At 55.0% G+C, this 230,686-nt stretch carries 194 protein-coding genes, 3 tRNA genes and 1 riboswitch (2 of these 198 running past the window's edge); of the genes, 141 read left to right on the forward strand and 56 right to left on the reverse strand.

What is annotated here, in order from left to right:
• The 6 genes from EBAPG3_RS02625 to EBAPG3_RS02650 all read left to right on the forward strand — a co-directional run.
• On the forward strand, window positions 1–479 hold the 3' end of the coding sequence (locus tag EBAPG3_RS02625) for a methane monooxygenase/ammonia monooxygenase subunit B (protein ID WP_004179619.1). The gene continues 769 nt to the left of window position 1, outside the view; 479 of the gene's 1,248 nt are visible here — the last part of the coding sequence; its start codon lies beyond the left edge, outside the window; it ends in the stop codon at window positions 477–479.
• A gap of 280 nt (window positions 480–759) precedes the next feature.
• Window positions 760–1,323 (forward strand): hypothetical protein, encoded by a 564-nt coding sequence (locus EBAPG3_RS02630; protein ID WP_227869235.1) that lies wholly within the window; start codon window positions 760–762, stop codon window positions 1,321–1,323.
• A 103-nt stretch (window positions 1,324–1,426) separates the two neighbouring features.
• Window positions 1,427–1,963: a hypothetical protein gene (locus EBAPG3_RS02635; protein ID WP_004179623.1), complete on the forward strand. Its 537-nt coding sequence runs from the start codon at window positions 1,427–1,429 to the stop codon at window positions 1,961–1,963.
• A 110-nt stretch (window positions 1,964–2,073) separates the two neighbouring features.
• Window positions 2,074–2,481, forward strand: coding sequence for a copper resistance CopC family protein (locus tag EBAPG3_RS02640; RefSeq protein ID WP_040852906.1), 408 nt, complete (start codon window positions 2,074–2,076; stop codon window positions 2,479–2,481).
• Window positions 2,478–4,568 carry a CopD family protein gene (locus EBAPG3_RS02645; RefSeq protein WP_004179626.1) on the forward strand — a complete coding sequence of 697 codons (2,091 nt, stop codon included), beginning with the start codon at window positions 2,478–2,480 and terminating at the stop codon, window positions 4,566–4,568. The genes EBAPG3_RS02640 and EBAPG3_RS02645 overlap by 4 nt, the downstream gene beginning before the upstream one ends.
• 97 nt (window positions 4,569–4,665) lie before the next feature.
• On the forward strand, window positions 4,666–5,166 hold the full coding sequence (locus tag EBAPG3_RS02650) for a hypothetical protein (protein ID WP_004175933.1): 501 nt from the start codon (window positions 4,666–4,668) through the stop codon (window positions 5,164–5,166).
• Between the two features lie 69 nt (window positions 5,167–5,235).
• Here EBAPG3_RS02650 and EBAPG3_RS02655 read toward each other — a convergent pair whose 3' ends face one another.
• Window positions 5,236–6,555, reverse strand: a complete 1,320-nt coding sequence (locus EBAPG3_RS02655) for an MFS transporter (protein ID WP_227869259.1) — start codon at window positions 6,553–6,555, stop codon at window positions 5,236–5,238.
• Window positions 6,556–6,770: 215 nt separating this feature from the next.
• Between EBAPG3_RS02655 and EBAPG3_RS15130 the strand changes: the two genes are divergently transcribed.
• Window positions 6,771–6,911, forward strand: a complete 141-nt coding sequence (locus tag EBAPG3_RS15130) for a hypothetical protein (protein WP_004175931.1) — start codon at window positions 6,771–6,773, stop codon at window positions 6,909–6,911.
• A 136-nt stretch (window positions 6,912–7,047) separates the two neighbouring features.
• Here the strand turns inward: EBAPG3_RS15130 and EBAPG3_RS02660 are convergent, their stop codons facing one another.
• Window positions 7,048–7,413, reverse strand: a complete 366-nt coding sequence (locus EBAPG3_RS02660; RefSeq protein WP_004175930.1) for a thiol-disulfide oxidoreductase DCC family protein — start codon at window positions 7,411–7,413, stop codon at window positions 7,048–7,050.
• Window positions 7,414–7,569: 156 nt separating this feature from the next.
• Here EBAPG3_RS02660 and EBAPG3_RS15350 point away from each other — a divergent pair, with 156 nt between their 5' ends.
• The 5 genes from EBAPG3_RS15350 to EBAPG3_RS02680 all read left to right on the forward strand — a co-directional run bounded on the left by EBAPG3_RS15350 (window position 7,570) and on the right by EBAPG3_RS02680 (window position 15,261).
• Complete coding sequence (locus EBAPG3_RS15350; RefSeq protein WP_227869260.1) at window positions 7,570–8,208, forward strand: Arm DNA-binding domain-containing protein; 639 nt, start codon at window positions 7,570–7,572, stop codon at window positions 8,206–8,208.
• On the forward strand, window positions 8,169–8,792 hold the full coding sequence (locus EBAPG3_RS15355; protein ID WP_227869261.1) for a tyrosine-type recombinase/integrase: 624 nt from the start codon (window positions 8,169–8,171) through the stop codon (window positions 8,790–8,792). The genes EBAPG3_RS15350 and EBAPG3_RS15355 overlap by 40 nt, the downstream gene beginning before the upstream one ends.
• A 305-nt stretch (window positions 8,793–9,097) precedes the next feature.
• Complete coding sequence (locus tag EBAPG3_RS02670) at window positions 9,098–11,227, forward strand: metallophosphoesterase family protein (RefSeq protein ID WP_040851617.1); 2,130 nt, start codon at window positions 9,098–9,100, stop codon at window positions 11,225–11,227.
• Window positions 11,228–12,809: 1,582 nt separating this feature from the next.
• Window positions 12,810–12,989, forward strand: coding sequence for a phage replication protein (locus EBAPG3_RS14885; RefSeq protein WP_004175922.1), 180 nt, complete (start codon window positions 12,810–12,812; stop codon window positions 12,987–12,989).
• 250 nt (window positions 12,990–13,239) lie between these two features.
• The gene (locus EBAPG3_RS02680) at window positions 13,240–15,261 is read left to right on the forward strand and encodes an AAA family ATPase (protein ID WP_004175920.1); all 2,022 of its coding nucleotides are present in this window, start codon (window positions 13,240–13,242) and stop codon (window positions 15,259–15,261) included.
• Between the two features lie 297 nt (window positions 15,262–15,558).
• Here the strand turns inward: EBAPG3_RS02680 and EBAPG3_RS02685 are convergent.
• A tRNA-Thr gene (locus EBAPG3_RS02685) sits at window positions 15,559–15,634 on the reverse strand.
• Window positions 15,635–16,017: 383 nt separating this feature from the next.
• Here EBAPG3_RS02685 and aroQ point away from each other — a divergent pair.
• From aroQ to EBAPG3_RS02750, 13 genes are all read left to right on the forward strand, one after another.
• Window positions 16,018–16,473, forward strand: a complete 456-nt coding sequence (gene aroQ / locus EBAPG3_RS02690; RefSeq protein WP_040851615.1) for a type II 3-dehydroquinate dehydratase — start codon at window positions 16,018–16,020, stop codon at window positions 16,471–16,473.
• Between the two features lie 195 nt (window positions 16,474–16,668).
• Window positions 16,669–17,118: an acetyl-CoA carboxylase biotin carboxyl carrier protein gene (gene accB / locus EBAPG3_RS02695; protein ID WP_004175918.1), complete on the forward strand. Its 450-nt coding sequence runs from the start codon at window positions 16,669–16,671 to the stop codon at window positions 17,116–17,118.
• A gap of 87 nt (window positions 17,119–17,205) precedes the next feature.
• Entirely contained in the window at window positions 17,206–18,561 is a 1,356-nt protein-coding gene (gene accC, locus EBAPG3_RS02700; RefSeq protein WP_004175917.1) for an acetyl-CoA carboxylase biotin carboxylase subunit, read from the forward strand.
• A 46-nt stretch (window positions 18,562–18,607) separates the two neighbouring features.
• On the forward strand, window positions 18,608–19,525 hold the full coding sequence (gene prmA / locus EBAPG3_RS02705) for a 50S ribosomal protein L11 methyltransferase (protein ID WP_004175916.1): 918 nt from the start codon (window positions 18,608–18,610) through the stop codon (window positions 19,523–19,525).
• 27 nt (window positions 19,526–19,552) lie between these two features.
• Window positions 19,553–20,296 (forward strand): DUF3426 domain-containing protein, encoded by a 744-nt coding sequence (locus EBAPG3_RS14895; RefSeq protein ID WP_004175915.1) that lies wholly within the window; start codon window positions 19,553–19,555, stop codon window positions 20,294–20,296.
• A 242-nt stretch (window positions 20,297–20,538) separates the two neighbouring features.
• Entirely contained in the window at window positions 20,539–21,351 is an 813-nt protein-coding gene (locus tag EBAPG3_RS02715; RefSeq protein WP_040851613.1) for an ABC transporter ATP-binding protein, read from the forward strand.
• A complete protein-coding gene (mlaE, locus tag EBAPG3_RS02720; RefSeq protein ID WP_004175911.1) occupies window positions 21,344–22,141 on the forward strand; it encodes a lipid asymmetry maintenance ABC transporter permease subunit MlaE in 798 nt (265 codons plus the stop codon). The genes EBAPG3_RS02715 and mlaE overlap by 8 nt, the downstream gene beginning before the upstream one ends.
• Window positions 22,141–22,641, forward strand: coding sequence for an outer membrane lipid asymmetry maintenance protein MlaD (gene mlaD, locus EBAPG3_RS02725; protein WP_004175910.1), 501 nt, complete (start codon window positions 22,141–22,143; stop codon window positions 22,639–22,641). The genes mlaE and mlaD overlap by 1 nt, the downstream gene beginning before the upstream one ends.
• Before the next feature lie 73 nt (window positions 22,642–22,714).
• Window positions 22,715–23,353: an MlaC/ttg2D family ABC transporter substrate-binding protein gene (locus EBAPG3_RS02730; RefSeq protein WP_040851611.1), complete on the forward strand. Its 639-nt coding sequence runs from the start codon at window positions 22,715–22,717 to the stop codon at window positions 23,351–23,353.
• A gap of 121 nt (window positions 23,354–23,474) precedes the next feature.
• Complete coding sequence (locus tag EBAPG3_RS02735; protein WP_004175908.1) at window positions 23,475–23,765, forward strand: STAS domain-containing protein; 291 nt, start codon at window positions 23,475–23,477, stop codon at window positions 23,763–23,765.
• 148 nt (window positions 23,766–23,913) lie between these two features.
• Window positions 23,914–24,834, forward strand: a complete 921-nt coding sequence (locus tag EBAPG3_RS02740; protein ID WP_040851656.1) for an ABC transporter ATP-binding protein — start codon at window positions 23,914–23,916, stop codon at window positions 24,832–24,834.
• Window positions 24,831–25,586: an ABC transporter permease gene (locus EBAPG3_RS02745; protein WP_004175906.1), complete on the forward strand. Its 756-nt coding sequence runs from the start codon at window positions 24,831–24,833 to the stop codon at window positions 25,584–25,586. The genes EBAPG3_RS02740 and EBAPG3_RS02745 overlap by 4 nt, the downstream gene beginning before the upstream one ends.
• 209 nt (window positions 25,587–25,795) lie before the next feature.
• Entirely contained in the window at window positions 25,796–26,038 is a 243-nt protein-coding gene (locus tag EBAPG3_RS02750) for a BolA family protein (RefSeq protein WP_004175904.1), read from the forward strand.
• 139 nt (window positions 26,039–26,177) lie between these two features.
• Here the strand turns inward: EBAPG3_RS02750 and EBAPG3_RS02755 are convergent, their stop codons facing one another.
• The 5 genes from EBAPG3_RS02755 to ftsY form a co-directional block, all read right to left on the reverse strand.
• Entirely contained in the window at window positions 26,178–26,618 is a 441-nt protein-coding gene (locus EBAPG3_RS02755) for a DUF4410 domain-containing protein (RefSeq protein WP_004175902.1), read from the reverse strand.
• Window positions 26,619–26,801: 183 nt separating this feature from the next.
• On the reverse strand, window positions 26,802–27,647 hold the full coding sequence (gene rpoH, locus EBAPG3_RS02760; RefSeq protein ID WP_004175901.1) for an RNA polymerase sigma factor RpoH: 846 nt from the start codon (window positions 27,645–27,647) through the stop codon (window positions 26,802–26,804).
• 93 nt (window positions 27,648–27,740) lie between these two features.
• Complete coding sequence (gene ftsX / locus EBAPG3_RS02765) at window positions 27,741–28,649, reverse strand: permease-like cell division protein FtsX (RefSeq protein ID WP_004175899.1); 909 nt, start codon at window positions 28,647–28,649, stop codon at window positions 27,741–27,743.
• Window positions 28,646–29,299, reverse strand: a complete 654-nt coding sequence (ftsE, locus tag EBAPG3_RS02770) for a cell division ATP-binding protein FtsE (protein ID WP_004175898.1) — start codon at window positions 29,297–29,299, stop codon at window positions 28,646–28,648. Before ftsE ends, ftsX begins: the two co-directional genes overlap by 4 nt.
• A gap of 94 nt (window positions 29,300–29,393) precedes the next feature.
• Window positions 29,394–30,380 carry a signal recognition particle-docking protein FtsY gene (gene ftsY, locus EBAPG3_RS02775; protein WP_004175897.1) on the reverse strand — a complete coding sequence of 329 codons (987 nt, stop codon included), beginning with the start codon at window positions 30,378–30,380 and terminating at the stop codon, window positions 29,394–29,396.
• Window positions 30,381–30,541: 161 nt separating this feature from the next.
• On the opposite strand from ftsY, the gene EBAPG3_RS02780 reads away from it, so the two are divergent.
• From EBAPG3_RS02780 to EBAPG3_RS02800, 5 genes are all read left to right on the forward strand, one after another.
• Window positions 30,542–31,897, forward strand: a complete 1,356-nt coding sequence (locus EBAPG3_RS02780; protein ID WP_004175896.1) for a M16 family metallopeptidase — start codon at window positions 30,542–30,544, stop codon at window positions 31,895–31,897.
• A 99-nt stretch (window positions 31,898–31,996) separates the two neighbouring features.
• The gene (locus tag EBAPG3_RS02785; protein WP_004175895.1) at window positions 31,997–33,307 is read left to right on the forward strand and encodes a M16 family metallopeptidase; all 1,311 of its coding nucleotides are present in this window, start codon (window positions 31,997–31,999) and stop codon (window positions 33,305–33,307) included.
• Window positions 33,308–33,350: 43 nt separating this feature from the next.
• A complete protein-coding gene (gene rsmD, locus EBAPG3_RS02790; protein WP_004175894.1) occupies window positions 33,351–33,896 on the forward strand; it encodes a 16S rRNA (guanine(966)-N(2))-methyltransferase RsmD in 546 nt (181 codons plus the stop codon).
• Window positions 33,889–34,368, forward strand: coding sequence for a pantetheine-phosphate adenylyltransferase (coaD, locus tag EBAPG3_RS02795; RefSeq protein ID WP_004175892.1), 480 nt, complete (start codon window positions 33,889–33,891; stop codon window positions 34,366–34,368). The genes rsmD and coaD overlap by 8 nt, the downstream gene beginning before the upstream one ends.
• 32 nt (window positions 34,369–34,400) lie before the next feature.
• A complete protein-coding gene (locus EBAPG3_RS02800) occupies window positions 34,401–34,649 on the forward strand; it encodes a YfhL family 4Fe-4S dicluster ferredoxin (RefSeq protein ID WP_040851605.1) in 249 nt (82 codons plus the stop codon).
• A 40-nt stretch (window positions 34,650–34,689) separates the two neighbouring features.
• Here EBAPG3_RS02800 and EBAPG3_RS02805 read toward each other — a convergent pair whose 3' ends face one another.
• The 5 genes from EBAPG3_RS02805 to EBAPG3_RS02825 form a co-directional block, all read right to left on the reverse strand.
• Window positions 34,690–35,430, reverse strand: a complete 741-nt coding sequence (locus EBAPG3_RS02805) for a YggS family pyridoxal phosphate-dependent enzyme (protein ID WP_004175886.1) — start codon at window positions 35,428–35,430, stop codon at window positions 34,690–34,692.
• A gap of 432 nt (window positions 35,431–35,862) precedes the next feature.
• Window positions 35,863–39,417: a DNA polymerase III subunit alpha gene (dnaE, locus tag EBAPG3_RS02810; RefSeq protein WP_004175884.1), complete on the reverse strand. Its 3,555-nt coding sequence runs from the start codon at window positions 39,415–39,417 to the stop codon at window positions 35,863–35,865.
• A 167-nt stretch (window positions 39,418–39,584) separates the two neighbouring features.
• Window positions 39,585–40,634, reverse strand: a complete 1,050-nt coding sequence (locus tag EBAPG3_RS02815; RefSeq protein WP_004175883.1) for a YheT family hydrolase — start codon at window positions 40,632–40,634, stop codon at window positions 39,585–39,587.
• Window positions 40,635–40,967: 333 nt separating this feature from the next.
• Entirely contained in the window at window positions 40,968–42,101 is a 1,134-nt protein-coding gene (locus tag EBAPG3_RS02820) for a PEP-CTERM sorting domain-containing protein (protein ID WP_051048948.1), read from the reverse strand.
• A gap of 351 nt (window positions 42,102–42,452) precedes the next feature.
• Window positions 42,453–42,528 (reverse strand) — tRNA-Lys (locus tag EBAPG3_RS02825).
• 142 nt (window positions 42,529–42,670) lie between these two features.
• Between EBAPG3_RS02825 and thiO the strand changes: the two genes are divergently transcribed.
• The 16 genes from thiO to EBAPG3_RS02905 all read left to right on the forward strand — a co-directional run bounded on the left by thiO (window position 42,671) and on the right by EBAPG3_RS02905 (window position 55,259).
• Window positions 42,671–43,783: a glycine oxidase ThiO gene (gene thiO / locus EBAPG3_RS02830; protein ID WP_004175877.1), complete on the forward strand. Its 1,113-nt coding sequence runs from the start codon at window positions 42,671–42,673 to the stop codon at window positions 43,781–43,783.
• A 138-nt stretch (window positions 43,784–43,921) separates the two neighbouring features.
• Window positions 43,922–44,647 (forward strand): YebC/PmpR family DNA-binding transcriptional regulator, encoded by a 726-nt coding sequence (locus tag EBAPG3_RS02835; protein WP_004175875.1) that lies wholly within the window; start codon window positions 43,922–43,924, stop codon window positions 44,645–44,647.
• Between the two features lie 34 nt (window positions 44,648–44,681).
• On the forward strand, window positions 44,682–45,200 hold the full coding sequence (gene ruvC / locus EBAPG3_RS02840; protein WP_040851603.1) for a crossover junction endodeoxyribonuclease RuvC: 519 nt from the start codon (window positions 44,682–44,684) through the stop codon (window positions 45,198–45,200).
• Window positions 45,197–45,784, forward strand: a complete 588-nt coding sequence (ruvA, locus tag EBAPG3_RS02845) for a Holliday junction branch migration protein RuvA (protein WP_004175871.1) — start codon at window positions 45,197–45,199, stop codon at window positions 45,782–45,784. Before ruvC ends, ruvA begins: the two co-directional genes overlap by 4 nt.
• Before the next feature lie 93 nt (window positions 45,785–45,877).
• Window positions 45,878–46,918 carry a Holliday junction branch migration DNA helicase RuvB gene (ruvB, locus tag EBAPG3_RS02850; RefSeq protein WP_004175869.1) on the forward strand — a complete coding sequence of 347 codons (1,041 nt, stop codon included), beginning with the start codon at window positions 45,878–45,880 and terminating at the stop codon, window positions 46,916–46,918.
• Between the two features lie 144 nt (window positions 46,919–47,062).
• Window positions 47,063–47,482, forward strand: coding sequence for a tol-pal system-associated acyl-CoA thioesterase (ybgC, locus tag EBAPG3_RS02855; RefSeq protein ID WP_004175866.1), 420 nt, complete (start codon window positions 47,063–47,065; stop codon window positions 47,480–47,482).
• Window positions 47,479–48,165, forward strand: coding sequence for a protein TolQ (gene tolQ / locus EBAPG3_RS02860; RefSeq protein ID WP_004175865.1), 687 nt, complete (start codon window positions 47,479–47,481; stop codon window positions 48,163–48,165). Before ybgC ends, tolQ begins: the two co-directional genes overlap by 4 nt.
• A 20-nt stretch (window positions 48,166–48,185) precedes the next feature.
• Entirely contained in the window at window positions 48,186–48,605 is a 420-nt protein-coding gene (tolR, locus tag EBAPG3_RS02865; protein ID WP_004175863.1) for a protein TolR, read from the forward strand.
• Between the two features lie 8 nt (window positions 48,606–48,613).
• Window positions 48,614–49,435 (forward strand): cell envelope integrity protein TolA, encoded by an 822-nt coding sequence (tolA, locus tag EBAPG3_RS02870; RefSeq protein ID WP_004175861.1) that lies wholly within the window; start codon window positions 48,614–48,616, stop codon window positions 49,433–49,435.
• Between the two features lie 49 nt (window positions 49,436–49,484).
• Window positions 49,485–50,783 (forward strand): Tol-Pal system beta propeller repeat protein TolB, encoded by a 1,299-nt coding sequence (gene tolB, locus EBAPG3_RS02875; RefSeq protein ID WP_004175860.1) that lies wholly within the window; start codon window positions 49,485–49,487, stop codon window positions 50,781–50,783.
• Between the two features lie 40 nt (window positions 50,784–50,823).
• Entirely contained in the window at window positions 50,824–51,342 is a 519-nt protein-coding gene (pal, locus tag EBAPG3_RS02880) for a peptidoglycan-associated lipoprotein Pal (protein WP_004175855.1), read from the forward strand.
• Window positions 51,343–51,344: 2 nt separating this feature from the next.
• Entirely contained in the window at window positions 51,345–52,214 is an 870-nt protein-coding gene (gene ybgF, locus EBAPG3_RS02885) for a tol-pal system protein YbgF (RefSeq protein WP_004175854.1), read from the forward strand.
• A gap of 41 nt (window positions 52,215–52,255) precedes the next feature.
• A complete protein-coding gene (queE, locus tag EBAPG3_RS02890; protein WP_004175853.1) occupies window positions 52,256–52,948 on the forward strand; it encodes a 7-carboxy-7-deazaguanine synthase QueE in 693 nt (230 codons plus the stop codon).
• A 54-nt stretch (window positions 52,949–53,002) separates the two neighbouring features.
• The gene (gene queC / locus EBAPG3_RS02895) at window positions 53,003–53,689 is read left to right on the forward strand and encodes a 7-cyano-7-deazaguanine synthase QueC (RefSeq protein WP_004175846.1); all 687 of its coding nucleotides are present in this window, start codon (window positions 53,003–53,005) and stop codon (window positions 53,687–53,689) included.
• A gap of 141 nt (window positions 53,690–53,830) precedes the next feature.
• A complete protein-coding gene (gene aat, locus EBAPG3_RS02900; RefSeq protein WP_004175843.1) occupies window positions 53,831–54,529 on the forward strand; it encodes a leucyl/phenylalanyl-tRNA--protein transferase in 699 nt (232 codons plus the stop codon).
• The gene (locus EBAPG3_RS02905) at window positions 54,513–55,259 is read left to right on the forward strand and encodes an arginyltransferase (protein WP_040851597.1); all 747 of its coding nucleotides are present in this window, start codon (window positions 54,513–54,515) and stop codon (window positions 55,257–55,259) included. The genes aat and EBAPG3_RS02905 overlap by 17 nt, the downstream gene beginning before the upstream one ends.
• 48 nt (window positions 55,260–55,307) lie before the next feature.
• On the opposite strand, the gene EBAPG3_RS02910 is transcribed toward EBAPG3_RS02905, so the two are convergent.
• Entirely contained in the window at window positions 55,308–56,243 is a 936-nt protein-coding gene (locus EBAPG3_RS02910) for a tetratricopeptide repeat protein (protein WP_004175840.1), read from the reverse strand.
• A 282-nt stretch (window positions 56,244–56,525) separates the two neighbouring features.
• On the opposite strand from EBAPG3_RS02910, the gene EBAPG3_RS02915 reads away from it, so the two are divergent.
• The 4 genes from EBAPG3_RS02915 to EBAPG3_RS02930 are packed head-to-tail and all read left to right on the forward strand — an operon-like array spanning window position 56,526 to window position 59,386.
• Window positions 56,526–57,572 carry a quinone-dependent dihydroorotate dehydrogenase gene (locus tag EBAPG3_RS02915; RefSeq protein ID WP_004175836.1) on the forward strand — a complete coding sequence of 349 codons (1,047 nt, stop codon included), beginning with the start codon at window positions 56,526–56,528 and terminating at the stop codon, window positions 57,570–57,572.
• Window positions 57,569–58,243, forward strand: coding sequence for an electron transport complex subunit RsxB (gene rsxB, locus EBAPG3_RS02920; protein WP_173844499.1), 675 nt, complete (start codon window positions 57,569–57,571; stop codon window positions 58,241–58,243). The genes EBAPG3_RS02915 and rsxB overlap by 4 nt, the downstream gene beginning before the upstream one ends.
• A gap of 49 nt (window positions 58,244–58,292) precedes the next feature.
• Window positions 58,293–58,925 (forward strand): endonuclease III, encoded by a 633-nt coding sequence (gene nth / locus EBAPG3_RS02925; RefSeq protein ID WP_004175833.1) that lies wholly within the window; start codon window positions 58,293–58,295, stop codon window positions 58,923–58,925.
• 32 nt (window positions 58,926–58,957) lie between these two features.
• Window positions 58,958–59,386, forward strand: a complete 429-nt coding sequence (locus tag EBAPG3_RS02930; protein ID WP_040851590.1) for a DUF1841 family protein — start codon at window positions 58,958–58,960, stop codon at window positions 59,384–59,386.
• A gap of 352 nt (window positions 59,387–59,738) precedes the next feature.
• Here the strand turns inward: EBAPG3_RS02930 and EBAPG3_RS02935 are convergent, their stop codons facing one another.
• From EBAPG3_RS02935 to EBAPG3_RS02965, 7 genes are all read right to left on the reverse strand, one after another.
• A complete protein-coding gene (locus EBAPG3_RS02935) occupies window positions 59,739–60,065 on the reverse strand; it encodes a c-type cytochrome (protein ID WP_004175831.1) in 327 nt (108 codons plus the stop codon).
• Between the two features lie 26 nt (window positions 60,066–60,091).
• Window positions 60,092–60,421, reverse strand: coding sequence for a c-type cytochrome (locus EBAPG3_RS02940; protein ID WP_040851588.1), 330 nt, complete (start codon window positions 60,419–60,421; stop codon window positions 60,092–60,094).
• Window positions 60,422–60,512: 91 nt separating this feature from the next.
• Window positions 60,513–62,438 (reverse strand): ATP-binding cassette domain-containing protein, encoded by a 1,926-nt coding sequence (locus EBAPG3_RS02945; RefSeq protein WP_004175828.1) that lies wholly within the window; start codon window positions 62,436–62,438, stop codon window positions 60,513–60,515.
• A gap of 123 nt (window positions 62,439–62,561) precedes the next feature.
• Complete coding sequence (locus EBAPG3_RS02950) at window positions 62,562–63,077, reverse strand: inorganic diphosphatase (RefSeq protein WP_040851644.1); 516 nt, start codon at window positions 63,075–63,077, stop codon at window positions 62,562–62,564.
• A 31-nt stretch (window positions 63,078–63,108) separates the two neighbouring features.
• Window positions 63,109–63,951: an HlyC/CorC family transporter gene (locus EBAPG3_RS02955; protein WP_004175826.1), complete on the reverse strand. Its 843-nt coding sequence runs from the start codon at window positions 63,949–63,951 to the stop codon at window positions 63,109–63,111.
• Window positions 63,952–64,026: 75 nt separating this feature from the next.
• Window positions 64,027–64,536, reverse strand: a complete 510-nt coding sequence (gene ybeY, locus EBAPG3_RS02960) for an rRNA maturation RNase YbeY (protein WP_004175824.1) — start codon at window positions 64,534–64,536, stop codon at window positions 64,027–64,029.
• Entirely contained in the window at window positions 64,520–65,497 is a 978-nt protein-coding gene (locus EBAPG3_RS02965) for a PhoH family protein (RefSeq protein ID WP_004175822.1), read from the reverse strand. The genes ybeY and EBAPG3_RS02965 overlap by 17 nt, the downstream gene beginning before the upstream one ends.
• A 61-nt stretch (window positions 65,498–65,558) precedes the next feature.
• Here EBAPG3_RS02965 and EBAPG3_RS14900 point away from each other — a divergent pair, with 61 nt between their 5' ends.
• Window positions 65,559–65,810, forward strand: a complete 252-nt coding sequence (locus EBAPG3_RS14900) for a hypothetical protein (protein ID WP_151898851.1) — start codon at window positions 65,559–65,561, stop codon at window positions 65,808–65,810.
• Here EBAPG3_RS14900 and miaB read toward each other — a convergent pair.
• Window positions 65,807–67,150, reverse strand: a complete 1,344-nt coding sequence (gene miaB, locus EBAPG3_RS02970; RefSeq protein ID WP_004175818.1) for a tRNA (N6-isopentenyl adenosine(37)-C2)-methylthiotransferase MiaB — start codon at window positions 67,148–67,150, stop codon at window positions 65,807–65,809. The two genes, EBAPG3_RS14900 and miaB, sit on opposite strands and share 4 nt — an antisense overlap.
• Window positions 67,151–67,230: 80 nt before the next feature.
• Complete coding sequence (gene ppc, locus EBAPG3_RS02975; RefSeq protein WP_004175816.1) at window positions 67,231–70,044, reverse strand: phosphoenolpyruvate carboxylase; 2,814 nt, start codon at window positions 70,042–70,044, stop codon at window positions 67,231–67,233.
• A 124-nt stretch (window positions 70,045–70,168) separates the two neighbouring features.
• Between ppc and hemC the strand changes: the two genes are divergently transcribed.
• The 4 genes from hemC (at window position 70,169) to EBAPG3_RS02995 (ending at window position 74,312) form a co-directional block, all read left to right on the forward strand.
• On the forward strand, window positions 70,169–71,134 hold the full coding sequence (hemC, locus tag EBAPG3_RS02980) for a hydroxymethylbilane synthase (protein WP_004175815.1): 966 nt from the start codon (window positions 70,169–70,171) through the stop codon (window positions 71,132–71,134).
• Window positions 71,131–71,934, forward strand: a complete 804-nt coding sequence (locus tag EBAPG3_RS02985) for a uroporphyrinogen-III synthase (RefSeq protein WP_004175813.1) — start codon at window positions 71,131–71,133, stop codon at window positions 71,932–71,934. Before hemC ends, EBAPG3_RS02985 begins: the two co-directional genes overlap by 4 nt.
• Complete coding sequence (locus EBAPG3_RS02990) at window positions 71,931–72,992, forward strand: uroporphyrinogen-III C-methyltransferase (RefSeq protein ID WP_040851585.1); 1,062 nt, start codon at window positions 71,931–71,933, stop codon at window positions 72,990–72,992. Before EBAPG3_RS02985 ends, EBAPG3_RS02990 begins: the two co-directional genes overlap by 4 nt.
• A 111-nt stretch (window positions 72,993–73,103) precedes the next feature.
• The gene (locus tag EBAPG3_RS02995) at window positions 73,104–74,312 is read left to right on the forward strand and encodes a heme biosynthesis HemY N-terminal domain-containing protein (protein WP_004175811.1); all 1,209 of its coding nucleotides are present in this window, start codon (window positions 73,104–73,106) and stop codon (window positions 74,310–74,312) included.
• A gap of 50 nt (window positions 74,313–74,362) precedes the next feature.
• Here EBAPG3_RS02995 and EBAPG3_RS03000 read toward each other — a convergent pair whose 3' ends face one another.
• On the reverse strand, window positions 74,363–75,412 hold the full coding sequence (locus tag EBAPG3_RS03000; protein WP_040851583.1) for a CDP-6-deoxy-delta-3,4-glucoseen reductase: 1,050 nt from the start codon (window positions 75,410–75,412) through the stop codon (window positions 74,363–74,365).
• 53 nt (window positions 75,413–75,465) lie between these two features.
• Between EBAPG3_RS03000 and EBAPG3_RS03005 the strand changes: the two genes are divergently transcribed.
• The 4 genes from EBAPG3_RS03005 to EBAPG3_RS03020 all read left to right on the forward strand — a co-directional run bounded on the left by EBAPG3_RS03005 (window position 75,466) and on the right by EBAPG3_RS03020 (window position 79,559).
• On the forward strand, window positions 75,466–76,371 hold the full coding sequence (locus tag EBAPG3_RS03005) for an SDR family oxidoreductase (RefSeq protein ID WP_004175807.1): 906 nt from the start codon (window positions 75,466–75,468) through the stop codon (window positions 76,369–76,371).
• 190 nt (window positions 76,372–76,561) lie between these two features.
• A complete protein-coding gene (gene cutA / locus EBAPG3_RS03010) occupies window positions 76,562–76,891 on the forward strand; it encodes a divalent-cation tolerance protein CutA (protein ID WP_081607247.1) in 330 nt (109 codons plus the stop codon).
• The gene (dsbD, locus tag EBAPG3_RS03015) at window positions 76,888–78,852 is read left to right on the forward strand and encodes a protein-disulfide reductase DsbD (protein WP_004175803.1); all 1,965 of its coding nucleotides are present in this window, start codon (window positions 76,888–76,890) and stop codon (window positions 78,850–78,852) included. The genes cutA and dsbD overlap by 4 nt, the downstream gene beginning before the upstream one ends.
• Window positions 78,853–79,007: 155 nt before the next feature.
• The gene (locus EBAPG3_RS03020; protein ID WP_004175801.1) at window positions 79,008–79,559 is read left to right on the forward strand and encodes a TlpA family protein disulfide reductase; all 552 of its coding nucleotides are present in this window, start codon (window positions 79,008–79,010) and stop codon (window positions 79,557–79,559) included.
• 35 nt (window positions 79,560–79,594) lie between these two features.
• Here the strand turns inward: EBAPG3_RS03020 and EBAPG3_RS03025 are convergent, their stop codons facing one another.
• The 3 genes from EBAPG3_RS03025 to EBAPG3_RS15295 form a co-directional block, all read right to left on the reverse strand.
• Window positions 79,595–79,978 carry a hypothetical protein gene (locus EBAPG3_RS03025; RefSeq protein WP_004175800.1) on the reverse strand — a complete coding sequence of 128 codons (384 nt, stop codon included), beginning with the start codon at window positions 79,976–79,978 and terminating at the stop codon, window positions 79,595–79,597.
• A 349-nt stretch (window positions 79,979–80,327) separates the two neighbouring features.
• Complete coding sequence (locus EBAPG3_RS03030) at window positions 80,328–81,056, reverse strand: DUF2490 domain-containing protein (RefSeq protein ID WP_004175799.1); 729 nt, start codon at window positions 81,054–81,056, stop codon at window positions 80,328–80,330.
• Between the two features lie 388 nt (window positions 81,057–81,444).
• A complete protein-coding gene (locus tag EBAPG3_RS15295) occupies window positions 81,445–81,654 on the reverse strand; it encodes a hypothetical protein (protein ID WP_193791345.1) in 210 nt (69 codons plus the stop codon).
• Between the two features lie 462 nt (window positions 81,655–82,116).
• On the opposite strand from EBAPG3_RS15295, the gene EBAPG3_RS03040 reads away from it, so the two are divergent.
• Window positions 82,117–82,500, forward strand: a complete 384-nt coding sequence (locus EBAPG3_RS03040; RefSeq protein ID WP_004175795.1) for a DUF2784 domain-containing protein — start codon at window positions 82,117–82,119, stop codon at window positions 82,498–82,500.
• Window positions 82,501–82,626: 126 nt separating this feature from the next.
• Window positions 82,627–85,716: a DUF748 domain-containing protein gene (locus tag EBAPG3_RS03045; RefSeq protein ID WP_004175793.1), complete on the forward strand. Its 3,090-nt coding sequence runs from the start codon at window positions 82,627–82,629 to the stop codon at window positions 85,714–85,716.
• A 95-nt stretch (window positions 85,717–85,811) separates the two neighbouring features.
• On the opposite strand, the gene EBAPG3_RS03050 is transcribed toward EBAPG3_RS03045, so the two are convergent.
• Complete coding sequence (locus EBAPG3_RS03050; protein ID WP_004175792.1) at window positions 85,812–87,494, reverse strand: OprO/OprP family phosphate-selective porin; 1,683 nt, start codon at window positions 87,492–87,494, stop codon at window positions 85,812–85,814.
• Window positions 87,495–87,798: 304 nt separating this feature from the next.
• On the opposite strand from EBAPG3_RS03050, the gene EBAPG3_RS03055 reads away from it, so the two are divergent.
• The 27 genes from EBAPG3_RS03055 (at window position 87,799) to EBAPG3_RS03185 (ending at window position 120,744) form a co-directional block, all read left to right on the forward strand.
• Window positions 87,799–88,056, forward strand: coding sequence for a DUF2024 family protein (locus tag EBAPG3_RS03055; RefSeq protein ID WP_004175790.1), 258 nt, complete (start codon window positions 87,799–87,801; stop codon window positions 88,054–88,056).
• 63 nt (window positions 88,057–88,119) lie between these two features.
• Window positions 88,120–88,911 carry a S1 family peptidase gene (locus EBAPG3_RS03060; protein WP_004175788.1) on the forward strand — a complete coding sequence of 264 codons (792 nt, stop codon included), beginning with the start codon at window positions 88,120–88,122 and terminating at the stop codon, window positions 88,909–88,911.
• 283 nt (window positions 88,912–89,194) lie between these two features.
• Window positions 89,195–89,680 (forward strand): response regulator, encoded by a 486-nt coding sequence (locus EBAPG3_RS03065; RefSeq protein ID WP_151898852.1) that lies wholly within the window; start codon window positions 89,195–89,197, stop codon window positions 89,678–89,680.
• A 25-nt stretch (window positions 89,681–89,705) separates the two neighbouring features.
• Window positions 89,706–90,371: a response regulator transcription factor gene (locus EBAPG3_RS03070; protein WP_004175786.1), complete on the forward strand. Its 666-nt coding sequence runs from the start codon at window positions 89,706–89,708 to the stop codon at window positions 90,369–90,371.
• A 651-nt stretch (window positions 90,372–91,022) separates the two neighbouring features.
• Window positions 91,023–92,420: a TIGR03013 family XrtA/PEP-CTERM system glycosyltransferase gene (locus EBAPG3_RS03075; RefSeq protein WP_040851633.1), complete on the forward strand. Its 1,398-nt coding sequence runs from the start codon at window positions 91,023–91,025 to the stop codon at window positions 92,418–92,420.
• 22 nt (window positions 92,421–92,442) lie between these two features.
• Entirely contained in the window at window positions 92,443–94,527 is a 2,085-nt protein-coding gene (prsK, locus tag EBAPG3_RS03080) for an XrtA/PEP-CTERM system histidine kinase PrsK (RefSeq protein WP_004175783.1), read from the forward strand.
• A gap of 211 nt (window positions 94,528–94,738) precedes the next feature.
• A complete protein-coding gene (gene prsR, locus EBAPG3_RS03085; protein ID WP_004175781.1) occupies window positions 94,739–96,091 on the forward strand; it encodes a PEP-CTERM-box response regulator transcription factor in 1,353 nt (450 codons plus the stop codon).
• Window positions 96,092–96,357: 266 nt separating this feature from the next.
• Window positions 96,358–97,941 (forward strand): acyl-CoA ligase (AMP-forming), exosortase A system-associated, encoded by a 1,584-nt coding sequence (locus tag EBAPG3_RS03090; RefSeq protein ID WP_004175780.1) that lies wholly within the window; start codon window positions 96,358–96,360, stop codon window positions 97,939–97,941.
• A complete protein-coding gene (locus EBAPG3_RS03095) occupies window positions 97,938–99,173 on the forward strand; it encodes a pyridoxal-dependent decarboxylase, exosortase A system-associated (RefSeq protein ID WP_004175775.1) in 1,236 nt (411 codons plus the stop codon). Before EBAPG3_RS03090 ends, EBAPG3_RS03095 begins: the two co-directional genes overlap by 4 nt.
• A gap of 140 nt (window positions 99,174–99,313) precedes the next feature.
• On the forward strand, window positions 99,314–101,167 hold the full coding sequence (locus EBAPG3_RS03100; RefSeq protein WP_004175773.1) for an asparagine synthetase B family protein: 1,854 nt from the start codon (window positions 99,314–99,316) through the stop codon (window positions 101,165–101,167).
• 862 nt (window positions 101,168–102,029) lie between these two features.
• On the forward strand, window positions 102,030–102,728 hold the full coding sequence (locus EBAPG3_RS03105; RefSeq protein ID WP_051048954.1) for a TIGR04282 family arsenosugar biosynthesis glycosyltransferase: 699 nt from the start codon (window positions 102,030–102,032) through the stop codon (window positions 102,726–102,728).
• Window positions 102,721–103,407, forward strand: coding sequence for a TIGR04283 family arsenosugar biosynthesis glycosyltransferase (locus EBAPG3_RS03110; RefSeq protein ID WP_004175765.1), 687 nt, complete (start codon window positions 102,721–102,723; stop codon window positions 103,405–103,407). Before EBAPG3_RS03105 ends, EBAPG3_RS03110 begins: the two co-directional genes overlap by 8 nt.
• Before the next feature lie 22 nt (window positions 103,408–103,429).
• The gene (locus EBAPG3_RS03115) at window positions 103,430–104,485 is read left to right on the forward strand and encodes a methyltransferase domain-containing protein (RefSeq protein WP_004175763.1); all 1,056 of its coding nucleotides are present in this window, start codon (window positions 103,430–103,432) and stop codon (window positions 104,483–104,485) included.
• The gene (locus EBAPG3_RS03120) at window positions 104,476–105,441 is read left to right on the forward strand and encodes a radical SAM protein (RefSeq protein WP_051048946.1); all 966 of its coding nucleotides are present in this window, start codon (window positions 104,476–104,478) and stop codon (window positions 105,439–105,441) included. Before EBAPG3_RS03115 ends, EBAPG3_RS03120 begins: the two co-directional genes overlap by 10 nt.
• A gap of 39 nt (window positions 105,442–105,480) precedes the next feature.
• Entirely contained in the window at window positions 105,481–107,619 is a 2,139-nt protein-coding gene (locus EBAPG3_RS03125; protein ID WP_004175760.1) for an FAD-dependent oxidoreductase, read from the forward strand.
• Window positions 107,620–107,628: 9 nt separating this feature from the next.
• A complete protein-coding gene (locus EBAPG3_RS03130; protein ID WP_004175758.1) occupies window positions 107,629–108,465 on the forward strand; it encodes a phosphate ABC transporter substrate-binding protein in 837 nt (278 codons plus the stop codon).
• Window positions 108,466–108,474: 9 nt separating this feature from the next.
• The gene (gene pstC, locus EBAPG3_RS03135) at window positions 108,475–109,311 is read left to right on the forward strand and encodes a phosphate ABC transporter permease subunit PstC (protein WP_004175756.1); all 837 of its coding nucleotides are present in this window, start codon (window positions 108,475–108,477) and stop codon (window positions 109,309–109,311) included.
• Window positions 109,304–110,173, forward strand: coding sequence for a phosphate ABC transporter permease PstA (gene pstA, locus EBAPG3_RS03140; RefSeq protein ID WP_004175754.1), 870 nt, complete (start codon window positions 109,304–109,306; stop codon window positions 110,171–110,173). The genes pstC and pstA overlap by 8 nt, the downstream gene beginning before the upstream one ends.
• 21 nt (window positions 110,174–110,194) lie before the next feature.
• Complete coding sequence (locus EBAPG3_RS03145; protein WP_081607245.1) at window positions 110,195–111,049, forward strand: phosphate ABC transporter ATP-binding protein; 855 nt, start codon at window positions 110,195–110,197, stop codon at window positions 111,047–111,049.
• A gap of 434 nt (window positions 111,050–111,483) precedes the next feature.
• Window positions 111,484–112,584: a copper-containing nitrite reductase gene (nirK, locus tag EBAPG3_RS03150; protein ID WP_040851618.1), complete on the forward strand. Its 1,101-nt coding sequence runs from the start codon at window positions 111,484–111,486 to the stop codon at window positions 112,582–112,584.
• A gap of 301 nt (window positions 112,585–112,885) precedes the next feature.
• On the forward strand, window positions 112,886–114,595 hold the full coding sequence (locus EBAPG3_RS03155; RefSeq protein WP_085921899.1) for a multiheme c-type cytochrome: 1,710 nt from the start codon (window positions 112,886–112,888) through the stop codon (window positions 114,593–114,595).
• Entirely contained in the window at window positions 114,592–115,758 is a 1,167-nt protein-coding gene (haoB, locus tag EBAPG3_RS03160; RefSeq protein ID WP_227869213.1) for a hydroxylamine oxidation protein HaoB, read from the forward strand. The genes EBAPG3_RS03155 and haoB overlap by 4 nt, the downstream gene beginning before the upstream one ends.
• Before the next feature lie 224 nt (window positions 115,759–115,982).
• Window positions 115,983–116,690, forward strand: a complete 708-nt coding sequence (gene cycA, locus EBAPG3_RS03165) for a cytochrome c-550 CycA (protein ID WP_085921901.1) — start codon at window positions 115,983–115,985, stop codon at window positions 116,688–116,690.
• Window positions 116,690–117,292 carry a NapC/NirT family cytochrome c gene (locus EBAPG3_RS03170; RefSeq protein WP_085921902.1) on the forward strand — a complete coding sequence of 201 codons (603 nt, stop codon included), beginning with the start codon at window positions 116,690–116,692 and terminating at the stop codon, window positions 117,290–117,292. Before cycA ends, EBAPG3_RS03170 begins: the two co-directional genes overlap by 1 nt.
• A gap of 231 nt (window positions 117,293–117,523) precedes the next feature.
• Window positions 117,524–118,309: a hypothetical protein gene (locus tag EBAPG3_RS03175; RefSeq protein ID WP_004180455.1), complete on the forward strand. Its 786-nt coding sequence runs from the start codon at window positions 117,524–117,526 to the stop codon at window positions 118,307–118,309.
• A gap of 284 nt (window positions 118,310–118,593) precedes the next feature.
• Complete coding sequence (locus EBAPG3_RS03180) at window positions 118,594–120,126, forward strand: DEAD/DEAH box helicase (protein ID WP_040853103.1); 1,533 nt, start codon at window positions 118,594–118,596, stop codon at window positions 120,124–120,126.
• 51 nt (window positions 120,127–120,177) lie between these two features.
• The gene (locus tag EBAPG3_RS03185; protein WP_004180460.1) at window positions 120,178–120,744 is read left to right on the forward strand and encodes a cob(I)yrinic acid a,c-diamide adenosyltransferase; all 567 of its coding nucleotides are present in this window, start codon (window positions 120,178–120,180) and stop codon (window positions 120,742–120,744) included.
• Window positions 120,745–120,817: 73 nt separating this feature from the next.
• Here EBAPG3_RS03185 and lspA read toward each other — a convergent pair whose 3' ends face one another.
• From lspA to EBAPG3_RS03200, 3 genes are read right to left on the reverse strand one after another with little or no spacing between them, the layout of a single operon-like run.
• The gene (gene lspA / locus EBAPG3_RS03190; RefSeq protein ID WP_004180461.1) at window positions 120,818–121,285 is read right to left on the reverse strand and encodes a signal peptidase II; all 468 of its coding nucleotides are present in this window, start codon (window positions 121,283–121,285) and stop codon (window positions 120,818–120,820) included.
• A gap of 33 nt (window positions 121,286–121,318) precedes the next feature.
• Entirely contained in the window at window positions 121,319–124,144 is a 2,826-nt protein-coding gene (gene ileS, locus EBAPG3_RS03195; RefSeq protein ID WP_004180462.1) for an isoleucine--tRNA ligase, read from the reverse strand.
• Window positions 124,145–124,159: 15 nt separating this feature from the next.
• Window positions 124,160–125,170: a bifunctional riboflavin kinase/FAD synthetase gene (locus EBAPG3_RS03200; RefSeq protein ID WP_004180465.1), complete on the reverse strand. Its 1,011-nt coding sequence runs from the start codon at window positions 125,168–125,170 to the stop codon at window positions 124,160–124,162.
• Window positions 125,171–125,664: 494 nt separating this feature from the next.
• Between EBAPG3_RS03200 and EBAPG3_RS03210 the strand changes: the two genes are divergently transcribed.
• Window positions 125,665–125,740 (forward strand) — tRNA-Phe (locus EBAPG3_RS03210).
• 585 nt (window positions 125,741–126,325) lie between these two features.
• Here EBAPG3_RS03210 and EBAPG3_RS03215 read toward each other — a convergent pair.
• On the reverse strand, window positions 126,326–127,384 hold the full coding sequence (locus tag EBAPG3_RS03215) for an acyltransferase family protein (protein WP_004180467.1): 1,059 nt from the start codon (window positions 127,382–127,384) through the stop codon (window positions 126,326–126,328).
• A 301-nt stretch (window positions 127,385–127,685) separates the two neighbouring features.
• Complete coding sequence (epsA, locus tag EBAPG3_RS03220) at window positions 127,686–128,489, reverse strand: XrtB/PEP-CTERM-associated transcriptional regulator EpsA (protein ID WP_004180468.1); 804 nt, start codon at window positions 128,487–128,489, stop codon at window positions 127,686–127,688.
• Window positions 128,490–128,913: 424 nt separating this feature from the next.
• Here epsA (EBAPG3_RS03220) and hemA point away from each other — a divergent pair, with 424 nt between their 5' ends.
• The 4 genes from hemA (at window position 128,914) to grxD (ending at window position 132,562) form a co-directional block, all read left to right on the forward strand.
• Window positions 128,914–130,167: a glutamyl-tRNA reductase gene (hemA, locus tag EBAPG3_RS03225; protein ID WP_004180481.1), complete on the forward strand. Its 1,254-nt coding sequence runs from the start codon at window positions 128,914–128,916 to the stop codon at window positions 130,165–130,167.
• Window positions 130,164–131,240 carry a peptide chain release factor 1 gene (prfA, locus tag EBAPG3_RS03230; protein ID WP_004180483.1) on the forward strand — a complete coding sequence of 359 codons (1,077 nt, stop codon included), beginning with the start codon at window positions 130,164–130,166 and terminating at the stop codon, window positions 131,238–131,240. Before hemA ends, prfA begins: the two co-directional genes overlap by 4 nt.
• 49 nt (window positions 131,241–131,289) lie before the next feature.
• Window positions 131,290–132,150: a peptide chain release factor N(5)-glutamine methyltransferase gene (gene prmC, locus EBAPG3_RS03235; RefSeq protein ID WP_004180484.1), complete on the forward strand. Its 861-nt coding sequence runs from the start codon at window positions 131,290–131,292 to the stop codon at window positions 132,148–132,150.
• A 103-nt stretch (window positions 132,151–132,253) separates the two neighbouring features.
• Window positions 132,254–132,562: a Grx4 family monothiol glutaredoxin gene (gene grxD / locus EBAPG3_RS03240; protein ID WP_004180485.1), complete on the forward strand. Its 309-nt coding sequence runs from the start codon at window positions 132,254–132,256 to the stop codon at window positions 132,560–132,562.
• Window positions 132,563–132,679: 117 nt separating this feature from the next.
• Here grxD and EBAPG3_RS03245 read toward each other — a convergent pair whose 3' ends face one another.
• Window positions 132,680–133,102 (reverse strand): YqaA family protein, encoded by a 423-nt coding sequence (locus tag EBAPG3_RS03245; RefSeq protein WP_004180489.1) that lies wholly within the window; start codon window positions 133,100–133,102, stop codon window positions 132,680–132,682.
• Window positions 133,103–133,313: 211 nt separating this feature from the next.
• Between EBAPG3_RS03245 and EBAPG3_RS03250 the strand changes: the two genes are divergently transcribed.
• Window positions 133,314–134,057, forward strand: a complete 744-nt coding sequence (locus EBAPG3_RS03250; RefSeq protein ID WP_085922077.1) for a 4-aminobenzoate synthase — start codon at window positions 133,314–133,316, stop codon at window positions 134,055–134,057.
• 126 nt (window positions 134,058–134,183) lie between these two features.
• Here the strand turns inward: EBAPG3_RS03250 and EBAPG3_RS03255 are convergent, their stop codons facing one another.
• Complete coding sequence (locus tag EBAPG3_RS03255) at window positions 134,184–135,098, reverse strand: LysR family transcriptional regulator (RefSeq protein ID WP_040852630.1); 915 nt, start codon at window positions 135,096–135,098, stop codon at window positions 134,184–134,186.
• 123 nt (window positions 135,099–135,221) lie between these two features.
• Between EBAPG3_RS03255 and metE the strand changes: the two genes are divergently transcribed.
• Both metE and EBAPG3_RS03265 read left to right on the forward strand, forming a co-directional pair.
• A complete protein-coding gene (gene metE, locus EBAPG3_RS03260; protein WP_004178730.1) occupies window positions 135,222–137,528 on the forward strand; it encodes a 5-methyltetrahydropteroyltriglutamate--homocysteine S-methyltransferase in 2,307 nt (768 codons plus the stop codon).
• Window positions 137,525–138,265 carry a 4-aminobenzoate synthase gene (locus tag EBAPG3_RS03265; protein WP_085921903.1) on the forward strand — a complete coding sequence of 247 codons (741 nt, stop codon included), beginning with the start codon at window positions 137,525–137,527 and terminating at the stop codon, window positions 138,263–138,265. The genes metE and EBAPG3_RS03265 overlap by 4 nt, the downstream gene beginning before the upstream one ends.
• Window positions 138,266–138,287: 22 nt before the next feature.
• Here EBAPG3_RS03265 and EBAPG3_RS03270 read toward each other — a convergent pair whose 3' ends face one another.
• The 3 genes from EBAPG3_RS03270 to EBAPG3_RS03280 all read right to left on the reverse strand — a co-directional run bounded on the left by EBAPG3_RS03270 (window position 138,288) and on the right by EBAPG3_RS03280 (window position 142,621).
• Entirely contained in the window at window positions 138,288–140,930 is a 2,643-nt protein-coding gene (locus tag EBAPG3_RS03270) for a [protein-PII] uridylyltransferase (RefSeq protein WP_004178830.1), read from the reverse strand.
• A gap of 5 nt (window positions 140,931–140,935) precedes the next feature.
• Window positions 140,936–141,736 (reverse strand): type I methionyl aminopeptidase, encoded by an 801-nt coding sequence (map, locus tag EBAPG3_RS03275; RefSeq protein WP_040852650.1) that lies wholly within the window; start codon window positions 141,734–141,736, stop codon window positions 140,936–140,938.
• A gap of 252 nt (window positions 141,737–141,988) precedes the next feature.
• On the reverse strand, window positions 141,989–142,621 hold the full coding sequence (locus EBAPG3_RS03280) for a hypothetical protein (RefSeq protein WP_004178818.1): 633 nt from the start codon (window positions 142,619–142,621) through the stop codon (window positions 141,989–141,991).
• 94 nt (window positions 142,622–142,715) lie between these two features.
• Between EBAPG3_RS03280 and EBAPG3_RS03285 the strand changes: the two genes are divergently transcribed.
• Window positions 142,716–143,378, forward strand: a complete 663-nt coding sequence (locus EBAPG3_RS03285) for a c-type cytochrome (RefSeq protein ID WP_004178816.1) — start codon at window positions 142,716–142,718, stop codon at window positions 143,376–143,378.
• A gap of 72 nt (window positions 143,379–143,450) precedes the next feature.
• Here the strand turns inward: EBAPG3_RS03285 and hemL are convergent, their stop codons facing one another.
• From hemL to thiD, 3 genes are all read right to left on the reverse strand, one after another.
• Window positions 143,451–144,734 carry a glutamate-1-semialdehyde 2,1-aminomutase gene (gene hemL, locus EBAPG3_RS03290; RefSeq protein ID WP_004178814.1) on the reverse strand — a complete coding sequence of 428 codons (1,284 nt, stop codon included), beginning with the start codon at window positions 144,732–144,734 and terminating at the stop codon, window positions 143,451–143,453.
• A gap of 153 nt (window positions 144,735–144,887) precedes the next feature.
• Window positions 144,888–145,526 (reverse strand): thiamine phosphate synthase, encoded by a 639-nt coding sequence (thiE, locus tag EBAPG3_RS03295; protein ID WP_040852648.1) that lies wholly within the window; start codon window positions 145,524–145,526, stop codon window positions 144,888–144,890.
• Window positions 145,523–146,362 (reverse strand): bifunctional hydroxymethylpyrimidine kinase/phosphomethylpyrimidine kinase, encoded by an 840-nt coding sequence (gene thiD / locus EBAPG3_RS03300; protein ID WP_004178810.1) that lies wholly within the window; start codon window positions 146,360–146,362, stop codon window positions 145,523–145,525. Before thiD ends, thiE begins: the two co-directional genes overlap by 4 nt.
• A 45-nt stretch (window positions 146,363–146,407) precedes the next feature.
• Between thiD and EBAPG3_RS03305 the strand changes: the two genes are divergently transcribed.
• On the forward strand, window positions 146,408–146,596 hold the full coding sequence (locus EBAPG3_RS03305; RefSeq protein WP_040852645.1) for a rubredoxin: 189 nt from the start codon (window positions 146,408–146,410) through the stop codon (window positions 146,594–146,596).
• Complete coding sequence (gene gloA / locus EBAPG3_RS03310; RefSeq protein WP_004178807.1) at window positions 146,597–146,986, forward strand: lactoylglutathione lyase; 390 nt, start codon at window positions 146,597–146,599, stop codon at window positions 146,984–146,986.
• A 77-nt stretch (window positions 146,987–147,063) separates the two neighbouring features.
• On the opposite strand, the gene EBAPG3_RS03315 is transcribed toward gloA, so the two are convergent.
• The 5 genes from EBAPG3_RS03315 to purM form a co-directional block, all read right to left on the reverse strand.
• On the reverse strand, window positions 147,064–148,359 hold the full coding sequence (locus EBAPG3_RS03315) for a mechanosensitive ion channel family protein (protein WP_004178806.1): 1,296 nt from the start codon (window positions 148,357–148,359) through the stop codon (window positions 147,064–147,066).
• A gap of 63 nt (window positions 148,360–148,422) precedes the next feature.
• Entirely contained in the window at window positions 148,423–149,679 is a 1,257-nt protein-coding gene (locus EBAPG3_RS03320; protein ID WP_004178805.1) for an RsmB/NOP family class I SAM-dependent RNA methyltransferase, read from the reverse strand.
• Window positions 149,680–149,881: 202 nt separating this feature from the next.
• Window positions 149,882–150,637, reverse strand: coding sequence for a DUF3108 domain-containing protein (locus tag EBAPG3_RS03325; protein WP_004178804.1), 756 nt, complete (start codon window positions 150,635–150,637; stop codon window positions 149,882–149,884).
• Window positions 150,638–150,764: 127 nt separating this feature from the next.
• Entirely contained in the window at window positions 150,765–151,400 is a 636-nt protein-coding gene (gene purN, locus EBAPG3_RS03330) for a phosphoribosylglycinamide formyltransferase (protein ID WP_004178803.1), read from the reverse strand.
• Window positions 151,401–151,435: 35 nt separating this feature from the next.
• Entirely contained in the window at window positions 151,436–152,494 is a 1,059-nt protein-coding gene (purM, locus tag EBAPG3_RS03335; RefSeq protein WP_004178802.1) for a phosphoribosylformylglycinamidine cyclo-ligase, read from the reverse strand.
• Window positions 152,495–152,608: 114 nt separating this feature from the next.
• Between purM and hda the strand changes: the two genes are divergently transcribed.
• From hda to EBAPG3_RS03355, 4 genes are all read left to right on the forward strand, one after another.
• On the forward strand, window positions 152,609–153,292 hold the full coding sequence (gene hda, locus EBAPG3_RS03340) for a DnaA regulatory inactivator Hda (protein ID WP_040852643.1): 684 nt from the start codon (window positions 152,609–152,611) through the stop codon (window positions 153,290–153,292).
• A complete protein-coding gene (locus tag EBAPG3_RS03345; RefSeq protein ID WP_004178799.1) occupies window positions 153,289–153,951 on the forward strand; it encodes a histidinol-phosphatase in 663 nt (220 codons plus the stop codon). Before hda ends, EBAPG3_RS03345 begins: the two co-directional genes overlap by 4 nt.
• Window positions 153,952–154,047: 96 nt before the next feature.
• On the forward strand, window positions 154,048–155,028 hold the full coding sequence (locus tag EBAPG3_RS03350; protein ID WP_040852641.1) for a FecCD family ABC transporter permease: 981 nt from the start codon (window positions 154,048–154,050) through the stop codon (window positions 155,026–155,028).
• A gap of 62 nt (window positions 155,029–155,090) precedes the next feature.
• Window positions 155,091–155,864 (forward strand): 4'-phosphopantetheinyl transferase family protein, encoded by a 774-nt coding sequence (locus tag EBAPG3_RS03355; RefSeq protein ID WP_161493770.1) that lies wholly within the window; start codon window positions 155,091–155,093, stop codon window positions 155,862–155,864.
• A 39-nt stretch (window positions 155,865–155,903) separates the two neighbouring features.
• On the opposite strand, the gene EBAPG3_RS03360 is transcribed toward EBAPG3_RS03355, so the two are convergent.
• Both EBAPG3_RS03360 and EBAPG3_RS03365 read right to left on the reverse strand, forming a co-directional pair.
• Entirely contained in the window at window positions 155,904–156,536 is a 633-nt protein-coding gene (locus EBAPG3_RS03360; protein WP_004178790.1) for a class I SAM-dependent methyltransferase, read from the reverse strand.
• A gap of 10 nt (window positions 156,537–156,546) precedes the next feature.
• Entirely contained in the window at window positions 156,547–167,721 is an 11,175-nt protein-coding gene (locus EBAPG3_RS03365) for a non-ribosomal peptide synthetase (RefSeq protein ID WP_085921904.1), read from the reverse strand.
• A gap of 218 nt (window positions 167,722–167,939) precedes the next feature.
• On the opposite strand from EBAPG3_RS03365, the gene EBAPG3_RS03370 reads away from it, so the two are divergent.
• From EBAPG3_RS03370 to EBAPG3_RS03385, 4 genes are all read left to right on the forward strand, one after another.
• Window positions 167,940–168,485, forward strand: coding sequence for a chorismate--pyruvate lyase family protein (locus tag EBAPG3_RS03370; RefSeq protein WP_004177089.1), 546 nt, complete (start codon window positions 167,940–167,942; stop codon window positions 168,483–168,485).
• Complete coding sequence (ubiA, locus tag EBAPG3_RS03375; RefSeq protein ID WP_040852016.1) at window positions 168,482–169,354, forward strand: 4-hydroxybenzoate octaprenyltransferase; 873 nt, start codon at window positions 168,482–168,484, stop codon at window positions 169,352–169,354. The genes EBAPG3_RS03370 and ubiA overlap by 4 nt, the downstream gene beginning before the upstream one ends.
• Entirely contained in the window at window positions 169,351–170,814 is a 1,464-nt protein-coding gene (ubiD, locus tag EBAPG3_RS03380) for a 4-hydroxy-3-polyprenylbenzoate decarboxylase (protein WP_004177078.1), read from the forward strand. Before ubiA ends, ubiD begins: the two co-directional genes overlap by 4 nt.
• Before the next feature lie 449 nt (window positions 170,815–171,263).
• Entirely contained in the window at window positions 171,264–171,554 is a 291-nt protein-coding gene (locus EBAPG3_RS03385; protein ID WP_227869288.1) for a winged helix-turn-helix domain-containing protein, read from the forward strand.
• Here EBAPG3_RS03385 and EBAPG3_RS03390 read toward each other — a convergent pair.
• A complete protein-coding gene (locus EBAPG3_RS03390) occupies window positions 171,546–172,694 on the reverse strand; it encodes an IS4 family transposase (protein WP_004177414.1) in 1,149 nt (382 codons plus the stop codon). The genes EBAPG3_RS03385 and EBAPG3_RS03390 overlap by 9 nt on opposite strands.
• On the opposite strand from EBAPG3_RS03390, the gene EBAPG3_RS03395 reads away from it, so the two are divergent.
• Entirely contained in the window at window positions 172,686–173,468 is a 783-nt protein-coding gene (locus EBAPG3_RS03395) for a restriction endonuclease (protein ID WP_227869262.1), read from the forward strand. The two genes, EBAPG3_RS03390 and EBAPG3_RS03395, sit on opposite strands and share 9 nt — an antisense overlap.
• Before the next feature lie 257 nt (window positions 173,469–173,725).
• Here the strand turns inward: EBAPG3_RS03395 and EBAPG3_RS03400 are convergent, their stop codons facing one another.
• Window positions 173,726–174,583, reverse strand: a complete 858-nt coding sequence (locus EBAPG3_RS03400) for a helix-hairpin-helix domain-containing protein (protein WP_085921905.1) — start codon at window positions 174,581–174,583, stop codon at window positions 173,726–173,728.
• A 408-nt stretch (window positions 174,584–174,991) separates the two neighbouring features.
• Here EBAPG3_RS03400 and EBAPG3_RS03405 point away from each other — a divergent pair, with 408 nt between their 5' ends.
• From EBAPG3_RS03405 to EBAPG3_RS03415, 3 genes are all read left to right on the forward strand, one after another.
• The gene (locus tag EBAPG3_RS03405) at window positions 174,992–175,972 is read left to right on the forward strand and encodes a sodium-dependent bicarbonate transport family permease (RefSeq protein WP_004178764.1); all 981 of its coding nucleotides are present in this window, start codon (window positions 174,992–174,994) and stop codon (window positions 175,970–175,972) included.
• Between the two features lie 110 nt (window positions 175,973–176,082).
• Window positions 176,083–176,412, forward strand: a complete 330-nt coding sequence (locus tag EBAPG3_RS03410) for a P-II family nitrogen regulator (RefSeq protein ID WP_040852633.1) — start codon at window positions 176,083–176,085, stop codon at window positions 176,410–176,412.
• 177 nt (window positions 176,413–176,589) lie between these two features.
• Window positions 176,590–176,976 (forward strand): COG3415 family protein, encoded by a 387-nt coding sequence (locus EBAPG3_RS03415; RefSeq protein WP_004178768.1) that lies wholly within the window; start codon window positions 176,590–176,592, stop codon window positions 176,974–176,976.
• 442 nt (window positions 176,977–177,418) lie between these two features.
• On the opposite strand, the gene EBAPG3_RS03420 is transcribed toward EBAPG3_RS03415, so the two are convergent.
• Genes EBAPG3_RS03420 through EBAPG3_RS03435 form a run of 4 tightly spaced genes read right to left on the reverse strand, consistent with a single transcriptional unit; the run spans window position 177,419 to window position 183,488 of the window.
• A complete protein-coding gene (locus EBAPG3_RS03420; RefSeq protein ID WP_269466953.1) occupies window positions 177,419–180,613 on the reverse strand; it encodes an error-prone DNA polymerase in 3,195 nt (1,064 codons plus the stop codon).
• 3 nt (window positions 180,614–180,616) lie between these two features.
• Window positions 180,617–182,128 carry a Y-family DNA polymerase gene (locus EBAPG3_RS03425; protein ID WP_004181038.1) on the reverse strand — a complete coding sequence of 504 codons (1,512 nt, stop codon included), beginning with the start codon at window positions 182,126–182,128 and terminating at the stop codon, window positions 180,617–180,619.
• 5 nt (window positions 182,129–182,133) lie between these two features.
• A complete protein-coding gene (gene imuA, locus EBAPG3_RS03430; RefSeq protein WP_004181041.1) occupies window positions 182,134–182,844 on the reverse strand; it encodes a translesion DNA synthesis-associated protein ImuA in 711 nt (236 codons plus the stop codon).
• 20 nt (window positions 182,845–182,864) lie between these two features.
• The gene (locus EBAPG3_RS03435) at window positions 182,865–183,488 is read right to left on the reverse strand and encodes a LexA family protein (protein ID WP_004181042.1); all 624 of its coding nucleotides are present in this window, start codon (window positions 183,486–183,488) and stop codon (window positions 182,865–182,867) included.
• A 311-nt stretch (window positions 183,489–183,799) separates the two neighbouring features.
• On the opposite strand from EBAPG3_RS03435, the gene gspG reads away from it, so the two are divergent.
• The 16 genes from gspG (at window position 183,800) to EBAPG3_RS03515 (ending at window position 209,782) form a co-directional block, all read left to right on the forward strand.
• On the forward strand, window positions 183,800–184,234 hold the full coding sequence (gene gspG, locus EBAPG3_RS03440; RefSeq protein ID WP_004181044.1) for a type II secretion system major pseudopilin GspG: 435 nt from the start codon (window positions 183,800–183,802) through the stop codon (window positions 184,232–184,234).
• Between the two features lie 6 nt (window positions 184,235–184,240).
• On the forward strand, window positions 184,241–185,425 hold the full coding sequence (locus EBAPG3_RS03445) for a type II secretion system F family protein (protein ID WP_004181045.1): 1,185 nt from the start codon (window positions 184,241–184,243) through the stop codon (window positions 185,423–185,425).
• 122 nt (window positions 185,426–185,547) lie between these two features.
• Window positions 185,548–187,200: a GspE/PulE family protein gene (locus EBAPG3_RS03450; RefSeq protein WP_051049122.1), complete on the forward strand. Its 1,653-nt coding sequence runs from the start codon at window positions 185,548–185,550 to the stop codon at window positions 187,198–187,200.
• Window positions 187,181–188,005, forward strand: a complete 825-nt coding sequence (locus EBAPG3_RS03455) for a hypothetical protein (RefSeq protein ID WP_040853258.1) — start codon at window positions 187,181–187,183, stop codon at window positions 188,003–188,005. Before EBAPG3_RS03450 ends, EBAPG3_RS03455 begins: the two co-directional genes overlap by 20 nt.
• A complete protein-coding gene (locus tag EBAPG3_RS03460; protein WP_004181053.1) occupies window positions 188,005–188,541 on the forward strand; it encodes a PilN domain-containing protein in 537 nt (178 codons plus the stop codon). The genes EBAPG3_RS03455 and EBAPG3_RS03460 overlap by 1 nt, the downstream gene beginning before the upstream one ends.
• Entirely contained in the window at window positions 188,523–189,092 is a 570-nt protein-coding gene (locus tag EBAPG3_RS03465; protein ID WP_004181054.1) for a hypothetical protein, read from the forward strand. The genes EBAPG3_RS03460 and EBAPG3_RS03465 overlap by 19 nt, the downstream gene beginning before the upstream one ends.
• Entirely contained in the window at window positions 189,089–189,595 is a 507-nt protein-coding gene (locus EBAPG3_RS03470; protein WP_004181056.1) for a hypothetical protein, read from the forward strand. The genes EBAPG3_RS03465 and EBAPG3_RS03470 overlap by 4 nt, the downstream gene beginning before the upstream one ends.
• 13 nt (window positions 189,596–189,608) lie before the next feature.
• Entirely contained in the window at window positions 189,609–191,867 is a 2,259-nt protein-coding gene (locus EBAPG3_RS03475; protein ID WP_004181060.1) for a secretin and TonB N-terminal domain-containing protein, read from the forward strand.
• Window positions 191,868–191,871: 4 nt separating this feature from the next.
• On the forward strand, window positions 191,872–192,372 hold the full coding sequence (locus EBAPG3_RS03480) for a type II secretion system protein (protein WP_004181062.1): 501 nt from the start codon (window positions 191,872–191,874) through the stop codon (window positions 192,370–192,372).
• A gap of 3 nt (window positions 192,373–192,375) precedes the next feature.
• Entirely contained in the window at window positions 192,376–192,822 is a 447-nt protein-coding gene (locus EBAPG3_RS03485) for a type II secretion system protein (RefSeq protein ID WP_081607306.1), read from the forward strand.
• Between the two features lie 16 nt (window positions 192,823–192,838).
• Window positions 192,839–193,477 (forward strand): type II secretion system protein, encoded by a 639-nt coding sequence (locus EBAPG3_RS03490; protein ID WP_004181066.1) that lies wholly within the window; start codon window positions 192,839–192,841, stop codon window positions 193,475–193,477.
• 424 nt (window positions 193,478–193,901) lie between these two features.
• Window positions 193,902–194,672 carry an XrtB/PEP-CTERM-associated transcriptional regulator EpsA gene (gene epsA, locus EBAPG3_RS03495; protein WP_040853260.1) on the forward strand — a complete coding sequence of 257 codons (771 nt, stop codon included), beginning with the start codon at window positions 193,902–193,904 and terminating at the stop codon, window positions 194,670–194,672.
• A gap of 268 nt (window positions 194,673–194,940) precedes the next feature.
• Window positions 194,941–195,022: riboswitch (cyclic di-GMP riboswitch) on the forward strand.
• A gap of 95 nt (window positions 195,023–195,117) precedes the next feature.
• Window positions 195,118–195,993 (forward strand): PEP-CTERM sorting domain-containing protein, encoded by an 876-nt coding sequence (locus tag EBAPG3_RS03500; protein WP_004181071.1) that lies wholly within the window; start codon window positions 195,118–195,120, stop codon window positions 195,991–195,993.
• 95 nt (window positions 195,994–196,088) lie between these two features.
• Window positions 196,089–197,585 (forward strand): hypothetical protein, encoded by a 1,497-nt coding sequence (locus EBAPG3_RS03505; protein ID WP_004181073.1) that lies wholly within the window; start codon window positions 196,089–196,091, stop codon window positions 197,583–197,585.
• A gap of 118 nt (window positions 197,586–197,703) precedes the next feature.
• Window positions 197,704–199,419, forward strand: a complete 1,716-nt coding sequence (locus tag EBAPG3_RS03510; RefSeq protein ID WP_004181074.1) for a ShlB/FhaC/HecB family hemolysin secretion/activation protein — start codon at window positions 197,704–197,706, stop codon at window positions 199,417–199,419.
• A 124-nt stretch (window positions 199,420–199,543) separates the two neighbouring features.
• Window positions 199,544–209,782 (forward strand): filamentous haemagglutinin family protein, encoded by a 10,239-nt coding sequence (locus EBAPG3_RS03515; RefSeq protein ID WP_004181078.1) that lies wholly within the window; start codon window positions 199,544–199,546, stop codon window positions 209,780–209,782.
• Window positions 209,783–209,792: 10 nt separating this feature from the next.
• Here EBAPG3_RS03515 and EBAPG3_RS03520 read toward each other — a convergent pair whose 3' ends face one another.
• Complete coding sequence (locus EBAPG3_RS03520; protein WP_004181080.1) at window positions 209,793–211,886, reverse strand: PhoX family protein; 2,094 nt, start codon at window positions 211,884–211,886, stop codon at window positions 209,793–209,795.
• A gap of 328 nt (window positions 211,887–212,214) precedes the next feature.
• On the reverse strand, window positions 212,215–213,522 hold the full coding sequence (locus EBAPG3_RS03525; RefSeq protein ID WP_004181085.1) for a glycerophosphodiester phosphodiesterase family protein: 1,308 nt from the start codon (window positions 213,520–213,522) through the stop codon (window positions 212,215–212,217).
• A 434-nt stretch (window positions 213,523–213,956) separates the two neighbouring features.
• On the opposite strand from EBAPG3_RS03525, the gene EBAPG3_RS03530 reads away from it, so the two are divergent.
• From EBAPG3_RS03530 to shc, 14 genes are all read left to right on the forward strand, one after another.
• Window positions 213,957–215,615: a DUF2341 domain-containing protein gene (locus tag EBAPG3_RS03530; RefSeq protein ID WP_004181087.1), complete on the forward strand. Its 1,659-nt coding sequence runs from the start codon at window positions 213,957–213,959 to the stop codon at window positions 215,613–215,615.
• 11 nt (window positions 215,616–215,626) lie between these two features.
• Window positions 215,627–216,031: an ExbD/TolR family protein gene (locus EBAPG3_RS03535; protein ID WP_004181090.1), complete on the forward strand. Its 405-nt coding sequence runs from the start codon at window positions 215,627–215,629 to the stop codon at window positions 216,029–216,031.
• Window positions 216,032–216,131: 100 nt separating this feature from the next.
• Window positions 216,132–216,707 (forward strand): TonB C-terminal domain-containing protein, encoded by a 576-nt coding sequence (locus EBAPG3_RS03540; protein ID WP_227869263.1) that lies wholly within the window; start codon window positions 216,132–216,134, stop codon window positions 216,705–216,707.
• Window positions 216,708–216,726: 19 nt separating this feature from the next.
• On the forward strand, window positions 216,727–218,433 hold the full coding sequence (locus EBAPG3_RS03545; RefSeq protein ID WP_004181095.1) for a putative porin: 1,707 nt from the start codon (window positions 216,727–216,729) through the stop codon (window positions 218,431–218,433).
• A gap of 205 nt (window positions 218,434–218,638) precedes the next feature.
• Window positions 218,639–219,292, forward strand: a complete 654-nt coding sequence (locus EBAPG3_RS03550; RefSeq protein WP_004181099.1) for a hypothetical protein — start codon at window positions 218,639–218,641, stop codon at window positions 219,290–219,292.
• 329 nt (window positions 219,293–219,621) lie between these two features.
• Window positions 219,622–220,185, forward strand: coding sequence for an anthranilate synthase component II (locus tag EBAPG3_RS03560; RefSeq protein ID WP_004181105.1), 564 nt, complete (start codon window positions 219,622–219,624; stop codon window positions 220,183–220,185).
• A gap of 76 nt (window positions 220,186–220,261) precedes the next feature.
• Window positions 220,262–221,305 (forward strand): anthranilate phosphoribosyltransferase, encoded by a 1,044-nt coding sequence (trpD, locus tag EBAPG3_RS03565; RefSeq protein WP_004181107.1) that lies wholly within the window; start codon window positions 220,262–220,264, stop codon window positions 221,303–221,305.
• 3 nt (window positions 221,306–221,308) lie between these two features.
• A complete protein-coding gene (gene trpC / locus EBAPG3_RS03570) occupies window positions 221,309–222,151 on the forward strand; it encodes an indole-3-glycerol phosphate synthase TrpC (protein WP_004181109.1) in 843 nt (280 codons plus the stop codon).
• A gap of 251 nt (window positions 222,152–222,402) precedes the next feature.
• Complete coding sequence (locus tag EBAPG3_RS03575; RefSeq protein ID WP_004181110.1) at window positions 222,403–223,656, forward strand: porin; 1,254 nt, start codon at window positions 222,403–222,405, stop codon at window positions 223,654–223,656.
• Window positions 223,657–223,973: 317 nt separating this feature from the next.
• Complete coding sequence (gene hpnH, locus EBAPG3_RS03580; protein ID WP_004181112.1) at window positions 223,974–225,083, forward strand: adenosyl-hopene transferase HpnH; 1,110 nt, start codon at window positions 223,974–223,976, stop codon at window positions 225,081–225,083.
• Window positions 225,084–225,371: 288 nt separating this feature from the next.
• Window positions 225,372–226,007 carry an HpnM family protein gene (locus tag EBAPG3_RS03585; RefSeq protein WP_004181115.1) on the forward strand — a complete coding sequence of 212 codons (636 nt, stop codon included), beginning with the start codon at window positions 225,372–225,374 and terminating at the stop codon, window positions 226,005–226,007.
• Window positions 226,008–226,057: 50 nt separating this feature from the next.
• Window positions 226,058–228,730: an MMPL family transporter gene (locus EBAPG3_RS03590; protein WP_004181117.1), complete on the forward strand. Its 2,673-nt coding sequence runs from the start codon at window positions 226,058–226,060 to the stop codon at window positions 228,728–228,730.
• A gap of 187 nt (window positions 228,731–228,917) precedes the next feature.
• The gene (locus EBAPG3_RS03595) at window positions 228,918–229,694 is read left to right on the forward strand and encodes an MlaA family lipoprotein (RefSeq protein ID WP_004181119.1); all 777 of its coding nucleotides are present in this window, start codon (window positions 228,918–228,920) and stop codon (window positions 229,692–229,694) included.
• Between the two features lie 232 nt (window positions 229,695–229,926).
• Window positions 229,927–230,686, forward strand: the beginning of a protein-coding gene (shc, locus tag EBAPG3_RS03600; protein ID WP_004181121.1) for a squalene--hopene cyclase. Its footprint extends 1,178 nt past the window's final position; 760 of the gene's 1,938 nt are visible here — the first part of the coding sequence; the start codon lies at window positions 229,927–229,929; the stop codon falls past the right edge of the window.

Here is a 230,686-nt window from a genome sequence, read left to right on the forward strand (position 1 = left end):
AGCACCCGTACACGGTGCCGATCCAGGCGGGCGAATCGAAGGTACAACCGATGCCGGTGAAACCCAACCCCATCGCCATCAAAGTGACGCACGCCAACTATGACGTACCGGGACGTGCCCTGCGCGTGACCATGAGCATCACCAACAGCGGCGACACCGCCTACCGCATAGGCGAATTCACCACTGCGGGCGTGCGCTTCATCAACAAAGTAGGCCTCAAGCACCTGGACCGCAACTATCCGAAGGAACTGGTGGCCACGGGTCTGTCGATGGACAACGACGCGCCGATCCAGCCTGGCGAGACGCGCGAAGTCAAGATGGAAGCCAAGGACGCACTGTGGGAAGTGCAGCGTCTGATGGCCTTGCTGGGCGATCCGGAAAGCCGTTTTGGCGGATTGCTGATGACATGGAGCGACTCAGGTGACCGCAACATCAACAGCATAGCCGGGGCAGTGATACCGGTCTTCACCAAGCTCTAAGCAACCCAGGCATGACACCGGTCCGCCCCCGTCGCCAGACGGAAAGGTGGATCGGTGTTTTTTAATGTGCCGCAACAACCCATCCCCTCGCATCGAAGGGACGCAGATGGACCTGAATTTGCTCGCTGACCGTTTGTTTTTTATATTAGCACCATGATTCGCAAAGACTTATTGCATCACTTGAGCTTCAGCTTGATAGTAAGTTCGCTCGCTACCGGATTAGGTTGAACAGTGAACCCTCGTAATATCCAGACGGGAGGACCCGTTCGTGGTTAGGCAAATGAGACAGGCGTGCGCCGCGGTTCTCATCCTGGCTGCGGCGCTTCACGCCGGCGCGGTGGCGGCGCATGGTAAAGTCTCGATGGAAGAAGACAGCTGCGTGCGCCGGATTGGTGACAGCATGGTGCATCTGAGCGCCTACCAGCCCCAATTTGAACCCAGCGCGCAATACTGCACAGAAATTCCCAAGGGCGGGGACACCTACCTGGTAGTGGACCTGGTGGACCTGGCGCTGCGCGACATGCCGATCGGCCTGCGGGTAATAAAAGGCACCAACGAAACCGAAGATGAAACCGTGACCTACCTGCGCCCGAGCTACCACCCGGATGGCGTGATCAAGGGCGAGGCCAGCCTGGATCAGGGGCTGTACACGGTCATCATTACCGCCGAAGGACAGCCTCCGCTGCGCTACCAGTATCCCCTGCGGGTGCAGATGATCAACTATGCACACATATTCCGCACCGCGGTGGGACCCCTGATAGCCCTGCTGGTACTGACCCTGTTTGGCTACAAGCTCATGAAATCCAAGCGCATGCAGCGCTGGCGAGCCTCCCGCCGCTCCTAGGCGCAAGGTGCGGACTCACGGCAAGAATGCACGATTCAACATTCCTTTATAGGTGATCTTGATAATGTCCTTACACACACTGAAACCTGCCTTGATAGGTTTAATGCTCACGATCGGCCTGCCCTTTTCCGCGCAGGTACAGGCGCACGGCGGCCTCTCCCTCGCGGACGACATCTGCAAACTCACGATCGGCCCGTACACCATGCACTTTACCGGCTACCAGCCGGAAGCCACGCAGGAGAAGGAATTCTGCGAAGACATTCCGGCCACGGGCCGCACCGTGGTCGCGCTCGATTACATCGAAGAAGCGCTGCGCCCCCTGCCCACGGAAGTGCGCATCATCCGCGACACCGGCGCGCAGGCGGGCGCCGAAGGCAACCTGGACGAAATCACCATCCTGCACATACCGGCCAAGGTTTACCCCAATGGCTCCATCAACTTTGAATACGACTTCATGCAGCCCGGCAAATTCGTCGGTCTCGTGACCGTGGGCGAAAAATCGGAATATGTCTCGCGCTTCCCCTTCTCGGTAGGCGAGCCCAAGGGCACCTCGCCCTACCTGATCGTCGCCATCGCGGCCATCATCGGCGCGGCGGCGGTCTTCCTCCTGCGCGGGCGGCGCAAATCCGCCCCCGCCTGAGCCCGCGGCCAGGCCGGAGGGCTGCCGGTCAAGCCGAACCATACGCAAGCAATACAGTCAAATAGACACCCCGCCCCGCTTTGGGGCGGCGGACTGAACGAGGAGTCAGAATGGAATCATGGATGGCCTCCGCCCTCAAGCGGATCATGGCGGGCAGCATGCTGATCATGGCGATGGCGAGCCTGCACAGCGCGCCCGCCCTGGCGCATGCGATGCTGGTCAAGGCGGAACCGCCGCGCCGCGCGGTGCTCACCGTCACACCGGGGCAGGTACGGCTCTGGTTCAATGAAGAAATCGAAAAGGATTACGCGGCGCTGACCGTACTCAACGCCGGCAAGACCCCTGTCACCGACGCCAAGCCCACGATTGCGCCTGACGACCCCAGAGCCATCGTTCTGCCCCTGCCGGAACTGGCCGCTGGCAAGTACACGGTAAAGTTCCGGGTATTATCGGTGGACGGCCACGTGGTTGACTCGTCCTATGACTTTACCGTAAAGAGCAAAGCGCAAGAGAAATGATCGAGGTCATCGCGACGCTCCTGCGCTGGTTACAGCTTGCGTCCAACATGATCCTGGTCGGCAGTTGCGTCTTTCTGGCCATTGCCGGATCGTTCCACTCCCCCTGGGTTACCCGACTGCAGCGCGCCCTGCCGTGGCTGGGCCTGCTGCTGCTGGTGGGCCTGCTGGGCATCCTCATCACCACCACGGCGCAGGCCACCGGCGTGGCCGAAAACGCCTGGCGGCCGCAGGCCTGGCTCGCCCTCATGCAAAATACCCGCATGGGACACATCTGGGCGGGGCGCGCGCTCCTGGCCCTCCTGGTCGCCGGCATCGCCCTCTACATCCGCTATGCCCCCGCGGCGCGCTGGCGCTACCTCCTGTGCGCGACGGTCGCCTCCCTCACACTGGTGGTGGGCTCGCTCGCGAGCCATTCCGCAGCCGAAGAACTCTCGGTGGCCTCGATCCTGCCCTACGCCCTGCACATCATCCTGGCCAGCGTCTGGTTCGGCGCACTGCCGGCTTTCCTCGTCGTCTGCTTCGCCTGCACCACTCCCGTGCATGCGGCCCCCCACCCCGGCATCCAGACCGGTGCCATCACCCGCATCCACGAACTGTTCCAGGCGCGCGAAGAAGCGGTGCAGGCCGGCGCCCAGGCGCTCAAGCGCTTCTCGGTCATGGCCCTGCCGGTCATGCTGGCCGTCATCGCCACCGGCATCATCATCACCGACCGCATGGTCGACACCACCTACGCCGCCATGGTATCCACCCAGTACGGCTGGCTGCTCAATGCCAAGATCGGCCTGCTGGCCGTAGTCCTGGTCATCGCCGCGCGTGCGCGCGCCACCTGGCTGCCGCTGCTCTCCCAGATCTCGCCGCAGAACGCGGACAAGGCCCTGGCGGCGGGACAGCGGCTGCGCAAGTGGGTCAGCGTCGAATTCATCCTCGGACTGGGGATCGTACTCCTGGCCACCATCGTGGCCAACACCGTCCCGGCCAAGCACGCCATCATCCAGACCTGGCCCTACTCATTCCGCTTCTCCCTGGCCGCCACCTGGGGAGAAGAGAGCGTCATGCTGCGCGCCTGGACAGGAATCGCCCTCTTGGTCCTGGCCGCCGGCGCGATCGCCTACGGGCGCGCCCGGCACTGGGACAGGAAGCGGCGCATCGGCATCCCGGCGCTGGTCGCGGTGCTTGCCTTGGCGGTGGGCCTGCCGCCGCTGGCCATCGATGCCTACCCGGAAACCTATCGCAAGACCCCGGTGCCGTTCGACACCATCTCCATTGCCAACGGCTCCACCCTGTTCGCCGAGAACTGCGTGGCCTGCCATGGCCTCCAGGGCAAGGGCAACGGCGTGCTGGCCAAGACCTTTGCCAAGCCCCCGGTGGACATGCTGACCGAACCGCACACCGCCAAGCATACCGCGGGCGACTTCTTCCACTGGCTGACCTTCGGCATTCCCGATACCGGCATGCCGGTATTTGCCGACAAACTCTCGGAAGAAGAGCGCTGGGACGTGGTCAACTTCCTGCACGCCATGTCGCGCGGCTACCAGGCACGCCTGATGAGCCCGCGCGTCGTGCCCGACCAGCCCCAGCCGTCCCTGGGCCCGCCCAACTTCTCCTATACCGCGCACGACGGCTCAAGCGGCACCCTCAAAGACTTCCGCAACCAGAAGAACGTGCTGCTGGTCCTGTTCTCCTGGCCGGCCTCGCGCGAGCGGCTGGAGCAGCTGAGCACGCTCCATGCCCAGCTTGGGGCTGCCAGCACGGTGCTGCTGGCGGTGCCGGAGGATGACCCGGATTCGCAGGAAATCGCGCAAATCATCGCCCAGGTTCCCTTCCCGGTGATCACCCAGGGGGCCCCCGAGATCGTGCGCAGCTACACCCTGTTCCGGCGCACGCTCAACAAGCCCGACCTGCTGGGCGAGGGCACCCTGCCCAGGCACATGGAATTCCTGGTCGACCGCTTCGGCTACCTGCGCGCGCGCTGGATCCCCGAAGCCGATGGCCCGGGATGGGACAATACCGGCATGCTCATGCAGCAGCTCGCCCAGCTCAACCGCGAAAAGGAAATCCTCCCTCCACCCGGCGATCATGTGCATTGAGGCTCACCAAAGAATATAAACGGCAATATTTTGCTTCCGTAAATCAAGTGTTCCTGTTTCACAAATTGGTCAACAGTCAGTCAAGGAGAGTTAAAAAATGAACAAATCGATGGCCGCCGTTTTCATTAGCGCTACGTTGGCCGTTTCATCACTTGCCGGAGCGCATACCGAAGCATATTTCGATTCCATCACTGCGCCGCATGGCGGCCAGATGCGCATGGCGGGACCCTATCACCTGGAGCTTGTCACCCAGCAAAACGAAATCATGCTCTATGTCACGGATCATGCCGATAGAAAGATCAGCACCAACGGCGGCGTAGGCAAGGCAGCTTTTCAAGTTGGAAAGGCGAAGCCTAAAATCTCGATCAAGCTGGAGCCAGGAGAGGACAATACACTCAAGGGCGCGGGAGACTTCTCCGTTACTCCGGAAACAGTAATCATCGTATTCATCAAGCTGCCGGACCAGGAGGCGCAGTCCGCCCGCTTTACGCCGCTCAAGCCAAAGCCGAAGGCGCAATCGAAGAAACCCGCGAAAAAAACCGAAACCGGCGGAGAATCAGCGGGTGAGCACGGTGGGCACCACCATCACGATCATTGAAAGGGACATCGTAGCCCGGAAGGGATAAAAGCCGGCAGGTACTAGGCATAACATCGAAACCGATATCCATTATCCTTCCGGAATTGCTTCGCCTTGCAGCGCGGCTCGACGTCCCCGCTGTACGTCTACACCCATGAGTATCATCAGCCCAATAACAAAATAGATGCCGGTGATCAGCATGGCAAGACGATGATCGCCTCGTGAAATCCAACTTACCAGACCGTATGTCACGGGGCCCAATATCGACGACAGCTTTACCGCGAGTCCCCATAACCCGAAAAATTCCGCGCGGCGTGGGCGAGGGCTGAAGTATCCCACCAGCGCCCTTCCCGCTGACTGAGAGGCGCCAAGGCATATGCCTGCGATGTTGGCAGCCAGCCAGAACATGGCGCTGCTATCCGCCATCCATGCTACCAGCACCATGATGATCCAGCCGACGAGAGTTAGTGCAATGGTGGGAATATGGCCCATCCGGTCCTGCAGGTTACCAAACGCAAATGCCCCTGCGGCGGCGGTGATATTGACAACCAGAACCAGAAGCATGGTGTCGCTCGTGCTAAAGCCCATTACCTGCTGAGCGTATATCGCCGCCAGCGTAATGACCGCCTGGATTCCTGCCTGGTAAAATACGAGGCAGGCGAGAAATCTTCCCAAGTCACGATAATCCTGCATATGGCTGAATGTTTCGCCCAGCCGGGAAAATGCTTCACGTACGACACTGCGACCGGCAAGATGTGCCTGAGGCAGCGCCCTCTCCTTCAGATAAAGAAAGGTGGGGACGCTGGAGACCACAAACAACCCAGCGGTGATCAGCATGGTTATCGGTACAAACTGTGCAGCTTGCATTCCCTCCCCCTGTGCCCAGGTCACATACGCAAGCGAACAACCCAAGCTTACCAGCCCACCGACATAGCCGAGACTCCATCCCCAGCCGGACACCTTCCCCAGCGCTTCGCCCTGCGCGAGCTCGGGCAGAAATGCGGCAATCAAATTCTCGCCGCAGCCGAAGAAAAAATTGGTAAGAATGATCAGCACCACCGCCAGCCATAAATCCCCCGGTCCGACCAGCGAAAGCATTGCGGTGAAGATGACACAGCCTATGGTCGTAAGAAGAAGCAGGCGTTTTTTTGCGGCATACGCGTCAGCATAGGCGCCCAACGCCGGCCCCGTTAGCATGATCAGCGCATACGAAACCGCCAGCGCCGCCGTCCAGGCAAATGTTCCCCATTCCTGGTTACCTGCTACGACCGCAACAAAATAAGCATTGAAAATCGCGGTGATGACCACCGTTGTATAGCCAGAGTTGGCAAAATCGAACATCGCCCACGACCAAACCTCACGTCGGCTGACGCCCGTCGTGAGGTGCGATGATGAATCACTTGGAGACATGATCCCCCTATCTCACCGGCACTATGACACAACAATACAATGAGAAAATTTCCTAGTACCTCAGTCCAATAGGCAAAGCCCACAAAATCCGTAAGATGAAACCATGGCGTAAACCTATCTCAGGCAAGAACGTTAGTATCGCAGGATAGCTTGATTCTTCCCTGGTTTTTTAACCGGTTGGCTGGTGCAGCAACCACTTAAAAGGAAGCCCCATCATGCATACAAATCTCGACCCGGTGGTTTCACATATACTCAGCTTTCTGACCCGTTGCATCGATATGATAGTGATGTGCTTCTGGCGGGAGCGGCGCCTGTCGGCGGCAGCAACGCAACGCAAGGAAAATCCCTTCGTGTAAGCTTTGCCGGATTATCGCTCGCCCACGCCGAAGTCAGAAGGCAACAATTCCACCCCGCATTCCTGTACCTGATTGAATAGGGTGAAGCCTCCATACCACAGCCATTAGCGCGGGCGGCCACAGGCATGTCGCGGCTTCATAGCCGTTTATCGCGGCGAAGCCTGCGATTGACCTGCCAATGGTAAAACCGGCTCAGCAAAGGCCGAACGAGAGGCAACCCGATAAGCCAGGCCAGCGGCTTCAATACCGACACCTTGCTCATGAGGATAATATAGGCATCCAGCTCTGAAAGAATTCCCCGGTGCTCATCTTTGACGTGCAGCTCGGTCAATGCCTTGCGAGGATCGATGCCGCATGCACGCAGCTCGTCGTCTCTGCCGGTAATGTCGACCCAGACCACATCATTATTCTTTCCGCCCGCGAGCCGCTCATAGTTGCGCCTGTCCTTGACACAACTCGGGCAGGCGCCATCGTAATAAACAGTAACCTTATTTCGCTCCATCCTTATACGGATAGCTTCTCAGATATATGGTGAACGCTTTAGAGATTTCGATCCTCAACTGCTTCAGCTAAGTGGAGGTTTCCGGTTCCTCGCCGCGATACATTTTCCCAGACCGGCTCCAACCATAAACGAAAAGAACTTATTGGTGCTGCTGTCATGTCTACACCAGTCTCAGCACTCCCCGTTAGGATAACAAAATCCGTTGTGGATAGGTTGCACGCTCCAGCAGCAGGGCAAGTTTTTACCCGCGACTCCGAACTAAAAGGTTTTGCGGTCCGCATTACTGCCTCTGGTGCCAAGTCGTTCATTTTGGAAAAACGTATCGACGGCAAAGTAAAGCGGCTTACTCTTGGTCGCTATCCTGAACTGACGGTCGAGCAAGCCCGAAAAGAAGCGCATAGGCTCTTGGGACATATCGCTACCGGGCGCAATCCTACTGCCGAGAAAAAGCAAAAAGCGCTGCAAGGCACAACCCTGCAACAAGCCTTCGATGATTTCTTGACCGCCAGAAAGACCCTTAAACCTCGCACGCTCTATGACTATAAGCGACTAATGAAAATCCCGTTTCCCGATTGGCAAAATAAAGCGCTGGTTGAAATCAACAAAGAAATGGTTGCCAAGCGTCACACCAAAGTGGGTACGGAACATGGCGAAGCTTACGCCAATCTATCCATGCGTTTTTGCGCGCATTATTCAATTTCTCTATTGCACAGTATGAAGACGGCAGCGGCGATGCCATTTTGCGGGAAAACCCAGTGGTGCGGCTTACGCAGACCCGCGCATGGTATCGGGTAGAACGCCGCCAGACCGTCATTAAGTCACACCAGGTCGCACCGTGGTATCAAGGGGTCATGCTGCTCAAGCATGACAAAACTTCTCAACAGTCGGGCTTGGTAGCCGATTATCTGCTCTTCCTGCTGTTTACCGGGCTACGCCGTCAAGAAGCTGCAACTCTAAAATGGTCCGATATCGATTTACACGGCCGGTCATTTACCGTCAGTGACACCAAGAATCGGGAACCGCTCACATTGCCGCTTACAGATTTTGTTTGCAGCTTATTGGAAAGCCGAAAAGCTGCCGCAGATTCTGAGTATGTTTTTGCCGGAAACGGAAAGGCCGGGTATTTGATCGAGCCTCGTCATCAGGTTCAGCAGGTGAGAGATGCGTCCGGCGTTTCCTTTACGCTGCATGATCTACGCCGTAGTTATATTACCACTGCCGAAAGTATCGACATCTCGGCTTATGCCTTGAAGCGTCTGGTGAATCATAAAATGAGCAATGACGTGACAGCGGGCTATATCGTTAATGATGTGGAACGGCTGCGAGAGCCGATGCAAAGAATAACCAATTATATACTTAGAATCATTAGTCCCGAATAGCTTTAACTAATCGTCGAGCGAATCCGGCAAACGATCGTAAGTTACTGCTTTCGACCCCGAACGGACGGCTGACCTTCTTCAGAACAGTCGATTAACATCCAGTCTCAGAGGCCGGAGCGTCGCTCCGTGTCCTAACGGCGATCATTGCCCCCACGGTTGCTATCGATAGCAAAAGAGTCATCGGTTGGGGAATCGGGTGACTTGCACGTATGCACGATTGGCGACCGGGAATAATATGTACTATATTGAATTTGCAACACTTAAAACCAAGCCAAGGTTCGTCAAACGATAAAAGGTTCGCCGCTATGAGCAAAGACAATAACGTAATCCGCATAGCACATATCAGCGACTTACATTTTGGTGCTACCAGTTCCGAGGAAGAAACAAGGATTTGGGATAGACTGGTAACTTACTTTACCGACAGTCTGCAGCCACATTTCGTTCTTGTAACTGGCGATATTGTAAATACCCCAAATAAAGATTTATACACCCGATCCAAGAGGCACTTGGACAGACTAGTTCTAGATGGAGGGTATCGCGTATGTCCAGGCAATCATGATCGCTTCACCTTAGGTAATAAACTTTTCGCCAGCACCGAGTATGTATTTAGCATAAAGGATGCGCCATTTTTTGACCAAACGTTTAGTGGCAAGGTATTAGTACCCCATTCTTCATATACCAAGACATTTAGGGAACCGGGCAACGAATGGCGCTGCAGGTTTCTCGGCTGCGATACCTCAGACAACGACAAAAAAAAATATTTTGCACAAGGAGCTGTAGATGGGGGAACCATCGATGCATTGCGCAAGAGTGCTCTCGATCAGGATGAAGAAGGAAAAAAGATCGACATCGTTTTTCTCTTACTTCATCACCATTTATTACCAATACCAGCTCTTGAGACAACAGTCACCAATCTGAGTTCGCTGGTGAATTTCACGGGTCTACTCAACTCCGGGAGATTACTAAACTCTTTGGCCGAATCTCACGTCAACATCGCATTGCACGGTCACGAACACCATAGCAGCGTGGCCCGTTTTGGAACCCTTAGCGGTTTACAAGGACAAGTAGTGGTCGTTGCCGCAGGTTCTGCGACAGGCACCGAAACAGGTATAGGATGGGACATCAAGAGAACTCGTTTCAACGTCATAGAATTACACCCGGACCGGACCGTAAAACTCAAGAAAATCACATACGACAGCACATCTGAGCGGCTCGTCGACCATGCCGAGGAGGTGCCGATTGCCTTGCTGAGCGCCGAAGATGTGCGGCGCGCGAGTTTTTTACGCCAATGTGCCAGAGAAAGGAGTACAAGCCTGGATACCCCGAGGAGCCGAATAAGCAAGTTTTTCGATTTTCGAGACAATCGCGATATCTTGATTACTGAGACTCGCACAGAATGTATCGTTGAAAACACGTATGTGACGCATACTTGCAATCGTTCCGGTTTCCTGACCGATGCGGCCATGGACATCGAATGGTACACGGGCGCCTCCACCGAACAGTCCAGCGAATTTAAACGGACTAACGACGGCAACAACAGTTACGAAGCCGTGTTCGCAAACCTCACTGGAGACGACCGTATTCATGGTGTTCGCCGTTTGAGTAAGCAATGGAAATGGAACTGCGGCGCGGTCTTTTCTGTTGAAGAGATTAAGTCAATCCCTGATTCAGGAGAGTTCAGGAAGGAAAATCGTGAATTTGTGGCCGCGTTTGTCGATATTGATTTGGAAGAACTCAACATTTTGGTGAAGCTTCCCGAACAATTCGCTCCTGATGTTGATGAAATTTGTGTTTTCACGCAACTAGATAACGATAAAGCACAGCCTCATGAATCACTAAGAAAGCATGTTAATAAATATGGAAACGGCATCTTTAATTTAAGAATACCGTACCCATACAAAAGATATAAATATATTTTATCATGGCCAGTTGTAACAAAATTACCCGTCGATAAAAGAGATTCTGCTATAGCAAAAAATATTCGCGATGCAAGCTCACAGATACTGACTGATATAATGCGAATATTGGGCGAATGGAAAATCCCAGAAACCAGTAATGTTGCGCTTTATTTGCCATTACAGAACAAAATAAAGATTAATGTACTAGAATGCGTGACGCCAAGAAACCTTTCACCGGAAACGCTTTCCCTCCAAGCCGTTGATTCTTTAGCCAGGGCAGCGTGGTGGGGAAGATTGCGTATTTGGGCGCCTGAAGACTCGGATTCCCAGATAACTTCTGTCCATGGCGAGACTCTAATCGCACTGGTTCCTATCGGATTTGGAAGAACCCTTGGCGGCTCCGCCGCTGCTTTGCTCAGAATTGGACTACAGACAGCAACTTCGGATATTGAGGAGCAGGCCCAGGCTTTGGAGTCTACCCTTGAACACGTGTCAGCACATGTATTAGAACGATGCTTCAACCGTAATAGAACGTAAAAGTGTTAGAATCTTTTTTCCACTTTTGGTGTCCAATTTAAATTAGATTATATTTTGTGAAGGTGCCATATGAAGATTTTTTACTCAAGAATGACCAAAGACGGCATAAGGATTGCTAATATTAGCACCGTTCCCGATAAGACTTCTGTATCAGAAGAGTTTTGCCGCGTGACTCCAGGGAGCGGAATCCCCTTGTCGACGCTTTCCCCTCGCCATCAGGTTAAACTGATGCGCGGCGAATCTATCGGTTCAGATCAATTGTGGGCTGACGTAGGTTTAAAAGCTTAAGATTTGTAGCGCGAATTAACGCATAGCTGGATGTCCCTTCGCGATTCGAACGGCCGTTTCCTTGTGAGTGGAATTTCGAGGTGGAGCAGTACGATTGCATGAAATGGATGGCCTCACGGTTCCCGAAGCGGCCATCGCTGCCGTAGGGAACGCTGAAGAGTTGGGTTTATGCCGCCCGCAAAGGTAACATGGGCGAAGTAGGTAAGGGGCAGAGGCCGTTGATCGAGTTGGAAATGGAACGGGCACGGGCTTGTCCCATTTGTGAACCCCATCAATAGGAAATTTTCTGCGGTGCAAGCTTGAAGTATAAACATCAATCCCATCTGTTGCACATTTCATACAGCTTTTTCTAAAAAATATTAATTTTTTTGCTCCGATGTGCCATAGCAATAACGTAAGGCACGAGTTTAATTATCAAATGCTGGCTCGGCACCTTAACTGCGTGACGCTAGCCCAAGCGCAGAATTGCAAACAACGCCAATTCAAACGCTTATCTGTTATCTTTCCACCGGCTCGTGGAAGTATTTAACGCCCCTCCAAGCTTTTAGGTTGTCAATCGTCTGCAATAGGACGTTCCATCTTATTTCCAATTCTTGCATTCTGCCTTCAACAATTAACAATCCATGGGGACAGAAACATGAAAGGAAATTTACTTACAACGAAAGAAGCTGCTCTATGCCTGGGCGCCGTCATCCTGATTGTTTAGCCATACCCATGCATGAAGAATATGTGCGCCTATATAACGCTCATGGGAAGAAAAAGCCGAAGCCTTTCTTCATGAGATTAGCAACCAGCTCACAAGTAAAACATTAAGTCTTGGTGCAACCGATGAGGAAATCAACGCCTTTGCCCGCAAGCTTGCAGATCAATTTTTTCGCCTGCAACGCTGGTTCGCGAATTCTGCCGTTGCAGGCCCGATTCTCTGCCATATCGCTTAGACGAAATATGACGTTACCCCACCAGGGATGAACAAAGCCAGCGGTAAGGTATCTCCATCTGTATGTAAGCGTGATGACATTACAGCCTTTCTCGGCGACAGTGCTTGTAGCAAGCCCCGGCTATTTCTATTTCCTGTAACCGTATCCGATACGGAAGAATCGGCATCTTTAGCGAGTTCATTGGAAGAGAAGCCTGTAACAGGTACAGGAAAAAGCGGTGGGCAAAGTTCCATAGCGGCATCCGTTACAGACAGACAGGCTCCTGTAACGGTAACAGGGAATCTAATCCTTCTTTTCCTGTAACCGTAATGGGAAAATCCGGTCCTGTAACTGATACTGGTGCAGGAGTTGCCGACATGGGAATTCTAACGCGTCTCGCGGATGAATACTGGTGGCGACAGGTATTGCGTACGGTTCATGTCCCGCACTTTGAACATAGCGCAATCCGCTTTGGATTGGTACATCGCCGCAAAGGCAAGTACGTCAGTGATGAGACTTTAAAGACGCCAGAAGCGAGACCAGTCAACGCGAGCTAGCGCTAAAATTCGGTCTAACTGAGCGGCAGATCCGCAACATCCTCGGAGCTAATGGAACGGACAAGATGCAAGCCGACTTGTTCTAGGATGGTGTAATTCTCTATTTTATTCAGCGCTGCTGCAATAGAGAAGTTATTATACCGACGCCAAAAATCAGAAAATTGTGCATAAATAAAATATGATGCCCATATAAAAATATCGGGATGGAGAAATTCCTCCATGTATTTATATCAACAACGGAGATATTTGAATGCGACTAACAAAGGCACGGATACAAAAATATCGCAGCATACGCGACACAGGATTCTTCGATGTTGAGTCCGATAAGACAATATTGGTGGGGCCAAACGAAGCTGGGAAGACTGCGGTGCTTCGGGCACTTCAGCAGTTGAATCCGCCCGATGACGTGCGAGCGTTCGACATCTTACGTGATTACCCGCGCTCCGAGTACAACGATATAACCCTGGGGAAAGTGGATCCGGCGAAAGTAACTATTGTGGAAGGACATTTTACTCTTGAGCCAGAAGATCAGGCCTTACTTGCAGATGATTTTAAGGGCTGTACTTATATTCGTGGAAGAACTCTTGATAACCGGCGATGGCACCGGCTCATCGGAGCGCCCGAAATTCATAAATATGGGGATATCGATAAAGATCTAGCACGACTTTGCGCCCACGTCGATTCTAGCGTGTCATCGGTAGAGGGCATCGATTTGCCGCAGACAAAGCCCAGTTCGACTCTAGAGGTGATAACGAATAATTGGACTAGCACGACACTGATTAGCGGTGAACTCGCAAAGAAACTGAAGCAATGGCTCTCAAGTATTTTTCAGTATATAGAGGAAGGCAACTCAAAAGAGGAGGCGCGTCATCAGCGACTTCTCGATGCATGTATCGTATCTGAAGCAAGACAGAATACTATTGCGATTCTAGACGATCGTGTGCCCGTCTTCGTTTTGTTCAGTAATTATTTCCGTGTGCGCCCTGTCATCCATTTGGAGCATCTCGCATCTCGTCTTGAAACGGGAGTTATGGATGACGAACAATACGACTATGGCAATCAGTGTTTGTTAAAGCTTTTAGGATTCACTGCTCGTGAATTGTCGAATCTTGGAAAGGCGCCCGAACCCCCCGCCCACGATCCGGCGGCTCTGCTAGCTTACCGAGATCAGCTTGATAAACGGTCATATCAGCTGAATGGGGCTGAAGTTCGCCTTACGAATGACATACGAGCTGTTTGGCTACCAGACACAAGTCGTGGGGAGGCAGACCGCCTACGTGTGGTTGCCGACGGTCAATATCTAAAAGTTGTCGTCGAAGACTCCTTGGGAGTAAATATCGAATTAGACCAGCGATCTGAGGGCTTCCAGTGGCTTGTCTCGTTCTTTGTAGTCTTTTTTGCGGAAGCCGTTGACAAACATGAGAATGCGGTCCTTCTACTCGACGAACCGGGATTGAGCCTGCACGGACTCAAGCAGCGAGATTTTAGAAAGACTCTTTCGCGATTAGCGGAGAAGAACCAAACCCTTTACAGTACTCACTCACCGTTTTTGGTGGGACCAGATGAACTGGATTTTGTGCGCGTGGTTGAGATGCCGGATCGAACAGCTGGAACAAAAATTCATTCGGAGGTAACTTCGGACGATCCTGCAGCACTTTTACCCCTTCAAGAATCGCTGGGGTACGACCTTGCTCAGAGTCTTTTCACCCAACAGCGCAATTTAATTTTAGAAGGGTTAACCGACTATTGGTATCTTGATGCAGTTTCTCAACTTCTTCGCGAAGCAAATGACGGAGGTCTAAACGATAAAATCGCGCTTGTACCTGCGCAAAGTGCGGGAAAAGTCGTCTACTTTGCGACGATTCTCCATGCTCATAAACTGAAAGTGGCTGCGCTTCTTGACTCAGACAGCGCGGGAGATCAAGCCGCACAGCAACAGATCTTAGTTCATCGACTCGGCAATAAAGCAATCCTTCGGACCAAAGATGTGTACGTCGGTAGCGTTGCTAAACCGGAGATTGAGGAATTACTTAGAGATACCTTAGTTATGGTGGCGAAGGAACTCGCATGGGATGTTTCGAGCGTTGCGGCACAGGACATCTCAAGATCAATTGTAGAAATATTCGCCCAGGAAATTGACAACTTCTCGAAATACAAACTCGCAAAGGCATTTGTTCGATGGAGCCGTGACCATACGGCAGCTGATTTGACTCCAACGGAGACAGTTCAGTGGCGAAATCTAATTAATACTGTAAACAAGGTCCTTAAATGAAACAGGTATCTGGAATTATTTTAGGACCGTCGTTGAGAACGACTCATGAGCGACAGCGTTGAAAATCTCGTAAAGCTATTCACTCCGGCTGGGCCGCCTTCTATCAATACACCGACTATACGGCGACCCTGTTTGGCAGGCTGGACCGTACCGTCTTCTGGAAACTCAAAGGGCGCGCGCGTTTACATCAGGCGAGAATAATGCCGTTAAACAGTCAATTAGTACGGCTATCGTCTACACCTCGTCTACATTCCTAGACTCTATCTCCTTGGAATGGTCGTAAGATGCTGATAAACATGGTGCTGTTGAGAGGAGTCGAACCTCCGACCTACTGATTACGAATCAGTTGCTCTACCAACTGAGCTACAACAGCTTCGAAGAAAAAATTGAATTACGATTATAGAGGTTTGGGAAACAGCGGGCAAATTGGTTGATGTCTGAAATCCAGCGCGTGAATGGAATGTGGACGTCACGAGATGTGGCAAGTTCGTGCCGTCAAGCGAGGGACACATCGCACCTGCGCTCCTTCGAAAGTAGTCTTCAGTCTCTCATGATTGACCGGATTTATCACCTCATTTTATCGAGAAGACGGGGAAGGAAGCGCCGGGCGGCGCGCAGCAAAGCCTTAATTCCATTGTGGTCGGTCATTTCACCATATCTCTCATCCGCATGCTCAAGTATGGATATTTTCCTCTATTTTCGCCGATTGTCACCTAACATCTGGACATTCTTGGCGGGTTGCGGCACACTTATCGGATGAAAACCAAAGCAAATGGGTCTAAAAGTATTTTAGTCCTTCATGGCCCTAACCTCAATCTTTTAGGCAGACGTGAGCCTGAAGTCTACGGATCCATGACGTTAGAAGAAATTAACGAGAATTTGCTGAATTTGGCAAAGAAGTCTGGCATAGAGTTAGTTGCTTTCCAAAGTAATATGGAGGGTGAATTAATTGATCGTATTCAGCAGGCCATGGATGACGATGTCGATTTTATTATTATTAACCCGGCGGCTTATACGCATACCAGTATTGCCTTGCGTGACGCACTTGCCGCCACAGGATTGCCATTCATCGAAGTTCATCTCTCGAATATTTTTTCCCGGGAGTCTTTTCGCAAGGAGTCGTATTTTTCCGATCTGGCGCTTGGCGTTATCAGCGGTTTGGGCGCCAAAGGTTATGAGCTGGCCTTGAAATATGCTCTGACAGCTCGTTAGCGCGCATTCCTCAAATCGGAAAATCCTCAATATTTTTGACGGTGCCTGTTCACTGAGTGGAATTGGCAGAAGATAGAAGCCATTTCCGCCGATTTACCGGCCGATGGAATGCTGCAAGCAGAAAATGCTACAGGGCTGATGGCAGGTTTGGATAATTAGAAATGCCCAAAATGGGCGTTGTTCCAGGAGGTCTTTATGGATCTACGAAAACTTAAAAAACTGATTGAGCTGGTGGAAGAATCGGGTATTGGCGAACTGGAAATTACAGAAGGTGAGGAAAAAGTTCGCATCAGCAAGTCCGTATCCTCCACGCAGGCTTATGTAACTGCGCCACCCGTCATGCAGGCAGTCACGCCCGCCGCCACCGAACCCGTGCCGGCCGCTGCGGCACCTGCCGAGTTATTGACGCAAGGCCACGTGGTGAAGTCACCCATGGTGGGAACATTTTATCGCACCTCTACCCCTGGTGCGAACCCATTCGTGGAGATAGGACAGGCAGTGAAGGCTGGCGATACCTTATGCATCATTGAAGCAATGAAGCTGCTCAACGAGATTGAATCGGACAAGGATGGAATTATCAAGGCGGTTCTCGTCGAAAACGGGCAGCCGGTCGAGTACGGCGAGCCGCTATTTGTGATCGAATGATTGTAAGCGCTATCTCCCATCTTTCTTTACAGGGGCCACAGAATAGAAAAGATGGCCAGAACCCTCGTAGTTCAATAGAGATATTCCATGTTTGAAAAAATTCTAATAGCCAATCGTGGTGAAATCGCCCTGCGGATCCAGCGGGCCTGCCGTGAGATGGGAATTAAAACGGTGGCGGTGCATTCCGAGGCGGATGCCAATGCAAAATATGTGAAGCTCGCCGATGAGTCCGTGTGCATCGGACCGGCGCCATCGGCTCAGAGCTACCTTAATATTCCCGCCATCATCAGTGCAGCCGAAGTGACCGATGCGGAAGCGATTCATCCCGGTTATGGTTTTCTCTCCGAAAACGCCGACTTCGCCGAGCGCGTGGAAAGCAGCGGTTTTGTCTTCATCGGGCCGCGTCCCGAAACGATCCGTATGATGGGCGACAAGGTCAGTGCCAAGAATGCAATGAAAAAAGCAGGAGTTCCCTGTGTTCCAGGGTCCAACGGTGCATTACCGGAATCCCTCGATGAGGTCCGGGGGGTTATCCGTGCTGTTGGCTATCCTGTCATTATCAAGGCATCAGCCGGTGGTGGCGGGCGCGGGATGCGCGTGGTTCACACCGAGGCCGCGTTGTCGAATGCGGTCATAATCACCCGCAACGAGGCACAGGCAGCATTCGGCAATCCGACGGTCTATGCCGAAAAATTTCTGGAAAATCCACGTCATATCGAATTCCAGGTACTGGTTGACGAACACCGCAATGCAATCCATTTGGGTGAACGTGAGTGTTCAATGCAGCGCCGCCATCAGAAAATTCTGGAGGAAGCACCTGCTCTGGGCATTTCCCCCCGGCTGCGCGACAGGATAGGGGGCCGCTGCGCCGATGCGTGCCGCCGTATCGGTTATCGTGGTGTGGGAACGTTCGAGTTCCTGTTTGAAAAAAACGAGTTTTATTTCATCGAAATGAACACCCGTTTACAAGTGGAACATCCCGTTACGGAGGCAATTACCGGGATAGATCTGGTAAAAGCACAAATTCGTGTTGCCGCGGGCGAGAAATTGAGCATTCGCCAACGAGACGTTTCATGGAAGGGTCATGCCATCGAATGCCGCATCAATGCCGAGGACCCTTACAAGCTCACGCCTTCCGCCGGCCGTATCACGCAGTATCATGCTCCCGGCGGCCCGGGCATTCGTGTCGACTCTCACATTTATCATAACTACATGGTGCCGCCCTATTATGATTCCATGATCGCCAAGGTTATTGCTTATGGGGATAACCGCGACCAGGCAATCGCCCGAATGCGCATTGCGCTGTCGGAAATGGTGGTGGAAGGCATCAGCACCAATATCCCGTTGCATCTCGATCTGTTGTCGGACGCCGCGTTTCTGACGGGTGGCACTAGCATCCACTATCTTGAGCAGAAGCTTGCCAACTACAATAAGCCGGGCTAAAAGCGGTGAGCCGCGTGGCGGCGAGTTTTTCTGAGTAGCGCGATATATGTCCTGGATTTCTCTCACCCTGGAAACCGATGATTTGCATGCCGAAATTCTGAGCGATGCAATGCTTGAACTCGGTGCGTTATCAACGGACATCCACGATGCGGCTGCAGGGACTGAACGAGAGCAGCCATTATTTGACGAGCCCGGTGAGTTAGCCGGGGAAATCTGGTCCATGTCAGAACTTACCGCCTTATTCGAAGCGGATGCCGATATAGCGTCCATTGTGCAGGCTGCGGCGCAAGCGGCTCAGCTTCCCACCCCGCCTGCCTACCACCTGGCGCTTGTGGAAGAGCAGGATTGGGTACGGATAACGCAATCGCAATTCGATCCGATACAGATATCGTCACGCTTGTGGATCGTCCCCACCTGGCATCGGGCGCCCGATCCCGCCGCCATCAACCTGGCACTCGATCCCGGATTGGCCTTCGGCACAGGCAGTCATCCTACCACCCAGCTTTGCCTTGCCTGGCTTGACGAAAATCTGCAAGGAGGCGAAGATCTTCTTGATTACGGTTGTGGTTCCGGCATACTTGCTATTGCCGCGTCGAAGCTCGGCGCCCGCTACGTGGTGGGCGTGGACATAGATGCGCAGGCGGTTGCAGCCAGTCGCGAAAATGCATTGCTTAATCAATGTGACGAAACAGCAATTGAGTTTCATGCGGCGCATTTGGCGACTTGGGAAGATTCCGCACGTGAAGCCTGGGCGGATGTGGTTCTCGCCAATATTCTTGCCAATCCTTTGATCATGCTGGCCCCGATACTGACGCGCGCTGTCCGGCCGGGAGGCCATATAGTCCTTTCAGGCATACTCGTGGAGCAGGCGGAGGAAGTAAGGCATGCCTATCGAGAATGGTGCAATATGCATGTCGCCGACGTGCGGGAGGGCTGGGTATTGCTGACAGGGATCAGAACGTGAATTTGAATTTCTTGTAAAATAAGGGCCATGGCGCTTATTACCCGCTGCCCTAACTGTGCCACGGCTTTCCGTGTAACGCCACTGCAGTTGCAGGCGCACGGCGGGGATGTGCGTTGCGGACGCTGCGCGCATATATTCCATGGGTTTGCCACGCTGGCCACCATGAAGGGGCCGGAATCCGTTGATTTATCCCGGAAGACGGTTTCGGACCAAGCGGGAAGCCCGGAGATTCCTTCCGTAAGCAATTCGCCCCGAACGGCTTTAACTGATCGACAAGTCTCCTCCCAGGCGCCCGGTAATGAAACAGCGCAGACCGGAACCGTACCGGAGCGCCCCGCTCGGGTGCCAGCGCCGGAAGCGCCGGGTATAAAAGAACCGGCCTTGCAAGAACCGTACCCCGCCAGCATGCCGGAGAGCGAATCAGCGGAAAATTACTCCCAGAACGATTACGCAGATGACCATGCCCCCGATGTGGCACCGTCGCACAAGACTTCTCCCGCATGGGGTATGGGAAGTCTGTTTTTGCTTGTCGTGCTGGTCGCGCAGGCCATTTATTTTTATCGTGCCGAGCTTTCTGTCATCGCGCCCGCTACCCGACCCTATCTGGAACAATACTGCGAATTATTGGGATGTACAGTTCCGCTGCCACAGAATGCAGTGCTGAACGGTTCATCCAAAATGCCGGCCGCGATACGACATTTCAATGTCATTACACTTGATGCCGCTGTACGTAACGGCGCTTTTTATCTCCCAGGCATCTCCGTCGTTTGAATTTACGATTGCCGACCATACCCCGGGAATCGCACGCTCCAACCTGCCCAGTTGCCGGATGTAAGTTGAATGCAGCCGGTACCCATCTCATTTTATCTGGCGCAGGCTCATACGACCGGAATCAAAATCAAACGGCTCACATCATAACGGGATTGCACCGCATCAAATTATGGGCTGTGTTCGCAGTCCATTTGAATTAAAATTGAAACCCTGTCAAATCCGGCAACTGCCTTCAAGCAAAAATGAGCTCCGAGACGTTGATTGAAATCAAAGGCTTGAACTTCTCCTATGGAGAACGTTCCATCCTGAAGGGGATCGACATGACCATGTTGCGTGGCAAAGTCATCGCCATCATGGGCGGCAGCGGGAGCGGCAAGACTACGCTGTTGCGTCTGATCGGTGGTGCAGTGCGTCCATCCTCGGGCTACGTCAAGGTTGCGGGCAAGGTGGTGCATGAGCTAAAAAGGGATGAACTTTTCCAGATGCGCCGGAAAATGAGCATGTTATTCCAATTCGGCGCGCTGTTTACCGATCTGTCGGTATTCGACAATGTGGCTTTCCAGATGCGTGAACATACCGATTTGTCCGAATCCATGATTCGTGATCTGGTGCTGATGAAACTACAGGCTGTCGGTTTGCGTGGCGCGCATGATTTGATGCCTGCGCAACTTTCGGGAGGAATGGCGCGGCGGGTGGCATTGGCTCGCTCGATTGCACTTGACCCATTGCTTATCATGTATGACGAACCGTTTACCGGGCTCGATCCAATTTCACTGACCGTAATCGGCAATTTGGTCCGTCGCCTGACCGACGCACTCGGCATGACCTCCATTGTAGTCACGCACGATGTACAGGAGTCGTTAAAAATCGTGGATTATGTCTATTTCATAGCAGGAGGAGTCATCGTAGCACACGGTACACCCGCCGAAGTGCGCGGATCGGTAATGCCCTTTGTCCACCAGTTCGTGCATGGCGAAGAAGATGGGCCCGTTTCATTCCACTACCCGGCAGAGACTTACGCAAGCGATCTGAAACTGGAGGGTGGGTTTGCCTAAGCGCATCGTCATCGGCATCAGGGGTGTCGGTCACCGCGTGATAGACAGTGTTTGGCGGCTGGGCTATGCCAGCCGCTTTTTCCTGTTGACGCTGCTGAAGTCGGGTATCAGCTTTCGACGCTTCGGCCTGATTATCCGTGAGCTATATTTTACGGGTGTACTGTCACTGATCATTATTATTGTGTCAGGCCTTTTTGTCGGCATGGTGCTGGGTTTGCAGGGCTATGAGACGTTGCAGAGATTCGGCGCCGAATCGGCTGTAGGTACGATGGTTGCACTGTCGCTCGTCCGGGAGCTGGGTCCCGTGGTGGCGGCGCTATTGTTTGCCAGCCGTGCCGGCTCCGCCATTACCGCCGAAATCGGCTTGATGAAGGCTACCGATCAATTGGCGGCAATGGAAATGATGGCAGTGGACCCCATTGCGCGGGTGGTTGCTCCCCGGTTCTGGGCGGGTGTGATATCCATGCCGTTTCTGGCGGCGATGTTTTCGGTGGTTGGCGTGTTTGGCGGTTATTTGGTGGCGGTGGTACTTATCGGTGTGGACGAGGGTTCATTCTGGTCTCAGATGCAAAACGCGGTGGATTTCCGGTACGACATCGTCAACGGCGTCATCAAGACTTGTGTATTTGGTGTGGCAGTAACAGCAATCGCAGTGTTCGAGGGGTATGATGCATCGCCCACGGCTGAAGGAGTGTCCGGCGCGACCACGCGCACCGTGGTGACCTCTTCGCTGGCGATTCTGGGACTGGATTTTGTTTTGACCTCGGTCATGTTCAGGGGAATGAGCTGATGCAGCGAACAACAATGGATTTGTGGGTCGGAGTATTTGTCATGGCTGGAATCGGCGCATTGCTGATACTGGCTCTGAAGGTGGGAAACCTGGGTACCTACAGTACGGCGGAGACCTACACACTTATTGGAAATTTCGAGAATATCGGCGGTTTGAAGGTGAGGGCGCCAGTCAAAAGCGCTGGCGTGGTCGTGGGACGTATAGCGGATATTCAGTTTAACACCCAGACATTCGATGCCGCGGTAACCATGAATATCGACCGCCGTTATCAATTTCCCAAGGATACGTTCGCCAGCATTCTCACATCGGGGCTTCTAGGCGAGCAATACATTGGTCTGGCAGCGGGTGGCGACGAGACAGTGCTGAAGAATGGCGATAAAATCATGAAAACCAACTCCGCAATGGTTCTGGAAGAAATGATCGGACGATTCCTATTTGATAAGGCATCGGAAAATAAGGCATCTGAGGCCGATGACAGCGAAAATGGCGGCAAGAAATAGTCATATATTCACGGTGCAGCGGCTTATGATGCGGTTAAAATGAGCGGTTCAACTAAATTCTAGTGAGGAAATCATGAAAAAATACCTTGGTATCTTTGTATTGCTGGCGGTGTGGCTGCCTGCGCTGCCCGCATGGTCAATGGAAGCCACCAGTCCCGATAAGCTGGTGGATAACACCGCTCAGGAGGTGCTTACAATTGTCAGGCAGGACAAGAGCTTGCAAAGCAGTCACGCCAAGATTCTTGACCTGGTGGAGGCCAAGATACTGCCGCATTTCAATTTCACCCGCATGACGCGCCTGGCGATGGGCAAGAACTGGTCCAAGGCGACGCCTGACCAACAGCAGCAATTGGTGAAGGAGTTCCGTACCCTTCTGGTGCGCACCTATTCCAACGCACTGACCGATTATCGCGACCATACCATCAAGGTCGAGCCGCTCAAAACTGCGGCGGATGAAACCGATACCACAGTCAAGACGAAGGTGATGCAAGATCACGGTCAGCAGCCGGTTCCCATCGACTACAGCATGGAAAGAACCGGTGAGGGCTGGAAAGTGTACGACGTCACGGTCGCGGGGGTAAGTCTGGTAACCAATTACCGCAGCACTTTCAATAACCAGGTTCGCGATGGCGGCGTCGATAAATTACTCAAAACACTGGTGGATAAAAATCGCTCGCTGATAGCCGCGGATAAAAAGGCTGATGCGCAGTAATCGATAATCCTGAATCAGTCCGCTGATCTGCCTGCTTTTCACTCATTTTTCAGCTTGGCGCTATGATCCATGGAGATGTTTTGCACGTCGACGTTTTCCGTCAACTATCGGATGCGGCAGAATGGCTGAAGTAGTTCTGTCCGGCGACGGCAAACTGAGCGTCGAGGGATCCATCAACTTCAATAATGTGGCTACGGTGGTCGAGCAGGGCATTGCATTGTTCAATCATGATAATCTGGTAATCGATCTGGCGCGAGTGACTGAAGTGGACTCTTCAGCCGTCAGCATGTTGCTGGAATGGCAGCGCGAGGCTGGTCGCCGTAATCACCGGATGGGTTTCGCCAACATGCCGCAAAACCTGCGAGGCCTGGCTCAACTGTATGGTGTTTCCGAATTGATACTTCAGGCGTAAATCAAAAATCGGCTATGCGTGGGATGAAGTGCCAAAAACTGGCACTTCCCGGCCAGCGGCGGGCGGCTCGCATGGGGAATACCCAAAATCGCTACCCATGCCCGTTACGCACGCCTCCTCCGATATTCCTTATCCTGATTACATCCCAATGACGCCGGCAATTGAAGTCAAGCAGATACATAAGCGCTTCGGTGCATTGCAGGCTTTGGGCGGTATCGATCTTGAAATCGATACCGGCGAGTTTTTTGCGCTGCTTGGTCCCAACGGTGCGGGCAAGACCACGCTCATCAACATTATTGCGGGTCTGACTCTTGCCAGCAGCGGCAGCGCCAGGGTAATGGGGTACGATGTCGTTGCCGATTACCGGGAAGCGCGGCGCATGTTGGGCGTGGTGCCGCAGGAACTCGTATTTGATCCGTTTTTTACCGTCAGGGAAACGCTCGTTATTCAATCAGGTTATTATGGCCTGAAGAATAACAACTCCTGGATAGAGGAGATAATCCACCATCTGGATCTTACCGACAAAGCCGATGCCAACATGCGTACGTTGTCCGGTGGCATGAAGCGACGCGTGCTTGTGGCCCAGGCGCTGGTGCACAAGCCCCCGGTGATCATTCTGGACGAACCCACCGCCGGGGTGGATGTGGAATTGCGCCAGGCGCTTTGGCGTTTCATCAAACGGTTGAACCACGACGGCCACACCATCGTGCTTACAACCCATTATCTCGAGGAAGCAGAAGCTTTATGCAGCCGCGTAGCGATGCTCAAACATGGTAATATCGTCGCGCTCGACAGCATCAGGAATCTTGTTAATAGCGTTTCCGGATTTTTGGTGCGATTGCGGTTATCGCCCGATATATTGCCTTTATCGCTACAATCGTTAATGAGCAGCCATGAGGACGAATGCTACATCCTGGCGATCAGAGAGTATTCCCAGCTGGAAAGTGTAATGGCGGCGTTGCGCATGGCAGGGGCGCAAGTCCTGGAAATGCAGGTGTTGCAGCCTGATCTGGAAGAAGTATTCGTGAAAGTCATGGGCCATACCGAAAATCCGCAGCCAGTACGATGACAGGGTTCCTTACCCTGCTCCACAAGGAGTTGCTGCGCTTCTGGAAAGTCGGGTTGCAGACCGTATTGGCGCCGATGCTTTCGACGTTGCTCTATCTGCTGATTTTTTCTCATGTGCTGGAAGAACACGTGCAGGCCTATCCCGGTGTGGCATACGTCGTCTTTCTGGTTCCGGGTTTGGTGATGATGGCCATGTTGCAGAACGCTTTTGCCAACTCGTCATCCAGCTTGATTCAATCGAAGATCTCCGGCAATCTCGTCTTTGTCCTGTTATCGCCGCTTTCCTACCAGGAAATATTTTTGGCCTATGTGCTGGCATCGGTGATGCGCGGCCTGGCGGTGGGACTGGGGGTCTACCTGGTGACACTCGGATTTTTCGAAATACCGGTAAGCTCATTTCTATGGGTATTCGTGTTTGCCCTGATGGGCAGCGCGTTACTGGGCGCGCTAGGCATTATTGCCGGTATCTGGGCAGAAAAATTTGATCAGTTGGCCGCATTTCAGAATTTTGTCATTCTGCCTCTGACGTTTTTATCCGGAGTGTTCTACACAATCCACTCGTTACCTCCCTTCTGGCAGGGGTTGTCACACTTGAATCCGTTTTTTTACATGATCGATGGCTTCCGCTACGGTTTTTTCAGTGTGTCGGATATTTCACCCTATGTCAGCCTCGGGATTGTGTTGGCGTGCTTTCTGGCGGTATCATGGCTGACATTGGGGATGCTTAAGGCGGGCTATAAGATCCGCCATTAAGGGCATCATAAAAATCCATATTTTGTGACGATCCGCTTCACAGGTTTGATAAATACGCTTGTTTAGATAGCGCACAGTCTACGGATCGAAGACGAATCGCCAGAGTAGCAATTATTCGAAATCGGAATAATTGCTTGGCATTAAACCTAAATCATCCCGTCCAACTACCAGATTTAGATTGAAGAATCATTAATATAAAGGAAGAAAAAATGGTCACACCAGAAAGCATAAAAAATCATATTGAAGCCTCAATGCCATGCGAGCTGGTGCGTGTCGAAGGCGATGACGGCCGTCATTTCAGCGCCATCATCGTCAGCGCTGAATTCCGGGAAAAGAATATGGTGCAGCAACACCAGCTGGTCTACCGCGCACTGGGTGACAGGATGAAGCAGGAGATTCATGCCCTGTCCATGAAAACCCTCACCCCGGAACAGTGGGCGGAAAGCAATTAGACAGTATCGGGATCGTCAGTTATGCTGAAAAGCTATACGGAAATAGTCAAATGGCGCCAATTTTCTGTCAGGACCGGACGATGAAGGTTGAGAAGGCTAGACATATGACCGCCTACCTTCATCGGCAGCGTGTTATTCCTCACTCCTGGCTCCCGTTCTTCTCGATAAACTCCCCAATCTGACTGACTGAATATGCGATCAATCCCATGCGCGTTGCCTCGTCGGACTTGAACGTGGGATTATCCACCAACTCCAGACCATGGTAGGCTTTGCCGCCCTCAAGTTCCGCCAACAGCTTACCCATGGGGGTCTTGAAACGGGCGGTGTACTTCAAGACCGCCCGCCCCGCCCCGAAACCAATCAGTGTACGCAGAGCCCGGTTTCCCGGATCAAATTCATGTACGTTCACCTCAAGAATCATTTGGGGGGCCGCGTCGACCAGCGCATACCCTATGGATTGCAGCCTGCCTCTGAGCCGGCCTGCAAACATGGGCAGGCCGTTTTTGGAATAGGCGGTGTTGACGGAATCGGTTACGATCAACTCTATTTTCTGGAATCCCTTCAAATTCACAGGATCCATGGAGGGTCGCGTGACTTGCGGTGTAACGCAGCCGGACAGCAATAACGCTACGCTAAAAATGAAGACTTCTTTTACGGTCACAAGGAAAAGGAAAAGGGTCGCGAGCTCGTTTCGCCGCTGTTAATTTTATGACATCAATAATCGGGCCCGATATGCGACTTCCCGTTCCCGATTACTTGACTATTATGCAACCGCTACCATCGCCCCCCGCATTTTCTCCATTGCCTTGGCTTCGATCTGGCGTATCCGCTCGGCAGATACGCCCAATTCACCGGCAAGATCATGCAGCGTTGCGCTATCGTTTTCACGCAGCCAGCGCGCCTCGATGATGTGCCGGCTACGTGCATCCAGGCTTGCCAGCGCCCGCTCCAGCCCTTCCCCACGCAAACGCCTGGTTTGTTCGGCCTCCAGCAATTGTGGCGGTTCCGAGCCATCGGTAAGATAAGCGACGGGACTGAATGTATCGTCATCGTCTTCAGATAGTGGTTCCAGCGAGATATCGCGCCCGTTGAAACGGGTTTCCATTTCTACCACTTCCTCGGCCTTGACGCCTAACTGTTTGGCCATGGTGTTAACTTCCGCAGGATTCATGGTATCCAGAACCGGCTTCATGCTGCGCAGGTTAAAGAACAATTTCCGCTGTGCCTTCGTTGTGGCGATTTTTACCAGTCGCCAGTTGCGCAGTATGAATTCGTGAATTTCCGCCTTGATCCAGTGCACCGCGAACGATACCAGCCGTACGCCACGCTCAGGGTCATAGCGTTTGACCGCTTTCATGAGACCGATGTTGCCCTCCTGGATCAGATCCGCCTGGGGCAGACCGTAGCCTTTGTAACCGCGAGCAATGGCAACCACCACGCGCAAGTGCGATAAAACCAATTGACGGGCCGCGTCTATATTGTCCTCATCTCTCAGGGATCGTGCCAGACGGATTTCTTCTTCCTGAGAAAGAATGCGAAAGCGATTAACAGATTGAATGTAACTTTCAATGCTGCCGCCAGCGGAAGGTATGGCTAAAGCGAAAGTCATATGTTCTCCTTGAATTCTGCAAAAAGTAACCTTTCCCAATCAGAAAGTCAACCGCGTGAAAAGTTCCCTGGGGGAAGCGGCTAACTTTATGAATTAACTTGGTTCTATCTGCCACAGATGGTTTGCCACCGACAGCCACGCCCCCGCCCAGCCCAGGCATGTCGAAAGTAGCAGCAGCGTCAGGCTGTCCTCCGGTGAAAGATGATAGAGAGGAAAATCCACCACATAGAGCTGCGTCAAATTCCTTAGCTCATCGTCTATCAGGTGGATTCCCAGAGAGATGATGAGCCACGCCGCCGCCCCCCCAGCCATTCCCTGGATAGCCCCGAAGTACAGAAAAGGACGGCGGATGAAACCGTTGGTAGCTCCGATCAATTTCGATACCTCTATTTCATCCCGCTTAGTGAGAATCTGTAGGCGTATGGTATTGAAAGTCACGGCCACCAAGGCGAAACTCAGCAAGGCAGCGAGCATCAGCACCGCCAGCCGGCCCAGATTGATCAGTGCGTCCAGCCGCTTTGCCCATGCCGAATCCAGTTGCACGTGTTCGATCCGGGGCCATTTCTGCAGCTCTGCACGAAGTTCTTCCAGCGCCGCGGGCGCGAGACTCCCGGCATTAATCACGAAAGCGTCGGGTAGGGGGTTTCGTTCAAGACCATCCACGAGATCCGCCAATCCATTATTTTGCTTGAGCTGCTCCAGAGCACTCTCTCTGGGAATAAACTCGAAGCTCGCCACCTGCGGATGCTCCTTAAGGCGGGCTTCAATCTGTGCCACCTCGTCGCCGTCCGTATTCAGCTCAAGAAACAGGCTCAGTTGCGGTGCACCTGAAACCTGCGTGGAGAACGCCTGAAGATTTCCCAGCAGCATGTAAATTCCTGCTGGCAGGCTGAAGGCAATCCCGATCACGATAATGCTGAGCAGGTTCCCGATGGGCGCGCCAATCAGCCGTTTAAGCGCCAGTACGAAAGCATACCAGTGATGAGCAAACCATACGCTCATACCGTCAATTCACCATGATTGAGCGTGAAAATACGCAGCGGCATGTCGCCCAGCAAATTCACATCGTGGGTGGCAATCAGGACAGTCACGCCCACTTGATGAAATGACTTAAACATCGCCATGATGTCTCTTGCATAATCAGCGTCAAGGTTGCTGGTCGGTTCATCGGCGATCAGTATGGAAGGCCGGTTTACGATTGCGCGAGCGATGCAAAGGCGTTGCTGCTCACCTCCGGAGAGCGTGATGGGCCGCGTTTTTTCCCTGTCCAGCAATCCTACCTTATCGAGCGCCGCGCGCACCCGCCCGGTTGCCGCCCTGGAATCAAAACCACTGATCTGCAGTGGCAGCAGCACATTATCGAATACGGTGCGGTCAAACAGGATTTTTTGATCCTGAAAAACCAGCCCGAGATTACGTCTCAAAAACGGGATCGCGCCGCTCTTGAGCGCGCTGATATTCTGGCCGTTGACAACAATACTGCCTGAAGTAGGGCGCTCGATGGCGGCAATGAGTCTCAGCAGCGTACTTTTGCCCGCACCCGAATGGCCGGTAATCAACGCCATCTCGCCTGCCTCGAGCGTAAACCCGATATTTCTGAGCGCATTGAAACCATTGGGATAGCGCTTACAGACCTGATTGAAGCTGATCATGGAAAGGTCTTCGCCGCAAAGGGTTTATTTTAACCCGTCAAGCGTGCCTGCGTCCCATGAGGATTGAAACCCGTGGTACCGGATTATTCTATCCTCAGTCAAACAGCGCCTCGACAAATTCACGCGCGTCGAACGGTCTCAAATCATCCATGCCTTCGCCTACGCCTATAAAGCGTATTGGCAGTGGCTGTTTTTGCCGGCGTTGTCTGGCGATGGCGGCAATCACCCCCCCCTTGGCGGTACCGTCAAGCTTGGTAATGATGAGGCCGGTAAGACCCAGCGCGTCATCGAAGGCTTGCACCTGGTTGACCGCGTTCTGCCCCGTATTGGCGTCGAGCACCAACAGTACCTCGTGAGGCGCATCCGGTTCGGCTTTGGCGATTACACGCTTCACCTTCTTGATTTCTTCCATCAGGTGCAGTTGGGTGGAGAGCCGTCCGGCAGTGTCCGCCAGTACAATGTCTATACCGCGTGCCTTGGCGGCGCTTACTGCATCGAATATCACTGCCGCGGGATCTCCTTTTTGTTGACCGCCGGTCTCCTGTGCGATCACGGCGACGTTGTTACGCTCACCCCAGGCCATGAGTTGTTCACGCGCGGCGGCGCGAAAGGTGTCGCCCGCAGCAAGCAGCACGGTTTTCCCTTGTGACTGAAAATGATGAGCGAGCTTGCCGATCGAGGTGGTTTTACCTGCCCCATTCACGCCTGTCAGCATAATGATAAAGGGTTTGTTTGTGTCCGTATCAAGCGGCTGCGCCAGTGGCGCGAGCAGGTTGATGAGTGCTTGCTGCAACGCACCCTTGAGTTGTGCCGCATCAGTCAGGCCATCGCGTTTGACCTGTCTCCGCAGTTCGTCAAGCAGCCAGGTGGTGGCGTTTACGCCGGTATCGGCTGTCAGCAATATGGTTTCCAGTTCTTCATAGAGGGCTTCATCGATTTTGCCCCCGCCTAATAACCCGGATAGCTGTTTGCCCAGATTATCCCGGGTGCGGGAAAGGCCCTGCCGAACCCTGGTCGCCCAGCTCGCGGGCTGCACGTCCGCGGGCACGGCGCTATTTTTGGATTTGAAGAAACTTGGCATTCTGTTAGGCTGTCTACATTTGTCGAAATACGTGGGCGAAAGCTTGCGAGCAGACTATCATCCCGGAATTTTATTCCGTTTACCCGGATTTAGGTTATTAAAAAATGAGAGTTTATTGTCGTGCCACCGTTCCTTCTTCTATTTCGCGGCCTGTCGCAAAAATGGTGGCGCTACTGGTGCTACTCCTGGTTTCTTCGGGAGCGTCCGCCACTACGCATGAGTTCACCCTCGCCAACGGGCTCAAGTTGATCGTCAAAGAAGACCATCGCTCTCCCGTGGTCATTTCACAGATCTGGTACAAGGCGGGCAGCATAGATGAGTTGAATGGAACTACAGGGGTGGCCCATGTATTGGAACATATGATGTTCAAGGGGACCCATAAAGTTCCCGGCGGTGAATTTTCCCGGCGTATCGCAGCGGCGGGCGGTCGCGAAAATGCATTCACCAGCCGCGACTACACTGCTTATTTCCAGCAATTGCAAAAATCCAGGCTACCGCTCGCCATGGAACTGGAGTCCGATCGGATGCGAAATCTGGTGCTGACCGAAGGCGAATTTACCAAAGAAATCAAGGTGGTGATGGAGGAGCGGCGCCTGCGTACCGATGACCAGCCGCGTGCGCTGGTGCACGAAAAAATGACTGCCATGTCTTTTCAGTCGCATCCAAATCGGCATCCCGTCATAGGCTGGATGAACGATCTGGAAAACATGAATGTCCAGGACGCCAAGGAATGGTATGACCGCTGGTACGCACCCAATAATGCCGTGCTGGTGGTGGTGGGTGACGTAAACCCCAAAGATGTGTTCGTTCTGGCGCAAAAATACTATGGTCCCATACAGTCCCGCCTGCTGTTGCCCTTGGACAAACGCAAGCCGCAGGTTGAACCGGCGCAGATCGGCATCAAGCGGCTTACGGTAAAAGCGCCGGCGCGGCTGCCCTATCTCGCGATGGGGTATCATGCGCCGGTAATTCGCAATCCCGGCACGGATTGGGAACCGTATGCGCTGGAAATGCTTGCCGGGGTGCTGGATGGCAACGAATCCGCGCGCCTCAATAAGGCGCTGGTGCGCGAGCAGCGCATCGCCAGCTCGGCAGGCGCAGGTTACGACTCCACCGCGCGCGGCCCGGGCATGTTTTATCTCGATGGCACGCCTAGCGAAGGAAGAACGGCGGCTGATCTGGAAGCTGCGCTACGTGCCGAAGTGGAAAAACTCGTGCGCGAGGGGGTAACCGAAGAAGAGCTTGCGCGAGTCAAGGCCCAAGTCGTGGCTGGTCATGTCTTTCAGCTTGACTCGATGTTTTATCAAGCGATGCAGATCGGCCAGCTGGAAAGTATCGGAATGTCCCACCGTGATGTGGATACGATGTTGAAGAAACTGCAAGCTGTTACCGCCGAACAGGTGCGCGAGGTGGCAAAAAAATATTTGAAGGATGACGGTCTGACAGTTGCCGTACTCGACCCTCAGCCACTGGAACAGAAGACCCCTTTTGCCGCGCCTGGCGGGTTGCGTCACTGAGCGGGATGACTGCGGTCCGTCACAAATTACTGCTGATCAGCAACGACGCTGATCAGTTATCGAGTTAGAAGTCATTCAGAATTATCCGGAGAGTTTTTGATGCAAGTAGCACGTTGCGTATTTATTCTGTTTTTGGGCGCCTGCTCCCAATGGGCATCGGCCACGCTACCGATTCAGCACTGGCGGGCAGTTTCCGGCGCACAGGTATATTTTGTGGAAAGCCGCGATTTGCCGATACTCGATGTCAGTGTGGATTTCAGCGCGGGTAGCAGCACCGACACGCCGGATAAATCCGGACGCGCCGGACTCGCACTGTATCTGCTGAGTCTTGGCGCGGGCGGGTTGTCCGAAGATCAGATTGCCAAAGCGATAGCGGACGTCGGCGCCCAGCTGGGCGCTCATTTCGATCAGGACCGCGCGGGCGTTACGCTGCGCACGTTGAGCAGCGCGCGGGAACGAAAGCAAGCGCTTGATATACTCGGCCGTGTCATACAACACCCCGAATTTGTTGTAACCGTACTGGAGCGAGAGCAGGCACGGATAATCGCCGGGCTGAAGGAAGCCGACACCAAGCCAGACATCATCGCTGACCGCGCGCTGATGAAGATGCTCTACGGCAATCATCCTTACGGATTGCGAGGCTCGGGCGAGATTGAGACAGTGGGCGCACTGCGACGCGCCGATCTGATGGATTTTTACCGGTCTCGTTATTCGGCGCCGGGTGCTGTCGTATCCATCATGGGTGACGTGAGCCGTGCGGAAGCGGCCGCTATCGCTGAATCGCTCACGAACGAACTGCCGCAAGGCAAGCCTGCGGATGGGGTGCCGATGGTGACAGATCCGGTTCCTGAGACCAAAAGAATTGCGCATCCTGCAACACAAAGTCATATTCTGCTTGCTTATCCGGGACTGCGCCGTGACGATCCTGATTATTTTCCGCTCCTCGTCGGCAATTATGTGCTGGGGGGGGGCGGATTTACTTCGCGTCTGATGGAAGAGATCCGGCAGAAGCGTGGACTGGCCTACAGCGTTCATAGCCATTTTTCACCACTCCGTGAGAACGGGCCCTTCGAAATCAGCTTACAAACCAGAAAGGAGCAGTCAGAAGAGGCATTGATACTGACGCGAAAAGTTCTGGCGGACTTTGTGTCGGGTGGTCCCACAGCAAAAGAGCTCGCAGAAGCCAAGCAGAATATTATCGGCAGTTTTCCATTGCGCCTAGACAGCAACAGGAAAATTCTCGGATATCTCGCCGTGATCGGTTTTTACAATCTGCCTCTTACCTATCTGGATGACTACCTGAAGGCGGTGGGGAATGTGACAGTCGCCCAGGTCAAGGAAGCATTTCAGCGCCGTATCAAACCCGAAGGGATGGTGAGCGTTGTGGTGGGGGCACTGGAAAAGAAATAGAAAAATTATTTTATTTTCACTTCCTTACCAAATGCCTGCCTGAATGAGAAACAAAGTCCGCATCATAGGCGGGGAATGGCGCAGCCGTATTATTACTTTTCCTGGTGGCGCGGATTTGCGCCCCACCCCCGATCGCATACGCGAGACGGTGTTCAACTGGCTGGGACAGGATCTGAGCGGCAAGGCCTGTCTTGACCTGTTTGCGGGCAGCGGAGCCATGGGCTTTGAAGCTGCATCCCGGGGAGCGGCGCAGGTACTCATGGTGGAACTCGACCCTGAAGTATTGAAGGTGCTGAAAGCCAACTCGCAAAAACTGGGAGCCATGCAAATCCAATTGATGTCAATGGATGCGTTAAAATTCATGGAATCCGATCGACGGCGGTTTGATGTGATTTTTCTTGATCCCCCTTATCGGCTGGGCCTGCTGCCCAAACTGCTGCCTCTGCTTCCCTCACACCTTACGGAAGATGGACTGGTTTATGTAGAAGACGATAAGTTTTTGGGGTCAGGGGTGGACTGGTTGGTTTGGCGCAAGGGACAAGCAGGTAAAGTATATTATCAACTATTGAAATCCGCAAAAAATGGATAAAGCGATATACCCTGGCACATTCGATCCTATCACGCGCGGGCACGAGGATTTGGTCCGGCGCGCATCGGGGTTATTCGACCGGGTGGTGGTTGCGGTGGCTACAAGCAGTGGCAAGAAGCCGTTTTTTACCCAGGATGAGCGAGTGCGGATGGGAAGTCAGGTGCTGGCCGATTGCCCCAATGTCGAGGTAATGGCTTTTTCCGGTCTTTTGATGGAATTTTCGCAACAACAGAACGCGAGGGTCATTTTGCGTGGTTTGCGCGCAGTATCCGATTTTGAATACGAATTTCAGATGGCCGGGATGAACCGTAGCATAAATCCCGGGATTGAAACCGTATTCATGACTCCATCGGAACAATACATGTTTATTTCCGCAACGATCGTGCGGGAAATTGCGCTACTGGGCGGGAACGTGGACAAATTTGTGCACCCGCTGGTCGCCGCGCAGCTACGGATGAAAATTGAACTGTAATATCTGTAATATCTGTAATATTTGAGGTTGATATGGCCTTAATGATCACTGATGAATGCATCAACTGCGATGTATGCGAACCGGAGTGTCCCAACGACGCCATTTCTCAGGGCGAGGAAATCTATGTAATAGCCGCCGACCTTTGCACCGAATGCATAGGGCATCATGAAGTTTCACAATGTGTGGAAGTATGTCCGGTGGACTGCATCATCCTTAATCCGGATATTGTTGAGACCGAAGCGCAACTACACGAAAAGTATCTTGCCTTGGGCAACGTCTGAGCAAGTATTCCGGGCAGCGCCCGGCCAACAAAATGGGAGGTCACTCCGGCTTCCCTTGCCGGATAGCAAGCTCCTCGGGGATAGCATAGCGTCGTGGTCCAAAGATTGCCGTACCGATGCGGACCATGGTTGCGCCTTCTTCGATGGCAATATCCAGGTCTTCCGACATACCCATCGAGATGGTGTCAAGATCATAGCCGGCCTGCTTAAGCCGATCATACGTTTCTTTCAGCATGCGGAACTGGCTGCGCTGCAGAGCGGTGGCTTGGGTAAGCTCGGGAATGGCCATGACTCCCCGTAGCTTCAGGCGGGGCAGCTCCACGATATACGCCGCCAGATCGGCGGCCTCATCGGGCGCCACACCGCTCTTGCTGTCCTCTCCGCTCACGTTTACCTGCACGCATACCTGAAGGGGAGGCAATGATTCGGGTCTATCCTTCGATAAACGGCCGGCAATTTTTTTCCGGTCTATGCTATGTACCCAGGCAAAATTTTCTGCGATGCGTTTTGTTTTATTGCTCTGTATGGGGCCGATAAAATGCCACTCGATGGGCAGATCTGCGAGCGCCGGAATCTTCCCCAGCGCCTCCTGAAGATAATTTTCTCCGAAAATCGTCTGTCCGGCGACAAAGGCTTCACGCAGGCACTCGACAGGATTGGTTTTGCTTGCAGCTAAAAGCGTAATGGCTTCGGGTTGCCGGCCCGCTTTGTCCGCGATCTCGCTTATGCGGGCTTTTACCTTCTGCAAGCCCGAGGCAATAGTTGTGGTATTGGGTTCCATTTTTTACCTTTTATGATGTTTCCATGTCATTTCAGTGGGATGAGGGAAGCAAAGCGCAGCCTGTCATTTGGCAAGTCTTGTTCCTTACAACCCGCCGTCGCTCTCAACTCAGTGCTTTTGGTCCAGTCCAGCATGAGGAATAGCCCCGGTCCGCGAGGAAATAGAGCCCGGTGCTTGTCGTGGGTCATGGTTGGATGTGTATCGTATTATGTATGTCCGGGTTTGATGGGTTATGTTACGTCTTATCCATTCTACATAAGCCCCAAACCGGGGCTCGTAGGCGGATCTTTAATTGGTCCGTAGCCCAGCAATGTTCTCTACGAGAATGCAAAAATATCGAGTGAGCGGAAGCATAGTAGAACTCCTGAACTATTCGGTCAAGAATAAGGCGCCCAAACAAGGATGCTCGGATAAAGGCACCGGTACCTTCCGTCAGTAAATCACCTTGACATTTTCCGCCTTGAAATGCGCTGACAAGGATTGCAGCAAATTGTCCTGCAGGCTTACGCGCCAGGCATCTCCCAGTTTCAGTTCGCAAACCGCATCCTTATTGCGATAAATCACCGATACCGGACAGTACCCATCGCCATGTTGACTATTGCCGGCGTTGACGGTATTAGCGTTGATACGATAGGGTGCAAGTAATTCCTTTAGCTTGGCCGCGTTCGACAGGCCATTGCAGTGGAGCTTCATGCATTTTGCGTAGCGCGAGCGGGCACTGTCCAGATTATAGAGCTGATCGGCGGAAATACGCAGTTCATCGCCATTCCCGTCGTCACCCCTTTTACTGTTCACCCTGGCTTCTACCAAAAGCAGTTGATCTTCTTTCAGCCAACTACGGGCAGACTCGAATAACTCGTTGTACACAACTATCTCCACCCGCGCACTGGCGTCATCCAATACGATCACCCCCATCTTGCCACGCCGGGTCATTTGAGTGCGTACGGCATAGACGATTCCTGCCAGAAGTTGCGGTTCTCGCTGGGGATTCAACCGATTCAGCCGCGTGCGTACAAAGTCTTTCAGTTCTTCCGCACAGGCATTGAATGGGTGGCCGCTCAAATAGAATCCCAGCGCCATTTTTTCATTCTTCAGCTTATCCTTCTCCACCCACTGCGGCACATTGATCAAACTCTGCTGTTCCATCGAATCGTCACCCTCACCAAATAAACTCACCTGGTTGACCGCACGGCCGGCCTGTTCGGCCGATTCGAGGGCAATGCCGACCGATGCCAGCAAGCCCGCCCGATGGCTATTGACAGAATCAAATGCGCCAGCGCGGATGAGTGATTCCACCACGCGGCGGTTGACAATGCGCTTGTCCACCCGCTGGCAAAAATCGAACAAATCAGTGTAGGTCCCACCCTGATCGCGCGCCTTGATAATTGCAGCGATTGCCGATTCGCCCGTCCCTTTTACCGCTCCCAGACCATATCGTATGGTTTTTTCCTCCACAGGAATGAAACGGTGACCGGAAAGATTGATGTCGGGGGGCAGGATGGTGAGCCCATTGGCAATGCCATCCTCAAAAAAAGCATGCACCTTGTCCGTATCGTCCATATCGGCGGACAGTGTGGCGGCCAGGAATTCAGCGGGATAATGTGCCTTGAGGTAGGCGGTCTGAAATGCAATCAAGGCATAAGCCGCCGCATGCGACTTGTTGAAACCATAGCCCGCAAATTTTTCCATCAGGCTGAACAGTTCGGTCGCATCGCGCTCTGTCAAACCATTCCTGGTGGCGCCGGCAACGAAAATATCGCGCTGCATGGCCATTTCTTCGACTTTTTTCTTACCCATTGCCCGCCGCAGCAGATCGGCACTCCCTAGACTGTAGCCGCCTATCACCTGCGCGATTTGCATGACCTGTTCCTGGTAAATCATCACGCCATATGTGGGCTCAAGTATGGGTTGCAAACGCGGATCGAGATACTCCACGCGCTTGCCATGCTTGCGCTCGGTAAATTCGGGAATCAGGGCCATCGGTCCCGGACGGTACAGCGCCACCAGCGCGATGATGTCCTCAAAACAGTCGGGCTTTGCTTTCTGCAACAGATCTTTCATGCCGCGCGATTCGAACTGGAATACCCCTACGGCGTTTCCCTGCCGCAACAGCGCGTAGGTGGCCGGATCATCCAGAGGGAGGTTCTCCAGGGAAAAGGATTGCATGCTTCCAATTCCGGTTTCAGCAATGTTCCCATCGGCACTCGGTACGGTGCGCCCGGACCCCTGTACGCCGGGGGGCGCATTTCCCTGCCTGATGTATCTGACGGTCCAGTCGAGGATAGTCAACGTCCGCAACCCGAGGAAGTCGAACTTCACCAGGCCGATTTTCTCAACATCATCTTTGTCCAGCTGGCTTATTACCGAATTACCCGAGTCTGTGCAGTAAACGGGGCAAAAATCAGTAATCTTTCCCGATGCGATCAGGACGCCCCCGGCATGCATGCCTACATTGCGTGTAAGCCCTTCGAGGCGTTCGGCCAGTTCCAGCAGATTACGCACCTCTTCTTCTGCCTGCGCGCGTTGGTTCAGTTGTGGCTCTTCCGCACGCGCCTTTTTCAACGTCATGCCAAGATCAAACGGTACCAGCTTCGCCAACTGATCGACGAAGTTATAAGGCAGATCCAGCACCCGCCCGACATCGCGCACTACCGCTTTTGCCGCCATGGTGCCAAATGTGGCAATCTGCGAAACACTCTCGGCGCCATACTTCTGTTTGACATAATCTATGACATGTTCGCGCCCATCCTGACAGAAATCGATGTCAAAATCAGGCATGGAAACACGTTCCGGATTAAGGAAGCGTTCAAACAGTAAATCGTAACGAAGCGGATCGAGGTCGGTAATGCCAAGGGAATAAGCGACCAGCGAACCCGCACCGGAGCCTCGGCCAGGGCCGACAGGCACACCATTGTGCTTGGCCCAGTTGATGAAATCGGCAACGATCAGGAAGTAGCCCGCGAACCCCATCTGCACGATGGTGGATGCCTCGAAATCCAGCCGCGCGCGATATTTGGGCATTTGCGCATTGCGCTCAGTTCTATCGGGATAAAGAGCTTGCATGCGCTCTTCGAGGCCGGTTTCCGCTTGGGCGCGCAAATACAGCTCCAGGCTCTGGTTGTTGGGCGTCGGAAATAATGGGAGGCGATTGACTCCCAACTCCAGGGCGAGATTACAGCGCTTGGCGAGTTCCACGGTGTTGGCGAGTGCCGCCGGTATGTCAGCGAACAATGCCGCCATTTCCGCCTGGGTCTTGAAATACTGCTCTTCAGTGCAATGCTTTGGGCGGCGGCGGTCACCCAGCACGTAACCTTCGGCGATGCACACCCTCGCTTCATGCGCCTTGTAATCGTCGGGATTTAGAAACTGTACCGATTGGGTTGCCACTACCGGCAGATGCAATGCGGATGCCAGCGCCAGTGAGTTCTGCACGAGCGTCTCGGTATTGGGGTGCCCTACCCGCTGTACCTCGATGTAAAAACGGTTTGGGAACAAATCCGCCCACCCTCGCGCGAGCATTTCCGCCTGAATCAAATTATTCTGCATCAACATCAGGCCAATATCGCCAAGGTCTGCCCCGGACAGGGCAATCAGTCCCGCCGTCCCCGTTTGGCTCTCGGCAAGCCAGGATTTTCTGATTTCTGCCCGTCCCTGGCGCTGGTTTTCGCGATAGGCGCGGGACAGCAGCTGGCACAATAAGAGATAGCCCGAGTTGGACTGGCACAACAATAAAATACGCGCGGGTTTGTTCCGGTCATCTTCGTTGCTTATCCAGACATCGCAGCCGATGATCGGTTTTATGCCTTTGGCTCGCGCCTCCTGATAAAACTTCACCATGCCGAACAAGTTGGAAAGATCCGTAAGCGACAATGCCGGCATACCGTCGGACGCCGCTTTTGCCACCGCGTCGTCGATACGCACAATGCCATCCACGATGGAATACTCGCTGTGCATGCGCAGGTGGACAAAGGTGGGGGATGTAGACATGTTGCCGTGATCCTGACTTGATGTTTGGCATGGGTGCTGGCCATGGTACCCACTCTCATGGGACTCGACTCCCGGCTGGACCCTCAGGCAATATTGAAAATCGGATTCGATTTTACACCAATTGCCCCATCCTCAAACCCGAGGGGATATCTAATCCGAATTTATAATCATCCGGGCGACGGGGCTCCCAGCTCAGTTAAATTCATCTGGGAATTGCGGTAAATCTCGGATTCTTGCTCCGCGAAGAAACTGATAATTCTCTCGGGGAGCCATGTCAATCTGCCCGGAAAAGGCGAATTCAGAAATCCGGCGTGCCCCCCCTCTTCGGGAAATTCCAGCGTGACCGCGGATGAGACCTCATTCGATTCAGGCAATGCGGAGGCCGGCATGAAAGGATCGTTAAAGGCATTGATGACAAGGGTGGGCACTTGGACATGCTTGAGCCACGGCTTGCTGCTGGATTGATGCCAGTAGTCTTCGGCATCTTGAAAGCCATGCAGCGGTGCGGTCACGAGATTATCGAATTGATGCAATGTAGTGCATGCGGCCACTGCGGCAGCGTCAAATAAATCAGGAAAGCGATCAAGCTTCTCCAGCGCCTTGCGTTTCAGCGTATCGAGAAAGTGGCGGGTATAGAGCAGGTTGAAACCTGATGCCAAAGCGCTGCCCGCGGCGGCCAGATCCAGCGGCACGGAAACCGCCGCGGCACCATCGATCAACTGACAGGCTTGCCGACCTTGCTCACCCAGCCATTTCAGAAAAGCGTTGCCACCCAGTGATACCCCCGCTACATAAAGCGGCGCGGAGCCCGACAGCTTGTTTTGTCCGCTTATCCTGCGTAGTATCCAATCGATTTCTGTGGAATCGCCGGCGTGATAAGCGCGCGGCAAGCGATTGGGGGATCCCGAACAGCCGCGAAAATGTACCACCCCGCCGCGCCATCCCAGATCCCGCAGCATGGCCATCATGCTCAGAACGTAATGACTGCATGAATCTCCTTCAAGCCCGTGAAACAGTATTACCAGCGGCGCATCGGCAGGATTATCCAGCCAATCGATATCGATGAAGTCGCCATCATCCAGTTCCCAGCGTTCACGCCGGTAAGCAATCAAGGGGCGTGCCAACAGGTAGGGATAAATGGTTTGCGCATGCCCCCCCCGCAGCCAGATAGGGGCCATGTAGGGTGTGGTGCGCAACGGAAGGGTGGAAATTTTCACGCGAGGTCTTTATCAGGCATTGTCACATTCCAACCGGTGGCCAATAAACTGAAGATCATGCCAATCAATAAGTTACAATACAACGAACTATCAGAACCGATCACACATAATAACACGCGGGGCTCATTGTCAGTTATGGCGAGTTGTTTTCGGCCCATGGCAAAGGCGGACGCGGCGATGCCAGTGCAGCACCGCACTGCTTCTCAATTGAGGATGAGCGTTATATTTTCCTTTTTAGCGGCAGAACCTTGAGTAAAAATATCATGCAATACTTCTCCCCCATGCAAACAAAAACCCGCCGAAGCGGGTCTGTTTTTGACTTGCGAATTGCTTTTACGATTTCCTGCGGCGGCTGAAACCCAGACCCGCCAAGCCGAGGCCAAGAAGAGCAAGAGTGCCAGGTTCGGGTACCTCACCGATCTGCGCTGCTGGAACCGGTATCTCGTTTACTGTGCCAGTCAGATTCAGGGTAAGGCTATAGGCAGCCCGGCTGGATGCGGCACCGACATCCGCGTCTGACAGGCCCAATATGTAGCTGGCACTGAAAATTCCGGCTGAGGAGGTATCCAGCATGGCCAGCCAGCTGTTGCTCGAACCTTGGCCCAACCCGCTGAAGCCACCCAGGTTGGTTAATAGCGTGCTGATGTTACCACTGCCGGAGATGTTGTCGAGATCCAGGCCGACGCGATTGGCATCTGCCAGATTGAAGAGGCTGAATCCGAGGGTGGCGGCATCACCCACGAAGAAAGTTCCGAAGTCCAGGTTCAGGGTCAGCATCGTTGACGAACCATCGAAGGACGGCGCGGCATGCAGCAGGTAGTCATAGGTCGCACCAACATTACCCGCCCAGGTGACCGCATACTGTGTTGTCTCCGCGCCGGTGAATTGGGCACTTGTCTGCGTTGCCGTCAGTGTCGGGGCGGTGCGTGCCAGTGTTACATCACCGTTGCCGACATAGCTGTCAAGGTTGGCGGATGGCACAACCTGATTCAGGCTGGTTGCGGTAGCGGAACTCGTGGTGGCGCTGCCGGTACAGGCACCCTGACGGTGATCCGCGCATGAATCGCTACCATTAATGGCCGGTAAGAAGCTGGCGTTTACGCCCGGGCCAGAGATACTGGCGGTGCTGCTGCCGGTACCATTCGAGGTGACGGTACCGTTACCGTTGGTATTGGCTCCATCAGTGGATCGAACCCAGGTGCTTTGTGTCCGCGTTGAGGTGAGATTCAGGGTGGTACCCATCAGCACACCCTGATTTGGATTAAACTGGCTAACGGCGCTGGTCCCGAGGCTGGCGCCATTATTATTGCTGGCACCTCCGCCCTCAGCGTCGGTAACGCTTGCGGAGTTGCTAAAACCCACCGGTGCGGTATTGATCAAAAGAGCGCTGGCTGGCAATGGAATCATTGCCAAGGCGCTCAATGCGAGGGCAATTTTTTGGTTCATTGTCTTCGGTACGAATCGCATTTTATTTCCTGTTGGAAAAGTAATAGTTTCTAGAGGAGCGCTATAAACTCGCTCTCATTCACAGTAGTGTATTAAGCATTTTCCATGCCAGGTATGAAATATCATTAATATTAAACGAGTTGCGCGTGTATCATTTTTTAACATATACCCGGGTGTAATATTCTTCGACAGCGGGATGGTCAGAGTCAAGCTTTGGCTTGTTCAAAGCCAGGACTCCAGGCTCGTTGAAGGTATTAATCGGTTCTTGGGGAATCAGCGGTAAGAAGGAGATCTACCCTGAGATATGGGGCTGAACCTAGCGCTTCGGCAACAAAAATCACTTAGTCAGTGAACTGAGCTAAGCAATTGATTTGGTAGGCCGTGCCAGATTCGAACTGGCGACCAACGGATTAAAAGTCCGCTGCTCTACCGGCTGAGCTAACGACCCAAAGATACGCAAGGGACGTGCATTATACCGACTCGCCCCTCCGATATAAAGTTTTTTGGATCAGGCCAGTCGGACGAGCACCTCCCTGTTCTGTTTCGCTGCAAAATTTGCTTTAAACTGCCCGTATGCGAGGAATCAATTTTTGAACGACGTTATCGTTATTGGCGGGGGGGTCGCCGGGCTGGCTACGGCACGCGAATTATTACAGCAGGGAGCGAGTGTAACCATACTGGAGCGCAATCGCTGCGGGGAAGAGTCGTCCTGGGCGGGCGCGGGCATACTTTCACCGCTATTGCCGTGGGATTACTCCGAGTCGGTAACGCAATTGACGCAATGGAGCAACAGCTTGTATCCTGGGTTTATCCAGGCGTTGTGTACGGAAACAGGCATCGACCCGGAATTTCATGTGAGTGGCATGCTGGTGCTGCCCGCCTTCTCCAGCGAACCGGGGGTGGGGCTACAGGAAGATCGCCTGCGTGCAGCGGAAGCCTGGTGTGTCCGGCATGACTTCCCCATAAGAAGCGTGCGCTCTCACGAAATCGTGCCAGTGCTTGCGCTCGACGAGCCGGCGCTTTGGCTGCCTGAAGTCTGCCAAGTGCGCAATCCCCGCTTGCTGCGGGCGCTGGTACAAGCTGTGGAGATGAAAGGAGGCACCATCATCGAACATGCCGAAATCACAAGCTGGAAGATGGCGCATGAGCAGATCCAGTCGATCGGTACCAGCCATGGCGAGGAATATACCGCAGCCAGTTACATCGTTACCGCCGGGGCATGGAGCCGCCAGCTCTTACGCGAATATGCGCTCAAGCTCGATATCTGGCCGGTGCGGGGACAGATCCTGCTGTTCAAGACACAGCCCGGTTTGCTCGCCACGATCGTATTGCAGGAACCCGATAATTTCTATCTGATACCACGCCGGGACGGATATATTCTAGCCGGCAGTACGGTGGAGGAAGCCGCTTTCGACAAACGTACAACCGCTCCTGTGCGGAAAGAACTGCTGGAAAAGGCGCATAGGCTGATGCCTGCATTGACCGAAGAAATTCTGACCGGTCACTGGGCGGGTCTGCGTCCAGGTTCGCCAGGGAATATACCGGTTATCGATCGCCATCCCGTCATTACAAACCTGTATCTGAACAGTGGTCATTACCGCTACGGCGTTACCATGGCACCAGGCGGCGCGCAGCTTATATCCAACATGATTCTGAACAAGCTCCAGTCGCTCGACGTTACACCCTATCGATGGCCGGCATGAACAACGGAGACAACCGAGAGTAATTTCCTTCGGGGCACACCATTGTTTCGAATAACGCTTTCCCCGCGCTTTATCCACGGCATGCGGGATGGTAACATTGCATCCACTTCAACAAAGAGACATAAGGGCATACGTATCATGGCCGGTCATAGCAAGTGGGCGAATATCAAGCACAAGAAAGCCGCGCAGGACGCCAAGCGCGGCAAAATTTTCACCCGGCTCATCAAGGAAATTACCGTCGCCGCGCGGCTCGGCGGGGGCGATCCCAACAGTAATCCGCGGTTGCGTCTGGCTGTCGACAAGGCTTACGAGCAGAATATGCCCAAGGACAACGTCGAGCGTGCAATCAAGCGCGGCAGCGGCGATCTGGAGGGCGTGAATTATGAAGAGATACGTTATGAAGGTTACGGTATCGCCGGTGCGGCCGTACTGGTCGATTGCATGACTGATAACCGCGTGCGCACGGTCGCGGATGTACGCCACGCCTTCACCAAGTACGGCGGCAACCTCGGCACCGACGGCTCGGTCGCGTTCATGTTCAAACACTGCGGGCAACTGCTTTTTGCGCCCGGTACCAGTGAGGACAAGCTAATGGAAGCAGCGCTGGAGGTGGGTGCGGAAGATGTCATCAGCAACAGCGATGGCAGTATCGAAGTCATTACGGCGCCATATGAATTTGTCGGCGTCAGGGCGGCGCTGGAGAAAGCCGGTTTCAAGGCGGAGCTCGCCGAAGTGACAATGAAACCGGCCAGTGAATCCACGCTGACAGGTGACGAGGCGGTGAAAATGCAAAAACTGCTGGATGCGCTGGAAAATATCGACGACGTGCAGGAAGTCTATACGACGGCGGTAATTGATGAATAGATTCTTATTCTGCGGGTGAAAAAGGAGTCCATAAATCCGTATTCTTGGCATAGACCCCGGCTTGCGCATTACAGGGTTCGGGGTCATCGATAAAACCGGCAGCAAGCTGACCTATGTCGGCAGCGGTTGTATCAAGACAGTGGACGGTGAGCTCCCGTCGCGTCTGAAGTCCATCATGGACCATCTAAATGAAGTCATCGTGCAGCACCGTCCCGATCAGGTCGCGGTGGAACAAGTATTTGTCAATGTCAATCCGAAATCCACGTTGATGCTGGGACAGGCGCGGGGGGCCGCGATCTGCACCGCAGTGCTGAATAATCTCGTTGTGGCCGAATACACCGCGCTGCAGATCAAGCAGGCGGTTGTCGGCAAAGGTCATGCGAAAAAAGAACAAGTGCAGGATATGGTGAAGCGGTTGCTGCAGCTCGCCGGCAGCCCCAGCCCCGATGCAGCGGATGCGCTTGCCTGCGCGATTTGCCATGCCCATGGCGGACTGGGGCTGGGGGGAATTTCGACAGCGGGCTACCGCATGAAACGAGGGCGGCTGGTATGATCGGCAGGATTAAAGGGCTGCTGGTGGAAAAGTTGCCGCCACTGGTGCTGGTTGACGTGCAGGGTGTGGGATATGAAATTGATGTACCGATGAGCACGTTCTATAACCTGCCCGCCATCGGCGCGCAAATCACGCTGCATACTCATCTCGTAGTGCGCGAAGACGTGCATTTGCTTTTTGGTTTCGCCACCGAAGCGGAGCGGCAAGCCTTTCGCCAGCTTGTAAAAATCTCCGGTGTCGGTGCGCGAACCGCGCTGGCTTTGCTGTCCGGCCTGAGCGTAGCCGACTTGCAGCAAGCGGTGGCTGCTCAGGATAGCGGACGGCTGATCAAGATCCCCGGTATCGGAAAAAAAACCGCCGAACGCTTATTGCTGGAGTTGCGCGATAAGCTCAATGCCGGCATGACGGGCCCCATTGGGGGAGGAATGCCAACGTCAATGGGTAGCAGCGACGTGCTCAATGCCTTGTTATCTCTGGGATATAATGACCGGGAAGCCAATTGGGCGACGCGGCAGTTACCCGCAGGCGTTGCCGTATCCGATGGCATACGCCAGGCATTGAAACTTCTATCGAAAGAAAAGTAATTTAACTGAGTTCCAAGGTTAAGCCTGCCCTCATGAATTTACCTGCCATATGCAATCAAGCCACATCGGGCGAATTGCAATTGCATAATTTGAATGATTGAAACCGATCGATTAATCGCCTCCGCATCCGTTTCTCTTCAGGAAGAAGAGCTGGAGCGAGCGCTGCGCCCCAAGCATCTGAGCGAATATGTCGGTCAGGAAAAAATTCGCGGGCAGTTGCAGATATTTATCGAAGCAGCAAGGCGGCGCCGGGAAGCGCTTGATCATGTGCTGTTGTTTGGTCCACCTGGCTTGGGCAAAACCACACTTGCCCACATTATTGCCAGAGAGATGGGCGTGAGCCTGCGTCAGACTTCCGGCCCGGTGCTGGAGCGCCCCGGCGATCTGGCGGCGCTGCTGACCAATCTTGAGCCCAACGACGTGCTCTTCATCGACGAAATCCACCGTCTCTCTCCGGTGGTGGAAGAAATTCTTTACCCCGCGCTGGAGGATTATCAGCTTGACATCATGATCGGCGAAGGCCCCGCGGCACGATCGGTCAAGCTCGATTTGCCGCCATTCACCCTGGTGGGCGCCACCACGCGCGCGGGCATGCTGACCAACCCATTGCGTGACCGCTTTGGCATTATTTCGCGGCTTGAGTTTTATACCGTGGAAGAGCTGACAAAAATCGTGACGCGCTCAGCGGGGTTGCTGAATGTGGAAATTTCGACGGATGGGGCGTTGGAAATCGCGCGCCGCTCGCGTGGCACGCCGCGCATTGTCAACCGCCTGCTGCGGCGGGTGCGCGATTTCGCTGAAGTCAAAGCCGACGGTTACATCACCCGGCCGGTGGCTGACGCGGCATTGATCATGCTGGATGTGGATCTCCTTGGCCTGGACGTGATGGACAGAAAGCTGCTGCTGGCCGTCATGGAAAAATTCGGTGGGGGACCGGTGGGCGTGGATAATCTCGCTGCCGCCATCAGTGAAGAGCGTGGCACCATTGAAGATGTGCTGGAACCGTACCTGATCCAGCAGGGCTACATGAAGCGCACGCCGCGCGGCCGCATGGCCACGGTCATCGCCTATCGGCATTTCGGCATGGCGCTGCCAAAGAATGGGTTGAGCGGAGAGCTGTGGGAAGATCAATAGCAATAGTGATCCTCGGTAGAACATTGGAATCGGTAGGAATAATCAGGGATTCATTCTATTTATTTCATTCCGGCACCTTTGTTTTCAAATTCAGATTCGCAATTTTTTGAAAGTATGAGAACAGCAGCGGAAAGCGGCTCATTCATGGTTAATTCGAGCAAGACTATTTTCACCCTGCCTGTCCGGGTCTATTATCAGGACACCGATGCGGGCGGAGTGGTTTATCATTCCACTTATCTTGATTTCATGGAGCGGGCCCGCTACGAATGGCTGCGGGAACTGGGATTTGATATTCATTCGCTGATTCAGGTTCACAAGGTTATTTTCATGATACGTTCGCTCAATATCGAATACTTCAAACCCGCTTTGCTGGACGATTCTTTACAGGTAGCCGTGCAGCCTACAGAGTTGGGCAGAAGCCGCATAACACTCTCCCAACATATACTGCGTGGTACTGTCACCTTGGCCGGTGCCACTGTCCATGCGGTATGCGTGGGTGCCGACAGTCTCAAGCCAGTGAGCGTGCCAGCGCCGCTGCGCCACAAACTTGGAAAATTCGCATGAGCGCATCGGTAACGCAGGATATGTCCCTTTTTCACCTCATCAGCAGCGCCAGCTTGCCGGTGCAGCTGGTGATGGCGCTGTTGCTGGTGACTTCATTTCTGTCTTGGTGGTTCATCTTTCGCAAGCTGTTTGTCATCCGTCAGGCAATGAAGCAGAGCGATGAATTCGAGAATGTTTTCTGGAAAGGTCCCGATCTCAATGCGCTCTTCCAAAGCGCCGCCAGTTCGCGCCATACGGCAGGGAGCATGGAACGGATTTTTGAGGCGGGGTTCCGCGAGTTCATCAAACACAAGCGCCAGCCGGGGATGGATATCAGCACGGTGATGGACGGCACCCGCAGGGCCATGCGGGCCACATACCAGCGGGAGATGGACAGTCTTGAATCGCACCTTTCCTTTCTGGCGACGGTAGGATCGGTAAGCCCTTACGTCGGCCTGTTCGGTACCGTCTGGGGAATCATGAATTCTTTCCGGGGTTTGTCCAACGTAACCCAGGCTACCATCGCTCATGTCGCACCGGGCATTGCGGAAGCATTGATAGCGACTGCGATGGGCTTGTTCGCGGCGATTCCCGCGGTCATCGCCTATAATCGTTATGCTAATAACATAGACCGGCTGGCGACCCGTTTCGAGAGCTTCATGGAAGAGTTATCCAATGTGTTACAGCGGCAGGCAACCGGATAGGATTTCAGAGGACGGATATTGTGACTGAGCGCCGCGCCAAACGCCGTCTGATGAACGAGATAAACGTCGTGCCATACATCGACGTAATGCTGGTATTGCTGGTGATATTCATGATTACGGCGCCGCTTATCAGCCCCGGTCAGATTGAATTGCCGCAAATTGGCAAATCCCTCACGCCCCCTGTTGCGCCACTGGAAGTGATCATAAAAGCCGACGGCAGCCTGAGATTGCACGACCGTGCCACGTCGGGCGGCGAACAAAAGGTCAGCCGGACGGAGCTGGTCGAGGCAATCAAACGGAAGCAGGCGCAAAACGCTGAGCAGGCAGTGGTGATTGCCGCCGACAAAAGTGTGCGTTACGAGGAAGTGACGAATGTGATGGACATTTTACAACAGCAGCAGGTAAAGAAGGTGGGGCTGCTGGCCAGGCCGAAATCTTGATGAGCGGGATGGCATTGCGAGGTTCCTCGCACATTGAGCCAGGGCGTGTACCGGCAGGCGTGCTGGCGGTATTGGTGCATATCATTTTTTTTGCGTTCATGATTTTTGGCCTCAACTGGAAAACCTATCCGCCGGAACCCATGATGGTGGATTTATGGAGTAATCTGCCTCAGCCGGAACAATCACCGGTGATCAAAGCAACGCCACCTCCGCCGGTGCCCAAGCCGGTCCAGCCGCCGCCCGACGCAAAGCCGTTGCCGCCGGAGCCAAAGATGCCGCCACCGCCCCCCAAGCCTGATATCGCCCTCAAGGAAAAGATTGAGCCCAAACCCATAGAAAAAAAGCAACCGGCACAAAAAGATCAAAAAGAGGCGAAAGAAAAAGAACTGAAAGCTCAAAAAGAGAAAGAGCAAGACCTGAAGGCCCAGAAAGAAAAGGAATTGAAGGACCAGCAGGCAAGGGTGGCCGCTGAAATAGAGCAGCTTCAGCGAGAGCAGGAAGCGCGAAACAAGCTTCAGGCGCAGGCGGCAGCGCAGTCCCGCCAAGGAAACGAGATAGCGGAATACAAGGCCAGAATACTGGCTAAAATCAAAAGCCATATTATCATGCCGCCCGATTTGCCAGGAAACCCGGTGGCGGAATTCGACGTTACCCTGCTGCCTGGGGGCGACATTCTCGATGTCAAATTGCGCAGAAGCAGCGGGTTTGCCGCCTTTGACAGTGCGGTGGAACGCGCCATCTTTCTGGCCAAGCCGCTCCCCTTGCCGCCCGACCCCGCAATGTTTCCAAAATTCCGTAATTTAAGCCTCAAGGTACATTATCGCGAATGACTGAGGTATACTCCACGGTACTATCGCGAACTCCTTGAGAGCTATTTCCATGCAGATTCGCTCGCCTGAATTTTCCCCGTATATCCTTGTCTTGTTCCTGTGGTTGATCGGTGCGCCTGCCCATGCCGCGCTCGACATCGAGATTTTTGGCGGGGGCGCGACACAGATTCCTGTGGCTATTGTTCCCTTCGCCGCGGAAGAAAGGCTCAATCAAGGCATTACACCGGTGGTGGCCGCAGATTTACAGCGCAGTGGCTTATTCAGAATGATTGATCCAGCGGGTCTTGCGCCACACGAACCGGTCGAGGTCGTTTATTCAGAATGGATCAATCGCGGTGCCAATGCACTGGTTATCGGCAGCACTACAGCCCTGCCCGGCGGACAGGTGGCCGTGCGCGTCCGTCTGCTGGACGTCGCAAAACAGGTGCAATTGGCCAGCTATACTGAAACCGTTCCTGCAGGACAGTTGCGTGCCGCCGCGCATCGGATAGCGGATCTGATTTATGAGAAACTGACCGGTGATGTGGGGGTATTCAGCACACGTATCGCCTATGTGGTGAAAGACGGTAAAAGATATTCTTTGCAGGTAGCGGACGCCGATGGGTTTAACGCCCAGCCGGTGATCGAATATACCGAGCCGATTATTTCGCCCGCGTGGTCACCGGACGGCAAGCAACTGGCCTACGTATCCTTCGAGAACAAGAAACCGGTGGTTTACATCCAGACCCTTGCCACGCGGACGCGCAAGGCAGTGGCGAATTTCAGGGGGAGCAACAGCGCACCGGCCTGGTCGCCGGACGGAAAGAGACTGGCAGTGGTGTTATCACTGGTAGGTGGTTCGCAGATTTTTTTGATTAACACCGATGGCAGCGGCTTGCAAAGATTCACCCAGAGTTCCGGAATCGATACCGAACCCAGTTTTTCGCCCGATGGCCAGTCGATCATTTTTACTTCCGATCGTGGCGGCAGTCCGCAAATCTATCGTATGCAAATAACGGGACGTCCATCCGGAATGGCGGAGCGCCTTACCTTCGAGGGTAGCTATAACGTCAGTCCCGAATACAGCCGCGATGGAAAAAGCTTTACTTTTATTCATCGCAATGGTGATAGATTCAATGTCGCGACACAGGATCTGGCAACCCGGCAGGTGCAACTGCTAACCGATTCGAAATTCGATGAGTCGCCCAGTTTCGCGCCCAATGGCAGAATCATTTTGTATGCAACCGAGGTAAAAGGCCGTGGTATATTATCTGCGGTATCAAGTGATGGCAAAACAAGACAGCAGCTTTCAACGCAAGCCGGTGATGTACGAGAACCGGCGTGGGGTCCTTTGCCAAGGCTGCAGTAGTTCCGAATCCGATATTTAGTTCAACTATAAAGGAATGCCCATGAAAAACATATTTGGCGTGTTATTGATCAGTTTGCTGGTGGCATGCTCCAGCCAGAGTACGAAGCCCTCCGCTGAAGTGGAGGACAAGTCCATCGGCACCCAGTCGGGGGCGGTGGAAAGCGGCGGTCCTACAACCGGGGCCGTACCCAACCTGAACCCGCTTACCGATCCAAACAATATCCTCTCCAAACGCAGCGTCTACTTTGACTTCGATAGCTATGTCGTGAAGGATGAATATCGATCTTTGGTACAGGCCCATGCCCAGTATCTGCGCGAGAACGGAAATGCCAGAGTGCTATTGCAGGGCAACGCCGACGAACGCGGCAGCCGGGAGTACAACCTCGCACTGGGTCAGCGCCGTGCCGACGCGGTAAGGAACGCCATGACGTTGTCAGGCGCCAAGGAATCCCAGATCGAATCTGTCAGCCTGGGCGAAGAGAAACCACGGGCAACAGGTCATGACGAATCCTCGTGGGCGGAGAACCGCCGCACTGATATCCGCTATCAGGGCGAGTAACGGTGCGGTTGCGCGCTTTCTGGTTATTGTTCCTGATCGGTTGTAATTCAAGTTACGCCGGGCTGTTCGACGACCAGGAAGCGCGCAAGCAGATTGCTACGCAGCAGACATTGATTGAAGATCTGCGCAATCAGGGGCGGACGCTGGAAACGCGCCTCGTCAAACTGGAGGCAGCCCTCAATGATCAACCGCTGCTGGAACTTCATAATCAGATCGAGACTCTCAGGCTCGACCTGAATAAACTGCAGGGGCAGATCGAAGTACTGGTCAACGAGAACGAGTTGGCAAAGAAGCGGCAAAAGGATTTTTACATTGATCTGGATAGCCGATTAAGGCGGATAGAACAGCCGGAAGAATCCGCCGCTTCGGAATCCCCACCTCCGGAATCTCCTGCGGCACCAGCTACCCGGTCTGAGGTCGCACCGGAACCAACCGTTGAGGCTCCGGCCAGGGTTGTTGCGGTGGTTCCACCTGCGGCAGGTGCTGCACCCACGGAAACCACGGAAAGCCGTGACTATGAGGCTGCCTACAGCCTGTTCAGGAATGCCAAGTATCAAGAGGCCATTTCAAAGTTCAAGCAATTTATCAAAAATTACCCCGGATCCAGTCTTGTACCGAGCGCTCATTACTGGACCGGTAATGCTTATTACGCGAAGCGTGACTTCAAGAACGCCATCGATACTCAGGAAAAACTGATCGCCGCTTTCCCCGCCAGCTCCAAGGCTCCTGATGCGATGCTCAATATTGCCAGTAGCCAGCAGGAAATGAATCAAAAAGCTGCTGCCAAGAAAACCCTGGAAAATCTTATTGCCAGATATCCAGGGAGCGACGCGGCACAAAAAGCCAAGCAGCGGCTGGCCACTAGAAAGTAGTGCACCAGGATCCTTTCGTGGTAATGGCGTACCGTTCTTAGATGGTTCATACCCCTTTTCCATTGCAGCACTCCATTACGCAACCTGCTGATGCGGTAAATTTACGCGTCAGCGAAATATTTTTTTCCCTGCAGGGAGAGACCAGCCGCGCCGGATTACCCACGGTATTTGTGCGTCTTACCGGATGTCCGCTCCGTTGCGGTTATTGCGACACCGGATATGCGTTCTACGGGGGTAAGAGCCTGTCAATTTCCACCATTCTGGCAGAGGTTGCCCGCTATGTGCCCCATTATGTTACGGTCACGGGTGGCGAGCCCCTGGCGCAGAAGGAATGCCTGGTATTGCTCAGGCTACTGTGCGATGCCGGTTACTCGGTTTCGCTTGAAACCAGTGGCGCCCTGGATATCTCCAGGGTGGATGCGCGTGTTTCCCGAATCCTGGACATCAAAACACCTGGCTCGGGCGAAGTGGAAAAAAACCAATGGTCCAATCTCGATCATCTTACCCGCCACGATGAAGTCAAGTTTGTATTATGCGATGAAGCGGATTATGAATGGGCGGTTGAAGCCATACGTGAGCGTAAGCTGGATCTCATTTGTCCCATCCTGTTCTCACCGGTTTATGACAAGCTTGATCCCGCAACGCTCGCGGAATGGGTGCTACGCGACCGTCTGCCGGTACGGGTCCAGATCCAGCTGCACAAGCTGTTGTGGGGTGAGGGGCCGGGGCGATGAGAAGCAGGCGGAAGCACTTCGCAAACCCGGATTCTTAGCGCCACCTGCCACCTTATGACAAAGGCTGTGGTGCTTTTATCCGGCGGACTGGATTCCGCCACTACGCTTGCCATCGCTCGCAGTCGCGGATATGAATGTTATGCTTTGAGCGTGGACTATGGACAGCGCCATGAATCGGAGTTGGCGGCAGCGGCGACAACGGCCCGGTTTCTCGGCACTCGTGAGCATAAAACCATGAAAGTCGATCTGGGCGAGATCGGCGGATCGGCGCTCACCGATGAATTCATTGCCGTGCCTACCGAAGGAACGAAAGCGGGAATCCCCGTCACCTACGTCCCCGCCCGGAATACCATCATGCTATCGCTTGCCCTGGCTTGGGCCGAGGTAATCAAAAGCCGCGATATTTTTATTGGCGTTAATGTGGTGGACTACTCGGGTTATCCGGATTGCCGGCCGGAATATATCGCGGCATTTGAAAAAATGGCGAATCTGGCCACTAAAGCTGCAATTGAGGGCGCCAGGCTGAGCATTCACGCACCACTTATCAATTTGTCGAAGGCGGAGATTATTCTGCTGGGAATTTCACTGGGCGTGGATTACAGCCTGACGGTATCCTGTTATCAGGCGGATGACACCGGATTGGCCTGCGGTGTATGCGATTCATGCCGATTACGCCAGGCGGGGTTTGAATCAGCGAATGTGCCGGATGTGACACGTTATCAATTCGGATCGGGCGGCTGAGGCCCTGTATTTAATTTTAATGATATGATTCACAAGACTTTTGTCCACCAGTCCGTTTTCGGTAAAAACCGCATTCAATTTGATTGATAGCTGCAAACCTGAGAATTGCGATGATAATTCGTACAGGTCATTCCATTCCGTATGATTCCCTGGCTTACTCCTGAATCTCGTTTTCCCCCGTTGAACTCCGCACTTCTCAAGCCCAATGGCTTGCTTGCCGCAGGTGGCGATCTCTCGCCACAGCGTCTGATCGAAGCTTACCGCTGTGGAATCTTTCCCTGGTTTAACGAGGGAGAGCCTATTCTATGGTGGAGCCCGGATCCGCGCATGGTGCTGTTTCCGGGCGAGCTTAAAATTTCTCGATCGCTAAGAAAAACGCTGAAGAAAAGCAACTATGAAATTCGTGTCGATAGCGCTTTTAGAGAGGTCATGCAGGCATGCGCCGCGCCACGCGGAGACCAGCCCGGGACGTGGATTCATGCGGGAATGATTTCAGCCTATGCTGCGTTGCATGAAATGGGAGTGGCGCATTCCGTCGAAGTGTGGATGCGTGGCGAATTAATGGGTGGGTTATATGGTGTTGCCCTGGGGAAAGTATTTTTTGGCGAATCGATGTTCTCCCGGATCTCGAACGCTTCCAAAATCGCATTCGTGCATCTGGTAAGACAACTGGAGCGCCGGGATTTCCACATGATTGACTGCCAAATGAAAACCGCACATCTCGCTTCTCTCGGCGGACGTGAAATTTCCCGGCACGAATTTGGTCAGAAATTAAAAGAATTGGTAAACTACACTGAGCAAGTTGAAAAATGGTGCTTTGATCATGAGCCAATTGAATGATCTGCCTTCATCGGTACTACAGTTTTACACTACCGCATCCTATCCGTGTAGCTATCTACCGGAGAAATTGGCGCGGTCCCAGGTGGCGACTCCCAGTCACCTGATCGATACAGGCGTCTATGGCAAATTGGTGAAGGCCGGCTTCCGCCGGAGTGGTGCCTTTACCTATCGTCCTTACTGCGATAATTGTCGCGCCTGCGTGCCCGTGCGGATCGTCGTTGACGAATTGATTCTCAGGCGTGCTCATCGCCGCTCCTGGAAACGGCACCAGCACCTGGTTGCAACGCAACACGATCTGTATTATCACGCCGACCACTACGCACTCTATCTGCGCTATCAGATGCGGCGCCACTACGGCGGGGGCATGGATCGCGACAGTCGCGAACAATACCGTCATTTTTTGTTGCCAAGCAATGTCAATTCCAGATTGGTCGAGTTTCACGAAAACGGACAGCTGCGCATGGTCAGCATCATCGACAAATTGCCGGATGGTATATCATCTGTCTATACCTTCTTCGATCCGGATGTGCCAGGGGCGAGCTTTGGTACCTACAATATCTTGTGGCAGGCGCAGCAGTGTCTCACACTACGGCTCCCCTATCTCTATCTCGGCTACTGGATCAAGGAAAGCCGGAAAATGGCCTACAAAGCCGGCTTTGGGCCGTTACAAGGCCTGACTGATGGACAATGGGGGCCGTTGAGCAATGTACAAGACAGAGGTCGCACATAGAAACTGTCGATGTTGGGCTCAACGATAAGCAGGCGTCTGATAGCAGTTCTATCGCTGCATTTTCCGTATGGCTGCCGCACGTTTTTCCAAAGGCGCTGCTTTGCTTGCGTAGCCAATATCACGATATAGCTGCGCCAAATTTTCAAGGCTCGTCGCAACATTTGGATGATCCGGGCCAAGCGTTTTTTCAGAAATAGCTAGTGCGCGCTTGAAAAGAGGCTCAGCATGCGGGAATTTCCCCTGGTCTCTATACAATCCTCCCAGGTTATTCAGACTGAGTGCCACGTTCGGATGATCCGGGCCAAGCGCTTTTTTTGAAATGATGAATGCACGTTTATAAAGCGGCTCGGCCTGCGCATACTGTTCCTGGGCCTGATATAGTTGACCCAGGTTGTTCAGGCTTATGGCGACATTGGGATGATCCGGGCCGAGAGCCTTTTCTAAAATTGCCAGCGCGCGTTTGAGAAGCGGCTCGGCCTGCGCATACTGTTCCTGGGCTTGATATAGCTGACCCAGGTTATTCAGGCTTATGGCGACATTGGGATGATCCGGGCCGAGGGTTTTTTCATCAATTGCCAATGCACGCTGATAGAGCGACTCGGCCTGCGTATATCGCTCCTGATTTCTGTACAGTGTTGCAAGATTATTCAGGCTTGCAGCGACTTCCGGGCTCTCCGGGCCAAAGGATTTCTCAAAAATAGCCAGTGCGCGTTTGAAAAGCGGCTCAGCCTGCGTATACTGACCTTGTGCATTATGCAACAAGGCAAGGCTATTCAAACTCGTGGCCACGTCAGGATGATCAGGGTTCCGGATTTGTTCGGCTGTTTGCAGCGCCTTCTTCGCGGTTGCAGTGGCACGGGCATAGTCCCCCTGCTGATAAAGTGATTCTACCTCCGAATTGAGCATCTCCCATTCCTCAGCGGCACGGGCGTACCCGCCAAGGGTCAGCAGAACGAGAACAAGAGAAAAAAAAACCTGCTTCATAAGTGCGTCCCCCTAAAAACCCCGCGGATGATAGTGAAGATAGTGAATAATCCGCGATGATATCCATAAACATGAGCAGAAATAGCCGGATCGGATGTAACCAAGGATACTCTGAATAGATCCCGTGGATTGCGGCAATATATCCCACGCAAGATCTCTTTACATATTACCCGAGGTGCAATGCCCCGACTCCTTTCGGTAGACACCGTTTTTCGATCGTTGTCACCCATCCCAGAATAATCGTTTAGCAGGCTCACTATAGTTCCGGGTTAAAATGGGACCATGCTCTATTCATTGATCCGTCCGTTGCTATTCAGTCTCGATCCCGAAACAGCGCATCGTGCTACGTTCAATGCGATTGAGAAAGTTCACCGGCTTGGACTGCTAACCGGTGGCCCGATACCTTGCCAGCCGCGCAACGTCATGGGTCTGGATTTTCCCAATCCCGTCGGAGTGGCCGCCGGAATGGACAAGAATGGTGAGCATCTTGAGGCGCTTGCGTCGCTCGGCTTCGGTTTTATTGAAATTGGCACCGTTACACCTCGCCCCCAGCCGGGAAATCCCCGGCCACGTTTGTTCCGCATCCCTGAGGCAAACGCCATTATCAATCGCATGGGCTTCAATAATCAGGGTGTGGACAATCTGGTGGCGAATGTCAGGCGGTCAAATTACTATGGCATACTCGGTATTAATATCGGCAAAAATTTCGATACGCCGGTGGAACGAGCCGCAGATGATTATCTGATTTGCTTGAGCAAGATCTATCGCCATGCAGGCTATGTTGTCGTCAACATTTCTTCCCCTAACACGCCCCATCTTCGTCAACTGCAAAATGCCGAGGAGCTGGATCATTTATTGGGACTGTTGAAATCGAAGCAAATGGAACTCGCCGACGAACACGCCAAATACACGCCCCTGGCGGTAAAGATTGCTCCCGATCTTGAGCCGCCGCAAATCGCGTCCATCGCGGCCTTGCTGATGAAACATCAGATTGACGGCATTATCGCCACGAACACCACGCTTTCCCGGACTGGTGTGGAAGCATTGCCTCACGCCAGCGAGAAGGGTGGGTTAAGCGGTGCTCCGCTTAGAGAACGTGCCACCGCGGTTGTTCGCCACCTGCATGGTGTACTGCAAGGGGCGATACCCATCATCTCCGTGGGCGGCATCATGTGCGCGGCGGATGCAAAGGAAAAAATCGACGCGGGCGCAAGCCTGGTGCAGATTTACAGCGGCCTGATTTATCGTGGCCCCCAGCTCGTGAGTGAAGTTGCTCGTGCGCTCTGCGCATCGTCCGTGCCAGATCTTTTATGCCCGGGTTCGGGATGAGCAGAGATTTGCTGATAGCGGATATCGATGCCATCCTGCCGCAAACACAGTGCCGTCAATGTGGCTTCTCTGGTTGTGAACCGTACGCGACAGCCATTGTGGAAGGCCGCGCCAATATTAACCAGTGCCCTCCCGGCGGGGAGCGAGGGATACACAAACTGGCGGAGCTGCTGGGAGTGAAACCACTCCCGCTAGATACCCGACATGGCGTGGCAAAGCCGAAGGCGGTAGCGGTTATCGACGAGCAAGTCTGTATTGGTTGTACACTTTGCGTCCTGGCCTGTCCGGTCGATGCCATCGTGGGCGCGGCCAAACAAATGCATACTGTGCTCGCCGCGGAATGTACCGGCTGTGAACTGTGCGTCGCGCCCTGCCCGGTGGATTGCATCAAGATGATTCCCCTTAAGCAGCCGGGCAGCAGCATCTGGGCTGACCCTTATGCCCTGCTCGATGATTCGCTGACGTACGAGGACCAGAAAAGAAAAGCCGCCGATCGCGCACGTGTGCGTTACCGGTTCAGATTAAAAAGGCTTGAGCGTGAAAAGCAGGAACAGGAAGAAAGGCTTGCACAAAAAAACGGAGTAGTGAAATCCGTAAATGGCTCCTCAAACGGTGATTTGAAGAAAGCTGCCATCCAGGCTGTATTGGAACGTGCCAAGGCTGACGGATAACTGAAGAGCCTAATAGTACTAATCGTAGTAGCTATTTCCCCAAAAATATATGAATTCAACCATTCGCCGCGAAATTTTTACCCGCTTCCAGGCGGTTAATCCTCATCCCACCACCGAGTTGGAATACGACTCCCCATTCGAGTTGCTGGTAGCGGTGGTGCTCTCCGCTCAAGCCACCGATAAGAGCGTGAATCTGGCAACCCGGAAATTGTTTCTCAAGGCCAATACACCGGAGAAAATTCTCGCCCTGGGTGAAGCAGGATTGCGGGATGCCATCAAGAGCATCGGCCTATATAAAACTAAAGCAAAGAACCTTCTGGCGACTTGCACTCTGCTCATTGAGGACCACGGTAGCAAAGTGCCCCAAACTCGAGAGCAACTGGAAAAATTGCCTGGCGTGGGACGTAAGACCGCCAATGTAATACTAAACACTGCATTTGGTGAACCCACTATCGCAGTGGATACCCATATTTTTCGTGTCGCCAACCGAACGGGAATCGCACCCGGCAAAACCGTACTCGAAGTGGAACTGAAACTCCTGAAGTGCATTCCAAGAGAATTCCGCCACGATGCCCACCACTGGCTCATTTTGCATGGACGCTATGTATGCGTAGCGAGGAAACCGAAATGTGCCATATGCATCATTAATGATTTGTGCGAGTACAAGGACAAAAATCTTTGATGAAAAACATCCCTGTTTTGGTTACGTCTTGAATGTTTAATCCCTCAAGAGAACAAGCGCGCCAATTTTTCTTCGATACCTGGCAAAAATACAGGGAGCGAGAGATGCTCTCCGCGATGGAAGGCATGGCGCTTGAGGTGATCTTGCAGCATCCGGAATACCATACCCTGCTTGACGACATAGAGCATTATCAAGACAAGGATTACTTGCCCGAAATGGGCGATACCAATCCTTTTCTGCATATGAGCATGCATATCGCCATCAGGGAACAACTTTCGATAGACCAGCCTGCGGGAATTCGCCAGCGATTTGAGCGATTGCTAACCAAGACCGGCGATGAACATGCCGTTATGCATCAAGTGATGGAGTGTCTGGCGGAAATGATCTGGCAAGCGCAACGCAGCCGATCAGCGCTGGATGCAACGGTTTACTTCGAATGCCTGGATCGGTGGGGTAATTGATCCGTACTTGATGAGTCGCGCGATCTTGTTTATCTGCACACTGGTGAGCGGACAGGAAAAAGTTCTTCCTGTTCGCTGGAGCTTCCGGACTTCCGTGGAGCGTATTGCGGCTAAACAAGAATACCCACAAGACATACGATGAAGACCATACTTAACTACGATCCCAAGAAGCGCAACACCATAAGCCTCAAATGAGCGTCAGATTTAGCCGCTCATTTGAGCCGCACAAAAGGGTGGTCGGCTTTGTCAGAAGGCTTGGCGCGGAAGGTCCGCCACTTTCGCCGTCACCGTTCGCGTGCCCTGTCTCGCAAAGGCGTCGCGCGGGCCGCCTGGTATCTATTCAGGCTCCCAATCAATATTTGGTTTTCAGACCAGATTGAGTAGCAAAATAGGCCGCCAGATTTTCAATGTCTTCTTTGCTTAACGCCGCAGCCATGCCTGCCATTATGGGATCTTTACGGGCACCTGATTTATATTCATTCAGGGATTTTTCAACATAGCTTGCATGCTGTCCGGCAATCTTCGGGAAAGCTGGGGCGGGACTGTTGCCATCAGGGCCGTGACACGCAGCGCAAACCTCAGCCGCCTTCTTCTTGCCAGCCTCGATATTGGCTGCTATCCCATGACCGGAAATCACAAGCAATGCACCGCTCACCGCGGCAATAACAAAATTTTTCATAAGGCCTTCCTTGCGTAATAAATAAATTATTTTCCGGAACCTGCATAATAAGCAGCCAAGTCTTCCATATCCTGGTCGGAGAGGGTGGCAGCGATGCCCTTCATGCTGGGATGATTGCGGGCATCCGTTTTATATGCCTGGAGCGCCTTGACCAGGTATTCCGCATGCTGGCCGCCGATTCGCGGGACGTTATATACCGTGGGATAGGATGTCCGGTATCCTTCTATGCCATGACAGCCGACGCACATGGCATTTTTCTGTTTTCCCGCTACCGGGTCACCGGCTGCATGAGCGGCGCCGGCAAATGCCAGAAGCAAACCCCATGCAAATATATTCACAATTGCTGGTCGTTTCATTATAAGTGCCCTCTTTTCAAAAAGAGCGACTCTAAACGATGTGTCATTCCTGGTCAACGAATAAAATAGCAGGATGTATGTGAACTTATTGTTACTTTTTTTGTCTTGGTGCTGATTGTTTCGCTTCCAGTTCTTCCCACCGGGTGAGATGTTTCATGAGTTCCGCCTCAATGACAGCAAGGCGCTCCTGCAGGGATTTGGCCTCCTCCGGGTAGTCACGGTAGATATCCGGGGAGCATAAGTGGCGGGTAATATCGGCTTGCTCGCGTTCCAGAGTCTCGATTTTTGCGGGTAACTCGTCAAGTTCGCGCGTTTCATTGTAACCCAATTTGACGCGGGTGACCGTTTCTTGCATTTTCTCGGTCGAGATAGGAGATCGTGGTTTGGTCGTTTGTGGCTTTATTGCTGTTTTCAAATGGCTTTTTGCCCGGACCCAATCTTCGTAGCCCCCCACGTACTCACGTAGTATGCCATTGCCTTCGAATGCGATTACCTGGGTTACCACATTATCAAGAAACTCCCGGTCATGGCTTACCAGGAACAGTGTGCCGGAATAGTTTTGCAGCAATACCTCAAGCAGCTCCAGTGTTTCGATATCCAGATCGTTCGTCGGCTCATCCAGGACCAGTATGTTAGCCGGGCGGGTGAACAACCTTGCCAGCAGCAGCCGGTTGCGTTCTCCGCCAGACAGCGATTTTACGGGCGAACGCGTCCGCGCGGGTGCAAACAAGAAGTCCTCCAGGTAACTGATAACATGCTTCTTTATCCCGCCGATGTCGATGAAATCGGAGCCTTGGCTAATCGTCTCGATCAGTGTCGCTTCCTCATCTAATTGTTCGCGCATCTGATCAAAATAGGCGACCGTGAGCTTGGTCCCTTGCCGTACGTTTCCCGCATCAGGCTGCAACTCACCCAGTATCAGCTTGAGTAAGGTAGATTTTCCCGCACCATTGGGCCCCAGCAACCCTACGCGGTCGCCACGCAGGATGCGGCAGGAAAAGTCTTCGATGATGATTTTATCGCCGTAGCTTTTGCTGACATGTTCCAGCTCGGCGACCATCCGGCCTGATCTCGCGCCTTCGTCGACGTTGAGACGAACGGTTCCCACCCGTTCGCGGCGAGCGGCACGTTCCAGCCGCAACGTTTCCAGCCGCCGCACCCTCCCCTCATTCCGGGTACGGCGCGCCTGGATCCCCTTGCGTATCCACACTTCTTCCTGCGCCAGCACTTTGTCGAATTTTTGATTATGAGTGGCTTCAACTTCCAGCAACTCCATTTTCTTCTGTTGATATTCAGCAAAATTACCGGGAAAAACCGTTAAATTTCCGCGATCGAGTTCGATAATTCGCGTTGCCACGTTATTAAGAAAGCGGCGATCATGGGTAACAAACAGTACGCTTCCGATAAAATCTCGAAGTAGTCCTTCCAGCCATTCGATAGAGAGAAAATCAAGATGGTTTGTCGGTTCATCCAGCAGCAGCACGTCGGGAGATATCACAAGCGCACGGGCCAGTGCAACCCGCTTTTTTAGCCCGCCGGAAAGCTGTCCGATCAACGCATCGGTGGGAAGGTTGAGTTTGTCAATGGCGGTTTCCACCCTTCCCTGAATACGCCATCCATCCTGGGTCTCCAGCTCGGTTTGCAAATCCTGTAGACGAGAAAGAAGTGCGCCGGTATCTCCCGTGCCGTCGCTCAAGGCATGAGAAACTGCATGGTAATCGAGTAATGTTTGACTGACCGCACCTAATCCCTTGGAGACTTCCTGAAATACGGTGAGAGCCGCATCCAGTTCCGGCTCCTGCGGCACGTAAGCCAGTCTCAAGGCGGGCGCACGCCAGATTTTGCCATCGTCCGCCTTGCTTTCTTCCGCCAGAATGCGCAGCAGGCTTGACTTGCCGCCGCCATTTCTGCCGATCAGGCCAATACGCTCGCCGGAATCCAGCTGCAAATCCACCTGATCAAGCAATGTATGATGTCCGAAAGCCAGACTGACTTTTTCGAGAGTGAGGAGAGGCATGATGGGGAAGCGCTATTTCAGCATAATTAACAGGGGGCGCAATTCTGCCATGCTTGACACGCCTTGGCAAAATCTATTCTTCGGTATCGGGGTATGCCTTGTTCGCTGACGGAGCGGGCTTCATCAAAAGTCAAGCGGTGGCCCCTGCCACATACCGTCTCGCGGCCGCGCGCGAGCGAGCGCCTGAATTGCGCCGCACCACCCCTCGCACGCGTTGCGTCCCGGCCGGCTGCGCCAGATATTCAACAACCCCTTGCACCTCGCATAGAAATGGAAAAATTGCATGACTCGCCGGCGTTGCAGGAGGTCTGGAGAATGATTACTGCAGATGAGCTTGTCGTCCGTCATGCCGCGGTCTGTCAAAATTACGGCTCCCCAGGCCTTGACTCGTATCCGTGTACCATACGGCAGGCGTGGACCCAGCACCACTGCATCGAGAAGGTCACCCTCGAGGCCCACGTAACTCGGTACAGAGCCGTAGTTGAAGGGACATGGCAAGGGTGAGATAAAATCAATGCTGCCCGTGGAGCCACGTTTAAGGAAGCTGCCTCGCGGAACCTCGATTACCACCTCCACTACCGGGGGTTCGGGCGGCGTCCCCTGGTCTGCGTGTGGGGGATAGCAATCCGTGGCACTCACGGTCTGAATCCCCTCAACGTTTGTCGTATTCTCAACCGGACTCCCGGACCTCACCCTCATTTTTCTCCACCAGCAGGGTATGCAATCTGCGGCTATCGGCGCGCAACACAATGAACTTGAGAGCGCCAACGGTAACCGATTCACCACGTTTGGGAAGCCTGCCGAATTTATTCAGTATCAGGCCACCGATAGTATCGTAGTCCACGTCACTCAACTCCGCTCCAAGCCTTTCATTAAAATCTGCGATTTCGGTCACGGCTTTCACCCGGTAACCGCCGCCGGGATCCGGTACGATGTTGTCTTCTACTTGGTCAAAATCGTGTTCGTCCTCAATATCGCCGACGATTTGTTCCAGTACGTCTTCGATGGTTATCAACCCCGCCACGCCCCCGTATTCATCCACAACGATGGCTACGTGATTGCGGCTGCTGCGAAAATCCTTGAGCAACACGTTGAGGCGCTTGGATTCCGGAATAAATACCACCGGTCGCAGCATCTCACGCACGTTGAACTCTTCCTGGCTGGCATAATAACGCAGCAGATCTTTTGCCAATAGGATGCCGATCACATTATTTTTATCATTTTCGATGACAGGAAAGCGCGAGTGAGCGGTTTCGATAATCAAGGGAATAAACTTGTCCGGAGGTTCGCTGATGTCGATGACATCCATTTGCGAACGCGGGATCATGATATCGCGTGCCCGCATTTCAGATACTTGTATTACCCCCTCGATCATGTTCAGCGCATCGGAATCAAACAGATTTCGCTCATAGGCGGAGTGCAGTAATGCCACCAGCTGCTCACGGTCTCCAGGTTCGCGCAGAACCAAAGCACTGACGCGCTCGAGCCAGCCAGGTTTGGGAGGATCATCCATATTAATGTGCCGGTTAATAGATAAGATGTAGGTTAATCGAGGGTGGCATGGATAAGGAAGCCATTCCGTTCAGAATCAGGGTTCTTCAGCGTTCCCTCCAGTATCTTTGTAAGGATCGTCATGTCCCAGCTTCATGACAATATCGGTCTCCAGCTTCTCCATTATCATTGCGCCGGCATCACTGTCATGGTCATAGCCCTGCAGATGCAAAACGCCATGCACGGTAAGGTGGGCATAATGTGCTGCCAGAGTTTTATCCTGCTGCGCCGCTTCCTTTTCCATGATGGGGGCACACAGCACGACATCGCCGGACAGAGGTGGAACATCGCTATATACGAAAGTCAGCACGTTGGTAGCGCAATCTCTACCGCGGAAATCCCGGTTGAGATTGTGACCCTCTGCTTCATCCACAATGCGCAGCACAATCTCGGCATCTTGCATCAGCGCAGCTTTGACCCACCTGCGGAATTGCGACCGGGCCGGAACATTCTTGTCGCGAGTTGCGTATTGGGTTGTCAATTTCAGCTTGGCTTCCTTGTGAGTAACCCCTTCGGAAAGCTTGGAAACGCTACTCCTGTTTTTCATATTTCTCGTAGGCGTTTACAATTCTTTGTACGAGCGGATGTCGCACCACATCCTCAGCACCAAAATAGGTAAAGGAGATACCGCGCACCTTTCCAAGAACCTGCTTGGCCTCTACCAGGCCGCTTTTCTGATGCTTGGCCAGATCAATCTGCGTGACATCGCCGGTCACCACTGCCTTGGAGCCGAAGCCGATACGGGTCAGGAACATTTTCATCTGTTCCGGAGTCGTATTTTGCGCTTCATCAAGAATGATGAACGACTGATTCAAGGTGCGTCCGCGCATGAAAGCCAGCGGTGCAATTTCAATTGCGTTGCGCTCGAACTGTTTGCCGGTTTTATCAAATCCCATCAGATCGTAAAGTGCATCGTAGAGTGGGCGCAAATAGGGATCCACTTTCTGCACCAGATCACCCGGCAGGAAACCCAAACGTTCGCCCGCCTCCACCGCCGGGCGCACCAGAACAATGCGCGCCACCATGTCGCGTTCAAGCGCGTCGACCGCGCTTGCCACAGCAAGATACGTTTTGCCGGTGCCGGCCGGACCAATGGCAAATGTAATGTCATGCTTCTGGATTTGTTGCAGATATTGAATCTGACGCGGCGTCCGGCCGCGCAAATCGCTGCGCCGGGTAATCAGCACCGGCACGGCCGGTTCTTTTGACCTGGTGTCGACGGTGGCCTTTACCGAAGGATGAGGATTCATCACCTCGATCAAGCCCAATTGAATTTGCTCGATACCCAGATGATGTTGCGCCTGACTATAAAAATTTCGCAGCGCTTCTGCGGCAAGCGCGGTTTGGGCCGATTTGCCATGCAAACTGAAATGCTCTCCCCGGCGTGCAATAATGACATCAAGCACGGTTTCGATCTGCTTGAGATTCTCATCAAGCGCCCCGCACAGGTTGGCAAGGCGCTGATTATCGATCGGTGAAAATGAGATTTCGACAGGCTGGGGTTTCAAAGGCTCGGTGCAGCGATTGTAAGGGCTTAATTCTCGCAGTGACCAGCGCGCTTTGCAAGAAATGAAGATACAAACCGGATTTCAATACTATTCACCATATGCCATTGCCCATGCTGCTCGAGATAATTTTCGGGCCGGGCTGGCGAAATATCCAAGTCAGCAGTTTGCCCGATTTGAAGGAAAACTAGCTGCAAAAGCGTCTGATCAGCCGACATTTCACCACTTTTTGAGTGGCAGAAAAACTATGGGCCTTCAAAATCCGTTCTTACCCATTATTTTTTGCTTTAATTCATCAAGTCCGGCAGGCTGCTAGCACTCAGCATTTAAGATTTCACCCCGCAATGAATGGGATAGCGCGGCGGTAATTTGGATATTCATAAAATGACCGACTTTTACCGGATCTCCCGGGAAATTCACCATGCGATTGTTGTCGGTACGCCCGCAAAGCTCGTCGGCGTTCTTTTTGGATACACCTTCCACCAGAACGCGCTGTATTGAACCAATCATGCGTTGGCTGATGGCTTGCGCCTGCTGTTCGATCTTCCCCTGCAAGCGTTGCAGGCGCTCCAATTTGATTTCGTAGGGAGTATCGTCAAGCAGCCCCGCGGCGGGCGTGCCGGGGCGCGGACTATAAACGAAGCTGAAGGAATCATCGAAGTTTACGTTTTCAATCAGTTTCATGGTCGCTTCGAAATCGGCTTCGGTTTCACCGGGAAAGCCGATAATAAAATCGGATGTAAGGGAAATATCAGGGCGGGCGGCGCGGAGCCTGCGAATGATGGATTTATATTCCAGCGTGGTATAGCCACGTTTCATCGCCCCCAGTATCCGATCCGAGCCCGACTGAACCGGCAAATGCAAATGACTTACCAGCTTCGGCAATTTCATATAGGCATCAATCAGCCGCGAAGTGACTTCTCTGGGATGGGACGTTGTGTAACGAATGCGTTCGATACCGGGAATTTCACTGATGTATTCAAGCAACAGCGCCAAGTCCGCAATTTCACCTTCTTCCGCATGCTCCATCGCCCCTCGGTATGCGTTCACGTTCTGCCCCAGTAGCGTCACTTCCTTGATTCCCTGATTTGCCAGTCTCGCGATTTCCACCAGCACATCGTCCAGAGGGCGCGAGATTTCCTCACCCCGCGTGTAAGGCACCACGCAAAAGCTGCAATACTTGCTGCACCCCTCCATAATGGAAACGAAGGCAGTCACGCCTTCGGACCGTGCGGGGGGCAGATGATCGAATTTTTCGATTTCGGGAAAGGAGATATCCACCTGCGGACGACCGGTAGCATGACGTGCCGAAATCAATTGCGGCAACCGGTGCAGGGTTTGCGGACCAAATACCAGATCCACATATGGCGCGCGCTTCACGATTTCAGCCCCTTCCTGGCTGGCGACGCAACCCCCCACGCCGATGAGCAGATTGGGATTGGATTTTTTCAGATGCCTGACACGTCCGAGATCGTGAAATACTTTTTCCTGGGCTTTCTCTCGTACTGAGCAAGTGTTGAACAGAATTACGTCGGCATCGGCGGGATTGTCGGTTTTCTCCATGCCTTGCGCAGCATGCAGCACGTCCGCCATTTTATCCGAGTCGTACTCGTTCATCTGGCAACCAAAGGTTTTGATGTAAAGTTTTTTTACCATGAATGTACCGGGAGCCTTATTAATTTATCCTGAGGATGCCGCTGCCGATGCGTGCGACAGCATGGCTTTACGTGACTTGGTTATCCGCTGTTTCTCAACCCGGCAGCCACACCGTTAATGGTAAGCTGTATGGCGCGCTTTACGGTATCGGCGGCATCACCCGAGCGATAACGGCGTAACAGTTCTACCTGCAAATGATTGAGCGGATCAATATAGGGGGTGCGGTTACGAATGCTGCGAGCCAGCGTAGGATTGTCCTGCAGCAGCTCTGTGCGGCCCGTTACCGCGAATAACCATTTTACGCTGCGATCCCACTCCGCCTGGATGCGACCGAAAATTTCCTCACGTAGCCCGATATCGCTAACCAGTTCAGCGTAACGTGAGGCGATACCCATATCCGTTTTTGCCAGCACCATGTCCATGTTGGAAAGCAGTGTTTGCATGAAAGGCCAGGTGCGGTGCATTTCCTGTAGAAGTTCAAGTCCTTTTTCACCTTGGCCTTCGCGCCGGACAAATGCTTCCACGGCCGTACCAAAGCCGTACCAGCCGGGAATCATCGCACGATTGACACTCCAGCTGAAAACCCAGGGAATGGCGCGTAAATCTTCTATAAGATCGGATTGCTTGCGTGATGGCGGGCGGCTGCCGATATTGAGTCCAGCGATCTCCCTTATCGGCGTGGACTCTTGAAAGTAACGTTTAAAGCCCGGGGTCTCATAGACCAGATTGCGATAAGCCGCGAACGCATCGCGGGCCAGAACCTCCATGATCAGGTAATATTCGGCGGCGCGCTCACCAAGGGGGTCGTGGCTTAACAACGTGGCCTCGACCGTGGCGGCGACTAACGTTTCGAGATTGCGCCGCCCGATTTCCGGGTCGGCATATTTGCTGCCGATGACCTCACCCTGCTCGGTGATGCGTATCTGACCATTGACGCTACCCGGGGGCTGAGCCAGTATCGCCTGGTAGCTCGGACCCCCGCCACGTCCGACGGTGCCGCCGCGCCCATGAAAAAGGCGCAATTCAACCTTATGCTTGGCAAATACCTTGGTCAGCTCGGTTTCGGCTTTGTAGAGCTCCCAATTGGCAGTAAGAAAGCCACCATCCTTGTTGCTATCGGAATAACCCAGCATGACTTCCTGAACGTTGCCGCGTGAATCCAAGAGCTTGCGATAATAGGGCAGCGAGAACAAATCGTCCATGACACGGCTGCACTCGCGCAAGTCCGCGATGGTCTCGAACAAAGGAATGATATTGACATGAAGATGGGGGATTTCCCCGGCTTGCAACAGCCCCACCTCCTTCAACAGCAATGCAACCTCGAGTATGTCGGAAATGCCGTCAGTTTTGGAAATAATATAATTTGGCAGCGCGGCACGGCCGAAGCGCCGTTGAATTTCCGCTGCCGCTTGCAGTATGCATAGTTCGCTCTGGATGAGCTCGGAATAATCCAGATAAGGCGAACGCAGGGGGCGAGGACTGGTGATCTCGCTCAGCAGCCACCGTATGCGTTCCGCCTCTGTCAGCTCGGAATAGCCTCTTTGATGTGCCCCGTACTCGAACAATTCCGCCACTACCTGCTCATGCACATTGCTGTGCTGGCGCATGTCCAGCGGTGCGAGATGAAAGCCGAAGACCTCTGCAGCCCGTCGCAGATGACGTAAATCCCCGCGCGCCAGCAAGTCTGATTTGTGCTGCTTCAGGGAGTGAATGACAATCTCCAGATCATGAACAAAATCAGTGCCTTCCGCGTAAGGCGCGGCGGGGCCGACGGGCCGCCTTTGCCTAATGACGTGACCGAGTTCCTGACTGGTAGCGGCAAGACGCGCATAAATACCGATTAAGGCGCGCCGATAGGGCTCATCGATGCGGCTGGGAGCGCGGTCCGGAGATGTCTCGGATAATGCCGCAAGCTCGTCATCCACGCCTACCAGGCGCTCTGTGAGGCTCAGCCGGCGGCCGATCAGGTGCACTTCGCCCATGTAATAATCCAACGCCAGCGCCGATTGACGTTCAGCCGCGTGCAGCATTACCTCATGGGTAACGAAGGGATTGCCGTCGCGGTCGCTTCCTATCCAGCTGCCGATGCGTAAGAACGGTGGAATGTGTGGTGCATCCGCGCCCATTCGGCGTTCGAGCAAATCCTCAATTTCCGCGTAAAGACGCGGTACCTCGGTAAGAAAAGTATATCGGTAATAGGCCAGGCCATTCTTGATTTCGTCATACACTGAAAGACGTTCCGGACGCAGCATGCGAGTTTGCCATAATATCTGAATGGCGGAGCGCAACCCCTCTTCGTTGCTGCGTAATTCGTCGGGTGTTAGCTGAATGCGATCACGCTCATTCAACAGATGCGCAATGGTCAACTGACAATCAAGTATGCTTCTGCGCTGTACTTCTGTGGGATGGGCGGTCAAAACCGGTGAAACCAACGCTTTGGCGAAGAATCCGGTTAAGGCCGCACCATCGGTTCCACTGGAGAAGACTCGATCAAGCGCCAGCGCCACGCTACCCGCCTGGGGGGGCGACCCTGCTCGAAGATGAGTACGGCGTCGACGATTGTGATGCATGTCCTCGGCAATGTTTGAAAGCTGAGAGAAGTGGCTGAATGCGCGCACGACCGCCACAGTGGCCTTGTTACTCAACTGATTGAGTATCATATCCAGCTCCTGCCGCGCCTTGGGATCCTGTTCGCGGCGAAAGCGAATCGCGGTTTGGCGGATATTTTCGACCAGATCGAAAGTGGGCTCACCCTCCTGCTCGCGCAATGTGTCGCCCAGCATGCGTCCCAGCAGGCGGATGTCCTCACGCAAGGGATCATCCTTTACCGGCCTGTCTTTTTCATCGGTATGATTTGTATCGATACCTCCATTCTGCGTAGCAAATGAATTCATGACTCAGTTTTCCCTTGTGACGTACAGGCGAGCAGATGCCCTAAGCACTTCAATCCAGGCTGGCGGCCGGCGTGCTAAAATGAACACTGGAAAATGATCCCGTAATTTACTTACTGTAATAATAATGTCCAATTCGTCCATCCCCGCAAAAATCATTATCGCTACACGGGAAAGTGCTCTTGCCTTGTGGCAGGCAAATTTCATCCGGGAGCGACTGTCGAAATTATACCCACAAACCGAGTTCAACATATTCGGGATGACTACTCGCGGCGATCAGATACTTGATATGTCCCTCTCCAAGATCGGCGGTAAGGGATTGTTCATTAAGGAACTGGAGCAAGCGCTGGAGAATAACTGCGCTGATATTGCGGTACATTCGATGAAGGATGTACCGATGGATATGCCGGAAGGATTCGTGCTGGCCGCCATCGCTGAACGCGAAGATCCGCGCGATGCCTTTGTTTCCAATCAGTACGCCAGTCTTTCCGAGCTTCCTTCGGGCGGCGTAGTGGGGACTTCCAGTCTGCGACGCGAAAGCCAGTTGCGCGCGCGCTTTCCGCATTTGCAGGTGAAGCCTCTACGTGGCAACGTGCAGACCCGCTTGCGTAAGCTGGATGACGGACAGTTCGCGGCGATTATTCTGGCCGCGGCGGGTCTAAAACGACTGGGTCTGGCTGATCGTATTACCGCACTATTGAGTCCTGAATTGAGTTTACCGGCAGTGGGCCAGGGAGCGTTAGGAATTGAGTGCCGGGCCGATCGGGCGGACTTGATCAAGCTTATGCAGCCATTGCATCATCCTGAAACTGCTCAGTGCGTGGAGGCCGAACGCGCCATGAGCCGGGCGTTGGGTGGAAGTTGTCAGGTACCACTGGGTGGTTTTGCGGAAATTACCGCGGGAGTATTGCGGCTGCGAGGGTTTGTCGCGAGTCCTGACGGAACCCGCATGATAAGTAACGAATTAAGCGGTGAGCCTGAAGCGGGCACGGGTATGGGTGCGCAACTGGCGCGGAATCTGAAGGAGCAAGGAGCGGCGGAAATTCTGGCAGCGCTGGAATCGACCATGGTTGCACCCGTGAGCCATCCGTGAGCAAGCCGCTGACCGGGATCAGTGTCCTGGTCACGCGCCCGGCGCACCAGGCGGAGGGTCTTGCCGCCAGGATTCGTCTGGCGGGAGGTAACCCGGTCCTGTTTCCGGTGCTTGAGATCGTCGATATAGGGGACCAGCGTCCGTTACTGGATCTGGTTGCGCGCCTCGATGAATTCGATCTGGCGATTTTTATCAGCCCCAACGCGGTCAACAAGGCGATGAGCGTGATACAGGCAAAACGGTCCTTGCCGCCGACCTTGAAAGTGGCCGCCGTTGGCCAGGGAACCACCAAGGCGCTGGGAAATTTTGGCATCGATGAGGTAATCGTGCCGGCCTTACGTTTTGATAGCGAGGCGTTACTCGAAATGACCGAATTGCAATGGGTCCAAGGTAAACGCGTCGTCATCTTTCGTGGAGACAGCGGGCGCGAGTTGCTGGGGGATAGCCTGCTGAAACGGGGCGCCATGCTTGAGTATGCGGAATGTTACCGCCGCGTCCGGCCTGATACCGATATTGAGCCGCTACTGCGAGCAGGGGCAAGAGGCGAGATAAATGCGATTACCATAACAAGTAGTGAAGGGTTGCGCAATTTATTCGATATGGTTGGCGAGCCAGGTCAATTATGGTTCAAGAAAATACCATTGTTCGCATCCCATGAACGCATAGCACAAATCGCAGGAAAACTCGGATTTGATCAAGTCATTCTTACCGCTGCAGGAGATGAAGGTTTGCTGCAAGGCCTGTTAAATTATTTCCGGCTAGAAGGCAACGGCGGCGATTGTGTTTCCAGAAAATCATGAGTGCGGAAATTCAACAGACCGAAACCGATAAGCCGCGTGGATTACGCAAGGGAATACCCAGGATATTGCCCAAGCATATCAATCCGGTTTTGATTTTTGTCTTGATTTTTACCCTCATTGTAGCGTGGCAGTGGTACGACACCCGTGATCAGATTGCGGGCTTGCAGCTTGAGTTGGCAAAACGCCTGGCTGAGGCGAATACCTCGGGAAAAGAGTCGCGCAATCTTGCAACGGAAGCGACCGAGGCCGGGCGCCGTGCGGAAACAAAACTCAGCATGCTCGAGGCCAGGCTGGCCGAATCGCAGAGCCAGCAACTCGCCCTGGAGGCACTCTACCAGGAGCTTACACGTAATCGTGATGAAGTGACGCTGGAGGAGGTGGAGCAATTGCTGCTTATCGCCAGTCAACAACTGCAACTGGCAAGCAATGTCAAGGCTGCCCTGATCGCAATGCAAGAGGCCGATGCCCGCCTGCAACGTATCGATCGCCCGCAGCTATCTCCCTTGCGTAAAATCCTGGCAAAAGACATGGATCTCCTGAAAGCGGCGCCATATGTCGATACCGTGGGAATCAGCCTGCGTCTGGACAATCTCGCTGCTGCATCCGAAACATTGCCATTGGCGATGGAGCTTCGTCCGCCGGAACGCAGTTCTTTCCCGGCCCAGGCTCCAGCAGCGGAAAACGTGTGGCTCAAGTTTCTGCGTGAGGCATGGGAGGACGTGAAGCGGTTGGTGCGTATCCAGCGCATGGATAAGCCGGATGTCGCGCTGTTATCGCCCACCCAGGCCTATTTTTTGCGTGAGAATTTGAAATTGCGCTTATTGTCGGCCCGGCATGCGTTGCTTGCCCGCGATGGAGCCAGTTTCAAGGTTGATATCAACACTTCCCTGGACTGGATCAACCGGTATTACGACAACAAATCGGAAGCAGTCGTCAATATGCTGGAAGTACTGTATCAGTTGCAAGACAGTCAGATTGGCATCGAATTGCCCGGTATTTCCGCGAGCCTCGATGCGGTGCGCAATTACCGTCTTGCGCACGAACGGGCAAATAGATGATCCTGAATCTGGTGGTTGATCGCGTATTTATCAGGTTAGCATGATGATTCACAAAGGTTTTACGTATTACTCGACCGTCATCCATGTGGTCAGCCTGCCACCGGATCCAGCATGAAGTGGGTGCTCTGGCTATTGGCGTTGTTTGCCGCGGCGGTAGCAGTAACGCTTGCAACCCGATACAACAGCGGTTATGTGTTGGTGGTGGCCCAGCCTTATCGCATTGAATTATCACTCAATCTGCTCGTGGTATTGCTGGTGATACTGGTTTTTATTGCCTATTTCGTAGTGCGCCTGGCGATCATCGCCCTGCGACTGCCAGCAGAGGTAAGCGAGTTGCGCCTGCGCCGGCGTCGCGAAAACGCACAAAAGATGTTGCTGGATGGTCTCAAGGCCTTCTTTGAGGGCCGTTACGCCAAGGCGGAGAAAGCATCCGCTACGGCGCTGGAACTGCGAGAATCACCCATGGCTGGTGCGATCAACGCCATGGTTGCCGCGCGTTCCGCACATGAACTAAGAAAATATTCTCAGCGTGATGAGTTTATAGCCATTGCGGAAAATATTGCACCAGAAGAGGTTGTGCTGCGCCTTATGACGCAAGCCGAACTACTGCTGGATGAACGCCGCCCTGGAGAAGCCCTGAAAATACTGCAATCCTTGCGTGCAACGGGCGCGCGTCAGCACACTGCCGCACTGCGTCTGGAATTGAAGGCGCAACAGGGGTCCAAAAACTGGGATGCGGTATTGGATCTGCTGCGGCAACTGGAACAGCGTAATGCCTTCGATAAGACGCTGATACGGCAATTACGATGCAGCGCTCATGCGGAAAATCTCAAAAGCAGGATATTGAATCCGAATGCATTGAAGGAATACTGGCAAACAATATCCCCGGCGGATAAGAACGACAGCAAACTCGCCGCTACTGCGGCTCACGCGTGCACGGCGATAGGCGATTGCGCGACTGCTCATCAGATTATCGAGCAGAGTCTGGACAGACAGTGGGATTCCGAATTGGCCGGGCTCTATGCGGAATGTCTGGAAGCCGATGCAATCAGTCAGATTGAGCGCGCCGAAGGATGGCTTGAGGCTCATCCCAATGATGCGAGTCTGCTGCTTGTTCTCGGCAAACTTTGCGTTCATTGCGAACTGTGGGGTAAAGCCCAGAATTATCTGGAAGCGAGCTTGTCGGTGGAACCGAACTATCCAACCTATCTCATGTTGGCCCAATTAAATGAGAAAATTGGCAGACCCGAACTGGCAAAGGATCACTACAGTAAAGGACTGGAACTTGCGTTGAAGCGGCTGGAGCGTATGGGGGGATAAGACCAGCGGAATTATCCAGCCCGAACTGTTAATGCGGGCGAGCTAAGAACTTAGGATCCTGGGGCGCTGGTCGAAGCGGTGGATGCGATAAATGCATCGGAAAAGAATTCATCTTCTGGCAGGCCGCGCAGTCGGATGAAATCCGTATGGGCGGCCTCGACCATTGCCGGCGCGCCGCAGGCATATACCTGATATCCGGCGAGATCCTCGAAGTCCTGCAGCACGGCTTGATGCACCAGGCCGGTTCTTCCGTGCCAGTTATCCGTCGGAAGTGCTTCCGATAGAACCGGGATAAAAGTGAAATTGTCGTGTTCCTGCTGCCAGCTTCCCGCCAGATTCGCCATATACAGATCCGCTTTTGTGCGATTGCCCCAGTAAAGTACCATTTGCCGCTCGCTGCCACGCAGATTTCGCACGTAAAAGGCGTGTTCAAGTATGCTTTTAACCGGCGCAAAGCCGGTGCCGCTGGCCACGAATATAATCGGTTTGTCTGAATCTTCGCGCAGGAAGAACGTACCGAGCGGTCCCTCAAAACGCAGGATATCCCGTTCCTTCATGTGCGTGAACACATGTTCGGCGAATGTGCCGCCGGAGTAGTTGCGGACATGCAGCTGCAGCAGTTCATCGTCATGAGGTGCGTTAGCCAGCGAAAAACTCCGGCGTTTGCCATTTTTCATGAAAATATCGATATATTGCCCGGCAAGAAACTGCAATCGTTCATTGGTGGGAAGCTTGAGGGAAATAACCATTACGCTAGGCGCGACGCGTTCCAGCTTATGTACGCGGCACGGCAGGGTTTTGATCTTGATGTCCTTGATTGCGCCGATTTCGCGGCATTGGATTACCAGGTCCGATAACGGCACGGCGCGGCAAAATAATGCCATGCCCGCCCGCTTCTCAATTTCCGTCAGCGCATCTTCATTATGGCTGCCGAAATCGACCGTTCCCTGTATGATTTTGCCCTTGCAAGTGCCGCAGGCTCCATTGCGGCAACCGTAGGGGAGCGGGAAACCTTCGCGCAGCGCGGCTTCCAGCACTGTTTCGCCGGGCTGGGCGCGTAAGACGTGCCCGCTGGGCTGGATGGTTATTTGATGCGACATTCGGTTACGAGTGAGTCAACAAAGATAAGAATTACAGGCAGTAAATAAATGTTATGAAACGAACACTTTTAATTGTGGGTTGCGGCGATATTGCCTTGCGCGCGGCGCCTCTGCTGCTGCCTCACTACCGGCTGCTGGGCCTTTGCCGGAGACCGGAGCATCGTGCCGCGTTGCGTGTGCAAGGCATTACACCTGTGCTCGGAGATCTCGACAACCCCGGCAGTCTCGGAAAGCTTGCCGGGATGGCACATGCGGTCCTGCATCTGGCGCCCCCGCCCGATCATGGCGAACGAGATACCCGCACCGCGAATCTCCTGGCGGCATTGACAAAGCGGCCAAAGAGAAAGGGGGCAATGTTACCACAACGGCTTATTTACATCAGCACCAGCGGGGTGTACGGCGATTGCAATGGAGCCTGGGTGGATGAAACTCGCTTGATCAATCCCCAAACCGGTCGTGCATTGCGTCGCGTTGATGCGGAGAGGCAGGTGCGAAACTGGGGCCTGCGCAATCATGCGAGTGCCTCGATCCTACGAGTACCCGGCATTTATGCATTGAATCGTCTTCCGCTTGGCCGTCTGCGTGACGCTTGCCCGGCGCTATTGCCGGAAGAGGATAGCTATACCAACCACATCCATGCTGACGATCTTGCCCGTATTATTTTTGCCGCCTTGCGTCACGCGAGACCCGGCAGGATTTACCATGCCTGCGACGACTCCAACCTGAAAATGGGTGAGTATTTTGATTTGATAGCGGATCGATTTGATCTGCCAAGGCCGCCGCGCATTGCCCGTACCCAGGCCGAAGGCAGTATATCCCCCGGCATGTTATCGTTCATGCGGGAATCACGGCGGCTCGCGAATGCCCGTATAAAGCATGAGTTGCATGTAAACCTGCGCTATCCCACGGTGGCCGGGTGTATTGCGAGCGGGGGAGCAAGGGTTGGGGAAAGCAGGTAAAATTCCCCTTTGCCGATTGGTCCTGGCGGAATAATTTAACTTGATTCCTGCGGTCGACCGCGCTTTTTTCAGGTTATCGTTATGATTAATAGCAATATCTTTGTGCTATCTGATCCTCATCCTTTAGGCGAGTCGGTCCAACTGCCGGATGCAGGTTCAACAAATATTGCGCGTAAAATTTCTCACTGCCATGGAATCCATACTCATCGTTACTAATTTGCCCGATAGAGAAAGGGCCATGGCACTGGCTCACAGGCTGATCGAGGAGCGATTAGCTGCTTGCGTTAACGTGATGGCAGACTGTACTTCCGTATACCACTGGCAGGGAAAAAGCGAAACCGCCAGCGAGGTGCCGGTTCTTATTAAAACCCTGGCCCAGCATTATGTCCGGTTGGAGCAGTTGATACTGTCGATGCATCCTTACGAACTACCCGAAATCATTGCTGTCCCAGTAACGAATGGTCTACCCGCTTATTTGAGGTGGATTGCCGACGAAACGTTGGTTTCAGACAAAAAATGAACGCTGCCAGGTTACCCGTGCATCTGATCCGATACATTCTGGTATTAATCTATTTTTTCAGTATAAACGCCTTTGCTGAAGAGAAGACGTCATCCGGTTTCCTTTCGGGATTAAAGCAACTCGGCGCGGCCTTTGATCAGGACGAGCAGGAGTTATTACCACCGGATCAGGCTTTTAAGCTGACCGTCAGGGTGCGCGATGAGAATACGTTGGTGGCACAATTTGAGCCGGCAAAGAACTATTATCTTTATCGGGATAAGGTAGCGTTCAAGCCGCAAAATACCGAAACTTCAATCGAGAAAATCTCGCTGCCCCAGGGAGCGGTAAAAAGCGATTTGACTTTTGGCCAGGTGGAGGTTTTTCATAAGCCGTTCGAAGCGGTAATTTCGTTGAAGCGGGATGCATCTTCGCCTAACAAACTGACTCTCGTCGCCACCTACCAGGGCTGCAATGAACCGATAGGCGTCTGCTATGCACCTATCAATAAGGTAATCGAGCTGACGCTCCCGGTGGCAAAGGCGGCGGTAGGGGCCGTCGCCAACGCGGTAAGCAGTGACGCGGCGGCAGCAACACCTTTTTCAGCCGCAAAACCGGACGCTGCTGCGGAACTGTTTGCAACCGCCCCATCTCCTGCCGTGGAAACCGAATCTCTCAAAATAGAGCGTATGTTCGAGAGCGGCAACTTCTGGCTGATTCTGACCGGTTTCTTTGGCATCGGTCTGCTTCTGTCATTCACGCCTTGCGTCTTTCCGATGTTTCCCATTCTGTCGGGCATTATCGCCAAGCGGGGTGAGCATATTACCAAGACCCGCGGATTCATATTATCACTGGCCTATGTCATGGGAATGGCGATCACTTATGCTGTCGCCGGTGTCGCAGCCGGGCTTTCCGGTGCAATGCTGTCCGCGGCTTTGCAAAATGCCTGGGTACTGGGCACCTTTGCGGCAGTCTTTATAACACTGGCTTTTTCCATGTTTGGTTTCTATGAACTGCAATTACCCACCTTTCTGCAAAGCAAGCTCTCCGAGGAGGCCGGGCATTTAAAGGGGGGACAACTGACGGGCGTATTCGGGATGGGAGCATTGTCCGCATTAATTGTCGGGCCGTGTGTAGCCGCCCCGCTGGCTGGAGCATTGCTTTACATCAGCCAGACCCGGGACGTGGTACTGGGTGGTTCAGCATTGTTCGTCATGGCGTTGGGTATGGGGGTACCGCTGTTATTGCTGGGTGCATCCGCCGGAGTGCTTCTGCCCAAAGCCGGACCCTGGATGGAGTCAGTCAAACACTTTTTTGGCGTATTGCTACTTGGGGTAGCCATATGGCTGATATCGCCAGTTATCCCGGCGGTGGCACATATGTTGCTGTGGGCGACACTATTGATCGTCTCGGCCATTTATTTGCATGCCGTTGATCCGCTAAGACCCGATGCTTCGGGCTTTCGGAAATTCTTGAAAGGTTTGGGCATGATCGCGCTGCTGACCGGTGTTGCCTTGCTGATAGGCGTTTTATCCGGCAGCCGTGACATTCTGCAACCGCTCTCAAAACTGAACGTTGCAAATGCTGACGTGAGTGGAACGAAGAAGAGCACGGCCCAAACCGGGCATTTGCCATTTCAGCGTATAAAGTCGGTAGCGGAGCTTGAACAACATATCCTCCAGGCCCGGGACAAGTACGTGATGCTGGATTTTTACGCCGACTGGTGCATTTCATGCAAGGAAATGGAGCGCTTCACCTTTACCGATGAGAAAGTGCAATCCCGCCTAAAAGATGTGGTACTGCTGCAGGTTGATGTTACCGCCGGCACGCCCGACGATGCGGCGCTGCTTAAACGTTTCAAGTTATTTGGCCCTCCCGGTATCCTGTTTATCGATCGCCAGGGGCGTGAAATCCCGCGTATCAGACTTATTGGATATCAGGACACGGAACGTTTTCTCTCGATACTCAATGCAGTATTGATTTAGCGTCGATACTGCCCCTGTCAATTCATAAGGAGCATATTTGCGCGCTTTCCAGAATTGCGATCAAGGTTCCTGCGGTACATGGCCGTGTTGCACCACGCCTGCACTCCAAAAATAAGATAGCACGCTTCCCCCTCCAACCATGGGATTTAGGGTAAATGACGAAATCACAACAGATGCTGATGTATATGGGTGTCGCCATACTTGCGGTGGCTGCCGGTTTATTGTTGCGTGCGCAGCTGACAAGCGACAACCCTCAAGCTGAAATGAGAACGAGTGTCGCGAATAGCGGGGCCGAGACAATATTCGCGGCAAGCTTGCCCGACCTTCAGGGCAAGCATCAATCCATCTCACAGTGGCGTGGTAATGTCATGGTGGTCAATTTCTGGGCGACCTGGTGCGAACCGTGCCGCGATGAAATTCCTGAGTTCATTGAGCTCCAGGAAAAATTCAGTGATAAGGGGCTGGTGTTTATCGGCATTGCAGTGGATCAGCAAGAAAGAGCGGCAGCTTTCAGTAAGGAGATCGGCATCAATTACCCGGTGCTGGTGGGTGATTTAAAAGCCATGGAACTGGCTGGCGCAGCAGGAAACCGTCAAGGAGCGTTACCTTTTACTATCGTTATCGACCGCAGTGGAAATATCACTGGCACTAAATTGGGTCGCCTCAGTCAGAGCAAGCTTGAATCGATGATCAAACCGCTACTGTAGGGTAAAGATGATTTCCAATACCCAGGCATTGCAGGTTATCGGGTTTTATAGCCGCGCGCCCTCATTACCTTCCACGCGTATTCCAGCGTATTGTCCGATGGAATCAGCATTGAAAGCGCGCCTTTGCTGAGCGGTTGCACTGTTAATTCAATATCATATTCCCTGCCGTTTACAGATGCCTCAGCGGCTATCCTTGGTTCCATGGGTACGATAAGAACCGTAACCTGAGTCACCATATAATCGGAGTTGCCGTTGTAAATGCTGCCGTTGAAGGCACCGTAACCAAAGCCGGCATGAGTGACGAGCTTGTTGAAAGCATCGGCCGGCAGGTCGGTGTCGGTGGACTTACTCTGGGGCGATTTCTCGCGGCAAGCGCGCACGACGATGGCGGCTGCACGATCGCTGGTGATCCTCTTCATGGATTCTTGAACGCACTGATCGTAACCTCCTGGATCAGGTAAGCTCCCGGCAGATGAATTCAGCGATGCCAAAAGTATCCATGAGAAAATAATGAGAGACGTGAGCGTTGTTATATTTTTCATTCGTGTTTTCTACCCCGGAATAGAAAGCATCGATCCGACAGTGTCTACAGATCAGCTTCTTTATTCTCGGATGGTAAGGACCCCTGATTTGTTCGCCCCGGGAGGGACGAACAAATACCACCGTTGCCCGCGCCCCGTGAACGAATGGGGCGCGGGTTGGAAAGATTAACCGCCACGAAGATTGCGGAGGGCTTGGTCCCTGGTCCTTTCGGTACTCATGAAGAGTTTAAAAGTTGGCTAATATGTTAATCGATAAAATATGATCCATCAGATTGGCTCCTCGCCTGACAATATAATGATTCATATAACCAATTTCACCGGTAATCTCCTTGGTAATGGCATAGCCGATTCCCGTGAAAAACCGATTGTTATCAATGCCTCTTCGTGGTACCCAGTCGTTAGTGTTAAGCGCGACGAAAACCTCATCCTGGATGATGTAGCTAAAGCCCGGCGCAAATGACAGCGGCACCGCTAGTTTGACCAACTGCCGGTAACGCATGCCAACATCATTGCCCAGCTGAGGTATCATGCGTTCTTCCAGACGGCTGCGAGACTGGACCACCCCGAACGAGAACTTGTCTCTCCACAACACTTGCTGCCATACCCGCTGTTCGTCGACCGCAATTCTGGTAAAGGGACTCGTAGTGGGGGCCCAGGCGTAACCAGCCCAGATGCTGGTGGTATTGTTAATCTGATAGCCTAAACCTGGACGTATCAGCGATTGAGAGAAATGCGATGCGTTATCACCAAAACGTCCCTGACCCTCGGCCCACCATTTCAATTTCTTCAACATAGGATTGTCGGGATTGACAAACCCCCAATTTCCCGTGGCAGTGATATTGCCCCACACCTGGAAATCTGTCAGATCATCCGCAAACTGTTGAGCAGTAGTCGGACCCGATAGCATCAGGCCGGATAGCAATAATGCAGTAGAGATACGTATTTTATTCAGCACTTGATTCCCCTTTTATAACTTGATATCGAAAATTTTCATCAGGAGCAGGTGTTAGCCTGCGATTCATCCGGTTCAACATCTAATATTGCTGCTAACGCATATTTATATCAAAAAGAAGCCAAGAATAAATCCTGGCAAGAAAATTAGCATAACGCATGTGAAGAAACTATCGCAGCGATGTGGGAATTTTGTGAAGATAGTTTTAATTGCAGCACCAGCGCGTTTAAATAGACAAATAAAATAAAGTGCTTGCACGAATTGGCAAGAACTAAGTTCCGATTCTGTCGTAAAAAAAGTCTATCACTACAGTGAGCTGAAGAACGGCACTTATTTTACTGCGATGAATGGCATGCTGGGAAGCAAATGCATGCTTACATCGACCCTGCAATTACTCTTTTAAGCCCTTTTCAGTCGAATTGCCCATTAAATGGCGATCACCTGGTAAAGATTGTAAAGACTTGGTAATGATGATTAACGTTCCCACCAGGACCAGTAACGTCCGTGCATGAAGTTTCTTGCGTAGCACCGCTGCCAATGGTGCGGCGAACAGTCCTCCAAACACCATACCTACGATGATGGGCCATGTGTCGGTTTCCATTTACAAAGTAAAGACTGGGGCACTTGTCAATGTCAGGAAAAACTCCGCAAAATTGACTGAACCCATGGTGGTGGGTGGATCGATACCTGAACTCATCAGGGTTGAGGTTGCTACTGGTCCCCAGCCTCCACCGCCAGTCGCGTCGACAAATCTGTCGAATAATGCGAGCTTTCCCACATATTTTGGCGCCTGCGTACGCAGGCGCGGCGGCCGAAATGCTTTGCTGAGAATATATATTCCCAGGAGTAATAGATAAGCAAAAATGTACGGCTTGCAAGAGGGCGATGAGGCATTCATCGGAAATGAACTCCCGGAGGCAATAACCTGAATTCGGCAACCGACCGCACTTTTTCAGTTTAGTGCTATGATCTGCAAAGACTTTTTTTGCTGTCTGATTTCCAACATGTGGGTGAGTTTGCTACCGCCGGATTTAGGCTCATCCGGCTAAATCAGGGGATAGCCATGGCGCTCGCTGACGCCATACTTATTATTCATTTTGTGTTTGTGCTGTTCGTGGTGGGCAGCCTCCCATTAATCTGGATCGGAGCTTGGATGGGGTGGGGCTTTGTGCGCAATCTCCGGTTTCGGCTCGCACATCTGGCCGCTATCCTGTTTGTCGTTGGCGAATCCCTCATCGGTATGGTGTGTCCGCTTACCTTATTGGAAGATTCGCTGCGCCGCGCGGAAAGCGATGGTGATTTTATCCAGCGATGGTTGCACCGTATCCTTTTCTATGATGTTCCGGAATGGGTGCTGACGACGGTCTACGTGCTGTTTGCGCTCTTGGTCGCGATCACTTTCAGGCTACTTCCACCGCGTCATCGCAAGCCCCGGCTCCCCCTTTGATCAAATTTCTTCCGCGATCATTGACCCATTCTTCCGCGGCGCGTAAAGTTGGAAGGCCAGAAAGGGTGAAGTTCCTATCCTTACACTCCATCCAGTCATTCATTCCAACAAGAAAACTGCACGACCATGACTTCATCTCTCCGTCGCTTTATTTCCGGCAAACGTTTGAGAACGGGTCTTGGGGTCCTGGCCGCAATCATTATTCTCTTCGGATTGCTTGGTTATTTGTGGTTGCCGGGTTACGCCAAGACCAAACTTGAAACGCTACTGTCAGAAGCCGTCCACCGGCCCGTGACGATACAGTCAATCGATATTCAGCCTTACACGCTGGAACTGACGGTACGTGGTTTCCGTGTGGGTGAAAAAGCGGCGAGCGCCGACGCCGATAACGCGTTGATGTCCATTGACGAACTGTATACCAATCTTAGCATTGCCTCCATCGCCCGGCGGGCGCCGGTAATCAGCTCCTTGTCGGTAAAGCGGCCCGCGGTGCGCATAGTCCGTGAAGGCGAGCAACGTTTCAATATCACGGACTTGATAGAGGATTTCATGAAACGTCCCGATGACGGCAGTAAGTCGATGTTTTCAGTAAGTAACATCACCATTGAAGGGGGTCGTTTCGAATTCATCGACCGGCTCAAGAACAGCCATCAGGAAATTTCTGAAATCCGTGTGGGGGTACCATTCGTCGCTAATTTCGAAAGCGATGAGAAAGCCTGGGTGGAGCCGCACTTCAGCGCCAAGGTAAATGGCGCACCGCTTGTTCTCGCCGGCAAGGTGCGTCCTTTCACCAAGAATCGCGAAGCAACACTGGAACTCAAGCTCAATGATATCGATCTGACCCGGATCGACGAATATTCGCCGATTCCGGTCGGCATCAGCCTGCTTTCGGGACGTTTTGACAGTGATCTACTGCTGACATTCTCTCAGATCGATGGGGAATCGCCGAGCATGGTCTTGACAGGCAGCGCAGCGCTGCGCAAGTTCGAGATTGAAAATCAGGCGATGGAAGTACCCTATGCCGCAAAATTCGATCGACTCGATATCAAATTGACCGAAATTAATTTGAATGGGAAGAAGCCTTCGCTTGCCGGCCTGGTCCTGGCGAATGCGGCAATGATCCGCAAGGGTGATTCAGAGCCGGCACTGAGCCTGCCGAAACTCAGCGTGGAAGATGCCGCAATCGACCCCGTGCAACAGAGTGCCGTGATCGGCACGGTAACGTTCGACGGCTTTAAAGCGTCAATGCGCCGCGAAGCCGATGGCCGTCTCGACCTGGTTAAATTTTTCGCGCTCCCTTCCGACAAGGCCGTGGTAGCGACACCCGTCGAGGCGGCGGCCGGCAGCAGGCCATGGACAGCCCGGCTGGGGACATTGAAGCTGGTGGCCGCGGCACTGCGTTTTGAAGACAGCACGCTCACAAAAGTTGCACCAATGATGGTCGATCCGCTGGATTTAAGCGTGGACGATATTGATCTCAGCGGCGCCAAGCCACTCAAGCTGGCGTTAAAAGCCTTGGTAAATCAGAAGGGCAGTCTTGAAACAAGCGGTTCTCTGGCTTGGGCACCGCTAGCGATGGATCTCGCTGTCGATGCCAAAGACATCGATCTTGTCTCTCTTCAAGGTTGGGCTGGCGACCGATTGAATGCCCTGCTTACGCGTGGCGCAGCATCCTTCCAGGGCAAGGTCAAGATGGATGGGTCGCCCTTGAAAGTGGCGTTGAACGGCGACACCCGATTGACCAACTTTAACGTTTTGGACAAAGTAACCGCGACGGATCTCATGCGCTGGCGCAGTCTTGACATTAACGGTATCGAGTTTGTCAACGAACCCGTGCGTGTCAATATCAATTCGGTCGCGATTGCCGACTTCTTTGGTTACGTCATACTTACCCCGGAAGGCAAGCTCAATCTCAAGGATATTGTCCGGCAGGATAATGAGGGGGCGCTATCCGCGAAAAGCGCATCAGCTTCACCCATCGCCGACCAGACAACCGCAGCCGCGCCGTTGCCGGCGCCCGCAGCCAAGCCCGTGCCTCTTCGTATTGGCCGCGTAGTAATGCAGGGCGGGAATATTATTTTCAACGATCAATTTATCAAGCCGAATTATCGAGCCAATTTAACGGGTCTCGCCGGGCGCGTAGGACCACTGGATCCGAAAAAGCCGGGAGAAATTGATATTCGCGGAGCGGTGGATAAAACCGCGCCGCTGAAAATTGTCGGCAAGATCGATACGTTAAGCAGCGATCTCTATCTCGACATCGCGGCGAGTGCAAAGGGCATCGATATGCCAACCTTCAGCCCTTATTCTGGCAAATATGTCGGCTACGCCATCGAGAAGGGCAAGCTATCGGTCGATATTCATTATCATGTCGAGAAAGGTGAGCTGAAAGCCGAAAACAATGTTTTTCTTGACCAGCTGACCCTGGGTGAAAAAGTTGAAAGTCCGGATGCATTGTCGATTCCGATAAACCTTGCTTTGGCGTTGCTAAAGAACAGGCATGGTGAAATCGATGTCCATCTGCCGATCAGCGGTTCCATCAACGACCCGCAATTCAGTATTGGCGGACTTATTGTAAAGGTCATCCTTAACCTGCTTACAAAGGCCGCCACCGCGCCTTTTGCGTTGCTCGGTTCACTTCTTGGCGATGGCGAAGAGCTGTCGACGATAGAGTATACATCCGGCCTGGCGCAGATTACACCCGAAGCCGAAAAACGCCTCCAGGTCTTATCCAAGGCGCTCATAGACCGGCCGGCGCTCAAGCTTGAGATTACGGGTACGGCTGACCCGGAACATGATCCTGAAGCGCTGAAGCGCGCGATACTCGCGCGCAAGGTCAAGGCCCAAAAATTATCGGAAAATGTTAAAAAAGGCGAGGCAGGTGGCTCGCTGGAGGATGTTGAGCTGAAGCCTGAGGAATATGCCAAATATCTGACACTGGCCTACAAGGAAGAAAAATTCCCTAAACCAAAAAATGTGGTGGGTTTGACGAAAAGCCTGCCGGTACCGGAAATGGAGCAATTGATGTTGGCCAACATCAATGCCGGCGACAGCGAAATGCGGGCACTTGCCGAACGTCGTGCCGTAGCCGCGCGGGACTGGCTGGTCGAGCAGGGCGGGGTGCCTGCTGACCGAGTGTTTGTACTAGAGACCAAGATCGAGGTTGAAGCCGGCGGCAAGAAATCCGGTAGCCGCGCAGAATTTTCGCTCAAATAAAGGCTACGTTGACCCTGGAAAATTTCCAGGCCCCATCATGTGAAAGCCTTCTCAGCGGGAGATACATGTCCTGTCCGTATTGGCCTCCCGCTTTACTAAAAATCAACCTGGACCTGGGTTAGGAAAGAGCTCAAGTCGGCGTTATTAAAGCCGGCGGTACGAGGGATGGGGGATCCGCTTGTATTAACGTTTAAAACGTGTGTAACATTATTCTGTATTTTTATATTCGGGTGGGGATACCAGTTTAAGCCAAACCTGAACATGTCCATCTGCCCTCCTCTAATTACCCCGCTGTTCAAGTTGAGATAATCATAACCAGCGGCGATTTCCCAAGCTCCCCAGCCCGAACCGTTCCATTGAAAATTCTGCTTGGGTTTTATTCGATTTGCCGCACCATTTCTAACATGGTAGGCCTTGGATTCTCCAGTCAGAAAATAGCTGACAAAACCATAGTAGCCTGTGAAATGTTCGCCGTCATAACCCTGCCCATTAATATTGGTCCGCAAATATTCCCCTTGGACCGAGAAAGGACCGTGCACCAGCCAGCCTTCCGCGCCGAACCGGTCGTAGCTGTCTATACGGCGCGAGCCCGGCGCCCCTTTGTTTCCCACGCTCAGGTTGCCGGTATTCAGCACGTTGGTACGATCCACGTTCGTTCCGGGAAAGGCAAAGAATGCCATCCCGCCGCCGCCTCCGGTCTGATTCGGCCCTACATTGATCGTGCCGTTAGCTTGGTATTGCGTATTGACAGCGGTGTGCCCGGCCGAGACCCCCACATGCAAAAATTTGGTTTCGTCTTCCATCCATGGCCGGCCTGATATCCGACCTATGCCTTCCCACCCCGTATCGCCTGAACCATTGTTGCGACTATTGTTGCCGGCGGCATTAACCGAGGTAGAGGCCGCCGACCAAGCGCCAACCGGCTCGGTCTGAAAAGCAACGCCAAATTGAAAACGTGGGACTGCATAGTTGGCGCCTATACCGGTTTTGTAGGTATTGGGATTGTCAACAAATGAATTGACAGACATGTGACGTTCAATGAACGTGAGATACCGGTTACTGGCGGCTTCCTCCAGACTGAAAGGTTCTTTAAATGAACCAATTTTAACCGAGAATGGCTTGGTGACATTCATGCGCACGAAAGCGTCGGTAACCCCAGACGCAAGTGAACCATTGCCTCGAGTGAAGTCGAACTCAAATTTGTAATCCCAGATCTTGTAAAAACTACCTTCAAAACCCAAACGAGCACGGCGAATAGTCATGCCACTATTTAATTCGTTGGGTAGATTGCTTCCGGTAGCAGGCAGGACATCATTGACAAAATTGTATTGGGAGCCAGCCTGGACACGCCCATTCATCGCAAACGTAAAATTGCCATCCTTGCTGGCAAAATGCGGGCCACCATCATGAAACTCAACGTGAACTTTCTCGTTTTCCTTGACTCGTTCTTCGAGCGACGCAAGATCACTGGTAAGCCGTGCCCCCATCATCTTGGCTTTCAATTCTATATCCCTGCGAACTGCAGTTAAACCCTCCGCATCGGCCTTGTCTGCAGCGATATCTGCTGTCTTATCCGTCGCACGGTCTGCCGTTTTGTCCAGTACCTTCGCGGGCGCATCCTGTCTCACAAAAGAACCCATATGGACGCGGCCAGGCCCGGGTTTTGCATAAATTTGCTCGGTTTTGGTATCGACATACAAGTCAATGGCACACGCCCCGGATGACATGCCCGCGCCTAAAATGGCAGCCATTGCTATAGCAAGCTTGGATAACTTCATTTGATTGCTCTCTTCTCAGTTGTTATGGAAACCACGGCTGAGAATAGTGCAAATAAATGTCGTTTTTATTGCTGTTTTATAACAGTTTTGTGACAAGAATGATGCATTGGGACTATCATATATTCATTGCTGAGATTCTATTCGCGCCATAAATGGAATGGATAGTACGCTCCGTTACCTTTCATCAGCAGCGACTGCATTCCACTTTTTCCGCCGCCATGATAGTCTATGTGCTGGTTTATTCGAATTATCGAGAAGCTCCCTTCAATTCCTTCCAAGACCCCTCTCTGTTAAAGGACTCGTTATGGAAATTCATGTATACGACACTTATGTCAAAGCAAAAGATGGTCACACGATGCATTTCGATGTATTTACAGCAGTAAAGGATGACAAAAAGGCAGTCGAGTATGCGAAGCAATGGCTGACTTCAATCGGTGAAGGCGATGCGACCGTGACCAGCAAAGAATGTAGTTTTTGCCACAGTCAGAGTGCGCCTAATAATGTTGCCGACGCAATCAACAAGGACGGTTATTTTATCTACAAGATGGAAGGCTGCAAGTAATCCTGATCTTGTGTCCAGGAAAAAAATCATGCCGCTGAAAGTGGGAATGGGCATTAAAAAACCATGAATGCCTGGCGTGCGTTCCTGCATTTTTTCCCCGGTTGCGTCAAAAGCTTTGCAATTTTCGGACTGGTTTCCGTTTCTCCACTTTGGGCCGGTGACCCTATCAAGACTATCGAATACACCAAGCCATCGATTGTCGGAGTGGGAACCGTTCAAAGGACACGTTCCCCACCGGTTAATATCCTGGGTACCGGTTTTGTGCTGGACGACGGTCTTCATGTCATCACCAGCGCTCATGTTGTCCCCGAGGTACTGGATGTTGCGAACAAGGAGTTGTACACGGTAATTACCGGCAAGGGAAAAGAACCGGAACTCAGGGACGCAACTGTTGTTGTCGTTGACAAAGAGCATGATCTGGCACTGCTGAAAATCAGCGGTGCGGCTTTACCTGCCATGAAAATTGGGGATGCCAGTACGGTTCGGGAGGGGCAAGACCTGATTTTCACGGGATTTCCAATTGGTATGATTCTGGGATTTTATCCCGTCACCCATCGCGCCATGGTTTCCTCGATTACACCGATTGTGTTGCCCGCGCAGAACTCAAGGCAGCTCAATGCAAAATTGATCGGACAGTTGCAGAAATCCGCTTACGCGGTGTTTCAGCTCGATGGCACCGCTTACCCGGGCAGCAGCGGGAGCCCGCTCTACGACCCCACAACCGGGCTTGTATATGGTGTGGTCAATATGGTGTTTATAAAAGGAAAGAAAGAAGCTGCGCTCAGTAATCCAAGTGGCATAACCTATGCTATTCCAGGAAACTACATTCTTGAATTGTTGCGGCGCAGACAGTAGTAAATGAAAAATCCGGGCTTAACCCGAGATTCTCGCTGGTAATCATTACGCGGTTTATGAAACACCCGGGTTAAATACGGAAGGAACGCTTTTTTATAAATTTGACCGGTGTAGCCTCGATTCGCTGGTTATCAGAATCTCAAGCATAATGTACGATATCATTCTCGAAAGCGTTAAAGGCGGTCTTTGATTTGCGACAAAAATTACTAAAGATTGACTACGTTAAAAAATGGGACCGGCTTAACTGCCTTTGATAACGATGAATGAGCGGGAGGGAGAAACCATGCAAACGGTTACTGTGGCAATTGCCGATACGAATCCGGGAAGACGCGCAAAGCTGGAACAATCCCTGCAAGGCGGGCAAGGCATCAAATTGCTAACAAATGTTATACCGGAAGGAAGCAACGCGTCCGTTGGCCACCAGCTTGAATCCCATGCAGACATGACATCGGTTGAAGAAGTGGTTGCAAGGATCCGCCAGCTCAACCCCCGTATTCTTTTTATCAATTTCGATCAGTCCACCGGAGGGGACTTCGCCCTGTTAGGGGCCTTGCAACGCGAATGTCCTGAGACGCTGGTAGTGCTATTAACCGATAAATCGGCCCAGGATGAGCAGATTCTACAGGCGCTGGCGAATGGTGCGCGCGGTTGTTTGAACCATGAAGCAGATCCGTTTTACTTCTTAAAGGCTGTGCGTGTAGTGGATCAAGGCGAGATCTGGGTGACACGCAAAATGCTTGGAAAAATCATGGACAAGGTGCTGCACTAACCATGAATATCGATGGGAGACATACTTGATCTTGCTAGCGAGTTCATCTCAGGATGACCTATTCCGCTGGGAGCAGGGCGTACGCAGTCTTGCTCCTGTTTTTTGCTCAACCAATCTGGATTCGGTCAGAAGCGAATTGGTACGAATAAAGCCGCAAGTTCTCCTGCTTGATCATGAGTTACCCAAGCTGGATGGGCCGATCGGGATTTCGGGCCTGATGAAATTGAATCCGGAAACCAAGGTGATTGTCATGAGCCATGCCATTTCTGATGAGATCGAATGGGGGTTATTCAGGACGGGTATAAGGGGTTGTTGCAGAGATGATATTGAGCCGGAGCAGCTCAAAAGCGTTGTTGAAGCTGTTCAGCAAGGTGAATTGTGGATTAGGCGAACACTCAGCTGGCATCTGCTGAACGAGCTGGTGATGATTACGCAGGAGAAGAATAAAATTAAGCAAGCCGTCAGTGATTTGCTTGCAAATCTTACGCGGCGTGAATATGAAATTGCCACGCTTGTCGGCGATGGCGAATCCAACAAACAAATTGCACGAAGGCTGGATATTACCGAACGGACAGTGAAGGCGCATTTGACCGAAGTTTTTCGTAAGCTGGACGTCGCTGATCGGCTCAAGCTGGCGTTAATAGTAAAGGGCTCCATGCCCCCACGGGATTCGTCAAGCATAGGACACTGATATGAGTTTTGCATTTTTGGCCATACTTAAATATCCGGTGATTCAAATACCTGAAACCTCTTCATTTTAAATTGCTTCTTTTTTCTCGCTGCCCGGCGAATCGTATTTTGGTCTCACCCCACCCTAGATCATTGCTGGGTTGATCCGGCTTGGAAAAAATTGAGGATTCCCGAAATTCTCGATTTATCCGCTCCTCGATTGGCGTACTAAAGTCCAATTGTTCTTGCGGGCGAAATTGATATGATGCGAATATAGTTTGACGCAAAGAAGACCGCTCCAAAGGGTCATTCAGTATGAGTATGTATATGGATGGCTTATCCCGGGATCAGGGGTTCTGCATATCGTAGTTGACGCAGTCTTGAAAATGCACAATTGGGGGCGCCAGATGATCATTGCGACAGCTTATCCACCTGGTTGCTTAAGCGATTATGGGTGACGCGTTAAACAATTTCTTCCGAGAAAAAATCTGCGTGGGTTATATAAGCAGAGCAGGCATTAATCACTCTTTTGCGTAATTCGCGGAACTGAATCTTACGCATGTGCCTGCCAGCGGGTCAAGCGCCGGGCGCGCTTCATATTGCGGCTGGGCAATAAGTACACGAGAATGTGGCAGCGTGCCTTATGGTCAACAAGGCACCAGGAGGGCCAAAATTGTTTCGTATTTATAATCATTACATTTCCAGAACCACAGTCTTGCTTATCAGCGCGGAGGTATTTGTGCTGATGGTGGCGTTTTACCTGGGTACTGGCCTTCGCTTCTTTGGCGAAATCGAATTGCTGCCTTTTTCGCTCTCCTCCTTGTTTCCAGTGGCCAGTACTTTCACTTCCGTCATGATCCTGAGCATGGCGGCAATGGGAATGTATCAACTGGATTTTCGGCCGGATATCAAGGACACCTTATTCCGTCTCATGCCATCGATGCTGCTGGGATTTGGAATCATGACCCTGGTTTTTTATCTGCTGCCCGATCTTTATTCCGGTCGGGGCGTACTTGGGCTGGTGATGGTACTTGCTTTGTCCGGGATTCTTCTGACACGAGCTGCTTTTCTTAAATGGTCCAGCCTGGGAATCCTGGAGTCGCGAGCCATCGTGCTGGGCATCGGCAACAAGGCAAAGGAGTTTATCGATCAGATCAAAAAAGATCCTCACCGCAGGGGATTCAAGATCATTGGTTTCATTCCGCTGCCGGATGAAGATCTTCGGGTGCCATCCTCCGCGGTCTTGCCGAAGGTTGAGTCTTTGATATCCCTGGTAAACCGATATGGCGCGAGGGAAATCATTATCGCGATTCAGGAACGGCGTGGCGGCTGCTTTCCTATACAGGATCTGCTGGAATGCAAGTTGAACGGGATTAAAGTGACAGATTCGGCTGCCTTTTTCGAGCGAGAACTCGGCCAGATTCGAGTAAATTCCCTTTATCCGAGCTGGCTGGTTTTTGGAGGAGGGTTCGATCAAAGCCTTTTGAGGTCGGGCATCAAGCGAGCTTTCGATCTGATCGCAAGCGGCATTCTTCTGGTTATCACATTCCCTGTAATGATTATTACTGCCCTCTGCATTCTTATTGAGGATGGCGCTCCTATTTTTTACCGGCAGGAGCGAGTCGGAAAAGGGGGAAGAACTTTCATGGTTCTGAAGTTTCGCAGTATGAGAGATGACGCGGAGAAGGGTGGAAAACCCCAATGGGCGGCTGCGGACGATCCTCGAACGACCCGGGTGGGCAGGATTATCCGCAAACTGAGAATTGATGAGCTTCCCCAGATATTCAATGTTTTGAATGGTGAAATGAGTTTTGTCGGCCCTCGTCCGGAAAGACCCTATTTTGTGAATCAGCTCTGCACGGAAGTTCCTTATTACAATGTAAGGCACAGCATAAAGCCAGGGATAACCGGATGGGCTCAAGTTCGCTATGGCTATGGCGCTTCGTTGGAAGATGCCATCGAGAAACTTCAGTATGATCTGTACTATGTGAAGAATCACAGTTTGTTCCTTGATGTCATCATCTTGATAGACACCATCGAAGTTGTTGTTCTCGGCAAAGGCGGGAGATGATTCCCGGAGACAGCATTACGCCATGCTGACCAGTATCGCGACAGCCAGTTACACAATGTCCGCCGCGGCGTATCTTTTTCTGGCCGTGCTTTTGCTAACCCGCTGGCGGGGCCGGTTACACAGCATCATATTGCCCGTCGCATGCCTGTTTTCCGCTCTTTGGGCGGCAACGCTTGCTTATCAGGCCAACCAGCTCCCTACTCTTTCACTCCTGACGGATGTCATGGAGATCCTCAGAAATGCGGGTTGGTCTGCTTTTCTAATAGTATTGCTGGTGGGACCCTACCGGCAGGTGGAACTCTCCTCAATCACAAGGATGAGACCCGCCGTAGCGATTATCGTTGTGCTTTACCTGGCGTGCCTTGCCGTGGCTCTCTACGCTCATGGAGGGTCCGACTTTTTGCAGCATCAAGCCTTTGATTTTAAAAGTAGCATTGTTGGAAGTGTAGCAATGGCAATCGTTGGCATGATCCTGGTGGAACAGCTTTATAGAAATACGCCGATAAAGCAGCGATGGGGAATAAAATTCGCCTGCCTCGGAATAGGTGGAATTTTTGCCTATGATTTTTATTTGTACAGCGATGCATTGCTGCTCAAACATGTGAACCCCGAGATCTGGACCGCGCGGGGCATCGTCAATGCATTGGTTGTTCCGCTTATCGCCGTGTCTGCAGCGCGAAATCCACAGTGGTCGTTGGGTATCACGGTATCGCGTCGTATCCTGTTCTATTCGGCGGCGCTGTTCGGCGCCGCCATGTACTTACTGGCGATGGCCGCAGCCGGTTATTACCTCCGTTTTTTTGGCGGAAGCTGGGGCACGGTCATGCAGGTCACTTTCTTGTTTGGTGCCGTGGTACTGCTATTGCTCGTGCTGTTCTCCGGTACCTTACGCTCCTGGCTGAGAGTCTCCATCAGCAAGCATTTTTTCAGCTATAACTACGACTATCGAGAGGAATGGCTACATTTCACGCGTACGCTTTCAATGGGCGAGCATGCGCTGGGTGAACGCGTAATCCAGGCCCTGGCCCAACTGGTGGAAAGTCCTGGTGGTGGTTTATGGATCAGCCGGGAATCCGGCAATTGTGAGCCTGCGGCTCATTGGAATATGCCCATGGCGAGCGGATTCGAGCCCATTGACAGTTCCTTCTGCAAGTTTCTGGAGTATAAAGAGTGGGTCATCGAGTTGCGGGAATATGCGACTAATCCGGAAAAGTATTCGGCAATCACTTTGCCTCAATGGTTACAGACAATTCCCAAAGCATGGCTGGTAGTGCCGCTGATTCAACAGCGAAAATTATTTGGCTTTATCGTGCTGGCGGAACCCAGAAGTAGCGTAAAGCTGAACTGGGAAGTGAGCGACCTGCTCAAGGTTGCCGGTAACCAGGCAGCAAGTTACCTTGCGCAAGATGAGGCGGCCAATGCGTTGCTGGTGGCGCGACAGTTTGAATCTTTTAATCGCATGTCAACTTTTGTAGTGCATGACCTGAAGAATCTGGTTTCCCAGTTATCGCTTTTGCTTTCCAATGCCGAGAAACATAAAAGGAATCCGGAATTTCAAAAGGACATGATCGAAACGGTATATTTATCTGTTCAGAAAATGAAGCGCCTTCTGGAGAAATTAAGCAGTGGCGATTCTTCGGAAAAAGCCGCTCCCCTATTCATTGCCGGGTTACTGCAAGAGGCGACAAAGAGTAAATCCATTGCCGAACCCAAGCCAATTCTCGAAATACTGGATTCCAGCCTCGCGGTGTATGCCAACTCGTCGCGTCTCGAGCGAGTCATAGGGCATCTCATACAGAACGCCATTGAGGCTACCCCGCGAGACGGCGAGGTCCGGGTTCAGCTAAGAGGAGAAAAAGGTTTGGCTATCGTTGAAATAAAAGACACAGGGCATGGCATGAGCGAAGACTTCATCCGTGAGAAGCTTTTCAAGCCTTTCGAAACGACCAAGTCAGCAGGCATGGGTATAGGGGTGTTTGAAAGTAAGGAATATGTATCTGAACTGGGAGGAGAACTTGAAGTTGTCAGCAGTGAATCGGGGGGCACCATTTTCCGTGTAATTCTGCCCCTTCATCAAAGCGGCAGTGCTGCTGAAGTCATTACGTAAAGTCAATTTTTATTCGATTTCCAGTTTTTAAGTTGAAGCTCGGTATTAAGACAGCTTCCGATGGCAACAAAAGGCGAGCTTTTCCGTGGCTGAGCCAATTTCCGAAAAGCGATGGTATTCCCCGGTTTCTCTGCGGATAGGCGCTCTGGAATTATGGCAAGATTGAGTTCAGGCATATAGAAGTCCCAAAATGAACGAATGAGAGGCGTAAGTGAATCAGGATAAAAAGAGTCTGCTGGTGATCGAGGACGATCCCGGTTTACAGAAACAACTCCGCTGGAGCTTTGATAACTATGAGGTATTGGTGGCGGGGGATCGCGAAAGTGCGCTCGCCCTGGTTCGACGGCATGAACCCGCGGTCGTCACCATGGATTTGGGACTTCCCCCGGACCCGGATGGAGCTTCCGAAGGGTTGGCCACGCTAAAACAGATACTTGAGCTCGCGCCGGATACCAAGTTGATTGTTCTTACGGGTAATCAGGATCATGGGAATGCTTTAAAAGCGATTGGCATGGGCGCTTACGATTTTCATCAAAAACCTTTCGATCCCGAGATGCTCGGCCTAGTAATCGAAAGAGCTTTCTATCTGTACGCGTTGCAGCAGGAGAATCGAAGATTATTGCAGACCCAGACAAATTTACCCATAACCGGCATTATCACCCGCGATCCGGGGATGATTAAAGTATGCCGCAGTGTGGAGAAGGTGGCTTCATCGGACGCCACGGCGATCCTGCTGGGTGAGAGTGGAACGGGAAAGGAAATTCTGGCAAGAGCTCTCCACCACTCGAGTGCCAGGCAGGGGAAACGCTTCATGGCAATTAATTGCGCGGCGATCCCCGAAACACTTTTAGAAAGCGAATTATTCGGCTATGAAAAAGGCGCTTATACGGGTGCAGCCAAGCAGACGCTGGGTAAGATCGAGCTCGCCAACGAGGGCACTTTCTTTCTTGATGAGGTAGGTGATTTGCCCATGCCGCTCCAGGCAAAACTTCTTCGTTTCTTGCAGGAGAGGGTGATCGAAAGGGTTGGCGGACGTAAAGAGATTCCGGTGGATGTGCGCATCGTATGTGCAACGCACCAGAATCTGAAGAAATTGATAGAGGAAGGACGTTTTCGCGAGGACCTTTACTATCGCCTGAGCGAAATCGTCATTACCATTCCTCCTCTGCGCGAGCGAGCGGGTGACGCCGCGCTGCTGGCGCATCACTTCAAGAATAAATTCTCTGTTCAGGAAAAACGCCCCTCATTGAATTTCAGCCAGGAGGCGCTTGCCGCGATTGAAGGCCATCCGTGGCCGGGTAATGTCCGGGAAATGGAGAACTGCATCAAGCGTGCCGTTATCATGGCCGATGGCCCCATGATCAGCGCGGAAGATCTCGGGTTGCAGGCTTCAATCGCTCCGGTGGAACCCATCAATCTTCGCCAGATCCGTGAAAAGGCGGAATGTGATGCCTTGATGAAAGCGCTGGCAAGAGTGGATGGCAATGTTGTCAAGGCAGCGGAACTATTGGGCGTCAGCCGTCCCACCATTTATGATCTAATGAACCGCTACGGGTTAAAGTAAGCAAATTCCCCTGATCAATGATCCTGAATCTGGCAATTGACTGTTCAATTTTCACTTATTTGTCAAGCTCAGCGCTATGATATACAGATTGCACCACTTGATCTTCACCCTTATGGTGAGTCGCTACAGGGCAGATTGCAAGATTTTTGCGGCACATGGCGAGTTTATTCGCAACGCCTTGTCCCACACCCGAAAATCGCACATCCACCCTACCGGATTTTAGGATAGTTTGTTCCTCATCACTATTTGATAGACGGGTTTTCTCAATGGCAGATCTTGTTCATAAGCTCATTTTCAAGTCCGCGGATCTTTTTCCTGACAGGGAGGCGCTGGTTTATCGAGATGAGCGGATAGGCTACGCGGTGCTGGCCAAGGCCATCGACTCGGCTGGGAAGGCGATGCTCGCTTTGGGACTTGATCGAGGGGAACGCGTCGCGGTTTATCTCGAGAAACGCCCGGAAACAGTTGCCGCACTGTTCGGCGCTACGGCCGCTGGAGGTGTTTTCGTACCTGTGAACCCTCTTCTCAAGCCGGAACAGGTGGCGTATATCCTGCGCGACTGCAATGTAAGAATCCTGATCACTTCAGCCGACCGGCTGAGACTGCTTGCTGCGGTTCTATCGCAGTGCCATGATCTGCATACCGTGATAGTGGTCAACCCGGGGGCGATTGCGCCGGTTATCGTCGGCTTGAATATCATATCCTGGGATGACGCCCTTGCCGCCGGGCATGGCAAGGCGCATCACGGTATCGATAGCGATATGGCAGCGATTCTTTATACTTCCGGCAGTACCGGCAAGCCAAAGGGTGTGGTCCTTTCCCACCGTAATCTGGTAGCCGGTGCTGCGAGTGTTGCCCAATACCTGAAAAATGATCCCGATGACCGGATTCTATCGGTACTGCCGCTGAGTTTTGACTATGGGCTGAGTCAGCTGACTACCGCTTTTCATGCGTGTGCGACGAGTGTTCTGATGAACTATCTGTTACCGCGAGATATCATCGAGATTGTCGAGAGGGAGCGCATCACGGGTCTGGCCGCAGTGCCCCCATTGTGGATTCAACTGGCCCAGTTGAATTGGCCATCGCACATTTTACTACGCTACATTACAAATTCAGGCGGAGCAATGCCGCGAGCAACTCTCGATTTACTGCGCAGCAAAGCTCCCAATACCCAGGTATTCCTGATGTATGGCCTCACCGAGGCGTTCCGTTCGACCTTTCTGTCTCCCGAGGAAGTGGATAGGCGTCCCGACTCCATCGGTAAGGCCATCCCCAATGCCGAAGTGCTGGTGCTACGCGAAGATGGGTCGCTGTGCGCTGCTGGTGAGCCGGGGGAGCTGGTGCATCGTGGAGCCCTGGTTTCCATGGGATACTGGAATGACCGGGAAAAGACCGCCGAGCGTTTTAAACCTGTCCCTTCCCGTCAGTCCGGGCTGACTATTCCGGAATTGGCGGTATGGTCGGGAGATACGGTGCGCATGGATGAAGAAGGCTTCCTTTATTTCATTGGTCGCCGTGATGAAATGATCAAGACATCGGGTTATCGTGTCAGCCCCACCGAAGTGGAAGAAGTGATCTACGCCACGGAACTCGTGGGAGAAGCTGCCGCCATTGGAATACCTCACCCGATACTGGGTCAGGCTATCGTTCTGGTCGTCACGTCGCGGAACGATGCGACGCTGGACCACGACGCATTGCTGGCTGCCTGCAAGCTTCATCTTCCGGCTTTCATGCTGCCCAGCCGGATCGAATCCAGGGAAGGTAATTTGCCGCGCAATCCCAACGGCAAGATAGACCGTAAACTGCTCGCCCAGACGCTGCAAAATGCTTTTATGGAACACGGCACATGAGTAGTCCCCGTCCCAAGCATGCTCCTGTGACGCAGTTTCCAATTCATGGCGACTGCCTCCAGATTGGTGGCATGTCCCTTACACGTCTGGCGCAACGCGTCGGCAGAACACCTTTCTATGCGTATGACCGGCAGCAGATCACCGAACGGGTTGCTTTCCTGCGCCAGCATCTGCCTGCCGAGATCCACCTCCACTATGCCATGAAGGCAAATCCCATGTCCGCAATCGTACAGCACATGGCCAGCCTGGTGGATGGAATTGACGTGGCATCGGCAGGCGAGATGAGGGTGGCGCTTGATACGCCCATGCCACCGCATCTGATCAGTTTTGCGGGACCGGGAAAGGGCGAAGACGAGCTCTCTTGCGCGATTGCCGCAGGCATCGTCCTGAATATGGAATCCGAGCAGGAAATGGAGCGTATCGCCAGCCTGGGTGCTCACCTTGGTATCCGTCCAAAAGTGGCGGTTCGCGTCAATCCTGATTTCGAGCTCAAGTCCTCCAGCATGAAAATGGGGGGTGGACCGAAGCAGTTTGGCGTGGATGCGGAGCGCGTCCCCGCCATGCTTGCCCGTATCGGTCAACTCGAACTTGATTTCGAAGGATTTCACATCTTCAGCGGTTCGCAAAATCTGAAGGCGGAGGCCCTCCAGGAGGCTCATGAAAAAACCTTTCAGCTCGGCATTTCTCTTGCTCAGCATGCGCCCGGGCCGGTTCGCATGCTGAACATCGGCGGCGGCTTTGGTATTCCTTATTTTCCGGGCGACGAGGCTTTGGATGTCGCAGCGGTGGGCAAGAACCTGCGGCGTCTGCTACCTGAAGTAAAACGGCAGCTTCCCGATGCATGCATGGTAATCGAATTGGGGCGATATCTGGTGGCGGAGGCCGGAATCTATGTGTGCCGCGTGCTGGAGCGGAAGGAGTCGAGAGGACAAGTATTCCTGGTAACAGATGGGGGTCTGCATCATCATCTTGCCGCCTCGGGAAATTTTGGCCAGGTCATCCGCAAAAATTACCCGGTCGTGGTCGGCAACAAGGTGCATGGTAATGACCGTGAAATTGTCTCGGTGGTGGGTCCTCTCTGCACCCCGCTGGATTTATTGGCGGACAGGATGGAAATGTCCAGAACCGAGATTGGAGACTTGGTGGTCGTCTTTCAATCAGGTGCCTACGGTCTGACCGCAAGCCCTACCGCATTTCTCAGCCATCCCGCACCCGTTGAAGTGTTGGTCTAGACTGCTAGACTGTCAGTAATAAAATGTTTACCTATCTGGAAGATAATGCATGTTGTATGCCGTGGCTGCAAGTGGGGCATCAAATAATCATTAACCAAAAATAATGGAACGGTAATGCTGAAGAAAATGAGGGGGCCATTTTGAGCGGGTTGTGTGGCTGGATAGGCTACGGCACCACAGTTAATGAGAACTTGCAGCTTGTTCAGCGAATGGCTGGACCGCTTACCCGCTTCGATGGCGGCGAGGCTCGAACACTGGCTGCGGTGAACAGCGGCTTGGCGGTTGCGGCAACCGGTGATGGTGCGCAGGTTTACCAGAAGGAAGGGCTGCTCGTGGCACTGTGGGGACGAGCCGGCCTTAGCGATCCTCGCCTGGCCCAGCTTGCGCGCACCGATGGCATGGCAAAAACCTTGGCTGACAGCTGGCTGGAAAGAGGAGAGAAAGTCTTAGAAAGTCTCACAGGGGCATTTTCCCTTTGTATCCTGCATGAAAGGGAAAATGTGGCCCTTTTAGCTATAGACCGTATGGGTATCCACCCGCTTTCCTTCCAGATTTCAGGCGGATGCCTGGTGTTTGGCTCATCGGCGGATGCCATCATTTTGCATCCGCAAGTGAAATCCGCGATTTCCCCGCAAGGCATCTATAATTATGTTTATTTTCACATGGTGCCCGCTCCCGGCACGATTTATCTGGAACAAAAGCGTCTTCTGCCCGGCGAATACCTGATCTACCGGAAGGGGAGCGTAGAGACTCATAAATACTGGGAAATGCGATTCCTTGAGGACGAGAAGCGACCCTTCAAGGAACTTAAGCAGGATTTTATGGATGTATTGCGCTCAAGTGTGCTTGAGGCGATTGGGAAAGAGGAAGTCGGGGCTTTTCTGAGCGGTGGAACCGACAGTTCGACAATCGCCGGTATATTGGGAGAGGTAAGTGGCCAGCCGGCCCGAACTTACTCCATTGGTTTCGATGCCTCAGGTTATGACGAAATGGAATATGCGCGTATTGCGGCCCGGCATTTTTCCACCCGGCATAAAGAGTACTACGTCACTCCCGATGATATTGTGACCGCTATTCCGCAGATCGCAGCGATTTTCGATCAACCCTTCGGTAACTCTTCCGCCATACCTGCCTTTTATTGCGCACGCATGGCTAAGGAAGATGGCCTGAGCCGGATGCTGGGTGGTGACGGTGGAGATGAGTTGTTCGGCGGCAACGTGCGTTACGCCAAACAACATCTTTTTTCCCTTTATGAGCAAGTGCCTTCAATGATGCGCAAGGGGCTGGTCGAGCCGCTGGTTTTTGGCATGCCCGGTGGAGCTGCCTTGCCTCTGGTGCGAAAGGCCCGCAGTTACATAGAGCAGGCATCAATTGCGATGCCGGCGCGTACGGAAACTTATAACCTGCTGGAGCGTTATGGCCATGGAGAAGTCTTTACCCCGGAATTCCTGGCTACTGTCAATGCGGGCTATCCCGCTAGCCTCTTGAATGAAATCTACCATCAGAACAATGCTGATAGCCTGATAAACCGCATGCTTGCTTTTGATCGCAAGTTCACGCTCGCCGACAATGATTTGCCTAAAGTGGCAAAAGCTTGCGAACTGGCGGGAATGGACGTGGCGTTCCCCCTTATCAGCGACCAGATCACTGCTTTTTCTTTGCGGCTTGAGCCTCAGCTTAAGCTTAAAGGCACGAAATTACGTTATTTCTTCAAAGAAGCGTTGCGAGGGTTTTTGCCGGAAGAGATTATCGCCAAGCAAAAACATGGCTTCGGCTTGCCTTTCGGTGTGTGGCTCCAACATCACAAGCCGTTGCAAGCCTTGGCTTCTGATAGCTTGACCGACCTCAAGTCACGGAACATCGTACGTGCCGATTTTATCGATACGCTGCTCGGGCAGCATCTGGATGAGCATGCAGGTTATCACGGTACCATGGTTTGGGTTTTGATGATGCTGGAGCAGTGGTACCGGCAGCACGGAATTCACGGACAGTAGCATTTTATTGCCCTCAACCCGGGATCCTATCCGCTTTTCTTTGTTGGGCCATGCGGCGTCCTGTCGCTGCATGTACGGTGGCCTGCTGTCATCCTGGGTGATGTGTGTGCAAGCGGGCGGCCGGAGTGATTCTATTGCTTCCGGCAGCAATTGCGCCGGATATTTTGCCGCCACTTCATCCGCCATATGGTTTCCCCGGCCGATGCCTGAAAAGTTTTCAGGCGCGGCTGAAGGGCAAGTGTGCCAGAACCCCCCTTCAGACTATATCCCAGGATTATGTGATCGAAGGCGCGTAATGCGCTACTCTACTCTGTGAAGCTAGCGGAAGTCATTCTGGCTTCCGCTCATTGTTTCTGGAGAGAAATCACATGACGTTGGAGACTGTTTTCTTGATATCTGCCGCCACTTGCGTAAACCGGCAAGGTCCCCCTGGCTTGGGGCGGACCTGTGCAACACATCGCTGACCAGCTCCGCCAGGCAGGTTGTGTCGCTGCGGCTGCAAGAACCGGTCCGGCATTTCACCGTATTCTCGCCCGCTTGGGCGCCGTCAATTCGGGAATTTATTCGGTGTGTTCCGGATGATCGTCAACGTCATCTCCAATTCATCCGCGTGAGGGGCGACCGCCGTTTTACGCTTATGCCGTTGCGAATATCGGCATAGGTCGAGGCGCAAGGAAAAAATTCCGTGCTTCAGGTAAGAATGCTGTCTATGATGTAAGAAAATCTCCAAATAGACGACTCACGGTAGGCATGCCATGATTCCGACCATGCACCATGCAATCGATAATGGAGGTTTCCTGAGAGATCCATGCAGTCGATCAATGGGGTTTTATCACGTCAATTTTATCCACAGGCAACCGCCATGACCGAGATTGCTCTGGTGCTCGTGTGCAAGCGGCCGTCATCGGGCCTCGCAAAACAGCGGCTGGCCGCAAGCCTGGGAAGGGAGGCGGCGGAGCGAATTGCCGAAGCGCTCCTCGCCTGTGCACTGGAGGACGCGGACGATTGGGACGGTCCGGTAGTCATCGCTCCAGCGCATCCCTCGGATCATGCCTGGGCCGATACGCTTTTACCGCGGTCGCGGCCGAAAGTGCGCATACAGCCACAAGCAGCGGGTAACCTGGGACAACGGTTGAACGGCCTGGATCGTGAACTGCGTAGAATGGGACTCGAACAGCTGGTTTACATCGGCAGTGATGCGCCCGCGCTTACGCCTGTCGATTACGCCGCGGTCAACAATGCCCTGTCTGCCCATGACAGCGTGCTGATGCCGGCGGAAGATGGCGGCGTGGTGCTGATGGCAAGCCGCCATGAGTGGCCGATGCTGGGCGGTTTGCCGTGGAGTACTGCTCGCCTGGGTACAGCGCTAGCGGATTGTTGCCGCGCGGGGGGGCAGTCCGTCGCTACTCTTAAGCATGGCTTCGATGTGGACGAACACGGTGATCTCGTTCGATTGGCGACGGCACTGAGAATGGATCAACGTCCGGCACGGCGTGTATTACACGCGTTGGCTTGTGATCTCGTTCAACAAGGCCAACCGAGGGAAGCAGGGCATGTTTAGCTTTAGTGCGATCATTCCCTGCTATCACGACGAGGCGAAGCTGGCCGATCTGCTCAACCAGTTGCAGAGCCTGCCGCATCGGCCGCTGGAAGCCGTGGTGGTGGATGGCGCTGACGACAAAGCGTGCCGCGAAGTGTGCGAGCAATACGGAGCACGCTGGCTGGCGGGGGAGCCTTGCCGCGGGCGCCAATTACTGGCGGGGGCGGCGCTGGCGCAGGGTGACGTACTATGGTTTTTGCATGCTGACAATCGCTTGCCTCCCGATCCGGTGACGGCAATGGATCTCGCCATCAAGCGTGGCGCGGTGGGGGGCTATTTCCGATTTCGGTTCGATACTCCTCGCGCCTGGCCAGCGTTGCTGCTGGAACCGGCCATCGCATTGCGTTGCCGGTTTGGCGTTCCCTACGGGGACCAGGGGCTGTTCATGACACGCCAGGCCTATGCTGGCGCTGGCGGCCATTCGCCCTGGCCCTTATTCGAAGAGGTCTCCCTGGTGCGCGGATTGCGGCGCCTGGGGCGCTTTCTGCCTTTGCGCGAACCGCTCTTTGTCGATCCACGCCGCTGGCATCGCGATGGCTGGTGGCGGCGTACCTGGGTAAATCGCAATCTGGCGCTGGCTTTTGCGCGCGGCGTCGCGCCTGACCAGCTTGCGGTTCGCTACCGTTCAACAACTACCTGATTTTCATAACGAGGCGATTACCATGCATGACATTGTCAAGCAATATTACGGCGAAACCCTGACCAATTCACGTGATCTCCAGACCAACGCCTGCAAGACCGACGCGGGCTTGCCCGACTATGTGAAGCCGATACTGGCGCAGGTGCACAATGAGGTGTTGACCCGCTACTACGGCTGTGGGCTGGTGCTCCCCGAGTTGCTGGAGGATCTGACCGTACTCGATCTGGGTTGCGGGGCGGGCCGTGATGTCTACGTAATATCCAAACTGGTGGGGGAGCATGGCAGGGTAATCGGGGTGGATATGACTGAAGAGCAACTGACAGTTGCGCGCCAGCATGAGGAGTATCATCGCAAGGCGTTTGGTCATGCCACCGGTAATGTTCTTTTTCTGCATGGCTATATCGAGCGCCTGTGCGAGCTCGAGCTGGCGGATAGCAGTGTGGACGTCATTGTGTCCAATTGCGTGATCAACCTTGCGCCCGACAAGGCGGCGGTGTTACGCGAAGCCTGGCGTGTTCTCAAGCCAGGCGGCGAGTTGTATTTTTCCGATATTTATACCGACCGTCGCGTACCCGGGGCGCTTGCCGGCGATCCGGTACTCTACGGCGAATGTCTGGGTGGAGCACTCTACTGGAATGATTTCAACCAGCTTGCGCGGGAGCATGGTTTTGCCGATCCGCGCCTGGTGGATGACCGTAAGATTGCCATTGGCAAAGCGGAACTGGCGGCGCGCGCCGGGAACATCCGCTTCTATTCCGCCACCTACCGGTTATTCAAGCTCGACAATCTTGAGTCGGCCTGCGAAGACTATGGCCAGTCAGTGGCTTACCGAGGGACGATACCGCATCACCCCCACTTGTTTGTACTGGATAAGCACCACCGTATGGAAACCGGAAAGCATTTCCCGGTCTGTGGCAACACATGGCGCATGCTGCACGATACTCGCTTCGCTGAACATTTCGAGTTCTACGGTAACTTCGAGCGGCACTATGGCATTTTTGCCGGCTGCGGTATGGGGCTACCTTATAATGACACCGCAAATGATTCCGAGAATAATCGTGCGGGCGGATGTTGTTAGTGCAAGCCGTGAAAGTCGCTCCCGCCAGCGCCGCACAGCCCGGCAGGTCCGAACACTGGCAACGTACTCCGGGTGATGAACGGCGTGGTTTTATCCAGCCGCATGCACTGGAGGAGTTGTGGTTTCACACGGGTACCGCCTGCAACCTCGCCTGCCCTTTCTGTCTTGAAGGCTCAAAACCGGGAGATGATCGCTTGCAAATGCTGCGGTTGGGCGATGCCATCCCATTTGTGGACGAGGCGCTCGACCTTGGCGTCAAGCAATTCTCCTTCACCGGGGGCGAACCTTTCATCAACAAGGATATAATAGCTATCCTCGATTACGCATTGATGCATCGGCCTTGCCTGGTGTTGACCAACGCAACCGAGCCGTTACTCAAGCGTCTGCAACAGTTGGAATCATTACGTAAGCGGCCGCACCCACTGAATTTCCGCGTTAGCCTGGATTATCCTGACGCCGTCCGGCATGACGCCGGGCGCGGCAGGGGCATGTTTGCACGCGCGCTGGAGGGCTTACGCAGACTTCATGACATGGGGTTCCGCGTATCGGTGGCGAACCAGCTCTTGCCGGACATCGCGCCGGATGCGGTCGCGGCGCATTTTGCCGACATTTTTCGTGCTGCCGGTTTACCCGGGGATTTGCCGCGTATCGAATTCCCCGAATTTCATCCCCCTGGCACGCGCGTAACGCTACCGCAAATTACCGAGCACTGCATGACGGCCTTCCAGACCGAGGAGACACGGCGCGCATTCATGTGCGCGTTCAGCAAGATGGTGGTGAAAAGCGGTGGCCGGATGCGTGTTTATGCCTGCACCCTGGTTGATGACGATCCGGATTACATCCTCGGTGAAACGCTGACGGAAGCCCTGCAAATACCCGTGAGCATGAAACACCATCGCTGCCATAGCTGTTTCAAATATGGCGCCACTTGTAGCGAAATGAAAACGGGAAAATAAATGGCTGCGCGCGAGTCTTGATTTTTAGAGGCACCCGGGATGAAACATTGGTGGTTGCTTATCATACTGGTGTTGTTGGCTGGATTGTTCTTCGCCTTTGATTTCCAGCGGTTCCTCAGTCTCGAAATGCTCAAGAACAGCCGGGATGAACTGCAACAAGCCTTTCAGGCGCAACCGCTGCAAGTCATTGGCCTCTATGCCGCGGCTTATATTGTCATAACCTCGCTTTCCCTGCCCGGCGCAACGTTGATGACGTTGGCCGGCGGTGCCGTCTTCGGGCTGTGGGTGGGAATTGCAGCGGCGCTCATCTCCGCCAGTATCGGCGCAACCGTGGCTTTCTGGACGGCACGCTACCTGTTTCGCGATGCCGTGCATCACCGCTTCGGCGGCCATATGACTGCAATCAATGCCGGCATTGAGCGTGACGGCGCATTTTATCTCTTCACTTTGCGCTTGGTGCCGGTATTTCCTTTTTTCGTGATCAATCTCCTGATGGGGCTTACCGCCATGCGAACCGCAACGTTCTTCTGGGTCAGCCTGCTAGGGATGCTCGCCGGCACTGCGGTTTATGTCAACGCAGGAACCCAGTTAGGCACACTGACCAGTTTGTCCGGCATTTTGTCGCCATCGCTGATCGGATCGTTTGTTCTGCTGGCCGCCTTTCCGTGGCTGGCACGGCTGGGGCTGGAGCGTGTCAGGGAGAGCAGGGTGCGCGGCCACTGGCCCAGGTCGTCCAGGCCACGCCGATTCGATCGCAATCTGGTGGTTATCGGGGCCGGTGCGGCGGGCCTCGTAACATCATACATAGCAGCCAGCACGCGCGCCAAGGTTACATTGATCGAAGGCTACAAGATGGGCGGTGACTGTCTCAATTTCGGGTGTGTGCCTTCCAAGTCGCTGATTCGTTCGGCCGGCTTTTTGCGACAGGCCCGGCACGCCAAAGACCTTGGCATTGCCAGCGCAACCGTCGACTACAACTTTGGTGACGTGATGGCGCGTGTGCATCGGATCATCCGTACGGTGGAACCGCATGATTCAGTGGAACGCTATACGGAACTGGGGGTGGAAGTCATTCATGGCAATGCGCGCATTACCTCCCCCTGGACCGTGGAGGTCAACGGGCGGACCATAACCACCTGCGCTATCGTCATCGCCACCGGCGCTGCCCCCGCCATCCCCCCGATTCCGGGATTGGAGCAGGTGTCGTACTATACGTCCGACACCATCTGGTCGCTTACCGAACGCCCGGAGCGGCTGGTCGTGCTAGGTGGAGGGCCGGTAGGCTGCGAGCTGGCGCAGGCATTTGCACGCCTGGACTGTCAGGTCACGCAAGTGGCGAAAACGTGTTTGATGGAACGTGAAGATGCGGATGCCGTTGCGCTGATTGAGGCGGCGTTGCGCGCCGATGGCGTGCGCGTATTGACTCAGACCGAGGCTATTCGCTGTGAGCGCGCATCCGGTCAGCAATGCTTGATGGTACGCTACCAGGATGGAACCGAGGAAGCACTTCCGTTTGATGCCATGCTGTGCGCAGTGGGAAGAACTGCCCGGACCAAGGGCTTCGGGCTGGAGGAATTGGGAATTCCCATTTCACCCAAGCGTACCATTGAAACGGACGCGTGGCTGCAGACACTTTATCCCAACATCTACGCTTGCGGCGACGTGGCGGGGCCATACCAGTTCACCCACGTTGCGGCGCATCAGGGCTGGTATGCAGCAGTCAATGCACTGTTTGGTGCCGTGAAACGCTTTAAAGTGGATTACTCAGTGATTCCCTGGACCACGTTTACCAGTCCTGAAGTCGCCAGGGTCGGGTTGTCGGAGGATGAAGCGAAGAAGCAGGGTATTTCCTATGAGGTGACACGCTACGGGCTGGAAGACCTCGACCGCGCTATTGCGGATGAAGCGGCACATGGCTTTGTCAAGGTGCTCAGCGTGCCGGGTAAGGATCGCATTTTAGGCGTGACCATTGTCGGCGATCACGCCAGTGACCTGCTGGCGGAATTCGTGCTAGCGATGAAACATGGTCTCGGTCTCAACAAAATACTCGGCACGATCCATACTTATCCGACTTGGTCGGAGGCCAACAAATACGCCGCAGGCGAATGGAGACGCGCACATGTGCCACATCGACTGCTTGATTGGGTGGAAAAATATCACGCCTGGCGGCGAGGCTAGCAGGTTGCCATGAGCATGAAAATATCGTCGACAACGCAGTATGTGATGTTAGCCGCGACATTATTGCTGGGATCTTGGAGCCTGTCCGGCAATGCCGCTTCACAAAAACTGGTTTTGACTGGCGCCAGCACGATCGCCCCGTTGGCGGGAGAGATCGCACGGCGCTTCGAGGCATTCCATGCCGGCACGCGCATAGATGTGCAGACCGGAGGCTCCGCGCGCGGCATTAATGATGCCCGCAAGGGAATTGCCGACATTGGCATGGTGTCCCGTGCCTTGAAACCCGAGGAGAAGGATCTGCGCGCGCATACTATTGCCCTGGATGGTGTGGGCATCATTCTCCATGCAAGTAATCCGGTCGCCGTGCTAAGCACGCAGCAGATTGCCGGGATTTATACTGGCAAAATCCTCAACTGGAAGATCGTGGGGGGGCGCGATGCACCCGTCACTGTGGTCAACAAGGCCGAAGGACGCTCAACACTTGAACTGTTTTTGAGCTATTTTAAATTGAAGAACAGCGATATCAAGCCGCAAGTGATCATTGGAGACAATGCGCAGGGGATAAAGACCGTAGCTGGCAACCCGAATGCCATCAGCTACGTTTCCATAGGTGCGGCCGAATATGAAATAACGCATGGCACGCCGATCAAGCTGCTGCCGCTCAACGGCGTCGCGGCATCGGTGATCAATATACGTAACGGCACTTTCCCGCTGTCGCGGCCGCTCAATCTGGTGACGCGGGAAGTGCCGCAAGGACTGGTACGGGATTTTATCGAATTTACCCGCTCGGAGCAGGTACATGATCTGGTCGAAGCACAATATTTCGTTCCCATCAGCGTCCGCTGACACCATGCCGTGGATAAGTTGATACTCAGGCTGCTGTGCGGTGGAGCAGGCATCGCCGCGACCCTGGTGCTGCTGATTCTCTTGTTCCTGGCGGTCGAGTCATGGCCTGCGCTACGGCATATACCGGCCGGGCGCTTTCTCACCGATCCGTCATGGAGCCCCGGAGAAAACATGTACAACCTGGCGCCGATGCTGTCGGGTACGCTCTACGCCGCAGGCGGGGCGCTGCTGGTGGCAGCGCCGTTAGGTATCGCTTCTGCACTGTTTGTTGCCTATTACGCCCCGCCTCGCGTTGCCGGCATATACCGGCGACTGATCGAGCTGTTGGCGGGCATTCCTTCCGTGGTCTATGGTTTTTGGGGTTTGACCACACTTGTGCCGCTGATTAACCAATTACATCCGCCGGGGGCCAGTCTGCTGGCCGGAATTCTGGTTCTGACACTGATGATCCTGCCTACCATCGCATTAACCGCGCATGCTGCGCTATTGGCCGTCCCCGCAGAATATCTGCGCGGTGCGGCGGCGCTGGGCATGTCACGCTGGGGCATGATTCGCGGGGTTGCCCTGCCGACGGCAAGACCCGGCATCGTGGCCGGCATAATGCTCGCCGCCGGCCGCGCCATCGGTGAAACCATGGCCGTGCTGATGGTTACGGGCAACGTGGTGCGGCATGCGGATAGCCTGTTTGATCCGGTGCGTACGCTTGCCGCTAATATTGCGCTGGAAATGGCCTACGCCATGAATGACCATCGCGCTGCCCTGTTTGTATCAGGCCTGACACTGATGCTGATGGTCATGGCGCTCTCGGGCGTAGCCGGCTGGCTGGCGAGAAATCGTCATGCCTGAAGCAGTTTCCATGAAGCTGGCGCATGTCCATCGGGATCGCCTCGCGCAACTGGCCGTTTGCCTTGCTGCGTTCGTGGTCTGCGCCGCGTTTGCGTGGATAGTCGGTGATCTAGTGCGCGGCGGCCTGGGGCATCTTTCCTGGGGTTTTCTTGTCGATTCGCCGCGGGATGCCGGCCGTGCCGGCGGCATCGGTCCGATTCTGGTTTCCACCCTTCTTATCTTGCTGGTCGCCCTGATGGCGGCGCTCCCACTGGGATGGGCGACAGCCGCGCTGCTTGCCGAATATGTGTCCGCCAACAGCGGTTTTGGCTACGCGGTGCGCTACAGCCTACAGGTGCTTGCCGGGGTGCCTTCCATTGTTTTTGGCCTGTTCGGCAATGCTTTTTTCAGTATTTATCTGGGTATGGGATTCTCCATTCTGTCTGGCGGCCTGACTCTGGCCTGCATGCTGCTGCCCATTCTCGTCAGTACCGCCGAGGCGGGTTTGCGCGCCGTTCCCGATTCGTATCGCCTGTCCGCCGCCGCATTGGGCATGTCGCGTGCAACAACGCTGTTCCGGTTGCTATTGCCGGCCGCCGCGCCGGCGCTGGCCGCGGGCCTCCTGTTAGGGATCGGACGCGCCATCGCCGAAACCGCGGCACTATTGTTCACCAGCGGCTATGTCGACCGCATGCCGGGTTCGCTGCTGGACTCCGGGCGCTCCCTGGCGATACATATCTTCGATTTATCCATGAACGTATCCGGTGGCGATACGCCGGCGCACGCGTCGGTATTGGTACTGATCGCCGTGCTGCTGTTCATCAATATGGTCGCCATGCGGCTCACCGCCCGTTGGCAGCACGGAAAAATGGTACCGGAATGAACTTAAAAGTGTTCCAATTCAATGCATTCCGAGCCTGAGCAACCCATAAGCCCGGCCAATAATGCCTACACGCTTGGCCCGATGCAAGCGGGCCCGGTGTGTTGCGATCCGCAGCCCTTGATCCAGGTCGACAATTTTTCCCTTCATTATGGTGTCAAGCCTGCGCTGGCCAACATTACACTGGATATCTACCGTGGCTGCATCACCGCCTTGATCGGTCCTTCCGGCTGCGGAAAAACCAGTTTCCTGTCATCGATCAACCGGCTTACGGATTTGATCCCAGGCTGCCGGATTACCGGTCGTATTCGCATAGAAGGTAATGACATTCATGATCCTTCCCTCAATGTGCAGGCGTTACGGCGGCAGATCGGCATGGTATTCCAGAAGCCAACCCCCTTTCCACTCTCAATCCATCGCAACATCGAACTGCCCCTGCACGAGCATGGTATTACGCGGCGTGCCCATACGGGGGCCATCATCCGACAGGTATTGCAGGATGTCGGGCTATGGGATGAAGTGCATGACCGGCTGGACGCCCCCGCGCTGAGCCTGTCCGGCGGCCAGCAGCAGCGTCTTTGCATTGCTCGCGCGCTGGCGTTGAATCCACAGATCCTGTTGATGGATGAACCATGCAGCGCACTCGATCCCATCGCTTCGGGAGTGGTCGAGGATCTGATCAGCCGGTTGCGCGGCCGCTATACTATCGTCATTGTCACCCATAATCTGGCGCAGGCGCGCCGCATTGCTAACTACGCGGCATTTTTTTGGGTCCGGGGCCATGTCGGGCGCCTGGTTGAATTTGGTCATTGCCGCCAGATTTTTGAATCGCCTGCCCATGAACTTACTGCTGCTTACGTAAATGGAGCGAGGGGATGATCGGGATGAAAAACCCTTTTATCGTCATGCCCATATGAAGGTAATTTAGCATGGACAGGTATATGTTAAAGCTGTATAGTTGCCGAGCCTTCGCTCTTTAGGGCATCTCTAAGAATTCGAATACAGCGGCAATGGGCTATTGCTCCTCGATCGCCAAATGAGACTATTTTCCTGCCTGCCGGATCTGCGCGGCGAGAGGTTGTTTGCGCCCCTCGCCCCTTATGGCTGTTGCGGGTCGCTGCGGGCAAGCGCGTTGCCGAGGTTGCTGACTGGGCACGGGGGATGAATCCAGGCGAGTGCGCGCAAGGATCTGGCCGGGAATCGAGTTTTTAGAGATGCTCTTCAGAAAAGGGTGAGATGTTAGCCATAGAATGCCGGGCGGAAAGAAATGGCGCATGGATATGCGCGGTAAATAAACATTTATGGAGGGAAACATGAACAAAGTTGTTCGAGGGGCAATCGGATTCGGATTGCTGTGTATGAGTGCCGGTGCGGCCATGGCGGCGACGGACATTTCCAAATTGCCGGTGGTCACCCAGAACCTGGTGGCCCCGCCTTTTGTGCCCCAGCATGACCAAGTGGCCAAAGGGGGTCCCAAAGTCGTCAAGGTACGCATGGAGACCATAGAAAAGCTGGTGCAGGTCGCACCGGATGGCACCAAGATGTGGGCACTGACTTTCAACGGCACGGTTCCCGGTCCGCTGATCGTCGTGCACCAGGATGACTATGTGGAACTGACACTGGCCAACCCGAAGACCAGCACCATGGCACACAACGTTGACTTCCATGCGGCCACTGGCGCGCTGGGCGGAGCCGGCCTGACGCTGGTGGCGCCGGGCGAAGATGTGGTATTGCGCTTCAAGGCGATCAAGGCCGGGGTATTTGTCTACCACTGCGCCCCGGGTGGCACCATGATTCCGTTCCACGTCATTTCGGGCATGAACGGCGCCATCATGGTATTGCCGCGCGATGGCCTGAAAGACAACAAAGGCAAATCGGTGCGCTATGACCGGGCCTACTACATAGGCGAGCAGGATCTCTATCTGCCCAAGGACAAGGACGGGAAATACAAAGTGTACTCCCAGCCTGCCGAAGGCATGGCTGAAATGCTCGACGTTGCCAAGGGACTCATCCCCACCCATGTCGTCTTCAATGGCGCGGTCGGTGCGTTGACGGGCGACAATGCGCTCAAGGCCAAGGTGGGCGAGAAAGTGTTGTTCATTCACTCCCAGGCCAATCGCGATACCCGGCCTCACCTGATTGGCGGCCATGGCGATCTGGTATGGCAAGGTGGCAAATTCAGCGACCCCCCCGTCACCAATCATGAAACCTGGTTCATTCCGGGGGGTGCCGCAGGTGCTGCGTTGTATGAATTCAGACAACCCGGGCTGTATGTGTACCTCAGCCACAACCTGATCGAGGCGGTGTTGCTGGGTGCTGCGGCGCACATGAATGTCGAGGGCACATGGAACGACGATCTCATGAAGCAGCTCAAGAAGCCGAATGAGAATTCAACCCCGGCGATGGATCACTAAAAAAGAATCCATTAGTATCCTGTCCGGCGCGGCTTCAACCTTACGTTGAAGCCGCGTTTTTTATGGAATGGATGCCCAGGCGGAATATGGTTTCTGAACGATTTCGTAAAAATGATGTCCAGGTGCGCAATTTTCTTGACACAGTGCTGTTGCCGGGTTAGGCTAGGCGGTGTTCGTCAAGGTAATTCTGTGCTACTTTCGGGTTTTTCAGAATTAAATTAGGGTGGGCTATTGGCGTAACGCGATAGTCCAGACGGATCAGGCATCAAAAAAACAATTAATACGGATAAGGAGAAGAGAGATGGTAGTGAAGCTTGGGCTGAGGCTCATCACGCTGACATGCGGGGCGCTGCTGGCGGCGTCGTCATGGGCGAACTATCCCAGCGTCCCGAAAGAGACGTACAAAGCGCTGAATCTGGAACAAACGGCCACGCCCAAGGAATTGCATGAAGCGGTGACCAAGCGCTACAAGGACCCGGCGCAAGGGGCTGGGCGGGGGACGCTGGCCAAGTACTGGGAGCCGGTGCCGTACAGCATGTACATGGACCCTGCCTCCTTCTACAAGCCGCCGACCTCGATGAAGGAAGTGGCGGAGCGTCAGGAATGCGTCAAGTGTCACACGGACGAATCGCCGGTATGGGTGAATGCGTGGAAGAAGAGCACGCATGCCAACCTGGACAAGATCCGCAACCTGAAGCCGGACAGCCCGATCTACTACAAGAAAGCCAAGCTGGAAGACGTGGAGAAGAACCTTCGCTCCATGAACCGGCTGGGCGCGAACGAAAAGCTGAAGGAAGTGGGGTGTATCGACTGTCACGTCGACATCAACACCAAGAAGAAGGCCGACCACATGACCGACCTTCGCATGCCCACGGCTGACGTATGCGGCACCTGCCACCTGCAGGAATTTGCCGAACGCGAATCCGAGCGCGACACCATGGTATGGCCGAACAAGCAATGGCCGCAGGGACGTCCCTCGCATGCGCTGGACTGGAAAGCCAACGTAGAAGTTGCGGTATTTGCCGCCATGCCGCAGCGCGAGATAGCCGAAGGCTGCAGCATGTGCCACACCAACCAGAACAAATGCGACTCCTGCCATACCCGGCACGAATTCTCCGCGGCCGAATCGCGCAAGCCCGAAGCGTGCGCCACCTGCCACAGCGGGGTGGACCACAACAACTGGGAAGCTTACTCCATGAGCAAGCACGGCAAGATCGTATCGATGATGGGCGACAAATGGAACTGGGAAGTCTCGCTCAAGGACGCCTACGCCAAGGGTGGCCAGACCGCCCCGACCTGCGCGGGGTGCCACTTCGAATATGAAGGCAAGTACAGCCACAACGTCACGCGCAAGATACGCTGGGCCAACTACCCGGCCGTGCCCGGCATAGCCGAGAACATCAACAGCGAATGGTCGGAAGCGCGGCTGGACTCCTGGGTCAAGACCTGCACCCAGTGTCACTCCGAGCGTTTTGCCCGCTCCTACCTGGAATTCATGGACAAAGGCACCCTGCACGGCCTGGCCAAATTCAAGGAAGCGCATGCAGTCGCCGAGAACCTCTACAAGGACGGCCTGCTCACCGGACAGAAGACCAACCGTCCGGCGCCGATGGCACCGGACAAGGAAATGTTCGCCGGCTTCACCCAGCTCTACTGGTCCAAGGACAACAACCCCGCGGCGATCGAACTCAAGGCGCTGGAAATGGGAGAAAACGACCTGCCCAAACTGCACGTAGGCCTGGCCCACGTCAACCCGGGCGGCTGGACCTACACCGAAGGGTGGGGCCCGATGAACCGCGCCTACGTCGAAATCATGGACGAAAACACCAAGATACGCGAAATGGCGGCGCTGCAGGCCCGGGTAGCCAAGATGGAATCACGCCGCACCAGCCTGCTGGACCTCGACAGCAAGGATGACAAGCTCTCGCTGGGCGGCCTGGGCGGCGGCATGCTGCTGGCTGGCACCCTCGCGCTGGCTGGCTGGCGCCGGCGCGAAAAAAGCGGGCATTGACCGCCTCATCCGCCTCGACTCCCTCCCCCTCCCGCGCCCAGCCGGCGCGGGGCGGACTGGGAACTAAACTCCTCCCGTCACTGGGCATCCTCCTGGTGACGGGAGGATTGCTTTTACTCGCCTGGTTTGCCTGGCTCTGGTTCAACCCGGCGCCCGCCCCCTACCGCTATACCCAGGTCAAGGAAGGCGGCATCGCCCAATTCAGCCAACTGGGCCTCGACCCCTGGCCGGACCTCACCGTCGCCCAGTATGAAATCCACGCCGAGGGCGTGAACGACCCCGTCGCCCTGGCCACCACCGCGCGGCGCGGCGCGATGGCTCCCATCCTCATCAGCTGGGAAAACCGCAGCAGCGAACTGCTCATCTCCCTCGACAGCAAACTCTCCGAACTGACCGCGCTGGCCGCCGCCATCGACAAATATGCGGGCCAGGACGCGCGCATCCTGGCCTGGTGGGACACCTCGCGCCAGCTCAAACTGCTGACCGGGCGCGACACCCTGTTCACCGCCCACCTGGGCGAACCCCTCATCATCCCCGCCCCCTGGCAGCCCTACAGCGACTCCATCCGCCACCAGGAAGACCAATTCTGGGGGGCGCCGGCCTCGGCCGACGAGCGCCGCAACTTCCAGCGCTTTGCCGACGCCCTCATCGCCGAACCCGCCCGGGGGGCCGCCATCCTGCGCGAACTGGCGGGCAAAGGCGCGGATGGCGAAGCCTACGTCGTCATCCACGTCACCGACCTCTACAAACTGGGACTGATGCGCCCCGAACAATTCGACATCACCTACAAGCACTTCCCCATGGAAGGCAACATGCACGGCATGATCGGCTACCTCAAGAAATGGATGCAGGAAAACAACTTCGCCACCTACACCCTGCAATCCCTCTCCGACAGCATGGTGCGCGGCTACTTCCTGCGCGATGATAAAAGCGGCAACACCCTCCTGGCCCAGATGCTGCCCTTCACCAATTCCATGCCGCTGGACCTCACCGTCCTGCAACTCATCTACCAGCAGGGCGGCTACTGGGTCTACAAAATCCCCTCGACCGGCGACACCGCAGCCGCACCCGCCGACACATCCGCCGGCACCCTCGATGCTGACGCTTCATCACCGGCGACACCCGCGCCTGCTGCCCCGCCCGCACTCTCACCCGCCTCCTGAGGCGGGCCGCCCCGTCAGCGGGCAGCCCGCCATCCGGGGGCTGGTTGACGGATGAGACTCCCGCAGCGGTACCAGTGGTACCACAAAGAGTCATGGTACTGGTGCTACCCGTTTACATCAACCAGCGATAAAGTACCGTCATAAAATACAGTATGGACATCACTGGGTTTTTTATAACATAACAACAGCTATCAACGGATATACTTGCCCCGAAGGAGAAAACCATGCGCCATTCCCTGACATTTGCCCTGGCTGCCGCAGCCATGTTTGCGCTGCTATCCGGCAGCGCCACCGCACAATCGTTTGAAGGCCGCAAGAAGTGCAGTTCCTGTCACAAGAGCCAGGCCGAATCATGGGGCGAGACCGCTCACGCCAAGGCCATGGACTCGCTCAAGCCCAACACCAAGGCCGAGGCCAAGAAAAAGGCCAAGCTGGACCCCAAGAAGGACTACACCAAGGACAAGGACTGCGTAGGCTGCCACGTTGACGGCTGGGGCAAGGAAGGCGGCTACACCATAGACGACCCCAACAAATTCACCAGCGGCGTGGGCTGCGAATCCTGTCACGGGCCGGGTGCCAAGTATCGCGGCATCCACCGCAAGGCGGGAGCGGCCTACGAGAAATCGAAGAAGACCGCGCCGCGTTCGACCCTGGCCGATGCCGGGCAGGACTTCGCCTTTGAAGAATCCTGCAACGCCTGCCACCTGAACTACAAGGGCTCGCCGTGGAAGGGCGCCAAGGAACCGTACACCCCGTTCACCCCGGAAGTGGACAAGAAATACACCTTTGACTTCAACAAATACGTCAAGGACACCAAGGCCATGCACGAGCACTACAAACTGGACGGCACCTTTGAAGGCGAGCCGAAGTTCAAGTACCATGACGACTTCCAGTCCAAGGCCAAAGTGGGCGTGAAAGGTTCGGAGGACTGATGGCCGGAATGCGCGCGGGCGGCACCCTGCTCACGGGTGCGCTCCTGGGGGTTGTCATGGTGGCGGTGGTATTCGGCGGCGAGGCCGCCGTCTCCACCACCGAATTCTGCACCAGCTGCCACTCCATGTCCTATCCGGCGGAAGAACTCAAGACCTCCTCCCACTATGGCGCCCTGGGTGCCAACCCGGGCTGCAAGGACTGCCACATCCCGCAGGGCTTCAAGAACTTCCACCTGGCGGTGGCGACGCACGTGGTGGATGGGGCGCGCGAGCTGTACCTGGAATTTGCCAACGACTACTCCACGCTGGAGAAATTCAACGAGCGCAGGCTGATCATGGCGCACGATGCGCGCATGAACCTGAAGAAGTGGGACAGCAACACCTGCCGCGAATGCCACAAGAACCCGCAGCCGCCCGGATCCGATGCCAAGGCCGCGCACAAGAAGATGGAGACCGAAGGGGCCACCTGCATCGACTGCCACCAGAACCTGGTGCACAAGGAAGTCGCCGAGACCGACCTCAATGCCAGCCGCAAGGAAGGCAAAATGGTCCTCAAGCCCGAAAAGAAGGATAAGGACGACGAGGAGGATGAAGAGGGCTGATTCAGGGCATCCTCGCAGTTTTTGCCTTATTCACAGCTAGACTGATTTTCCCGCCCATACCGCCGTTTCGACTTTTCTATTGGAACGGCGGCTTTAATCGCTTAAAATACCCGCTGGCATCAAGTAGCTCCATTCCTTTCCAACTACTGGATCCAAGTGGATTTGTCGTACTGATGGTACCGAGAGCAAATCTGAATTTCCCATCCCCGATGCGATTCGCATAGACGAACAATGCTGCGCAATTTCCCTCCTGTCGATGTCATCGCCGCGCATAGAGTGCGCGACTACTTCATAGCGGGATTGACTTTTTCCTGCGTGGCGATCAGCCTGGTGATGGATGCCAGCGGGAGCATGGAACAACAAAATTTCATGGGAATCATCGCCTGGACATTTCTATTCGGATTGCTCTTCGGAGAAAATAAAGAAGTACGGATGCAGGTAATCATAGCGGTGGCCTTTGCCACGCTGGGCGAGCATTTCGCCTCCATCTACATGGGCGGCTATACCTACCGCTTTGGGAATGTACCGGCCTACGTGCCGCCAGGTCACGGCATGGTTTATTTAACGGCTGTCGCGCTTGCGCGTTCCGGATTTTTTTTGAAGCATGCGCGGAAGATAGCCGCGTTTGTCGTGCTGGTGTGCGGCACATGGTCGATCTGGGGGATCAGCGGCTATCCGGAGCAAGGCGACCAGGTGGGTGCAATATTGTTCTGTGTTTTCCTTATCTACCTGTTCAAAGGCCGCTCGCCGATGGTTTACCTCGCCGCCTTTTTTATCACCACCTGGCTGGAATTGATCGGCACGGCAGCCGGAACCTGGCAGTGGGCAGTCCTGGAACCCATATTTGCGTTGTCGCAGGGAAATCCGCCCAGCGGTGTTGCGGCATGGTATTGTCTGGTTGATGCGGTGGCCATTGGCGGTGCTCCGCCGTTATTGAGAGCCTTGAAAAAAGGCGGCGAGTGGTTTAAGGCTGAAAAGCCGCAAAAAGATATCCGCCAGGGCGTCAGAAATGATTAGGCAGTTGCAGACTGCCGGATTTAAAGAACCAAGGTGAAAAAAGAGATGCTCTTGCAGCCGATTTCCCTTAAACCTCGTGGGCTCTACGGTTGATACAAGCTGTTGTTCTGGCGACATTTCCCGATGTGATGTATGATGCCCACTCATGGTTGCGGCATCCTCTTCCGGTCACCGCTGCAACCGGCGGCCGCCTTCTTTTATCTTATATACCATCCTCATCTTATTAACTATTTTGCCTGGACCGGTCCCAACAAGCGTTGGCAGGCGGTTTACGAGTCATGAACATGTCGTTTGATCAACTCAACCTATCCCCCGAGATCCTGCGTGCCATTGCGGATCAAGGCTATACAGAACCTACTCCCATCCAGGCACAGGCTATTCCACCGATCCTCGAGGGCAAGGACATAATGGGGGGGGCGCAAACCGGCACCGGTAAAACCGCTGGCTTTACCCTTCCCATGCTGCATCGGTTGCAGCCACATGCCAATATCAGCGTATCGCCCGCCAAGCATCCGATTCGCGCACTGATTCTGGTTCCTACACGGGAATTGGCGGCGCAAGTGTATGAAAGCGTCAAGACTTACGGTAAATACCTGCCGCTCAAATGTGCGGTGGTGTACGGCGGCGTGAATATCGATCCCCAGGTGAAGGAGTTGCGCGCGGGCGTGGAGATCCTGGTAGCGACACCGGGACGGTTACTGGATCATATCGAGCAGAAAACGATGAATCTCTCCAGGATCGAGATTCTGATATTGGATGAGGCTGACCGCATGCTTGACATGGGTTTCATGCCCGACATAAAGCGTATTCTTGCGCTGATACCGCCGCAGCGTCAAAGCCTGATGTTCTCCGCCACTTTTTCCGACGAGATCAAAAAACTGGCAGATAAGCTGTTAAAACAACCGGTGCTGATCGAAGTGGCACGGCGCAATTCCATCACCGAATTGGTGACCCACGTCGTACATCCGATCGACCGCGAGCGTAAACGCGAATTGCTCACCCACCTCATCAAGTCGCAAGACTTGAAACAGGTGCTGGTATTTGTCCGTACCAAGCATGGCGCCGGGCGCCTGGCTCAGCAGCTGGAGCGCGACGGCATCACCGCGACAGCGATTCATGGCGATAAGAGCCAGCCTCAACGCACCCAGGCGCTGGCGGAATTCAAGGAAGGGGTGGTGCGGGTTCTGGTGGCAACCGACGTTGCCGCACGTGGACTGGACATCGAAGACCTGCCGCATGTCGTCAACTTCGAATTACCCACGACGCCGGAAGATTATGTCCATCGAATCGGCCGCACCGGCCGCGCCGGCACCAAAGGCGACGCAATTTCCCTGGTATGCGAGGATGAGCATGAATTACTCGAAGGTATCGAGAAACTTCTGAAAATCAAGCTCAATGTGGAGGCGGTGGCAGGATTCGAGGCGGAAACGTCGCGTCACCCAAAGGGACCGGTAGATGATCGCCATCGACCCAATCGGAACGAGCCCGCCAGACCGGAGCAGAAGAAACAATCCGAATCCCGCAGACATCCCACTGAAGCGCATCCTTCTTCCCGCTCCAGGGAGCTCAAGAAACATGAAGGATCTGGAGAGTACAGACCAGGGGGACGCGCCAAGCAGCCCGAGGATCCCCTATTTACGCAGCCCTATACGCCATCGGTAAAACCTTCCGATACCGCCTCCGGACCCTCTAACGGAACGGCATCGGCATCCATCGGGGGTAAACCATCGGATCATCTCCGCCGGGGGCAGCAAACCAAACCCCTGCCCGCGCTATTCATGCCGCGTGTTCTCCCAAAAACCAAGCAGGACGAGTAACGGAAGCGCGATCCCGCCACATTATTCCATTACATGCAATAAGGTTCACGAATGGGTAAACGGCTAACCAAGATCTATACGCGCACGGGCGATGACGGCACCACGGGTCTGGGTGACGGTACTCGATCCGCCAAGGAGAGTTCACGTATCGAGGCTATCGGCACCGTGGATGAGCTTAATAGCTGCATTGGCGTGCTGCTTGCAGAAAATCTCGAGGAAGGAGCGCGCCTCAAACTGGAAAATATACAGCATGACCTGTTCGACCTGGGGGGCGATCTAAGCATTCCAGGGCGCAACAGCATAAGTGAAGCGCAAGTAACCCGCCTGGAGACACAACTCGATGGCTACAATTCCACGCTGAGCGCACTTAAGGAATTCATACTTCCCGGCGGCACCCGCGCAGCCGCCCTCTGTCACGTCGCGCGTGCCGTTTGCCGTCGCGCGGAGAGATGTGTGGTCAGGATAGCTCGCAGCGAAGCAGTGATGCCATTACACATCCAATATCTCAACCGCCTGTCAGACTTCCTGTTCGTGCTGAGCCGTGTTTTGAATCGTCAGCACGGTGAGGAGGATGTGCTATGGCAGCCTGGAAAGAATCGTGCTTCGGATTGCGTCTAAATAATCCCGATCCGGTGGCAGCGGACCCACCCGAAAGGTGAAAATCAGGTGTCCTACCGCTTTCTCTTCTGCCCTATTCCTGTTCCTTGCGCCGGAAACTATCAATGATCAGCAACATGGCGCCGACAAAAATCGCGGAATCCGCCACGTTGAACGCGGGCCAGTGATAGCCGCCAGCATGGAAATCCAGAAAATCCACCACGTGACCCAGCGTAATGCGATCCCACAAGTTACCCAGCGCTCCGCCCAGCACCAGGCTCAGCGCGGCACAAAATAGCCTTTCGGCGGCATGCTTGCGCAGCAGATAAACAATCAGTACTGAAGCCCCCACCGCTATCGCGCTAAAAAACCAGCGCTGCCACCCGGCTGCGTCACTTAAAAAGCTGAACGCCGCGCCTGCGTTATAAGCGAGCACCAGGTTGAAGAAACCGGTCAGCGGAATGTGCTCGCCGTAAAACAAGGCAGATTCCACCCAGCGTTTGGTGGCAAAATCCAGCACCAGAACGATCGAAGCCAGGATCAGGCTGACTTGAAGTTTCATTGCGCCCGGTGCTCCCTTGCATAGTCCGTCATCTCAGGCATATCGCCGGACTTCGCCCGAGCCGAAAAGGTTGGAGACGCATCGGCCACAGATCGTGGGATGAATGGAATCGACTCCCACATCGCGGCGATAATGCCAGCAGCGCTCGCATTTCGGATGAGTGCTTGGCGTGACGGAAACCTCCGCCCTCTGCAGCGCTTCCGATCTGACCACACGCGCCTCGGAGGTGACGATGACGAGTCGAAGATCGTCGCCCAGCGAATCGAGCAGCAGAAAATCCTCTCCGCCGATATGAATTTCCACCGCGGCGGCAAGCGATGAGCCGATTTCTCCCCGGCCACGCGAGTCTTCCAACTGCCGTTGCACGTGCGAGCGGAGCTCGCGCAGGCGGGCCCAACGCCGGATCAGCGCTGATTCTTCCGTCTGCAAAGGAAATTCATGCCAGGTATGCAGCAAGACACTATCGTCTGCGTCGCGCACCAGGTGCTCCCATACCTCCTCGGCGGTAAAACTGAGGATAGGCGCAAACAGGCGCACCAGGCTATGGGCGATGTGATACAGCGCAGTTTGCGCAGAGCGGCGCGGGTTACCTTCGGCGGCAGCGGTATATAGCCGGTCCTTGAGAATATCCAGATAGAAACCACCCAAATCCTCGGAACAGAAATTATGCAGCCGGTGCACCGCCAGGTGGAATTCGTAACGCTCATAATACTGCGTCAGCTCATCCTGAAGCGCCCGCGTAAAAGCCAGCATATAGCGGTCTATCTCCAGCCATTGCTCCACCGCAACCGCATCCGTGGCAGGATCGAAATCAGCCAGATTGGCGAGAAGAAAACGCAGCGTATTGCGTATGCGCCGATAACTCTCCACCACCCGCTTCAGGATCTCATCCGAAATGGAAAGCTCGCCGGAATAATCGGTGGATGCCACCCATAGCCGCAGAATATCCGCGCCCGAGGTATCCATCACCTTTTGCGGAGCAATAACATTCCCCTTGGATTTGCTCATCTTGCGACCATGGCCATCCACCACGAAACCGTGGGTGAGCAATGCGTCATAAGGCGCACGTCCGTCAATCACGCAACCCGTCAGAAGCGAGGACTGGAACCAGCCGCGATGCTGGTCGGAGCCCTCCAGATAAAGGTCGGCCGGGTATTTGAGGTGGGCATCGGGTTTCAGAACCGTGTCATGCGTGGTCCCGGAATCAAACCACACATCCAGCGTGTCCGGGAGCTTCTTGTAGTCTTGCGCTTCATCACCCAGCAACTCCGCCGCGTCCAGGCTGAACCATGCTTCTATCCCCTGCTGCTCAACGCGCTGCGCGACTTGCTCCAGCAATTCATCGGTACGCGGATGCAAGGCTCCCGTCTCCCTGTGCACGAAGAATGCCATGGGCACGCCCCAGTCCCGCTGGCGCGACACGCACCAATCGGGCCGGTTCCTGATCATCGCCTCCAGGCGAGCCTTACCCCATGCGGGATAAAACCGCGTGGCTTCCACGGCATTCGAGGCCAGTTCCCGCAGGGTTTTTTCCTGAGGAGAACCCCCTGCCCAGTGGTCCCGGCCCATACCGATGAACCACTGTGGCGTGGACCGGAAAATGATCGGGGTCTTGTGCCGCCAGCAGTGCGGGTAGCTATGCTGGATCTTTTCCATGTGCAGCAGGTGCCCACTGGCCCCAAGTATGTCGATCACCACATCGCTGGCTTTCCACACGAACAATCCGCCAACGACCGGCGTGGCGGCGATGAACTTGCCGTCGTCATCCACTGGGCTGTCATTGGAAAGACCGTACTTCTGGCCGATAAAATAATCGTCCAGCCCATGCGCTGGCGCGGTATGTACCAGGCCCGTCCCGGCTTCCAGGGTTACGTGCCCGCCGCAGATAATCGGTACCTGCTGCCCGTTGAAGGGATGATTCAACAGGATGCCTTCCAGCGCCGCACCTTTGCATGTCGCAAGGGTTTCGCCGTGCAGCCCATAGCGATCGAGACACGCTTGCGCCAGATCAGCGGCCAGTATGAGCAGTCCGCGAGGCGTTTCCACCAGCGCATAATCGAAATCGGGATGTACCGACACCGCCTGATTGGCGGGGAGTGTCCATGGCGTGGTAGTCCAAATGACCGCGTACACCCTGGTATTTTCAGGTATGGAGATGCCGAAAGCTGCAGCCAGCGGGTGCCGGGGATCATCCTCGGCATTTTGAGCGCGGGAACCAACGACCTCGAAGCCGACATCAATCGCCGGCGACGTCTTGTCCTCATATTCGACCTCGGCCTCCGCCAGCGCGGAGCCGCAATCGATGCACCAGTTGACGGGTTTTTGCCCCTGGTAGAGAAATCCGCTTTTTCGAACCTTCCCAAGCGCGCGGATAATCCCTGCCTCGGTGCCGTAATTCATGGTGAAATACGGACTTTCCCAATCGCCCAGTACGCCGAGCCGGATAAAATCCGCCTTCTGCCGTGCCACCTGTTCCTGCGCAAAAGCGCGGCAGAGCGCGCGTACCTTGTCCGCAGGCAAGTTTTTTCCGTGTTTTTTCTCGATCTGGTGCTCGATCGGCAGCCCATGACAATCCCACCCAGGCACATAAGGGGCATCGAAGCCAGCCAGCGTCCTGGCCTTGACGATAATATCCTTGAGGATTTTATTGACCGCATGGCCGATGTGTATGTCGCCATTGGCATAGGGCGGGCCGTCGTGCAGCACGAATTTGGGACGGCCCCGGCAGACGTCGCGGATTCTTTGGTAAAGCTCCTTCTCCTGCCAGGCTTTGAGCATGGCGGGTTCGCGCTTGGCGAGGTCGCCGCGCATGGGAAAAGGCGTGTCGGGCAGGTTGAGTGTTTTTTTATAATCGGTCATGGAATTTAGGCGGCGTCAGTTCAATCTATGCAAGCGATTTTTTTCAACGGCAGCAGAAAATGCCGGCGCGACCGAAGCAAAGTAGTGCCTGGCCTGCTCAACGTCTCGCGCTATCTGCCGGGTAAGTGTTTCCAGATCGGGATATTTTTCCTCATTCCGCAGCTTGCGCAGAAAATGCACGCGCAAATGACGGCCGTAAATATCCTCAGCGAAATCGAACAGGTGGACCTCCAGCACCGGCTTGCCATTCTCATGCACGGTCGGACGCACACCCAGGCTGGCTACGCCTCGCATCGCCCGCATCGACTTGGGCGAGGGCAACGCTGTTACGCCTTGGGGACCCACTTCGACTTCTACCGCAAAAATACCCGACAGCGGAGGCCGGTTGTGCTTCAACTGGATGTTGGCCGTGGGGAAGCCAAGTTTCTTGCCAAGCCTGTCGCCACTCACCACCCGCCCGCTGATACCATAGGACCGCCCCAGCAGGCGCCTGACAAGGTCCAGATCGCCATCCGCCAATGCTTCCCGAACCGCCGTGCTCGAAACTCGCAAACCATCCACGGCGTAGGCGGGCATTTCTTCGACCTCGAAACCGCATTCGTCGGAAAAAGCTTTCAGCATGGCGAAATCACCGGCACGGCGGGCGCCAAAGCGAAAATCATCGCCCACCAGAATCCACCTGACGGCAAGCCCGCGCCGCAGGATGCGGACAATGAAATCTTCCGCGCTGATCCTGGCGAAATCGAAATTGAAGCGGCATATCTGCACCCGATCCACGCCCGCCGCCGCCAGCAACTCCAGCTTCTCGCGCAAACTGGTAAGCCGCGTGGGTGCTTGGTCCGGCGCGAAAAACTCGCGCGGATGCGGCTCGAAAATCATGACACAAGCACCAAGATGGAGCCGGCTGGCCGCTTCCTTCAGACGGACGAGCATCGCCTGATGACCCAGATGCACCCCATCGAAATTGCCTATGGTAAGCGCAACGGGAGCTTCGGCTTGAACGGGGATGCCTCGGGAAACACGCATGACACGATGCCGCTAAAAGCTTGAATTGTAGCCTGTCGCGGGCAAGCGGGTCTATACGGTGTTTACATAAATAACGGATGCGCTCTTTCGGAAGTGGATGAGACCAACGACACCGGCGCGGAGGTTCGCAGTCGCGCTCGCGTCCTTCGGCAGACCGTTCTGCGGTGTGCGCTTGTGTTCCAATGAGTTTTGCGCTGTGCTAGAATTGCGCACTCCTAAAAGCATGATCGTACCCGCTGGCGGGTAGGTAAATTTCATACTGTGAGGATGCGTTAGCTGCTGAAGTTGATATCCTTATGTCACGGAATGAATAGGTTTCAAATGGCCAAGTAGCTCAGTCGGTAGAGCAGAGGACTGGCAACATGTCTCGACATGTATCATGGCGAGATCTGTTGGAGTGAAGGCTAACGTGACCTTGGGCACGTTAAGTCCGGTGCAACCGGGCGGCCGGAGCTAAAATCCTTGTAATGGAAAGTAGTAAATGTGTTTCAAATGGCCAAGTAGCTCAGTCGGTAGAGCAGAGGACTGAAAATCCTTGTGTCGGTGGTTCGATTCCGCCCTTGGCCACCAATAAATCAAAGGATTAGCTTAACCGCTAGTCCTTTTTTATTTTATTGGGGTAACGCGAGTCCCGGATTAATTTATGAATTTAGTATTTAATTGAAAATTAAACACCGTATTTAATCGCGTGCGTTCCACATAGGGTAATTACAAGTTTCCTAATTTCATATTAGGAAGCAGTCTGCCTCTGCTTGCGTGAGTTTTCCGGTCGCTTCTGCCACACTGGTAAAAGCATTGTGGCGTTGGTGACGGCTTGTTGTTTGATGTGTGTTGTAATTTCTGTGGTCCCCTTAGCAATGCCGCTTCAATTGCACGCTTTCGAGCAACCACTGAAGCGCTCTATCTCGTTCCGATCAGCCTCTGATACTGCCGCTTGGTCTGCACGCTGTCTTCTTCGCGCCAATAAAGAAAAATCTAATCATACCCTGCGTTAAATTCCAAAAGAAACTTGACTCTTAGCATTAAGCTTTTGGGGATATTATGTTTGAGAACTGTTATCTGCTTAGGCTTTTCAAGAGTTATTCGAGTATGCCCTTTCCAATAATCAATTAACTATAAGAACCCCTGCTTCATCTCCTTGGGGATTACGTCGGGCTAGCCCACAGAAACACCCCCCTCTTTCCCCTTCCTCCACAAATAAGCAGGCCTGTTCCAGCCGCTCTCCACCCATCTGAAAAATAGAGCGCCACCCAGAATGCTGACGCCTAAAGCCAGGATCATCCCGAATGCATTCGTGACAGGCTGATCCGGAAAAAGGCGAAAGAATGTTGCGTTGACTATCAGGCACAGGGGGAAGTGAACCAGGAATATGGAGTAGGAAATACGGCCGAGAGTGCTTAGAAAATTCGGTATAGGCAAATCTTGCAGTACGGAGCGATATTGCCTGGCAAGACCCAACGTCAGCATTACAATTCCCGCAATCGCAATGCGGGATCTGAAGTCTACCAGCAAGGCGGCCGCGATCATCACAACCAGCAGCAGCATGAGCCAGAGAGATTGTTGCCTGCTCGAAGCCCAATAAACCAGAATCCCGAGACCGAATGACCCAAAGAAATAGAAAGCGGTTTCGTCCAGGGAAGTATCCCGGTTAAACACAAACAGCGAGGCTAAGGTTAAGCCGGTAATCAAAACCAGACCGGCTGCTTTCAGGTTCGGGTATCCGCGCTGGATTTGTCTTGATAGCCAGAGCAGGATCACGGTAACGGCGAACAATTGGAAATCGATCGCTACATACCAGACGCCTGCCGATAGCGCCTCCTGATCGAGCAAATCGTGCAGTAAAAATGCATGGGCCAGAAACTGGAAGGGTTCAGCCGCGTGAGGGATGGAATCGTGGACCATCCAGCTTCTTGCGATGGCCGCACATCCGATCGCCAGGATCAAGGCGGCGAGATACGGCACGACCAGTCTGAAGTAGCGTTGCTTGATGGCCTGAATGGGGTGGGCCACGAGTAATTCACCGCCCGGCGCATGTTTCCCGGCAAACAAAAAACCCGCTACGACAAGAAATACTTGTACAGCCATTCTTCCGTATTCGTAAAGTCCATCGATCAAACCAGGAAACAGCGGATATGCTATCTCCGACATGGGGCCATAGGCCGCCAGGTGATGCAACACAATCAATATGCAGGCGATGGCCTTGAGGGCATCCACAAGGGGTATCCTCGTAATGTCAGCGTGCATGTTGCGTGGAATTAATCAGAGAGATTTTGTGGCGGATGGGATGAGATTTGCAGAACAGATGCCGAGCTCCTTATGACCCATCGCGATGCATGGCCGGGAAAGGAGAAACAGGACTTTGGCATGGTATTGGCTCGGATTTTCGCTTGGAGCTGGTTTTTCTCGACAGCGTTAGTCCCCTTTTGGGGCGTGGTTATTCTATTAGAATTTTGTAGTCCGTAGAAAAATTTTATTGACTGATTAATGGGCTTTAATTATTTGTTGAAACCGGGCTTCAGCTACCCCGCTTGCGGATCTGTGCGATCTTTATAACGGCTTGCATTCGAGTGGCAACATCGAGTGCTTTGAAGACATGCTGCAGGTGATTTTTAACCGTAAATACGCTTATACCTAAAATACTGGCAATTTCCAGGTTGGTTTTGCCTATCCTTACCCAATTCATAATCTCTATTTCACGCTTGCTCAACCCCCAGTATTCTCCAGCTTGCGGTTGATCTGCCAATACAGGCGCATTGAACTCAGGATGGGCAAGGGGGGTTACCTGGCTTAACGCCGTGTCAAGATAAGGTAGAAGAATCTGCATTGCGCCAAGCGAGTCGTGAAGCTTTCTTTCCGAGCTGAAGATAATATAAAGGCAGTCCTGGTCTGACCTTTCGTCGATCAGGCCATGTACCAGTAAAGTTCGCATGCCTTGTAATGCTTTGCCGAGGGGACACGAAAGGCCCCCTTCTTCCAGCAGGAAACCGGAGTCGCCGACACCGAGTGTATAGGGTAATTTTCCCAGTTCGACCCAGCGATTAAACAATCCTTGCAATAGCGGGGAGAGTGTTTGCGGATTGGAGTATTCGGTTCTGATTCCAGGCAATGCTGAAACGATGTCATAGCAAATCAACTTTGATGTGAAATCACCCCATGCGGAAATCAGGATTTCATGCGGCAGATAGTGTTGCAATTCTCCTTGCAGCCATGCCAGCAACTCCTTGTGCCGGCTTACGCCTATCGCTTCCGTAATGATGCGGTGGTAACGGTCGAGATGCTCGGCGGATAAGGTAGAGAGCTGATCCATTTTATAGGTCATGCTTTACGCGTGGTGGCCAGGCAATATCCGATGCGGGGCTTTGTAACCCCCTGCGGCGTGGTATCGCCAGCATCATGCTTGATACCGTTTCTTTGGGAAAGCAAGTTTCGTTCCCACAATTGATTCTAATTGTAAACAGTAACTTAACTGATGCGAAAAGGGGAGTCTGGAGAATATGTAAATAATGGCGACAACGATGACGGCCCACGTGAAAAAGCATGTCAGGAATCGCGAGGCCATCCCTATGGAGAAATGAGCGGCAAGGACGCGAACCAGGCGTGATATCCCCATCTAGCGCCTCATATTTTTCTGCATACCTGAAACTCTTCTGCGTAAAAACCCTTCTAATTGATGGTATTCAAACGCTTGTAATACTATAATCAGCGGATTTTCAGAATCTTCCCGGTTGCTTACATTGTCTTCCATGCAGCTATTTGCCTTTGGCATTAATCATCAGACCGCGCCGCTGGATGTCCGGGAGCAGGTTTCATTTCCGGAAGATGCGATGGAGCGCGCGCTGCAGGATTTTGTGGGCCACCGTCCGGTAAGAGAGGCCGCGATCGTTTCAACCTGCAATCGCACCGAGATTTATTGCAGCACCGACAAACCGGAAGAGGCAACGCACTGGCTGGCGGATTTCCACCACTTGCAGGCACGCGAACTGGAACCGTATCTTTATAAGCTGCCTCGTGAAAAAGCGGTCAAGCATGCCTTTCGGGTGGCCAGCGGACTGGATTCCATGGTGCTGGGCGAGCCGCAGATACTCGGCCAATTAAAGAATGCGGTAAAGTCCGCCGAGCATGCCGGCACGCTCGGGATGTTGTTGCACAAGCTGTTTCAGCGTACTTTCTTCGTCGCCAAGGAAGTTCGCAGCTCCACCGAGATCGGCGCGAATTCTGTCTCCATGGCTGCTGCCGCCACGCGGCTGGCCGAGCGGATTTTTGGCGACATCGGCGAGCAGCGCGTATTGTTTATCGGCGCGGGGGAAATGATCGAGCTATGCGCCAGTCATTTCGCCGCGCGTCATCCGAAGCGCATCACCGTCGCCAATCGTACCAGTGAGCGCGCACAGGTTCTGGCGCATCGTTTCAATGCGCAGGCGATTACGCTGAATGAGCTTCCCGAACAATTGGCATTGCACGATATTGTGGTGACCTGTACCGCGAGCACGCTGCCCATACTGGGTAAGGGCATGGTGGAGCGTGCGATCAAGGCGCGCAAGCATCGCCCGATTTTTATGGTGGACCTGGCAGTGCCGCGAGATGTCGAGCCGGAAGTGGCGGAACTGGATGATGTGTTTCTCTACTCCGTGGACGATCTTGCCGACATCGTCAAGGAAGGATTGGATTCACGCCAAGGCGCGGTAGCCCAAGCCGAGGCGATTATCGACTCGAATGTGATCAATTTCATGCACTGGCTGGAGTCGCGCGAGCTGGTTCCCACCATCCGCGCATTGCGTGATCAGGCCGAACGATATCGGCGCCACGAGCTGGAGCGGGCCAGGAAGCTTCTGGCCAAGGGCGAAGATCCCCAGAAAATCATGGAATCCCTGAGCAACGGCCTGACCAACAAATTTCTGCATCTTCCCTCTTACGCGCTCAATCATGCCGCGGCGGAAGAACGTGACGATCTCGTCGATCTGATCAACCGCCTGTACCACCTCCACCGTCCAGAATGAATAAAAGTATCGCTGCCAAGCTCACGCAGCTCAGCGTGCGCCTGGAGGAGTTGAATCGTCTGCTGAGCAGCGAAACCATCACCGCCAATCTCGATAATTATCGCAAACTGACGCGTGAGCGGGCAGAGATCGCGCCTGTAGTGGAGCTTTACAATGCCTATCTCCAGAGCGAGCGCGATATTCAAACCGCGCAGGGGATGTGCGGCGACGCCGAAATGCGCGAGTTTGCCGACGCCGAAATGCGCGAGGGCAAGGAGAGGCTCACGCAGATCGGGGCGGAATTGCAGAAACAGCTACTGCCCAAGGATCCCAACGACGAGCGCAGTATTTTTCTCGAAATCCGTGCCGGGACAGGCGGGGACGAATCCGCGTTATTCGCGGGTGATTTGTTTCGCATGTATGCGCGCTTCGCGGAGCGCCAGCGCTGGCAGGTGGAAATTATTTCGCAAAGCCCGTCCGAAGCGGGGGGGTACAAGGAAATCATCGCCAAGATCATCGGTAACGGCGCTTATTCCAAACTCAAGTTCGAATCAGGCGGTCATCGTGTGCAACGTGTGCCCGCTACCGAGACTCAGGGTCGTATTCACACGTCCGCCTGTACCGTCGCGGTAATGCCCGAGGCGGACGAAATCATGGATGTGGTGCTGAATCCGGCGGAATTAAGAATTGATACCTTTCGCGCTTCCGGCGCGGGCGGTCAGCATATCAACAAGACGGATTCCGCGGTGCGTATCACCCACTTGCCGACCGGTATCGTGGTCGAGTGCCAGGATGGACGCTCGCAGCACAAGAACAAGGCACAGGCGATGAGCGTTCTGGCCGCGCGCATCCGCGATAAGCAAACGCAGGAACAGCAGAGCAAACAGGCGGCTACCCGCAAATCGCTTATCGGTAGCGGCGACCGCGCGGGACGCATTCGTACCTATAACTTTCCGCAAGGCCGAATAACCGATCACCGAGTCAATCTCACGCTTTACAAGATCGAGCAGATCATGGATGGAGACTTGAGCGAACTGTGCTCAGCACTCATGTCCGAGCATCAGGCAGAGCAATTGGCGGCGATGGGCGAGTAGGCGATCTCGGTATTAAACTCCCATTTTTGCGCGATTATTGAATCCCGCGATGCCGCAAATCACCATATTGCAAGCGCTCCACCAAGCGCGCCGGGACATTGGCGATACCGACGCGCGGATGCTGCTGCAAAGTGTGCTCAGCGTCAGCCCCGCCCATCTGGCCACCCATCCCGAGCAAGAGCTTACTGCGGAACAAGCGCAATCTTTTTGCCTGTTGACGACACGGCGCGTTCATGGCGAGCCGGTCGCCTATCTTGTGGGAAAACGTGAGTTTTACAGCCTGGATTTCAATGTTACGCCGGCGGTACTCATTCCCCGGCCCGAAACCGAATTGCTGGTGGATTTGGCGTTGCAACGGATTTCTCCGGACCGTCCTTGCAAGGTTCTTGACTTGGGGACCGGAAGTGGCGCCATCGCATTGACCCTAGCCAGGCATCGTCCGCTAGCCGATATCGTGGCGGTGGATTTCTCGTCCGATGCCGTGGCCGTAGCCAAAATGAATGCCCGGCAGCTCAATGTGAGCAATGTGCGCATCATCGAAGCCGATTGGTTTGGTGGGCTTTCCGGGGAAAGATTCGATCTCATTGTCTCCAATCCTCCCTACATTGCCAGCGGTGACCCTCATCTCGCTCAGGGCGACCTGCGCTTCGAGCCTCGCATGGCACTCACGGGAGAAGCAGGTAGCGACGGCCTTGACTGCATTCGCTGCATCATCACGTCCGCTCCCCGTTATCTGGTTGCGGACGGTGTGCTGCTGTTCGAACATGGCTATGATCAGGCGCAAGCATGCAGGCATCTGCTGGGTAAAGCGGGTTTCCGCGGGGTGTTTTCCCATCCTGATCTGGCAGGCATAATGCGGATCAGTGGCGGACGGCTTGGAAGTTTCCCGCGAGAAGCTGTTAGAATGTGATGTTGGGATATATTGACCGAGATGAATGAACCCTATCTCTTGAAAAACAGTTTCATTTCCCATAATCTGATTTCAGATTGATTAAATTGACGAGGAGCCAGACATGAATACGCAAGAAACCATCAAACAGCAAGTGACCACCCATCCCGTGGTGCTCTACATGAAAGGTACGCCGCAAGCCCCCCAGTGCGGTTTCTCCGCCCATGCGGTGAAAGTCCTCAATGCGTGCGGGGTGGATAATCTTTTCGCGGTGGACGTGCTTGCCGAACCGGAAATCCGGCAGGGCATCAAGGAGTACTCAAGCTGGCCGACCATTCCGCAGCTTTATATCAACGGCGAGTTTGTCGGTGGGTCCGACATCGTGACGGAAATGTACCAGAGCGGTGAACTGCAGAAGCTGCTTCAGAAATGACGGAGATGGTTTGATCTTGCGCAAGGATCGATAGAGGACCGATAGAATCGGCGAGAACCGATAAGCTGGCCGATAAGTCAGCAGCCGGATTTTTTATCGGGCAAACAGCCAATTGAGCTAGGGACTCATGGCCGCCGCGATTGCCCAGTAACGCGCGAACTTTCCGGCAGCCATGAACAGCATTGCCAGTATCCAGTTGATCCGAAGCCACCCCGCAGCGACACACAACAGATCGCCGATGATCGGTACCCAGGCCAGAAAGAGTACCGGACTGCCATAGTTACGCACCCACGCCAGTCCACGCATATTCCCTCCGGATTTTTTCAGAAATGCTTTTTCATCAGGCAGGAGAAGCCCGATAGCGTATGAACTCATACCGCCCAGGGTATTGCCCACCGAGGCGATCCCCAAGGCAGACCAGTAAAGCTCGGGATAGGCGGTCAAAACGCCGAATAGCACTGCTTCCGAGCCACCGGGGAGCAATGTGGCGGCAAGAAAACTGCTGGTGAATAACGCCAGCAGGCTGGATTGCTCATCCATAAAGGTAATCCAAAGGCAGGTAAAACCGATAAAGACAGCAGTGTAGCCGTTAATAAGGCGCAAGTGGATGCGGCAAGGAATGGTTTTACGGGTAGGGCTATATTGGCGCCTAATTTATGGCAACGGTAATTTAGTCGCCAAATTTGACTTCACGATATTATTTCGGGATGATATGCTGCTCGATTACCCATCTCTGTTGAAGAGGAAAACCATGACAACCAACGTATCTCTTAAGCAAAGGATAGACTCCATCATTGATGCGCGGCATCTGCTCAAGCATCCTTTTTATGTGGCGTGGACCGAAGGCAAGCTATCGAAGGAGCAATTACGCCACTACGCGGAGCAGTATTTTCATAATGTGCTGGCCGAGCCGACCTATCTGAGCGCGGTGCATTTCAATACCCCGCATCATCATAGCGAAACGCACAGCGGCGACATCAGCGTGCGCCAGGAAGTATTGAAGAATCTGATCAGCGAAGAGCACGGTGAAAAGAACCATCCCGCCCTGTGGAAGACTTTCGCCCTGGCGCTGGGTTCCAGCGACAAGAGCCTGGCCAATGCCGCCGCCTTGCCGGGGACCGCGAGGCTGGTGTCGACCTACCGGGACATCTGCCTGAACGAGCCGTTTTATGCTGGACTTGCGGCGATGCACGCGTTTGAATCGCAAGTACCGGCAATTGCGGCCGTAAAAATTGACGGGCTGGCAAAGTTCTATGGAATGGATGACCCGGACAGTTACGAGTTTTTCACGGTGCACCAGGAAGCGGACGTGCACCACTCGCAAGCGGAATGGGCATTGATCGAGCGCTTTGCCGATACGCCGGAAAAGCAGGCCGAAGTGCTGGCGGCCACCACCCGGGCATGCGATGCGCTATGGGGATTTCTCGACGGAATCTACGAGAATTACTGCTCAGACCTGGCTTGCGAGGAAGAAGCTGCGGTTACGATACACTAAGCTAGCATTAACGGTGAGCAAACGATAAGACGTTTGCTCACCGGTTTTGAGTAATCATCTTCCCTGATTTTTCCCCTTCCGTTTTTACCGATTCCTTCGTGTATTGCTGTCCGGTCAGTGAAACCGTCATTCCAGCGGGATAATTCCGTCCAATGTAGTGAAGCAGGTATTCCTTGCGGTTGTCAGGAAGTCCCGCAGATAGGGGCGGGATGCCGTTTCCTTGAGTGTTGACGCATACAGGTCGCTCCATAGGCCATTGGCGCCAATGCGGCGGGCAATCACATAGTCGTGATCAACATAGTTCTTGATACCCCAGCTGGGTAGTGCGGCGACACCGCGGCGGCTGGCAACCAGTTGCAGGATGGCGACGGTCAGTTCCGCTGTGCGCCGCTGTGGCTGGATACCGGCGGGTTTCAGAACGTTGAGAATCAGATCGATGCGATCTTCCGGCACCGGATAGGTAATAAGCGTGACATCGGCGAAGTCCGCCGCATGCAGGATCCGCTTTGCGCGCAAGGGATGCTCCGGTGCCAATACTGCGAGAATCTCGAAACGGAACAGCGGGTGATGGACAATACCCCGCTGCCGCTTGTGTTCCGATCCAATGACCACATCCGCACCCCCTTCTTCCAGCAGCTTGACGGGATCGGCATGAAATCCGGAAACCAGATCCAGTTCCACCTCCGGCCAGTGCTGGCGGAATTCATCCATGAGCGGCATCAGCCAATCAAAACAGGTGTGACACTCCAGTACGATGCGCAAACTTCCCGATGCCTGCTGCGAGATTTTAGCGAGATCCCGTTCAGTTCCCTGAATTTCCGCCAATACCTTTCCGGCAAGCGCCACCAGGTGTTTTCCAGCATCGGTGAGCTCGATGGATTGCCCCCGGCGCTGTATGACCGGCAGGCCATAGTGGCTTTGCAGTGCCTTGATCTGATGAGACAACGCAGACTGGGTCAGATGCACGCGCTTGGCGGCGCGCGACACGCTGCCGGTTTCATGCAATGCCGCAAGCGTGCGGAGGTGGCGTAGCTCAAGCATGGTTTCGAATATAAATATGAATACCATTCATAATATATTTAGAACATTTCATTTGATTCATAGCGTAGTCTGCCACAGAATGGGTGCCTGCAGCAACTAAGCTGAGCAGAACGAGGAACAATCATGGCTTTGACACATAATCTCGGTTTCCCCCGTATCGGCGCGCGCCGGGAGCTGAAACAGACGCTAGAGGCGTGCTGGCGTGGCGATATCGACGAACAACAGCTGCAAATCAAAGCGGCCGAATTACGGAAACACCATTGGATCGTACAGCGTGAAGCGGGTATTGACCTGATTCCCGCCGGTGATTTCGCACTTTACGATCAAATGCTGAACATGACAGCGCTGCTCGGCGCGGCGCCTGCGCGATTCAACGCGGGCAATGACGAAATCGGACTGGATCTGTATTTCGCAATGGCGCGTGGAACGGCGAGTCAGCCGGCGATGGAGATGACCAAATGGTTTGATACCAACTATCACTACATCGTCCCTGAATTCAATGCGCACACCAGATTCCGCATCGCATCGTCCCAGCTCTTCCGGGAAGTGACGGAAGCCAGAGTGCTGGGCATCTCGCCAAAGGTGGTATTGATCGGACCGCTGACCTATTTATATCTCGGCAAAGAAACGGAGCCCGGCTTCAACCGGCTCGACCTGTTGGCGCATCTGCTGCCGGTTTATCGTGAAATTCTGGCCCGGCTCGCATCGCTTGACGTGGAATGGGTGCAGATCGACGAACCATTCCTGGCGCTCGATGTGGACGATGACTGGCTGGATGGCCTGGACCAGGCATACGCCGCCCTGACTGGGGCCGGAACGAAACTGCCGAAGTTGTTACTGGCCACTTATTTTGAGGCGGTGGATAATCATGCTGCGCGTTTGAAGAAACTGCCGGTGGATGGCTTGCATATTGATTTGTGCCGCGCGCCGGACCAGCTCGATGTTTTTCTGGAAGGCTATCCGGCCAGCAAAGTTCTGTCGCTGGGTATCATTGATGGGCGCAATGTATGGCGCGCCGATCTGGTACAGGCGCTGGCGACCTTGTCGCGCGCGCAGTCGACCCTGGGCGAGCGGTTGTGGATTGCACCCAGCTGTTCGCTGCTGCATTGTCCGGTCGATCTCGAACTGGAAACCCGGCTGGATAGCGAGATAAAGAATTGGCTGGCGTTCTCGGTACAGAAGCTAAAAGAGGTATCGGTCCTCGGACAGGGGCTGAACCAGGGAGAAAATGCCATACGTGATGAGCTGGATGCCTCTGCAAGAGCAAGACAAGAGCGCCGTGAGTCACCGCGCAACCACAATCCGGTAATGCAGGAACGTCTGCAACGCCTGACGCGAAATGACAGTCGGCGTACGAGCCCGTTCCCGGTGCGGCAGGCGTTGCAACGGCAACGTTTTCAACTTCCCGATTTGCCCACCACAACGATTGGTTCATTTCCGCAGACACCGGAGATTCGCCAAGCCCGTGCCGCGTTCAGAAAAGGTGAACTCACTAATTTGAAGTATCTGGAAGCGATGCGCAAGGAGATCCAGCTGGCAGTAGGAAAACAGGAAGAGATCGGACTGGATGTGTTCGTCCACGGAGAAGCCGAGCGCAACGATATGGTGGAGTATTTCGGCGAGCAATTATGCGGCTACGCCTTTACCGAGAATGGATGGGTACAGAGCTACGGCTCGCGCTGTGTCAAGCCGCCAATTCTGTATGGCGATATCTATCGCCCCGAACCCATGACCGTGGATTGGATTCAATACGCACAGAGTCTGACCACAAAGCCGGTGAAAGGCATGCTGACTGGACCCATTACCATGCTGATGTGGTCGTTCGTGCGTGATGATCAACCACGCTCGACTACGGCGCTGCAACTTGCCCTTGCCATCCGTGACGAGGTCGCCGATCTTGAACGCGCCGGAATCGGTATTATCCAGATTGACGAGCCGGCCTTTCGCGAAGGGCTGCCGCTCAAGAAAGCTGACTGGAATGAATACTTGAAGTGGGCGGTGGAAGCCTTCCGCGTATCCAGTTCCGGGGTGAAGGACGATACACAGATACATACTCATATGTGCTACTCCGAGTTCAACGACATTCTGCCGGCAATCGCCGATATGGGCGCCGACGTCATTACCATCGAAACCTCGCGCTCACGCATGGAGTTGCTGGATGGATTCGGTCAATTCAAGTATCCCAATGAAATCGGGCCCGGCGTGTACGATATTCATTCGCCACGAATTCCCGAAACCGGCGAGATGCTGGAATTACTGGAGAAGGCCTGCCAGGTGATCGATGCAAAACAATTATGGGTTAATCCTGATTGTGGCCTGAAGACACGCAGCTGGCCGGAGGTTGTCACTGCACTCGAACGCATGGTCGAAGCCGCGCGGCAACTGCGCGCCCAAATAAATACTTTTCAAACGGAAGCTCTGTCAGCATGACAACCCCCATATCTCTTAAGCAAAGGATAGACTCCATCATTGATGCGCGGCATCTGCTCAAGCATCCTTTTTATGTGGCGTGGACCGAAGGCAAGCTATCGAAGGAGCAATTACGCCACTACGCGGAGCAGTATTTTCATAATGTGCTGGCCGAGCCGACCTATCTGAGCGCGGTGCATTTCAATACCCCGCATCATCATAGCGAAACGCACAGCGGCGACATCAGCGTGCGCCAGGAAGTATTGAAGAATCTGATCAGCGAAGAGCACGGTGAAAAGAACCATCCCGCCCTGTGGAAGACTTTCGCCCTGGCGCTGGGTTCCAGCGACAAGAGCCTGGCCAATGCCGCCGCCTTGCCGGGGACCGCGAGGCTGGTGTCGACCTACCGGGACATCTGCCTGAACGAGCCGTTTTATGCTGGACTTGCGGCGATGCACGCGTTTGAATCGCAAGTACCGGCAATTGCGGCCGTAAAAATTGACGGGCTGGCAAAGTTCTATGGAATGGATGACCCGGACAGTTACGAGTTTTTCACGGTGCACCAGGAAGCGGACGTGCACCACTCGCAAGCGGAATGGGCATTGATCGAGCGCTTTGCCGATACGCCGGAAAAGCAGGCCGAAGTGCTGGCGGCCACCACCCGGGCATGCGATGCGCTATGGGGATTTCTCGACGGAATCTACGAGAATTGTTGTCCGGATCTCGCCATACGCGACGGCAGGGTTGCGGCGCACTGAAAGAAATATCCTAAAGCCGGCCTCATGCAAGGGGCATTCCGGGGCCGGCGGTCGCGCTTGAAGTCCGCAGTACCTCCAGCAGCATGGTCTCAAGGCGGATCAGGGTTCGCGTCTCATTCAGTATCTCTCCCGTGATCAGGAACGTGTCTTCGGCACGTTCACCCAGGGTATTTATCCTGGCACTGTGCACATTTACACCGCAGCTTACCAATACCTGCGCTATGCGTGTCAGCAGCCCCGGCTGATCTCCCGCTACAATCGACAGAACATGGTACATACCTTTTTCGTCAGGTTCGATGTCGACTTCCGGCGTAATCGGAAAATGCTTGAGATGACGGCTCAGGCGTCCTTGCAGCGGCTGTTTTAAAGGGACTTGCTGTTCCAATTGTTGCGCCAGTTCATGTTCCACGATAGCGATCACGTCACGCTGACGTTCCACCGCATTGAAGGGATCCAGCACCAGGAAGCTGTCAAGCGCATAGCCGTCGCGGGTGGTATGAATTCTGGCCTCGACTATGTTGTAATCCAGGCCATCAAAAAAACCGCAGATGCGCGCGAACAAATCCTTCTGGTCAGACGCGTAGACCAGCACCTGAATGCCTGTTCCAGCAGGGGCGATGCGCGCCTTGACCACCGGCACGGGGGATTTCACCCGGTGGCTCAAGTGACGCGTATGCCAGGCGATTTCCTGTGGATCGTGCAGCAGCAAATAGGTGGGATCGAGCTCCGACCACAGGCGCTCATGCGCGCTGGCGGGAATACCGGCATGCTGCAGCAATTCCAATGCCTTGTCCCTGCGTTTTTTTAGTGTACCATCCGCGTGGATTGACTCGCCGTAAAGATACCGCCGCGTTATCCAGAACAAATCTTCCAGCAGCTTGCCCTTCCAGGCATTCCATACCTTTGGACTGGTGCCTCGAATATCCGCAACAGTGAGCAGATAAAGTGCGATGAGATGGCGTTCGTCCCGGACGCGTTTAGCGAAATCCCCAATCACACCCGCATCGGATATGTCTTTCTTCTGGGCCGTCATCGACATAACCAGATGATTCTCCACCAGCCATGCAACCAGGTCCGTATCTTCCGCCGGCATCCCGTGCCGTTCGCAGAACTGCCGGGCATCAGCTTTGCCAAGCACCGAGTGATCTCCGTTGCGTCCCTTGGCAATGTCATGGAACAGCCCCGCCAGATAGAGCACCTCCGGGCGCTCGAATTCGCCGATGAGCCGGCTGCAGAGCGGATATTCATGGGTGAATTCCGGCGCCCTGAAACGGCGCAGGTTTCTCACTACCATCAGGATATGTTCGTCTACCGTATAAACATGAAACAGGTCATGCTGCATCTGGCCGACAATGCGTCCAAACGCCGGGATATAGCGCCCAAGGATGCCATAGCGATTCATGAGGCGGAGCTCGCGTGTCAGCCCCCTCGGCTGACGCAGGATTTGCATGAACAGGGCGCGATTGCGCGGATTGCGCCGGAAGGCCGCATTGATGAGAGGCGTGGCCCGCCACATTGCTCTCAGCGTCGCTGCGCTGCGTTCCTTTAATTCAGGATACTGTTGCAACAACAGCGTGCTCTCCAGGATCGTGCCCGGGTCCTGCCGGAAGATATCCTCATCGCGGGCCTCAAGCAATTCGCCGCGCTTCTGAAAACGTTCGTTGATGAGAACCGGCACCGTATCCGTAACAGGGAAAATTTCCGTGCGTAGGGTGGGTAACAGGATGGTATTGATCTGTGTCACCGCATTGGCGGCGCGATAGTAGCGTTGCATCAGTATTTCACTCGCACGACGCAGCGGTTTGCCGATTATGTCGAATTCTTCAGCAAGGGAAGCCTGATAATCGAACAGCAAGCGATCTTCGCGTCTTCCCGCGAGATAGTGCAGGCGAATGCGCAGGTTATGCAGGATAGTTTGATGAAGCCGGGTGAGGCGGGCCTCCCGCTGCGTAATGAGCCCGCTCTTGGCAAGATCCGGCCAGGATTTTCCCAGGTTCGCGGCACGGCTGACCCACAGAATATTCTGTAAATCCCGAAGCCCGCCGGGACTTTCCTTTATATTGGGTTCAAGGTTGTGGGTGGCATCGTGATATCTGCCGTGACGCTGATGTTGCTCAAGCTGCTTGGCGATAAAAAATGCGCGCGGTTCAAGCATCGCCTGCATGGCTCGCGAAAATTCAACGAAAAGCGGGCGGTGCCCGGCAAGCAGACGCGCTTCCAGCAGGCTGGTTTGCACCGTGATATCCTTGCCCGCTTCTTCCGCGCATTCAGCGAGTGTGCGGACGCTATGTCCAACCTCCAGCCCGATATCCCATAATATTCTTACCCAGTGTTCCAGCCGGGATTTGATAGTATCGTCCACCGCCCCGGATCGGCCTCCCCCTGCGGGAAGCAGTACCAGCAGATCGATATCGGAACAGGGAAAAAGTTGCCGGCGCCCGTAACCGCCAACTGCCAGCAGCGCGATGGAAGTGGGCATGCCCATCTCGCGCCAGACCTGACGCAGAACGTCGTCCACCAGACGGCAATGGCCGCGCAGCAGGGCTGCGCCATTCCTGTTTGTGTAATAGCGCTGGCGCAATGCTTCGCGGCCCTGAAGAAGCGCTTTCTTGCCTGCTTCGATGTTGAAAGAATTCCGCGGTGAGCCGGCACCGAGGGGTTTCATAACCCTCAGGAACGGAAAGCGGGTTTCTGTGGCGAACCCGCGGACAGGGTCAGCACTTCGTATCCGGTTTCGGTGACCAGCACGGTATGCTCCCATTGCGCCGACAGGCTGTGATCCTTGGTGACAATGGTCCAACCATCGGCCATTTGGCGTATGGCAGCTTTTCCTGCATTGATCATCGGCTCGATTGTAAAAATCATCCCCGTTTTGAGTTGCAGTCCGGTACCGGCCCGGCCATAGTGGAGTACCTGAGGGTCTTCATGAAATTTTGTGCCGATCCCATGGCCACAGAATTCCCTCACCACGCTGCATCCGTGACTCTCGGCGAAATGCTGGATGGCATGGCCGATATCCCCCAGATGTTTTCCTGCCTTGACTTCTTCGATCCCACGCCACATGGATTCATACGTGATTTCGCACAAGCGCCTGGCCTGGATCCCTGGTTCGCCGGCGTAGTACATGCGGCTGGTATCGCCATGATACCCATCCTTGATGACGGTAACATCAATATTGACGATATCCCCGGACTTCAGTTTTTTCTCTCCCGGCACACCGTGACACACCTGATGATTGACCGAGGTACAGATGGATTTTGGATAAGGCGAATATCCCGGCGGTGCGTAATTGAGCGGAGCAGGAACGGTATGCTGCACATTGACCATGTAATCATGGCATAAGGTATCGAGTTCATTAGTCGTGACCCCCGGCTTGACAAAGGGGGTTATGTAATCAAGCACCTCCGACGCCAGCCTGCCCGCTATACGCATTTTCTCTATTTCTTGCGGGGATTTGAGAGGTACAGTCATGGTTCCTTCCGATGAGTGAATAAAAACGTATGATGGCGGTTGAATGAATGCATCGCAAGGGCGGTATCGCGTGGCAACCGGCAGTAACAGGCTGGGGAAAAACCCGTCCCGGACTCATTCCGGGGGCCTTCTTTGGCAGCCCCTCAACATGTTACCCAAGTTTCCGGTGACATGCTTCAGGGTGGACTCGAGATTCCATGGGTTACGCGTGATGATGAAGAAAATCTGACATGTTAGCGTAAACAACTGATCTTATTTATCATTAGTATCCGTCAGCTCTTGCTTCGATACAGCGCATTGGGTCGTCTTCAACTCGCTGCCGGGGAATTCGCGCTCCAGCTCCGTCATCCTGCCGGTAATGTCGTCCGATGGCGCCTGCACCGTGAATTTTATCTGCTCCAGGTTGCGTGCTCCGATAACCGCCGATCTTACGCCTTTGCTTCTGAGTGATGCCATCATATTCTGGGCCTCATCGATGTTATGGAAAAAACCCATGGAAATGGCGTTATTCCATTTGCTATCGTCTTGAACATGAGAAAAAGCGGTTATCTTCAACCTCCTAAGCTCCCCCATCTTCTTTATCGCGTGGTATTTACTCCTGAGCGGAGGGATGTGTATCCAATAAGCCGGAGTCTTGCCCGCTGATTGCCGGCTTACCCGATCCTTCAGCTCTTGCCTGGCTATGGCAGCTTCGACCTGCTCCAGATCTGTCTCAAAAAAAGAACCCCATTCCAGGCAGTTGGCGGCTGCGGCTAACGGTTTGATTCTTTCCGGCTGGAGTGTCGGCAATGGTGGTACGTCATTTCCGGAAAAGAGTCCCGGCGCCTGAATATAGAATGCGAAAGCAACATTGACAAACAACAACAGAAAAAATAATGTTTTCATTTGTTGGCGGTTTGTTGTTGTTAACCGGCTTTCACCTTGTTAAAATACAATGTTAATAGCATGGTTATATTTATCTTTCCCGGAGCGTCATGAAATGCATGGCATGAAATCGGTTTCGAATGTGGTGCTACTCTTTGCTGCACTGGCGCTATCCCCTCAAATTTTCGCTGAAACTACTCCCGAAGCCCATAAGAGCAAGGGCGACGCAGCCAAAGGCCAGCAAATCGCCACACAAGTTTGTGCGGCTTGTCACAATCCCGACGGTAACAGTGTAATCCCCACAAATCCAAGCTTGGCCGGCCAGCATGCCGAGTATATCACCAAGCAACTGGAGAATTTCAAGGCCCAGGATGGTAAACCCGCTGAGCGCGAAAGCCCGGTTATGGGTGCCATGGTAGCGACACTCTCTGCGGAGGATATGAAGAATCTCGGCGCTTATTATGCCCAGCAAACTTCGAGATCGGGTGGGGCCAAGGATAAATCAATGGCGCAACAGGGCGAGAAGATATACCGTGGCGGAAATCTGGAGTCCGGCCTGCCTGCCTGCGCGAGTTGCCATTCTCCCAACGGTGTTGGCATTCCGCCTAATTATCCACGCCTTGCCGGGCAGCATTCCGAATATACTGCGGCGCAATTGCGAGCGTTCCGGACGGACCAGCGTACCAAGGATCCCAACCATGAGATGCACATGATTGCTTCTCGCATGAGTGAAAGGGAAATACAGGCGGTATCGGAGTTTATTTCCGGTTTGCGTTAAGTCCCCGAATTTGAAATAGCGCCAATCAATATAAAACGGCTCGATCCAGGTTGATCGAGCCGTTTTATTTCTTTATTTCAGCGTACCGAATACCCGGTCAGCCGCATCCAGGGTTTTACTGATTTCGGCCTCACCATGTGCTGTCGAAACGAAGCCGGCTTCGAATGCCGACGGTGCGAAGTAAATCCCCTCTTGCAGCATGGCATGAAAAAAGCGGTTAAAAGATTCCCTGTTGCATTCCATCACTTCAGCATAGCTTGCCGGCAGGTTTTCCCGGAAATAAAGGCCAAACATACCCCCCACCGCTTGGGCGCAAAAGGGGATAGCGTGTTTTTTCGCGGCCGCGGCCAGGCCCTCAACAAGTTGCCGGGTCCTGGCAGCGAGGTTTTCGTAGAATCCCGGTATTTGCACCTGCTTCAGCGTGGCAAGACCCGCAGCCACTGCGACAGGGTTGCCGGAAAGCGTACCGGCCTGATACACAGGTCCCAGCGGGGCCAGGCACTGCATAATGTCGCGTCTGCCGCCAAAAGCAGCCATCGGCATGCCGCCCCCGATCACCTTGCCGAGCGTGGTAAGATCGGGTTTGATGCGATAGAGCCCCTGGGCACATTCCAATCCAACACGAAAGCCTGTCATCACCTCATCAAAGATAAGCACGCTGCCATGTTGTGTGCATAACTCGCGCAGGGCAGGCAAGAAGCCGGATTTAGGCGCCACCAGATTCATGTTGCCCGCCACGGGCTCCACGATGACAGCGGCGATTTCATCCCCAAATTGGCTGAACGCTTGCTCCACACTGGCGAGATCGTTGTAATCCAGCACCACGGTACTGGAGGTGGTTCCGGCGGGAACCCCGGCGGAACTGGGATGACCGAAGGTAAGCGCTCCAGACCCTGCTTTTACCAGCAGGGCGTCATCATGGCCATGATAACAACCTTCGAATTTGATAATGCGATTCCTCCCGGTATACCCGCGTGCCAGGCGAATGGCGCTCATGGTGGCTTCGGTTCCCGAGCTTACCAGTCTTACCTGTTCGATCGATGAAACCAGTGTGCACAGCAACTGCGCTATTTCGAGTTCGGCCTCGGTGGGTGCGCCGAAAGTCAAGCCGTCTTGCGCCGCTGCCTGGACCGCTTTAATCACTTCAGGATGGGCATGGCCAAGAATCAGCGGTCCCCAGGAACCAACATAATCTATATAGGTTTTATCGTCCGCATCCCACACGTAAGCGCCCTGTCCCCTACGGAAGAATATGGGCGTACCACCCACCGACTTGAAGGCGCGTACAGGCGAATTCACGCCGCCCGGAATGTATTTCTGCGAGAGTTCAAACAATTGCTGATTACGTGAAGTCATTTGATAACCTATGTTTATTAGGAATGGAATGCGGAGGCATTATTTAACCCGAGTCCGTAGCCAGGGCGAACTCATGGAGAAGAATGGAATGTCAAATGAGGAGATAAGTCATGATGGGTCGCGCGCACTGTGGAATGGTCTGGGAATAAGCGATCAACCGTGGGATCGAGGTTGAAATAACCGGGAAAAATTCTCGGCTGCGGATCGAATGTGCCCGGTGGCAAACAGGGCGCTGCTTGCCGCCACCGCATCGGCGCCCCGGCCTATCAGTTCTCCGGCATTATCCGAAGTGATACCCCCGATAGCCACCACTGCAACATGCAGTTTCCGCCTTGCATGATCCAGCAGATCCATGGGTGCCGCCGCCGCCTCCGGTTTGGTCGGGGAATCAAAGAAGGCGCCGAATGCGACATAATCCGCGCCGTTACGCTCGGCTTCGATGGCAAGCTCCAGCCGGTTGTAACAGGAAACCCCAATAATTTTTGTTCTCCCCAGCTTGCGTCGTGCGTCGGTTACGGACGCGTCATCCCGCCCTACATGCACACCGTCCGCGCCGACCTCGATGGCCAGGTCGAGATGATCGTTGACGATAAAGGGTACGCCCAATTTCCGGCAAAGATGTGCAAGTGCAAATGCCTGTCCCAATCGCAGCGTGGCATCCACTGTCTTGTTACGGTATTGAACCAGCCTTGCTCCGCCTGTCAGCGCCTGTTCTGTCATCGTGATCAGGCTGGAGGTATCGGCCACTTCCGGTGTGATTGCGTATAGCCCCCTCACTTCCGGCCGTGTCATTTCACCTTGTCCTCGTCCATGGTATCTGTTTCATCGCGGGCCCAGAATAGCCGGTCGGGCAGATACTGTCCCATTCCTGGACGGAAACCCGCTTTAAGCGACTGCCAGGTATATTCCTGCGCCTCATATACCCCTTCGGCAATGGGCAAGCCGTTCGCAAGCGCGGCGGCAATGGCCGAAGCAAGCGTGCAGCCCGAGCCATGGTAGGAACCCGTCAGGCGATGCCAGGAATCCGACCGGATGAGGCCATCGTTTCCATACAGATGGTTGACCACCTGTAGCGTATTTTCATGAGTTCCCGTGATGAGTACGTATTCGCAGCCCATCTGCAAAAGACGGCCTGCGCATTGATTCAAGTCCTCCATGTCATCATCGTCCTCGTCATCCTGGGCGAGTCGCCGTGCTTCCAGGCTGTTGGGGGTGATGATGGTCGCCTGGGGAAGCAATAGCTCGCGCATCGCGACCAGCATATCTTCGCTGGCGAGTTCATCACCGCGGCCTGAGGCAAGCACTGGATCCAGCACCAGCGGGATATTGGGATAATCCGAAATCACTTCGGCAATGGCCGTGATAATTTCAACGCTGCCCAGCATCCCGATCTTGAAGACATGTACAGGCATGTCTTCAAGAACCGCACGCGCCTGATCCGCCACCCATTCCGGATCCAGCGCCATGACATCATCCACCCCCGCCGTGTCCTGCACCGTAATGGCGGTAATCACCGACAGGGGATGACAGCCCATGCTGGCAAGAGTGAGAATGTCGGCCTGGATACCGGCGCCGCCGCTGGAGTCGCTGGCAGCGAAAGAAAGTACTATAGGGGGTGGCTGAGACATGGACTAATACCGTAAAATGGCATTTTAACCCAAATCCCTGTCATCATGACTACTACCGAAACTCGCGCTTACCGTTGTTACATGTGCCTCATTTGCGGCTTCATATACGACGAGGCCGAAGGATCGCCGCAAGAAGGTATTCCTCCGGGCACACGATGGGAAGACGTCCCGATGAACTGGACCTGTCCCGAATGTGCCGCGCGCAAGGAGGATTTTGAAATGGTGGAAATTTAAATGCGTATTCTGCATACCATGCTGCGGGTCGGCGACCTGGAAAAATCCATTGCTTTCTATGCTGGCGTGCTGGGAATGAATGTACTGCGGCGGAAGGATTACCCCGAGGGAAAGTTTACCCTGGCGTTTGTCGGTTATCAGGATGAGGCGGAGGGTGCGGTACTGGAATTAACCCACAATTGGGATGTGAAAAAATATGACCTGGGCACCGGCTACGGACATATCGCCATCGAAGTGGATAATGCTTACCAGGCTTGCGAGGAAGTGAAAAAGCGGGGCGGCAATGTTACACGGGAAGCAGGGCCGATGAAACATGGCGCCACCGTGATTGCATTTGTCGAGGACCCTGACGGCTACAAGATCGAGTTCATCCAGAAAAAGCAAGTATAAGCGTTCCAGGTAATGGCTTTCCGGATATGGGCCAATCGAATGACCGAGAAAAGGCACCTACCAGTCAGATCCCGTCACTAATTCTCCAATTTTTCCGGCTGTAGCAATCGGACTTCCCGTTGCGGGAAGGGAATTTCGATACCGTGCTTTTTAAATTCCGACCAGATTTCAAGATTCAGGCTGGAGCGTAAGCGGAGTGCCCCGCCCTCTGGATCTTCTACCCAGATAACCAGTTCCAGATTGATTCCGCTGTCGGCAAATTCCTTGAGAACCACCACGGGTTCTGGATCAGCCAATATATTCTGCTGTTTTTTCGCAGCATCCAGCATGATCTTCATGGCCGCTTCAACCGGGCTTGCGTAGCCGATCTGGATCGGAAGAATCAGACGTAGCCGGTGGTCCGAGTAGGTCTGACTGATCACTGTTGAAGTGATGAAGGTATCATTGGGGATAAGAGCTTCGGTACCGTCCTCGATTTTGAGCACCACATACCTTGTGGTGAGCGAAGTTACCTGGCCTTTGCGGTTATCCACCGTTACGACATCGCCAATATGCAGAGAGTGATCCAGCAGAATGATAAAGCCGCTTATATAGTTGCTGGCAATTTTCTGCAGACCCAATCCCAGTCCAACGCCGAGTGCGCCGCCGAATACCGACAGGACGGTAATATCGACCCCGACCATGGGCAATGCGACCAGCACACCCAAAAGAATCAGCATGGTGCGAGTAACTTTTGACAGGATCACTCGCTGATTGATATTCAATGCAGCAGCTTGCATGATCCGTGCTTCAAGCGAACTGGCGAGCCAAAGCGCCAACAGCATGCTGATTGTGAATGCGAGAATTCCCTGCGTGATCAGCAGCACTGAGAGACGTTGCTTGCCAATATGGAAGGAAATGTCATCGAGGAGAGTCAGGATTCCCGGCAACAGGCCGGTTATGTGGAGCACCAGTCCACTCCACACCGCCCAGCCGATGAACCGCTCCCAAGTGCGCAACCAGTCCTGACTGGAAAAAACCCGGCGCAGCATATAAACCACCGCGTGAATCAGCGCGAGCGCGAATAACAGCGGAATAACAATATTGAGGAGAGGGGTGGAATACCAGTGATTGAGCGCCCCCCTCCCGATAATAACCAGAGCAAGTGCCAGCAAGGGAAATAAAAGACGGCTCAAGCTGCTCATGCTGATATTCAGCGTGCGGCTGGCGCCTGCTTCCGGTGCCATGCGCTGCCTGAATTGCCTTTGCAGCAGCCATGCCAGTCCCAGGCTTGCAAGCAGCACGGCAAGCTGCCACAGGACGCTGCCCTCCTGCACATCGGTGATCAGACTGCGTAGCAGACTCTGGATTTCGATTTCGTTATCGGATTGCATGTGCAGGACCGGAATTAACCCGGGTATTGCGCGGAAGACCGGTGATCCAAATTGGACATCTTCCTACTTTACCAGCTCCATCGCGGCGGCAAAGAAGCCATCCGTGCCGTGCAAACCGGGCGATAGCTGCAAGTATACGCCCGTGTCGAGTGGAATTTTTTGTTGCGCCAGAAGTTCGGCGCAGTTAAGCGGCGCCAGCCGGGGGTGGCCGGCGAGAAAACGCTCGACGATTTCCTGGTTTTCCTCCGGCAAAAAGCTGCAGGTGGCATAGATGAGCCTGCCGCCGGGCTTGAGCAGGTTCGCAGCGGACGACAGAATTGCCGCTTGCTTGCGCTTGAGCTCTTCAATGCTCTGCGGTGACTGTCGCCATTTCAAATCCGGATTGCGGCGTAATGTTCCCAGTCCGCTGCATGGCGCATCTACCAGTACCCGGTCGATCTTTCCGGTGAGACGTTTTACCTTTATGTCATTTTCGTTGGCGATACGCTGCGGATACAGGTTGGATAAACCGGAACGCTTGAGGCGCGGTTTCAGGTTGTTCAACCGCTTTTCGGAAATATCGAAAGCATAGATGCGTCCTTGTGAGCGCATCAGCGCGCCCAGCATCAGCGTTTTGCCCCCTGCTCCTGCGCAGAAATCCACCACCATGTCGCCGCGCTTTGGTGCGAGCAAATAGCCCAACAGTTGGCTGCCTTCATCCTGTACTTCCACCTTGCCGGTGAGGAACAGTTCATGGCGATTGATCGCCGGCTTGCCGGCCAGGCGGATGCCCACAAGCGAGTACGGCGTGGCATTGCCTGCAATTCCGTCCTTGTTCAGCAACGCCAGGACTTCTTCGCGGTTGGCAAGCAGCGTATTGACGCGCAAATCAAGTGAAGCGGGCCGTTGCAGCGAACGTCCCAGATCGAGAATTTCGTTATCCGGCATGAATCCACGCAGCTTCTCCGTCAGCCATTCAGGAAATTCGGCCTGTATGGCGAGCGGCTGCGATTCCGGGGTCACTGCCTTGATTCCGGTAAGCCATTTTGCTTCGACCTCGCTGACCAGCGGCAGCAGTTCGCGCAAATTCATGCCCTGAAACCTGGCCAGATAGGCAAGCAACAGGGAACGGGGGATGGAAGTACCGGATATGCATTCAAGAAAAAAACGGTGACGCAAAATGCCAAATACGCTTTCCGCGATAAATGCCCGGTCATTCGCCCCAAGCGCCGGATTCTCGCGGAAAAAATGCCGCAGCATTGAATCTGCAGGGTGTTCCAGTGGCAGCACGGCACGCAGCGCGGCGGTGGCCATGTCCAGATGAGCAGGAGTCAGACGCATCTATTGTTGATACCGAAAAAGTAAGGGCGGGGGAACAACGTCATCCCAAACCGTGGAAGGGTGGCAAATTCGCAGGCTTTAAATCATCCTGAATTCAGCTTCCGCGAATCCACCTTAAAGGAAAAGGCCAAGTGAACACAAGAGGTCGCTGTCGATCATACCGCCATGGTGCACAAAAAAAGTCCGCCACCGGGTTCAGGATTTATTGAAGGCGTCCCTGTTTCAAGCTGTTCACAGGTTCTCCATAGCTTATTCTGGTGACCATCTGGTCCGTCACAATGCCCATTTTTTCGGTGGCAATGATGCGTACCGGGAGCATGTGGTGGTCAACGGCAAGCCATATTTTTCTGTCGCGCTCACCATCCGCTTCGGTCTGTTTTGTGAGCACGATGGTTTCGAGCTTGCCCATCGGCGTATCCAGTGTTTCCTTGCCGACAGTGTAGCGAACCAATTCGAGCCGTTTACCGTCGGTGACATGCAGATCTACGACTTTTCCGGAAACAGGAGCGAACATGAAGCTGTAGTGCAGGCTTAGCTTATCCTGGATGTTGGCAGGCAGGGCTTTTTGCTCTTCTCCGCGTTTATGTTGAAGGGTCAGTAATTTCTTGTTCCAATCGAAAATAGCTACTTTGGGTATTTTCTTGCCGTGCTGATCGGAAAAACGGCTGGGGCGCAGTGATCCCTCCGCTGTGATACTTCCCGCGCTATCCAGCATGACGGGATCCGGCTGTGTCAATGCCAGCAAACCCTTGGCGCGAGCTTCACTGCTGATGGCATAGCTGCGCGCGCCGTTTTCACGTTTGATTTGCAGCGTATCATTCACTTCTCCTTCCAGGCCGCCGGATGTTATCGAGTAGCTGATATCGACGCGAGCGGGAATATCGGCGGCAAGAGCAGAGGAGGCGGAGAAAGCAGAAAAGCTGAGTCCGCATGACAGGGCAACAGATAAGAGTCTCATTTGTATAATCCTAAATCCGGTAGTTGGACCCCGTAGCGGCTTCATCCGGAAAACGAGCGTCAAATAGTACGAAATATTGTTATTAATCATAACACCGATCTATTAAATGAGCGGTCAACTACCGGATCTAGGATAACTCCGGTGAATATAGAATTGAACCGTCGGCTACCGCATTGCTCACTTCAACACGATTGCCGGAGATTTTCAGCCGGCCTTCCATAAACCAGCGTACCGCTTCGGGGTAAATGTGGTGTTCCTGCTGCAGTACGCGTGCAGCAAGCGTTTCTTCGGTGTCACCGGGCAATGTCTGGACCGCTGCCTGAATGATGATCGGGCCATGGTCTACCTGCGAGGTTACAAAATGCACTGTGCAGCCATGTATTTTCACACCTTCTTTCAGGGCCCGGGCGTGGGTGTCGAGGCCGGGAAAGGCGGGCAGCAATGAAGGGTGAACGTTCATCAGCTTTCCACAATAACGATTAACAAAGTCATCTCCCAGAATGCGCATGAAACCGGCGAGTGCGATCAGGTCCGGTTCGTAAGCGTCGATTATTTCCGCCAAGGCGGTATCGAATGCCTCGCGAACAGGATAAGACCGCTGATTCAGTACTTTTGTTTCAAATCCATGCACCCTGGCAATTTCCAGCCCCGCTGCATCCGGCTTGTTACTGATAACAGCGGCTATCCTCGCCGGGAGTTTTGCATCGATCAGTGCTTCCATGTTGCTGCCGCGGCCTGAAATGAGAATAACAAGGGACTTCATTTTGTCAGCATGATCATAGATAACCTTTGTCCCGGTTATTCAATGATCGTCTGCGCTTCACTCGCATCGCGTTGCCGGATTGTACCGATACGCCATACGGTTTCGCCTGCGGACCGCAATATCTTCATCGCGGTATCGGCAAGTTCCGGCGCCATGATCAGCACCATGCCTATGCCGCAATTAAACACGCGGTGCATTTCACTTTCACTGACGTTGCCTTGTTCCTGCAGCCAGTGAAAAAGCGGAGGGATATCCCAGTCGTTTTTTTTCAATACCGCAATGACACTTTCGGGCAAGATACGTGGAACATTTTCCACCAATCCGCCACCCGTAATGTGAGCCAGTCCCTTAACCGGCAAATGTTTCATCAATTCGAGCACCGCCTTCACATAAATACGGGTCGGTGCCATGATTACATCCATTAACGCCTGACCCCCGAAATTGGTCGACAAGTCCGTGTTATTTTTTTCGATGATCTTACGGATCAGGGAGTAACCATTGGAATGCGCGCCGCTGGAAGCCAAACCAAGCACCGCATCACCTTTCCGGATTGTTAAACCGGTGATGATATGATCTTTTTCAACCACGCCTACGGCGAAACCCGCAAGGTCGTACTCGCCCTCCGGATACATGCCCGGCATTTCGGCGGTCTCGCCGCCAATCAAGGCGCAACCCGCTAGTTCGCAACCCGCCGCGATACCCTTGACGACCTGGGTGGCAGTGTTCACGTCCAATCTGCCGCAGGCGAAGTAGTCCAGGAAGAACAAGGGTTCCGCTCCCTGCACCAGAATATCGTTGACGCTCATTGCCACCAGGTCTATCCCGATACGGTCGTGCCGGTTCAACTGGAATGCGAGCTTCAATTTGGTGCCCACGCCATCGGTACCCGATACCAGCACCGGATTGCGGTAATTTCTGGAGATTTCAAACAGTGCTCCAAAGCCGCCTATGCCTGCGAGCACTTCCGGACGCATGGTACGTTTGGCAAAAGGTTTGATATTTTCCACCAAGCGGTCACCCGCATCAATGTCCACGCCCGCATCGCGGTAGGAGAGCTGGATGGCGCCGGGATTTCCGGGATTGGATGAGGTCAAGTTGAGTTCTCGCTCAGTTGCAGATAGAGTGCCGCTTTCAGGAAGCGCGATTTTACCGTAAATGATCCCTTAACACCTCCGACTTCCGCGATCTGCATTATATAAAGTTCATAAATGAAACAACTGGTGCTCGACATCGCCCCGTCACCGCTCCCCACTCTGGCGAATTTCGTGCCGGGGCGCAACGCCGAACTGTTACAGACCCTGGGTAATATTCTCACGGGACTGGAGCGGGAACATTTTGTTTATCTATGGGGAGGGACAGGATGCGGCAAAAGCCATTTGCTGCAAGGGGTGGCGGGACTGTGCATGCGCAATAAAATGAGTACAGCATATTTTGCCTGCGATGCGGATACCAGTTTCATCACAGGCAGCGAAGCCGATTGCGTAATAGTGGATGACGTGGATCGTCTTAATGCCAAGGCGCAAATTGGCTTGTTCAATCTTTATAATTGTATTCGCGACGAGGGCCGCGCGCTCGTGCTGGTAAGCGGCGCCGCCACTCCGGCGCAATTGAAACTGAAAGTACGTGAAGACCTGGTTACCCGCCTGGGATGGGGCCTGGTCTATCAGGTGCATGAATTGACCGACGAGGAAAAAGCAAAAGCCATGAAAAGTCATTCCGCCAGCCGGGGCCTTGATCTGTCGCAGGAGGTGTGCGACTACCTGCTTCATCATGGACGGCGTGATTTACCATCCTTGATGGCCATGCTCGATGCGCTTGACAGCTATTCGCTGGCGAACCGGCGTAAGGTCACTGTTCCATTGGTACGCGAATTATTGCAGGTGGCATCATGAAACTTGCCTTGTTTGACCTCGACAACACACTCCTGGTCGGCGACAGCGATTTTGAATGGGCGCAATTTCTTATCGAGCAGCGCGTGCTGGATCGGGAGGTGTATGAAGCTCGCAACGTGGAATTCTATGAGCAGTACAAGGCCGGCACGCTCGATATCCACGAATTCCTTGATTTTCAGTTGAAGCCGTTGTCGCGCCACCCCCGCAGCCAGCTCGATGCCTGGCATCGCGAATTCATGGAGAAGAGGATTCTGCCATTGATAGCACCCGGCGCGCTCGAACTGATTAATGGGCATATGCTGGGTGGCGATCTGTGCGTTATCATCACCGCCACCAATCGCTTTGTTACCACACCGATCGCGCGGGCACTGGGGATAAGCAACCTGATTGCCACCGAGCCGGAGCAGAAGGATGGCGAATTTACGGGCCAGGTCTCGGGATTGCCCTGTTTCAGGGAAGGCAAGATAGCGCGGCTGGAAAGCTGGCTGGATGAGCACAATCTGACGTGGTTGTCATTTCTGGAAAGCTGGTTTTACAGCGATTCACTGAATGACCTGCCGCTGCTCAATAGGGTTACCCACCCTGTCGCGGTGGACCCCGATGCAACACTCAAGGGCTATGCTCAAAAAAATGCCTGGCCCATTATCAGCCTGCGATAACGTTGCGGGAGCGTTCTATCGCGTGCCGGAGGGGCTGGAGCAAACTCCCCATGCCGCACGTATGCGTTCGCCCGGTTTGAGTGTTCGCGTTCCGGCGTGACTTCCGCCAGACGCTCCTTGCGGTTGCTGATTCTGTTTTCGGTATTTGCGCTCGGCAGCCTGTTTACCGGAATGTTATTCGGAAGCGTGGACATTCCTTTTTCCGGTATTGTCAGGGCACTGTTTTCGCCGGCTGACAGCGTTCCTCATCAAATAGTCTGGCAATTGCGCCTGCCGCGCGTATTGGCGGCATTTGCCTGTGGCGGACTGCTCGCCCTGGCGGGAGCGCTATTGCAGATTTTATTGCGCAATCCGCTGGCCGATCCCTATATCCTGGGCGTATCGGGCGGAGCGGCGGTGGGCGCGCTTGTCGCCATGCTGCTGGGATGGGGACTCCTGGTGACCAATCTGACATCACTGGCGGGCGCATTGGCCGCGATTGCCATCGTGTTTGGCCTGAGCTTTCGCGCTGGTGACTGGAATCTTTACCGGCTGCTTCTGACAGGGGTCGTGTTGTCTGCCGGCTGTACGGCGCTGACCACGTTGATCCTGACCCTGGCGCCGGCCAGCGATGTAAAAGGGATGCTGTTCTGGCTGATGGGCGATGTTTCCCGGGCCGAAGAGTTGCTGCCTGCATGGATCACCCTCATCGTCGTAGCAGCCCTGAGCCTGTTATTTTCCGGTAGCCTCAACGTTCTGAGCCTTGGCCAGATGAAGGCAAAAACACTGGGTGTAGCCGTGCTACCCTTGCAGGTTGGAGTTTACTTTGGCGCGTCAGTGGCGACGGTGGCGGCGCTGATGCTGGCGGGTGCCATCGGGTTCGTCGGCCTGATCGTGCCCCATGCCGTCCGCCTCCTGGGGGTGAGCGAATTTCGTTGGCTGTTGCCCTTGTCGGTGCTGTTGGGAGGTGGCTTTCTTACGCTGGCCGACACCCTGGCGCGCACCTTGTGGGCGCCCCAGCAATTGCCGGTCGGGGTGTTGACAGCATTGTTGGGCGTACCGATGCTGTTGCTGCTGCTGTCGAAAAAACATTCGTAGTTCTGTGGCAGACCGCCGGCTTGCTCCGTAGACTTCGATAAGTCTGACTCCAGGAATTAAAATTGCAGGTCAGGAAATATCATCGCATGCACTCCATGACTTCCGCATCAGCCACTGAATTACCTGCAGGGACGGTTCACCTCTGGTATACATCCGTACCGCAGGCGAGGATTCCGCTCGATCAATACCTATCCATCCTTGATGAGGAGGAACGATGCCGCGCAGCCCGATTCCATTTTGATCGCGACCGGGAACCCTTTATCCTGGCGCGCGCCTCCCTGCGTTGTTTGCTGGCGCGATATACGGGTGCCGATCCCGCTGAGATTCAGTTCAAGCAGGATCGATACGGAAAATTGCATATCCATCATCCGGTTAGTTCGATACGGTTCAATGTCACCCATTCCGGCGATTGCATCGTCCATGCGATTGCTCGGGGGACCGACGTCGGAGTCGATGTTGAGATCCTTCGCAATTCCGTTGAGCTTACTTCGATTTCATCGTATTTTACCGCTGGTGAACAAGCATGGCTGCATGCGGCTGACGCTCAGACGCGGGACACCCGGTTTTTCACTCTCTGGACGTGCAAGGAAGCTTATATCAAGGCTCTTGGACGAGGGCTGTTAAAGCCCTTGAATAGCTTTGAGATTAGCCTCGCAGAACGAGGGGAGCCGAAAATTCTCTCCGATTCCGAGGATAACGCTCACCTGAGTTCATGGCGGCTGCTGCCTTTCGAGCCCCGCCGGAACGTATTGGGCTGCGTCGCTGTGGACGTTGCATCAACACGGGTCGAGTTGCGTGATTACGACTCAGGCGTGTTGCTGCGACATATAGTCTGAGTGGGAAAGCTGGCGCTGGAGCTGTCGTATCGCCGACTCTCATCGGGTTCGAACGAAGCACTGGATATAGGCGTCGCCGGTATCCTTCTTGACGTAATCCGTGGTCTCATACGACGCATAGGACCGGCGCTCAACGATGATACGATCGAAGTGGTGGACGAACTGCCATCGCAGCATCGGGCGCGTGGAGAAGCAGGGGATGAAAACTCCGCCTCTGCGCAGGGCGCGCGTCACGGCCGGCATCACTTCCATCCACAAGGCCTCATCGTCCCACAGCGAAACCGGAACGAGATAGGGATCGAAGAAGATGCCATCGAGGCTTTCCGGATCTATTCGCTGGATATACTCGAAAAAATCCGCATGGACAATCTCCAGCGCTGGTGGCGGGGACGGATTGCGTTCGCGAAAAAGCTCGATAACCCGCGGAAATTTCTCGATGACGGTATGATGTCGCGTGGCCGGGTTGGCGGCAATGCGTAACGCCGAAATGCCCAGACCCAATCCCACTTCCAGAAATTCCGAACCGTATCCGCAAAGGATGTCGGCGGATTCCCACATCAGCGCGCTTTCCCATCCTTGCATTGCCTGTCCGTCGTCTATGTAAAGCGTCACCTCCTCGTTATTTTCGACGAGCTTTATTTCTGGGTTTTCTTGTTGCTGTATTGCGTCCATTGCGCTCTCCTCAATATGGCGCCTCGATCGTGCCGCCGGCGGCGGCAAATCGATCCAGCATCGCCTTCAGATCCTTGGAAAATACAAGCTCCCCGCGTGGGGAAACCGTTGCCCGATGCCGCCAGCGCGGCAGTGGGTCAATCTTTGGCAACGGTGTGCTTTCAGCCTGCGCAGCGGCTATGGCCAGCGCCAGGCCGGCGATGGTGGGCCTCTCAAAAATCTGCTGTAGCGGTAGTTCGACCCCGAATTCATCGCGTAACCGGGAGATCACCTGGGTCGCGAACAGCGAGTGTCCCCCAATGGAGAAGAAATTATCATGAACACCGATGTGCTCGATAGCGAGTACCTGCCGCCAGATTGCGGCGAGCTTTGTCTCAGCGATGGTACGCGGTGGAGCAAAGTTGTCGTCCGAAGTTTCCGGCACCGGTAATGCCAGGCGATTAATCTTGCCGCTGGGGGTGATCGGCAATTCTTCCAGCACGACGAACACCGCCGGTATCAAATAATCAGGCAATCGGCGGTCAAGATGCCGCCGCAAGCCGTCGGACGCCGGAGCCTGGTCGGGCCTCGCCGAGACGTAGGCGACAAGCCTTTGGCCATCGGCGTATTCCTGTGGGATAACCACCGCCTGCCTCACTCCAGGATACTCCAGAAGCTGTTTTTCAATTTCTCCCGGTTCGACGCGGTAGCCCCGGATTTTTACCTGGAAATCCCGCCGCCCGATGAATTCGATGCTGCCATCCGGAAGCCGGCGGCCGAGGTCACCCGTACGATAAAGCCGCCCTCCTCCGACATCCGGTGGAAATGCCGCAATTTCGCCTTGCCGCCAATAGCCCATGGCGATAGAGGGACCGCGCAACACGATTTCCCCCGGGCAGTAGACGTCCACCGGTTCTCCGGTGTCGCCCAGCAATAAAAGCTCGACGCCGTCGACCGGGTAGCCGATGGGGACAGCGTCGCGCATCAGCGTGATTCCACCATCAATAAAATATTGTAACGCCATGGTCGATTCAGTCAGGCCGAAACCATTGACCAGCAGGCAATCCGGAGAAAAATGGGCGCGAAAAAGATCGACATCGCGCCGATACACGGCTTCGCCTCCGAGCGCGACAAGGCGGATTTTCTCCAGATGCGCGATTCCAGGCGCTGAATTGGGCAGCAGCGCACCAGGCAATGCATGGATGAGATGGCGAAATAGAGTCGGCGCGCAATGAAAAACCGTAATTTCTTGTTCCACCAGGCAATCGACGAGTGCCTGCAAGCCATTCTCCCGTACCGAAATGGGATAAACCGCCGCGCCGTTGAGCAGGGCACCGAATATGTCCTGAACCGCAGCATCCACGCCGTACGAAGAGACAAATGTCAGCCGGTCATTGGCGCATAGATGCAGGTTATTGCTATAGGCCCGAACATGCCCAAGAACGTTGCGGTGAGTCTGCACGACACCCTTCGGTTCCCCCGTGGATCCCGAGGTATAGAGGATGTAGGCGATAGCGCCGGGAGACACGGAAGGTGGCGGGCTTGTCTCGAAGCGTTCGGTCTCGCCAAGCCGGATCACCTGCGCATGTTCTGTGGAAAAACCGTCGATATCGGTCAGGACCGCGGCCGCCCCGGAACTGTCGATAATCCGCTCAGTCCGGTCAGGTGGATGAGCGCGATCAAGAGGAACGTAGGTTTTGCCGGCCTTCAGCATGCCAATCATGGCGGCGATCATGGATGCGTCGTGGCGGAAGAACAGGGCAATGCGCTCCACGCTTTCGCCACGCAAGGAGAGAATCGCATTGGCAATCCGGTTGGAAAGCGCTTCCAGCTGCTTATAAGTCCATTGCTCGTTTTTTATCCGGATGGCAACGCGATCGGGATAGCGCTCCGCCTGCTCGCGAAAACGGCTCCCTATCGATTGCTCGACCGCTTGCTTGGTGAATTCGTTAAAAGAGGTCGCAGGCGCGACCCTGTTTTTTCCGGATGGTATTTGATGAGTGAGGCGCAAATGCGAGAGTGGTACGTCAGGATGGGTAGCTATTGCTTCCAGGAGCATTGTGAAGTGGTCGAGTATGCGTCTCACGGTTCCAGACTCAAAAAGATCTCGCGCATACACGGCATGGAGCCGGATGGTCCTATCATATTCAATGGCATAAAGCGTGAGGTCAAATTTTGCCGATTCTTCCGGTTCTTCGGGCTCGACCGGTTCACCAGAGTCGCCATCCCGTTCGGCATCCGGCCCGGCATCCGGCGATTGCGCTGCATCGCCGGGGAGTCGTCCATCGATATTCAGCAGATTGAACATCACCTGAAAGAGGGGTGCCTGGCTGAGATGGCGCGCGGGAGCGAGCCTGGCCACCAGCATCTCGAAAGGCATGTCCTGATGCGCATACGCCTCGGCCGCCACGGTGCGCACCCGCTCGAGCAGGGCGGCAAAGGAGGGGTCGCCTGAAAGATCGAGGCGCAAGGCGAGCGTGTTGACGAAAAACCCGATCAATCCCTCCAGTTCGCTGCGGGTGCGGTTGGCGATAGGCGTGCCGATCACCAGGTCGGACTGTCCGCTGTAACGCGCCAGCAGAGCGCCAAAGGCGGCCAGGAGCGTCATGAACAAGGTGGCGCCCTGCGCTTGCCCGAGTGCGCGCAAGCGCGCGGTCAGGGCTGCATTCAGCCACACCCCGCAACGTCCGCCACGATAGCTGGACTGGGCCGGGCGCGGCCGGTCGGTGGGCAGGGAAAGCTGCACCGGCGCATCCTCTAGTTGCTTTTGCCAGTAGGCGAATAAAGAATTCAGCCGTTCGCCCTGCAGGATGCGCCGCTGCCAGCAGGCAAAATCGGCGTACTGGATCGGCAGCGCCGGCAGCCGGGGCGGCTCACCGCTGACCCTGCCGGCATAGAGCGCGCGCAGATCGCGATGCAGGATCTCCAGCGACCAGCCATCGGCCACGATATGATGGAACACCAGCACCAGCCAATGATAATCCGTCTCGAGCCGCAACAAGCTGGCGCGCAGCAGCGGGCCGTTCACAAGATCGAAGGGCGCGGCCAGGGCGGCGCTGGCGGCGGCGCGGGCGCGTTGCAGACATCCGGCCGCCGGCTGGCTGACATCCACCAGCGGCAAGTCGATGCGCAAGCCTGGCGTAACGAGCTGCACCGGCACGCCGTCGAGGGCGGTGAAGGTGGTGCGCAGCGCCTCGTGGCGGTCGAGCAGGTCGCCCAGGCTGTCTTCCAGTGCCTCGCGGTCCAGGGGGCCATCGAAGGGCAGCACCGTGCTCAAGTGGTACACCGGGCTGCCCGGATACAACTGCTCGAAAAACCAGAGCCGTTGCTGGGCAAAAGATAGCGGGCAGGGATCCGTCCGCAGCCCGGCCAGAATAGCCGGCTCGGCAGTAGCCTCGCCTGTTTTCCCACCTATGGCACGCGCGAGACCGGCAACCGTCGGGGACTCGAAAAGCTGGCGCAATGGGACTTCGATGCGGAAAGTGTCCCGAATCCGCGAGATTACGCGCGTTGCCAGCAATGAGTGCCCACCCAGTTCAAAGAAATTATCCTCCACTCCGACAGCGTCGAGACCGAGAACCTGTGCCCACACTTGCGCAATCCGTGTTTCGTCGTCCGTACGCGGGAGAATGGCGGCGCATCCGAGGTCCGGGCGTGAGCGATCCGGGGCCGGAAGTGCTCGCCGGTCGACCTTGCCGCTCGGTGTGAGGGGGAGACTGCCGAGAAAGATATAAGCCGGGGGCACCAGATACTCCGGCAGCCGCTCGAGTAGAAACCGGCGCAGATCGCCAGCCGCAGGCGGTGTCTCCGTCCGGGCCACCAAATATGCGGCCAGTCGGCGGTCGCCTGGTTCATCCTCGCGCGCCATCACGACGGCCTCACGCACCGCTGGATGGCTCGCGAGCACCGCTTCCACCTCGCCTGGCTCAACCCGAAAACCGCGAATCTTGACCTGGTGGTCGAGACGGCCAAGAAACTCGATATCGCCACCTGGAAGATAGCGGGCAAGATCACCGGTTCGATAAAGGCGTGCATCTGGATAATCAGGGTCGGCAACGAATTTTTCGGCGGTCAGTTCATCCCGGTTGAGATAGCCCCGCGCGAGGCTGTCCCCGCCGATATACATCTCTCCCGGCACACCAATGGGGACGAGGCGCTGGCCGGGATCAAACAGGTGAATGCACGTATTGGCAATCGGATGGCCGATGGCGGGCAGAAGGGGCCAGCCGCTGGGCGGACCTGCAAGCGTGTAAGCGGTGACCACATGGGTTTCCGATGGACCATAATGATTGTGCAATTGGCATCCGGGGAGGTTCCTGAACAGGTTGCGGATCTGAGGGGTGACCTGCAGCTGCTCCCCGGCAGTGATAATTTCTCGCAAGGTTGCCGGGAGCGGCTCGATGTGGACGGCAGCTTCTGCCAGTTGCTGTAATGCAACGAAGGGAAGATATAACCTGTTGACCTGTTGTTCGCCGATCAGCCGCCATAACCCCACCGGATCTTGCCGCAATGTTTCGGGGGCCAGGATGAGTGTCGCGCCGTCACAAAGGGTCGAGAAAATCTCCTGAAACGAGACGTCGAAGCTCAATGGTGCAAATTGCAGCGTGTTGCCCCCCGGACCGAGTTCTCCATGCTGCCAGGCTGTCAGATTAACGAGTGTCCGATGTGGCAGAGCCACTCCCTTCGGCTTGCCGGTCGACCCCGAAGTATAAATAATGTAGGCTAGATTTTCCGGTTTTGGCACGGCATGCTGCGTGGTGTCCGGCAGTGGTGGAAGCGGCTCGTCCAGGCACAGCGCGCGATGGGCGGGCAGCCGCTCAAGTAGCGCACGCTGAGTTAGCAGTAAAAGTGCACCGCTGTCTTGCAGCATGAAGGTCAACCGATCTCGCGGGTATGCCGGATCGAGCGGCACGCAGGCACCGCCGGCAATGAGAACGGCAAGTACCCCGCTCACCATCTCCGGCGAACGCTCAAGACAGAGCGCCACCGGTGTATCCGGATGCACGCCGAGGTGGCGCAAATGGCTGGCAATCATGCGGGCACGATCACCGATTTCGCGATAAGTGAACCGGATGGTGCCATGGACAAGCGCCACCGCATCGGGCGTGCGTGCCGCCTGTTCCAGAAAGAGTTCGTGAATACAGTGGTCGCGCGGATATTCGCGCCGGGTGCGGTTCCACTCCGCGAATTGCCGCCGCTCGGCGGCCGTGAGCAGCGAAAGGTCCGCGAGACACCCGGCAGGGTTCGCCATTATTGCTTCCAGCAGCGTACGCCAGTGATCGAGCATGCGCATGATGGTGGCATCGTCGAAACGCGCGCGATTGTATAGAAGCCTGAGCATGAGTTCCTCGCCCGGTGCCGCGATTGCCGTCAGGGGGTAACTGGTGCGTTCCACGGACCCGGTTGCGCTGGCGGTTTTTCTTCCTTTCACGGGTTCGCGACGGGGATAGTTCTGAAAAACCAGCAGGCTTTCGAACAGCGGCTGTCCGGCGGGCACTTCGCTCAAGCGTTGCACTTCCGCGAGCGAGCTGTATTCATATTCCCTGTCCTTGAGCTGACGGGCTTGCAGATCCTTCAGCCAGTCAACGAGCGGGACATCTCCCGGCACGGAAATACGTAACGGCAACGCATTGATGAAAAGCCCCAGCGTCGATTCGACACCGGCAATCGCTGCCGGACGCCCCGATACGATGACGCCGAACACGATATCGGTTTCACCGCTGTAGCGGCTCAGGAGCAGCGCCCAGGCCGCCTGAACCAGCGTATTGAGCGTGAGTTGGTGCGTACGCGCGAAAGTTTCCAGCGTGACGGTGGAAGCGATCGACATACGGATATATCGTTCCCCATGTTCCCCGGCTTCCCCTGCTTTTCCCGCTCCCGGTTGCGGCCGGTCCACCACCAGCGGCGTGGCGGCAAAAAATCCTTGGAGTGCCTGCTTCCAGTAAGCCTGGGCGGCATTCCGGTCCTGCTCGCGCAACCAGGCGATATAGTCCCGGTAAGGGCGCGGCGGCGGCGGCTCATGGCGGACGCCACGCTGGATCGCGTCGTAGAAATCTCCCAGTTCCGAGAAGAGAATCGGCACGCTCCATCCGTCAAGGAGTGCATGGTGATGGCTCCAGACGAACTCAAACTGATTGTCGCCGGTTCGGATCAGAAAAATTCGCATGGGCGGCGCTTTCGAAAGATCGAAACCCTGCTTCCGATCGGCGTCAAGAAAATCGTCGAGTCGTTGCTTCAACTGGGAAGATCCACGCCAGTCAAGGCGGACGCAATTCAATTTCGCTTCGCGATGGACGACTTGCAGAGGCGAATCGAGGCCGTTCCAGTGGAACGTTGTCCGCAATGCCGGATGGCGCATGACCACGCACCACCAGCTACGCTCGAATGCTTCGATGTCGATATCGCTTGCGAAGGAATGGTGGAGTTGCTCGATGTAGATTCCGGAATCCGGATCGAGGAGAGTGTGGAAAAGCATTCCTTCCTGCATCGGCGACAGGGGATAGATGTCATCGAGATCGGGATTGTCGCGCAAGAGTTCGTCCATCTGCACCTGGTCAAGATTCGAAAGCGGAAAGTCCGCCGGCGAGAACCCCATATCCCTGGCGGAAGGGCTATAGGCGATTATTCCGCGCAATTCTTCCAGGAATGCCCCCGCCAGTGTTTCGATGGTGGCGCGGCGATGTATCGCCTCGCTGTAAATCCAGGAGAGGTGCAGCCGGTCGGAGAAAACGCCCCCATTGACGTCGATAAGATAGCGCCGCCGGTCGCGCTCGCTGAAGGCCGGCCCTCGCGCATCGTTCCCATCGGCCCCCGGATCGGCGGAATGCTCGAATTGCCCGAGGTAATTGAAGCTCATTTGTGCTTGCGGGAGCGCTTTCAGACGGTCTCCCGCCTCACTCCTGCTCATGTACCGCAGGAGACCATAACCGATGCCGCGATGGGGAATCGCACGCAGCTTTTCCTTGATTCGCCGCAGCGCCGCCCCGGGGTTGGCGCAACCCCTGACATCAAGAGCTACCGGAAAGATCGTCGTAAACCAGCCGACGGTCCGGGATAAATCGACGTCATCGAAAAGGGTTTCCCGCCCGTGGCCTTCCACGTCCACCAGCGTCTCACCCACCCCGATCCACCGGGCAAGGGCAAGCCCCACGGCGGTAAGCAATATCTCATCAATGCGGGCGCGATGAGTCCGTGCGATGTCCCTCAGCAGGCGCGCGGTTTCTTCGGTGCTGAGAGAAACCACAACGGTGTGGCTTGATCCGGCGGTGTTGGCCTCCAGCGGCGCCGGCAAATCCCTGGGTAAGGGCGTCGCCTGCATGGGCAACGCCGCGAGCCAGTATCTCGCCTCCCCCATGATATCTGCCGAGTTTGCGTGGGCCGCCAATTTACCAGCCCAGGAGGTGAAAGCCGTGGTCTTCGGCGGCAGGGCGGCCGGATGGTCCATCCGGGCATTGGCGGTATCCAGATCCTCGAGCAGGATGCGCCATGAAACCCCATCAACCGCCAGATGATGGATCACGATCAGCAAGGAAGCTTCTTCCCCTTCACCGAAATCGAATAGCACGGCGCGCAGGAGGGGTCCACGGGAAAGATCGAGGCTCGCTTGCACCTGCGCTGCTTGCTCCGCTACGGCCGCCATGCGCTGCGATCGGGCAACCCCGGACAGGTCGATGCGGCGGTAAGGCGTCACCGAGCCCGGATCGGCAAGCATCTGGATCCATCCATCGCCGGTACGAAAAAAGCGCAGCCGCAATGCGTCATGGTGGGCCAGAAGCTGGTCAAAAACGCGTATCCAGCGATTGTCATCGATGTCCCGCGAGACCGCCAGCAGCACTACCTGATTGTAATGTTGCGGATCAGCCAGTTCCTGTTCAAAGAACCAGTGTTGAATTGGTGTGAGGGGCGCGGTTCCGGTCACTATTCCCTGCTCCGCCGCGATGGAGCCGGTATTTGCAACGGTCAGCAATCCGGCGATGGTGGGCCGCTCGAAAAGCTGGCGGGGTGTGAAGCGCAGCCCCCTGCCACGTGCGCGGGCGACAATCTGGATCGCCAGAATCGAGTCCCCGCCCAGTTCGAAGAAGTTATCGTGGACACCGACCTGGTCAAGCCGCAGCACCTGGGCGAATATCTCGGCCAGCCGCTGCTCGTCTTCGGTGCGCGGCACCGCTGCTTCGGCTTCCCTTGCCATAGCGGGCACCGGCAGGGCCGCCCGGTCGATCTTACCGTTGGCGGTCAGCGGCAAGGCTGGCAATGCCACGAATGCCGAGGGCACCATGTAGTCCGGCAGGCGTGCCTGCAGGAAGCTCCGCCACTCGCTCGCCGAAGGTGCTTTATCCGCTACCACATAAGCGGCCAGGCGCTTGTCACCGGGCGTGTCTTCGCGCACGGTTGCCACTGCCTCGCGCACGCCGGGGTATCCGCGCAGCGCCGCTTCCACCTCGCCCAGTTCGACGCGGAATCCGCGCACCTTGACCTGCTGATCGCGCCGCCCGAGAAATTCCAGATTGGCGTCGGGAAGATAGCGTACCCAATCTCCGGTGCGGTATACGCGTGCACCGGCGCGGAAAGGATGGGGAATGAATCGCTCGGCAGTGAGTTCCGGCTGGTGGAGGTAGCCGCGTGCCAGGCCCTCGCCGCCGATATAGAGTTCTCCCGCTACCCCGATGGGTACCGGCTGAAGCCGGTCGTCAAGCACATAGATTTCGGTATTCGCAATCGGCCGGCCAATGGGAATGGGACTGTGGATTTTCTCCGCGGGAGGCACGCGATAGCAGGAGGTGAATGTGGTGTTCTCAGTGGGGCCATAAGCGGCAATCAGCACACATTGCGGATGTCGCTCACGCATCTTGCGGATGTAGTCCGGCGACAACACGTCGCCGCCTGTAAGGAGCTGGCGCACACCACCCAGGCGTTCGCAATGGCTGTCGACCATCTGGTGAAAGAGCCCTGTCGTCAACCAGAGCGTACTGATCCGGTGTTGCTCTATCACATCGGCGAGTTCTTCGAGCGACGGTGCCATGGGGGGCATGATCACCAGTTGTCCGCCACTAAGCAGGCCCCCCCAGATCTCGAATGTTGAAGCGTCGAACGCTATCGGCGCGAACTGAAGGAACACGTCATCGGACGTGAATGTCGCGTAGCCGGCTTCCTTTATCAGCCGCACCACGGCGCGTTGCACGACCGCCACCCCCTTGGGGACGCCGGTTGATCCCGACGTGTAGCAGACATAGGCGAGGTTGTCCGCCATGACTCCACTTGCAGGATTATCCGTGGACTCGCGCCCGATTTCCTCGCGCGCATCATCAATACAAACCAGCTTTGCAGCCTCGCCGGGCAGTATTCCGAGAAATTGGCGGTGGGTCAGCAATACCGCTGGTTTCGCGTCGCTTACCATTGCCGATAGCCTGGCGGGCGGGTCGCCGGGGTCCATCGCCAGATAGGCTCCCCCGGCTTTGAGAATGCCGAGCAGGCCGATGATGAGATCAAAGGAGCGTTCAATACAGACCCCAACCAAAGCCTCGGGACCCACGCCAAGCCCGCGCAGGCGGTGCGCGAGCTGGTTGGCGCGGGCATTGAGCTCACCATAGGTGAGGTGGTAATCCTGCAGGACCAGGGCGACTGCATCCGGACATGCCGCTACCCGCTGTTCGAATAATTCCTGGATACATGATTCCCGGGGATATTTGCTCCGCGTGGCATTCCATTCGAACAAAAGCTGCGCTCGCTCGGCCTCGGTGAGAATGGGCAGGCTGGCGAAGTGGCATGCCGGATCAGTGGCGGCGGCCGCCAGCAGCGTCTCGAAATGACCCGCCATCCGACTGATGGTAGCGGAATCGAAAAGATCGGCGCTATATTCAAAATACCCGGTCACCCGGCGCCCGTCATCCACCAGGGAAAGCAGAAGATCGAACTTGGCTGTCGCGGATTCGTCCCGGTTGCGGTTGGGGGGTGCCTCTACCTCCCCTGTTTCCTCGTCCTGTTCTGGAGAGGGAACGTTTTGCAGCGCGAACATCACCTGAAAGAGGGGTGCCTGGCTGAGATGGCGCGCGGGAGCGAGCCTGGCCACCAGCATCTCGAAAGGCATGTCCTGATGCGCATACGCCTCGGCCGCCACGGTGCGCACCCGCTCGAGCAGGGCGGCAAAGGAGGGGTCGCCCGAAAGATCGAGGCGCAAGGCGAGCGTGTTGACGAAAAACCCGATCAATCCCTCCAGCTCGCTGCGGGTGCGGTTGGCGATAGGCGTGCCGATCACCAGGTCGGACTGCCCGCTGTAGCGCGCCAGCAGAGCGCCAAAGGCGGCCAGGAGCGTCATGAACAAGGTGGCGCCCTGCGCTTGCCCGAGTGCGCGCAAGCGTGCGGTCAGGGCTGCATTCAGCCACACCCCGCAACGTCCGCCGCGATAGCTGGACTGGGCCGGGCGCGGCCGGTCGGTGGGCAGGGAAAGCTGCACCGGCGCATCCTCCAGTTGCTTTTGCCAGTAGGCGAATAAAGAATTCAACCGTTCGCCCTGCAGAATGCGCCGCTGCCAGCAGGCAAAATCGGCGTACTGGATCGGCAGCGCCGGCAGCCGGGGCGGCTCACCGCTGACCCTGCCGGCATAGAGCGCGCGCAGATCGCGATGCAGGATCTCCAGCGACCAGCCATCGGCCACGATATGATGGAACACCAGCACCAGCCAATGATAATCCGTCTCGAGCCGCAACAAGCTGGCGCGCAGCAGCGGGCCGTTCACAAGATCGAAGGGCGCGGCCAGGGCGGCGCTGGCGGCGGCGCGGGCGCGTTGCAGACATCCGGCCGCCGGCTGGCTGACATCCACCAGCGGCAAGTCGATGCGCAAGCCTGGCGTAACGAGCTGCACCGGCACGCCGTCGAGGGCGGTGAAGGTGGTGCGCAGCGCCTCGTGGCGGTCGAGCAGGTCGCCCAGGCTGTCTTCCAGTGCCTCGCGGTCCAGGGGGCCATCGAATGGCAGCACCGTGCTCAAGTGGTACACCGGGCTGCCCGGATACAACTGCTCGAAAAACCAGAGCCGTTGCTGGGCAAAGGACGTGGGAAAGAGGAACGCTTCGCTGTCAGCCGATCGAGACGGTTCCATGGCGTCTTCGATCACGACCGTTCCCTCGGCATCGTGCCCTAGTCCCGTGCGTGTATCGTATGCTTCGCCGTCGATTGCTCTCGTGCTGTAAGGAACAGTATTTCTCCTCGCCATAAATCAAACCCGGATTAAAAGGCTGATTTAAACTTAGGCCAGTTCCAGGGAGATTTCAACCCGGATCGAGTGTTTGGACGAGGTGAAGTACGCCGTCTCGGGGTGCAGGCAAGACATTGCAAGCAGCAACCAAGCCCCTGACCGACCGCCTTCAGGGATAAAGGATTCAGCCACGCTGCATTATGCGGCATAATTCACCCTTTTCAGTTTTACCTCTGATGAATGCCGCCGAGTTATCCCCATGGTATCCCGCACCCTCCTCCTTATCGCCCCGCGAGCGCGGCTGGTTGCAGAATCGTGGTTCCCTGACCCAGCTTATTCAACAGCGCTGCCGCGGCGAATTTCGCGTAAAACCGGTGTTCCAGTCGCTGGCCACGGTGTGCGGGGATGAACTTGCCGTGATGAACCTGCGTCGAAACGAGCTGGCGCTAGTGCGGGAGGTCTATTTGTATTGCGGCAACACGCCCGTGGTATTTGCGCATTCGGTGCTGGCAAGAAAAGATCTTCGCGGTGCATGGCGTGGGTTGAGCGGCCTGGGCAACCGGTCGCTGGGTACCGTATTGTTCACGAACCCCGTGGTTAGACGCACGCCGCTTCGATTCCGGAAGCTGAATTCAGCGCATCCACTTTTCCGCCGTGCCTGTAAGAATTTGCAGACAAAGCCCTTTGGCTTATGGGCACGCCGTTCCCTGTTCAGCTTGCGGGGGCAATCCATACTCGTCACCGAAGTATTTCTTCCTTCCATTCTGGAGCTGTCGTTGTGACACTCACTCAACGCCTCGGCCATTATGAAAGGTTGATGCGGCTGGACAAGCCCATCGGCATTCTGCTGCTGCTGTGGCCGACACTATGGGGCTTATGGCTTGCCGCAGGCGGCGTGCCCAGCATGACGATCCTGGTGATATTCATATTGGGTACAGTGCTGATGCGCTCCGCTGGTTGTGTCGTCAATGATTATGCCGATCGCAATTTTGATGGGCATGTCGAACGCACCAGAAACCGTCCGCTGGCAACGCGCGTGGTGAGCACGAAGGAGGCGCTGCTGCTGGCAGCCGGATTAAGCCTGTGCGCATTTCTGCTGATACTGCCGTTGAACCGCCTTACCATTGAGCTGTCGGTGTTCGGGTTATTTCTGGCCGCAAGCTATCCCTTCACCAAGCGCTTCTTCGCGATGCCGCAAGCCTATCTCGGCATTGCTTTCAGCTTCGGCATTCCGATGGCATTCGCCGCGCAGACCGGCGAGGTGCCATTCATTGCCTGGATATTGATGGCGGCCAATCTGCTCTGGGTGATCGCCTACGATACCGAGTATGCGATGGTGGATAAAGTGGACGACCTCAAGATCGGCATCAAGACTTCCGCCATTACTTTCGGCCGTTTCGATGTCCTGGGCGTGATGCTATGCCACGCCATTTTCCTGGGCACGATGACCATCGTGGGGATGATCCAGAAGCTGGGTGTCATATATTATGCGAGTCTGGCGATTGCGCTGGGGCTGATGATTTATCAATACCGCCTGATTCACGATCGTGACCGGGGGCGCTGCTTCAAGGCTTTTTTGCACAACAACTGGGTCGGCGCAACGATATTTGCCGGCATCGCGCTTGATTATCTGATAGGCAACCTCCCATGAAATACAAGGACCTGCGCGATTTTATCGCCCAACTGGAAAGCCAGGGCGAACTGAAACGCATCACGGCGGAGATCGATCCCCACCTGGAAATGACCGAAATCTGTGATCGGGTATTGAAAGCGGGCGGCCCGGCAATTCTGTTTGAAAAACCCAAGGGTCATACCATTCCCGTACTGGGGAACCTGTTCGGTACGCCGCGGCGCGTGGCAATGGGCATGGGGCAGGAGTCGGTGGAAGCCCTGCGCGAAGTAGGAAAACTTCTTGCCTATCTGAAAGAACCCGATCCACCCAAAGGCTTGAGAGATGCGTGGGAAAAATTTCCCGTGCTGAAGCAGGTGCTCAACATGGCGCCGAAGGAGCTTTCGCGTGCGCCGTGCCAGGACATCGTATGGGAAGGAAAAGACGTGGACCTCGGCAGGTTGCCGATCCAGACTTGCTGGCCGGGCGATGCGGGGCCGCTGATCACATGGGGGTTGACCGTCACCCGAGGTCCGCACAAGACACGGCAGAACCTGGGTATCTACCGGCAGCAGGTGATCGGGCCGAATAAGCTGATCATGCGCTGGCTGGCTCATCGTGGCGGCGCGCTGGATTTTCGCGATTTCTGTCTGGCCACTCCGGGGAAATCCTATCCGCTGGCGGTGGCGCTGGGAGCCGATCCGGCAACCATACTCGGCGCGGTGACGCCGGTGCCGGACAGCTTGAGCGAATACCAGTTCGCCGGATTATTGCGCGGTGCGAAAACCGAGATCGTCAAATGCCTGAGTCATGATTTGCAGGTTCCGGCCAGCGCGGAAATCGTGCTGGAAGGCTATATCCATCCCGGCGAAACAGCACTTGAAGGCCCCTTCGGCGATCACACCGGCTATTACAACGAGCAGGAGACTTTCCCGGTATTCACGGTCGAGCGCATCACCATGCGGCGCGATCCGATCTATCACTCCACCTACACCGGCAAGCCGCCGGATGAGCCCGCGATACTGGGTGTGGCGCTGAATGAAGTGTTCGTACCGCTGCTGCAAAAGCAGTTCACGGAAATCGTCGATTTTTATCTGCCGCCGGAAGGCTGTTCCTATCGCATGGCGGTGGTGAGCATGAAAAAGCAGTACGCAGGCCATGCCAAGCGCGTCATGTTTGGCGTGTGGAGTTTCCTGCGGCAATTCATGTATACCAAATTCATCATCGTCACCGACGATGATGTGAACATCCGTGACTGGAAGGAAGTCATCTGGGCCATCACCACGCGCGTCGATCCCGCGCGAGACATCCTGATCGTGGAAAATACGCCAATCGATTATCTCGACTTCGCCAGTCCAGTCTCCGGCCTGGGCGGAAAAATGGGACTGGACGCCACCAACAAGTGGCCGGGAGAGACTAATCGGGAATGGGGTACGCCGATTGTGATGGAGGCGAGGGTGAAGGGGCGGGTGGATGAGATTTGGAAGAACTTAGGATTGTGAGGGGGCATTTACCCATTGAATCAAACTTCGTTTTTATCACAGTAGCTGAGTTCCTCTATCGGGGAATGTTACCGCTTGATAGGTGCCAATAGGATAGGATTGAGCCTTAACTAAAAAGCTGTCATTTGCGTTGCAGCTCGGATTCCGCCTGACATAAACCTTGCTCGTGGGTAATAATATAAATCAATTAGCGAATACGCCCATGCAGTTGGTCTAGAATTCTTTTGCCGACTTTAGAGGAGATGGCGGTGCAATACGGCCTTTTGCGAATATTTTAATATGTTAAAAATACAGTATAGTTGTGCGAAAGGTAAGCTGCATTTGCTTTTTAGCGCGACTCACGATATCAAGCTAGCGAGTGGATGTGCAAGTTAGGGTGCGAAAACCGTCTTCATAACAAAGTTATACATTTCAATAGCATCATGCCAATTCCAGACTATCAGACGCTAATGCTCCCTCTTCTACGCCTTGCCGGGGATGCACAAGAACATCGCTTTCGCGACGCCGTAGAGCAGTTAGCTGTCGAATTTGGAATTTCCGATGAGGAACGAAGCGCAATGCTCCCAAGTGGAACGGCACCGCTATTCGACAATCGCGTTGGTTGGGCTAGAACTTACTTAAAACAGGCAGCTTTAATCGAGTCAAGAAAACGTGGTGTCTTTCGCATTACGCCCACAGGCGCAGAACTTCTATCAAAGAACCCAAGCCCACTGCTGTCCCACAATTTGTCATTACCATAAAGCTCCCTGGATGGGTTGATGATCACCCGGCGGCGGTTCAGTCTTGATCAGCCTAATCAGGTCCCGTTTTGCAAACAGGTTAAGTGCGAGCAGCCTCAGGATTTGTTGCTGAGATATTGCCACTTGATGACTGAATTTGATGAATGCCAACAGCAAATAGACGCACATGGCAATCCAGATTTGGGTCATCACGGCATTTTTGCTGGTGCCCAAAAACGATTTGATCTTGAGATTTTGCTTGATCCATTTAAAAAACAACTCCACTTGCCAGCGCTGCTTATAAATGGCAGCAATGGTTTGCGCGGACAGCTTGAAATGGTTGGTGATAAAGATGTATTCCCGTTGTGTTTGCGCATCCTGGTAGACCACTTGGCGCACGTTGGGCAGCTCCTTCTGGCACGAGCGGTACGAATTGAAGCGAATGACTGCATCACTGATGACGCTCGAATGAACAGGAACGGCACACCGTTCAATAACTTCATAAGTGGCGTTGCCCCGTTGTCGGGTGACGTAAAAGACCCCCTGCCCGGTCAGTAACTTGTACCAGGAATAATCATTGTAGCCGCGATCACATACCACAATACTGCCTTTGGGCAAGGCAAGCAGTTTGGCGCACTCGCTATCCGCCTTCCTGCTTTCCGTGAGGGTGGCAAATGCGGGCAGATTGCCTCTTAAATCCAGTCCAACCTGTAACTTCATGGCGCCTTTTCCCAACGCGTAATGCGACCAGGGAAAAAGCTTGAGCGATAGATCAATGAGAGAAGCATCCAGCGCATAAAGCGGATTCTTAAAGCGGAAGCCGTGCTTGGGTGCCCGCTTGAGGCAGCGCTCATACAGACGGTAAAACAGCGCTTCGTAACAACTAGCGGGTTGCTGGTTATTCAGGCGTGCCAGACTGGACCGGGAAATGGGCGCGCTGCCCAAGTGATAGCTGTGCTGGCGTTGTGCTTGCAGGTTGGTTTCAATATCACGCAAACTCTGCCGCCCGCTCAACTGTGCAAATACCATGGCAACAAACTGTGCCCAGCGGCTGGTCTTGCGCAACCTCTGGCCTTGGTGATGCAAAGAAGCGATCGCTTCAAATTCATGTCTGCCAACAATTTTAAGCAGTTGCAAGAAGACTGTATTACAATGCGCCATGGCTTGGATTCCTTTGTCTTTCAAAGAGTTGTCGAGAAACTCATTGTAAATCAACAAAGGATATTCAGGCCTTTTTTAGCGGTTTTGTGGGACAGCAGTGACCCAAGCCAAATTGATAATTCCACCCTCGAACAATTTCCAGAATACCTGGCTTTTAAGCTGCGCAGGAACGAAGAAAAACCAATAATCATCTCAGTTACTAACGAATCTAACGCTAAGTCATACCCTCAACTAATCGAACTCCCAGATTCCACTCCTGAAGAACTTTTCTCCCAAGCTTACCAACGTTTACGCAGCAACCTTGAGGCAGAATTGCTAGAGCAAGTCAAATCTGCATCTCCCGCCTTTTTCGAACGACTAGTTATCGATCTTCTCGTAACAATGGACTACGGAGGTTCCCGCCAAGATGCAGGCCGGGCTATCGGCAGAAGTGGCGATGGCGGAATTGATGGCATCATCAAGGAAGACAAACTGGGCTTAGACGTAATATATGTGCAGGCAAAGCGCTGGGAGAGCACCGTTGGCCGTCCAGATATTCAGAAGTTCGCGGGAGCGCTTCAAGGACAACGTGCAAATAAGGGTGTATTCATTACAACTTCCGACTTTTCAAGGGAAGCAGAGGAATATACAAACATTATCTCTTCAAAAATCATCCTCATCACTGGTAAACAGTTGGCAAAACTCATGGTAGATCATAATGTTGGTGTGTCAGCCATAAGCAAGTTTGAGCTTAAACGTATCGACTCCGATTACTTTGAGGGGGAAAATGTGTAATTAAGTCCATCAGCGCACACAGACGCGGATAGATACATGTTTGCGCCGGTTATTGATTGTTGAAGTATAGAAAAATCTAAAATGTGCGTAAGGCAAAAAATCAATAGGGTCTGACTCTGTCAGACTCAATTGATCCTTGATCGCTGTCGAATAACTGGGTTTGATTCGCTAGAATGTTCCACCGTTTTGCGTCCTCCAGGTAACCGATACCGCTTTGTTCTGAGGAGTGTTTTGATAGACGCTCATTCTGTTTTGGGTTAATGAAAATCCCGACTTTCCACCCTGAGGCCACCCAGCAAATGACTATGGTCCACCAGCCGCTTGGCGATCAGATGTTTGACTTCCCCTTCGCTTTGCCAGACGCCGTATACCGTCAAAAGCCTCGAGTTCAATAGTTCGCGGCGTTGTTTCAGGACGAGCAGGTTCCATACCACCACATTTATTATCCCGGTCTCGTCTTCCAGCGTCACGAATACGGCGCCGCTGGCAGTTCCGGGGCGTTGCCGGCAGGTCACGATACCGGTCGTCCGCACCAGGCGCCCGGTCGGGTAATTATCCAGCTCCATTGCCGAGCGCAAATTCATTCTGGCCAGTGTCGGCCGCAGCAAGGCAAGCGGATGCCTGCGCAGGGTGAGTTCCATGCTGGCGTAATCCGAAACAATTTCCTCTCCTTCAGGCGCAGCAGCAATGGTAGGCAATGTCTCCTTTACCGGAGCCTCTCGCATCAGATCTGATTGCCTGATATGGGAGGCGGCCGCCCATAGGGCTTCGCGCCGGTGGCCTGCCAAGGCGCATAATGCATCCGCGCTGGCGAGGGCGCGTATTTCAGTAGCATTCAGAGAGGCGCGGTTCGCCAGATCGGCCGTGCTTTCAAAAGAAGCGGTTTTTCTTGCCTCAACGATACGCGTGGCGGCTTTCAGGCCGATTCCTTTCACCCTGCTCAAGCCCAGCCGCACATTGGGTGGGGCGGGTCGAGAAGTCTTGGTCATCTGTTCTTCAAGCGTGCAATCCCACCCGCTGATGGTTATGTCCACCGGCTTGATTTGAACGCCATGCCGTTGCGCATCCTGGATCAGTTGCGAAGCGCCATAAAAAAATAAGAAAAAAAAGAACAGACTGCGATTTCTTCGTTTGAGACAACGAACAGAAACGCCTTTGCTTTGAAAATATCAAAGCATAAGCCCCTCAATAGAATATCAAAATCTTCTTTTCAGGTGGCGGTGGAGCTGAACCAAATATCACTCGAGGGACGATCTATCCCCTCAGTAAATCAAAATGACCGACGGATCAATCTGATCTGCGGCCGAATTATCATCCCTAATACTTTTAACACTTCTAACATTTTTAACATTCACAAATTGGTCACATTTACAAAATCTTTCCTTCACAGGGGGTATGTTAATTTGCGCCTCATCGGCAATTCATGTCCGGTTTTAATGGTTCCAGCGTGCCCATGATGCCATCTTTGCAGGTGGGAAGTCGGGAGTCCAGGTAATCAATTTTATTATAAGAGGAGTGTAACAATGTCAATCTCCAGTCTTCTCGTACCAGCGATACTTTTTTTTGCCCTCGGTATGTTCGCGTGCATCATCAAATCGGATCTGAAATTTCCGCCCGACATGCACAAGATGATCGTGATCTATCTGCTGATCGGTATTGGCCTGCATGGCGGCAAGGCGCTTGCCACTTCAAATATGGGTGATGCCCTTCCCGCGGTGTGGGCGGCACTCGCGTTTGGTATTGGACTGCCTATAATTGCCTACATTATTTTGCGAGCCGTTGGAAAGATCGATCCGCTCAACGCTGCGGCCATCTCGGCGCATTACGGTTCCGTGAGCGCGGGTACCTACATGACGGCAGTGGCGTTCCTGGCCGGCATAGGCGTGACCTATGAGGCCTATCCCGTGATCATGCTGGCGATCATGGAATCACCCGCGATCATGATCGGCCTGGTGCTCGCCGGTTACTCTCGCAAGATTTTGGGAGGGGCGGCAAAGGCGGACAAAGGGATGTACAAGCATCTGATTCTCGAGGCTTTTACGAATGGCAGCATTCTGCTGCTATTTGGATCCATGGCGATCGGTGCTGCGGTTTCCGATACCAGCTACAAGAAAATTGAACCGTTCTTTGAAACCATTTTCATGGGTGCGCTATGTATATTTCTGTGCGACATGGGGATGGAAGCCGGAAAAAGATTGTCGGAATTCAAGCAGGTGGGACTCTTCCTGGTTGGGTTCGGGGTAGTAATGCCCCTGATAGGAGCGTTTTTCGGGCTGCTGTTGGGTCATTACTACCTTGGATACTCGGTAGGTGGCGTCACCCTGGTAACGGTGCTTGCGGCAAGCTGTTCATATATTGCGGTGCCACCGGCGATGCGCCTTGCAATACCGGAGGCTAACCCGTCGTTTTACCTGACTCTATCGCTTGGATGTACTTTTCCGTTCAATGTGGTGATTGGCATCCCGCTCTACTATGCGGCTGCCCAGTATCTGGCCGGGCAGTAAGAAAGTTTCGAGACGATTCAGTAATCCATTGAATTGTTAAATATCCCTGGACGTGATTAAAAATTATTCAGTCCAGGTTATCGCAGATAACCTTATATCGAGGAAAAACCATGATTATGAGACCTGATACGTTAATCTCAATGAAGCGGATAGACATTGTAATAGATGAAGAGGCGCTAGACGATTTGCTGGAGCTCTGCCGGGCAGCCGGGGTGCGTGGCTACACAGTTATCAAGCAGGCGGGCGGACTCGGGTCGCGTGGTGAGCGGCGCCCCGACGATTATGCCTTGGAAGAAAAGAACGCTGTAGTGATTCTAGCCTGCGAGGAAAAGCAGGCGGAGAGAATTATTATGTCGCTTCGACCCAAATTGAAAGATTTCGGCGGAATGTGCCTGCTTTCCGATTGCCAGTGGGTCATAGGACCCGCGGTCTCATATTGAGCTGGATGGTGGATGCGAACAATCCAGGTGATCAATCTTGAAATCAAACTGAATCCCGGTTCATTTCCGCTGCGGATTTTCAATTATTTAACTTGATTGGGCATAAAAATGGCTAGACCTGCTACGGGACGCGCATTCATAAAGACTGCGAAGGAGCGAATCGCATCAGCCAAAACGGTGGATGCCCTGCGTGCAGCGCAGGCATTACTCCTTCCGCTGGAGTTTGGGCTATCACTGGAACAGACGGCGACAATCATTGGATTATCCAAGAGTCGCACCGGGAAGCTCAGGACGCGGTTTAAACTTATTGAAAGTGGCGCCGTACAAATCAGAGCAAAAAAAGAGCTGCGGAATCACGCCCGGATGAGCCTTGACGAAGAGGCAAAATTTCTGGCGCGTTTTGTTAACCAGATCGAAGTCTCGGATGTCTTTCCTATCTCGCAATTGAAGGCTGAGCTTGAACAATACCTAGGCAGGCCTGTATCGACCTCGACTGTTTATCAATTGCTCCGTCGCCATGGGCTTTGTCACAACTGGCGCAACATTCGAGAACGGATATCATAGTTGCACAAGCTTCTTGGGAAAGATTGGACCAGCGGAATAGGGACAGCCACAAGGTATTGGGAGTAATGCGCCCTCGATCTTGATTATTCAAAACGCTCGCACATTTCTTAGTAGCTAGTAGGAGCGTATTTGTCAGTCTGTCCTAATTTTCTATTGGAGTCTGCGCATTAGCGATCAAGGGCGTTTTTTTGATCAATTAGGAGCGAAAATTCGTTTAGAGAATGTCGGTATGGGCTTGACGACGATGCCAGCTTCCAGATTGATCAGGTAGTGGGTGGGATAGGCATAAAAGCTGGACCGCCGGGTGCCGCCGTCCAGCGTGCAGCCGGATCGGTACGGGAGATGTTCTGGGGGGCGTCTCGACTGAGTTGGTTTATTTCAAACTGGCAGAATAGGTCGATTCGGGACATTGGATTCCGATAATTGCCAGATCAAGCTGAATCTAATGAAAATCCCGGCTCTCCACCCTGAGGCTACCCAGCAAATGACTATGGTCCACCAGCCGCTTGGCGATCAGATGTTTGACTTCCCCTTCGCTCCGCCAGACGCCGTATACCGTCAAAAGCCTCGAGTTCAATAGTTCGCGGCGTTGTTTCAGGACGAGCAGGTTCCATACCACCACATTTATTATCCCGGTCTCGTCTTCCAGCGTCACGAATACGACGCCGCTGGCAGTTCCGGGGCGTTGCCGGCAGGTCACGATACCGGTCGTCCGCACCAGGCGCCCGGTCGGGTAATTATCCAGCTCCATTGCCGAGCGCAAATTCATTCTGGCCAGTGTCGGCCGCAGCAAGGCAAGCGGATGCCTGCGCAGGGTGAGTTCCATGCTGGCGTAATCCGAAACAATTTCCTCTCCTTCAGGCGCAGCAGCAATGGTAGGCAATGTCTCCTTTACCGGAGCCTCTCGCATCAAATCTGATTGCCTGATATGGGAGGCGGCCGCCCATAGGGCTTCGCGCCGGTGGCCTGCCAAGGCGCATAATGCATCCGCGCTGGCGAGGGCGCGTATTTCAGTAGCATTCAGAGAAGCGCGGTTCGCCAGATCGGCCGTGCTTTCAAAAGAAGCGGTTTTTCTTGCCTCAACGATACGCGTGGCGGCTTTCAGGCCGATTCCTTTCACCCTGCTCAAGCCCAGCCGCACATTGGGTGGGGCGGGTCGAGAAGTCTTGGTCATCTGTTCTTCAAGCGTGCAATCCCACCCGCTGATGGTTATGTCCACCGGCCTGATTTGAACGCCATGCCGTTGCGCATCCTGGATCAGTTGCGAAGCGCCATAAAACCCCATCGGCAAGCTGTTGAGCATTGCACACAGGAATGCGGCGGGCTCGTGGCATTTAAGCCAGGACGATACGTAAACCAGCAGCGCAAAGCTGGCGGCGTGGGATTCCGGAAATCCGTATTCGCCGAAACCCTCGATTTGCCGGAAGATTCGCTCGGCAAACTCCTGGTCATAACCCCGGTCGACCATGCCGTTGATCAAGCGCGCATGAAAAGAGCCGAGTCCGCCTTTTCTTTTCCAGGCGGCCATGGAGCGCCGTAGCTGGTCTGCTTCACCTGGGCTGAAGCCGGCGGCAAGCATGGCTATTTGCATGACCTGTTCCTGGAAGATGGGGACGCCGAGCGTTCGCTCCAAAGCGGTTTTGATTTCATCGCCTGGATAGTCCACGTCTTCCAGTCCTTGTCTGCGGCGCAGATAAGGATGCACCATGCCACCCTGGATCGGCCCCGGGCGGACGATGGCAACTTCTATGACCAGATCGTAAAATTTTCGGGGTTTCAGGCGCGGCAGCATCGACATCTGCGCGCGCGATTCGATCTGGAAGACGCCGATGGTGTCGGCTTTGCAGATCATGTCGTAGGTCTTTTTATCCTCCTTCGGGATATCCTGCATTTGGAATGGAATGCCGCGCCGGGCGGAAACCAGGTCGAGCGTGCGGCGGATCGCCGATAGCATGCCCAGCGCCAGCACATCAATTTTCATCAGCCCCACCGCTGCAAGGTCGTCCTTGTCCCACTGGATGATGCGGCGGTCCGGCATGGCGGCGTTTTCGATGGGCACGATGCGGCACAGTTTGTCGCGCGAGATGACGAAGCCGCCTACATGCTGGGACAAATGACGCGGAAATCCATATAAGACTGGGATCAATTGCATCAGCTTCCGGATAACCGGACTGTCGGGATCGAAGCCATTTTCGATCAGTCGATTGCGAATGTCCGAGGCTTTATCCCACCAGGCCAAAGAATTGGAGAGGCGTTTGATGCGTTCAATATCGAGTCCCAGCGCCTTGCCGATATCCTGAATTGCAGAACGGGTGCGATAGGTGATGACCGTGGCCGCGATGGCGGCACGATCCCGGCCATATTTCCGGTAGATATACTGGATAACTTCTTCCCGGCGGTGGTGCTCGAAGTCGACATCGATATCGGGCGGCTCGTTGCGTTCCCTGGAGATAAACCGCTCGAACAGCAAATTGCCGCGCTCCGGGTCGATTTCGGTAATACCCAGGCAATAGCAGACCGCGGAATTGGCTGCCGAGCCCCGCCCCTGGCAAAGAATGCCTTTCGACCGGGCGAACCTGACAATATCGAACACTGTCAGAAAATAGGGTTCATACCCAAGCTCGGCGATCAGCTGCAACTCCTGCTCGATCTGATCCTTGACCTTGACCGAAGCGCCGTTGGGAAAACGTCTTGTCATGCCCTCCCCGACCATGCGCCGCAAATAATACGCATAAGTTTCATCCGCCCTGGCATCCGTTCCGGTCAATTCCTCGGGATATTCATAGCGCAGCTCATCCAGCGAAAAAATGCAGCGTTTTGCCACTGCAATGGTCTCATGCAGAAGTTCCGGCGGGTAGAGTCGGCTCAACTGCGAACGGGTGCGCAAGTGCTGCTCGGCATTGGGCTGCAATGCATAACCGCATTCGCACAGCGGCTTGCCCAGACGGATGGCGGTCATCGTATCTTGCAGGGGCTTATGGGAAGGGTCATGCATGGTGACATCGCCGGCCGCCACAAGCGGCATTCCCGTAATTTTTGCAGCTTGCCGGACTCTCTCAAACAACAGATTTTCGTCTGCGTGCAGCAATAATTCGACAGCAGTCCAGCAACGCCCTGGAAATAGCGACAGTACCCAGCGCATGTCATGTATGAGGGCGCCATTCTCCTGAGCCGGACGAGGGATTAATAAGACCAGGCAATCCTGCAGGAGAGCCAGATGCGGCGCGTCGTGACAGCTTTCAAAATCCTCGCGGCTTATACGGTAAGTCCCTTTCCCGGCACGCTGCCTTGCCAGTGTTATCAATTCGCACAGGTTGCCGTAGCCATTCCGGTTCATCGCGAGGCAGACGAGCCGTAATCCATCTTCCAGGATGAACTGGCTGCCGATCAAAAGATGCAGACCGGCTTTCTTCGCCTCCGCATGCGCTTTTACGATACCGGCCATGGAACATTCATCCGTAATGGCCAGTGCGGTATAGCCTAAGGTCGCTGCGCGTTCAACCAGTTCCTCCGGAAAGGAAGCGCCCTGCAGGAAGCTGAAGCTGGAACAGCAATGCAGTTCAACGTAGGCAGGAATCGGGGAGTCCATGCCAGATAAATATTGGAGAGAGGGGCTCCGGAATGAAGTCAGAGCCATGATTTATCCAAAAAGTCCCTGCAAATACCAGCCATTGCCCTTATTTCCTGCTGCCGGGCTATGTTCGCGGTAAATCCATAACAATTGGCCCAGCGCATTTTCCGCAATAAAATAATCGCGGGCGACCGGCGCATCATCCCACCAGCCTGCTTCGATTCGCTCCGGTCCCGCAATCAATTTCAATGGCGAACCATAAACCGGCTGGTGACGCTGCACCTTCAATTGCAGTGGCGCCGCCATTAACCATGCCGGACGGGGCAAGTGACACGCTGATGCCGATGGAGTTGCTTTTCGGCATGAAGCGTTACTCCTCCTGCTCATTTCTAAAGACTGAGACCTTTGGCTGTATTCCGGCCGATGGTCAGAGATAACATTCAAACCGGTAATGGCTTGCGGCCCGAGGCGGGAAGAAACTTTTTCGATAAACCGGTTCAGTGAGGTTGCCTCCGATTGCGAGGTTGGGAACAGCTCCAGATTAGGATTTGTCCCGGCCGTTATCTGATCCGCTATCAGCTCCAGCCCGCAAATTGCGGCCGCTATTTCCATGCGCTCCAGCCGCTCACGCAGCAAGAGCATCAGGTGCTCCACGTCGTCGCTTTGTTCGGAAAGTTTTATGTGCAGTGGCGTGGATCTATGCGGCTGCCGCAGCGAATATTCGTGATGCAAAATGAATGAGAATTCCAGGACTGCGGCATGACGCAAAGATAGCCAGCCGCACATTTGCCCGATCATTCGCTGCATGGGAACCCGTATCAACTCGCCACTTTCAACCTGGGTCATGAATTCCGTTTTTTGTTGAAAATATTCCGGTACCTCAAGCCACTGTTGCGGATCTGGCAAGTCGCCGCAGGCACGATCCAGTTCCGTCAGCAAATCCGGGCCAAACCGGCGTGCCAGGCCGCTGCGAGGCAGTTGCCGTAAATCGGCCAATGTCTTGCAGCCTATGCCGCGAATGACTTCAAGATAAGGCTGAGCCGTTTCCAGTAAATAAATGGGCAGGGAATCAAGCAACGATCGGAACCTGGAGCCCGCGCCATTGATGACGGTTTTCAGCGGGGCGGATTGCGCAAGCAGCCATGCCCCCTTGGCAGTGGGGGCAATCCCCACACAGAGTTGCAAGCCTTGCGCGGCCACTGCCTGGTTGAGTAGCTGGCATAATTTTTTCAAGCCGCCAAATAGCTTCAGGCTTTCGGAAACTTCGGTAATCAGCCCGCTGGCTTGCATGACGACATGGGGCGTGAAACGAAACGCGGCATACGCAGCTTCCCGCAATGCTTTCATTTCTTCATGCGGGTCATGTTCCACCACCACCAGATCGGGAAAAAGAGACAAAGCACTGGCCAGTGGCTGGTGTGCCGCGACTCCTTGCTGTTGTGCCGGCTTATTGGCTTGCCGGATGTAAACCTGATTTCCCGTGCGAATCGTTGCCGCCATTGCGGGAATCAACGCCACCGGAAACCGGCGTTCGATCCAGTCAAGCGATAGGGTTGGGCAATGAAGAGCGATCCACAACATTGCATTCACGCATGGGTTAAGGTGGCCGAAGAAGTAATGAAGCTGAGGGAAGGCCTGGCGGGCAGGGTGATGTAAATGGGCAAGTCAGTCGGGGTGCCCCTGCGCTTCAGCAAACGCACGGAAAGCATATGCTGCCGTACTGAACCGAGCAATATTCTTAGCGAGGCTGCAGAGGGTTCAAATTGTGCGCTCGCCGGCCTGAATAAAAAAACCAGGCTGGCGGCAGTGCGCGCAATGATTTGAAGCCTGCGCGTCATTTGCTGGTTTATGCCGGGCAGCCAGCCGATGACAGCTCCAAAGGCGGCACTTTTGATGCCTTGTTCGAGCACCCATAACCGCTCGGCCGGTCTGTCAATTCTGACCATCACAATGCGCCGGCTATCGATATTCAGATTTTCCCACGCATGCATATAGGGAATATAAGGCGGACTCACCAATAGAATAGTCCTGCCATTTCGCGTGATTTGCTCAAGCGATGGACTCAATAATCTTATTTCTCCCAACCCTTCCGTGGGTAACAACAATTCCGTCAGGCTGTGAGGGGACCACCCTCCTCCCGGCAATGCTTTATCCAGTTCATTGAAGCCACTGGAAATGATCTGATCAGGCGCAGATCCTGATGGGTCGCCTCGCCATATCCGGTCCCGGAATCGGGTTTCGATTTGTAAAAGCGATAGGGGTGCCAGAAGTAAGGATGGAGAAGCAAGCGTTGGCATGGCGAAAGAGTTTTCATCTATCAATGATTGGAACCATGGGTATATCCCGAAGTACGGGCTTTCCGAATGAGGCCCACATACAACCCATAGATTTCCAGTCCCTGTTCAGGCCGGATGGGCGGGTAGTCCCCGGCTCGACTATGGTTGCGTGCTTCGAGGTAATAACCTCTTTTATCCTTGGCCAGGACTTTGAGCGTGAATTCGTTATCCACGATTGCCAATACCACTTGACCGGATGAAGGCGAATTGCCGCGTTCGATAATCACCATATCTCCCTCGAATATGCCCAGATCAATCATCGAATCGCCTTTGACGGGAAACAGGATGGTTTGGGAAGGTTTTTCGATAAGATAATCATCGATGCGCAGCAATTCAGGCTGGACGTCGGCGGCCTGTTGAGGCATTCCCGCCCGAACCGCATGTCCGACTGTTCGCTCGAAAAAGCGGGGTCCGGGACGTGACCGGCCACCCGGTGCATTTTCAAGAAAGCCTTCTTCCTTCAAACGCTGAACGATCTGATGTGTCCAGGAACGCGCCTTTCCATTCCAAAGCGCAGACAATTCGGTTATTGAAGGGATAACGCTTTCCCTGGCATAGTAATCCCGTAGTTTGCCAAGATAAGAGGAGATATCGAGCTGTTGCATAATGGATCAGTATAGAGAACGATTGTCCTTATTATAGAGAACGATTGTTCTTTATTCAAGCGAGCTGAAGAGAATGGCATTCCCCCTCCACCTTTATCCATGGATTAATCTTGATCCTGTTTTGAATCCATCAAGCAAGTGAAGGTTTGGTTTTCAGCAATATCTTCTTAATAAAATTGTTAACCATAAGGACCGCAGGATTCAAATCCGTCACTTCATGCGTCTCGCCAACTTTTGGTAATCATTCTGTCACGTGAGACCCCTACACTCTGCACTATGCAAATCTATGAACAGATCAAGAAATACTAAAAATGAAATATTGGAGTATCCGGCGCCGCGCGCAAGCAGAAAATGGATTCACGTTACTCGAGTTGCTGGTTGTCATGGTCATCATTGGATTGCTGGCCGGTTATGTGGCGCCCAAGTATTTCTCCCAGGTGGGCAAGTCCGAAGTCAAAGCAGCTCAGGCGCAAATCGATGCCATAGAAAAGGCGCTGGACCAGTATCGGCTGGATGTCGGCCGCTACCCTGCCACCGAGCAAGGGTTGGCTGCGCTGGTGACACGTCCGGGCAATGAACTGAGATGGCAGGGGCCTTACCTCAAAAAGATGGTGCCGCCCGATCCGTGGGGGCGGCCATACATTTATAAAAATCCGGGCGAACGCTCGGAGTTCGATTTGTATTCCCACGGTAAGGACGGCCAGCCTGGCGGGACGGGCGACGCGGCAGACATCACGAACTGGTAGGTTGAGATGCGTTACGAAGTGAAAGCTGTGCTTACCGGACAAGGCACGGTATTCCTCGAACTCGATGCGGAGAGCGAGGATGAGGCCCGCCTCCAGGTAACGTCGCAAGGCGGCACGGTTTTGAACGTGCGCCGGAGGTTTGGCGGCTGGATGCCAAAATCCAGGCTGCGTTTTCCGCTGGCACATTTCAGCCAGGAGTTGTTGTCCCTGCTGGAAGCGGGACTCAGCCTGGTAGAGAGTATCGAGACGCTATTGGACAAAGAGCAGGATGCCGCCGTGCGGAAAGTTATCGAGGGCCTGCTGGCGCGGCTCTATGAAGGCATCACTTTATCGCGCGCGCTGGAGCTGTATCCCCAAGCGTTTCCCCCCCTTTATGTCGCGACTGCGCGGGCCAGCGAGCGCACCGGCGATCTGCCCGAAGCGCTGACGCGTTTCATCAGCTATCAGACGCAGATGGATCTGGTCCGCAAGAAACTGATCGGCGCCTCCATTTACCCGGTTCTTTTGCTGGTGATCGGGCTGCTGGTCGCCATGTTCCTGCTGGTTTTCGTTGTACCCAAGTTCAGCGCCATCTACGAGGATATGGGGTCCGATCTGCCCTGGCTTTCCGTCATGCTGATTGAATGGGGGCATCTGGTGCATGAGCAGGGAGGGCAATTGGCAGTCATCGGAACGGCCGTGCTGGGCGTGGTTGTTTACGGCATAACGCGGCCGTTGTTCAGAGTGAGGCTGGCCCAGCAATTATGGCGCATTCCCGCCATTGGTGAACGCATGCGGGTTTATCAGCTTGCCCGCTTCTATCGGACGCTGGGCATGCTGTTACGTGGCGGCATTCCGATAACCAAAGCATTGGAGATGGTTAGCGGCCTGCTGCAGCCGCACTTCCGGCCCAGGGTGCAAGCGGCTGCCTCTCGCATAAGCGAGGGAAAGACGATCTCCAGCGCGATGGAGACAGAGGGGCTGACCACCGCGGTCGGCGATCGCATGCTGAGGGTCGGGGAAAGAACCGGTCTCATGGGGGAAATGATGGAGCGCATCGGCAGCTTTCACGATGAGGAAATTGCGCGCTGGGTCGAGTGGATGACCAAGCTGATCGAACCCTTGCTCATGGCGGTGATCGGTGGCGTGATCGGGGGAATCATCATCCTCATGTATATGCCGATATTCCAGTTGGCGGGAAGTGTCAATTGAGCCAATTAGCTGAAGCCGTCTTGCCGTTACCGTCGGCTGCACCGCTGCCGGTGGATGTGCATTCCGAAAATAGGGCCGGAGCAGCGCGTGATCTCGCGCTATCACCGGTCGCTACGCCCCGGATGGATGTGCATCGGCTTGAGCAGGCACGTAGGGAGGCCTCGGTCCGGGGCGTTTCAGTGATGGCCGTGCTGGAAGAAGCCTGCGGCCTTGCGCCCGATCAACTGGTTGCGGAACTCGGCCGACTGCTCCGGATGCCCGTGTTGACGATGGAGGATTTGCGAGCATTTCCTCCCGCATTCGAGACGCTGCCTTTTAACGAGGCGGTTGTACGGGAATGCGTATTGTTCCGGCGGGAGAAACAATACGTTCTTGCCGTGGGCAATCCATTTTCACCCAACCTGAGAGCTTGGGCGGAAGACCGGTTTGAAGTCGCGGCGGCATGGCATCTGGTGCATCCCGCCGATCTGGCCGCTTTTTTTGCGCTGCAGGAAAAGACAATGCGCGCCATGGATAGCGTGCTTCCCGCAGCGGAACGCGGGACCCCGAAAGCAGGCGAGGAGGATCTTTCACTCAAGACGATCAACGAAGGCAGCAGCCCGGTGGTGCGGCTGGTGCATTCCACGCTGTATGACGCCCACAAGTCGCAGGCAAGCGATATCCATCTCGAAATGGTGACGGGCGCATTGTCGATCAAATATCGGATCGATGGTGTGCTGACCCTGATCGGTGTGGTGCAGGGTCCGGACCTGGCCGAGCAAGTGGTTTCCCGGATCAAGGTGATGTCCGATCTGGATATTGCCGAGCGCCGTGTACCGCAGGATGGGCGCTTCAAGATCTCCATCCAGGGGCGGGAGATCGATTTCCGCGTTTCGATCATGCCGAGTATTTTCGGCGAGGATGCCGTGCTGCGTATCCTCGATCGGCAGGCGCTTGCCGATCATGTCGAGGGACTGACCTTGAACCATCTTGGTTTCAATCAGGCCGCCATAGCGAGTTTCCGCCGTCTCAGTTCCGAACCGTATGGCATGCTGCTGGTTACCGGTCCCACCGGCAGTGGCAAGACCACAACGCTGTACGCCGCGATTTCGGAAGTCAATGACGGGCAAGACAAAATCATCACCATAGAGGACCCCATCGAGTACCAGCTGCCCGGCGTGTTGCAGATACCAGTCAACGAAAAAAAGGGGCTGACTTTTGTACGTGGTTTACGCTCGATTCTGCGCCACGATCCGGACAAGATCATGGTCGGCGAAATCCGTGACCCCGAAACGGCGCAGATCGCCATACAAGCGGCGTTGACGGGCCATCTCGTGTTTACCACGGTGCATGCCAATAACGTATTCGACGTCATCGGCCGTTTTTCACATATGGGGGTGGATCCCTACAGTTTTGTCTCCGCCTTGAACGGAATCGCCGCGCAAAGGCTGATTCGGCTCCTTTGCTCGCATTGTGCGGTGGAAGAATGGCCGGACGAGGAACTGATCACGGAATCCGGTATCACGCCCGAGCAAGCCGCCACATTTCGCTTTCGCGTTGGCAAGGGCTGCGGCCAGTGCCGGGGGAGCGGTTACCGCGGACGGAATGCAATCGCGGAAATGCTCATATTGAATGACGAAATCCGCGAACTCATCATAGCGCGGGAGCCCATACGCAGGATAAAGGAGGCGGCGCGGCGCGGCGGTACCCGTTTCCTGCGCGAAGCGGCGCTGGAAATGGTGAAAGCCGGGCAAACAAGTTTGCAGGAGGCCAATCGTGTCACCATTGTGGCGTGATCAGGTGCGGGTTTTTTTCGCGCCCGGCCGGGTCGAGCTGGTGCGTTGGCACCGGGGAATAAAACCGGTGCAGGGTGCCAGGCTTGCGGCGGCTTGCGAACGCGATCCGGATTCGCCTGCCTGGGAGCAGCCTCTGCGGCAATTGGACCGGATGATCGCGGATGCCGCCGGCGTGGATATGATTATTACGATATCCAACGACTTTGTGCGATACGCGGTGGTATCACCGCAAGCGCAGATCGTGACCCCCACCGAGCTGTACGCATACGCGGCTTTTCACATGCGCGAGGTGTACGGAGAGAGAGCCGCGGCCTGGACACTCGGCATGAGTGCCTGGGACCCCTGCAATGGAGGCGTTTGCGCTGCGATAGAAAGCACGCTGCTTCAACGATTAAACGAACTCGCAACGCAACACAAAGTCAGGTTAAAAAATATAGTGCCCTACCTGTCGGGCGCCTTCGATCAATGCTGCAAACAGTTCCAGGGGGGGCGGATATGGTTTGCCCTCGTGGAAACCGGGCGCCTTTGCCTCGCCTCGTTATCGAACGGCGTCTGGCAGCGGATACGCAACCAGCGTATGTTGCAAAATGCGGAAGACGAATTACTTGCCGCGCTGGATCAGGAAGCGATCCTGTTTTCAACGCGCAAGGAAGTTGTCGAGCAGGTCTATCTGTTTGCGCCGGAGCACCCGGAATTGGCTTTGCCGGAAGATTGCGGCTGGCGGATTATTCCATTGCAAACCGGGAAGGTGCCCGCGCCGTCGCATTATCCGCTCGCTGTAGCGTCTCTGCACCGGAAAAACTGATGCGCAGCTTGAATCTGAAATTTCCTGACGGCGGGCAGGAAGCACGAAGTGCCGGATACGCCATGCTGGTAATGGGCATGCTTGCTTTGGCCGGTGTGTTGTATCAATACCAAGGGGCCATGGACGAGGTGGCCTACTGGGATTTGCGCATCGCCTCCATGGATCGCCAGGCGGGCAGGAAGACGATGCCACTGGGTTCTCCATCCCAGGGAGGACGGGAAATAAAACAGGAAATCAGAAGAGCCAACGCGGTACTGAGCGAGATCGACTTGCCATGGGGTGCGCTGTTTGATTCTGTCGAGTATGCAACAAGCCCCGAGGTGGCTCTGCTGTCGTTCCAGCCGGATGCTGCCGGCCGAACGATGCGAATGGGGGGTGAGGCAAAGAGCATGCCGGCACTGCTTGATTTCGTCAGCGCCCTGGAGCGCGAACCGGTTCTCAAGGATGCCTATCTGCTTAAGTATGAAATCAAGCAGGACGATCCGCAGCGGCCGATCATTTTTTCCATTATGGCATCATGGATCGAAGCATCCTGACAAACGCGTTGCTGCGGCTGCGCTGGCAAACGGAGCGGCTCGGCAATGCCGGAAAAATCGGCTTTGGGCTGCTGGTTTTCTCGATCGTGTTTTTCTTTTCTGCGGTACAGCCGCGCCAGGCCGAGTCAAGCGCTCTCATGGACAAAGCCGAAACGATGCGATTGCACTTTCGGGCGGAACCGATGCGCGTGTCAGGCAGAAAAATGCAAAGCGATCAGGGGCTGGGGGATTTCTATGCCTTCTTCCCGAATATCGATTCGTCACCATTCTGGATCAAGGAATTGGTGCAGGTTGCGGAGATAGCCAACGTGGAGATCAGCGGTAGCGAATATCGCATGGTGCGCGACAAGGGATGGAAGCTTGCGCGCTATGAGATGATGCTGCCGGTTCGGGGCGGATATCCACAGGTGCGCGCTTTTATCGCGGATGCCCTGCGCGTTGTTCCCGCCATGGCGCTCGTGGATATTGCGATCAAACGTGAAGGCGTGGAGTCCGAATTGCTCGAAGCGAGTCTCAAGTTTCATCTCTATCTGAATGAAGGCAAGAGATGAAGACGGCAGGGCGGGGGCGCATATTATGGCTGGGAGGAGCGTTGCTGGCGACGCTTCTCGCCACCCAGTGGGTGAGTGGCGGAGACGGAGGCGTGGATCCAGTATCCGCCGTTCCCGAACAAAAGGCTCCGGCAAGGGAGATGAAGGAAATCCGCCCCGTCGACGATGACGGTGCACAACTTGAACTTGAGCGTCTGGAACGCAGGAAGTTCGGCACACAGGCTGGCGACCTTTTTAGCCGTCAATCATGGGTACCGCCCCCTCCTCCCGTGAAGCCCCAGCCACCTGCCCCGCCGCCGCTGATGTTCAAATATCTCGGCAAGGTGACCGAGGGGGATGAAACGCAGGTCTTTCTCGCCTTGGCTGAACGCAACTATGTCGTCAAGATTGGAGAAAAAATAGATCACCAATACCGGCTGGATGAGGTGACCGATCACACCATCACCCTTACTTATATACCGCTCAATGCCAAGCAGATGCTTTCGACAGGCGGCGGAGTGTAAGGAAGAGCCCGCAATGAAAACTGGAAAGTATATTCTGATCGTGATGATCCCAGCCTTGTTTGCCGGATGTGCGGCAAATAAGGCTTTTGTCGAGGGCAAGCAGCTTATTGCCGAAGGCAAGATGGATAGCGGCCTGGCAAGCCTGGAAAAGGCGGCACGCGAAGAACCGGATAATCTCGAGATTCGCACGGTACTCGCGCGTCAGCGCGAGGCGGTGGCGGGACGCATTCTCGCCGAAGCCCAGAATGCCCGGTCATCGGGTGATCTCGATGCCGCCGAGCGGGGATATCGCAATGTGCTTGAGCTGAATCAGCGCAATGAGCGGGCCCAAGTGGGTTTGGCCGCCATCGAGATGGACCGCCGTCATATCGAGGTCCTGAAACATGCGGAAACATTGCTCGAGCGTAACGACTATCCGGCGGCGGAAGCCGGAATCCGATCGGTATTGCAGGAAAATCCGATGCAACGGGATGCCCGCCGGCTGATAAAACAGCTTACCGAACTCGAATTGCGTGACGGGGCCATGGAGCCCCCCTTGTTAAAAACGGGTTTCAAGCAACCGATTACCCTCGAGTTTCGCGATACCGGTTTGAAGTCGATATTCGAAATCATGGCGCGTACCGCGGGAATCAACTTTGTATTCGACAAGGATGTCAAGCAGGATACCAAAACCACCGTTTTCCTGCGCAATACCCACATTGAGGATGTGTTCAAGCTGCTGCTCATGACAAATCAGCTGACACACAAAGTGCTGAATGAAAATTCAGTGTTGATTTATCCCAATACGCCCGCCAAGCAGAAGGAATACCAGGAGCTGGCGGTGCGCAGTTTCTATGTCGCGAACGTGGATGTGAAACAGATGGTCGCCATGGTCAAGGGGCTGGTCAAAACCAAGGATATCCATGTGGACGAGGCGCTCAACCTGTTCATCATGAAAGACACGCCGGACGCGATCCGGCTTGTCGAGCGGCTGGTTACACTGAATGATCTGGCCGATCCCGAAGTCATGCTGGAAGTCGAAGTACTGGAAATCGGACGCAATAAGCTGCTTAATCTTGGTTTACAGTATCCGGACAAGATCAATGTGAACATGCTTAATGCGGGTGCGACCGCCGCCGGCATTCCGGCAGGCTTCGAGATCAGCAGTGCCGGCGTCAATCGCAATGGGTCCAACCTGGACAAGTTAACCGGATTCATTGCCAATCCCGCGCTGATCGTCAATCTCAAGCAACAGGATGGGGTCATCAACGTGCTTGCCAATCCGCGCATTCGTGTCAAGAATCGCGAGAAAGCGAAAATTCTCATTGGCGACAAGGTTCCGGTCGTAACCACCACCGCCACCGCCAATGTCGGCGTCGCCTCATCGGTGAGCTATCTCGACGTGGGGCTCAAGCTGGATGTCGAATCCACGGTTTCGCTCCAGGATGAGGTCTCGATGAAGGTCAGTCTCGAGGTAAGCAATATCGTCAAGGAAGTGCCGATAGCAAACGGGGGACTTGCCTATCAGGTCGGTACCCGTACCGCGACGACCACGCTGGCGCTGAGGGATGGCGAAACCCAGGTTCTGGCGGGATTGATCAGCGACGATGAGCGCATTACTTTTACCAAGGTTCCCGGATTGGGGGATTTACCCTGGGTGGGTAGATTATTTCTCAGCCAAAACCTTACACGCAACAAGACCGAGATTGCGCTGCTGATAACGCCACGTATCCTGCGTAATATTTCACGGCGGGCAAAAACGGACAGTGAGTTTCATTTTGGTACCGAGAATACCGTGGGGATGCTGCCGGTGAAGATAGGCAAGGTCGCGGCGCGATCGCTGGCGATATCATCCACGCCCACGGGAGGCATGGCGGTGCCTCAGAGGGACATCCCGCGCCCCCCGCTATCCGATGAGTCCCGGCCGGCACGTGATGCCACTCCCCAAGCAGCGCCGCCGGTGCTCACTTTGATCGCGCCGGAACAGGTCGTGCCCGGCAAGGATTTCAGCGTAAGCGTGAGTCTTGCCGGCGCGGAAAACCTGCCCGCCGCCGAACTGGAACTGAGTTACGACGCAACCCAACTTGAAGCGCTGGGCGAGGGGGAGAAATCCGGGACCCGCCAGTTGAAACTGGGTAAAGGCGGGGGGGTGGTGGATGTGGCGTTCAAGGTCATTGCACAAAAACCCGGCACGGCTCAGGTCAGTGTCAAGGGCCTTGCATTTCAGGGAGACAGTGAGAATCCATCCCCAGAGGTTATATTGCCGCCCGCTGCAAACATCGAGATCCGTTGAGTGCATGGCCAAAATGATTCCGGCCACGAGCCCGGCGACAGACCATGGCTTTTCCCTGGTCGAATTGACAGTTGTTATGGCCATCATGGCGGTTCTGGTTTCTTCGGCCATGCCGTTGTATGAACTCACCGCGCAGCGCGAAAAAGAAAAAGAATTGCGGGTGGGGCTACGGCAGATCCGGGAAGCGCTCGACGCTTATAAACGGGCGGTGAATGAAGGGCGGATCGCCAGAAAAGCAGACGAATCGGACTATCCGCGCAAGCTGGAAGATCTGGTTACGGGAGTACCCGATGCCAAGGAACCCGAAAAGCGCAAGATCTATTTTTTACGGCGATTGCCACGCGATCCCATGTCCATCGACCCGGAGCTGGCCGATGCTGAAACCTGGGGCAAGCGTTCCTATGAAAGTCCGCCGGATAATCCGCAGGAGGGTAACGATGTTTTCGACGTGTACTCCCGTTCGCAACAAATTGGCTTGAACGGCATTGCTTATGACAGGTGGTGAGGGATGCGCAAAGCTTATTCCACCTTCACTTTAAGGATCAGGCGAAGTGCCGGAAAAGCCGGCCGGATTCCGGCAAAAAATCGGAGATATCCCGGCTTTACCCTCATCGAGCTACTGGTTGTAATGGCTATCATTGCAACCTTACTCAGCATTGTGGTGCCCCGCTATTTTAATTCTCTCGACAGGTCCAAGGAAGTGGTGCTGCGGCAGGATCTCAGCATCATGCGCGATGCCATAGATAAATTTTATAGTGATACCGGCAAGTACCCAGGCGAACTGATCGAATTGGTGGAGAAGCGGTATTTGCGCGCTATCCCGGTCGATCCGCTGACGGAAAGCGCGGCAACATGGGTTGCCGTGCCTCCCCCCCGCGACGGCAGTGGCGTTTACGATGTGCGCAGTGGTTCACCCGAGCAGGCAAAAGATGGCACATTTTATGAGGCGTGGTGAAAAAGGGGTCTGAGGCATGGGCGCGGAAAGAGGATTCACCTATGTCTGGATGCTCTTCGTGGTTGCGCTGGCCGGTATCGTTCTGGCTGCCGCCGGCCAGCTATGGCAAACCGAGGCACAACGGGAAAAAGAAGTGGAGCTGATGTTCGTAGGGGAACAGTTCAGGCAGGCGATCGGGTCCTATTACGAGAATTCTTCGGGAATGCCCAAGCGCTACCCGGAGTCGCAGGAAAGACTGCTTTTCGATGACCGTTTCCCGATACCCAAACGGCATTTGCGCAAGATCTATTTCGATCCCATGACGGGCAGGGCCGAGTGGGGGCTGATCAGAAAGCCCGGCATCGGAATTGTCGGGGTCCATAGCCTTTCGACCCGGAAACCATTCAAGCGGGCAAATTTTCATGAGCGCTATGCGACTTTCGCCGACGCGGTGAGTTATCAGGACTGGACCTTCATCTACACGCCGGGAGAAGCCGGCGGTACCGCGCAGCAACCGGGATCACAAGCCCAATCCCAGCCCCAGCCTAAGCCTCGGCCCGAACCTCAATCGCAACCTGAACCGCGGTCCCCGCTGCAACCGGAAGCATCGCCACTTCCTGCCTTACCTGATCCATCCACTGCGGCGGGCTCGGCTTCCGCGCCACCCGCCTACTGAACGCACTCGACCGGGTTCGAGGAACCATTCGTCGGGCATTCCAGGCATGAAGCGGTCGGGAATCGGGCTGCACTGAGGTGATCTCTATGGGGGGCCCGCACTTCGATGCGGAGCCGCACCATCCCGTGTTGCCGCGCCTCGGCCCGAGTCCCAAAAACCGCACAATCCACTCTGTCCAATTGCGGGATTCAGGCTTACCAATCTTCTTGAATCTCCATCCGCGCCACGCCGCCATGGGCGTCCATGTGCATTCGATATGATCCTTTGTGCTCCTATCATATTCACGAATTTGACACATGAGCTTAATTATTTTGTCATCCAAAGCGCTGAAAATAGCCGAGCTCCCGAAGTTGAGCAAAATACAACTTTACCGATGGTGTGGCCGGGTATGCGACACAAATAAAATCAAGGCATAAGAGGCATCATGGGGGGAACCATTACTCTCACGGAACGAGAAATGGAGTATCTGTTCCGGATCATCGACTCATCGACCTCCATCTTCCGGCGTCATCAATTCTTCCTCTGGTCTCAAGGCGAGTTACAAGGCCTTTTGCCGCATGGCATGCTCATATGCGTGTTCGATGAGGGGTCCGGCCAGTCGATCAGCATCGAAAAATTCAGCCGCACCGAAATAGGCGAAATCATGTTTTCCGAGCTTTGCCGGCCGGATGGCGGCATCGTCTTCCGCGTGATGTCGGCATGGAGCGCGGGCCGGAACCGGCCATTTCTGGTTTGTCCGAATAATCTCAATGGCATTACCTACAAGCATTTCGCGAATGATCTCAAGCGCGGCAACCTGGAGCGCGTCGCGGCGCATGGAATGTTCGATGCCAATGGCCGGACGAGCAGCCTGTTTGCCTTCACGCAGATTTCCGGTGCGTTGACCGAGCGCCACGCATACTTTCTCGAACTGCTCACACCTCATATGCATATGGCACTGGTGCGAATGCTATTCCACGAGCGTCATCACCGGCCTGGGACCATGGTGGAAAAAAGCAGAAAGCTCATCACGGACCGGGAGACGGAAGTTCTGCGCTACGTACAGATGGGCAAGAGCAATCTTGAAATTGGGAGCCTGCTTAAAATCAGCCCGCTTACCGTTAAAAACCATATTCAAAAAATACTGCGCAAATTGAATGTCAACAACCGGGCGCATGCGGTGGCCAAGGCGATGGCATTGAAGATCACGCTCTAGTGATCATTTGGAGTTCGGGAGCTGTTGTGTTGTAGTCCGAACGACTTATGAAAAATTTTCCGAATTATCGATTTGCCGTCACATAAGGTCTTTAACCTGAAAGGGCGGCAGAAACAGGGTTGAACCTGCTATTGATCAGGTGTCGTTACGGTTCAGAAGGAATAGATAGGAAGTACTACAAAAATCACGGTTGAGTTTCATGAGCACTTAACCGTCACTGCATATAGTGGCAAGCGTCCGGCAGGAAGTGCAAGCGCTTCACGCCGGAGGGGAACAAAGCCAAACCCGTTGCGAAGCGGGGACGGAAAGCTGCGGGCCTAAGCGTGAGCGGAGGTAGCCGGGTTGCTCCAGGATGGCTGATCAGGTGGGCCACGAGCCGCATGGGTCAGCCGGTTGAAAATCGGATATCAGGCGCAACTCATTTAACCTTTTAGGAGTATCAGTAATGAAAATGAACTTCAAGCTTAAGGCACTCGCGGTCGCCGCCATCATGGCAGCCTCGGCGCCGGCTTTTGCCGCCATCGACGGCGGCCCGACCGGCAACGGCGAACTCCTGCTCAACGTACGCTACTACGGGGGCGATTCCGCTACCTCCGGTGGGGATGACATCTCGGCCCTGTTCGATCTGGGCTTAAAAATGAACGATGCGCTCGCCGCGAACAGCAGCCTGACCGGCCTCACCGGAACGTGGAACCTTAACTCCGGTGCCTACGGCGCCTCCTGGAATCAACTGTTGAGTTTTGTCGGTGCGGCCAATACGGGCAAAATCGAATTCAATGTGATCGCTCTGGACGACACCGACCGGAATCTCGCCGGCGGTTCGCGCTATCTGACCACGGGCAGCGTGGATGCCTGGCCGAGCCAAGGGAATACGAACGTGAAAGGATTTAACGGCATGGATCAGTATCTCACCGCCAACAACAGCCGCGGCACCCATGCCACCGACGCCAACGGCGCCAGTGTTGCCACGCCGACAGATGCCCCCAATACCTTCTTCGGCGCAATTGGCGGTTTGACCCAAGGTGACAACTGGTTGGCGAAGACCACGGTCGACACCACCCAGGTACTGGGTACGGAGCAGAACTTCTGGTTCCTGACGACTTCCTCCACTTCCAATCTCGCCCAGGCCACCAAGACACCTTTTGGTGTTGACCTGAATCACGACGGCGTTATCGGCGCGGGCGAGTTCACCAAGGTTACATTGAACGAAGCCGGTGTCCTCAACATCACCAGCCCGGTGCCGGAAGCCGATACCTGGGCCATGCTGCTGGCCGGGCTCGGCATGCTCGGCGCGATGGTCCGCCGCCGGACAGGGGTCTGAACCACCCCCACTCGCTTCTTCGACCCGCTTCCGCCTCCCTTTGGGGAGGTGGGGCAGGAATGAATACGCTATCAACCAGTTAAAAGGATATCGAGATGAAAATGAAACTGAGTAAAATCGCGCTGGCCGTGGCCGCGCTGGGTACGGCCCCGGCTGCGTTCGCTCTCACCCCTGCACAGGTTGCCGCCGGTCCCACCACCTACGTGTGGTTGTCCGGTGCGTCCGCCCCCAGCAATGCCGTGTTCCGCAGCGTGATGTCGCTGTGCAATGGCTTGGCCGGCAACGGCGGCGCCAATGACGCCCACATGTACCTGGAAAGCACCGGCACCGAGCCCGGCAAAAGCAGCGGCGACCGGGTCGCCTACGCCTGCACCATGAGTGCCGCCGCCGGTTCGCTGGCAGGCAAGAAAGTGGTGGTGTACCATACGGTTGAAGGCGGTTCCTTCAACGCCTACGCCCCGCATCTGAGCATGGCGGGCGAGCCCAATCCCAACGGTTATCTACCGGGCAATATCAAGCGCATCAATAACCTGGCGTTGCTGGGTGGTGCCGGTAAATGCGCCGCAGGCGCCGCCGGCAGCACCAACGTCGTCCTGAACGGCGTGTCCTATCCCATCGGGCGCTACAACAGCTGTAGCGACACGGTTACCAAGACCTTCACAACCACTCTCAAAGGCGATGCCTCGGCCCTTCCCGGCCAGAGCTATCCCGATGGCGGTTTTTCCGACACCGAATACACGATCAACAAGCAGAACCTGGAAATCGGACGTGACTTGGGCGCCATCGGCAGCGAGGTGGCGACCAACATCGGCCAAGCCTTCGGCGTGGCGGTAAGCTACCCGTTGTACCTCCAGTTGCAGAAGAATGACGTGGCCGATGGTTTGCTGGCCGCGACCTGTGACGATGGCACGCCCACCGCTCCCAACCTCACCCCCGCCTGCCAGCCCAGCATGCCCGCCCAGCGCTATACCGCCGTTGCCGGCCAAGGTACGATTGGTAGCGTGGACGGCAGCATCTTCGGCGGGCCCGCGGGTTCCGTGGTCAATCTGGCGCGCCGCGTGCCCACTTCCGGCACCCAGTCCGCTTCCAACCTGCGCTTCCTTGACAAACCTTGCGCCACCGGGTTGTCTGGAGGTGCACTGGAGCCGGCACGTGCCACCGACAGCACACCTACCGCGGTCGTGACCGAGCAGTCCAGCACCGGCGGCGTGAAAACCGCGCTGAACACGGCAACCGGTGCGGGCCAATTCGCCCTGGGCGTGGTGTCCGCGGAAAACACCCCGGCGCCCACCGCCACGGCGGATCGCTGGGCTTTCGTCAAACTGAATCGCGTATCCCCCAATTCCGACGCCCAGCAGCGCGCAGAGGCAATGGATGGTTCATACGACTTCTGGTATGAGCTGGCCGCGTTCACCGCCGGCGGTTCGGTCAGCCCCGCCAGCGCCAGTGGCGCCGCGCTGATCTCAGCCGTCGCCGGTACCCTGGGTGAAAGCGATCTGAAGGGTATTTTCGCCACACCGGTGGCCGGTTCCAGCGGCCCCACCTCCAAGGGCGCACGTCTCGGCAACTCCTGCCAGCCTGCGGTCCAGTAGGCATTGCGCTTAACAGGCGGTGCAATGCCGCCAGTCGATGTTCGGGACAACCCTTTCGAGGGTTGTCCCATTTGCATATATGGAAGCCGGGTGGCTAAAGTGGTTTTGAATGTTGCGAATGATTAGGAAAGCGCTGAATCAGTCTCCGCTTTTGCCGGCGGGCGGCAAGTCCTGGTACAGCGGGACCGGTGGTGGTCTCACCCCTTTCTGGGGGGCGCGGGGTGATTCTTTCCATCTTGCGGGCGGTTTGCCCCGCAGGGGATCGATTCAGCGATTTCTTGGCAAGGCGCTGCAAGCGGGATGTTTCGTTTGTCTGGCTGGATGGATGCATGCGTCCCACGCGCAGGATGCGATATTCGATGTATTCGAATACCGCATCCAGGGTGCGACATTGTTGCCGGTCACCGTCGTGGAGCAGGCGGTTTATCCCTACCTGGGCGAAAAGAAATCATTGCAGGAGGTGGAACAGGCGCGCGATGCATTGGAGCGCGCCTATCATGAGTCGGGTTACCTGACGGTTCTGGTGAGTATTCCGCAGCAAAAAGTCGATGACGGAGTCGTCAGGCTGACGGTGACCGAAGCACCGGTGAAGCGCTTGCGCGTGGTCGATTCACGCTATTTCAGCCCGGCCGATATCAAAGCCGCGGTGCCTGAACTGGCGGAGGGGAATGTGCCGAACTTCACCGCAATGCAGAAGCAGCTTGCCGCCCTGAACCGCACCGCCGATCGCGGCGTTACGCCGGTTTTACGGGCGGGTAAAACGCCCGGCACGGTGGAAGTCGATCTGAAGGTGAAGGATCAGTTGCCGCTGCACGGCAGCATAGAACTGAACAGCCGCCAGATTCCGAATACGACACTGACGCGGCTCAGCGCGAATGTGAGCTGGGACAATCTATGGCACAAGCAGCATAGTCTGGGAGTGACCGGGCTCATCACGCCTGAGAATCCCGACCAGAGCAAGGTCATTTCAGCCAACTACACCATGCCCATGGCGCTCGGTGGCTTTCTCGCCTTGTATAGCGTCTATTCCGCGTCCGACGTGGCTTCGGTGGGCGCGCTCAATGTGCTGGGCAACGGCCTGATAGTCGGAGGGCGCTACATCCTGCCGCTGCCGGGAAGTCAAGCATTTTTCCATACCGCGACGGTGGGGCTGGACTACAAGGATTTCGGGCAGACAGTGAATCTTCTGGACGGCGGCAACTTCAATACGCCTGTCAGCTATATGCCCTTTACCGTGGGGTGGGATGGCACCTGGCTGGGAGAACGGCGCACCACCAAACTTGGGTTGTCACTGAATTTCCATGTGCGCGGTCTGGTCGGGGACGAAGCCGAATTTGCCACCAAACGTTTCAAGGCACACTCCAATTACGTGTTTCTGCGCGGCAATTTTTCCCATACCGAAACCTTCCGCCAGGGATGGGGCTTGCATGGGCGCGCCAGCTGGCAGATCGCGGACCAACCGCTTATCAATAACGAGCAGTCCATCGTCGGCGGGATCAGTACGGTGCGCGGCTATTTCGAAGTCGCGGCATTGGGTGACGACAGCGCCACGGCGGGACTGGAAGCTTTTACGCCCAATTACGCGAAGCATCTGACCACCGGGCTGGAAGAATTCCATCTGCTGGCTTTTATAGACGGGGGTTATGTGCGGGTGAAGCAGCCATTGCCCGGACAGATCGACCATTTCAATCTGCTCGGCACCGGAACGGGTTTGCGCCTCAAGGCCCGGCACGGTTTTACGGCTGAATTCAGCTGGGCGGTGGCGCTGGAAGACGTGAACAGAACGAAAGCAGGGGATAAACGCGTGCATTTCCTGGTGCGGCAGGCATGGTGATACGGATTGAGGCGAGATTCATCCCATCGCCGAATGACCTGTATCGAAGCCGTATTCGAAAAGATACAAGCCGGGCAGTATATCGAGACGTTCGACTGGATTGCAAAAGAAGCGGGAAGGCAATATGAATCGCAAATTATACAAGTTGATTTTCAGTACAACCCTGGGCATATTGGTTCCCGCGGCGGAAACGGCGCGCAGCCGGGGCAAGGCGGCAAGCGGCGCGGCGCTGCTGCTGACCGGCCTGCTGCTGGCAGAGTTGCTGCTGAGTGCATCCGCGCAGGCCGAACTGCCGGTACCTTGCGCGGGTGGCAGTTGCGGTGGCGGGATACCGGATTTCGTCACAGCCGGGCAGGCGAATTATCATGTCCAGGACCATCAGGCCGTTGTCAACCAGGTGGGCGACAAGGCGATTCTCAATTGGGAAAGTTTTAACGTCAGCCCCGGCCATTCGGTGCAGTTCCAACAGGTGGAGAGCCTCGCCGCGCAGAACCTGGTGCAGGGCGCGAATTTCACCACGCTCAACCGTGTCTGGGACAACGATCCCAGCGTGATCGCCGGCATCCTCAGCCAGGCGGCGGGGCAGAATGCGAATATCATCCTGGTCAACACCAATGGCATCGCCTTCATGGGTTCTTCGCAGGTGAACCTCAACAGCTTCACCGCCAGCAGTCTGGACATCAATGACAGCTTCATCCTTAACGCCTTCCTGACCACCCAGAAGACGAGCCCGCAATTCGAGGGCACGGGCGGTTTCATCAAGGTGTTCGAGGGCGCGCGCATCACGGCGGGCAGCCAGGGCCGGGTGATGCTGATCGCGCCGACGGTGATCAACAAAGGTACGGTGGAAGCGCCCGACGGACAGGTGATCGCGGCGGCGGGCACCAAGGTATTTTTGCGCTCGGCTTCGGCTCAGCCGATAGATGCCAATGTGCGCGGCCTGCTGGTGGAAGTGGACAGTCCGGCGGGCCTCGCTGATTTCGAGACCGCCAACACCGGCGTCAAGGACGGCAAGCTGGACGGGCAGACCGTGGCGCTGAAAGAGTCTGCGCTGGACAAGCTCGGCCATGTCACCAATTTGGGCGAGCTAAGCACGCCGCGCGGCAACGTCACCATGGTGGGGTATGCGGTCAACCAGCAGGGTATCGCGCGGGCGACGACCTCGGTGATCGCCAATGGCTCGGTATACCTGCTGGCGAAGGATGCGGCAACGGGCCAGGATAATTCCACGCGTGGCGGCCGCGCGGTACTCGGCGCCGGCAGCCTGACCGAGGTACTGCCGGATGTGTCCGACAATACCGGCGTGCTGGATGGATTGACCGGCACCGGACTGGTGCTCCCCTCCCAGGTGAGAGTGCTGGGGCAGGATGTGCGGATGGAAAATGGTGCGGTGATCAATGCGCCGGCAGGCCAGGTGAATTTTTTCGCCATGGACAATCCAAGTTTGCTTTTTGTGCCGGGTGATCCGTTTGTAGAGGTGAATGCACCTATTTCCGACGCTGCACGTATTCACATTGCCAGCGGCGCGCGCATCAGCGTGGCCGGATTGGAAAATGTGGCCGTTTCCACCGCGCGCAATGGGGTGGAAGTAGAACTGCGGGGGGATGAGCTGAAAGACTCCCCGGTCAATCGCGACGGTCCACTGCGCAGCCAGAAGGTTTTTGTCGACATCAACCGTGCCCTGGCCAACGCCAACGCGGGCAAGCCCACGCTCATCGCCAAGGACAGCCTGCAATCCTACCAGGCGCGTCTGGAGCGGAACGTGGCCGAGCGCTCGACTCAGGGCGGTACCGTGGGGGTAAGTTCACAGGGGGAGGTTATTATCGAATCCGGCGCAACGATTGACCTGTCGGGTGGCAGCCTGAATTATACCCCGGCCAGCGTGCCTACCACGCTACTCATGTCCCGGGGCATATTGACCGATATCGCCAATGCCCGCGCCGATGTGCGCTATGACGGCATTGCCACCCGCTATGTGCAGGATTTCGGCCGCTGGAACATAAAAGAGGTGATCGACCTGGGGCAGAGCTTCAATTATGACCCCGGCTATACCGAAGGTAAGAGCGCAGGTGCGCTGGAAGTCATCGGTTTCCGTGCGAGTGTGATGCAGGCTGATATCCAGGGCCGCACTGTCGTCGGAGAAGTGCAGCGCGACCTCGGCATTATGCCGGCCGGTGCCCGCCTGACTGTCGGTACCGGTGCTGTAACAAGGAATACTGGTGCCACCGCAGACGACTACAAGCAGAACCAGGCGGTCGAACTGAGCAGTGGCGGCGCCCTCCTGCCAGCGGGATTCAAGTTTGGCGATGCGCTCTCGTCTGATCTCATCACTACCCTGAGGCTTAATCCCGCATTGCTGGGCAAGGATAAGGTAGCCAATCTGGAAATTTTCAGTAACCAGGCGGCGGCGGTGCGCGAGGCTTTACATGCCCCGCAGGGCGGCAGCGTGCACATTACTGCCCAAGGGGTGACAGTCGGCGCCGATATCGAGGCCCCGGCCGGTTCGATCGTGCTTAATGCGCTAAGAAACGATATTAACATTGCATCCACGCCGCTGAATGTGATGGTGGCCGATGGGGTAACGCTGTCGGCGCGCGGGGCCTGGGTAAACGAGTTGCGCGGCGTGCCGGCGGGTTCGGGCGAGGTCGCGCTGGTGCATGGCGGAAAAATCGCGCTTACCGCGGTTGACAATGTTGCGCTGGGGCAAAACACGCTGCTGGACGTCACCGGCGGCGGCCGGCTCAGGGTCGATGGCCGTGGCAGCGTCATCGCCGGCAACGGCGGCGAGATCAGCCTGTCAGGCAACGCGGTATCGGGTGTCACCGAGGAGAATATACATGGCTACGGCATCGGCAAAGGCGGCGCGCTTAGCGTTTCCAGCCATAAAATCCAGATCGGCGGCACGCCGGACGGCACCGCCGGCACGGCCAACCTGGGCGCCGGATTTTTCGAGCGTGGCGGGTTTGCCGATATCCATCTCGCGGGGATTGAGAATGTAACCTTATCCGAGGGCGTCCGGATCAAGCCGGCCGTCCTCAGCCTGGAACTGCAGCCCGACTACACCCTGCGCCCCAGCGGCAGCAGGATGGAAGATTTTACCCGCCAGGTAAAGCTGGATGACCTGGTGCGCCAGCCGGTGAATTTGAGCCTGATGGCAAAAAATACCGCGGATGGGACAGGTGATTTGTCGATCGGCGTGGGCGCACGCATCGAGGCCGACCCCAGGGCAAACATCACGCTGGCAGCCGCGCACCTGCTGGATATACAGGGGAGTATCAGCGCGCCCGGCGGCGGCATTATGGCAACGCTTGATCACGGCCTCGAAAGCCAGAAGGTATTTGATCCCACTCACGGTCTCTGGCTGGGCAAGCAGGCGGTGCTTGACGTATCCGGCACGGCGCTCACTTTTCTCGATAGCCAGCGGCTGACCCAGGGTGAGGTCCTGAATGGCGGTACAGTCGCGTTGCATGCCCAATATGGTTATGTCGTGACCGAGGCCGGTTCAAGAATCGGAATAGCGGGGGCTGCGCCGGTGCGGCTGGATATTCTGAACGAGGCGGGAGGGCTGGGACAGTGGGTGGGCAGCGACGCTGGGTCGCTGCGCATCAGCGCGCGCGAAGGTATTTTGCTGGATGGCACGGTGGCTGCGCATGCGGGTAGCGCATCCAACCGCGGCGGTGTATTCGATCTGGTGCTGGGCAATAACTTCACTCCCTCCCCGGACGCGGGTTTAGGATACCCCGTTGGGGAGCGTGTGCTGAGCCTGGCACCAACCGCGGCGCCGCAGGCGAGCGGCCTGACTCCGGGCGCTGTCATGCCCGCCGGGCTGAACGGCCAGGCCAAGCTTGGCGCTACAGCGCTGGAAGCAGCGGGTTTTGACCGCATCGCGCTCAAAAGCCGCGATGCCATCCGGCTGGAGGACAACCTGAATCTGGGGGGCGCCAACCGGGCATTGCCATTGAAAGAGGTGGTGCTCGACGCGCCGCGCATCGAAACGGCGGGAGGGAATGCCGCCCTGAAGGCGGAAACCCTGCGGCTGGGTAATTATGACGTGGAGCGTGTGGATGTGGTCAATACGCCGGCTGCCGGCAGCGGCACGTTCAAAGCGGACGCGCAACTGCTGGAACTGGCGGGCAACCTGACCCTGACCGGCATGGCGCGGGCCGAACTGAGCGGCGCCCAGGAAGTCAGGCTGTCGGGGGTAAGCAGCAGCGGCTTGCCGCGTCCGACAGGCACGCTCGCGAGCGCGGCCGATCTGCTTTTCAGCGGCGCGGTGATCGCCCCCGCAACCTATAGCCAGATCAACATCCAGGCGCCGGGGCAAACGGTTGCATTCAGCCGCAATACCCTGCCGCCGTCACTGCCGCTATCCGCCCTGGGCAGCCTTACGGTAACGGCCGCGAATATCGTGCAGGATGGCAATGTGTGGGCGCCGTTCGGCCAACTGGCTTTCAACGCCACCGATACCCTGACTTTCAAGGAAGGCAGCCTGACCTCGATCGCCGCCACGCCCGGCAGCCTGATTCCGTTTGGCATGCTGGTGAATGGCCGCAGCTGGGTGTACAAGCCCGATCTGGAAATTCCCCAGCCTGCGTTGGCCGAGAAATCCATACGCACCCAGGCGGCGAGTATCGACATGCAGGCCGGCGCAACCCTGGATCTCGCCGGCGGCGGCGACTTGCAGGCCTACGAGTTCAGCGTGGGTCCGGGGGGGTCGCGCGATATCCTGAACGATGCCCATACCTATGCCATCCTGCCGGGCTATGCGAGCGGATTCGCCCCAGGCGACAGGCAGGAGAACACCGGTTTCGGTCGCGTGGCGGGGGACGCCGTATATCTCTCCGGCATACCGGGCCTGCCGGCAGGCGTATATACCCTGCTGCCCGCGCACTATGCGCTGCTGCCCGGCGCGTATGCGGTGAGGCTGGACACGGACGTGCATAACCTGTTGCCGGGACAGGCTTACAGCAAGCAGGATGGTGTCCAGGTGGTGCCGGGTTATGTCACGGACAGCCGGGCACCCGTGGGCGGTCCGCGTGATGCCTTGTGGAGCGGATTTGAAGTGCTGACCCGTGAGCAGGTTTTGCAGCGGTCGGAAATTACGCTTACCCGCGCTTCGGACTTTTTCGCCGCCAGCCCTGTTCGCCCGCAGGACGGCGGGCTTCTCTCCATCGATACCGCGGGCGGGCTGAAGCTGGATGCCCTTTTCAAACTGGGTGCGGCCGAGGGGGGCCGTGGGGCGGCGGTGGACATCAGCGCGTTTAAAATCGCCATTACCAACGGCACGCCGTCCGGAACGCAGGGAATTGATCCGCTGACCACGCGTATCGCGGCCAGCACACTCAATGCCATGGGCGCGGCCAGCCTGTTCCTGGGTGGCACGCGCAGCCTCGCCCCGGGTGGCGCTGGCACGCTCCTCACGGTCAATGCCGAGGAAGTGATATTGGCCAACGACGCCAGTCACGCCCTGAAGGGCGATGAAATCATTCTGGCGGCGAAGGATACCCTGACGCTGAAAGCCGGCAGCGCCATCGAGACGCAAGACCCTACGCCCGGTACGGGCGGTGCGAATAACGCAAACCGCTACGAAACCGCCGGCAATGGCGCCCTGGTCCGGGTCGCATCGACTTCCGCCGGCTTTTCACGCACCGGCAGCCCGGATCGTACCCTGGGCACGCTGGTGGGCGAAGCCGGCAGCACGATCCGCTCGGCAAACTCGATCACGCTGGATGCCACGCTGCAGAATGCGTTTACGGGCACCACCCTATTTGCCGACGACAGAGGTAATCCGGTCGCCGGAAATTTGACAATTGGCGCGACACGCGTCAATTTCGGCAATGCGCCGGCGGGCGCCGAAGGCCTGATATTCAGCCAGAGCGAACTTGACGGCCTGAATTCGTTGACGCTGACAAGTTACACCACTTTTGACCTGTATGGCGATGTCAGCTTGGGCGGTGTGAATGCCGAGGGCAAGCCGACCCTGCAAGCCCTGAATTTGCAGGGCGCAGGGCTGGCCGGCCTGAACAACGGCGGTAAAACCGCAAATCTGCGCGCAACCCATATAGTGCTTTCCAACCCGGCGGCATCCGTATTCGCCGCCGGTGGCACGCCCGGCAACGGCGTGCTGGCGATACAGGCGGACAAACTGGTACTGGGCGAAGGCGCCAAAGCCATCCAGGGATTTTCCCAGGTCGGCATCCGCGCCAATGAACTCATCGGGCGCGGCTCGGGCAGTACCGATATTGCCGCCGGAACGGCGAACCTGAGTGTCGCGCGCATCAGCGGCGAGCAGGGGGCCAGCCAAACCCTGGCCGCAACCAGCTCGCTCATCGCTATCGATACGGTGGCGGACCGCGCGCTTGCGCCGGTGAGTGCGCTTGGGGCGAGATGGGCGCTGTCGGGCACGGACGTGATGTTCGATACCGAGGCCATCCTGCCTTCCGGACAGCTCAAACTGACGGCAACGTCCGGCAATCTGACGCTGGGGGAGAATGCGGTAGCGAACGCTGCCGGACGTTCGGTGGCTTTCTTCGACGTCGAGCGCGCGTCGCCAGGCGGCACTGTCGAGCTGGCCAGCGATAACGGCAACGTGGTGGTGCAAACCGGCGCGCAGGTGGATGTTTCCGCGACGCCGGGCGGCGATGCGGGCAAGGTGATCGTGCGCGCGGCCAACGGTACGGCGACCCTGGCGGCGAGCAGCCTGCAGGGCGCGGCCTTGGCGAATGCCGGCGGCGCCCGGGGCGAGGGCGGGCGCTTCGACCTGGATGTGGCCGCCCTGACTGACTTTTCCACGCTGAACACGGCGCTCAACCAGGGCGTATTCGATGGCGCGAGGACGCTGCGCGTGCGCAGCGGCGATATCAGCCTGGCTGCCTCCGATACGGTCAAGGCCAAGGACGTCCATATTGCCGTGGATGGCGGCAAGCTCGATGTCGCGGGGCACGTCGATGCCTCGGGTGGCGATGCGGGCAGCATCCGTCTTTATGCGAAGAACGACGTCACGGTGCTGGCAAGTGCGAAGCTGGATGCCTACGCCACCGGCAATGGCAAACATGGCGGTGACGTGGAAATCGGCACCACCGCGGGGAGGCTGGATTTCGCTGCCGGCAGCACCCTGGACGTGCATGCAGGGGGTGGGGGTGGCGCCCAGGCGGGCGAGGGAGGGGAAGTGGTGCTGCGCGCGCCCCGCACCGGCGGCGGCGCAGGCAGCGATGTGGCCGTGGATGGCGTCAACAGCGGCATCAGCGGCGCTCGATCGGTAATAGTGGAAGCGGTCAAGGTCTACGACACTATCACGACGCTCACCGCTAGCGGTGCGAGCAGTAGCACGACGCTGAGCCTGGACACGGTGAACACTGACAACAGCGATTTCGCGTCCCACGCTGGTGCGATTGCCTTGCGGCTGGGCAAGGCCAGCGATCCCGCTTTCCACGTGCGCGCCGGGGTTGAAGTGCGCTCCACCGGGGATCTCACCCTCGGCAATAACTGGAATCTTGCCATCCGTCCCGCGGGAGAAGAGCCGGGCATGCTGACTCTGCGGGCGGTGGGCAATCTCAATCTCGATAACAATCTGTCTGATGGATTCAATGTGGCGACGCCATTCAGCAGCGGCACCACGCCGGCCACGCTGTTGCCGGGAGATTCCTGGGGCTACCGGCTGGTTGCGGGAGCGGATGCCGATGCGGCCGATCCGCTGGCGGTCAATGCGGGCAGCGGTGATGTCACTTTGGCAGCGGGCAAGCTGGTGCGCACCGGCACCGGCGACATCCGCATTGCGGCGGGGCGCGATATCAGGCTGACTGACGAAAAAGCGACGATTTATACTGCTGGCCGGGTTGCCGACCTGGCTAATGGATTTGTCGCACCCGCCAATGCCCAGTTCAGCCAGGGCGGCGGCGATGTAAGCCTGGCTGCGGCGGGCGATATAGTGGGCATGCCCTCGAAACAACTCTATTCCAACTGGCTGTTCCGTCAGGGAAAACTGAATGATGCCACCGGCGAATATGCGCTCCAGCCCGCCTGGTGGGTGCGCTTCGACCAGTTCCAGCAGGGGATTGGCGCGCTGGGTGGCGGGAGCGTCACACTCGCTGCCGGCGGAAAAGTGGAGAACGTCTCAGCCAGCACACCCACCCAGGCGCGCATGATGGCGACCGCGCCGACTGTCGGCCAATTGGTGAAAACCGGTGGCGGTGATGTGCGGGTGGAGACCGGTGGCGATTTGCTGGGTGGCCAATATTATGCCGACCGTGGTGAACTGGTACTGAAGGCGGGCGGCAAGATAGACAGCGGACAAGATCTGAGTGGCAGTCCGCTTTACACCATCCTGGCCCTGGGCGACGCGCAGGCACGGTTGCAGGCACGGGGCGATGTCAACATCCAGGCTGTGCTGAATCCGCACTTGGTGATCCAGTCCACTGGCAGGGGAACGGTATTTAATCTCAATGCCAATGCCCCCAGTTCCAGCATCGCCGGCTGGAGCCTGTTCTCGACTTACGGCCAGGACAGCGGTGTACATCTGCAGAGTCTGTACGGAGCAGCTACCCTGTCCAATCGTACTGACATACTGGTAAGCGCTTACACGGCACCCCTAAATTTCAATGTATCGGTAAATACATACAGTAAGGAGCTGCTGTCCCTGCTGCCGCCCAGCCTCTCAATTACCGCATTTCAGGGAGATATTTATACACCGGCTACGTCAAGCGTACTGAGCCCGGCAGCACGTGCAGACCTGACATTGCTGGCGGGAAATTCCATCAATATGCGGGCACCCATGGTCATGAGCGACAGGGACCCAGTGCTGATTCCGGATGCGGTTCGGCCCGCTGTAAAGCCCAATCAATTTCCACTTTTCACGGTAGATCCTGATTTTAAAGTACTTGTTCACGCACCTGTTCCCGTGCATACGGGCGATACCCAGCCAGCGCGGATTTACGCGGCGACTGGGGATGTGCAGGGTAACTTTAACGAACTTACTCTGGATTTATCCAAGGCGGCTCAAGTGCGTGCGGGACGGGATGTGCGTGATGTGGGTATTCTGGCGCAGCATGCCAATGCTGGCGACCTCAGCCGGGTAGTCGCAGGCAGGGATGTGGCCTTTACTTCCGGAAATGACCGGACAGAAAACGCCAAGATCTGGGTGGGCGGCCTGGGTCGGCTGGAGGTGACGGCAGGGCGTAATATCGACCTCGGAACATCAGCGGGCATCGTCAGCCGAGGCGACCTCGACAACGCCGAACTGCCCAGGGGTGGCGCCGATATTCATGTGGCGGCGGGGGTGGGTGCGCAGGGAATCGATTACGCCGGCACGGTTGACCGGCTGGCCGCCCAACTGGAAAAAGCGGGTGGCAACCCGGATGATGCCTTGCTATGGGAGGCGCGCTGGCTGGTGGGAAACGACGATTTGAACGGCGCCGATGCACTGGCGGCGGTCCAGGCAGTACAGGCGCTGGACGCGGATACCCAGCGCGGCATGGTGCGCGAGATGCTCTATACCGCCTTGCTGGTCACCGGCCGCGATTCAAATAATCGCGACAGTCCGTTCGCGGCAAACTATGAACGTGGCTATGCGGCGCTGGAACTGGTATTTCCGGGAATACGCGAGAAGAATGCCGATGGCAGCTTCAAGAATTATCAGGGGGAGATCAACCTGTTCGCCAGCCGCATCAAGACCGAGCGGGGCGGCAATATCGAGTTCATGGTGCCGGGCGGTGACCTGATCGTCGGTCTCAGCAATACGCCGGAAGTGCTGGTGAATACCGGCAATGATGTCCTGGGCATGCTCACGGTGGCCGACGGGAACGTGCGCGGATTCACCCGCGGCAATATCCTGGTCAATCAGTCGCGCATTCTTACCGTGGGCGGGGGTGATGTGCTGCTGTGGTCGAGCGAGGGCGATATCGATGCCGGCAAAGGCAAGAAGACCGCGACCGCGGTGCCGCCGCCGGTCATCAAGGTGGATTCGCAGGGCAACGTGACGCAGGAATTGCAGGGCGCCGCTTCCGGCAGCGGGATCGGTGCGCTTTCCAGCGGCGGCACGGTCGCGGGCGATATCGACCTGATCGCGCCAAAGGGCACGGTGAACGCGGGCGACGCCGGCATCCGGGCGAATAACCTCAATATCGCCGCTTCGGTCGTGCTGGGGGCGGACAATATTGCCGTGGCCGGGACTTCCACCGGCACCCCGGTAGCGGATGCCAGCGCGGTCAGTGCCACCACCTCGGGCGCCGCGTCGCAGGGGGACGATGTATCCAAAGCTACGGCAGCTTTATCGCAGAATCTATCGGATGCCGCACGCACTTCCGATGCGATGAGACAGCTCAGGCCTACCTTTATTTCAGCCGAGGTGATCGGGCGCGGTGAGTAGGACGCGGCGGTCAAGTACCGATCACGCCGCCATCGTCCTTGGTGATGGCCACCACCGCGGAACGTGGCTTGAATGCGGAGAGGGACCCGCTGGCCGTGGTCGGGCCATTGATACCGCTATCGGGCCAGGTCGAGTTCTCGGTGTAATGGGTCTGCCAGTCCTCGCCCGGGTGCTGGATGCCGATGAACAGGGTCTTGCCGTCGGGGGTATGGGTAACGCCGGTGACTTCGCAGTTCTTCGGCGCGGTGAGAAACCGGCGGGTTTCGCCGGTGTAGGGGTCGGCGCACAGCATGATGTTTCCGCCGATGTTGGCCCAGTCGCCGGTTGCATTGCCAATCTGGTCGGTCTGGATCCACAGGCGGCCATCCTGGTCGAACCAGAGGCCATCCGGGGCGCCATAGTCGTCACCGATAATATTGCCCTGGTGGTGAGGCTGAGGGTCGAGCTTGTCGCCGCATTCGACGAAGATATCCCATTCGAAATCCGTGGCGTCGACCTTGCCCATGCTTTCGCGCCAACGGATGATGTGCCCGTAGCGGTTGTCCGGTCTCGGATTCGCGGCGTCCACCGGCGGCCGGGCGCTGCCGGCGCCGGTGGTGCCGTCCGGGTTGTTGCTGGAGGGTGGGTTGCTGCCGCGGCGGTTGTTGTTGGTGAGGGTCATGTAGACCTCGCGCGTGACGGGGTGCGAGGCTATCCATTCCGGACGGTCCATGATGGTGGCACCCAGGCGATCGGCGGCCTGGCGGGTCTTGATCAGTACTTCGGCCTGGTCGGCAAAGCCGTTTTCCGGCACCAGACCATTCTGACCCCACGTAAGCGGCAACCAGATGCCGCTGCCGCCGGCGTCGAACCTGGCGACAAACAGGGTGCCGGAGTCCAGCAGATCGCGGTTGGCGGCGCGATTCCTGGGGTTGTACTTATTGGCGCAGACAAACTTGTAGAGATACTCGTTGCGCTCGTCGTCACCCATGTATATGGCGACTGTGTTGTCCGCACCCACCACGCTCCAGGCGTTTTCGTGCTTGATGCGCCCCAGCGCGGTGCGTTTGATGGGGGTGCTTTTCGGGTTCCAGGGGTCGATTTCCACTACCCAGCCGAAACGATGCGGCTCATTCGGGTTGAGGTCGGCGCGGAAGCGCTGATCGGCTTCGTGCCAGCGGTAGCCGGAGCCTCCCTTGACCACGCCGTAGCGTGTCTGGCCGGCAAGAATTTGCTGTTTCTGTTGCGGGTCCGATACGCCGACCGCATCCCCGGTCTCATTGGAGAAATAGCCATTCCAGTTTTCTTCGCAGGTGAGGTAGGTGTCCCAGGGGGTATAGCCATTGGCGCAGTTATTCAGCGTGCCGAGAACGTTCGTGCCGCTGGGGTCGGCGGCGGTCTTCATCAGATTGTGGCCGGCTGCCGGGCCGCTGAGCTTGCAGGGAGAATTGCCAGTGATGCGCCGGTTGAAGGCGGAGGGGCGCTTGACTTCCCAGTTGCCGTCTTTTTTCCATACCTCGACCACGCTTATGCCATGCGCAGCCTGCTGGGCGCGCACCATGTCAAGGGTGATGGGGGCGGCCGCGTAGCCGGATGCGGGAGTGATATTATTGACCAGCGGAGGATCGACGTACTCATGGTTGGTGACCAGCAGTCCGCGGATATTGGCGATGCCGGCTGCGCCGGCGGCGGGGAAAGGGAACAGGTGCATGCCGTCGATATGGGCGCCGAAAGTATGCAACTGCGTCGCTTCGGTCATTGCGCCTGAGGGGTCCCAATGCGGCGCATTGGTGAGGGAATCGCCCCAGGCGGCCAGCACCCGGGCGGTGTAGCCGGCGGGCACCGTGACCCTGTCATCCCCCGCCGAAAGATATAGATTGGCGGGCACCGAGCTGAAGCCGATGCCGTTCAAAGGGGCGGGTGCCGCATGGGCATACTTGATCAGGCCATCGAATAGAGAACCGCCGAATGCGGCCACCGCCGTGATACCCAGGGAGCCTTGAAGGAAAGTCCGGCGGGATAGCTTGCGCGCTTCGATCAAATCATGGAGGGACGGGTTGCCGGATTCGTTACTGCTGGTACGGCAGGGATTTGTTTTTCCATCGGGGTGCAGGGCGCTGCTCATCATATCTCCTTGCGGGTGTCAGGGTACTCGGTTGGATTTTGAACTGAATGCACAGTTGTTCTGCATGAACTTATTTTCATATTCTCGTGTTACAAGTGTTGTATTGGCATACCGGTTAAACTTATTCGGATATGTCGCATCTGGATTGGCGCAGCTTTAATCCCGATGAAAGATTTCATCCGGCAGCCTGCCGGATTGCGGCATCCCCTCTTTCTTGACCTTTCCGGGTCGCGCTGGGCTCACACGGCTTACCGCCCCGCCCCGCGCAACGGCGCCACTTCGCGCCGTTGCGCCTCACTTCGTACCCTATAGGCCGCGGGATGCGGATTTACTTGAGATTCATGCAGTTTGCATAGTAAGTCACGGTGGCGGGCCAGTCGCTGAATATGCCGCGGATGCCGACATCCCTGGCCAGGACGTCCATGACTTTCATCATGTCGCCTTCACGCTTGATGGCGGAATCAAAAGTCTGATAGTAAAAACCGTTGTCGCCATCAGCCAGGACACCGGAACGCTCCAGGGTCCAGGTGATGATGTCGAGCCCAGCGGCCTTGGCCTGACGGGCGTATCCGGAGGCGACGATATTGCCGTTGCCATCGACATCCAGCAGCGCAAATATGGGCGGAGCGACGATATTGATGCCCTCGGCCTTGTATGCCGCCAGTTGCGCGGCATGGGGCAGTTCGGCAACGGTATTGGCGTCGTCAAGGTAAACAGCCTGTTTGCCGAACTGCGGTTCGTTGGCGATCCAGTAGCGCACATCGCGAATGTCGAAGGACTGGGCATACACATTCTGGGGCTTGACATCCGCCGCCTTGTATTCATCGATCATCTGCTGGGCATAGTGTGCCTGCGTATAGTCGCCGTCGCCGTCGCCGTCGCTGTCATAAGGCATCGTCACGCTGGCGCCCTTGAGTTCCGGCGTCATTTTTATGCCCAGTTTCTTGAATAGCTGGATACTCTCCTTGTGGGTAAGCAGGGTGCCGCTGGTGGGACCGGCATACAGGTCCGTGCGCCAGCCGGGTGTGCCGCCCAGATACTCCGCAACGCTCGTCGCGGCGGGGTTGAAGGCATCCATTTTGCCTTTGAGGCTCGTGAATTCCTCCACCGTGATGTCGCTGGTGCAACACTGCGCCGAAGCCTCCTGAATAACATTCCCGGCGGCATCAACCTGCGCCGGCGTGAAAGGCCCGGTGCATTTCGCAGCCAATGGCGTATCAAGAATGTTGGTGGTGGTGTGCAGGTCGCACTGCGAATGGCGGCAAACCAGCTCCTTGTCCTTGGTGAAGGTCACGTCGCACTCCACAATCCCTGCCCCCATGCGAGCGGCAGCCTCGTAAGATTCTTGCGTATGTTCCGGAAATTGCAAAGCGGCGCCACGGTGGCCAATAGAGAAACCGGTTTTACGGAATGGGCCAGCACCGCAGTGCCTGAGCCTGGTCTTGAGGGCGCTGTCCTTCATGTCATTGACGAGGAAGAAAGGACGCGGACCGAGCTGGATATTCATGCTCTCTGTCGATTCAGCATGGTGACCCTCGTCCCTGTCGTCCCCGTGCCGGCTCGCGGAAGAGGCGGTGGCGATCAGGGTCAACAAAGCAAAAGCCGCGAGTGCGGAAGTGGAATTTTTGGGAAACATGTCGTGGCTCCAGGGTAAATAAAAACTGTTGCAGTGGCGATCGGCGCAACCTCTCAACCAAGTTACCCGTTTTCTTTTTCATTTTGACGAGGATGTTATTAATCCGAACAGATCAAAGCAAAAAACTGCACCCCAAAAGCCCGCCCGTAAATAACAGGAAGCTCTGAACTATCCGGGCGGGAATCCCAGCGGCCGGTTTCACTATTTTATGTTACAAAACCCCATTGATACTGCAGGTTAAATCTGAGTCAAAAAGACTAGGCACGATTAGTCCTGTTCCTGCTCGCGATGGCCGTGGATATTGCTTCTTCGACCTTCAGCACGTTCGATCGCCCGTCAAATAGTTGTGATGCGTTCGGATCATAATCACTACTAATGTCTGTAATCTGGAACGCGCATAATCCTCGCTCATTTACATCCAGGTTGATAGACCCATGCGTGTCATTGCGTTCCTGCTTGCTTTTGCATTATGCACCGTTTCCTTATCCAGTCATGCCTGGTGGAATGACGAATGGACAGGCCGCAAGAAAATCACACTGACCAATCCGGCGGGGGAGGTAGCGGATGCGCCGGTACTGATCCGCCTGCATACGGGAAACTTCGATTTTTTTTCGGCCAATGATAATGGCAGCGACTTGCGCCTGATCGCCGGGGATGACAAGACTGAACTGAAATTCCATTTCGAGAAGTGGGATGTCGGGAATGAGTTGGCGCTGATATGGGTTAACGTGCCCAAACTGTTGCCGCAGACGGACATATACCTTTATTTCGGTAACGAGAACGCGACCTCCGCGGCAAATCCGAAGGCCACTTACGATGCAGCCAGCGTTGTCTACCATTTTGCGGAGCCGGCAGGAAATCCTCAGGACAGCGGCGTAAATGGCCTGCATGCAGTGCAGTCCTCCGCCCAGCGGGTGGCTGCTTCCTTTTCGAACGGCGGTGCCGGATTCAATGGGTCACAGAGCGTCACGCTTCCCGCCGTGACTGCGAGCAGTGGATTCAGCTTCGCGGTATGGATCAAGCCAGCCTCGCTGGACGGCGTCATCGTTCAATCCGAAGGTCTGCGCGTATCGCTGGAAGGCGGCATGGTCAAGGTGCAATCGGGGGCATCAAACCTGGTGTCCAGTACGGCGCTGAGCTTGGGCAAATGGCATCACCTTGGGTTAACGATATCGGATGCGTTGCGCGTGTATGTTGACGGCAAAGCGGCGGGCGAAGCGCCGGGTGCGGCATTGCCAGCGGGCGGCATAACCCTGGGCGCCGGGTTCCAGGGCGAGATGGACGAGGTGCAGGTGTCGGGCGCGGCGCGCAATGCGGCCTGGATTGCGGTGCAGGCCGCGCAGGGGCAGGACGGCAAACTGGTCACGCTGGGTGAGGATGAGGTGGGTGAAGGCGGCGGAGAAGCCTCGCACCTGGGCATCATCCTGAAATCATTGACAGTGGATGGGTGGGTTGCAATCGGCTTCCTGTCGATCATGCTGATGATCGCCATATGGGTGATGTATAGCAAGGCTGTTTACATTAACCGGGTGGATAAGTCCAATCACCGCTTTATGACCAAATTCCGTGAACTGTCGACCGATCTGGCGGTGATAGATAAAGCCAAGGGGCTGGGAAAAGAGTTCGAGCATTCGTCGCTGTACCGTATTTATCATATTGGCGCTCTCGAATTGGCGCATCGCTTCGATGATACCGATGCGACCCATATTGACAAGTCGCTGTCGCCGCAATCGCTCAATGCGATTCGCGCCAGCCTGGATGCCGGGCTGGTGGAAGAAATTCAGCGCATGAACAAATTCATGGTACTGCTCACCATCGCCATCTCCGGCGGGCCCTTCATCGGCCTGCTGGGCACGGTCATGGGGGTGATGATCACGTTCGCGGCGATTGCGGCCGCCGGTGATGTCAATGTCAACGCCATCGCGCCCGGCATCGCGGCGGCCCTGGCGGCGACAGTGGCCGGGATGGGAGTGGCGATCCCCTCGCTGTTTGGCTATAACTACCTGGCTTCCCGCATCAAGGCCATCGTATCAAGAATGCATATTTTCGTTGATGAGTTTATTACCAAGCTCGCCGAGAATTACAGCCGCTGACAGGAAATGGCATGAAGGTTCAGGAAGACAACGAGCTTTACGATGAGATCAATGTGGTGCCCATGCTGGATCTCGCCTACGTGTTGCTGGTGATTTTCATCATCATGACGACAGCATCGGTGCAGGGCATAAAAGTCAACTTGCCCAAGGCCAGTAATGCCCCCAGCCTGGCTAAACCACAAACGAAAGCAATTACGATCAATGAAAGCGGGCAAATCTTTCTGGATGCTTATCCCGTGACGCTGGACGAGCTTCGAACCCGCCTGGGTCAATTGAAAGCGGCCAATCCCGAACTGCCGGTCGTGGTCAAGGGGGACACGGTGGTGCAGTACGGCAAGGTAATGGATGTGCTTGAATTACTGGGTCAATTGGATATCACGCAGTTGGGCTTGGTGACCCAGCGTCTGGTGAAATAATGCCATGGAAGATCCTGTGGAAGAACAAAGGCCCGCCATTTGGAGGCGCTGGGCAGGTATTGCAGGTTGTGGAGTTGTCCTGGTCGGGTCGGGACTGTGGTTGAAACATTTTCTGGACGACGATACCCCGCAAAGGAAGCCGTCGCTGCAGCAGATCACCTTGATCAAACCGCCGCCACCGCCACCGCCGCCACCGGAAAAACCGCCAGAACCGGTGGTGAAGGAAGAAATAAAGCTAGCCGAGCCTGAGCCCGAGCCGATGGATCAGGCCGATGAACCGCCGCCGGGGCCGGATCTGGGGATTGATGCCGAAGGAACCGGAAGTGGTGACGGATTCGGACTCGTGGGGAAGAAAGGCGGGGCCGATCTTATCGGCGGCTCCAGGGGGAATCCCTGGGCCTGGTATGACGCCATAGTGAATGACGCGGTGAATTCAGCTTTTCAGGATGCGCTGGGGCGTGAGAACGCGCTCAAGGACAAGACTTACAGGGTGGTTGTGAAAGTTTGGATTGGTGCCGATGGCAAGATATCGCGAATAGTGGCGGTCGACAAGACAGGCGACTTGAAAGTCGATGAATTGATCCAGGATGTACTGCGGAACCTGCGGGCCTTGCGCGAGAATCCACCCGCCGACATGCCGCAGCCGTTGAAGATACGCGTGACCTCACGTGCCTGATTGTATAAGAAGAATAATAATGAATATCCGTTTGATACTTACCCTTGCTGCCATGACAGCAATATTTGCGGGCGGTGCGCACGCAAAGACCGATGAGCATGAGAGAGTCGAAGTTTTGTATGAGACTACACTGAACCTGATTCAGCTACTGGTTGCGCAAGGTGTGATCAAGCAGGAAGTGGCGGACGAAATGATTAAAAAGGCGGAGCTGAAGGCCAAGGCTTCACGGCGGCAAGCGCAGGAAAAGGCCGCGCAGCCGGAAGCAGGCGAGACAAAAAAAGGCGAGGTGCGAGTCCCTTACATACCCGAACATGTGAAGAAGGAAATTCGCGATCAATTGCGCCAGGAAGTGGTGGGTCAGGCCAAGCAGGAGCGCTGGGGCGATGTGAATGCCATTCCCGAGTGGACCAGCCGCTTTACGATGGAAGGGGATATGCGGCTGCGCGAACAAGCCGATTTTTACGCCGACACCAACGCTCCCGCGGCTAATTTCCGGGCGAACGGCCAGAATATCGACAATACTACCGAGGACAGCTACCATCGGGAGCGGATGCGCATGCGCCTCGGCATCAACGCCAACGTCACCCGCGGAGTGGACCTTGGGTTGCGCTTGACCACCGGTAACGTCAACGATCCAGTGCTTACCGGGAATGTGCTGGGTCCCCCGCCGATATCCATAGGATCACCGACCTCCACCCTGCAGACATTTGGAACCTTTAACAGCAAATTCGCTCTGGTGCTGGATCAGGCTTATCTCAGACTTACACCCTTTAACTGGCTTACTGTCAGTGGCGGGCGTTTTCCCAATCCCTTCTTCGTGGGCACTGTCGGGAATATCTACACGGGGACGCTCAGGAGCGGGCCACATACCGTACCTACGGCCGGGGTCGTGCACACCGATCTGTTATGGGATGTTGATTTGAACTTTGAAGGACTGGCGATCAACCTCCACCCCTGGTTGAAAGAAGAAGGCAGGACAGTAAAGCCATTCCTCAATGCCGGGATATTTCCATTGCAGCAAATCAATCAGAGCGAGACCGTCAAGGCCAAGGACAAATGGTTCTTCGGGGCGCAGGCCGGATTGGAGTGGGCGCCCGAGAATACCGATACCAAGTTCAGGGTGGGGGCTGCCTATTATGACTATCGCAATATTGCCGGTGTCCGCAACCCGAACTTTGGCGACACTCTATTCAATCAGACCGCCACACTTTTCCGGCAAAAAGGCAACAGTCTTTTCAACATCGACAATGATGGGGATCCCACCACAAATCTATGGGCTTTGGCGGCGGATTACCGGATCGCCAACGTGACCATGGTGGCCGACTACTCCAAATTCAAGCCCATCCATGTTATCGCCACCATGGACTACGCGCGCAACGTGGGCTACGACGAGCATAAAATTTTCGCTCGCAGCGGTCAGAACATCAAGCCGCAAATCGATGCTTATCAGTTCCGCCTGACTGTGGGTTATCCGGTAATCACGGAGCGGCACCAGTGGCAAGTTTTTGGGTTTTATCGCCGCTCCGAGCGGGATTCGATGCTGGATGCCTTCACTGATTCCAACTATCTGCTTGGCGGCACCAACCACAAAGGCTACACGCTCCATGCCCTGTATGGCGTGGCGCATAACACTTGGCTTGGTCTGCGCTACAACTCATACGATCAAGTCAGCGGCTTGCCCTTATCCATCGATTCGGTCAATCTGGACTTGAATGCCCGCTTCTGACTCTCAGAGCGGGAACTGGGGCCGCGAGTTTCCGGCCGGCAAGAAAAGCGCGGGATCGCGAAAAATATGTACCAGGTATCGGGGCAGCGGATTCACACGAATGAGCGATCAATTCCCGGATATTCAGGTTCAATGCACGTACCGCTTTCCGCGGGAGGCATCAATTGGATGAAAAGACCCTCGCTGACGACCGCAAGATTTTCATATGAATAACCCCAAGAAAATGATTTCACGATTGCTGTGTCACGGAATCGCCGCCATATTTCTGGCGAGCGCCTTGTCCTCCGGCTCCCTGGCCGCGAGTGCCGCCGGCAACAAGGATCAAAAAAAAGAACGGCAGGCATTACGTCGCATGCAGCAGCAACTGGACGAGGTGCAGCAGCAGAAATCGGCGCTGGATCAGGAAAAAACAGTGCTGGAAGAAACGCTGAAAAAAACCAACAACGAAACGGAATCCCACAAACGATCCGCGGCGAGCGCCGCAGCCAAGACGTCCCGGCTGGAGAGGGATATCGAAGCGGCGAACAAGGAAGCCACCGAATTGCGCACCCGGCTTGATGAAGCGGGCAAACATAATGAAGAATTGTCCGGTCAGCGTAAACAATTGGAGCAGGATCTGAAGAATACGGCAGCCGCCCTGGCAAAACAGAACGAGCAAACGAAGCTTTGCGAAACGCATAACGGCGAGCTTTATCGGATAGGCCGGGAACTCGCTGATTGGTATACTAGTAAAGGCGCCATGAACGCCATATTGGAGGCGGAGCCCTTTACGGCGGTGAAGCGTGTCGAGATGGAGAATCTGCTTGAAACCTATCGGGACAAGATCGAGGGTCAGCGCCTCGAACGTTCCGTCAATTAAGGATGTTCGGGGAATTCCGCATTTTTCCCACAGACTTGCCGGGGCTTGAGGTCTCCTCCCCCATGCCTTCATCTCTATCGGTCCGTGCGCTCAGATGCAGGATCATGAGATATTTATAATCTCCTTTTCGAGCGGGTTATTATTTTAATTCCCCGAATTTCCTGATATACGCTGCTGCGGTATTGGCAGCCCGCCTTCATTTCCCTTGCTCACCCGATGTCCAGAAGAGATAATGAAGGTTTTCCGCGCTATCCACAATCGCAAATGCCGGGCGTAAAGCCTGGCGGATAATAGCTGGATTTCATCGTTTACTCGAAACAAATCCATATATGCTGCTGATGATCGATAATTACGATTCCTTTACCTACAACCTGGTGCAATATTTTGGCGAACTGGGCGAGGATGTGTTGGTGTTTCGCAACGATGAAATCACGCCTGATGAAGTTGCCCGGCTGAAGCCTGCGCGTATTGTCATTTCGCCCGGCCCTTGTACGCCCAGTAAGGCGGGGGTATCGATACCGCTGATTGAGCTCTACCATAGCCAGGTTCCCATATTGGGCGTCTGCCTCGGCCACCAGAGCATAGGCCAGGCTTTTGGCGGCAAGATCGTTCATGCCAGGAAACTCATGCATGGCAAAACTTCACCCATTTTCCACAAAGGTACAGGCATGTTTCGAGACCTGCCAAGTCCGTTTACGGCCACGCGTTATCATTCCCTTGTGATTGAACGTGAGAGTCTTCCGGATTGCCTGGAAATCACCGCCTGGACGGAGGATGGTGAAATCATGGGCGTGCGCCATAAGACTCTGGCAGTCGAAGGCCTGCAATTTCACCCGGAATCCATTCTGACCGAGCATGGACACAAATTGCTGAAAAATTTTCTGAATCAGTGAAAGCCATGCTCTCGCGCCGCGCTGTGCGTCTCAAAAACCATACAGTCCACGCCATCCAGCCACCGGATTCAGGATCATGAACCCGCAGGAGGCACTGGCGCGCATCATCGAGCATCGCGAAATCTTTCATGACGAGATGCTCTCGCTTATGCGTCAGATCATGCGTGGAGAGCTGTCGCCGGCGCTCATTGCTGCCATTATCACCGGACTGCGGGTAAAGAAAGAAACCGTCGGAGAAATTACCGCCGCAGCACAGGTGATGCGCGAGTTTGCCACCCGGGTAGAGGTGGCGGATCATCTGCATCTGGTGGATACGTGCGGGACTGGCGGGGATTCCGCACATACGTTCAATATTTCCACCACCGCCGCCTTTGTCGCGGCGGCGGCGGGAGCCCGCGTCGCCAAGCACGGCGGACGCTCGGTATCCAGCAAGTCGGGAAGCGCGGATGTGCTGGAAGCCTTGGGTGTCAATCTGGATCAGACACCCGGGCAAATAGCGGAAGATATCAGGGAAATCGGTCTCGGTTTCATGTTCGCCCCCAATTTTCACAGCGCGATGAAGCATGCCGCGCCGGTGCGGCGCGATCTGGGGGTGCGCACATTGTTCAATATCCTGGGACCATTGACCAATCCCGCCGGAGCGAAAAATCAGGTATTGGGTGTATTTCATCCCGATCTTGTCGGTATTCTCGCCCGGGTGTTGCAACGCCTGGGCAGTGAGCACGTGATGGTGGTCCATGGCGGGACCGGGCAAGGCGGACTGGACGAAATCACCATAGCGGGTGAAACCCGGATTGGCGAGCTCAGGCGCGGCAAGGTGCATGAATACATTATCAAGCCGGAGGATTTCGGTTTGAAAACGGCCGCGCTCGGAACGATACAGGCGCAAGACAGCGCACAGTCCAGAGAGATGCTGATAGCAGTGCTGGATAATCAGCCAGGCCCCGCGCTTGATATCGTGCTGCTCAACGCGGGGGCGGCGATTTATGTGGCGGGCGTGGCGGAATCGCTTGCGGAGGGTTTGGAAAAAGCACGCGCCGCGATAGAAACCGGCGCGGCCAGGGCGAAATTGCGGGAACTGGTAAATTTCTCGAATCGGAATAGCGTCGTGCCAGGTTAATCAATGCCCAATATCCTGCAAGAAATTCTAGCCGTCAAAGTACAGGAAATCGCTGCGGCAAGGGCGGCCAAGCCGTTCTCCACGATGCGTCAGGAAGCGAAAGCCGCTCCACCGCCTCGTGATTTCACGGGAGCGATCCGCGATAGGATTGCCGCCGGCCTGCCCGCGGTCATTGCGGAAATCAAGAAAGCCAGCCCTAGCCGGGGCGTGCTGCGTGAGCGCTTCGATCCCGCCGCGATTGCGGCCAGTTATGCGGCGCATGGCGCGGCCTGCCTGTCGGTGTTGACCGACAGGCAATTTTTTGCCGGCAGCGGGGGATACCTCGAGCAGGCACGGGATTCCTGCGATCTACCGGTGCTGCGCAAGGATTTCATGCTGGACGAATACCAGGTGATCGAAGCCCGCGTCCTGGGAGCGGACTGTATCCTGATCATTGTCGCAGTGTTTTGCATGCCTTCGCCTTTAACCGGAGAACGCCTGCCAGAAAACGAAGCTGTTGCGAGAATGCGCAAACTTGAGTCGCTTGCCCAGGAACTGGGCATGGCGGTATTGATTGAAGTCCACGACGGTGCAGAGCTGGAGCTTGCGCTGCAATTGTGCTCTCCCCTGATTGGCATCAACAACCGCAACCTGCGCACTTTCGAAACGCGGCTGGATACCACGCTGCAACTGCTCGACCATATCCCGCCGGCACGTATCGTAATTACTGAAAGCGGGATTCTCGCCCCGGCCGATGTGAAGCTGATGCGCGATCATCAGGTCGACGCTTTCCTGGTGGGTGAGGCGTTCATGCGCGCCGATGATCCGGGAGTTGAGCTGGAACGATTGTTTGGGCAAGGTTTATAACCATCGAAATCCGCTATTTCCTTTCTCGAATGTATGCGTTGTGAATCAATAATCAATTTTGTTGCAAAAAAGCAACACAAGTTTCTTCCGTATTCCGAAAGTTTCTTGATTTCCTTGCTACGCGTTGTTGCTTTAGGCACAATCTCTCTCAACCTTCTCACTTTGAGAGGTCCAAGTAGCGGGACGCACTTTACCGAAAATAGGGTCGGTGAGATGGCCCCACCGTTTCAACTTTAAAGGAGATTTTCCACATGAAAAAGAAACTGATTGCACTGGCCGTCGCCGGGGCACTCGCAGCCCCGGTGGTTGCATCCGCTCAGGGGACGAATGTCACGATATTTGGCCGGGTGCAAGCTGAATATAGCCTGGTCGATTTTTCCGGCACGCCTAGCCAGGGATCGTTGCAGGACAATTCCCGCTCGTCACGTTGGGGTCTGCATATCACCGAAGATCTGGGCAATGGGCTTAAGGCCAATGCCCGTTTGGAACAGGGCTTGAATGCCGGTTCCGGTTCGGCTACCACCCCGCGTGAGCAATGGGTGGGTCTTTCCAGCAATCAATGGGGCGATATCAAATTCGGCCGTGTTCAATCTCCGTTCAAGGACTTCGCGGGCGGTATGACGATTGATCCGTTTGCCTACACCACACTGCAAGCCGGCGGCTCTGGCGGGACCATGTCCGCAGGCGCCAATGGTCTGGGTTCTGGTGCAAATACCTTCGTCAACAGCGCCATCCGTTATGATTCCGCTAACATAGAAGGTTTCTCCTTCTCGGGATTGTTGATGCCCGGCGATGCAAATACCCTTAACCCCCTCCAGACGGGTAGCATCACATCCGGCTTCCTTCCCGGTGGTCTGGGCAGCAATGGCAACACCGGTGGTAGAAATGGTGAATTCGATGGTCAGGCTGCTGCCAAGTACCATGTAGATTACATGGGCATGGGCTTCGACATATTCGGTGGCTATTCCAGAGATAACGCCAACCAGACACAAAAAGCGATAGGATTGAAAACCGAAGAGGTATGGCGTGTGGGTGCTTCCTGGGCCTTCGAGAACTTCAAGCTTAGCGGCCAATATGAAGATATCAACAACGCTATTGGTTCCGCAACCTGCAGCACCGCTGCTTCCCTGACGGCAAATCCGCTTGATGCTGCCGGAGCCGGTTCAGGACAATGTAATTCCGCCATGAACGCCGGCGCCGACGGCAATATCTGGTTTGCGGGTGCCCAATACAAATGGGGCAATACCACCCTGGTGGCCCAAGGTGGTATGACCAAAGCGCATGCGGGTGGCATCAATTCAGCGGCGGCACGCAAAGCTGACAGCTTTACGGTAGGTGCGATCCACAATCTGAGCAAGCGTACCAGCATTTTCGGTGGCTATCAGCACGTATATGTGACCAATCCTAATGCCGCAACAGCAAATGATATCGGTGGCATGGTTGCTCCCAGCTATGCAACCGGAAGTCGTGCCACCTACACGATTGGTGTCCGTCACAACTTTTAATTGAATTAGGTCGGTGGAAATGGGGCGCTTCGGCGCCCCATTTTTTTGGCCGGGGTTGTGATGAAGGATACTTTGTACGAGAGTACGGACCGAGGTATGAGCAAGGCCCGCGTATTAACCCTGAAATGGCTGTGTGTTTAGTTTATAAGCCATACGTGCTAATATACTGGCGCAATAAAACATCGCCAGGAAGAAGCAAAAAGAGAGATGACACAGGCCGCCAGCGCAGCGTAGGAAATCCTTCTGAGTTTTGGAATAAAAAATTATTTCTGTGCGGCTATCAGTCAGTTTATTGAAGTTTTTTGGAGGATTTACTCATGGGAGTTCCTTTACGTCAACAGATAGCTGTCGGTAGTTATCTGCTCAAGCAAAAGCTGAAGGGAGTAAAAAAATATCCTTTGGTATTGATGCTGGAGCCTTTATTCCGCTGCAACCTGGCCTGTGCGGGCTGCGGCAAGATCGATTACCCGGAAGATGTCCTTGACCAGCGCCTTTCATTTGAACAATGCATGCAGGCCGTTGATGAGTGCGGCGCGCCGATGGTATCAATTCCGGGCGGTGAACCACTGATACACAAAGAGATGCCACAAATTATCGCGGGTATCATTGCCCGGAAGAAGTATGTTTATCTTTGCACGAATGCGCTTTTGTTGAAAAAAAGGATTGATGACTATACGCCGTCTCCTTATCTGACTTTTTCCATCCATCTCGACGGCATGAAAGAGAGGCATGATGCCTCGGTTTGTCAGGATGGAGTTTTCGACCGGGCGGTTGAAGCAATCAAATTGTGCGTGGCAAGAGGATTTAGAGTCACCGTGAACTGTACCCTGTTTCAGGGTGAAACGCCGCAGGATGTTGCCGAATTTCTGGATTACGCCATGGAGTTAGGTATCGAGGGCGCAACCATCGCACCGGGGTTCAGCTATGAGCGTGCGCCGAAGCAGGATATCTTTATCAAGGGGCAGGATACCAAGAAACTGTTCCGGGGAATTTTTGAAATCGGCAAGAAACGCAACTGGAAATTGAACCATTCCAAGCTTTATCTTGATTTTCTGGCCGGCAACCAGGATTACGCGTGCACCCCATGGGGCAATCCGACGCGCAATATATTCGGCTGGCAAAAACCCTGTTATTTATTGCCCGATGAAGGATATGCGTCCAGCTTCCAGGAGTTGCTGGATGACACCCCCTGGGAGAAATACGGTAACAGCAGCAATCCCAAGTGCGCGCAATGCATGGCTCACTGCGGTTACGAAGCAACGGCCGTCGAAGATACATTGCAGCATCCGCTGAAGGCGTTGCTCGCCTCGCTGAAAGGTCCGAGAACGACCGGTCCAATGGTGGCCGAGCCTACACCTAAATGGGTCACCGAAGAACTGAAAGCTCGCAAAACAATTGGCGGAATTCCTGTCAGGGTGGAGCGATAAAGACGATAAGGCCAGCGTGCTGGCACGGAGCATTGACGTGGGTTCGATGGTGCGCCGGAGCGCCATCAAATTTACGGGTTACTGCGGGCGCACAGTTTCGGCAGGGAATTTCCCTGGGCAATCGAAACTGCCCAGGCTTAAAACAAGTAGCATATTGCCGGCATCAGCCAGTCCGGGACAGCGATAACGCGGCGGTGCCTGTCACTGGTTTATTATGCTGCTGGCCATGGCATGGACTTCAGTGCTTCGTTACAGCGCGGTTGGTACATCTGCGGTAAAGGAGTCAATATGAAAGTCCTGCGTTCAATCAAGTCCGTATTGCAATTCCAGATAATAATAGTGGCGGCGATGCTGGTGGTTACACCCGTATCCTGGGCCGAGGCGATGGATTCCAATAGTCCGGAACAGGTCGTAAGCCATTTGCACGAGTCGCTGATCAAGGCAATGCGCGAAGGCGCAAAACTCGGCTATCAAGGCCGCCTCGAACTTCTGACTCCCGTCATCAATCAGACTCATGATCTCGATTTTATCGCACGTACCACTTTGGGACCGAACTGGACCCAGCTGAATCCCGCTCAGCAGCAAACTTTCACGGATATTTTCCGGAAGCTCAGCATTGGCACCTATGCGGGATGGTTTAAAAGTCACGATGGTGAGCATTTCGAAATTCTGGAGCGGCAGGTTATGCCGCGAGATCAGATAATGGTGCGCAGCAGGCTCGTTCCATTGAAGGGCGAACCTGTGCGTTTCGACTATATACTTCGTCAGGGGAAGGATGGGTGGCGCATCGTCAATATCCTGGCCGACGGTGTCAGTGACCTTGCGCTCAAGCGTGTAGAGTACCGTGCCATCCTTCAACGCGATGGTTTCCAGACGCTCATTGACATGCTCAGGAAAAAGATTGCCCTGACTGAAGAAGAATAAAAAAAATCACGCAACACCAAGGGCCAATCGCTCCAAATTCTTCCTGAAGGATGACTATTCCCGCCAAAGCTTCTCACAGCCGCATCTACGATATTTTCGCGCGCTGGGCCACCATCTCCTATCGTTACGGCGCCTGGATTCTTCTGGGAGCGTTGCTGACCGCTGTGGCATGCAGCGTCTATGTTTCGCGTAACCTCGGCATGAATACCGATACTACCGACATGCTCTCCGAGCATCTGCCGTTTCGCGTCAACATGAAGCACTACAACAAAACCTTCCCGCAAGACATGGAAACCCTGTTGGTGGTGCTGGATGCGCCTACTCCCGAGCAGGCCTATATGGCGGCAGATCGTCTCGTGGCACGTTTAAGAGAAGACACCAGGAATTTTCACGATGTTTATCCGCCAAACGTGAATGATTTCTTCGCGCGCAATGGCTTGCTCTACCAAAGTCTCGCGGAACTGGAACAGATCACTGACAGTCTGGCCGCGGCACAGCCGCTGATAGCGCATATTGCCGGAGATCCCACCTTGCCCGCCTTTGTCTCCGTGCTTACCCGCGCGGTGGACGAATTGCGCAAGGGGCGCAGCATGGAGCTTCAACCCGTGCTAAGCGGGCTGAGTGCAACTTTGGACGCGCGGCTTGCGGGTTCGCCCAGGGTGCTGTCATGGCAATCCCTGTTCCATGGCGGGCCCCAGAAAAGAAAATACCAGGAACTGATCATTGTAAAACCGAGATTGGATTACACCCTGATGTTCCCGGCCGAAGAATCCCTTGCGGCGTTGCATGCAGCGGCAAAAGATACCGGGGTGACAGAAGATGGACCGGTAAAGTTGCGCATTACCGGCGAGGTCGCGTTGGCCGAAGAGGAACTCAACAGCTCGCTTCGCGGGATGGAATATGCCGGGATGATTACATTTATCCTGGTGGCGGTGGTTCTCTATTTCGCGATGCGTACTACTGGACTGATACTCAACGTATTGCTCTGTCTGACAATGGGTCTGATTCTCACCGCGGCTTTCGCCACTGCCGTAGTGGGTCACCTGAACTTGATCTCCATTGCTTTCGCAGTGTTGTATATTGGTTTGGGGGCGGATTTCGCGATCCACTTTCTGCTGCGGTATCGGGAGGTTCTGGAAAACGGTCTTCCACCGACAGAGGCCACTCATATATCCGGCGGGGATGCCGGCGCCGCGTTGACTGCGTGTACCATCACCAACGCCATTGGGTTCTACGCATTTATGCCCACCGACTACAGCGGTGTAGCGGAATTGGGGATCATCTCCGGTACCGGCATGATCATCAGTCTGCTCGTCACTCTTACCTTGGGTCCTGCCTTGCTGCGTTATCAGTCGAAACGGCCACCAAAATCTTCCGTTACAAAGGGTTCCGTCGGCAAGGTGCTCGAATTGTCCTTGAAATGGCACAAATTGACCTATGCCGCTACGGCCGTCGCAGCCGTGGCCGCGATTGCCCTATTGCCTCAGGTAAGATTTGACTACAATTTGTTGAACATGCAGGACCAAACCGGGGATGCGGTGCGGACTTTCCGGGAGCTTCTTGCGGATGCCGACCATTCCCCATGGCACGCGGTTGTACTGGCTAGCGATCACAAGGAAACGGAACGCCTCGCGAAGCGGTTGGCTGGACTTCCTGAAGTGAACAAGGTGGTCACCATTCTCGATTTTGTGCCGGCGCAGCAGGAGGAAAAAATCCAGCTTATCGAGGAAATGGCGCTTACGGTGGGACCAATTTCGATTTCCAGCAAGGCGCAGACTGGCGGAGAAGACACCTCGCCGCGGCAGCGAAAAGCGCTTGACGAACTCGCCGCCGCATTAGATCGATTCATGGCCGAGCAGCCTGAGCATCCAGCGTCCGGAGCCATACGGATCCTCAAAGCGTCCCTGACTTCGCTGTTTATTCGACTCGATGCAGCCAATGCAGATGAAAAACGCAAACTGCTGCATGCTGTTGAGGAAGATTTGCTTACAACGCTGCCCGCTGCTTTGCGGAGTCTCCGTATGGCCACGGAAGCCGCTCCATTTAAAGAGCAGGATTTGCCCATATCGCTGGGTGCGCGCTGGCATAGCCAGTCAGGAGAATACCGGCTGGCAGTTTACCCCGCGGAAGATCTCAACGACAATGACGCATTGCGGCGTTTTGTGCGGGCGGTCCAGGCAGTGGCGCCAAACGCAACCGGGGCGCCCATGGTGAGTCTTGAGGCAGGCGAGGCGGTTGTGCAGGCATTTATGCAGGCGTTCTTGCTGGCGCTGCTGGGGATTATCGTCGCACTATTGGTAATATTGCGCAGTGTGAAATACATGTTGTTGGTGCTGACTCCGCTTTTGTTGTCCAGCTTGTTCACTGCCGCATTTACTATCTTGTTGGATGTCCCATTCAATTTCGCCAATATCATTGCCTTGCCATTGTTGCTGGGTCTTGGTATCGATAGCAGTTTGCACATGGTGCACCGAAGTCTGAACAACGAAATGGTGAGCGAAGTTTTGATTCACACCAGTACTGCGCGCGCCATCTTTTATAGCGCGCTGACCGCCCTGGTGGATTTCGCGAGTCTTATGCTGTCGTCGCACCAGGGAACGGCCAGTATCGGAATAATGCTGACTGTAGGACTGACTTTTACCCTGGTCTGCACGCTTGTTATACTGCCAGCGATACTGCGCACTCCCGTTGGGAGTACGAATTCCAGTTCGCGGCGAGAATAAACTGGAAACATTTCTGCCATTGTGCAGGAGCCTCTTCGGTAAACTCGCATCCAGCTATTAGAAAGTTATGCCCTAATTTGACAAATATTGTTTATACTTCGCACCTTGAAATATTATTGCCATAATCGCAATATCAGAGTCCCGGGAGATTAACGATTAACCAGGTTGATTTACGCCTTATCTGATTATGACGCATACACCGGCAACGATTCTATTGTTAGTATGTGCGGTACTGTTTACCGGTTGCGCCACCACGCGTCCGAACGATACGGGCCTGGATTCGATCGATCCCAACGAGAAAACCAATCGCAAGTTTTATGACTTCACCGATATGGTCGATCGGAACGTGATGGCGCCGGTTGCCGATGTTTACATCAAATATGTTCCCAATCCCATGCAACGTTCCATCGGAAATTTCTATGACAATCTTGCATACCCGAACGTTATTCTGAACGCTTTTTTGCAGGGCAAGGTTCGTCAGGGATTCCAGGACAGTCTGCGTTTCGTTGTGAATTCGACCATAGGCCTGGGAGGACTTTTTGATATGGCGGCACCCATGGGTTTGATACAGCACGACGAAGACTTTGGGCAGACGCTTGGCGTGTGGGGGGTTGATGCAGGATCTTATCTGTTTGTTCCCCTGATAGGGCCTAGTAGCTATCGGGATGCGCCGGGTATTCCCGTAAGCGTTGTCAGCAATCTTTTATTTTATGCGGGCACCGTTGCCAGTACCGCCATTATAGGACCCGTCACCGTTCTGGGTATTATCGACAAACGGGCGAGATTAACCGGTCCCATGCGCGTTCGCGATCAGGCGGCGCTCGATCCCTATCTATTCGTGCGCGAAGGATTTTTGCAGCAGCGTAAACATCTGATTTATGACGGTGATCCGCCGCCGGAGGTTTATGATGATCCAGACGACGATTCCATGCAAAATAAATCGGCGGCCAAGCCATTACACTGAAAATCAATTTCAAGCGCGTATAATAATCGACTTGTTTAAGCTGGCGTTTGTTGTTTGCTGCGTTTGACAGGTTTTGGAATGATGATTGCCAGATGCTGGAAGATCATGGTTCCTCCGCAACGGAAACCAGATCATGAAAATCCGCTCCTTGCATCGTCAGGGGTTGCCATCGGGAATGGATGATGGATACATAAAATGGATTCACGTAGTACGGTAATATAGGTAAAAACGAATGAAAAGATTGGAGCGTACCGCCAGATTATCTTCGCAAGACAGGTTCTTGAGTTCAACGGCGCTGAAAGATGGGTTGACCGCGGCGCGCGAAGCGATGCTTTCCCTGCAAAAAGAGGACGGTCACTGGTGTTTTCCGTTGGAGGCGGACTGTACGATTCCGGCGGAGTATGTGCTGATGATGCATTTCATGGATGATGTGGATAGAGACCTCGAAGTCAGGCTCGCTCGATTCATCCGTGAAAAACAGGATCCTGTGCATGGAGGCTGGCCGCTATACTACGGTGGCGATTTCGATCAAAGCTGTTCAGTCAAGGCCTACTACGCCCTGAAGCTCGTGGGTGATTCGCCCGATGCGCCGCACATGATACGCGCGCGTGCAGCTATTCTGGAACATGGCGGCGCCGCGCGGGCCAACGTATTCACGCGGATAATGCTCGCCATGTATGGTCAGATTCCCTGGCGTGGTGTTCCGTTCGTACCGGTCGAGATCATATTGCTGCCTCGCTGGTTTCCGTTTCATCTAAGCAAAATCGCATACTGGTCGCGCACCGTGACGATTCCGCTATCCATACTTTGCAGCTTGAAAGCGCAGGCTGCGAATCCGCGCGATATCCATATTCACGAGCTGTTCACAGTGGATCCAGAAAACGAGCGGGGTTATTTTTCGGTCCGCACGCGATTGAATCGGTTATTTTTGCTGATTGAGCGCATCGCCTCGCCTTTCGAGCCATTCATTCCACCTTTTCTGCGTCGCATCG

The organism is Nitrosospira lacus (assembly GCF_000355765.4).
Classification (GTDB): Bacteria; Pseudomonadota; Gammaproteobacteria; order Burkholderiales; family Nitrosomonadaceae; genus Nitrosospira; species Nitrosospira lacus.

Bases quoted from the DNA above. Each gene is read 5' to 3' on its own strand.
- EBAPG3_RS02755 (WP_004175902.1), bottom strand. From the start codon at position 26,618: ATGGATCCTGTGAATTTGAAGGGATTCCAGAAAATAGAGTTGATCGTA.
- aroQ (WP_040851615.1), top strand. From the start codon at position 16,018: ATGAAAACCAAAGCAAATGGGTCTAAAAGTATTTTAGTCCTTCATGGC.
- ubiD (WP_004177078.1), top strand. From the start codon at position 169,351: ATGAAATACAAGGACCTGCGCGATTTTATCGCCCAACTGGAAAGCCAG.
- EBAPG3_RS03110 (WP_004175765.1), top strand. From the start codon at position 102,721: ATGTTTAGCTTTAGTGCGATCATTCCCTGCTATCACGACGAGGCGAAG.
- EBAPG3_RS03280 (WP_004178818.1), bottom strand. From the start codon at position 142,621: ATGAAAACATTATTTTTTCTGTTGTTGTTTGTCAATGTTGCTTTCGCA.
- prsK (WP_004175783.1), top strand. From the start codon at position 92,443: ATGCTGACCAGTATCGCGACAGCCAGTTACACAATGTCCGCCGCGGCG.
- EBAPG3_RS14895 (WP_004175915.1), top strand. From the start codon at position 19,553: ATGGCGCTTATTACCCGCTGCCCTAACTGTGCCACGGCTTTCCGTGTA.
- EBAPG3_RS03365 (WP_085921904.1), bottom strand. From the start codon at position 167,721: ATGGCGAGGAGAAATACTGTTCCTTACAGCACGAGAGCAATCGACGGC.
- EBAPG3_RS03250 (WP_085922077.1), top strand. From the start codon at position 133,314: ATGACAACCAACGTATCTCTTAAGCAAAGGATAGACTCCATCATTGAT.
- EBAPG3_RS03475 (WP_004181060.1), top strand. From the start codon at position 189,609: ATGAAAACTGGAAAGTATATTCTGATCGTGATGATCCCAGCCTTGTTT.
- EBAPG3_RS02640 (WP_040852906.1), top strand. From the start codon at position 2,074: ATGGAATCATGGATGGCCTCCGCCCTCAAGCGGATCATGGCGGGCAGC.
- EBAPG3_RS03130 (WP_004175758.1), top strand. From the start codon at position 107,629: ATGAGCATGAAAATATCGTCGACAACGCAGTATGTGATGTTAGCCGCG.
- EBAPG3_RS02680 (WP_004175920.1), top strand. From the start codon at position 13,240: ATGCGACTAACAAAGGCACGGATACAAAAATATCGCAGCATACGCGAC.
- EBAPG3_RS03470 (WP_004181056.1), top strand. From the start codon at position 189,089: ATGAAGACGGCAGGGCGGGGGCGCATATTATGGCTGGGAGGAGCGTTG.
- lspA (WP_004180461.1), bottom strand. From the start codon at position 121,285: ATGAAACTTCAAGTCAGCCTGATCCTGGCTTCGATCGTTCTGGTGCTG.
- EBAPG3_RS03360 (WP_004178790.1), bottom strand. From the start codon at position 156,536: ATGGACGCAATACAGCAACAAGAAAACCCAGAAATAAAGCTCGTCGAA.
- EBAPG3_RS02745 (WP_004175906.1), top strand. From the start codon at position 24,831: ATGACAGGGTTCCTTACCCTGCTCCACAAGGAGTTGCTGCGCTTCTGG.
- hpnH (WP_004181112.1), top strand. From the start codon at position 223,974: ATGGGAGTTCCTTTACGTCAACAGATAGCTGTCGGTAGTTATCTGCTC.
- EBAPG3_RS02650 (WP_004175933.1), top strand. From the start codon at position 4,666: ATGAACAAATCGATGGCCGCCGTTTTCATTAGCGCTACGTTGGCCGTT.
- pstA (WP_004175754.1), top strand. From the start codon at position 109,304: ATGCCTGAAGCAGTTTCCATGAAGCTGGCGCATGTCCATCGGGATCGC.
- ftsE (WP_004175898.1), bottom strand. From the start codon at position 29,299: ATGATCAGCTTCAATCAGGTCTGTAAGCGCTATCCCAATGGTTTCAAT.
- EBAPG3_RS03285 (WP_004178816.1), top strand. From the start codon at position 142,716: ATGCATGGCATGAAATCGGTTTCGAATGTGGTGCTACTCTTTGCTGCA.
- EBAPG3_RS02735 (WP_004175908.1), top strand. From the start codon at position 23,475: ATGGCTGAAGTAGTTCTGTCCGGCGACGGCAAACTGAGCGTCGAGGGA.
- ybgC (WP_004175866.1), top strand. From the start codon at position 47,063: ATGGTTAATTCGAGCAAGACTATTTTCACCCTGCCTGTCCGGGTCTAT.
- EBAPG3_RS02715 (WP_040851613.1), top strand. From the start codon at position 20,539: ATGAGCTCCGAGACGTTGATTGAAATCAAAGGCTTGAACTTCTCCTAT.
- EBAPG3_RS03420 (WP_269466953.1), bottom strand. From the start codon at position 180,613: ATGGCTCTGACTTCATTCCGGAGCCCCTCTCTCCAATATTTATCTGGC.
- queE (WP_004175853.1), top strand. From the start codon at position 52,256: ATGGTTCATACCCCTTTTCCATTGCAGCACTCCATTACGCAACCTGCT.
- EBAPG3_RS03390 (WP_004177414.1), bottom strand. From the start codon at position 172,694: ATGGCGCATTGTAATACAGTCTTCTTGCAACTGCTTAAAATTGTTGGC.
- ruvA (WP_004175871.1), top strand. From the start codon at position 45,197: ATGATCGGCAGGATTAAAGGGCTGCTGGTGGAAAAGTTGCCGCCACTG.
- EBAPG3_RS02780 (WP_004175896.1), top strand. From the start codon at position 30,542: ATGGTGGCGCTACTGGTGCTACTCCTGGTTTCTTCGGGAGCGTCCGCC.
- miaB (WP_004175818.1), bottom strand. From the start codon at position 67,150: ATGGTAAAAAAACTTTACATCAAAACCTTTGGTTGCCAGATGAACGAG.
- EBAPG3_RS03510 (WP_004181074.1), top strand. From the start codon at position 197,704: ATGATTAGGAAAGCGCTGAATCAGTCTCCGCTTTTGCCGGCGGGCGGC.
- EBAPG3_RS03005 (WP_004175807.1), top strand. From the start codon at position 75,466: ATGAAACGAACACTTTTAATTGTGGGTTGCGGCGATATTGCCTTGCGC.
- EBAPG3_RS03425 (WP_004181038.1), bottom strand. From the start codon at position 182,128: ATGTTGTGGATCGCTCTTCATTGCCCAACCCTATCGCTTGACTGGATC.
- grxD (WP_004180485.1), top strand. From the start codon at position 132,254: ATGAATACGCAAGAAACCATCAAACAGCAAGTGACCACCCATCCCGTG.
- ybeY (WP_004175824.1), bottom strand. From the start codon at position 64,536: ATGAAAAACAGGAGTAGCGTTTCCAAGCTTTCCGAAGGGGTTACTCAC.
- EBAPG3_RS02750 (WP_004175904.1), top strand. From the start codon at position 25,796: ATGGTCACACCAGAAAGCATAAAAAATCATATTGAAGCCTCAATGCCA.
- EBAPG3_RS03520 (WP_004181080.1), bottom strand. From the start codon at position 211,886: ATGAGCAGCGCCCTGCACCCCGATGGAAAAACAAATCCCTGCCGTACC.
- EBAPG3_RS03270 (WP_004178830.1), bottom strand. From the start codon at position 140,930: ATGAAACCCCTCGGTGCCGGCTCACCGCGGAATTCTTTCAACATCGAA.
- tolQ (WP_004175865.1), top strand. From the start codon at position 47,479: ATGAGCGCATCGGTAACGCAGGATATGTCCCTTTTTCACCTCATCAGC.
- EBAPG3_RS03460 (WP_004181053.1), top strand. From the start codon at position 188,005: ATGCGCAGCTTGAATCTGAAATTTCCTGACGGCGGGCAGGAAGCACGA.
- EBAPG3_RS03170 (WP_085921902.1), top strand. From the start codon at position 116,690: ATGGCCGGAATGCGCGCGGGCGGCACCCTGCTCACGGGTGCGCTCCTG.
- dsbD (WP_004175803.1), top strand. From the start codon at position 76,888: ATGAACGCTGCCAGGTTACCCGTGCATCTGATCCGATACATTCTGGTA.
- EBAPG3_RS02800 (WP_040851605.1), top strand. From the start codon at position 34,401: ATGGCCTTAATGATCACTGATGAATGCATCAACTGCGATGTATGCGAA.
- EBAPG3_RS03345 (WP_004178799.1), top strand. From the start codon at position 153,289: ATGAAACTTGCCTTGTTTGACCTCGACAACACACTCCTGGTCGGCGAC.
- EBAPG3_RS15130 (WP_004175931.1), top strand. From the start codon at position 6,771: ATGCATACAAATCTCGACCCGGTGGTTTCACATATACTCAGCTTTCTG.
- EBAPG3_RS03255 (WP_040852630.1), bottom strand. From the start codon at position 135,098: ATGCTTGAGCTACGCCACCTCCGCACGCTTGCGGCATTGCATGAAACC.
- coaD (WP_004175892.1), top strand. From the start codon at position 33,889: ATGGATAAAGCGATATACCCTGGCACATTCGATCCTATCACGCGCGGG.
- EBAPG3_RS03320 (WP_004178805.1), bottom strand. From the start codon at position 149,679: ATGCGTCTGACTCCTGCTCATCTGGACATGGCCACCGCCGCGCTGCGT.
- EBAPG3_RS03490 (WP_004181066.1), top strand. From the start codon at position 192,839: ATGGGCGCGGAAAGAGGATTCACCTATGTCTGGATGCTCTTCGTGGTT.
- EBAPG3_RS03515 (WP_004181078.1), top strand. From the start codon at position 199,544: ATGAATCGCAAATTATACAAGTTGATTTTCAGTACAACCCTGGGCATA.
- mlaD (WP_004175910.1), top strand. From the start codon at position 22,141: ATGCAGCGAACAACAATGGATTTGTGGGTCGGAGTATTTGTCATGGCT.
- EBAPG3_RS03575 (WP_004181110.1), top strand. From the start codon at position 222,403: ATGAAAAAGAAACTGATTGCACTGGCCGTCGCCGGGGCACTCGCAGCC.
- EBAPG3_RS03200 (WP_004180465.1), bottom strand. From the start codon at position 125,170: ATGCGTGTTTCCCGAGGCATCCCCGTTCAAGCCGAAGCTCCCGTTGCG.
- EBAPG3_RS03585 (WP_004181115.1), top strand. From the start codon at position 225,372: ATGAAAGTCCTGCGTTCAATCAAGTCCGTATTGCAATTCCAGATAATA.
- cycA (WP_085921901.1), top strand. From the start codon at position 115,983: ATGCGCCATTCCCTGACATTTGCCCTGGCTGCCGCAGCCATGTTTGCG.
- EBAPG3_RS03395 (WP_227869262.1), top strand. From the start codon at position 172,686: ATGCGCCATGGCTTGGATTCCTTTGTCTTTCAAAGAGTTGTCGAGAAA.
- prfA (WP_004180483.1), top strand. From the start codon at position 130,164: ATGAATAAAAGTATCGCTGCCAAGCTCACGCAGCTCAGCGTGCGCCTG.
- EBAPG3_RS03155 (WP_085921899.1), top strand. From the start codon at position 112,886: ATGGTAGTGAAGCTTGGGCTGAGGCTCATCACGCTGACATGCGGGGCG.
- tolB (WP_004175860.1), top strand. From the start codon at position 49,485: ATGCAGATTCGCTCGCCTGAATTTTCCCCGTATATCCTTGTCTTGTTC.
- EBAPG3_RS15350 (WP_227869260.1), top strand. From the start codon at position 7,570: ATGTCTACACCAGTCTCAGCACTCCCCGTTAGGATAACAAAATCCGTT.
- EBAPG3_RS03535 (WP_004181090.1), top strand. From the start codon at position 215,627: ATGAAGGTTCAGGAAGACAACGAGCTTTACGATGAGATCAATGTGGTG.
- EBAPG3_RS03090 (WP_004175780.1), top strand. From the start codon at position 96,358: ATGGCAGATCTTGTTCATAAGCTCATTTTCAAGTCCGCGGATCTTTTT.
- thiD (WP_004178810.1), bottom strand. From the start codon at position 146,362: ATGTCTCAGCCACCCCCTATAGTACTTTCTTTCGCTGCCAGCGACTCC.
- EBAPG3_RS03095 (WP_004175775.1), top strand. From the start codon at position 97,938: ATGAGTAGTCCCCGTCCCAAGCATGCTCCTGTGACGCAGTTTCCAATT.
- EBAPG3_RS03480 (WP_004181062.1), top strand. From the start codon at position 191,872: ATGGCCAAAATGATTCCGGCCACGAGCCCGGCGACAGACCATGGCTTT.
- EBAPG3_RS02945 (WP_004175828.1), bottom strand. From the start codon at position 62,438: ATGCCTCTCCTCACTCTCGAAAAAGTCAGTCTGGCTTTCGGACATCAT.
- EBAPG3_RS02630 (WP_227869235.1), top strand. From the start codon at position 760: ATGAGACAGGCGTGCGCCGCGGTTCTCATCCTGGCTGCGGCGCTTCAC.
- rsmD (WP_004175894.1), top strand. From the start codon at position 33,351: ATGAGAAACAAAGTCCGCATCATAGGCGGGGAATGGCGCAGCCGTATT.
- EBAPG3_RS02635 (WP_004179623.1), top strand. From the start codon at position 1,427: ATGCTCACGATCGGCCTGCCCTTTTCCGCGCAGGTACAGGCGCACGGC.
- EBAPG3_RS02995 (WP_004175811.1), top strand. From the start codon at position 73,104: ATGAAGTGGGTGCTCTGGCTATTGGCGTTGTTTGCCGCGGCGGTAGCA.
- EBAPG3_RS03040 (WP_004175795.1), top strand. From the start codon at position 82,117: ATGGCGCTCGCTGACGCCATACTTATTATTCATTTTGTGTTTGTGCTG.
- EBAPG3_RS03145 (WP_081607245.1), top strand. From the start codon at position 110,195: ATGCATTCCGAGCCTGAGCAACCCATAAGCCCGGCCAATAATGCCTAC.
- EBAPG3_RS03245 (WP_004180489.1), bottom strand. From the start codon at position 133,102: ATGGATGAGCAATCCAGCCTGCTGGCGTTATTCACCAGCAGTTTTCTT.
- queC (WP_004175846.1), top strand. From the start codon at position 53,003: ATGACAAAGGCTGTGGTGCTTTTATCCGGCGGACTGGATTCCGCCACT.
- EBAPG3_RS03450 (WP_051049122.1), top strand. From the start codon at position 185,548: ATGGATGTGCATCGGCTTGAGCAGGCACGTAGGGAGGCCTCGGTCCGG.
- EBAPG3_RS03545 (WP_004181095.1), top strand. From the start codon at position 216,727: ATGAATATCCGTTTGATACTTACCCTTGCTGCCATGACAGCAATATTT.
- EBAPG3_RS03060 (WP_004175788.1), top strand. From the start codon at position 88,120: ATGAATGCCTGGCGTGCGTTCCTGCATTTTTTCCCCGGTTGCGTCAAA.
- hemL (WP_004178814.1), bottom strand. From the start codon at position 144,734: ATGACTTCACGTAATCAGCAATTGTTTGAACTCTCGCAGAAATACATT.
- gloA (WP_004178807.1), top strand. From the start codon at position 146,597: ATGCGTATTCTGCATACCATGCTGCGGGTCGGCGACCTGGAAAAATCC.
- aat (WP_004175843.1), top strand. From the start codon at position 53,831: ATGATTCCCTGGCTTACTCCTGAATCTCGTTTTCCCCCGTTGAACTCC.
- EBAPG3_RS03120 (WP_051048946.1), top strand. From the start codon at position 104,476: ATGTTGTTAGTGCAAGCCGTGAAAGTCGCTCCCGCCAGCGCCGCACAG.
- EBAPG3_RS03115 (WP_004175763.1), top strand. From the start codon at position 103,430: ATGCATGACATTGTCAAGCAATATTACGGCGAAACCCTGACCAATTCA.
- accC (WP_004175917.1), top strand. From the start codon at position 17,206: ATGTTTGAAAAAATTCTAATAGCCAATCGTGGTGAAATCGCCCTGCGG.
- metE (WP_004178730.1), top strand. From the start codon at position 135,222: ATGGCTTTGACACATAATCTCGGTTTCCCCCGTATCGGCGCGCGCCGG.
- ftsY (WP_004175897.1), bottom strand. From the start codon at position 30,380: ATGCCAAGTTTCTTCAAATCCAAAAATAGCGCCGTGCCCGCGGACGTG.
- EBAPG3_RS15295 (WP_193791345.1), bottom strand. From the start codon at position 81,654: ATGGAAACCGACACATGGCCCATCATCGTAGGTATGGTGTTTGGAGGA.
- thiE (WP_040852648.1), bottom strand. From the start codon at position 145,526: ATGACACGGCCGGAAGTGAGGGGGCTATACGCAATCACACCGGAAGTG.
- EBAPG3_RS03530 (WP_004181087.1), top strand. From the start codon at position 213,957: ATGCGTGTCATTGCGTTCCTGCTTGCTTTTGCATTATGCACCGTTTCC.
- EBAPG3_RS03405 (WP_004178764.1), top strand. From the start codon at position 174,992: ATGTCAATCTCCAGTCTTCTCGTACCAGCGATACTTTTTTTTGCCCTC.
- EBAPG3_RS03500 (WP_004181071.1), top strand. From the start codon at position 195,118: ATGAAAATGAACTTCAAGCTTAAGGCACTCGCGGTCGCCGCCATCATG.
- EBAPG3_RS02805 (WP_004175886.1), bottom strand. From the start codon at position 35,430: ATGGAACCCAATACCACAACTATTGCCTCGGGCTTGCAGAAGGTAAAA.
- hemC (WP_004175815.1), top strand. From the start codon at position 70,169: ATGTCCAATTCGTCCATCCCCGCAAAAATCATTATCGCTACACGGGAA.
- EBAPG3_RS03185 (WP_004180460.1), top strand. From the start codon at position 120,178: ATGGGTAAACGGCTAACCAAGATCTATACGCGCACGGGCGATGACGGC.
- EBAPG3_RS02730 (WP_040851611.1), top strand. From the start codon at position 22,715: ATGAAAAAATACCTTGGTATCTTTGTATTGCTGGCGGTGTGGCTGCCT.
- hemA (WP_004180481.1), top strand. From the start codon at position 128,914: ATGCAGCTATTTGCCTTTGGCATTAATCATCAGACCGCGCCGCTGGAT.
- EBAPG3_RS02835 (WP_004175875.1), top strand. From the start codon at position 43,922: ATGGCCGGTCATAGCAAGTGGGCGAATATCAAGCACAAGAAAGCCGCG.
- trpC (WP_004181109.1), top strand. From the start codon at position 221,309: ATGCCCAATATCCTGCAAGAAATTCTAGCCGTCAAAGTACAGGAAATC.
- rsxB (WP_173844499.1), top strand. From the start codon at position 57,569: ATGAGCAGAGATTTGCTGATAGCGGATATCGATGCCATCCTGCCGCAA.
- EBAPG3_RS03385 (WP_227869288.1), top strand. From the start codon at position 171,264: ATGCTCCCTCTTCTACGCCTTGCCGGGGATGCACAAGAACATCGCTTT.
- prmA (WP_004175916.1), top strand. From the start codon at position 18,608: ATGTCCTGGATTTCTCTCACCCTGGAAACCGATGATTTGCATGCCGAA.
- EBAPG3_RS02785 (WP_004175895.1), top strand. From the start codon at position 31,997: ATGCAAGTAGCACGTTGCGTATTTATTCTGTTTTTGGGCGCCTGCTCC.
- EBAPG3_RS03445 (WP_004181045.1), top strand. From the start codon at position 184,241: ATGCGTTACGAAGTGAAAGCTGTGCTTACCGGACAAGGCACGGTATTC.
- EBAPG3_RS03105 (WP_051048954.1), top strand. From the start codon at position 102,030: ATGACCGAGATTGCTCTGGTGCTCGTGTGCAAGCGGCCGTCATCGGGC.
- EBAPG3_RS02740 (WP_040851656.1), top strand. From the start codon at position 23,914: ATGACGCCGGCAATTGAAGTCAAGCAGATACATAAGCGCTTCGGTGCA.
- EBAPG3_RS03485 (WP_081607306.1), top strand. From the start codon at position 192,376: ATGCGCAAAGCTTATTCCACCTTCACTTTAAGGATCAGGCGAAGTGCC.
- EBAPG3_RS03465 (WP_004181054.1), top strand. From the start codon at position 188,523: ATGGATCGAAGCATCCTGACAAACGCGTTGCTGCGGCTGCGCTGGCAA.
- EBAPG3_RS03020 (WP_004175801.1), top strand. From the start codon at position 79,008: ATGACGAAATCACAACAGATGCTGATGTATATGGGTGTCGCCATACTT.
- EBAPG3_RS02645 (WP_004179626.1), top strand. From the start codon at position 2,478: ATGATCGAGGTCATCGCGACGCTCCTGCGCTGGTTACAGCTTGCGTCC.
- EBAPG3_RS03175 (WP_004180455.1), top strand. From the start codon at position 117,524: ATGCTGCGCAATTTCCCTCCTGTCGATGTCATCGCCGCGCATAGAGTG.
- EBAPG3_RS03265 (WP_085921903.1), top strand. From the start codon at position 137,525: ATGACAACCCCCATATCTCTTAAGCAAAGGATAGACTCCATCATTGAT.
- EBAPG3_RS03025 (WP_004175800.1), bottom strand. From the start codon at position 79,978: ATGAAGAGGATCACCAGCGATCGTGCAGCCGCCATCGTCGTGCGCGCT.
- rpoH (WP_004175901.1), bottom strand. From the start codon at position 27,647: ATGACTTTCGCTTTAGCCATACCTTCCGCTGGCGGCAGCATTGAAAGT.
- EBAPG3_RS03435 (WP_004181042.1), bottom strand. From the start codon at position 183,488: ATGCAACAGCTCGATATCTCCTCTTATCTTGGCAAACTACGGGATTAC.
- prmC (WP_004180484.1), top strand. From the start codon at position 131,290: ATGCCGCAAATCACCATATTGCAAGCGCTCCACCAAGCGCGCCGGGAC.
- EBAPG3_RS03410 (WP_040852633.1), top strand. From the start codon at position 176,083: ATGATTATGAGACCTGATACGTTAATCTCAATGAAGCGGATAGACATT.
- tolA (WP_004175861.1), top strand. From the start codon at position 48,614: ATGGCATTGCGAGGTTCCTCGCACATTGAGCCAGGGCGTGTACCGGCA.
- EBAPG3_RS03505 (WP_004181073.1), top strand. From the start codon at position 196,089: ATGAAAATGAAACTGAGTAAAATCGCGCTGGCCGTGGCCGCGCTGGGT.
- EBAPG3_RS03000 (WP_040851583.1), bottom strand. From the start codon at position 75,412: ATGTCGCATCAAATAACCATCCAGCCCAGCGGGCACGTCTTACGCGCC.
- imuA (WP_004181041.1), bottom strand. From the start codon at position 182,844: ATGCCAACGCTTGCTTCTCCATCCTTACTTCTGGCACCCCTATCGCTT.
- EBAPG3_RS02915 (WP_004175836.1), top strand. From the start codon at position 56,526: ATGCTCTATTCATTGATCCGTCCGTTGCTATTCAGTCTCGATCCCGAA.
- EBAPG3_RS02930 (WP_040851590.1), top strand. From the start codon at position 58,958: ATGTTTAATCCCTCAAGAGAACAAGCGCGCCAATTTTTCTTCGATACC.
- EBAPG3_RS02910 (WP_004175840.1), bottom strand. From the start codon at position 56,243: ATGAAGCAGGTTTTTTTTTCTCTTGTTCTCGTTCTGCTGACCCTTGGC.
- EBAPG3_RS03045 (WP_004175793.1), top strand. From the start codon at position 82,627: ATGACTTCATCTCTCCGTCGCTTTATTTCCGGCAAACGTTTGAGAACG.
- ruvB (WP_004175869.1), top strand. From the start codon at position 45,878: ATGATTGAAACCGATCGATTAATCGCCTCCGCATCCGTTTCTCTTCAG.
- EBAPG3_RS02955 (WP_004175826.1), bottom strand. From the start codon at position 63,951: ATGGATGATCCTCCCAAACCTGGCTGGCTCGAGCGCGTCAGTGCTTTG.
- trpD (WP_004181107.1), top strand. From the start codon at position 220,262: ATGAACCCGCAGGAGGCACTGGCGCGCATCATCGAGCATCGCGAAATC.
- EBAPG3_RS02935 (WP_004175831.1), bottom strand. From the start codon at position 60,065: ATGAAAAATTTTGTTATTGCCGCGGTGAGCGGTGCATTGCTTGTGATT.
- ileS (WP_004180462.1), bottom strand. From the start codon at position 124,144: ATGACCGATTATAAAAAAACACTCAACCTGCCCGACACGCCTTTTCCC.
- EBAPG3_RS03525 (WP_004181085.1), bottom strand. From the start codon at position 213,522: ATGTTTCCCAAAAATTCCACTTCCGCACTCGCGGCTTTTGCTTTGTTG.
- EBAPG3_RS02655 (WP_227869259.1), bottom strand. From the start codon at position 6,555: ATGTCTCCAAGTGATTCATCATCGCACCTCACGACGGGCGTCAGCCGA.
- epsA (WP_040853260.1), top strand. From the start codon at position 193,902: ATGGGGGGAACCATTACTCTCACGGAACGAGAAATGGAGTATCTGTTC.
- accB (WP_004175918.1), top strand. From the start codon at position 16,669: ATGGATCTACGAAAACTTAAAAAACTGATTGAGCTGGTGGAAGAATCG.
- purN (WP_004178803.1), bottom strand. From the start codon at position 151,400: ATGAAGTCCCTTGTTATTCTCATTTCAGGCCGCGGCAGCAACATGGAA.
- EBAPG3_RS03125 (WP_004175760.1), top strand. From the start codon at position 105,481: ATGAAACATTGGTGGTTGCTTATCATACTGGTGTTGTTGGCTGGATTG.
- EBAPG3_RS02905 (WP_040851597.1), top strand. From the start codon at position 54,513: ATGAGCCAATTGAATGATCTGCCTTCATCGGTACTACAGTTTTACACT.
- EBAPG3_RS03560 (WP_004181105.1), top strand. From the start codon at position 219,622: ATGCTGCTGATGATCGATAATTACGATTCCTTTACCTACAACCTGGTG.
- ftsX (WP_004175899.1), bottom strand. From the start codon at position 28,649: ATGAGCGTATGGTTTGCTCATCACTGGTATGCTTTCGTACTGGCGCTT.
- nirK (WP_040851618.1), top strand. From the start codon at position 111,484: ATGAACAAAGTTGTTCGAGGGGCAATCGGATTCGGATTGCTGTGTATG.
- nth (WP_004175833.1), top strand. From the start codon at position 58,293: ATGAATTCAACCATTCGCCGCGAAATTTTTACCCGCTTCCAGGCGGTT.
- EBAPG3_RS03050 (WP_004175792.1), bottom strand. From the start codon at position 87,494: ATGAAGTTATCCAAGCTTGCTATAGCAATGGCTGCCATTTTAGGCGCG.
- EBAPG3_RS02990 (WP_040851585.1), top strand. From the start codon at position 71,931: ATGAGTGCGGAAATTCAACAGACCGAAACCGATAAGCCGCGTGGATTA.
- EBAPG3_RS03550 (WP_004181099.1), top strand. From the start codon at position 218,639: ATGAATAACCCCAAGAAAATGATTTCACGATTGCTGTGTCACGGAATC.
- EBAPG3_RS02670 (WP_040851617.1), top strand. From the start codon at position 9,098: ATGAGCAAAGACAATAACGTAATCCGCATAGCACATATCAGCGACTTA.
- hda (WP_040852643.1), top strand. From the start codon at position 152,609: ATGAAACAACTGGTGCTCGACATCGCCCCGTCACCGCTCCCCACTCTG.
- map (WP_040852650.1), bottom strand. From the start codon at position 141,736: ATGACTGTACCTCTCAAATCCCCGCAAGAAATAGAGAAAATGCGTATA.
- ppc (WP_004175816.1), bottom strand. From the start codon at position 70,044: ATGAATTCATTTGCTACGCAGAATGGAGGTATCGATACAAATCATACC.
- EBAPG3_RS03055 (WP_004175790.1), top strand. From the start codon at position 87,799: ATGGAAATTCATGTATACGACACTTATGTCAAAGCAAAAGATGGTCAC.
- EBAPG3_RS03595 (WP_004181119.1), top strand. From the start codon at position 228,918: ATGACGCATACACCGGCAACGATTCTATTGTTAGTATGTGCGGTACTG.
- pal (WP_004175855.1), top strand. From the start codon at position 50,824: ATGAAAAACATATTTGGCGTGTTATTGATCAGTTTGCTGGTGGCATGC.
- EBAPG3_RS03315 (WP_004178806.1), bottom strand. From the start codon at position 148,359: ATGCAATCCGATAACGAAATCGAAATCCAGAGTCTGCTACGCAGTCTG.
- EBAPG3_RS02940 (WP_040851588.1), bottom strand. From the start codon at position 60,421: ATGAAACGACCAGCAATTGTGAATATATTTGCATGGGGTTTGCTTCTG.
- EBAPG3_RS14885 (WP_004175922.1), top strand. From the start codon at position 12,810: ATGGGAATTCTAACGCGTCTCGCGGATGAATACTGGTGGCGACAGGTA.
- EBAPG3_RS03370 (WP_004177089.1), top strand. From the start codon at position 167,940: ATGAATGCCGCCGAGTTATCCCCATGGTATCCCGCACCCTCCTCCTTA.
- EBAPG3_RS03305 (WP_040852645.1), top strand. From the start codon at position 146,408: ATGACTACTACCGAAACTCGCGCTTACCGTTGTTACATGTGCCTCATT.
- EBAPG3_RS02820 (WP_051048948.1), bottom strand. From the start codon at position 42,101: ATGCGATTCGTACCGAAGACAATGAACCAAAAAATTGCCCTCGCATTG.
- EBAPG3_RS03065 (WP_151898852.1), top strand. From the start codon at position 89,195: ATGCAAACGGTTACTGTGGCAATTGCCGATACGAATCCGGGAAGACGC.
- gspG (WP_004181044.1), top strand. From the start codon at position 183,800: ATGAAATATTGGAGTATCCGGCGCCGCGCGCAAGCAGAAAATGGATTC.
- EBAPG3_RS02660 (WP_004175930.1), bottom strand. From the start codon at position 7,413: ATGGAGCGAAATAAGGTTACTGTTTATTACGATGGCGCCTGCCCGAGT.
- cutA (WP_081607247.1), top strand. From the start codon at position 76,562: ATGGAATCCATACTCATCGTTACTAATTTGCCCGATAGAGAAAGGGCC.
- EBAPG3_RS14900 (WP_151898851.1), top strand. From the start codon at position 65,559: ATGAAGATACAAACCGGATTTCAATACTATTCACCATATGCCATTGCC.
- EBAPG3_RS03590 (WP_004181117.1), top strand. From the start codon at position 226,058: ATGACTATTCCCGCCAAAGCTTCTCACAGCCGCATCTACGATATTTTC.
- EBAPG3_RS03325 (WP_004178804.1), bottom strand. From the start codon at position 150,637: ATGAGACTCTTATCTGTTGCCCTGTCATGCGGACTCAGCTTTTCTGCT.
- EBAPG3_RS03180 (WP_040853103.1), top strand. From the start codon at position 118,594: ATGTCGTTTGATCAACTCAACCTATCCCCCGAGATCCTGCGTGCCATT.
- epsA (WP_004180468.1), bottom strand. From the start codon at position 128,489: ATGACCTATAAAATGGATCAGCTCTCTACCTTATCCGCCGAGCATCTC.
- dnaE (WP_004175884.1), bottom strand. From the start codon at position 39,417: ATGTCTACATCCCCCACCTTTGTCCACCTGCGCATGCACAGCGAGTAT.